Here is a 230,686-nt window from a genome sequence, read left to right on the forward strand (position 1 = left end):
GTTATGGATATGATGATATAGGTCGAGATCATTTAGAAGCTGTATATGCACATGCATTTAAGGCGGAAGACGCATTAGTGCGCCCTCAGATTATTTCTGGTACGCATGCGATTACAATTGCTTTACAAAGTACTTTGAAATATGGGGATGAATTAATGTATATTACAGGTGATCCTTACGATACATTATTAGAAGTGATAGGTATTAATGGTAATGGTATAGAAAGTTTAAAAGAACACGGAGTAATATATAATAAAGTAGACTTAAAGCACGGTGAAATCGATATTGATAAGGTATTAACTAAAATATCACCACAAACTAAGGTCATCGCTATTCAGCGTTCGAAAGGTTATGATCAACGACCATCCATAGATTTAACAAAAATAGAAAGTGCAATTCAACAAATAAAAGCGCAATATCCTGAAATCATAATATTTGTAGATAATTGCTATGGTGAATTTGTAGAAGAACGAGAACCTATAGAGTGCGGCGCTGATTTAATGGCTGGTTCCTTAATTAAAAACCCTGGTGGAGGGCTAGCTAAAATCGGTGGTTATATCGTTGGAAATGAAACATTGGTGGAAAGATGTGGATACCGTTTAACTGCGCCAGGAATTGGTAAAGAAGCTGGTGCCTCACTATATTCGTTACAAGAAATGTATCAAGGATTTTTCTTAGCGCCTCATGTTGTGAGCCAAAGTTTGAAGGGTGCATTATTTACGAGTTTGTTACTAGAACAAATGAATATGCACACCTCACCAAGATTTGATGTGCCTAGAACGGATTTAATTCAAACGGTCACTTTTGATACGAAGGAACAGATGATTCAATTTTGCCAAAGTATTCAAGCAGCTTCACCGATTAACGCACATTTTAGTCCTGAACCATCTTATATGCCGGGTTATGAAGATGATGTCATTATGGCTGCGGGTACGTTTGTTCAAGGTTCTTCAATTGAATTATCAGCAGATGGTCCTATAAGACCACCGTATGAGGCTTATGTTCAAGGTGGCTTAACGTATGAACACGTTAAATTAGCTGTAACAAGAGCTGTTGAAAAAATATTTTAGTAAATTTAAAGAGAGGCCACATTGTATTTATAGCTAGGTCAAATAGCAAATTAAAATGTATATGTGGCTTTTTCTAATTATAGAAAAAATTCGGAAAATTCTGCGATTAAATGTAGGAAGTGCATTATAAAGTCAATTAAATCAATGGTTTGAAGTATATGTTAGAAAACCTGACATATTTTTGAATTGCTTTAAGAATTATGCTAAATTAAATACAAGTTCAAAAATAGAGGTGATTGGATTGGAGTCAAAAGATACGATACGACGAAGCATGCCGGTCTTCTCTATGAGTGTTGTTACGAAATTAAGTGAACTAACTGCTAGACAAGTTCGCTATTATGAGACACATGAACTGATTAAACCACATAGGTCAGAAGGAAATAAACGACTTTTTTCGTTAAACGATTTGGAACGCCTTTTAGAGATAAAAAGATTGATAGAAAAAGGCTTTAATTTAAAAGGTATTAAACAGATTTTAAATGACGAACAAGATCACCTTTCTGATGATGAACAAGAAACGAGAAAACAAATGATTGTTGATGCTACACAGAAACCACAACGAGAAGCGATTCCGATAAATCGTGGTGACTTATCTCGATTTATCAAATAAAATTAATGGGGGACATTTATAATGGCAAAACGTACATTTACCAAGGAAGACATACACAAGTTCGCTAAGGAAGAAAATGTCAGATACCTGCGTTTGCAATTCACTGATATTTTAGGTGTTATTAAAAACGTGGAAGTACCAGTAAGCCAATTAGAAAAAGTTTTAGACAATGAAATGATGTTTGATGGATCTTCAATCGAAGGCTTCGTCCGTATTGAAGAATCAGATATGTATTTATATCCAGATTTAGATACATGGGTTATTTTCCCATGGACAGCAGGTCAAGGCAAAGTGGCTCGTCTTATCTGCGATGTTTATAAAACAGACGGCACACCGTTTGAAGGTGACCCACGTGCAAACTTGAAACGTGTATTAAAAAACATGCAAGATTTAGGGTTTAGTGAACTTAATTTAGGACCAGAACCTGAATTCTTCTTGTTTAAATTAGATGAAAAAGGTGAACCAACATTAGAATTAAATGATAATGGTGGTTACTTCGACCTTGCGCCTACAGATTTAGGTGAAAATTGTCGTCGTGATATTGTTTTAGAATTAGAGGACATGGGCTTTGATATTGAAGCAAGTCACCATGAAGTGGCACCAGGACAACATGAAATTGATTTTAAATATGCAGATGCTATCACTGCGTGTGATAATATCCAAACATTCAAATTAGTTGTTAAAACAATTGCACGTCAACACAATCTTCATGCAACATTTATGCCTAAACCATTATTTGGTGTGAACGGAAGCGGCATGCACTTCAATATGTCACTCTTCAAGGGTAAAGAAAATGCCTTTTACGATCCTGAAGGCGATATGGAAATGACTAAAGATGCATATCATTTTATCGCAGGTATTCTAAAAAATGCACGAGGTTTAACTGGTGTATGTAATCCATTGGTTAATTCTTATAAACGTTTAGTTCCAGGTTATGAAGCACCATGCTATATTGCTTGGAGTGGTAAAAACCGTTCACCATTAATTCGTGTACCAACTTCACGTGGTTTATCAACACGTGTAGAAGTTCGTTCGGTAGATCCAGCAGCCAATCCTTACTTAGCATTAGCGGCTATTTTACAAGCGGGCTTAGATGGTATTGAAAATAAATTAGAAGTACCTGAGCCAGTAAATCAAAATATATATGAAATGAATCGTGAAGAACGTGAAGCCGTTGGTATTCAAGATTTACCATCAACATTATATACTGCTATTAAAGCAATGAAAGATAATGATTCTATTAAAGAGGCTTTGGGTAATCACATTTATAATCAATTTATAAATTCAAAATCTATTGAATGGGATTATTATAGAACTCAAGTTTCTGAATGGGAAAGAGAGCAATATTTAAAACAATACTAGGTGCTAAGCAAAAGGGGCAAACACTAGGTATACAAGCAATCCGAGTCACTTACTCATAAGTGATTTGGATTGCTTTTTTAAGCACCTATTTGTATTAATTAAAGCTTTTTGGGTGGAAATTGAGGACGATAAGCATTGTTTGAACTATTAAAGAATAAAAAAACTATGTAAAATATGTATGAAGTGATATAATTTTTGAAAATAAGATTAGGGGTTTTGAAAAAACATATCATATTTATAGTTTTTTAAGTAAAAATAACTTTTAATCTTATTAAAATGATTAAAAATAATTTAAAGGGGTTGTAGTTACATGCAAGAAGTAAAACTAAGTACATTAAAAGCGAGTTCCTTAAAAGAATTAGAAAGTAGCATAAATGCATATTTAAAAGATGAAGAAGTAGCGGATTATCAATTACTCAATTCAACCGTTCGTGAAGTGGAAGAGCGTGCTTTCTCAGCAAATGAAGAAGAGTTTCATGCTATATTAACATTTATAAAAGAAGTAGAGTAAATACAAGCGTTATAAGTTATAATGCAAGTAAGGTTCAGTGAATTGAAAATTATACTAATTGAGGTTGAGACGAACATCATGTCTCAACCTTTTTCTGATGACAAATGGCTTGTGAGTGAGGGGGTTAAAGTATGAAATATTTAAAAGTGCAGATGATAAGAGAAAATTTAGAAAGTATTCCACAGTATGAATTGCCTGTTGGATATAAAATTCGAAATTTTAAAATAGGAGAAGAAGCAAAATGGGCAAATTTAGAAATGAAAGTAAATGAATTTGATACTACAGATCAAGCATTGACACATTTTAACACTGAATTCGGACAAAATATGCATGAAATGGAACAAAGATGTTTGTTTCTTGAAAATCCTAAAGGTGAAGTCATAGGTACTACAACAGCATGGTATGGAAATTTAACAAGAGATAGTAAAATTTGCGGACGCATTCATTGGGTGGCGATACTCCCAGAGTATCAAGGTAAGCAATTGTCTAAACCTTTATTATCTGAAGCAATGAATCGCCTATCTCAATATCATAACCAAGCGTTTTTAACTTCTCAAACCACTAGTTATCAAGCGGTTAATATGTATCTAAATTATGGGTTTAGACCAATCCTTTCAAATGAAAAAGATTACGAAGCATGGACGTTATTAGAAAAAACATTAAACCGAGCGATTTTATAAATATAACTTCTAAAGCAAAACTTATTTTTTACTATATATAAAAACAACAATAACAATATTATGTTAACTTAAATAAAAAACTGCCGATTTAAACACTCGGCAGAAGGTACTATTTTTTCTTGTTTTTAGTTACAATCACTTGAATGAGAAAGACAATAAAACCAATAAAAAGGCCTAAAAATATTGCGACAACTGCAGATACAAGAGGTGGGAATTGATATTGGTACTGTAATATTAATCCCACTATAATTGCTATAACAATCGCAATAACTGTAATCATGTTCTCCTTAAATATACTCAAGTTGTTCACTCCTATCATCTTAGTATTATAGCACGATTTGTTAAGTGGGTTAAAATAAAGAACTATTATAGTTTCGTTTATTGTAAAAGCGTAATTTTTCTTTGGAATGAGCATCTTGACGTAAACTTTAATTTTCTATATGATAATTTGGTATATTCAAAAAAAGTGGGTGCAACAATGAAATCAACAAAGAAAATTACGACATTAATTATAAGTATAGTTGTACTAGGTGTACTAGCATTTCAGTTTATTAATGGTACTGGTCCTTTTTCATCCAATGATTCCAATAACAATCATGCTGGACCAAAACAAACTGAGAAAGTACATGTAGCGCGTGTGGTTGATGGAGACACACTAGTAGCAAACAATAGTCAGCATGAACAAATTAAAGTAAGGTTGATAGGTGTAGACACGCCAGAGACTGTTAAACCAAATACACCTGTACAACCATATGGTAAGGAAGCATCTGATTTTTCAAAAGAACATTTAACCGATAAAGATGTCTTTTTAGAATATGATAAAGAAAAAGAAGATCGCTATGGGCGCACATTAGCATATGTATGGTTGGATAAAGAAACCATGTTCAATGAACTGTTAGTGAAAAAAGGATTGGCAAGAGAAAAATATTTTTCACCAAATGGAAAATATAGAGATTTATTCGAAAAAGCAGAACAGATTGCTAAAAGCAATAAAGTAAATATTTGGAGTTAAAAATTTCAAATGGCTTAAACGCAAATGAGGCTGGTACATAAATAACCATACTCAAAAAAGAGAGCTACCCTAATGGATGATATGCTCCCTTCAAAGTAGACACTTAAAAATGTAAACTTTGAAGGGAGTTTTTTTATGACTCATAGAAAATTATCACCTGAAACTTATCAAAAAGCTTTCAGCTTATATGAAGAAGGATATAGTATGAAAAATGTAATTCAAAAATTAAATTTAAATTGTTCTCCTAGAACATTATTGATTAACTATTATAAATTTAAGAAGCATGGAATAAAGGTGCTTTTACCAATTCAGAGAAATAATACCTACTCAAATGAATTTAAGCTTAAAGTTGTGCACGAATATATAAATGATGGCCTATCTTTAACTGATTTAGTAGTTAAATATAATATCCCCACTACTTCAACTGTAAACAAATGGATTTCAAAGTATTTATCGGGTAAAATATTAAAAACATATTCTCCAAAACCCGAGGTGTATCAATTGAAATATAAATCATTAACATTTGAAGATCGTGTGGAAATCGTTGATTATTATATGAATCATGGTCAATCGTATAAGACAACAGCAAATCATTTTAACATCAATTATAGCCAAGTATATAACTGGGTAAAAAAGTACAACTTGCATGGGTATGATGGGCTTAAAGATGGACGTGGAAAAGGGAAACCCCAGTCTGTATTAACACCTGAAGAGGCATTAAAAGCTGAAATTAAGATACTTAAAGAGAAAAATAAATTTCTTCAAATGGAAAATGACGTTTTAAAAAAGGAAGAAGAAATAGAAAGGAAGTTGATGAAACAGGCATCAGACAAAAAGCATCATACCAAACGGTAAAAGCATTTAAAAACCTTTATCCGATAGCTTGGTTATGTTCAGTATTAAAGATATCACGTTCAAGTTACTATAAATGGTTACATCGCAAACCATCAAATTAAGAAATTGAAAACCAAAAATTGATCAAAGATATCGTTGATATCTACAATAAATACAAAGGCATATATGGATATCGTCGTATATACATATATTTAAGACTTAAACTACATCAAAAAGTAAATCATAAACGTGTCTATAGATTGATGAATCAACTTAATCTAAAATCTACTATCCGCCCTAAAAGAAAACGATATATTAAAACAACACCTGAAATTACAGCACATAATATATTAAATAGAAAATTTGAAGAACAAATCCCAAATAAAAAATGGTTAACTGACGTTACAGAATTCAAACTCAGCAATGGTAAAAAACTTTACTTAAGTGCTATTTATGACTTAGGCAGCAAACAGATTATCAGTCATAAATTAAGTACCTCAAATAACAATAAATTTGTATTAGATACGCTCAAAAAAGCAGTCAAACTTGTGCCGAATACCGAAGGTATACTCTTGCATAGCGACAGAGGATATCAATATACAAGCAGATTATTTAAAGTTACGTTAGAGCAACTTGGTATAAAACAAAGTATGTCACGACCAGGATGTTGCATAGATAATGGACCTATGGAAGGTGTATGGGGAACTATTAAAAGTGAATTGTTTAGAGGAAGAAAAAAAGTGATTTTTAAAGACAAGGCTACAGCAATAAAAGCAATTAATTCATATATAGAATTTTTTAATCAAGAAAGAATAACATTAAAAATGGCTACCCTTATATCGTAAATATAAGGTAGCCATAAACATTTTGTTTTTTTCACTGTCTACTTGACAGGGTGCAGTTCAGGATTAGCTCTCTTTTATATTTAAATCTTTATGATTTTAACCGTGCTTGTTTGTCTGTGTTCAACATTACTTAATTTAAGTTTGCATTCTTTCATTTAAATCACTTTCAGATATGTCGTCACGTAACAAAATTTCTATTGCAGCTTTTAAATACCTTTTAATTAGTGAAAATGTGCAAGCAATTCATTGTATTGTGCCTCAGTTAATGATTCTTGAGCATTTACAATCGTCTCACCAATGACTTCTTTTAGTGAAGATTTGGATGAAACTGTTTCTACAAAATCTTGTCTTTCTGTAGGTCCATCAATTAGATTGACGCTGCCATCTGTAAAATAAACTAAACCAATATTTTGAATTCTATGGTTTAATTGGTCTGCAATTCTATCTTCCAATGCTTTGGCATTTTTTGAAGACTGTTCATATGGATCATAGTTATAAAAGTCATAAATAATAGAATTATTTCTAATTCTTTCTACAAATGTGTATGTTGTTGGTCGTGTTGATTGAAATTGACTGTGGAATTGGTTTGCAATATAACGTCCAACCGTTTGATTTACTGTATCGCTTCCATTATTTTGTGTGTCATTTGTTGGGTCAACCGTGAAATGATAAAATGTTTTTTGCTTCCAGTTTTTCACGTTGATATTAAATAATCCTTTTTCAGTAATGACGATGTAATCGAAAGCTCTAGCATATTCAAACAAAGGATGTTTCACTGCTAAATTTCCAGTTGTGATAATATCAAAAAATGAAATTGAACCTTGACTTCGATATTGATTTAATATGTCGTTTAAATCCTGTTTTGCTTTTCTTAATCCATGATGATGTGTATCATTATTTACATCTTTTTCAAGCATTTGATTTTTTAAATATGTGTTTTCACGCGTGATGATACTAATTTTATTTATTAACTGATCTTTTGCGTATGATTCAGTCTCAAGCTTATGATTCATCACTCTTCTTTCAATAATAATAACTAATAATAGTATTACAATAATTATTGCTAAAATAATCGGGAAAAACATTGGTATCATCCTAATCTAAATATTTTTAATAAACTATATTTTACTCTTTTATTTATATTAGTACAAATACAACTGACTAATAAGTTCAATATTAGTATAATCATATTTTTTAATTATAAGCAATTACTACTTAATATATAAAGGAACGATTTGATTTATTATAAAAATTAATGATTTAAAAAACATATATGTCTATTAAATAAGTGCTAAATCGGGTAATACATATATTATCAATGAAACTTAGTATTGAAAAGTCTGTTTGGAGGACATTGAATTGACGACTATGAAAAAATATATCAACTACATAATAGAAAATATAAAAAATGAAGATGTTATTGCATTCGATAATCATCCAGTTAATTATCAAATTCTTGACGAATTATATGATGCTAATCTTAAAATTTCAGTGATTACTTTTTCAACAGATATCATTAAATATGTCGCAAGATACACTGATTTTAATATCATAATGCCGAATGGAAAAGTAGACAATGCACTACATATTATTACTGGTTCGGAAGTGATCCAAACATTTGCGAGATATCGCATTCGTTATTATTTTGCAACTGCACCTTACATGGTAGATAAGGCGCTGTACCAAACATTGCCAGAAATTGCTGAAATTCAGTTGGCTTTATACCATAGTTCAGAAGCATTATTTATTGTTAACAGACCGAGCATTTTGAACCAACAAAATCGACAAGACTATAGCTATATTGGCAAGTTTTAAATAAAAATGTGTTTAAGTTCACATTTTTGTGCTTTTCACATTGAAAAATACGACAACAAATAATATAATAATTATTAATGGAAACGCTTACTTTTGATAGGAGGTACAGATTTGGCAGTTAGTAATAATAAAAATATTAAAGAAGTTGTAAAAAATTTAACTGAAAATGTACCTGAACTGTTTAAATATAATGGTGAAGTCGCAAAACAACTCTTTCTTCATGATGAGTTTAATTTAGACGATAAGGTTGATATTAGTGTCGAAAGAAAATATCTAGGTGAAGTTTTAAAGTTTATACCTAAAGATAATACGATTGTGTTACATGACGGTACAAATACTACTACTGATTTTTCAAAGTTAAAATTTGCAGATGTCACTCACGCAAATATTTATATAAATGATGAGTTAATCATGACAATCATCGTTTATGACGTAGAAAATGATGAATGGATGTTCAGATGGAATCACAATATTCGATTACCTGAAAAGCATATTTATTTTCATTCTATCAAATGGGATGTAGATTATATTAAGCCTGAAATTGTGTTAATGTATGAATTATTAGATCCGATTGATTATCATCAATTACCGAATTATAGAAGCGTAATTGATTCATTAAGTTATTATCAATTTGTTATTTTACGCTTAGTAGTCGGAGATGAACGTATTAACCAAGCACTTATATCTGAAAAAAAAGCAATTTAAAAATCCTTCAAATCATTCAATAGTATTCATTAACTTTCAAATGAGTCTATACGATTTGAAGGATTTTTTTATAGACATAAAGTTTTGAATTATTATTTAAATATTCAAACAATTTTTAGTGTAACAATATTCATAAGTTGCATTGACCGCTTTCTCTGCATCTGTCACATCGATACCAAACATCATAGAAATTTCTGAGGCGCCTTGGTTCATCATTTTTAAGTTGATGTTTGATTCTGCAAGTGCATGCGTAATTGTGCTAGCTGTGCCAACGATTCTATGCATACCTTCACCAACTACCATTAAAATTGCCAAATCATGTTCAATGCTTAACTCATCTACATCACAATTTTTACGTATATCATTAAGCACTTGTTCCTCTTTGTTTTGTATCTCTTTAGAGCGCATGATGATACTAATGTTATCTATACCTGATGGCATATGATCAAATGAAATATTATAGTCTTCTAGTACAGCTAATATTTTACGTGTAAAACCAACTTGTCTATTCATAAGGTATTTTTTAATATTTAATACTGTGAAATCTTTGTCACAGCTAATACCACTTACAACACTATTTGAATCAATTTCTCTATCATGTCTAATATAGGTGCCTATATCATTAGGTCTATTTGTATTTTTTATAACGACAGGAATTCTATCTTTGTGTAATGGTTGCAACGCTTCATCATGGAATACACCAAAACCAGCATAAGACAACTCACGCATTTCACGATAGGTAATTTCATTTATGACTTCAGGGTTTTTAACAATAGAAGGATTGGCTCTAAAAATGCCTGAAACATCTGTAAAGTTTTCATATAAATCTGCTCTCACACCTCTTGCGACTATGGCTCCTGTTATATCAGAACCACCACGAGGAAATGTGACCACGTAATTTTGTCTTGAAATACCAAAAAATCCTGGAATGATTAACTTTTCTTCAAATGACCGTAATTTATACAGTGCTTCATATGATTGATTTAAGATTTGCGCATTTTGAGGTAAATCTGTAACGGTAATACCAGCTTCTCCAGGTGAAATGTAGCGCGTTGGAATGCCTTGGCTGTTATTATATTCTGCTATAATTTGAGCATTAAAATTCTCGCCACATGAAAGTAGAGCATCAAGTAGTCTTGATGGTTTTTTCCTCAATGTTGCTATATAATTTTCTAAAGTCTCATCAATTGTTTTTAAAAGTGTGTCGCTCATGTTGAGTTCATTAATAATATCCTTGTAGCGTTGAATAATTTCCTCTTTTTTAGAAGTGTAGTCCAATCGTTCTATTACTTTTTCGTAAAGTCTAATTAATAAATCAGTGGTTTTTACATCATCTTTATCGCGCTTTCCTGGAGCTGAAACAACTACAATTTTACGAGCTTCATCTGAATTAACAATATCTAATACTTTTTTAATTTGCTCTGCATTGGAAACAGAGCTTCCTCCGAATTTAGTTACTTTCATAATGTTATACAACCTTTCTAAAAAATCAGAAAATTTAGTTTAGTTTTTATCACAGGAGTGATAATATATATATACGTTTTAAATATACGTAGACTTTACAAAAATAATGAATGAATTTATACTATACCATATTCAAGTATTTTTCAACTGTACAATTGTATTTTTTAGATAAACAAACGGAGGAATGAAGACATGAAAGAATTAAATGTAGCACTACTTGGTTTAGGAACAGTAGGTTCTGGTGTAGTAAAAATAATAGAAGAAAATAGAGAACAAATTAGAGAAACGATGAATAAAGATATTAATATTAGACATATATTAGTACGTGACAAGTCTAGAAAAAGGCCTATTAACACATCAAAATATAACTTAACAGAAGATATAGAAGATATATTTAATGATGACTCAATAGATATCATCGTCGAAGTGCTCGGAGGCGTTGAACCTACAGTAGAATGGTTAAAACGCGCATTGAGTGAGCAAAAACATGTGATTACAGCAAATAAAGATTTGTTAGCTGAAAACTTACGAGAGTTAGAACATTTAGCGCAAGAAAATGACGTTGCTTTAAAATATGAAGCTAGTGTTGCAGGCGGTATTCCTATTGTAAATGCGATAAACAATGGTTTAAATGCTAATAATATAAGTAAGTTTATGGGGATTTTAAATGGTACATCTAACTTTATTTTAAGTAAGATGACTCAAGAAGAGACATCATTTGAAGAAGCTTTAGCAGAAGCACAACGTCTAGGGTTTGCAGAAGCGGATCCAACTGATGATGTTGAAGGTGTTGATGCAGCACGAAAAGTCGTCATTACCTCGTATTTATCGTTTAACCAAGTAATTAATTTAGATGAAGTTGATAGATATGGCATTAGCGATGTTACGCTACCAGATATTAAAGTAGCTGATAAACTTGGCTATAAGATAAAATTGATAGGTAAAGGTACATATGAAAATGCTCAGGTCAATGCATCTGTTGCACCAACTTTGATTGATAAAAGCCATCAGTTAGCCTCTGTTGAAGATGAGTTTAATGCGATTTATGTTATTGGTGACGCTGTTGGAGAAACAATGTTTTATGGTAAAGGTGCGGGTAGTTTAGCAACAGGAAGTGCTGTTGTCAGTGATTTATTAAATGTAACATTTAATTTTGATACTAATTTACATACGTTACCCCCGCATTTTGAATTAAAAACTGAAGAAACCAAAGAAATGATGAATGAAGAAGAAGATACGATTGTTATTAAAGGTAAGGAAAGTTATTATGTCGTAGTCCAAACAGATGGGGAAGATGTAAAACAAGTTGAAACCTTATTAAAAGGCGAATTACCTGTTCATAAATCATTAGAAGTGGCTGAACGTGATGCACATACTGCAGGTGTGGTTATTATAGGTATTGATGAATCACCGATAGCAACGATTCAAGAATCAGGCTATGTAGTACAGAAAATATATCCAGTTGAAGGAGTTTAATGTTTATGAAAAATTGGCAAGGACTTGTAGAAGAATTTAAAGCATATTTACCAGTGACAGCTGATACACCTAAAGTAAGTTTAAATGAAGGTCATACGCCTTTGATATATTGTGAGAATATGTCTGAAATGCTTGGTATTGAATTACATGTTAAGTATGAAGGTGCAAATCCCACAGGTTCATTCAAAGATAGAGGCATGGTAATGGCAATGGCAAAAGCTAAAGAAGAAGGCAAGAAAATTGTGATTTGTGCTTCAACTGGTAATACGTCAGCCTCTGCAGCAGCGTATGCTGCGAGAGCAGGCTTAAAAGCGATTGTCGTTATTCCAGAAGGGAAAATAGCTTTAGGTAAATTGTCACAAGCAGTTATGTACGGTGCAGAAATTGTTTCTATAGAAGGGAATTTTGATGAAGCGCTTGAAATTGTACAAGAAGTGGCTAAAAGTGGTGAAATCGCGCTTGTGAACTCTGTTAATCCTTATCGTATTGAAGGCCAAAAAACAAGCGCTTTTGAAGTTATTCAACAGCTGAATGGCCAAGCACCAGATATATTATCGATTCCGGTCGGAAATGCTGGTAATATTTCAGCATATTGGAAAGGATTTAAAGAGTATCATGACGTAAATGACACACAACTTCCTCATTTATACGGGTTCCAAGCTGAAGGTGCATCACCAATCGTTCAAAATAAAGTAGTGAAGAATCCAGATACGGTAGCTACTGCAATTAGAATTGGTAACCCAGCAAGTTGGGATAAAGCTAATCATGCTCTAAAAGAATCACAAGGCCTCATTGATAGTGTATCAGACGAAGAAATTTTAGAAGCATACCAATTGATGGCTCAAAAAGAAGGTATATTTAGTGAACCTGCAAGTAATGCCTCCATTGCTGGTTTGATTAAGTTGCATCGTGCTGGTAAGTTACCTAAGGGGAAACGCGTAGTGTCAGTATTGACTGGTAATGGCTTAAAAGATCCAGATACAGCTATTTCATTATTAGATAACCCAATTAAGCCACTACCAAATGATAGAGAAAGCATTTTAGAATATATTAAAGGAGCACTTTAGCATGAGTGTACACTTACAGTTAAAAATACCGGCATCTACTGCTAATTTAGGTGTCGGGTTTGATTCTATTGGAATGGCATTAAATAAGTTTTTGTATCTTGATGTGCGTATCAATAATAGCAATAGATGGTCATTTAAACATATAGGCCCTAATGTAGAATCATTACCAACAGATGAAACACACTATATTTATCAAATTGCACAGCAAGTAGCCAATAAATATGATGTGACTTTACCGTCCCTATCTATTGAAATGAGAAGTGAAATCCCGTTAGCAAGAGGCTTAGGTTCCTCTGCTTCTGCACTCGTAGGTGGATTATACATAGCGAATTATTTTGGTGATATAGAGCTTTCTAAATATGAATTATTGCAGTTGGCAACTGAATTTGAAGGACATCCTGATAATGTGGCGCCTACGATTTATGGTGGGCTTGTCTTAGGATATTATGATCCTGAAACAAAAGTGACAGATGTGTCATATATTGACCCGCCAAAAGCTGATATTATCATCACAATACCATCAAATGAATTGAGTACAACGCTTTCAAGGAAGGTCTTGCCGGAAACATTCTCGCATAAAAACGCTGTTAGAAATAGTGCAATCAGTAATACGATGATTAGTGCTTTAATACAACAGAACTATGAATTGGCAGGCAAAATGATGGAACAAGACGGTTTTCATGAACCATATCGCCAACACCTAATCCCAGAATTCCAAACGATTAAACAGATTGCAAAACAATATAAATCTTATGCTACTGTTATTAGTGGTGCAGGCCCAACTGTATTAACCTTGATTGCACCTGAACGAAGCGGCGAATTAGTAAGAGAATTGAAACGTGAATTTACGAATTGTCGATCAGAACTCGTTACAGTCAATATCACGGGTGTTGAATCTGAAGTAGTATATTAGTTTGATTTATTTGTTATAATATAGTCTTGTAGATGTTGAAAGGAGATTATAAGATGGGATATAAATTAATAGTGATGGATATGGATGATACATTAATGACCTCGGATAACGAAGTTAGCGCTGAAACAGCCAAGTATTTAATGAATATCCAAGCGCAAGGTTATAAAGTTGTACTTGCATCAGGTCGACCAACAGATGGTATGATGCCTACAGCAAAACATTTGAAATTAGACCAATATAAAAGTTATGTCATAAGTTATAATGGTGGAAAAACGGTTAACGTTTCTGATGAAAAAGTGGAAGTGAGTCGTACTGTATCAAAATCTGATTTTGATAGTATTGTTGATTTTTGTAGAGCACATAGCTTGTTTGTTTTAACTTATCAAGATGGTTATATCGTCTATGAGGGTGAGCATGAATATATGAACATTGAATCAGAACTCACAGGCTTGCCAATGAAACAGGTAGATGATTTAAAAGCATATATTCAACAAGATGTACCTAAAGTTATGGGCATTGATTATGTTCCAAATATTACAAGTATTAGAAATAATTTAGAGGGTCATTTTAATGAAAATATCGATGTTACTACAAGTAAACCGTTTTTCTTAGAATTTATGGCTCAGGGCGTATCAAAAGGAAATGCGATTACCGAGTTGTGTCAAAAATTAGATATAAACTTATCTCAAGTTATTGGTTTTGGTGATAGTTCGAATGATATATCGATGTTAAAAGTAGTTGGTAAAGCTGTTGCTATGGGTAATGCAAATGATGATGTCAAAGCTGTTGCTGATGAAGTTACTTTAACAAATGATAATGATGGTATTCCACATACTCTAAAATCTTTACTCAATTAAAATGTTGTATTGTGTCATTGATTGATAGTCTTATTCAAAAACCTCATTCTGAATATAGATGAAAGTGGGGCACAAATCTAAAAATAGCACTCAGATGAATTGAATTATATCATCTGAGTGCTTCATTTATTTAATACTTCCTATTATTGACTCGCCTTTTGAATGATAGCTTTAACCTGTAGTCTTCAGCTTGTCCTGTTCCCTCAAGCGTTTCGCTAAAATACGTCACATTTGTCCAAGAATTTTATATCTCAGACTCATCTTAAGTAAGTACTTATTTTGCAGTATGTGTCCATTCATTTTTACCTCGATGTCTTTTAACATGCGCATAGACATTATCTGCTGCATAATTTAAATTGGTATAAACCGTAATTGAAAACGCTGATTGATTGTCTTCAAATGCTTCTTCTGAAAATAGTTCTTTAAGATGGCTAAAAAGACTTTCCATTTGTGAGTGATCTAAACTTGGGTACTCTCTTAATGTGCGTTTGATTAGTTGATCATGTCTTTCTTCAAGTGATTGTACAACAATAACGAAACGTTCATCAGTTTCTAAAATATCGTCAAATAGGTTTGTTTGTCCAATCATAATTTCCACCTCTAAGTCATTAAATTATTAACTTCATTATACCCTAATTTTGACTATCTGAAAATATGATATGTTTTTAATTATTATAAAATCTCATGATAAAGGTTTATTTTAGAATAGGTAGGTAATAAATAACTGTAGAGTTTTTAATATTAAAAAAGCACTGCAAAAAGTATCTTAAAATACTTTTGCAGTGCAGTTCATTAATTATAATCATGTTCTTTTAAATCAATGTCTTCGAGTTTAACAATTTTAGTTTGTCGCAATAATTTATGGACAAAATATATGATGGCTAAAATGATCATTGGCGATAGGTTTCTAATTAAGACACTTATGTCGCCTGCTAAAATTGCACCAATTGAATTACCTATGAATAAGAATAATAACGCAATGATAACTATGATTGGCCCTAAAGGATAAAAGGGAGCTTTATAAGGTAGTACTTCATCAGGGTTCTTGTTTTGTTTTTTTATCGCAGACCGCAGTCGGATTTGTGCTACGATACTAGAAGCCCAAACAACGATGACTAAAGAACCAATAATATTTAATAATGAAAAGACGATATCTGATTTAAACTGAGCGATTATAATTATTATTAAAACGATCATAAAAGTTACGAACAATGATACCAAAGGTAACTTAGTAGTTTTATTTAATTTACTCAAAAATCTAGGTGCTTGTTTATCTTCAGCCATTGAGAACAACATTCTACTTGTAGTATAAATACCTGAATTTGCAGCAGATAATAATGAAGTTAAAATAACAGCATTAATAACAGATGCAGCAAATGCAATACCTACACGATCAAAAACGATTGTAAAAGGACTCTGTGAGACAGATTCACTTTTGTTTAATAACAATGGATCTGTGTAAGGAATGATTGCTGAAATAACGGCGATTGATAAAACATAGAACAATAATATTCTCCAAAATACTTGTTTAATTGCTTTTGGCATGGATTGACTTGGATTTGAAGATTCTCCAGCTGTTACAGCTACGACTTCAGTACCGCCGACAGAGAATCCAGCGACAAGTAAAACACCCAGGAAGCCAGAGATACCTCCTACAAAAGGAGCTTCTCCTGTTACGTAGTTACCTAAACCATATGTCTTTCCACCTAAGATACCAATAATCGTTAATACACCAATAACGATGAAAATAATTATTGTTGCAACTTTGATAAGAGATAACCAAAACTCTGTTTCACCAAAAGCTTTTACAGAGAAAATATTAAGTAAGAAAAGTATAGCAAGGAAGATAATACTCCAAGTAACTGGGCTGAAAAATTGGAAGAAATCCCAATAATAAATTACACTTGAAGAAATAATAATATCAACACTTGTAACTAATAGCCAAATTGCCCAATATAGCCACCCCATGGTGAAGCCTAGGGAACTATCAACAAAACGGGTTGAATAAGAACTAAAAGAACCAGATACAGGGTAAAAGGTAGCAAGTTCACCAATTGAAGACATTAAGAAATATAACATTACACCAATAATCAAGTAAGCTAATATTGCACCACCTGGTCCAGCTTGTGATATTACACTTCCAGTAGCTACAAACAAGCCTGTGCCAATTGCACCGCCAATTGCTATCATAGAAATGTGTCTTGAATTTAGACCACGATTCATATTGTTTTGTGCCATAATACAGTCTCCTATAGTCTATTGAATTTTAAATATATTCTTCATTTTAATGGTTTTATGATTTAAGAGCAATGCTTTTTATGACTTTAAAGCCATAAAATGTTCAAATATTTTGAAAATTGTTATTTTATACATGTATTGTGAGTTGCTTTTACAAATATTATAGATTAAAATAAGTACTAGGTAATAATTATTATTAATAAGAAAAAGCGGGGGAAATATTATGAGTAACAAGAAAAAATTGACGAGCTTATTTGGCGCACCAGTTTCAGATAGAGAAAATAGTATGACAGCAGGCCCTAGAGGTCCATTATTAATGCAAGATTGGTACTTTTTAGAGCAAATGGCTCATTTTGATAGAGAAGTTATACCTGAAAGACGTATGCATGCAAAAGGTTCAGGTGCATTTGGTACATTTACAGTTACAAATGATATTACACAATATACATCAGCAAGCATTTTTTCTGAAGTTGGTAAACAGACGGAAATGTTTGCACGTTTTTCAACTGTAGCAGGTGAAAGAGGTGCGGCTGATGCTGAACGTGATATCCGTGGATTTGCGTTGAAATTTTATACAGATGAAGGAAACTGGGATTTAGTAGGAAACAACACACCAGTATTCTTCTTTAGAGATCCAAAATTATTTGCAAGTCTAAACCACGCTGTAAAACGTGACCCAAGAACAAATATGAGAAGCGCACAAAACAACTGGGATTTCTGGACATCATTGCCTGAAGCATTGCACCAAGTCACAATCTTAATGTCAGACCGTGGTATTCCTAAAGGCTTTAGACATATGCACGGCTTTGGTTCACACACGTACTCAATGTATAACGACAAAGGTGAACGTGTATGGGTAAAATTCCATCACAGAACACAACAAGGTATTGAAAACTTACAACCTGATGAAGCTGCTAATATCATTGCTCATGATAGAGAATCATCACAACGTGATTTATTTGAAGCAATTGAGAATAAAGATTATCCAAAATGGAAATTATATATACAAGTAATGACAGAAGAACAAGCTAGAAATCATAAAGATAATCCATTTGATTTAACTAAAGTTTGGTATAAAGGCGATTACCCACTTATTGAAGTTGGGGAATGGGAACTTAACCGTAATCCAGATAACTATTTCCAAGATGTTGAACAGGCTGCTTTTGCACCAACAAATATTGTACCTGGTATAGATTTCTCTCCAGACAGAATGTTACAAGGTAGATTATTCTCATACGGTGATGCGCAACGTTATAGATTAGGTGTGAACCATTGGCAAATCCCAGTTAATCAACCTAAAGGTGTAGGCATTGAAAATATTTGCCCATTCAGTCGTGATGGTCAAATGAGAATTCTTGATAATAATCAAGGTGGCGGTACACACTACTATCCAAATAGTGATGGCTCATTTGAAGATCAACCTGAATTTAAAAAACCTGGGCTTAAAGTTGAAGGAGAAGCTTATGAATATGATTTCAGAGAAGACGATGATAACTACTTCGAACAACCAGGTCGTTTATTCAGATTACAATCAAAAGAACAACAAGAACGTATTTTTGAAAATACAGCCAATGAAATGCAAGGTACTACTTTAGAGGTACAACATCGTCATATTCGTCACTGCTATAAAGCGGATAGCGAGTATGGTAAAGGTGTTGCGAAAGCACTAGGCATTGACATTAATGATGTAGACCTAGAAATTGCAGATTAATAAGTGTATTTTGTTATACACGCATAACCATGTTTCATTCGCGTATAGAATGATATGAAAACAGCTCATTTATTCTAAATATTTGAGTTATCTGTAATGCGTATATGATATTAAACGGATGATTTTTTACAGTATAAAGTAAAAAATCATCCGTTTTTATATTTCGTGCTGAAGTATTAAGTATGGTTTAGTTTTTAAGTTGTTCCATTTATAAAAATAGCTTACAAAGTTGGAGAATTGTAAGCTATTAAAGAATTGTTTAATTAACGCTAACAACATAATGTTCGACTGAATGATACCTAATTTTATAACACAGTTATTAAAAATCTTTACCGTGTTTTTATACCTAAGAAGTTTTGTGAATAAAAATGCATTTTCCCACAATTATTACACAATAAAGTTATCATAGGTGTTGGATCATTTCCTAAAGAAGCTGTTAACAATGGTAGAAAATAATGTCCATCTAATATTTCAATATTTGGATGTTCACAGTTACATACGCTTTTATCTTTTGTTTTCTCCGTTATTGAATTGATTATGTGCTTTTTTTGATTATCAGTAATATGACGATTTTCCATATAAAACGCCTCCATATTTTTTTAATATACGATTTCATTATAAGGCTTGGGGACCATGATTAATAGACGCTTAACTTATTTAAAAGTGTTAATTAAACACTTTATTGTTAAATAACTATTAAAATTGGTGAATAAATTATAATTTGTAATAAGCGATAGTAATTTTATGTATTTAAAGTTTTTAAATCACCATTTTTTCAATGAATGTTGAAACTAATAAAATGACTATATAATAAAAAACGTCAATTCTATTGTAATGAAATAGAATTGACTTTTACGCTACGTCCGAGATGTTTTATCCCAGACAATTAGCTTGAAGTGTCGTATTAAAAAGATAATGAAAGCACAGAATTATTTTGTTTCACGATGTAATGTGTATTTATTTAATCGTGGACAGAACTTTTTAAGTTCAATTCGTTCTGGATTATTACGCTTGTTTTTAGTGCTAATATAATTACGATCACCACATTCAGTACAAGCTAATGTTATATTTACGCGCAAAGTTAACACCTCTTTCTTAACAGGAATCATTACGTTTTAAAATGTTACCATATTCTATTATTAATTTCAATAAGATTTAATTTTGAAAAGTGTATAGTTAATTATATTTTAAATTGATAATTATTATTTGGATTTTAATCATTTAATTATTTTAGTTTGATAAATGAATAGAATGTGTTATTATACAAAACGTAATTATTACGATTTAAAAGGAGAGAATATTATGGCTAAAAAATCCAAAATTGCTAAGGAACAAAAGAGAGAACGCTTAGTAGCACAATATTACGAATTGAGAAAAGCATTGAAAGAGCAAGGAGATTATGAAGCATTACGCAAATTACCTAGAGATGCTTCACCGACAAGACTGACACGCAGATGCAAAGTAACTGGCCGTCCAAGAGGGGTGCTCAGAAAGTTTGAAATGTCACGTATTGCATTTAGAGAAAATGCGCATAAAGGTCAAATACCAGGCGTAAAAAAATCAAGTTGGTAATTTCAGACTTTAGTTCATTTACATTTAAGGTAAAAGAATGTATATTAACTATTGGTAAAGATAAATTAAATGTCATTGTTCGGAAATAACTATCGTATGTATAAGTATTTTCAGTTATAGTTATGAATTTCATTTGAAAATCTTACCTTTAAATACTATTTTATTAATAAATGTTAGGGGTTTATTTAATTATGAAGATATTTGATTACGAAGATATACAGCTTATTCCAAATAAATGTATTGTAAATAGTCGTTCAGAATGTGATACTACTGTGAAATTTGGACCAAAATCATTTAAATTGCCAGTGGTACCTGCAAACATGCAAACAGTAATGAATGAGACGTTAGCAGAATGGTTCGCTGAAAATGATTATTTCTATATTATGCATAGATTTGATGAAGAAGCGCGTATACCATTTGTTAAGAAAATGCATGATAAAGGATTATTTGCTTCAATCTCAGTTGGTATCAAAGAGCGTGAATTTGATTTTGTTGAAAAATTAGCACATGATAATGTGATTCCTGAATATATAACAATTGATATCGCTCATGGTCATTCAGATGCTGTCATTAATATGATTAAACATATTAAAAAGCACATACCTGAAGCATTTGTTATCGCTGGTAACGTTGGTACTCCGGAAGGCGTACGTGAACTGGAAAATGCTGGTGCAGACGCAACTAAGGTTGGTATTGGACCAGGTCGTGTTTGTATTACAAAAATTAAAACAGGTTTTGGCACAGGTGGTTGGCAATTAGCCGCGTTGAACCATTGTAGTAAAGCTGCACGAAAACCAATAATAGCTGACGGAGGAATCAGAACTCACGGTGATATTGCTAAATCAATTCGTTTTGGTGCATCAATGGTTATGGTAGGATCACTGTTTGCTGCACATGAAGAATCACCTGGTGAAACCGTTGAATTAGATGGAAAAATGTATAAAGAATATTTTGGTAGTGCGTCAGAATTCCAAAAAGGTGAACACAAAAATGTTGAAGGCAAAAAAATGTTTGTTGAGCATAAAGGTTTATTGAAAGACACATTAATTGAAATGCAACAAGATTTACAAAGTTCTATTTCATATGCAGGTGGCAATGATTTAAATTCATTAACTAAAGTGGATTATGTTATAGTAAGAAACTCAATCTTTAATGGAGATAGAGACTAATAAACTAGTGGGTGTAAAAAATTAAACGATTTTTATTATATGTAATTGTATTTCTTTGTATTGTTTTAATTACTCCAATCAAAGCATTTACACCTTTAGAAAATTTACAGCAACAATTTAAAGCAAAAGTAGATAGTTGGTCTTCTTCTGAACAGTCACAAACTGAAAATGCTTTAAAAGTACCTGATGAGCAAGAATTTGCTTTGAATAACATTCAAATGAATATGTCAAAGGATGAAGTTGAAACAAAACTAGGTAAGGCAAAACGTGTTACTTCAAATGAATATGGTACGCAATGGTATACTTACTATTCGGAGAATTATAAGCGTTTTATTATGGTAAGTTATATTAAAGGTAAAGTGAACGGACTATACAGTAATCAAAATGTTATTTCTTCAAAATCTAAAATCAAATACAATACTCCTAAAGATATAGTTAGAGAACGATTAGGTGATCCGATAACTGCAAAACGCAAAGGTCATTTAAGTATAGACGTTCGCGATAATGAATTTGACAATTTTAAAAAAGACAACATTTACACAACTGCTTTTTATGACAAACATAATGACAATAATCTTACTGCGCTACTATTAGTAAGTGAAAAAATGGAGAATAGACTTCAAAATCAATATGAAACACCATCGCGTAATTTAGCAAAAGGTTTTGAACTGCAAAACCTTGATTTGGTCAATGCTGAAAGAGTACAACATGGGTTAAATACGTTAGATTATTCGACAGCTATCTCTGATACAGCACGTAAACACAGCACTGATATGGCTGAGAATAATTATTTTGACCATAATAATCAATCTGGTGATTCACCATTTGATAGATTAGAACAAGATGGCCATGATTTTAATGCAGCTGGCGAGAATTTAGCTTATGGTCAACCAAGTAGTATATATGCTCATCAAGGATTGATGAACTCTTTAGGTCATAGAAAAAATATCCTTAAAGATGAATTTAGTACGTTAGGTGTCGGAGTTGATTTTAATGAACACAAACAACCTTATTGGACTGAAAATTATACGGGATAGTGTTTATACATTGTTGAAAAGGGTATCTGTATTCTGTGAGGATGAGGTATTATGACAACAAATAAAAAAGATCAAACAGAAGATATACTAGAAAAAGTAAAAGATGTTTTAGAAAAAAATGACAATAAATAAGAGGCTACGCTTAGAGCGTAGCCTCTTATTTATTGAGAGTGTCTTTATCTATAAAATTAAATTTCTCTAAATAGGCCGACAACTTTACCCAACACAGCAACTTGATCTAAATAGATTGGCGACATTGTACTGTTTTCCGGCTGTAAACGGTAACGTGTTTTTTCTTTGTAAAAACGTTTGACTGTAGCTTCATTCTCTTCTGTCATGGCTACAATAATATCACCATTTTCAGCAATCGTTTGGCTTCTTACGATAACTTTATCTCCATCCAATATTCCAGCTTCAATCATGCTATCACCAACAACATTTAAGATGAAAATATCACTGTTATGTGTAGATGTAAAGTGCTCAGGTAACGGAAAATACTCTTCAACATTTTCGACAGCAGTGATAGGTATACCTGCTGTTACTTTACCGATGACTGGCACGTGGATTGTGGATTCCATGTTTACAGTTTCACCTAATTGTTCGGTAACGATTTCGATTGCACGTGGTTTAGTTGGATCTCTTTTTATATAACCCTTTTCTTCTAATCTAGAAAGATGTCCGTGCACAGTTGAACTTGATGCTAAACCAACAGCTTCACCAATCTCTCGAACACTTGGCGGATAACCCTTTGAATGAACAGTCTGCTTAATATATTCAAAAATTTCATTTTGTCGCTTAGTTAATTCTCTCATAATAGGCACTCCCTACATTAATTTATTTTTATTATAGCATGTATTATTAACGTTTACAAACGTTTGTTCGTTTTCATATTGACAGAGAACAGATGTTCTGATAAAGTATAGATACAAACAAACGTTCTTAGGAGTGACTTATATGCTTAAACTATATATATATCAAATCAAACCTTATATTGCAGTATTGTTAGCTACAATGGTTTTATGTACTGTATTCATATTGACTGCTTATTATAATACCGAATCAGAACAGACGTACGAAATGACAGATCATCAAATGACAAATGTTTCTACAAAAGACGAACAGTATCAAATGAACTCAGATGAAAAAAGCGAACGAACACTTAATCAATTTTTAGCTAAAGCCAAATAACATATTAAGCTACTTTTATTGTGAAAGTGAATTTGCTTAGGAAATTGATAAAATAAGCGTAACTATTTAGTTTCGCTTATTTTTTTGTTATATTTTCTATATTATGAATTACGGAGGTTTATTATGGCGAAAAATGATGCCGTAGATATTAAGCGTATAAATGAGTTAGCAAAAAAGAAAAAGGAACAAGGGTTAACTGAATCTGAATCAAAAGAGCAATCGAAATTAAGGAAGGCATATTTAGATTCTTTCCGAAAAAGCTTTAAAAAACAAATTGAAAGTACAAGAGTCATTGATCCCGAGGGCAATGATGTAACACCTGAAAAGGTGAAAAAAATATTAGATTCTAAAGATAAAAAAGATAATAACTAAATCAATTTTTTGTTAAATAAATACTAAATAAGGTATAATAGTACTGAAACTTGCTATAAGAAAGGAAGTCATTTAGATGAATAAAGAAAAAGATCAATTAGCAATAGATACGATAAGAGCTTTAAGTATCGATGCTGTTGAGCAAGCAAACTCAGGTCACCCTGGATTACCAATGGGAGCTGCTCCAATGGCATATACATTATGGACACGCCACTTAAATTTCAACCCCCAATCAAAAGATTTCTTTGATAGAGATCGTTTTGTATTATCTGCAGGGCATGGTTCTGCGTTACTTTATAGTTTATTACATGTTTCAGGTAGTTTAGAATTGGATGAATTAAAACAATTTAGACAATGGGGTTCAAAAACTCCAGGTCATCCAGAGTTTAGACATACAGATGGTGTTGAAGTAACAACTGGACCATTAGGACAAGGTTTTGCTATGTCTGTAGGTATGGCGATGGCTGAAAAACATCTTGCTGGTAAGTTTAATAAAGAAGACGCTAACGTAGTAGACCACCATACTTATGTGATAGCTTCTGATGGGGATTTAATGGAAGGTATTTCGCATGAAGCTGCATCATTAGCTGGTCATAACCAATTAGATAAGCTTATCGTGTTATATGATTCAAATGATATTTCTTTAGACGGTGATTTAAACAAAGCATTTTCTGAAGATGTTAAAACACGCTTTGAATCATATGGTTGGGAACATATTTTAGTTAAAGATGGTAATGATATAGATGCTATCGATAATGCTATTAAAGAAGCTAAAGCTTCTGATGTACCAACAATTATCGAAGTAAAAACAATCATAGGTTACGGCGCACCAAACAAACAAGCTTCTCATGGTGTACACGGAGCTCCATTAGGTGAAGAAGAAAGAAAATTAGCATTAGAAAACTATGGTTTGGATCCTGAAAAACGCTTTAACGTACCTGATGAAGTATATGAAATTTTCCAACAAACAATGTTGAAACGTGCTAATGAAAAAGAAGAAAGCTGGAATAAACTTGTTGAAACATACAATGAAAAATATCCAGAATTAGCTGAATCATTTAAGTTAGCAATCAGTGGTAAATTACCAACGAACTACTCAGATGAATTGCCAGAATTTGAAGCAGGACATAGTGGTGCTTCACGTGCAGATTCTGGTGAAGTCATTCAAGCACTTAGTAAAACAGTGCCTTCATTCTTTGGTGGCTCAGCTGACTTAGCAGGTTCAAATAAATCAAACGTTAAAGATGCGGTTGATTTTGATAAAGATACACCTGAAGGTAAAAATATCTGGTTTGGTGTACGTGAATTTGCAATGGGTGCTGCAGTGAATGGTATGGCAGCTCATGGTGGTTTACACCCATATGGAGCAACTTTCTTCGTCTTTAGTGACTATTTAAAACCAGCACTTCGTTTATCAGCAATCATGGGATTAAATTCAACGTTTATTTTTACGCATGATTCAATTGCTGTTGGTGAAGATGGTCCTACACATGAACCTATCGAACAATTAGCTGGTTTACGTGCAATTCCAAACATGAATGTTATTCGCCCAGCAGACGGTAATGAAACACGTGTAGCTTGGGAAGTAGCGATGGAATCAGAAAGTACGCCTACATCTTTAGTACTAACGCGTCAAAACCTAACAACAATGGATTTACCTAAAGAAACTGTTGAAGAAGGTGTACGTAAAGGTGCTTATGTGGTGTTTGAATCAGATAAAGATCCAGAGTTCTTATTATTAGCTACAGGTTCAGAAGTTAATTTAGCTATTGAAGCTGCTAAAGATTTAGAAGGACAAGGTAAAGGTGTACGTGTTGTATCAATGCCTAACTGGCATGCATTTGATCAACAATCAGATGAATATAAAGCATCAATATTACCATCTTCAATTACAAAACGTGTAGCTATAGAAATGGCATCATCATTAGGGTGGCATAAATATGTAGGTACTGAAGGTAAAGTTATTGGTATTGATGGATTTGGTGCAAGTGCGCCTGGTGATTTAGTAGTTGAAAAATATGGTTTCACTAAAGAAAACGTCCTAAATCAAATTCAATCGTTCTAATCATTTGTATAAAAGATAGCTAATATTTTGGTATGAGAGCAATTGTTCTCATACCAATTTTTATTTATAAATAAAAAATTGGATTATATTTACAAACTGAAATTATAATTGATATAATACATAAGGTTGGAAATATAAATGAATTGAGTCACTCTTGAAAAGGAGTGCTTATTTTAGTAAAATGCATTAGGATAGGAAAGTGGGTGAAACAATGGCAACTTGGTTAGCAATTTTATTAATCGTGTTAGCACTTATTCTAGGACTAGTCGGTGGATTTTTCCTTGCGAGAAAATATATGATGGATTATTTGAAAAAGAACCCGCCAATTAATGAAGAAATGCTACGAATGATGATGATGCAGATGGGTCAAAAACCATCTCAAAAGAAAATAAATCAAATGATGACAATGATGAACAAAAACATGGACTCCAATATGAAGAAGTCTAAATAATGCGTAATGACGGTATTTAAAGCACTTTTGTAAGTGTCAATAAATACCGTCATTTTTGCTACTGGCAACAAATTGGCAACAAAATTATAAACTTTTATTATAGGCATTAGTTAGTATAGCTTGTAATTCCTTTTCGGTGTTCGGATATAAATGCCCGTACGTGTTCGCAGTTGTTGTTATATCTGAATGTCCTAAATGCTTAGATATTGTGTATAGCTGTACGTTGTTATTAATCAATAGTGTTGCGTGTGAATGGCGTAGATTGTGAACTTTAATTGGTTTGACGTTTGCTTTTTCAATACCGATTTTAAATTGTTTGTTCACGTTTGCTAATGCCATTGGTTTATTTATCGTTCTAACTGTAAAAATAAAATCGTTATTATTAATGTATTTGAACTTATCGATTTGATATTGTTCTAATTCTTTTAATTGTTCTATTACGTGACTAGGAACCGTTATTGTACGTTCAGACGGTGTAGTTTTGACCGTAGTTATTGTTTTATCGTTCCATGAGTTATTTATTTCGATTTCTTCATTTTCAAAATTAACATCACAATACCGTAAGGCTAGTATTTCGCCTTTACGAGCGCCGGACCAAAACAAGACCATGAATAGCGTTTTATAAACTATATTATCTACTACATTTATAAAATGATTAAATTCGTCAATTGTCCAATACTCTTGCTTGCGTCTTTCTTCATGTTTTGGCAGTGAAACAACTTTCACAACATTGCGTGATAGATTGTAAAAATTAACAGCAAAGTTAAAAATAGCAGATAAATTACGTCGTATATTGGCTAACATTGAATTACTATAATTATCAAAAATAGATTGGTAAAAATCATCAATGTGTTTTGGTTTGATATTTTTTATCGGTGTAGTTTTAAAATGTGGAATCAAAATGTGGTTTATTAAATTGTTTTGATTGTAAATCGTAGTTTCTTTTTTACGTCCGTTTGAATATTGCATAAATCTTTCGGCTATTTCACGAAATGTATATTGTGCTTCAATTTCTGTATCGTATGTTTCCAAAAATCTTTGTTGGGCAATTAAAGCGTCTTTCTTTTTGTCGAATCCTCTTTTTTTCTTGTGTACTTTTTCGCCGTGTACGTTCTCAACTCTTACAGAATAAAACCATTTATTGGTGTTTGGGTCTTTATGAACTGTCATTTTAAAATCCCTTTTTCATCATTACAATAATAATTGCATAGTTTTATTAAGCGTTGTCTTGCTACATCATATGAAACATTAAAATATTCCATTAATTCATTTTCTGTAAATAGTTCATTTTGTTCTATTTCAATTTGTGGCAATCTGAATAAAAGACTGAATTTATTTGCTTCATTTTCTTGTTTTTCGTTGAACATATCGTGCATATGTCTTTGGTCTGTTTCATGTAAGTAAAAGTGACCTAATTCATGCGTAAAATCTTCCCACATTTTACGTGAATCATCGGTTTTAATATATATTACCTTGTAACCTTTTACGTTCATGTTACAACTCATATAATCGTTATAAACAACGATTATGTCTAAATAATCAGAAACACTATCTATAGTTGGTGCTATATCATTTTTAATTAAATCATTCGTTAAATCGTTTACTGTATCGTCAATTAACATAAATATCCCCTTTAATAGGTTTGCCCCAAATGGTATTAGCGTTTATCTTTTTCAATACTTCTTGATATTAAATAATCGGCTTGGTCCTCCAATGATTGTATAATTCTTGTCTTTTCTTCATTTGGTAATTCATCAAACGCTTTTTTATCTTTAAACATAATTGATTGATAATTTTCGTTGTTTCTGTCGTCGCCTAGCAGGTCGTTTGTAGTGCAGTCAAGCGCACTAGCTATTTGTAAAAGTTGTTTGTTATTAGGCGAACTGTAACCACGTTCCAAATTTGAAATGACTTGTTTTGTTTGTCCCGATTTATCAGCTAATTGTTGTTGGGTTAAACCTTTCTTTTTTCTAAAAAATTTAATGTTTTTGCTATATCCTTCCATATTTTATCGCCTCATTTATTTTTTTATGTCGTTTTTGCTATCGCAAATTCTACTGTGCTTTACATTTCAATAGGTAGCGCTACATTTTCTTTAGGTTTGCCGTCTGTAGATAGTTGTAATTTTTGTACATCGCCGTAATGTTCCATGTTTTCATTATCATCAACTTTATCTATAGTTACACCAATTTGTTTAGGTATTTCATCGTCATATTCTAATTTCACTTTATGAAATCCTTTAGTTTTAGAACCACTTGATAAATCTTCATTTAATGCGCCGGTTCCTATTCCAAATTCGGGTGTTAATTGCTCGCCGGTGTCTGTAACGAATTTGACTTTGTTTAGAAATTCTAATTTTTTATCTGTATTGTTAACAATTTCCCCGAAGTAAGCTAGATATTTTTCTTCTGTACTAACATCTTGAATCAACATATAAGAGAAATTAAAATCAAAACCATTATTGCTAACTGATGTTATGCCGTTTTTATCAGAATTTGAATTTGTGTATTTTTTTAACATTTTAAATTCGCCCATACCTTCATCAGAAACAAAAATTTCATTTTTATCGGCTTTAGCAAATTTTAAAGGGTCGTGTATTTTTTCGTTTTGTTTTTCTTCTTTTTTATCAAGTTCATCTATATCACTTTGTGTTATACCTTTTTCTTGATTACCACAAGCAGATAATAGAAGAAAACTTGATACTAATAGAGCTGTTGCTTTTTTCATTATTGTACTCCTAACACTTAGTCTTCTTTATTTTTTTTTATATTTAGCAATCATAAAATCGGCTTGTTCGTGCAGGGCAGTTAGCACCTTTTGTTTATCTTCCGGCGTTAAACTGTCAAAAGCCTCTTTATCCTTGAACATTAAATAGTCGTCATTAACATTGGTTCTAGGTTCGTCTAAATATCCAGCTTTTACCATTAAATATTCGTAATCAAGGTTATAACCTTCAGCAAATTGTCTTAATATTTTTGGGATTGGTATAGGTCTTTTGCCTCTTTCTAATTGAGAAATAAAAGAATGAGATATACCCGTTTTAATCGACGCTTTTTGCAATGAATATCCTTTATCTTTACGAGCAGTCAACAGCACGTCACTTAATTCTTCAACTGATTTTTCATTGTTACTCATTAATAAACCTCCACATATTTATTAGTCACTTTATACGTTATTATAAAATAAAAAGTAACGTTTTTCGATACAAATTTTGAGTAAATATAAAAAAACTGTTTACAAAGTATAAAGAATGTTATACATTATATACATAAAGTTATTGAAGTAAACAAAATTTTATACTTTGTGAACAGGAGGTAGACAATTGAATATCAAAGCAAGGCGAAAAGAAATTAATGTAGCGTTAGCGAATAGAGAAACAAACTTAAAACAGGTGTCAAAAGAAATTGGTATGTCGCCTACAAACTTATATAACATTGTAGGAGATAAGCCGACTTTAAAAGGGGCATTGAAATTGGCTAAATATTTAGACGGTCAATTGGAAGATTATTTTGAAATAGATATTGAAGAATAAAACTAGGAGGTTAATTAAATGGGAAACATAGCAAGGTTAAAAGTGAAAAACGAACGAGATAGAAAAAACTTAAATCAAGAAGAAATAGCGAAACTTTTAAACATTTCACTTCAATCATATTGCAATAAGGAAAAAGGGAAAACGAATTTTGTTTTATCGGAAATGCACACACTAGCAAAATTTTTCAAAATGTCTTTAGATGATTTATTTTGGGAGGAAGAAGAATATGAAAATATTAAAAGAATTGTTTGATATAGCATTAATATTAACAGCTGTAACACTGACTTTTGTTTGTACTTATTTCACTTCTTATTTTGTTCAAGACGGTACATGGCATATGTTTTTATATTTCTTTATTTTTATGGGCATTGTTGCAGGTATTAAATTATTAGGAAAATATTACGTTCAAAATTTTTTATAAATGAGTAACGAATTATGTTATAGAGTAACGCTATTATTTATAGGAGGTAACAAGAAGATGAATGAATTAATCAGAGAAATTTACGGTTTATCAGAAATTGACGCAATGCACGACGAGGACGAAAAAGAAAATGCATTTGGTTATTTAGAAGAAAGCATGAACGATGATTTGAGAGCCGAAAGAAATATGAAATAAAAAAACGCCCGATAATAAACCGGACGTTAACAGAGAGAAATAAAACATTGATAAAAATGTCTGTAACAATATTATAACAGGAGGGAAAAACATTGTCTTACCGAATGAATCAATTGAAATCTATAAACACTAAAAACATGAGCGATGAAGAATGGAAACAATTAAGAACACATTCAATTGGTGGTTCTGATTGTGGAACGATTTTAGGCATGAATAATTACGAAAGTCCGTTCACTTTATGGCAAAAGAAAATGTGGGCAGACGAATACGAGGAAGATATAAGCGACAAAATACAAGTTAAATTCGGTCATTACAATGAACAATTTGTAGCGAAACTATTTGAAGATGCAACAGGTAAGAAAGTACGCAAACATAACAAAATGATGTATCACAAAGATTATGAATTTATAAGTGCCAATGTTGATAGGGTAGTCGTTGGCGAAAATGCTTTATTGGAATGTAAAACAACAAGTGAGTTTCAAAAAGATAAATGGAAAGACGGGAACGTACCGGCAAGTTACATGGCTCAATGTTATCACTATATGGCAGTCACAGGCGTAGACGTTGTATATATAGCAGTATTGTTTGGCAATAGCGAATTTCATTACGAACCAATCGAACGTGACGATGAAGTTATTAACGATATTATAAATGCCGAAGTTGAGTTTTGGAATGAATATATTGTTAAAGGGCAACGACCACCGGCAGACGACAGCGAAGCAACTTCAAAGGCATTAAACAATTTTTGGAAAAATACACAACCGGAAGTAGTTAACTTTGACGAAGAAAAAACGGCATTATTTAAAAGTATTTTATCAATCAAGAAACAACAAAAAGATTTAGATAAACAATTGAAAGGGCATCAAAACAAACTCAAAGAGTTATTAGGCGAAAATGAGTTTGGCGAAGTATCAGATTACAAAGCGAGTTGGAAAAAGCAGAATCGAGAAACATTTGATGCAAAACGATTCAAAGAAGAACACCCCGAATTATACGAGCAATATAAGAAAACAAGCACGACACGTACTTTGAATGTGAAAGAAAATAACGGATAATGATATAAAGTAACTTTATATTGTACACAGAAAGCACACATTAAACAAAATTAAGTTTTACGAACAAAACTACCAAAAAACAAATTATCGCTTATATAAAGCGTATACGGAGGAAATAAACATGGCAACTCAAAATCAATTTAAAAATCAAGTAGCACAAAAGAAAGAAAACAATAACCAACCCCAACAAAAAGCAGTAGGACCGAAACAACAAATTAGCAACTTGTTAGAAAGAATGGCACCCCAAATAAAAAAGCATTACCACAACACATGAGCGCCGAAAGAATGGCACGTATAGCAATGACGGCAGTATCTAGTACACCTAAATTATTAGAATGTGACCCGAAATCATTAATTGGTGCATTGATGCAATCGTCACAAATCGGATTAGAACCCAACACTAATTTAGGACAAGCGTATTTAATACCATATGGCAAAGAGGTTCAATTACAGGTTTCTTATTTAGGTATGATAGAACTTGCTAACCGTAGTAAGCAATACAAGGCAATATACGCTCATGAGGTTTACCCGGAAGATTATTTTGAATATCAGTACGGATTGCAAAAAGATTTAGTACACAAACCGGCAGACAATCCACAAAGTGAACCTATTGGCTATTACGCAGTCTATCACTTGTTAAATGGTGGTTATGACTTTGTTTATTGGAGTAAGGCAAAAATAGACGACCACGCAAAACAATTTTCTAAAGCTGTTCAAAAAGGTTGGCAAAGCCCGTGGAAGACCAATTTTAATGCAATGGCTAAAAAGACAGTTTTAAAAGACTTGTTAAAATTTGCGCCCAAATCAATTGAAATGAACGATGCAGTATCAAGCGATAGTAAAGCGCAACAATTAGATGACGACGGCAATATCATTGATGTTACAGACTATTCACAAGTTAATGAACAACCGGAACAATTGCAGGAGGGTAACAATGCATAGTAATAAGGGAACATTTTTATATAAAGGTTTTAAATTTAATAAAAACATTGAATTAACTGATAAGGGTGTAGCTTTAATGCTTACACCTTTATCAGAAAATGAAATTATATACCAAGAAATGATTGAAAGTGAACACGAATTAGAATTTGTAGCTAACGAATCTTTAAGATATTTAGAAGATTGGATAGCAACGAATACAACGGAACATGAAAGAGTTTTTGCGAAATTAACACATTGGAATTAAGAGGTGGAAAAATTGGCAACATTTAGAACGATAAAAGAAAGTGGCGACTTTGTAATTGTTCATAAAACGTTTGTATTTGATGAAAGATTAAGTGCTAAAGCTAAAGGTATATTATTATACTTTTTAAGCAGACCGGACGATTGGCAAATATACACATCAGAAGTCGTAAAACATATGAGCGACGGTCAAAAAGCAATAAATAATGGTGTTAAAGAATTAATTGAATGTGGTTATGTTCATAGAAAGCAAAAAAGAAGTGAAACTGGTGTTTTTAACGGTTATGAATATCTAGTTTATGAAAAACCAACCGAAATGCCATTATCGGAAAACGGATTATCGGAAAACGGAAAAACGGAAAACCGATTATCGGAAAACCGAAAAGGGCGAACTACTAATAATGATTTAACTAATAATAATAATACTAATAATAATAGTACTAATAATGACGGTAGTAGTGTACAGCAGTCGCCGTTTGATTTTTACCAAGAAAACGGATTTGGAATACTAAAACCATTTGTAGCAGAACAGATAAGTTATTGGATAGACGATTTTAAAGATAATGGCAATGAAATTGTTATTGAAGCTATGAAAGAATCAGTTAATAACAATGTTCTAAATTGGAAGTATGTAAATTCTATATTGAAATCATGGTATAACGACGGTGTAGAAACGATAGAAGATATTCAAGTGAGAAATAACAGGCGTTCATTTAAAAGTACAGGAACTGACGGAAAACTAACAGGGCAAGCATTAAAAGAAGCAATGCAAGACCCTAGCTATTGGTATTAGGAGGTAAACAAATGCAAAAATTAATAAGTCCTAAATTAAAAAAACAGCTCAAACAGTACGAAGCTACAAACGTTACTTATGGTCTGTATTGCGAACATTGTGGGCATAAATATGATTTACATGAATTTGAAAGTGGCTACACTGTTAAAGACGGTTGCGAGTGTGAAAATATAAAACAAGCGAAAGCAACAACCGAAAAACGTAGAAAAGAATATGAACAACGTAAGATTGATGAAATGTTTAATCAATCTCAAATCAACCCTTCAATCAAAAAAGCTACAGTGAACAATTATAAACCGATGAACGAATCACAACAGAATGCGAAAGATGTAGCCGTTGAATACGTTAAAACTTTTTCAGTAGATAATCCAAAGTCATTAATAATACATGGTTCTATTGGTACTGGTAAATCTCATTTAGCCTTTGCAATAACTAAAGCGTTAAAGAATCAAGGTTATAAAGTGGCATTTATGCACATTCCTAAATTAATGAACCGGATAAAATCAACTTACAAAAATGATGCAAGTGAAACAGTCGAGGATATTATAAAACAATTAAGTAATTTAGATTTATTAGTATTGGACGATGTAGGCGTTGATGACAGCGCACATGCAATAAGTAAATTATCAGATATAGTAGACAATCGAACAGGATTAAATAACATATTTACAACGAATTACAGCAACAAACAACTAAACGACGATTTGAATTGGCAACGAGTATACTCACGAATGAAATTTAACGCTAAACGTTTAAATGTTATAGGCGAAGATTTTAGGGAGGGCGACGCATGGTAACGCAGATAAAACAGATACAAGAAATTTTAAATTGTAGTAAGCAATATGCACAAAAGGTAATTGATTACGCAGGACGGGACGAGGACAAGCTAAATTATCAAATCGAAAGACAGTTATATAAACAAGCAAACAATCAAGCAATTTTGGAAGTGAAACCACACAAAGAAAATAGAGGTAGCAAATTAAAGCAAAACGATAATCATATACAAAATATCCAAAACTATAATTTCGTTTAATATATAAGTTGTGAGTAGCATTTAAACGTAAATTAGTAACGAATTATGATATTTTATAACAAATTAGGAGGTCTTACAATGAACGAATTAAAAGTTTTAGAACAGAAAGACATATTAGGTAATGAATTTTCGATTTATGGAACAGCTGAAGAACCATTGTTTTTAGCTAAAGATGTAGCTGAATGGATTGGACACACAGATTTATCACGCATGGTTGGTTTGGTAGAAGATGATGAAAAGCTAAAACGTACATTGTACGTTTCGGGTCAAAATAGAGAATACTGGTTTTTAACAGAACATGGATTGTACGAAATACTAATGCAATCTAGGAAATCTATAGCAAAAGTGTTTAAAAAACAAGTCAAAGGGATTTTGAAAGAGATTAGAAAAAATGGAAGTTATCAACCACCTATGACAGCAAATGAACAATTGCAACTAACAATGAAAGCACAAATGGAAACAAAAGAGCAAGTGGATTACTTGCAAGACGAGGTAAAAGATATAAAAGAAAATCAAAGGCTAGATACAGGCGAATATAACCAAATCAGTATTTCGGTTTCTAAACGGGTTAAATACATTAAATCTGTATACGGTTTCCCAAACTTAAAAGACATTAATAAAGAGTTGTACAAAGATATTAACGGACAAATTAAACGAATGACAGGCATTGTTACCCGAACACAATTAAAACAAAAACATTTTGATGATGTATTAGAAATGATTTTAAATTGGTATCCGTCACAATCAACAGTCTATTTAGCAAAACAAATTGTGAACGAAGAAAGTCAAAAACAAGCAATCTAGGAGGTTAGATAATGAACGATTTATTAAATGATTTAGAAAATGAAATCATACAAGATTTATTACATGGTGGGTTAGAAGATTTTCAATATTTAATAGACAATTGGGAACTTGAAAGCATGTATCAAACGAGAATGAAGGTTATTAAATCGTTAAATTTGAAAGTAGAGGATTTTGAAAGTAACGAAAATGCTATAGCAAAAATCATGATATATGCCGTTACAAGTCTTTTTGCAGACAATGAAACGTTTTATAGGCAAAACGGAAACATACAACATTTGAATAAAGACGAAGCAATAAACATTATTGTTGAAGCATATAGGGATTTAGAGCAAGAAGAAAACAAACGACGTTTAATAAATCAAATAGTAATGTTTAAAAATTTTATGAAATTGGAGGAATAATAAATGATTAATTCAGTAGCTTTAAGTGGAAGATTAACAAAAGAAGTTAAATTTCAAGTAACAACAAGTGGTGTACAAGTTGCAAGGTTTACATTAGCCGTACAAAGAAGTTTTAAAGATAAAAATGGCGAGTATCAAGCCGATTTTATTAACGTTATAGCGTTTAGAGGTACGGCACAAATTGCAAACGACCGTTTGAACAAAGGCGATTTATGTAATATTCATGGACGTATGCAAACAAGACAGTTTGAGAACAATGAAGGTCAAACAGTATTTTTAACCGAAGTAGTAACAGATAATATTCAGTTAATCAATACAGGCAGAAATAACGAAGATGCACAACAGCAGGGCAACTTTAACAATCAACAATCACAGCAACAACGAGGACAGGCGCAAAACAATTGGCAACAGCAAAACAACCAATCACAAGGTAATTAACAACAAGGCAATCCGTTTAATAATGCGAATGGTCCGATTGATATAAATGAGGATGATTTGCCGTTTTAATGTAAAAATACACAATGGATAAATTAATGATTATAAAGGAGTAATAAAAATGAACATAGAACCAATTATGAAATTAACAGATGAACAAAAACAGTCAATGCAAGCAAACTGCGTAACAAACAAAATGTTTAACAAAATAATTAATCAAGGGTGGTCGATTAAAGAAAGTGTTGGCTTACCTCGAACATTTAAGCAAGCAGATAACGGATTAATTTATAAAGAATTAAAAGTTAGAGGTAAGTTGTATCATCTTTCAAGCGACGAGTATTTTTATTTAAAAGAAATAGGCGTTGAATTAACCAGAGTTTATTCACGCATTGGGGACGGAGAACCTTTTGACATTGCTATAAAAAGAAAAGTAAGGGAAAACATGGAAGATATGTACGAACGGTTATACATCGAAGAACTTAATAAAAATCAGAGAATCCAAAAAGACAAAAGACAAAGAGAGAGAAAAGCAAAACGTATAGCAAGAGAGAAAGAAAAAGCCAAAAAAGTTAAATTCAGTCAATATTGGACGGCAACATATAATCAAATGATGAAACAATTCTAGGAGGCTAACAAATGAGTGTACAAGTTGAAACAATAACGGGATATTTAAGCAATATGGAAGAATTTGAAGATAAATTAAATGATTTTATAAGTAGTCATTCAGTTATGTTTCCAATCGACTACAAAAGTATTAGTCCGAAAAACGACACACCACAGATAATGGCAGTTATTACTTATGAAACTAATAACGAGGAATGGCAAGATATTTTTAATCAAGTGAAAGATTATGATTACAACCAGTTGCTAACAGCCGTTTTGAAATTAAGTAATATGAATTTATCCATAGATACGATAGGCGATATTGTAACGAGATATACAGACCCTACCGAATCAATCACAAGTGATTTAGCAAAGTTACACGATGTAAAAATCGAATTTGATAAAGACTTTGAAAGTGAGGAATGACATTGCAATTCTACTTATACGACCATTCAAGAAATAAAGTAGCTACAATCAATAAAAACAATGATTCAGACTTCCATTTGAAAGGACACACAGGGACGAATATAAGCTATAAAGATGAATGGTTAACCGAACATCAGTTAAACGAATTTAAGCGTAATTTCGACGTTGTAAGCGAATATGAACTAGGTCAGATAAGTTTAGATGATTTATTACAATTTTGAGTAACGGATTACGTTTCTTTATAACGTCAGGAGGGGTTTTGTGTATTTGAAAACACATGAGTTATTACAAGAACAAGAAATTTGGTTCGTTAAAAAAGGACACACAATCACATTACGGCGTTGTAGATGACTTAATATATAACGACGGCGATTGTACAGCAGTGATTAGAATTGGACGAATTAAAGTTGAAATCAACGATGATTTTATTATTTATTGCAACAATCTAAAAAGTGAAGAGGGATAAAATATGATTAAAAAGGTTTGGAACGAACACAAAACTTTAGTAATAGGGACTGACGGGGTTAAGTTTATTGAATTTTTTAAACACGAAACAGGCAATATTGATATGTATTTAGGCAAAGACGAAAACAATAAAACGTGTAAAATCGAAGGCTTTTTTGTCGGTCAATACGACATTGAATATAGCAAAGAAAAAGCGACAGAAATTAAAAATACAGAGATAAAGCAATTAGAATTATTTAAAAGTTTTTGATTAAAGGAGTGGATAAAGTGACACCGAACGACTTATTACTAAAACATGCACACTTGATAGTTAAATCACTATTTCAGAAAACAGACCAAACATATAAACGATTTTTAAAATTTAGTCAATCAAGTTACAACGCAGAAGTGAGTACAAGGCAATATTGGAAAGCAATAGAAGGCATGGAACAAACACAGTTTGAGTTGCAACAACTTTTAGAAGAATTAGCTTTAATGGACGAATACACGCAATGGAGTGAGAAGTTACATCAAGACAGATACAAGTTTATTCAGAAGTACGATATTGCGTTTGAGAAGTATAAAAGAATGAGGGGTAGTGAAAATAATGCAAACAAAAAAGCAAAAGCACATTATTCATAAGTTAGAACAAGAACGTGACCAATACAAATCTGAACACGACAATTTAATAGGCGATGTAATTTGGTATAAAGCAAAGATAGAACGATTGGAACGTGAAAACAAACATCTTACAGGTCTTACGAGAAAATTAACTACACACCGTACCATGTGGGACGCTTTGAAAGATTGGCGTGAAGATATGCTAGAGATTGATACGAATGATAGGCAACTTATCGGAATGGGGATTGTCATGGACGATTTAGAGAAACGACATTTGTATAAGGAGGACAAGTAAATGACAGAAGAAATGGAACTAACAGTTACGCAACCACTTACAGAATTACAGCTAACTAAAGATAGTAGCATACAAGCGATACCATTAAGTAACGAGGCTTTTAAGAAAGCTATTAAGGAGGATAAATAAATGTATTCATTATATGAACTTGAACGAGTATACGGAAATCTCAAAGAAGGGTTAAATAAATTTTATAATTTCAAAGGCGATACATTATTAATAGTAGCAACTATAACAGTAGCAACTAATCATATTTGTAAAGCTATCAAAAATCCACAAGAACAAAATAATAAATTGAAAGATAAAGATATGAAAAAGTTAGATAAGGAGGATAAATAAATGACAAACACATTAAAAGTAAAATTATTAAGTGACGATGCAACTTTACCAAAAAGAAACCATGATACAGATGCAGGGTACGATATATACGCATCAGAAACAAAGGTGCTAGAACCACAAGACAAAGCAATTATTCAAACAGATGTTGCTGTAGATATTCCTAAAGGTTATGTGGGTTTACTAACTTCAAGAAGTGGTGTAAGTAGTAAAACAAGTTTAGTTATAGAAACAGGCAAGATTGACAGTGGATTCCGTAATGGCATGGGGATAAATATTAAAAACGATGAACAGCGTTTAGATTGGGAAACAATACAAAATAACGAGAGGTTAGAAAAGAATTACGAACAACCATTAGTTTATGACATTAAAGGCGAAAAAATAGACAATGGCAACCCTTTTGAAGTTGCACGAGGTAAAAAGTACCAAATCAATAAAGGCGACCGAATAGCCCAATTAGTAATTGTACCTATATTTACCGGGGAGGTTGAATTAGTAGATGACTTCGAAGAAGAAACAGCAAGGGGAACAAAAGGGTTCGGTTCCAGTGGCACAAGATAAAGACATACTTCAAAAAGTTAAAGAAATACTTAATAAGGAATGAGTGTATGGATAAAGAGGTATTAAATTATTTAGATAAAGCAGGTCAGTATTTACAAGGTGCTGGAGAAAAAGGCTTTAAAACATATGTACATGGTGTATGGGTAGAAAGTTTGATTTTTATTAGTTTAGGATTGTTAATTGCTTTTATCGGTGTTGGTGTTTTCTTATTCTTTTTCAAGCATAGTAAAGTTGTAAATGAAGATGAAACATATAGGGACGAAGATTTTATAACGGCTGGATTAGTGTGTCTTGGTGTTTTTGTTTTAATGGGGTTGCCGTTCGTTATTTTAAATATAACAGGTGTGTTTGCACCAGATTATGTAGCGATTAAAGAGATGTTAAGAAAATGAATAAGGAGTGATTGAATGACTTTTGGCGAAAATTTAAAAGAGTATAGACGTAAACGAAGATTGTCACAACGTGAACTATCAAGGCAAGTTGGATTGTCACAAAGCTACATAGGCGATTTAGAACGCAATAGAAAGAATGTATCAATATATGTAGTCGCTTATTTAGCAAAACAATTAGACGTTTCGGTTAATTATTTATTTAATGATGATACAGAAGTTAGGAAGTGTAACAATGCCTAGTGTAGAAGAACAATTGGAAAACATTAACAATAAAGATGAATTGATTAAATGGTTAGTAAATGCATATTATTTTCATTCTTACAAACTAGATAATTTTTCAAACAAAGCAGTGAATGAAGTAACAACTCATGAACGACAACAAGTTAAAGCAAAAGCAGATGAATTGTTGGATTAATTTAAAATTATGATGTGTTAGGAAGGTATGAGGTTTTTATGAATAATAGAAATCTAGGTCAATATTTAATGGGATTACGTGAAAATGTGAGTGTTAGTAACAGACAACTATCAATTGATGCTTCAATGAGTAGAACGTATTTATATAACATTGAAAAAGGAAACCAAACATCTCCGAAAGCAGATATCGTTGTACGTATTGCAGAAGCATTTACTAAATATGGTTATGATAAATTAGAAGTTATGAGTGAATTGTTGGAACGTATACAAAGTTTAAATAAAACAGATAAGTTAAATATATTGGAAAGAGAAAAATATATCGAGCAAATAAAATATAATTCGTTGAATAAGAACAACGAAAAGAATGATTTAAACTATATATTAAGTTCAATTTCAAATGACGCTACATTAGACATCGAAATAGATGGCACAAAACAAGAGATTATTATAGATAATAATATGAAGAAGTATATTAAGGAAATCATAAAACCTATGATAAAACTATATATATTAAAGTAATTATTAAGAGAGGTCTCATAATGAAATATTTAGTTAAAAAAACAAAACACTATACAGGCGAAGTGTTTATAGACGCAACAAAAATAAAGGAAAATGAAACTTTTGAAATTGTCGAAGCAGAAAATCCAGTAGAATTAAAAGCAAAATTGGACATGCAACAATTCAGGGATAACATGGGTTATTATGCAGGTAAGTTAAATGAAGTTTCAAGACGAATTAAAAATGGAGGTTGAACATGTTAGACGTTTTGTTTTACGTTATTGGGGCATTTGCTTTTATATTTTTTGTATATCAAACAGTTATGCTTATAAAAGAATTAATATCGTCTTTTGTTGATTTATTTGTTTCGCTTTATTCAGATTATCAATAACCACATGAAAATCTGTATTATTAATTGTTTCGATGTTTTTTCTGATATTTGCCCAATTAATGTTAGTTACATTAGAACCGTTTGTATTCATTGTTTAGAACCCCTTTAATAATAGATTTGATTCTAATATAACCTTTAAAAAAGTGGTTTTAAACCTCAATAAAAACCAAATTTAGTTAAATAGAAATTAATAAAGTATTATGAAGCAATTCTAATTTCTTAATTCAAATAATTTCTGTTGTAAATTTTTAATTTCTATTTCGTCATTAATTGGTTTCCTTGATGTATTTATTTTGATTGGTACTATTTCATCATATTCATGAAGCCTTTTGATGTTACGAAAGAATAGTATCAGTGAAACAGCGCCATAACCACCTATAGAAACAGGCAATTTATCTGTATATAATGGCGATTTAGTTTCATTGCCACCTAAAGCGACTTGTTTTTCATTAACGTTGATAATACCGTCCACATGCACGCTAGTAATTGATACAGGGTTAGAAGAATGGTTGGTAATAAGTATTTTCATATAGAAACCATTATGTGACACCTCATGTATACTTAAAACCTTTGCAGTTGATTTAAAACGATTGGTATAAACCTTGTGTAGAAACGTTAATAACGAAACAACGAAGGCAGATATTGAAATTATTAAAGTCCCAATTTCCATTTAGTTGTGTCACTTCCTTTAAACATTTAATTGTATAAATATATTATACTTTACATCTATTCAAATTCAAAATTAATTTCAAAGAAAGTAGGGATAAAATGAAAAATAATTTAAGTGAAAACGAAAATAAGATAATAAACGTACTTGTAGCAATCGTTATGATAACATTAGCGCTATTTATAGTATTGGTATTGGGTGCTGGTGCATATTGGTTATGGAGTGTTGTTTTATGAATCTGAAATTGATTACGAATAAATTACACAGAGGCGAAATAATAACCGTTTTAACAAAAGATGAAATTATCGAGGATTGCATATTTGATTTCATTGAGGATATTCATAGCGAAGGTTATCAAATATCAAGAATGTATGTTGTTGATAAAGCTAAAAAAACGCACACGCTTTTTGAGAGGGATATAGAGGCTATACAATTTAAAATACTATAGCAAGTAGGTGTTAACAATCATACTTTATATTATATCTTATGTGTTGCTTCTGTACCCATTTATTGACGGTATCGTCACAATGCAGGAAGGCATTAAGTATAAAGAAAATGCAGAAACAGTTATGGGGATATTCTTAATTACAATAACGATATTACTATTTTTAACGATAACCATTTATTTGTTAATTAATATGATTTTGATTGGCATTTAGTAACATATTACGTTATCATAAGTTGTAGGTCGTTCAAACCTAACTTTTATAATTCCCAGTTTAATATACCCATTTAGCACGAATGAAACGGTTTTGTATTAATTGCAGAACCGTTTTTTTATTTGCAATAAATAACGTTATACGTTATATTAATTACACGCTGATTTAGTTGTAACCTGGTACTTCAAATTTCATTTACAACTTATAAACGGTTTATTATGCAATAAATTAGTACTATATTATATTCAAACAACGTCAATAAAAGGCGTTGTTTTTTTGTACGTTACATTTGAAAAGTAACGGATTATGTTTTATTATAACGGTATAGGCTCATTGTTTGACCTCTCAATATTGAGTTATATTATTTTTATAGTTTTCTGTTTATTTTTAGTGCAGACGTAAGTCAGGCTATGTTTACAAACTCCTTTTAACCATTGATTAATTTCAATGGTTTTTTTATTTATCTAACATGAATTATGTAACGTTAAATGATACAATAATGACACAAGTAACGTGTTATGTTATTGAAATGAAAGAGGGATTATATGAGAAAAATTATAATGAAAATCACAAGTGCGTTTTTTATTATATCTTTTTGGGAATGTTCAAAAACAATATACCAATTTACAAAAGGTTATTTGAATTACAAACCCAAAACAAATATTAAAGATGTTTATGAGAAACCGGAAAGTTATATGTATAACATCAAGTAACGCATAAAGTTATTTTATTTCGGGAGGCGTTATTTTGCGTATTAATTATGACAAACTTAATTTTGAAAGTGAACATATAAGTGAAGATACAAACGAAACCTATTTTATGTATTCGATTCCGGGAGAACCAAACATGGTAATGATAAATAAAGACGATGAAATCATAGGTGGTTGGGAAATCAAAAATTTAAACATTGTCCCAATACACGTTGGGACAGCTTCTTTTCATAATTTAACTGATTTATTACAAAGCAAAGAAGTGCTATTTAATGAGTAACACCATATACAAGAATAGAGGCGTTTTTTTAGAAAAAGTCATAGAAAAATCCAATAATCAGTATTTAGAACGTGATTTAGCGCTAATAGATAAAATACCAACACCCATGACCGGAAACACACGTAAAAATACATTTCGATACACAAAGAAAAGCACCGTTGATTTTACAGGTGTTTCACAAGGTCAATTTGTGTGTTTCGACGCAAAACAATGTAGTGTGCCTAGATTTGAATTTAGTAGATTACAACCACATCAAGAAAGCTATTTAAAGCACGCACATAAGCAAAAAGGCTTAGCGTTTATACTAATACTATTCACGAAAGAAAATGAACTGTATAAGCTCACTATTAGTGAATATGTGTATTTAAAAAATAACTTAACTCGTAAATCAATTTCGTTAGATTGGTTTAGAGAAAACAAAACACAAATCAAAAGTAAGAACGGTGTTTATTATGATTATTTGAATATTGCATAACGAATTTATGAAAAGTAGGTGCTATTTTGATATACGAACCAAAGCAAGTTATTAATATGCTTAAAACATACAATGATGATGTACATACATTGCAGTGTTTAGTTGAAGAATATAACAATGGTGTAGAAACAGGCGCAGGGGCAATGGCATACGGCGAAGATGCTATGATGCCTAAAGGGAATGGTGTAAGTGACCCTACATTTAAGAAAGCAAAGCAATTAATGAGAAGTAACAATGTGATTAAAAACCTAGAACAAAAGATTGCATTTGTTGATAACAATTCATACAAGTTGCACAAAGACCAACACATTATTGTTTTTGCTTTAAGAATACAAGGGCATACATGCCAATACATTGCAGACACATTAAGAGTTAAACGCACAAGAGTACAAAACATCATTAATGAAATAGCTCAAATCATGTGTAAATCAGATGAAGAATATAAGCAGTATAAAGAAAAGCATGATATTGCTTAATAGCGAGTGACGTTTATTACAGTGAATGACAAACGTGGTTGTAATTATAAACAGGTGGTAAAATCATTTCAGAACATCATTAATTGGTGTTCTAATGTTTTTCTTTGTTTAGCTTTTTCTTTTGTTTATTTTGTTTAAAACGTCACTTTTAATTAAGTGACGTTTATTTTTTTACCATATTTTAAGTTAGGAGGTGGAACAATGGCTAAACGTATAAGATTAGAGGATTGGTTAAAAGAAGAAAATTTAGTACGTGTGCAAGGTTGGGCGAGGGACGGTTTAACAATGGAACAGATAGCCCATAATATCGGTATCACAAAGCCTACATTGTACAAATGGCAAGAAAGGGATTCTAACTTTCTTAACGCCTTAAAGGTTAGTCGTGATAGTGCTGATAGGCAAGTAGAAAACGCTTTGTTTAAAAACGCACTAGGCTTTAAATATACAGAACAACAACTAACAGATACAGGCGAAGTTGTAGACGTGGAAAAATACGCAAAACCAAATACAACAGCACAAATATTTTGGCTTAAAAACCGTAAGCAAGAAGTATGGCGAGAAAAACAAAATATTGAACATGCAGGTGGCATAGACCAAAAAGTTGATTTATCCGGATTAAGTGATAAAGACATAGAAAAATTAGCGAATATGAGTGATGAATAATGACGATGACAACAGAACAAAAGAAATTAATTATACGAGAGGCAAAGCGTGAAAGTGCAAGGCGTAGTTATCGTAGTTATGTTAAAACGGCACATCATGGAAATTTTGAACATTACGCACATACTGATTTGATATGTGATTATTTACAAAGTATAGCAGACGGCAAACAAATGCACTTAATGATTGAAATGCCCCCACGTCATGGTAAGTCAATGACGGTTACCGAAACATTTCCGTCGTATTTCTTAATGAAAAACCCTACAAAGAGAGTTATAGCATCGGCTTATTCGGAAGGCTTAGCCCGTAAATTTGGTAGATTAAACCGTAACAAGTTTGAAGAATTTTCTAATGACTTATTCAATCTTAATTTATCGGCAGACAACAATAGTACAACAGATTGGGGATTAGCAGATTATAACGGTGGCATGATTGCTACAGGTATCGGAGGCAGTATTACCGGACAAGGTGCTGATTTAATGGTAATTGATGACCCAATCAAGAACGCAAAAGAGGCACAAAGTAAAACAATACGTGAAAATATTTGGGACGAATGGGAAAGTACATTGTCTACACGTTTACACGACGGTGCAAGCGTTATAGTTATCATGACCCGTTGGCATCAAGATGATTTTATAGGTCGTTTGTTAGAACAATCGCCGTATGATTGGAAAAGATTAAGGTTACCGGCTATCGCAGAAGATGACGACGATTTATTAAATCGTGAAGTAGGGGAGCCATTATGTAGAGAATTAGGTTTTGATGAAGAATGGGCAGAACTTAAAAAACGTGAAGTAGGTTCAAGAACATGGGCGTCTTTATACCAACAAAGACCGTCGCCGGCACAAGGTACGATATTTAAGCGTGAATGGGTACAATACTATGACAGAGTGCCACCACGTTATGATGATATGTTAATGAGTTGGGACTTTACATTTAAAGATAGTGAATCAAGTGACTATGCAGTCGGGCAAGTATGGATTAAACAAGGTGCAGACTTTTATTTAATCGACCAAATACGTGCCAAAATGGATTTCACACAAAGTGTTAGAGCTGTTGAAAGCATGAAGAATAAGCACCCTAAATGCAGAAAAATATTGATTGAGGATAAAGCAAACGGTCCAGCAATCATAACAACTTTAAAACAAAAGGTTAGTGGTATCATACCCATTACACCTAAAGAAAGTAAGGTAGCAAGAGCATACGCTGTAACACCGTTCTTTGAGGCAGGGAATGTATATGTTGGTAAAAAGGTTCCCAGTGTTGATGACTTTATAGACGAATTAACAATGTTCGATAACGCAGTACATGACGATACAGTGGATTCTATGACACAAGCATTAAACTACTTTGCATCTAAACCAACGGCTAGTGTGATTACAGGTAATGCATGGTAAAATGTAACGTATAAGGTTATTAGATAACGAAAATAGATATTAGGAGGGACGCAATGCAATATAGAAATCCGGATAACACATGGGTTAAATTTGATAAAGAAGTCATTAAACAAGTACATGATGATATGTATTACTACAGGGCATTATATGAAGGCAGACACCATGAACTATTTCCACGTGCTGTTAACTTAATTGAACAAGGCGAGATTATAGATGTGTACAGTACACAAAACAAAGTAGCTTCAAAGAATGTTCGTACGCCATACTTAATGATTAACATAAGTCGTGTGATTGTTGATTTACCTAGTATGCTTGTAGCACGCACATTAAATGCTATTAAAACAAATTATCCAAATGATAGTTTGGCTCAACAGGATATGCTAGATGACACACAACAAGCTACAGTGGACACACAGACGCAAGGGCAAGAACAATTTATAGAACAAACAGAAACAAACGACTTTAACGGTCAAACAACAGATAAGCAACAAGAAGTGATAGACCAAATAGAAAAGAATAGTAATATCAATCACACTATGAACCTAAACCAATTACAAATTGACGGTGGCATTGTAGCTGTACCAATGATTAAGAATGGCAAGATAGCAATTGATATTAAGGAACGTAACGTTTACTTTCCACATGATGACGGCTTAGGCGTTGACCTAGTATACGAACTAGAACCAACGCAGGAAGAAGAAGAAAACGGTGTAAGGTATGTTCACGTTTATACCGAAAGAGAAAACGAAGAAGCTATCGAAACACTAGATAGATTATATAAATCAAATGATGAAAATAATCTTGTGTTAGTCGAAGAACCGGAATTAATCCGAGAGAAACTACAAATCGATGTAGCAGACGGTCATAAAGTGTTTAGAGGACGACAAAGAACATTTGTAACTTATCTTGCGAATGACCCAACATTTACGAACAAACTAGGTAATTCGGCTTTACGTGGTATTGCAGGCAAGCAAGAAGAAATCAATTGGACGGTTACACGTACGGCGCAAACATTTGAACGTAACGGCAAGCCTAGAATATCTATACCAAAAGGAACAATGGAACAACTTAAAGCAATTGCGCTTGATAAATTTGGGGACGAGAACAAGATAGACCACCGTAATTTAGAAGTCACAGAAATAGATGAAAACGGTCAATCAATGGAGATACACCAAATTGATACAAGTAAAATTGGCGATATGAATTATGTTAAAGATATTATCCGTATGATGTTAGCAGAAACGCAAACGTCCGAAAGTGCTATTGAATTAGTTAAACAACAAAGCAGTGGCACACAGTCCGGCGTTGCTAAATTCTATGACTTAATGTTATCAGTCATCAAATCCGAAAAGATACGTGATGATTATGTTGAGTTTCTACAAAACGCTTTTGAATCGGCGTTGTGGTTTGCGAATGATAAGGACAATGAAATCATTATTGAAAGACCAAACATTATCGTTAAAGATATGTTGCCGAAACCACAAGAAGAAGTAAGCACTGAAAATATCGCTAAATATAATGCAGGCGTTCAATCTTTAGAAGAAACAATAAGACGTATCAATCCGGAAAAATCGGAAGAATGGTTACAAGAAGAAATCGAGCGAATACAAAGCAATCAGACACAAAGTGATAGCATGAGTTTAGATTTAGGTAATCAATCGCTACAAAACTTCATGAATAATCGTGATGATAACGGTAATCCATTAGATGAGTTTGGTAATCCAATTGAATCCAACGAACAAAATATAAACGAATCTAACGTGAATGAGTAGGTGTTATGAATGGCATTGACACCGGAACAAGTTAAGAAGTTATCACAGTTTTTGAAGAATCAAGTTAAAGAGTTAGTAAGTGGTGTGAATATCGAAAGCGAGAAAGACACACAGCGTATGTATATGGCTATTGAAAAGTTGTTTGATGATTTAGGTAGTAGTGTTCAAAAAGAAGTACCAAAAACGATATATGAACAATATGCTAAAGGCTTATCTAATGCACAACAACAATTAGTCGATACTGGATTAATAACAAGTGCCGGTAACTTCAATGTACAAAACGCAATCGCTCAACAGTTTGTGCATACGGACGCTATAACATCAATCGTCACTGATACTATGCAAGACTTAGCAAGTGCATTTAGGACAGCTAAAAAGTATTCTAAAAAGAATGTAGATGTTGCAATTAAAGATGTACAAGACGAAGTGGCAAAAGGTTTAATGGTTGGCATGACGAATAAACAGATGTCACAAAGAGTTGCTAAAAAGTTTGGCGAACAAGGTATGACCTCATTCGTCACAGTAGACGGCAAACATTTGCCATTAGATTTTTACGCTGAAACAGTAGTAAGAACCAAAACACAAACAGCATACAACCATAGTCATTTAAACAGATATGCCGAAGATGATATAAAACATGTAACTGTAACGGGTAACATTCCAACATGTGGGGAATGTGTAAGGTATAGGGGGCATGTATTTGCTACTGAACGTGGCGACCAATTCCCATATATCAATTTATATACAACATTCCCTAAACACCCTAATTGCCAATGTAACTTTAGACCGTACATCATTGATTTCAAAAGTGATGATGAAGTCAAAAAAGATTTAGAACATTCAAAAACATTTGACGAAAATAAGGATAGTCGTACTCAGGCAGAGAAAGACCGATATAACACAGACCAAAAGGCAAAAGCTAAAGCAAGACGTAACAGCCTTTCATACAACAAAATGCGTAATCGATTAGGCAGTGACGGACCCCAAACATTCAAAGAATATTTACAAGTTAAATCGAACGATAAAGCTAAATATCATGAATGGGTATCACAGATGAAAAAAGTCTATGAACCTAACAATGTATCGGACGAACAACAAACCACACAGGAAGTACACACAGACACAAACAACGTATCTGATACAAATAATCAAGACGAAGATAAACAGGCTCAAAACAAGGCTCAAAATAACACACAAGGTAATACACTACCACCTATTGAAACATTAGATGAATTGATTGGTATTACATCACAATTGAGTAAAGGTTTCGACGAAAAATTTAATACAAATCTATCTAATGCACAAGAATATGGTTTAAGATTCGAAATAAAAGATATAGAAAATGAAAAGGGAATAGAATTTAATAGACTGATTCAAGAAGTTATTAATGAAAAATTTGGATATAATGATTTACCACAATCAATCTCTAAAAATGAATTTGATTTAATAGATGATAACAAAAAATTAATACGTGGTTTAAAAGATTCAGACAATACAAATGCAATGCATTTTATCGAACAATACAAAACCGGAAACCATTATGTCGGGAAAGGATTTTACGGGCATGGTACTTATTCAGCAGTCATGACCGAAGAAAACAAAGAAATGGTGTTCGCAACCTATGCTAACGAGAAAGAAAAAAACATTATGCATATGACAATTAGCGATGATTCGAATGTAGTAACTAAAAAACAAATGCGACGTATTAAGAAAGAATGGCGAACGGATATTAAATCAAATGAAGAAATATCACAGAGTCAAAAAGATATTATATTAGGTGTTATAAGTAATACATCTAATATTGCAATTATGTTAGGATATGACGCAATGTATATTAGTGGTCAAGAATATTATGTATTATTAAATCGTGGGAAAGTGAGTGTTGTCGATGAATAAAAAAGAGCAAAGTATTTGGTTTGATAAAGTGATGCCATTAGCAATTGAAATGTATGCCCTCGAAACACCATTTCAAGAACGGTTAACATTTGATGATGTAGCAGACGCATACGCAGATAACGAACCATTAGAAGAAGTGTTCAAACTTATACCTAAAGTTTTATACCCTTATATTGAACAAGCAGACAAGGAAATAGCTAATGAGTACGATAAAAACATAGAAGATTACACACCTTATATGAATTAAATAGTTACACAAGTGACGTATATAACGGTTTTTGCGTTATAATAACGTTATACGTTATAATATAACAAGCAACGAAAGTTGTAGTCATTATATATCCCTCATGTATAAGGCAAACATAAATTTTAAGTACACATCTTTAAGGTGTGTACTTTTTTAATATCTTATATGTGATTTCGTAGGCGTTACGATACAACGCTAATCCTAATCGGTGTCGCACACCGTAGAAAAAAACGTAAGGAGGAATTTTAAATGAGTTTCACAAGAGATGATTTAAGAGAAATCGGAATTGATGAGGAATCATTAGAAAAAGTTATGACGTTGCATGGTCAAGAGGTGCAAGGTCTTTACGACAAAGTAAGTCACAAAGAGTCGAAACTTAATGAGTTGCAAAGCACAGTTGATTCTTACAAAGAGGACAACAAGCAAAAAGATAACGAATTAAAGGACTTGCAAGAGAAAGCTAAAAACGGCGATGACTTGCAACAAACGATTAGTGACTTACGACAAGCGAATGAAGATAGAGAAAAAGAGCGTCAAAAAGAAATTAATGATTTGAAATTTAATCATAATTTAGAAAATAAATTACGTGATGTTGGCGCACGTAACGTTAAGGCAGTTAGAGCCTTGCTTGATTCTGAAAACCTTAAATTCAACGATGAAGAAAACGAGGTAATCGGATTACAAGACCAATTAGAAAAGTTACGTGAATCTGATTCTTATTTATTCGCAGATTCTACAAATTCCGATTCACAAGCTCAAGGCTCACAACAGCAACAACAATCACAATCACAATCACAAAGTTATAACGCCGGTAATAAAAAGGGCAATAACGGTTTTGATGATAGTGATGAAGCAATTGGGAAAAATAATGCACAAAGATTATTAGGAAATAAGGAGGCATAACCAATGAATTTAAAACCAAAAACAAATACATCATTTGGTAAATCAGTAGAGTTTTTACGTGACGGAAAGAACGTTGAATACACAGTAGGTAACCCTACATTAGACGGTTCGGCGTTCGCAGAAACAACAGAAGTGCCAATTGGTACGGCTATTTTCCGTAATGAAGATACAGGATTATTTGAACTTGTAACAGGAAGTACGCCGGCATCAATGAAAGGTGCAGTTTTAACGGCAAACGATGTTACCGTTGCGCCTAATGAAAATGAAATCGTTAGTGCAGTACGTAAAGCATCTGTTATTGAAGCACGTTGCAAAGGCGTAACAGACAACTTTAAACAAGCGACACAAGGTCGTTTAGTATTCGATATTTAATTTTATCAACATCATAAGGAGGAATTTTAATGGTATTAGAAGATACACGCTTACAACAAGCAAGTTTAAAAGCGTTTGTTAAAGAGGCTGATAGCTTACGTTCACAAGAAACGCCGAATCAGTACCCTTTAGAAAGTGCTTATCCAATCGAAGAAGTAGAAGAAATTGAAAATGTTTACAACATTGTAGAACAGCAAATTAATGCGTCGGCATCAATCACAGGCTTTAACGCAGGCGCACCAATTAAAAACAAAGGTCAAGGTAAGCAAGCAATTGCAAGCCTTACTAAAATTCAAAACGCTAATTTCCTAGATGAAATTGAAATGTATCACTACAGAAATCCACGTAATGATGCAGAACGTCAGAAGATTGTTGACGGTGTTTTAATGGACACAAACGATTTATCAGTTTCAGTTGATGACACAGTAGAATATATCCGTTCTCAAATGGCTTACAATGGTCGTGTAGATTATTTAGACCCAATGACGCAAACACGTTTAACTTTCGACCTAGACCGTCCGGAAGAAAACAACATTACTGTAGCTAGTGAGTGGGGAACTGATGAAGCTACACCAGTTACAGATTTACAAAATGCAGTTAAGCAATTCCAAAAAACTAACGGACGTAAGAAACCGGAAGTTATTAATATGAACTCAACTACTTACAACAAGTTAGTTGCTTCGGGACAAATCAAAAGAGAATTGTTTAACGACACAAATAGCCCACGTATCGTAAAAGATGACGATGTTATGGCATTATTAAATTCTGTTAAGCTACCACAGATTGTTATTGATGATACAGAAACAGCAATTGAAAACGAATTGGGCGAGATTGAAACACACGAACATTTAGTAGATGACAAAGTAGTATTACGTTCATCTGTATTAGGTTCTACTATGAGTGGACCAAGTGTTGAAAACAATTTCGAAAAAGGTAAATTTGTTGTCACTGTCATTGATAAAGACCCAGTAACAGAAAAAACAATTGTTGGGCAAGTTGTTATGCCAGTTACTAAAAATGTAAACGGCACTGTACATCTTAATGTAGCACCAGAAACTACAGACGGTGGCACTACAGACGATAGCACAGCAGACGACGGCGCAACAGCATAATTGAATAGGGGTGTTTTATGATGAAGAAATGTAGAGTTGCGAAAGGCTCAATATCACATCATAAATCATTAGTTAGCACAGGCGATTATATTTATCTGAATGATGATGAGTATAGTCGCCTTAATCATTTGGTCGAAGTTGTCGAAGAAACAGACAACAAAGAATCAAACGATACAGATAGTGTTGACTATGAAGCAATGACAGTTAAAGAGCTAAAAGAATTAGCGCAAGATAATAATATCGATATTGGGCGTAAAGCTAAAAAATCAGATTATATTGATGCTTTAAAAGAATTAGAGAAATGAGGTGTAAGGTATGGAAGTAAACGAACAGGAAGTTAAAAACTATTTGTTTAAACTACCTACACCCGATTATTTTGATGACTTAACAAGTGATGACCTTAAAAAGCACATATTTGGCGCACAAGAGCAAATAAATGATTTCCTTACTAATTATCCAAATGTAGAATTATCAAAGCGTATGATAGCCCTACAGACTTTGTACAATGTTGAATCAGAGTACGAAGGTATAGCGATGTTAAAAAGACAAGGAATCACTGATTATACTGTCAAAGATGTTAAAGCCGTATTAGAACAAGACGAAATATTAAGCCCTAATGTTGTTTCTATAATTGAAAAGGAACAAGAGAAAAACGGTACAACGAAAAACACTATGCAAGTAGGTAGATTAATATGATTCCACCAATGCGACAAAGTATTACAATTTCAATTCCATTAATCGACGATAACGGCAATGAGATTTACAACGATTATGGCAAACCATTAACTGATACATCAACATTCAAATGTCGTGTGAATGAACACGCTGAATTACAAAGAAGTAAAACTTTTGTATATGATGATGCAGTAGATGAGGTTGACGTAATGCATGATGTCCCTATAGAAACTGGTGTTGAAGTTGAATATACAACAAGGCGTGGAACAGTTAAAAAAGGTACTGTTAAAAGTTATACGGAAACTACTAATTTATCGGCAAGTAGAACTTATTTTAGAACGTTGATTATCAATGGCAAGTAAACATTTCAGTATCAACAATCGAGATACAGAGCAGTTTCTAGCTAAGATGAAAACAGCCGATAAAGAATTAGTAACCAATATGACTAAAAAGGGCAATAAAGTAGGCTATCAAGTAGAGGCAGATGCGAAAGCATTAGCGCCAAGAGATACGGGACAATTAGAACAATCAATAAGAAGCACAGGCGTTAAATATGCAAACGGTCAATTGTCTTTGTCTGTTGGTTCTCCATTAGTTTATGCGTTGCGTAGACACGAGGAACCGGCAAGAAAAGGTATACACGATAAATACGCTAGGGGTGTTAAATACCCAGATTATTATTACAACGGTCGGGGCGAATTAACACGTGCTAAACCTAATGTTGGTAGTTTTGAACCGGGAAGAAAATTCTTAACCAATGCAAAACTACTTAATCAAAATAGGTGGCGCAGTCAATTAGCTAAAGCCGTTACAGAAACTTACGGAGGTTAAACATGATAGAACAAGCGATAATGAATTATTTAAAATCGAACATACAAACTGATATGTTAATCTCCATGAATTTCACGACACGTAATGATAATACAATTGTTGTGTATAGCGACCCGGGCGAGCAACCAAGTATGTATGAAGGGCAATTGATACGACCACGTTATCAAATCATTGTTAAATCATCTGATTTTGATAAAGCAACTGATATTTCGCTACAAATTTATGATTTATTACACCAATACAGATACGACACTATGACAGTTAGTTATAAGACACGTGAAATTGACTACAACGTGTATTCAATAGACGGCTTACATCTACCGGCTAGATTGGGTGTAGATGAAGATAACATCATGTCATATAGTTTAAATTTTCAATCTCAAATCAAGAAAGTAAACGAGCGCAAAAAATAGCGTTCGTTTTTTTATTACAATCAAGGAGGAAAAAGGAATGACACAACAAAAAGTATTTCCGTTCGCTGATAAAAGCGACCATATTAAATTAAACTTACAACACTTTGCACAGGCTACACGTCGTGGCGATGATGAAATTATATTTGGTATTTCGGATATTATCATCGGGGAAGGCGACAACATTATTAAATTCGACGGCAAAAACGGCGATAAAGATAGTTACTTACAAGCTGAAGGTGGTTCAGTATCATTTGAACCGGAACTTGAAGATGTTGTAATTGCCGATTATGGTAATAGTCCATACGACCAACGTAGTACTGGTTACAACGTTACAGTTAGTATTGTGGCAGCTCAACAAACTATCGACATGTTACTACTAGCGATTGCAGGTACAGACACTGTTGATGAGAACGGTAAAATCACTGGTGTAGCAGATGCACCATTAGGCGCTTCAAATCGTAAGAACGCTAAACCAGTACGTATTCATAGACGTGCAGACGGCGATAATCACGATAACGATATTAATATTTATAAAGCTGGCGCAAACGATGAAGTAGAAATTTCTAGTGCAAACGAACAAGGTTCACTTGAAATCTCAATGAGTGCATACCCACGTGATAACGCAAACCCTAGTCGTAAAGGTAATTATTTCTTTACTGGTGCTGTTGACCCTAACGGTATTTTACCTAAATGGGACGAACTATTAAGTGGTGCAACATCAAATACAAACCCCGATGAAAATTTAGGGGAAGGCGCAGATGAAACAACAGACACATTAGTTTCAAGCGTTACATTTAGTAGTGAATCACAAACATTAGCAGTTGATGAAACAGTAACACTACAACCAACAGTAGAACCTACTGATGCAGTTGATAAATCATTAAATTACACATCAAGTGATGAATCAATCGCAACCGTAGATAACAGTGGTGTAGTTACAGCAGTAGCAACAGGCGAAGCAACAATCACAGCATCAACACAAGATGCTAGCGATGTGACGGCAACAGTAACGGTTACAGTTACAGCATAATATAAAAGGTTACAAAGGTAGTCGTTTAGGCTACCTTTTTTATTTTTGAAAACAATATTTTAAGCAAAACAAACAATTATCGGAGGAATTTTAAATGACTAAAGTAAATATTCAATTATTCGAGCAAGACAAACAAGGCAACTTACACGAAACGGACCAATCACAAGCAGTAGAAATTAAAGCGATTAGACCCGGACAATTAGGCGCAATCGCAAAAGTTGTTAACGCTATTCAAAAAGATTTACAAGACAACAAAGAATTTCAAGACACAGTAATTAAGTTGTTCGGTCAGTATCAAGAGGGCTTTGATATTGAAGATTTAATCCGTAGTGAAGATTTTAATATTTTCGATGTTTTACAAGCATTTGGTTTCTTAATCGAAGAAGTACCGGAAAGAACAATTGAATTGACAAGTGTAGCAAGTGGCATTGATAGCGCTTATTTAGAACTACAAGACATGGACACATTCTTTGAAATTATTGAGGCAGTCGTTGAAGTAAATGATATTGAAAAAATCGTTAAACGTGTCAAATTACTTATGGATAAAGTGGGGAAGGCGCTCAACTTCAACAAGGAAGCAAAACAAACAACAAACAAGAAGCAATAACAGTCGAAGATAGTTTGGTTTATATACTAAGTCCAATTGTCGGTGGTCGTGAACAAGTCATAGATGCACCGGCAGTTGATTTACTAGGTTATTTACTAATTCACTTTGAAACCCTTGAGCAAGAAGCAGACAGAGAAAAACAACGCTTATATCTTAACCACCTTTCACGTATGCACGCTAACCCACAAGACAAGAACCAAGCAAAAGAAAACAAAAAATTCATGAAGAACATTGAACCCGGAAAGGAAAGCAACACCGGACAAAATCAAGCACGTTCAAATAAAGAATTAGAGTGGGACAACATCGAGAAGTTGAAACGAATCGAAAACTCATAGCGTCATACAACAAGTGGTAAGAAAGGAGGGAAAAAGTGAATGGCTGAAATGGATAAAGTTAATGTAAAGTTTAATGCTGATGTAACGAAGTTTACTAGAGCCGTAGACCGAATGGAACGTAAAATGCGTGATTTTGACGATAAGACAACGACGACCGAAAAGAACGTAAATAAACGTTTCGATATGATGAACACATCGGTTTCTAAAATTGATAAGTCAATGGCAGAAATGGGCGATGATGTAGATTTAAGTAATGTTAAATCAGAATTAAACAGTGCTAAAAAAGAGTTTAAAGATACCGGCGAAGTATCACAAAGAACTTTCAATAACTTACAAAATTCAATATCAAATGTTGATACGTCTAAAATGACAACTAAAACAAGCAAAGCATTTAATACTTTATCAAAAGATGTTAACAAGTTAGATACACAACTAACAGAAATTGGCAAACTTAATTTTGGTAAATCATTAGGCGATGAATTTAAAACAGTTGGTTATAGTTTTAAGGATTTGCAAAGCAAATTAAACAGCACTGAACTGTCGTTAAACAGCATGAAAAAGAAAATGAACGCCAGTGATTTCAAAGCATATTCCAAAAGTATGCATGAAATTAATTCAACGCTACATCAAGCCGAAACAGAATTTAAGCAATTTGGTAATATCTCATATGAAACAACACAGAAACTAAACAAGAACATTAAAAGCATATCTTTTTCACAGCTACCCGGCAAAGCAAAAATTGCGTTTAATTCAATTCGTAATGAAATGTCATCACTGAACAAAGATATTGTTTTCATGAACGATAAATTTGGTAAGACGACAAGAATTGTAAATAGTGTCGGTGGTTCGGTTAAACGTACACTTGGTGGTATGAGAAACGATTTTTCAAAAACGTTTAAGACAATAAATAAAATTGGTACTACCTTACGTAACGTTGGCGAAGTAGCTAGTGGTATGTTTAAAGGTTTAATGATTTCAAGTTTTACAGCAATCATACCGGTTGCAGGCGCTGTTGTTTCAAGTGTCATGGCTATTGGTTCATCACTAACAGCCGTAGTTGGTGGTGCTGTTGGTCTAGGTGGTGCATTTGGCATTGCCGGGGCAGGCGCAATGACAATGGTTGGCATGTCAAAACGTGCATTAGCAATGCTTGATGAAGGATTGTTAAAAGCAACGGCAGAAACACGAAAATATCAAAGCGCACTATCCGGCATTAAATCGCAATTTGATAATTTAGTTAGAGGTAATCAAGCACAAATATTTAACGTTATGGCAAACGGTATAAACGTTGCGAGATTTGCCCTAACTCAACTTACACCGGCAATAAATAAAGTTGCTAGTATTACATCAAATGCATCAAACAAGTTACTAGATTGGGTTAAGAACAGTAAAAACGCCCAAAACATGTTTAGTATCTTAAACCGAATAGGACCACAAGTATTTAAAAACATATTAAATGCTATAGGTAGCTTTGGCGACGGTGCAGTTGCTTTATTTAACAAACTTAACCCATTGTTCACATGGGCATCACAGGGCTTTGAGAACACGGCACGCAGTTTCCAAAAATGGGCTAACAGTACATCAACAGCAAACGGCATTAAAGACTTTATCAATTACACGAAAACAAACTTACCTATTTTAGGTAGTATTTTTGGCAATGTTTTTAACGGCATTATCAACCTATTCAAAGCGTTTAGTAGTGAAACAGGTTGGGTGTTAAATGGTTTAGATAGTATGACTAATAAGTTTAAAAATTGGTCGGCTACATTAAGTCAAAATAAATCATTCCAAAATTTCTTGTCTTATATAAGACAAAATGCCCCAATGGTCGGACAACTCATAGGTAATATCGTTGATGTATTTGTACAATTTGTTCAAGCAGTATCGCCAATAGGCGCAGTAGTTTTAAATATTGCAGTTAAATTAACAAAAATGATGTCTAGCTTCATGCAAGCCCACCCACAAATAACTAAATTTATAGCGTCGGCAGTTGCTTTATCCGGTGTCATTAAATTTATTGGTATCGGAATTGGCATCGTACTACCTATAATCAGACGTTTAGGAATGGTATTAAAAATACTACCACCAATCATGAAGGCAGTAGGTTTAGCAATTCGTTTCATGGGTGGACCGGTAACTATCATTATCGGAATCATCACAACGCTTGTTGGTGTGTTTATTCATTTATGGAAAACAAACGAAGGTTTTAGAAATGCTGTAATAGGTATATGGAACTCAATTAAATATTGGGCTGTTACAATTTTTACGGCTGTTAAAAACTTTTTAATAAATGTATGGACTAACATAAAAAATGGTGTTGTTTTAATCGTTCAAGTTTGGTGGCAAATTGTAAAAGGTTATTTCCAACTTTGGGAAACTGTTATAATGTCGATTTTTAACGGCATTAATAGTTTCTTTGTTTGGGTTTGGAATTTAATTAAAACGCAAGTTGTTGCAAAAATAGTACAAATGTATAACCAAGTTAAGATGTGGTTCAATCAACTTTGGTTTAGCATCAAATCAATATTTACGACAGTTAGAAATTGGCTTTTTGCCGTATGGCTTGCCATTTATTCAAAAGTAAATTATTACGCAAGGTTGATTTGGACAAAAGTTAAGCAATATTTCACTTACCTTTGGAATAGCATTAAAACTATATTCACTACTGTTAAAAACTGGTTAGTAAGTACATGGAACTTCATATACAATAAAATTTCATCATTCGCACGTTGGATATGGACGAAAGTTAAGCAATATTTCACGTGGTTATGGAATAGCGTAAAATCAATTATCACAACAGTTAAAAATTGGTTAATAAGCACATGGAGTTATATTTACAATAAAATATCTAGTTTTGCTCGTTGGATATGGACGAAGGTAAAACAATATTTTACATGGCTTTGGAATAGTACGAAGTCAATTTTTACTTCTGTCAAAAACTGGTTAATTAGTACGTGGAATTATATTTACAATAAGATTTCTAGTTTCGCACGCTATATATGGACGAAAGTAAAACAATACTTCACATGGTTATGGAATAGTGTTAAATCAATCGTGACAACAGTTAAAAACTGGTTGATTTCAACATGGAATTACATTTCGGACAAAGTAGTTTCGTTTGCTCGTTACTTATGGAGTAAAGTACAAAGTGCTTTCATGTCATTATGGCGCTCAACAAAATCAATTTTTAATTCCGTTCGTAGTTTCTTATATGATGTTTGGCGTAAAATACGTGATTTCGTCGTAAAATACGCTTTAAAATTATATAACGGTGTTAAAGACAATTTCACAAGCCTTTGGAACTCAACAAAACGTATTTTCAATAACGTTTGGGATTTTATGGTTGATGTTTGGAACAACATTAAAAATTCAGTTGTTAATACGGCTAAAGACCTTTGGGACAGAGTAGAATCCACATTTAACAATATGAAAAATGGTTTATCAAAAATTATTGATAAAATCAAAGGATTTATTGGAGATATGGTCGATTCAATTAAAAGTGGATTAAATAAATTAATCGACGGTATTAATTGGGTTGGCGATAAATTAGGTATTGATAAAGAAATACCACATTTAAGCACTGGTACGACGCACGACCAACAAGTTAATAGAAAAGTCAAAACAACAAGTGACGGTGCTTTAAAAGAAGGCACATTCGCTACAGTTGGCGATAAAGGTAAAGGTAATGGACCGGGTGGTTATCGTAATGAAATGATTAAATATCCTAACGGTAAAATATCATTCACACCAAATAGAGATACCAATACATTCTTACCTAAAGGCTCAAAAGTCTATAGTGGTAAACAAACACATGCACTATTGAACCAAAATCCAACTAACAGCACTTTAGGTGGCGATGTAAACGCACGCTTAAACGGTGGTACTGTTGGCAACGCTTTAAGTTGGGCAGGCGACAAATTAGGTCAAGGTTATAATTGGACTAAAGACAAAGTAGGTAAAGGCGCAGATTGGCTTAAAGATAAAGTCGGCGATGTAATGGATTGGGTCGAGAAACCCGGGAAATTACTTGATAAAGCACTAGAAGCATTTGGCGTTGATTTCGGGGATTACTCCGGTATCGTTGGCGACTTTGCTAGAGGTGGATTAAAACGCCTTAAAAAAGGTGCAGAAGAAAAAATCAAAAGTTGGTTTGCACAAGTTACAGCCGGCAACAGTAGTTTCCTAGACTTTTCGCCGGGTAACATAAATTTCCCTTATAGTCCAAACGGCAGAGCGCCCGGTTATCCGTTCAACAGTCCACATATGGGTATTGATTTAAACTATATCTACGAGAAAGTTTATTCAACAATCAGTGGACTAGCTAGAGCAATACCACAAGACGGTAGTGGTTTTGGTAATCACGTATCTATTAAAAACGGTAGTGGTTTAGAAGTTATTTACGGACACCTAAGCGACTTTGCATTTGACGGTAGCAAACAAGTTAAAGCTGGCGACAAACTAGGTACATCAGGTAATTCGGGGCGTTCATCGGGACAACACTTGCACTATGAAATGAGGCAAGACGGTAAACCGTTTAACCCGTTACCATGGTTGAAATCACATGTTGGTGGTTCTGGTGGTAACTGGAACGTTAAGAAAGCATTGAAAAAAGCCGGTTTACCAACTTCAAAAGATTACGTAAGTGCATGGCAAAGACAAATACAAACCGAAAGTGGAGGCGACGCTAAAGCTATCGGCGGAACAGACGGATTGTTGGACGGTCGAGCTAAAGGACTTGTACAAGTTAAGCCCGGCACGTTTAACGCCTTTAAACTACCCGGTCATGACAACATCATGAACGGTATGGATAACTTAATAGCAGGTATGCGTTACGCAAGCGCAAAATACGGTTCATCAATACTTGATGTCATCGGTCATGGGCATGGTTATGCTAGTGGTGGTATTATCAACAGTCCGGAAATGGCGTGGCTTGCTGAAGGTGGATTTAGTGAATCTGTCATAAGTCACGACCCGGCAAACAAAGTTAAATCGCAAGCTATTTGGAAGGAAACAGGCGACAAGCTAGGTTTCAGTACCGAAGGCGAAACGTTGCGTCGTATCATGGAACTTATCGAAGAAGGCAACGAAACGAACGAAACAATAGAAGTTAACACACGTAACAATGGCAACAATCCAATTTATCTTGATAATAAGAAAGTTGGTAAACAAATTGCAGAACCGGTTAGACAAGAAATTGAAAACATCGAAAGAAGAAACAATCGCTTTAACCGTAGATAGAAAGGAGGTTGCTAATGAGTAATTTTTCATTTAACGGTATTGAAAAAGATTACTGTTACTATACCGACTACACAACAAGTTGGGGACAAGATAGAGAAATTAACACTACTGATGTACAAGGACGGTCCGGAACCGTCCTAACATCTGTTAGGGATAAAGTAAGAAAAATCGAAGTTAAATTATTGGTCGATAGTTTAGAAGTTGGAGAAAGTTTGGAACATGTCGCCGAAGATATGGCAGACTGGTTAACAACAGACGAACCAAAACCGATAACATTTGCAAGAGAACCCGACAGAATTTATTACGGAATTTTAGAAGGTACAATTGATAAAGATTATTTTGTTAATTTCGGTAAAGCTACAGTTAATTTTCTTTGTGTAGACCCTTATAAATACGCTAGTACAAGAACCAAACAAACAGCAATTTCAGACCAAGCAACTTTATACAATGCTGGTAACAAAGATGCGCCAATAGAGATACAGGCAAGAGCTTTAAAACCTAGCAGTCATTTTATGATTGCGAAAGGATATAACGGCGATAGCGACGAATTTTTTATGGTTGGCGATGATGACGTAGATAAACCGTTGGATAACTACACCCCACCCGTATTAATTTCTGAAATGCGAGATATGAGGGGTTGGATTGAACTAGGTAACGGAAGTATTAACGATAATTATTTAGGTGGTACTACTGGTGGCGAATTACAAAGCTCATCAACAAACAATAGTATATATCTAAATGTTGATACACTAGATAACGACGGTTGGAATGGTGCTGGTCTTAAAAAATCATTTTCAAAAAGCGTTCAAGACTTTAGAGTAACGGTTAAAATCCTAGTTAATAATACGAAAAAAGGAACGGCTAAATTTTCGCAATTTGTTTATGATGTAGATAATAGATTGTTGGCATCAATCGGATATGTTAAGAAAAGTGAATCAAGAAGAACAGGAACGATTATTGTTACTTTATTTAATCAAAGTGGCGAACAAATAAAAATTTATGATTTTGATAACGACCCGTATATACAAGGTCTTGATAGTTTCGTTATTTATGTCGCCTTAACTAGGAAAGGTAATGAGTTTACGGTTAAAAGTTGGAAGTACGACGAAACGCCATATCCACAAAGATTAGTGCCGATTGCAGTAAGAGAAAAAACCTTTACCGATTCCGGAAACTTTTATCAACGCAAAGTAGCGAGTACCACGCTTTATCAAGCTAGGTATCAAAATACCTCGTTTGCTAATATCTACATTTTAGGTACGTACAATAGAGAATTGCTAGAAAAACCTAAAGGCGCTAGAGATATGATAATACAAAAAGGGGACAATATTAGAATAGACACAGAAAATAATATTGTAGTCATTAATGAAGAACCTATGTTACAAGAAAAAACTTTTGCAAGTGATTTCTTTAATATTGAAAGTGGGACAAACGAATTAATCGTTTTACCCGAAGACACTTTTGATACATCAATATTTTGGCGAGATAGATATTTATAATTTGATTGGGGGTGTTTAATTGATTCATCTATTAAATTTTAAAGACGAAATCATAGATTTTATTTCCGAAGATGACGGGGCATTATTTGAGGCAAAACACAACAGACAAGAAAAAGATAAAAAAGAAACGTTTGATTTTTCAATCCTTTCAAGTCGAGCAGAAAAATTTAGAGAGCGTAACCGAGTTATTACACAAGATAGCAACGGAAAATACAGGGAATTTATTATAACTGGTATTTCTGATGATATGGACGGTATAACCGAAATACAAACTAATGCATCTTATCTTGAAGATATTGGAACAGCAAAGCCGTTTGTTCCGGGAGAATTAAAAGATATGACTGTAACACAAGCCTTGTATGAAGTGTTACGTGATACAGGTTGGGAGGTTGCGCCCGATACAGAATATAATGGTTTAAAAACAACAACGTGGACGGAACATAAAGCGCCTTATGACGTAGGACTACAACTTGAAACTACCTATGATATGGAATTAGATTTTTATATTGAATTAGGTTCAAACAAAGTTGAACATCGTTACGCCGTATTAAAAAAACCTAAAAGATTATTTAAAGGTAAAGAAATTGTTTTCGGTAAAGATTTAACAGGATTATCAAGAGAAATTGATTTCACTGAAATTAAAACGGCTTTAATGGTCGTAGGTCCGGAAGATGACGACGGAAACACAACCGAGGTTATCGTTACAGACGACCAAGCACAAGAACAGTTTGGTTTACCACAACGTTATATTTGGGACGTTTACAAACCTGAATCACAAGACAAAGATATAACAGAAAGTAAATTAAAAGCGTTAGGCGAAAACGAATTAGATAAAATTAAAACGGCTAGTGTTACTTACGAAATATCTTCTTTAGATATTGATTACTTATATCAACATGAAACAACATCAATTGGCGATACAATCAGAGTTAAAGACGAAGATTTTAACCCACCGTTGTATATAGAGGCCGAAGTAATTGGCGAAGAATACGATTTACTAGGAAAAGAAAGTGTTTATACTTTCGGTAAAGTTATAAGATATAGTGAAGAAGATTTGACGCAATTCTTTAGACAACGTTTACAAGAAATTAGAAAAAAATTAAACGATGATATAACGAACCTCAATACACAATTACAAGAAACGGTAGAAAATGCAGATAAGTATTATGAACAAAAAATAATTAAACAACCCGAACCACCCGAAAATCCCGTTGATGATATGTTATGGTACGACACAAGCAATCCGGACGTTGCAGTATTGCGAAGATACAGAAACGGGGAATGGCACAACCAAACAGCAAGTGACGTACAACAACTAGGTGGTATGACAAGAGAAGAAACAATTTACAACGAATTGATAAGTACGTTTGAGGATTTACAGTTACAACATTCCATGCTACAAAGCGATGTTTATGATGTAATCAATAGTCAATATTTGGTTGATACGAAATTGAAAGAACAAGTACAAACAGATTTAGACGGTGTTAGCGTTGTATTCAATCAAATTAAAACGAATTTAGATAGCATGGATAAAGATACGGCTACAATCGGCAAATTGATAGATACACAAGCAATGTTTCAAGATTATAGGGAAAACCTTCAAAAACTAAATGATAGCGTACAGAACGCTAAAATAAGCATTGATGAGCGTTTAAAATTATTGCAACAACAATACACCGAAGAAAAATTTAACGATGCAATGACCGAAGTAGCAAATACATTGCCTAACGGGGAATGGGATAGTGAAAAAGGTAGGTTGTTAGCTGATATTCCTAATCAAGAACAATTGAACAATTTAAAAACAACAGTCAACGATTATATTGACGGCGAAATAAAAACGCTTAATGATAATTTAGTGGATAAAATAAACACTGATATTAAAGCAACAAAAGAAGAATTAAACGCTAGTGTTTCGAGTGTTCAAGAAAAGGTAGACGGTTTAGAAGTAGGCGCAAGAAACTTATTAGTAAGCTATGCAGACAAATATAAAGGAATGGTTAAACCCTATATTGAAAGCACACAAAGTTTTGAATTTTCCGGTTGGGGTGCTAACCTTTATTCTAGTGAATATATAAATCAAAAATTGAAACCGGAAGAAACGTACACTATTTCTTATGATGTTGAAGTTATCAGACTAACAGACCTAGCAGAACAATTAGAACCTACAGGCTTATCAACCGGATTAATTCTTTTTGATAGAACAGCAAATGATTATGTCATGCATTCAAGAAAAGAAATGCCACGTGAAATTGGTTATACCGAACACATTTCAGAAACATTTAAAATGAAATCCGGAAATTACGATTTAATAGGTTATTCAAATCTGTTTAGAGGTAACGTTATTGTTGACAATGCAACGGATAATGAAACAAATGACCCTACAGAAACCACACAGGACGACACAGAAGAACAAAACACGACAACTGATACAAATACAACCGAAACAACAACAGATGACACAACAAGCGCTCAAGAGTCTACAGAAGATACGACGACAGACGGAACAACGACAGACACGACAAAAACTGTTGAAGTATCAGAAAGTGATACTATACGTATTACTAATTTAAAACTTGAAAAAGGTACGGTAGCAACAGATTACACACCGGCACCGGAAGATTTTCAAAATGATATTAGTAGTATTAGCGCAACAGTTGAAGAACAAAACACAGAACTTTCATTGATGAAAGATAGTATCAATTTAAAAGCAGATAAAACAACAGTTACACAACAATTAGGAACGGTAGAATCGCAAGTAGAAGATAATACAGCACAATTAAATATACAAGCCGAAGAAATTAATAGTAAGGTTTCAACTAGCGACTACACAGCAGACCAAGAAAATGTTGTTAATCGTTTAGACAGCGCCGAAACAGAACGCCAACAATTAAGTGATGAAATTAATGATAGAGTAACGTTAACCAAATATCAGAATCTTAACATTGGTACACGTAACTTAATGTTAAACACTAATGAACGTGATGATTTTATAGGTGTAGAAGATACAGAACTTCACATTGAATATGAATTTACTAGACCATTAACCGTTGGCGATGAATACACATTGTCTTATGAAATTTATGACTTGTCCGGAGAACCGATAAATCGTGTAAGTTATTATCCTTATGACCCGGCAGGCGAAAGACGTAATATATCAGTTGTAGATAATAAAGTTATAGCAACGTTTAAGGCACAAGCAAAAAGTGAAAAGATGTATCTTTATAAAGGTCTTGCCGGAATGACAGACTCAACAAAAGACTTTGTTATAAAAAATGCAATGTTAGTTGAAGGTAATAAAGCCGGCGATTATGCAGAAGCGCCGGAACATTCCGATACACGTTTAAACGAAATGGAAACATCAATCAAACAAAACGGCGAACAAATCCAAGACCGAGTAAGTTTAACCGAATTTAACGAAAGTAATAAAACGTTGTCACAAGTTATTTCAACGCTCACACAAGACACGACAAACGGTTTAACTTATACGTTTGATGAAAACGGTAAGATAACAAGTTTTAACGTTGGTAATGACGGTGTAACAATCAGAGGCGATAGTGTAGATATTACGGTCAACGATGATTTTAAAGTCGTAGCACAAGATTTAAACAACAAAGTAGACCAAGACAATATTATTAACCGTTTAAACTTGTCGCCCGAAGGTTTAGATATTGACGTTAATAATTTAGGTATTAGAGGTGGCGACAACAACCAATACTTAAACATAGAAAACGACACTATCGAATTACATGGTAGTTATACAAGAACGTGGCAAGGTTCAACGGATAACAACAATGTGTTTACTAGATTAAAAGACGGTCATTTAAGGTTTAGAAATAACGATTTTGACCGTTCTATTTATGTTTCAGATTTCGGTATTTCAACTTATCTTGACGGCGACCCACGAAATGCGTCAGGGACTTTAGAATTTTTTGACTACACTTACGATAGTGGTGCAAGAGGTGTTACATTACAATCCGGTTTAGGTGTTGTGGCATTAAGAGCTGATTCAAACCGAATGGTTATTGAGGCAGACGACACCGTTAACATTGGTAGTAATAAATATTCAGTTTATATTAGACCTTTTGCTAATACACGTGCTGGTGTAAACGAATTTCAATATTATGTTAAAGATAACCCAACAGCCGACGAAACAGACGGTGCATTACTTTACGGTAATTTAACAGGTTCCGGCGTTAAAATGGGTTCCGGCATTAGATTTAGTAAAAGCGCACCGGTTGTATACGCAACCAACGATAACGGCGATATTGGAAGTGGGTATTTTTATGGCGAAGGGTTTCAAGGCGATTGGATTACTAAAAACACTAATTTATACGCTTGTGTAGAAAGTAACGGCTCGTTAAGAGTTACCGATATAATGGGTTATAACGGTGGCGACCCTAATTATAGAGATATAGAGGCAATGCGTTTAAACACGTACCACAGCTATGCATTTGCTAATCACAGTGGTAAAGATGTTTACTTTGGCGTTGGTTATAATGAATTGAGAATTACAGCAAACGATTGGTGGAACGGGGGTAACCCGAAATATCAAGATATTAGATTCAAAAGTTATTACGCTACTTCATCTGAAAAATATAAATATGACATTCAAAAATGGGATTACGAAGTATTAGATGTGATTAAGAATGATTTACAATTGTATTCATTTAAACGTGAAGAAGAAAGAGGTAGCGATTACGAACGTAATCATAGAGGTGTAGTTATTGAACGTGAAACACCTATAGAATGGGTACACAGGGACGGCGTAGATAATTACGAAATGTTATCGTGGTCGTTAAAAGCAATTCAAGAATTAGCCCATGCAAAAGATGAACAAGATATAATCATGCAAAAACAAGATGAAAGAATTAAAAAATTGGAGGAATTGATAAATGCAAAATAACCAAAATGAACAACACAAACCTAATTCGGACTACATGGTTAACTACCTAGTAGATGATAACGCAAGATTAACGAAAGAAAACGCAATGTTAAAAGCAATTATCCAAGAGCAAAACGAAAAAATTTAAAGAGTTAAGCGAATCACAAGAAGTTAGCGATTAAATCGTTAGCTTCTTTTTATTATAAAAATTTTTTATTAGGAGTGAATTATTATGCTAGAACGTAAAGAACAATCATTTTATTTGGTGGAAAAAGACAAAGAAACAGGTGAAGAATATCCAATGCAAAAAGTGTATAACGGTAGCGCCTTTTCACGTACGACAAGTACATTCAACGCTTATAAATTCGATACTGTAGACAAAGTTAAATCGGCTTGCCAATTGCAAAACAGCATGAACGAAATGTTTGGAGAAGCGAGCATTGTTTATTATGCAGAGGAAAATATAACACGAACTTTGTTTGACAAAACAGGCGCAAATGAAGATACAAAAGAAGATGCAACAACAGAAGATAACACAGCAACACAATAAACAACATCAACAAAGAAATACATTACCCACTACATTTGAACGGGAGGGTAATAAAACCATTGGATTCATGGGGACCACGTATAAATACAGTTGAAAGAGAAATAAAGGAGTTGAAAGAAGCTAACAAAGAACTTAAAAAAACAGATGAAAACTTAAAACAAAGAATCGATAAAAATTTCAAAGAATTAGACAACAAGTTGGACGTTAAGCACAAAGAACAAAACGAATATTCAAAGGAATTAGTTAAGAAGTTAGACGATATAACATCAAGTCAAACAGACCAAAAACTTATAAACCAAGAATTACGTTTTACTTTGAATAACTTCAACGAAGATTTAAAGAGAGAACGAGAAGAAAAGCAGATTGAAAAGAAAGAACGAGAACAAACGAACAAAGAAATTAAAAACACAAGACGTTGGACAATAGGAATGGTGGTTAGCTTTTTAATACCTTTGTCTATTGCTATTATTCAATATTTCTTTCTTTGAAAGGAGGTGAAAAGTTATGTTGAAACTATTAACACAAGCAACTATTTTAGGCTCATTCTTAACATGTTTTTGGTTCGGCGATTGCTAATCAGTAACAACGGACAAACCGGCTATTAATTTAGTCGGTTTTATTTTATTAATTGGAGGATTTAAAAATGGAACAAATTATTACTTTTGCAACAATCATATCAGTATTAACAATCGGAATTGTACAAGGTGTTAAACAAACAGGTTCAATACCTAAAAACATTATACCTTTAATATCAATCGTAATCGGTGGTGTTATTGGTGGTGTTTCAGTATTCATTCCAGAAATCTTTTCTGAATTATCAGTTGGAGCTCGTATTTTAGGTGGTGTTATTAGTGGTCTAATGGCTACTGGATTATGGGAAACAGGAAAACAACGCAGTGGTAAGACAAAAGACGACCACCAAAAACAAGGTGGAGGCAAAGTTTAATAATTAAACAATCAACCGGCTACTATATAGCCGGTTTCTATATAAAATAATGGAGGTTTTTTAAATGGCTCAAGAAAAATGGAATGGTGTTCCGGTACGTTATGACTGGTTACCAGTTGGAACAAGACGTAGTGGACAACCTTTAACAACAGGTAATCCGAAATTTGCAGTAGCACACGATACAGGCAATTTAAACACTACAGCACAAGACAATGTGAACTATTACAAAAATTCATATAATATTGATTGGTCTATTGTCGCAAGCGCTCACATATTCGTAGATGACAAAGAATGTATTGTTTGTATTCCCGTTACAGAAAAAGCGTGGCATGTGTTATATGGTGCAAGTGCAGACAACCAAACGTACGGTGTAGACGCTAACGACGGGGCATTTGGTGCTGAAGGTTCATATTTCACAGACAAAAAGCGTTCTCAAAAATCACTAGACAATTTAGCTCGTGTTATAGCTTACTTATGTAACTACTGGACTATCGATTACAAAACAGAACTTCCGGGTCATCAAGATATACAAGTTGGTAAAGTGGACCCGGGCAACTTATTAGAACATGCCGGTTATAGTCGTGATGTTAGTAATTTAGATAATATTATTGCTGAATATATCGACGGCGTGGACGAAGAAAGCGATAGCGAACCTTCAAAAGAATTATCAGAACCAACGAAAGAAAAACCAACAGAAAGTCCTAAAACAAATGTTACTTACAAAGAAGCTATAGAGTATATGCACAGCCTAAAAGGGCAATACGTTGACTATGACAAAAAATTTGCATTTCAGTGCATGGATTTAATTGTTGATTATGCAGACCACGTAACAAATGGTTACAGAATATGGGGTAATGCGAAAGATTTAACATGGATAGCTTTACCTAAAGGGTGGAAACTTGTAGAAAATACGCCCGATTATGTGCCACCTATCGCTTCAATTGCAGTATACACAGAAGGCATTTATAAAAAATGGGGTCACACTGGTTTAGTTTGGGATAACAGTGGAGGTACAGAAACATTTGTTATTTTAGAACAAAACTATGATACTTTAGCAAACAGTCCGGCGAAATTGAGAACTGATAATTTTGAAGGTTTAACACACTTCATTGTTCCCGATTTTGTAGATGAAGATGTAGATTTAACAGACATCAAGCCGACAAAAGTTAAAGGAAACAAAAAAGGAAAAGCGCTTGAACTAGGCAATGTACCACCTAAAAAACTTACGTGGTCTAACCAACCGTACTTTAGAGCGACAGCAGATAGCGAAGGTGTTTCTATTTGTAGACCTAACCACAACAATGTAATGGTTGTTACTAGCGAAACTTATAATGCCGGTTATGAAGATTTATATATTTATGAAATTCGTGACGGTTGGGCTAGAGTGTATGCACCCGATAATGACGGTTTCGTTTGGTATGAACGATTACGTATTAATAAAGTGTTTAAACCGGGTGGCGCTAACGGATTACACGATGATACTAATTCATACAGCAATGTATTAGACGATTTGGCGATTGGTTCAATTCCACCCGACGACTTAAATTGGTCTAAAAATGCATACTTTAGAGGTCGTGTAGATAGTTACGGCGCTACAGTCGCAAAACGTACAGGCAATAGAAATAACTATAGTTGGAACTTAACAAATGAAATTTATAATGCAGGTTACGACCAATTTTATATATTTGAAATCTTAAATGGTTGGGCTAGAGTTTATTCATCATCAAACAATGGTTGGATATGGCACGAACGTTTAAGAGTTGTAGAAGTTTATTAATATGTTACAATTAAGTTAACCACATAATATATAAGGGCAGGCACGTACCAGGTGCTTGCCCTTTTTTTATGTGAAAATATGATATAATATATATTGAATACGAGAGATACCGTGTTATGTAATTCGGTGACGCCATAACAGTCCAGTATCTAAAAATGAGAGCATGCCCCTCACTATACGAGAAGGTAGAAATCATAAATCGGAGGTCGGCGGATATTGGTTGGTGTGACTGTTGCGACGGATAACACTTGAAACCTCCATATACATATTAAGCCCCCATACATGTTACTGGGTGGTTATTTTTTGTTTACGAAATCCCAAAGGTTGTGTATAATTAATCTAACAAAGGAGAGTCTAAATCGTTTTACTATTCTAGGAGGAGATGGTGGAATGTATATGACAAAAGAACGAAAAGAACCGTTATATGAAAAAAGAAATAATCATAGATTTGATTTAAAAAAATTAAAAGAAAATGCAGTGCGTGTTAATCAGGTGAATAGCAAGATTAAACTAGATAAACATAACAAGGCAGATTTAGACTGGTACTTTGGATAATATATATGATTATGGCAATATGCATTGGTGCGTTGTTTTCTTTGAAGGTTCGAATGAATCAAAAGAAAGACCTATCTTTGTTGTAGATAATGAAGATGGAGATATATATTTTTTCAGAATCACGTCACAAGAAGGTTTGCCCCATCAAAGAAAATACAGGCCTGCGCTAATAAATTGGCGTGCATATGGATTAGATAGAGCATCATATATAAACATAGAGTTTCCTTTGTCCATAAGTGAAATTAGTAATTTTAGCGAAGCAACTCACATTGCCAAAGCTAGAGAAATAGATATAAAAAACTTAGAATTTTATTTAAGAGAACTAGGTTATTAACATACACTCACCAGCCGGTGGGTGTTTTTTTGTTGCATCTATACGAAAATAAAGGGATAGATAAATTGGATTTGAAAGATATTGTGGATGTAAAATAATTAAAAAACTTTAAGAAAGATGTTGCATAAAGGACAATTGTCCTTTATAATAAGTAGTGTAGTAAGGAGGTGGCAAACAGTGAACCGTTTGGAACGGAAAGAAAAAGAAGCAATGATTGCAGAAACCAAAAGCAGAACCTTCCGAAATTACTGCTTAGGGATAGCAACCATCGCTTCAATAATCAAATATTGGTTGGGGATTTAATCCCCTTCCACCTTATTATATATCGAGGTGATAAAAATGACAAATCTAACAAAAATAAGAATTAGAACATTTTTAAATTATGCAATAGGTATAAGTGTATTAGCGATTGTAATATATTTTTTGTTAAAATAAACAATTAAACGGTTCACTAAACTTTATGATAATAGATACAGTTAACAGATTAATTAATTCTAACATAAGTGCAATAGAAATAGAAAAAGCAACTGGTGTTGATGCATCTTCAATTAGACGTATACGCAGAGGGGAAAGAAAACTTGAAAATTTAAGTTTTGAAAAAGGAGTAACGTTATATAAATACGCAAAAGGAGAATTGAAAATGAGTCAGAAAGAAAAAGAAATTATTATGAATCATTTGAATGATTTATTACCAGTCATGGAAGAAACAACAGATGAAGAAACTAAAGACAGAATTGATGTAAAAATCACAGAATTGATGAAAAATTTAAATTTAACATGGGATGACATGGGGTAATACGCAAAAGCCCACTTTGTTTAGGTGGGATGTTTATGAAAAAATAAATTAAAAATGAATATGTATTTGCTTTTTTATATCTTACTTGACTCAAAAAGTACACAATGATATTTTATATTTACATCTAAATTTTGATTACTTCAAGGGACACTTTTTGTGTCCCTTTTTTATTTATTCGAATGAGAAATATTCACTTTATTTATTAATCTCTATTTAAACTTATTAAATAAAATGATATGTTGTGTAATGTAAGAATTAAAATATATTGGGGGATTTAAAATGAAAAAAATTATTTTTCCATTAAGTGTAGGTTTATTATCAAGCGCTCTATTTTTAGGTAATGGAGTTGCTGATGCAGCTATTAATGAAGATAAGCTGAAAAACGATGCTATTAGTAAAGTTTCTGAAGAATTTGAATATGTAGAGAATGGTTTGAAAGCTACTGGTCAAGTAGAAGATAAAGGTCAGTATTATGAAGTGCCAGCAGTTCAAAGTACAGGTGTTGGCGGTTTACAAATTATTAAGGTTGATAAAGAAACTGGTAATTTACAATTCGGGGACAATGATACTAAAAATTTTCAAGCGTCAGGTTCCTTAAACATGGATACTTATAATACTGATGAAAATTCAACGAAAGATAAAAACAGTAATATAGAAGAAACTAAAAATCAAACTGATATGCTACCAGAAACTGGTGTAGAAAATGATTTTAATAATATCTTATTCGGTGTTCTATCATTAATATTAGGTGTTAGTTTCTTTGCAATAAAAAAACTAAGAAATAATGTTTAAATATTGAAAAAAGACAATCATATCAATTGATTGTCTTTTTAATAATTTACATGGAATTTAATATAAAGATTCATATATTGCAGGAAGGTGGGTTAGTATCAAGAATAGCATTATAATATTATTTGGTTTAGTGTTATATGTTACTTGTGTTTTATTTTTAATGTATGAATTAAATAAACAAAGTACATATAGTCCACCAGCATATATGCAAGACATGATATTTGAAAAAGAAGTTGAAGTGAAACTCAATGATGTAGGTTATAAAATAGAAAATGTTGAAAAAAGTAAAAAAATTAGAGCCGATAACCATACATATACTGCACAGAAAAAATATTTGATAATGACATTAAGGGTTGCTAATTACAGAAACACTGATGTTACTTTGAAATATAATACATTTGCTTTGACTAATAACATTAATACCTTATATCCCGATACTAAAATAAGTGAAGAGCTTAATAAAGCAGTTAGCAACAATATAAACGAAAAAATATTTACCAATATTAAAGCTAATAACGTCAAAAAGATTCATTTAGTGTTTAATTTAAATAAAAACTTCATGCAAGCAAAAGACATTTTATTAAATGTATATTCAGAAACAAACGTCCAAAATAGAATTTCTATAGCCTTATAAACTTTTTATTTTATATGGAGTTGAAAATCAATGTACGCCATATTGGAAAAGTGAATATAAGTGTAGCGATAATACTTAAGCATAATAAAAAAGAATTTACTAAACGGTCCCCATGAATGATAGAAAGAATATTGACTATTAGTAATATAATTAAAACTATCATGCCATTAAAGAAGTATAATTCGCCATCAAAAAATTTATTAAAAGATAAAATAGGGATTAAATAAGCAATTAAGGTTGATAAAGCAGATATGATAGTCATATAATATTTCATTTTTTAAAGCCTCCTTTTTAACAATTTCCCTAATCATATCGAAAAATTCAAATTACATCTACTAAATTTTAAGGGAATCAATGTTCTCTCTTTAAATGATTTATAAGGTATGTTAAATTGCATTTAGGTCATAGTTCTCCAAACTTTGCCTGTTAAATTCAATGAGTTTATTTTTTTAATTCTTAACTTACTTTAAGGGAATGAGACAGTTAATACTGTCTCATTTTTTACTGTTATTAAAAATCCATTCATAACGGGGACCATTATTTTAAAGGAAAACAAGAATGTTTGTTCTGTTTTACGAATGATGATACGAACACTTAAAAGCAATGTCTTACATATATAGTGGCAACAGATTGGCAACAAAACGTTTAAAAGAAGTTTTAAAATGCTGTCATGGCGCTTTTAAATTGTTTTAATTTTTTGAAGTTAAATTGTTGATTTTAAAGTATTTTTGAATGTTCGGGTCAAATGATGACAATGATGAATAAAAATCAAGACGACGCATTCAAGAAGAAGAAATAACGTCTTGTGAAGGCTGATGATTACTACCTACTAGTAAATCGTCAGCTTTTTTGGTTTGAACAAATACCTATTATATTTAAAAAATGAGAATATAATCTAGGTTCGGTCATATAAATGTGATGGTGCTTAATTTTGCTATTTGCAAACCATACTATAATGATTCGAAATTTTATAGATGGATTAAGTTTTTTAAATGGGCATTAAAATAATTAAAGTGATAGTGAATGTAATTTATTTTTTAAATATTCAGTAAATATTTGATTGTAAAATCATATTTGTTATAATTTGTATATATAAGGGAGGTATTAATAAGTGAAGAGTGCTTATGACATGGAAGACAAAGAAGTTTTAGATCGACTAGCAAATATGCATATTAACTTTTCTACTGATGAAGCTTTCAAAGAATATCACAATGCGATGCAAATGCATGATATGAATTATCTTAGATATACTTTAGAAAATGCATTGTCAGCTTGTGATACAACACGTGCTATTTAAATAGCAATGAATAAGATAAGTCTGAAACAAGGCTTATTTTATTTTGAGTAATTTTCTATCAATACCTCCCGACGTTGGCATTAATCATTTGATATATACATAATTGAATTTTGAAATCTACAAATAAGGCTAAATAACATGTTATACAGATCAAATGAAACATATTAAAATTACTGAATGTTAAATAGTAAAATGATATACTATCTTAGGTGGAGATTTAGCCAGTAACATAAAGAAGGTGTAAGCATGTTATATTTAGTTTTTTCTATAGTTGTAGCTTTTTTAATGGGTATTGGGGTAATCGTTGTAAGAATGAAGGCGCAACAATATCCAGTAAATGAAAAGAAAATTATTTTACCGCCGTTTTTTATGGCAACAGGTGCATTAATGTATGTTGTTCCTTATTTCAGGTTAACAGGTATGGAAATAATAGAATGCATTATATTAGGCGTGCTTTTCTCAACGATATTGATTTGGACGTCTCGTTTTGAGACATACGGTAGTGAAATATATATGAAGCGTTCTAAAGCTTTTCCTATTATCTTAATTTCGCTATTGTTGATTAGAACGATTATAAAAATATTTATTAGTAATAAAATAGATCCAGGTGAAATTGCTGGCATGTTTTTCTTACTAGCATTTTGTATGATTGTACCTTGGAGGTTGGCTATGTTATATCAATATAAAAAAGTTAAGAAAACATTAATTAAATAAGCGAAATATGTAATAATACTAGTGTAATTGAATATGCTTGATACAAAAGGCTACTAAATTTCCTTAAAAATCATGGAATTTAAGTAGCCTGTTTTATATTTTGAGAAATTACTTGAGTATTAAGTTGGAGTATTATATCATAAAATCGAACGGATGTTCTATTAGGAGTGGTAGAATGAAAATTATACATACAGCTGATTGGCATTTAGGTAGGATTTTGAATGGAAAATCTTTACTGGAAGACCAATCACATATATTAAACCAATTTATAGATAAAATGAACGACGAAAAACCAGACGTAATCGTAATAGCAGGTGATTTATACGATACAAGTTATCCGAACAAAGCAGCAATTCAGTTATTAGAAAATACAATTAATACGTTAAATTTAGAAATGAACATTCCTTTAGTGATTATAAGTGGAAATCACGACAGTAAAGAACGGTTAAATTATGGCTCGAAGTGGTTTGAAAAATCTCAACTTTATATTAGAACCTCATTAGAAGATATGTGTTATCCTATTTCGATTGGAAATATTGATTTTTATACATTACCATTTTCTACTGTGAATGAAACAAGTTATTTTTTTAATGATAAAACGATTGAAACGCATCAACAAGCCGTGAATAAATCAATAGAATTTATAACGCAGAATATAAATGAAAATAAAGTGAATATGTTGGTAGGTCATCTCACAGTCCAAGGAGGTATTCGCAGCGAATCTGAAAGAGCATTGACAATTGGCACTGTTGAATCAGTTGCAGAAAATTCATTCCAGCAATTTGATGCAGTATTGTTAGGCCATTTACATCATCCATTTAGTATAAATTCGAATGTTATTCATTATAGTGGTTCTTTATTACAATATTCTTTTTCAGAAGCTACACAACCTAAAGGTTATAGGGTAATTGAAGTGATAGATCATAAATTAAAAAATAAATTTAAACCATTAACACCTTTAAGGCAATTAGAAGTCATTGAAGGAGACTATGAAGATGCTATCCAAGAAAAATTAGACATAAAAGATAAAAACAATTATTTACATTTTAAGCTAAAACACATGTCACATGTTAGTGATCCTATGATGCATTTGAAACAAATTTATCCAAACACGTTGTCACTTACCAATAGTTCGTTTGAATTTAATACCCCGTTACATCATGAAAATATAGAAATACAAAAATTAGATGATAAAACAATCATTAATAAATTTTTTGAAAATATGACGGATGAAACATTAACGAGCGTTCAAAATAATAAAATTGGTAAAGTTTTAAATCATTTACTTGAAGGAGATCAGACTAAATGAGACCTTTAACTTTAAAATTAACTAATTTCGGCCCGTTTTTAGACGAAACAATTGATTTTCAACAAATAAATAATGATCAATTGTTTTTAATTAGCGGAAAAACGGGATCAGGGAAAACGATGATATTTGATGCTATTGTGTTCGCTTTATTTGGTGAAGCATCGACAAAAGATAGAAACGAAGGGGATTTACGTAGTCACTTTGCAGATGGTAAATCACCAATGGTCGTTGAGTTCGAGTTTGAATTGAGAGATTGTATTTATAAAATTAATCGACAAGGTGCATTTGTAAAAGAAGGCAATAAAAATAAAACACTTGGTCAACTTTCAATTTATCAACTTGAAGATACATATGAATTACGTGAAAGTAAAGTGAATGCTGGAAATCAATTTATTAGAACGTTACTTAGAGTTAATTCAGAACAGTTTAGACAATTATTTATCCTTCCTCAGGGTGAATTTAAACGTTTCTTATTATCTAAAAGTATAGAAAAACAAGAAATACTAAGAACATTGTTTAATAGTCAAAGATTTGAAGAAATACAAAAATTGTTAAATGATGATGTTAAAGAGGTAAGGGCGAATATTGAAAAGCGATATCATACACTTGAAACGGATTGGATGGATTTGGATACTTTTGATGATACCGTGTTAAAAGAATATAAAGAAGTTAGTTCAAGACAAACTGATAAAATTAAAGCATTAATACCACAATTCAAAAGCATAGGTGAATCTATTCAAAATGATTTATTAGCAGCTGAAAAAAGAAGTATTGAAAAATTTGAGCAAGCTGAAAATTTATTAAATCGTAATTTAAAACTTCAAGATGCTATGACAAGTCTTGAACAAAATAAGCAAAAGCAAGAAGATTTGTTATCCAATGAAAATCATATAAAAAATCAAATAAAACTATTAAATGAGATCAATGAGGTAAGACCACTTTCTAATTTACTTGATTCAAAAGAGAAACTTTTAAAAAAGCACGAAGAGATAAAAAAAGATAAAACAGAAACAAAAGCAGTCATTTCAAATTTACAAAGACAATTAGAAGACTACGAGAAACAATTTGAAAAACATCAGAAACTATCTGAAACAATAGAGAAATCGAAATCATTTATAGAAAATTCTAAAATATTTTACAATAAATTTGATAAGTATAAAGATATATATCAACAAAGAGAAAATTTAAATTACACATATGTCGAGTTAAAATCAACGTATGATCAACAAAAACAACTACTTAATCAATATATTGAAAATTTAAATGGCAGAGAACCAGATTATAAAAGAAATGAACAACTTAATGAAAAAATACATCAGTTGGATTATGAAATTAAGGTTAACAAACAAAATGAGTTGAATAAAAACGAATATCAAGATTTGCAAAAGCGACAAACTAACATAACAAACCAAACTGAATATATTCAATCTGAAATGCGTACATTAGACGCTAAATATGAAGCAATCGATAAAACTAATATAGATTTAAATAATAAACAAGATATGATATCTAAGTTACAATCAGTGCTAGCTATAGGTGATACTTGCCCGCTTTGTGGCAATGAAATTCATGAAATTGAACATCATATAGATTTTGATGAACTTACCAAAAGACATAGTCAGCTTGATCATATAGAACAACAACGTCTAAAATTAAAAGAGCAAAAAATTAAATATGATAGTGAATGGCATCACATTTCAGAACAGTTACATAGATTTAACTTAGATGATTTAGAAAAAACAAATTATACTGAGCTGGAATTAACTAAAGATAACTTATTAAAAGAAAAAAGATTGCTAGAAGAGGAAAATGAAGTAATTAGAAACCTTCAAGAGAAAATTTTTAATCTAAGGCAGAAAGCACATGAGTTAGAATTGGATTTAAAAACGCAACAATTCAAATTAGATGAAAATACATTGATGATAAATGATTTTGAAAATACAACACAATATACAGACGTGGATAAATTTATTACTGCTTATGACAATTCATTAGTGAAAGTCAATGATTATCAAAAGCAATATGAATGGTTAGTACAGCAACTTCAAGAATCTAAAAACGCATTGTCACTTGAAATGAATAACAAAACACATCTTGACAATACTGAAAAGAGTTTGCAAAAGGATATTAAAGAAGCGGACCATAAAATCAACAATGAAATGAAGAGAATTGGCTTTACATCATTAAAAGATGTAGAACACACGATTAATGAAATTCCTAATAAAACGAAAATAGAAGCAGAAATCAACAAATTTAATCAAGAGAAACAACAATTTGAGATTATCATCAAACAGCTGGAAACAGAAATTAATGACCAAGAATTATGTGATATTAATCAATTAAAAAAAGATTATGAGCAGGAAAAAATACAACTAGATCATGCCAAAGCGATGTTAAGTAAACATAATTATAAACTTGAGTTTAACAACAATAAAATTGATAATATTTATGCTATTATAAATCATTTAGAAAAAGAACTACAAGAACAACAAGAAGTTTTTCAATTAGCAGAAGTTTTATCTGGGAAAAATGAACAAAAATTAACTTTAGAAAATTTTGTTTTAATTTATTATTTAGAACGCATACTTGCGCATGCGAACCAACGCTTATCATTGATGACAGGTGAAAGGTATCAATTAGTTAGAAGGGAACAAACTTCAAAAGGGTATAGTGGCTTAGAAATAGATGTATTTGATTCGCACTCTAATAAGAAAAGACATATTACTTCGTTATCAGGAGGAGAAACCTTCCAGGCATCCTTAGCGCTGGCTTTAGGTCTGAGTGAAGTAGTACAACAGGAATCTGGTGGCATTGCATTAGATTCGATGTTTATAGACGAAGGATTTGGTACTTTAGATCAGGAGACCCTAGAAACTGCTTTGGATACACTACTTAGTTTAAAGTCTTCTGGAAGAATGGTTGGTATTATTTCTCATGTTAGTGAATTAAAGCAACGTATTCCACTTATTTTAGAAGTGCAGACAGAACAATACCAAAGTAAGACAAAATTTATAAAACAATAAAAGCATAAAAACAGTGAATTACTTTATGAAAAGTAATTCACTGTTTTTAATCTTAAAGAAATAGGTATATAAGGGCATTGATGATGGTTATTTGATGATGCTTATTTAAATAATTTCATTTTAAAATAAACTTAATGAAAGTTTATACATGGATGATATGTTGATTTAGGTTATAAGTTTAGTTTAATCATCTATTAATAATATGCAAAGGCCTTGTTTTTTATTGAGAATAGCTTAGACAAATAGCGCTAAATTTAAAACTAGGGGTGAAGTATTTGTAACAAAGAGTCTTATTATAAAAAGGAAATAGCAACAAGTTAGCTCGTCTTATGAATTAATGGTAGAATGTCCAAATCACAAAATAATCCCGTAAATGAATGTCGAAAATTCATTTACGGGATTATAGTTTAAGGAATTTTATCCTAATTTCTTACAAAAATACGAGCGTACTAAATAATATTTCGTGTTAACGTTTATTGTTTGTCACGTAATAAATCACGAATTTCTGTTAATAGTACTGTGTTTTCTTCAATTTCTTCTTCTTCTTGTTTAATCAATGTATTTGCAATTTTAACAAATATAAATAGTGCGAATGCAATAATAATAAAGTCAATAATCGATTGTACAAACATACCATATTTGATACCCATGAAGGACCAACTTTTGGCAAAATCAACGGTACCGAAGATTAAACCGATTAATGGCATGATAATATATGATACCAAAGCTGTTACAATTTTGTTGAAAGCTGCACCCATAACTACAGCTACTGCTAAATCTAAGACATTCCCTTTCAATGCAAAATCTTTAAATTCTTGTAGCATATTATTAACCTCTCTTAATTAAATATATTTAATATAAATGTTATTATACAATATTTATTAAATTATGAAAATATTTTTTAAAAGTGAATTTGATATTAACATAGATGTTTGTTATTCTTATGAATGGTTAAACTAAAAAATAGAAATAAATTTATTTTTGCAAATTTCTATTTAGATTTAAAATTTAATATGAATATGAAAGGGAGTAATTAATTGTGAATTCTTCTGAAAATCAACCAAACGGTAAGAAGATATCCCCAGTATTTATTTATAGTGCGATTATTGTTGGTATCGTTGTTTTAATCGGGGCAATTGTTCCAGAACAATTTGACAATGTTACTAACACAATTAAGCTATGGATTACAGATAAATTGGGTTGGTATTACTTAATTCTTACGACGTTTATTGTTTTCTTCTGTATTTTCCTAATTTTTAGTCCTATTGGAAAATTAAAGCTCGGTAAACCAAATGATAAACCAGAGTTTAATACGATATCTTGGTTTGCGATGCTATTCAGTGCTGGTATGGGGATAGGACTTGTGTTCTACGGTGCTGCTGAACCTATGGCAGATTTTGCTGCACCGCCAAATGCGGAACCTAAAACTACTGCAGCATATACTGAAGCATTACGTTCTACGTTTTTCCATTGGGGATTCCATGCGTGGTCTATTTATGGTGTGGTTGCATTAGCACTTGCTTACGCTCAGTTTAGAAAAGGAGAACCAGGACTTATCTCAAGAACGTTACGCCCTATCTTAGGCAATAAAGTAGAAGGTCCAATTGGAACGACCATTGACGTGTTAGCAGTATTTGCAACAGTTGTCGGTGTTGCTGTTTCGTTAGGTATGGGTGCACTACAAATCAATGGTGGTTTGAATTACCTATTTGGCGTACCAAATACTATTTGGGTACAAGCAATCATTATTGTGATCGTTACGATTCTATTTATTATGAGTGCATGGTCAGGTTTAAGTAGAGGAATCCAATACTTAAGTAATTTAAATATTAGCTTGGGTGCGGTCTTAATGATTGCAGTTTTAATTATTGGACCAACTGTGTTGATATTAAATATGATGACAAGTTCAACAGGTAGTTTATTAAATTCATTCCTATTTAATACTTTTGATACAGCAGCTCAAAACCCACAAAAACGTGAATGGATGTCTAGCTGGACACTTTACTATTGGGGCTGGTGGTTAAGTTGGAGTCCATTCGTAGGTATCTTTATAGCACGTGTTTCTAAAGGTCGTTCAGTACGTGAATTTATTGCTGGTGTACTTTTAGTACCTGCTTTAGTAAGTTTTGTATGGTTCAGCGTATTTGGTGTATTAGGTATTGAAACTGGTAAGAAAAATCCAGAACTATTTAATATGACTGCTGAAACACAACTATTTGGTGTGTTTAATGAAATACCATTTGGAATTATATTGTCGTTGATAGCACTAGTACTCATTGCATCATTCTTTATTACATCTGCCGACTCTGCAACATTTGTATTAGGTATGCAAACGACATTTGGTTCATTAGAACCTTCAATTGTTGTTAAAGTGACTTGGGGTATTGCTCAGTCATTAATTGCTTTCGTATTACTATTTGCAGGTGGAGGAAATGGTGCAGATGCGTTGAATGCAATTCAAAGTGCTGCGATAATTAGTGCGTTACCATTCTCCTTTGTAGTTATAATGATGATGATTTCTTTCTACAAGGATGCAAATAAGGAACGTAAATTCTTAGGCTTAACTTTAACGCCTAACAAACACAGATTACAAGATTATGTACAATATCAACAAGAAGATTTTGAAGATGATATAATTAATAGAAGAGCGCCGTTAAGAGACGCTGAAAAATCTGAAAAATAGTCTTAAAAACTGAGGGCCAACATAGGCTCTCAGTTTTTTGTTTAGATACTAATTGCTCTAAATTAATGATAATGATTCTCAATTAATAATAATAACTTATTACACGATACACTCGCGATAAGTTTTTCTTATACATACTGATTGTAAATTCAAATCTAAATTATAGAGGTTTATAATGGTAGGTAGTTGTTTTAAGTTACATATAATTATACAATTTAATTAACGGCATATAATTACTAAAATTTTCAAGGGGGATTTATATGGCTTCTAATTTAAAAGAGCAAGCGAAAAAGTCATTCGATCTAAATGGGAAATCATACACATACTATGATTTAAAAACTTTAGAAGAACAAGGTTTAACAAAGATATCCAAATTACCATATTCGATTAGAGTTTTACTAGAATCTGAATTGAGACAAGAAGATGGATTTGTTATTTCTGAAGAGCACATCAAAGCATTGTCAGAATTCAATAAAGGTACAGAAGGTGAAGTACCTTTCAAACCATCTCGTGTTATTTTACAAGATTTCACTGGTGTACCTGCAGTTGTTGACCTAGCGTCATTACGTAAAGCTATGAATGATGTTGGGGGAGACTTAAACAAAATCAACCCTGAAGTGCCAGTAGATTTAGTTATCGATCACTCAGTTCAAGTAGATAGCTATGCGAATCCAGACGCACTAGAAAGAAATATGAAATTAGAATTTGAAAGAAACTATGAACGTTATCAATTCTTAAATTGGGCTACTAAAGCATTTGATAACTATAGTGCAGTTCCACCAGCAACTGGTATTGTACACCAAGTTAACTTAGAGTACTTAGCAAACGTTGTTCACGCACGTGAAGTAGACGGAGAAACAGTTGCTTTTCCAGATACTCTAGTAGGTACTGACTCACATACAACTATGATTAATGGTCTAGGTGTATTAGGTTGGGGTGTAGGTGGTATTGAAGCCGAAGCTGGTATGCTTGGTCAACCTTCATACTTCCCAATTCCTGAAGTGATTGGTGTTAGATTATCCAATGCGTTACCTCAAGGTGCTACTGCAACAGATTTAGCATTACGTGTAACACAAGAATTACGTAAAAAAGGCGTTGTTGGTAAATTTGTTGAGTTCTTTGGTCCAGGTGTAGAACATCTACCATTAGCAGATAGAGCTACAATTGCAAATATGGCGCCTGAATATGGTGCAACTTGTGGCTTCTTCCCTGTAGATGAAGAATCTTTAAAATATTTACGTTTAACTGGTCGTTCAGACGAACAAATTGAATTAGTTAAAACATATTTAGAAGAAAACAATATGTTCTTTACTGCTGATAAAGATGAACCAGATTATACAGACGTTGTTGAATTAGACTTAGCTACAGTTGAAGCTTCACTTTCAGGTCCGAAACGTCCACAAGATTTAATCTTCTTAAGTGATATGAAAGAAGAATTTGAAAAATCTGTTACTGCACCAGCTGGTAACCAAGGTCATGGTTTTGATGAGAGTGAATTTGATAAAACAGCAACAATTGAATTTAAAGATGGTTCTAAAACACAAATGACTACAGGTGACCTTGCTATTGCAGCAATTACATCTTGTACAAATACGTCAAATCCATATGTTATGTTAGGTGCCGGTTTGGTAGCTAAGAATGCAGTAGAAAAAGGCTTGAAAGTACCTGAATATGTTAAAACATCGTTAGCGCCAGGTTCTAAAGTTGTTACTGGTTATTTAAGAGATTCTGGTCTGCAAGAATATTTAGATGACTTAGGATTTAATTTAGTAGGTTATGGTTGTACGACATGTATCGGTAACTCAGGCCCATTATTAGAAGAAATCGAAAAAGCGATTGCTGAAGAAGATTTACTTGTGACTTCTGTTTTATCAGGTAACCGTAACTTTGAAGGACGTATTCATCCATTAGTAAAAGCGAACTATTTAGCATCACCTCAATTAGTAGTTGCATACGCACTTGCAGGTACAGTCGATATTGATTTACAAAATGAACCTTTAGGTAAAGGTAAAAATGGAGAAGATATCTACTTGAAAGATATTTGGCCAACAATTAAAGAAGTCGCAGATACTGTAGACAGTGTTGTTACTCCGGAATTGTTTAAAGAAGAATATGAAACTGTTTATAATAATAATGAAATGTGGAATGAAATCGATGTAACAGACCAACCGTTATATGATTTCGATCCAGAGTCAACTTATATTCAAAATCCATCATTCTTCCAAAACTTATCTAAAGAACCTGATGATATTAAATCATTAAATAATTTACGTATTATGGGTAAATTTGGAGATTCAGTTACGACTGACCATATTTCTCCAGCAGGTGCTATCGGTAAAGATACACCAGCAGGTAAATATTTATTAGATCATGACGTACCTATTCGTCAATTTAACTCTTATGGTTCTCGTCGTGGTAACCATGAGGTAATGGTTCGTGGTACTTTTGCTAATATTCGTATTAAAAACCAATTAGCACCAGGTACAGAAGGTGGTTTCACAACTTATTGGCCTACTGGTGAACAAATGCCTATATATGATGCAGCGATGAAATATAAAGAAGATGGCACTGGTTTAGTAGTATTAGCTGGTAATGATTACGGAATGGGCTCTTCTCGTGACTGGGCAGCTAAAGGTACAAATTTACTAGGTGTTAAAACTGTAATCGCTCAGAGTTATGAACGTATTCACCGTTCTAACTTAGTTATGATGGGTGTGTTACCTTTACAGTTTAAAGATGGCGAATCTGCTGATAGTTTAGGCTTAGATGGTACAGAAACGATTTCAGTAGATATCGATGAAAGTGTAAAACCACATGATTTAGTAAAAGTAACTGCTGAAAAAGAGAATGGAGAAGTTATTGACTTCGAAGCAGTTGCACGTTTCGACTCACATGTAGAAATTGATTACTATCGTAATGGCGGTATTTTACAATTAGTATTAAGAAATAAATTAGCAAATTAACTGTTCATTATGAATATAGTTAAGGCTGAGACAATATTTTGTGTCTCAGCCTTTATTTTAATTTGCGAACGTTGAATAGATTTTTTAAACGTTAGCGTTTTATCTTTAGCTCGGTGAGTCTATAATCAACGAATTTTAAAATGTGATTTCTGCCTTGCATTCTTTTTTATGTTAATATTTATATATAAGTACTACGAACAATTGAAAAGAGGACGTTTATAATGATTTATAGTATTACAGAAATTCCTTCACGTTATGCAGAAACAGATCAAATGGGTGTGATTTATCACGGTAATTATCCAACATGGTTTGAGGTTGCACGTACAGATTATATATCAAAATTAGGTTTTAGCTATAAAGCTATGGAAGAATCTGGTATTATTTCACCGGTTACAGATTTAGATATTAAGTATATAAAAACAATACAGTATCCTGAAACTGTGAAAATTAAGACATGGGTTGAAAAATATACACGTTTAAGATCAATTTATCGTTATGAAGTATATAACGAAGTAGGTGATTTAGCGACTACTGGTTCAACTGTTTTGACTTGTATTAGAAAGGATAACTTTAAGCCTATTAGATTGGATAGATATTTTCCTGAATGGCATGCAATGTATGCCGATGTAGATAAAAGAAATCAAGCAGGAGAAACATTTGAAGTGAAAAATGGCATAATTTAATATAGTTGTAGTTAAATGTATAAATGCATAATTAAGTGTATGCGTATGTATTTATATACAATGATTGATTTGCAATGTGTTTTTGAAATGTACACAAGATTATCAAAATGATAAATAAAAAGAGCCTGGAATGGAACCAGGCTCTTTTTAAGTATATATTTATATATGAATGATCAATTGTGTTATGTGAATTGAGTTCTATTATTATTTAGCAGAATATGAAATTTCATCGACACTATCATTGACGTCTATGAATAAATCATGGTCTTCAAAATACCATAAGTCTTTTTCTGAAATTACTACATCTAAGCCGTCAAAATGATTTTCGTAACCAATTTCTACATCATCTTTTTGATCAACACTGAATGCAGGGCTAAATCCTTGTTTTAATTGGAATTCTCCACCATAGCGAACGAAAAATTGTAAGACTTTGTTATCTTCAGGTAAATCAAGTTCATCTTTAAACCAAGATACAGCGTTATCTGAAAGTTTTATATCCATAATAAAAGTCCCCTCTCATTTCACAAGTTTTAAACTTGTGACCATTGGTTACTAATTTTTAAATTAGTACTATATCTATTACCCAAATTTGAGTAACAATAAAAGTAGTATAACATAATTAAGTATAATTTTCTTTAAATTCAAATTGTTCAATATGTTTTAGGGTGAGGGCAAAGAATTTTTAAAAATGTTGTGAATTAGTGTGACATAATTAAAAGTAATATAATATTCTGAAGTGTATACTGTTATTTTAATGAATAAAAAAATAGTGAAACAGAAGTCTGTGTTAAAGATTTCTGTTTCACTATGTTGGAAAGCTGGCTAATAAACAAGTTTTTGTGTTGTCGTTTTCTATTAGCCAAATATTCGTATCTACTTTTCAATAGTTGAGACATAAGAATATCTCAGACTGAGCAATGTTTGCTATTTTTTTATTGACTGCTAATGACTTTTGTAATAGTTACATCCATTTAATTTTTGGCTCTTCGCCTTTAAAAATCCTCACGATATTTGTTCGATGTCTAAATATTAATAAGACGCCTACACCGAAACTCACGACTAATAAGATATAATCACGAATTAACAGCGCACCGATAACACAACAGATTGATGCTATGATACTCGAAAGTGATACATACTTTGTTAAATAAAGTATGCCAAAGAAAATCGCTGCTAAAATGAGTAATAGTAGAGGATTGATTCCAAGTATCACACCTGCACTTGTGGCAACTGCTTTTCCACCTTTAAATCCAAGGTAAATTGGATACACATGACCTAGAATTGCAAATGCGCCTACGATGAGTCCATTTGTGAAAAATGTACTAATAGCACCATCTGCATGTACTGGTAACCAAAGTGGTAAGAATACAACAATAAATCCTTTAAATATATCTAAAAATGTAACTAGGAATCCTGCAGGTTTACCTAACACTCTAAAACTATTTGTTGCTCCTGTATTCCCACTACCAAATTGTCTAATATCTTTTTTGAAAAATAATTTACCTATTACATAGCCACTTGGGAAAGCACCAATGAGATAACTTAAAATTAACATGATTATTATCATCATCATACATAATCCACATCCTTTAATGACATTAAAATTATTTTACCACATATGACCACGGTTAGACGAACAAAAATTTATAACTGTAGTAAAACACGGTTCAAATATAATTTGATACTTGCAATTTATCAAGATTTATATAAGAATAACTAATGTATAGTTTTAAAAACGAACGTACGTTTGTAGGAGGGCGAAACGATTGGCAATGAACAAACAAAATAATTATTCGGATGATTCCATTCAGGTTTTGGAAGGGCTAGAAGCCGTTAGAAAAAGACCTGGTATGTATATTGGTTCTACCGATAAAAGAGGATTACATCATTTAGTGTATGAAGTTGTCGATAATTCCGTCGATGAAGTATTAAACGGCTTTGGTAATGAAATAGCAGTTACAATAAATAAAGATGAAAGTATTACTATAGAAGATGATGGACGTGGGATGCCGACTGGTATTCATACATCGGGCAAACCAACTGTCCAAGTAATATTTACAGTACTTCATGCAGGCGGTAAATTTGGACAAGGTGGATATAAAACTTCAGGAGGTTTACATGGTGTAGGTGCATCAGTCGTAAACGCATTAAGTGAATGGTTAGAAGTAGAAATTTACAGAGATGGCGCTATTTATAAACAACGATTCAGTCAAGGTGGTATACCAGCTACAGGCCTAGAAAAACTAGGGAAAACTAAAAAAACAGGTACTAAAGTTACCTTTAAACCAGATGTTGAAATTTTCAAATCAGCAACCTCTTTTAACTATGACGTGCTAAGCGAACGTTTACAAGAATCAGCATTTTTGCTTAAAAATCTTAGAATTACGCTTAAGGATTTAAGATCTGGTAAAGAAAGAGAAGATGTATTCCACTATGAAGATGGCATTAAAGAATTTGTAAGTTATGTAAATGAAGGTAAAGAAGTGTTACATGATGTAGCAAATTTTGTTGGAACTGCTAATGGAATAGAAGTAGAGGTCGCATTTCAATATAATGATCAATATTCGGAGAGTATCTTAAGTTTTGTCAATAATGTACGTACTAAAGATGGCGGTACGCATGAAGTTGGCTTTAAAACAGCCATGACGAGAGTATTTAATGACTATGCTAGACGTATTAATGAATTGAAAGAAAAAGATAAGAATCTAGATGGTAATGATATACGTGAAGGTTTGACAGCGATTATTTCTATTCGTATTCCAGAAGAATTATTACAATTTGAAGGACAAACTAAGTCTAAGTTAGGCACGCCTGAAGCGAGAAGTGCAGTAGATTCTGTTGTATCTGAAAAATTACCTTATTATTTAGAAGAAAAAGGACAATTGTCAAAAGCACTCGTTAAAAAAGCATTAAAAGCCCAACAAGCAAGAGAGGCAGCACGTAAAGCAAGAGAAGATGCACGATCTGGTAAGAAAAATAAACGAAAAGATACGTTGTTATCAGGAAAATTAACACCTGCACAAAGTAAGAATACAGAGAAAAAAGAACTGTATTTAGTTGAGGGTGATTCAGCTGGCGGTTCTGCAAAATTGGGACGTGACCGCAAATATCAAGCGATTTTACCATTAAGAGGTAAAGTTATAAACACTGAAAAAGCACGTTTAGAAGATATTTTTAAAAATGAAGAGATTAATACGATTATCCACACAATAGGTGCAGGTGTAGGTAATGAATTTAAATTAGAAGATAGCAATTATAATCGCGTCATTATAATGACAGATGCTGATACTGATGGTGCGCACATTCAAGTGCTTTTACTAACATTTTTCTTTAAATATATGAAACCTTTAGTAGAAGCAGGAAGAGTATTTATAGCCTTACCGCCATTATACAAACTGGAAAAAGGTAAAGGTGCTTCTAAGAAAATAGAATATGCATGGACAGATGAAGAATTAGAAAAATTACAAAAAAAATTAGGTAAAGGATTTAGTTTACAGCGCTATAAAGGTTTAGGTGAAATGAACGCTGATCAATTATGGGAAACAACGATGAACCCAGATACAAGAACGTTGATTCGAGTACAAGTTGATGATGAGTTACGTTCATCGAAACGCGTAACAACTTTAATGGGAGACAAAGTAGCTCCTAGACGTGAGTGGATTGAAAACCACGTTGAATTTGGTCTTCAAGAAGATCAAAGTATTCTGGATAACAATGAAATTCAAATACTAGAACAGGATTATTCTGATGAGGAGGAAATGAATTGAGTGAAATAATTCAAGATTTGTCGCTGGAAGATGTTATTGGCGACCGATTTGGTAGATATAGTAAATACATCATTCAAGAGCGTGCATTACCAGATGTTCGTGATGGGCTTAAACCTGTTCAAAGACGTATTTTATACGCTATGTATGCTAGTGGTAATACATTTGATAAAAATTTCCGTAAAAGTGCAAAAACAGTCGGTGATGTCATCGGACAATATCATCCGCATGGTGATTCATCTGTATATGATGCGATGGTTCGATTAAGTCAGGATTGGAAATTGCGACATGTTTTGATAGAAATGCAAGGTAATAATGGTAGTATCGATAACGATCCAGCAGCAGCTATGCGTTATACAGAAGCGAAATTAAGCAGAATTTCAGAAGAGCTATTAAGAGATATTAATAAAGAAACAGTGCCATTTATGCCTAACTACGATGATACGACAATGGAACCTATGGTTTTACCAGCTAGACTGCCACATTTGTTAATTAATGGAAGTACAGGCATATCTTCAGGTTATGCTACGGATATACCACCGCATAATCTCGCTGAAGTTATTCAAGCAACATTGAAGTATATAGATAACCCAAATATCACAGTAAGCCAGTTAATGAAGTATATCAAAGGTCCCGATTTTCCTACTGGTGGTATTATTCAAGGAATAGACGGTATTAAGAAAGCGTATGAAACCGGAAAAGGTAAAATTGTTGTGCGCTCTAAAGTTGATATTGAAGAATTAAGAAATGGTAGAAAAGAACTCATCGTTACTGAATTACCTTATGAAGTTAATAAAAGTGCACTTGTTAAAAAGATGGATGAACTGCGAGCAGATAAAAAAGTAGATGGTATTGTAGAAGTACGTGATGAAACTGACCGTACAGGGTTACGTATTGCCATCGAATTAAAGAAAGATGTTAATAGCGAAGCGGTTGCTAATTATTTATATAAAAATACAGACTTACAAGTGGCATATAATTTTAATATGGTAGCAATAAGTGATGGTCGACCGCTTCTTATGGGTATTCGTCAATTTATAGACAGTTATCTCAATCATCAAATTGATGTAGTTACAAAGCGTACACGTTTTGAATTGGATAATGCAGAGAGTAGAATGCATATAGTAGAAGGTCTCATGAAGGCTTTGTCAATTTTAGATGAAGTTATTAAGCTCATTAGAAATTCAAAAAATAAAAAAGATGCTAAAGATAATTTAGTTTCTGAGTTTGATTTTACAGAAGCACAAGCTGAGGCGATAGTTACGTTGCAGTTATATCGTCTGACAAATACAGATATTGTACAACTACAAGAAGAACATGATGAATTAAAAGCTAAAATTGCACATTTAAAAAATATATTAGATAATCATGATGCTTTGTTAAATGTTATCAAGGAAGAATTGAGCGAAATTAAAAATAAATATAAACAACAACGTTTATCTTCTATAGAAGCTGAAATCAGTGAAATTAAGATTGATAAAGAAGTTATGGTGCCAAGTGAAAATGTGATTATGAGTATTACGAAACATGGTTACATTAAACGAACATCGTTACGTAGCTTTAATGCAAGTGGTGTAGAAGAGCTAGGTGTGAAAGATGGCGATGCAATGCTCAAATACCAAGAAGTCAATACATTAGACACAGCATTAGTATTTACGAATAAAGGCAGACATCTTTATATTCCAGTTCATAAACTTTCAGAGATTAAGTGGAAAGATTTAGGACAGCATGTATCACAGATTGTACCCATTGATGAAGGCGAGCATGTTATCGATGTTTTCTGTGAAAATAATTTTAGTCCAGATGCATTTTATATTTTAGCTACGCGCAATGGCATGATTAAGAAAAGCAATGTCTCTATGTTTAAAACATCAAGATATAACAAACCACTTGTTTCTATGAAACTAAAAGATAATGATGAAGTGATAAATGTAATGAGATTAGATGAACCACAGGCGATTACCGTTTTAACACACAAAGGTATGTCATTAACTTACAGTAGTGAAGAGTTATCAGATACAGGACTTAGAGCCGCTGGTGTTAAATCGATTAACCTTAAAAGTGAAGACTTTGTTGTCTTAACCCAAATCGTTAATGAAAAAAATACGATCTTGATGGCAACACAACGAGGTTCATTAAAACGCATAGGATTCAATATTTTACAAAATGCCAAACGTGCACAACGTGGTATTACTTTATTAAAAGAGCTTAAAAAATCACCGCATCGCATCGTAGCAGCTAACGTTGTGCAGCCAGATCATACGATTTATACAATATATTCAAAACAACATGAAGAAAGTGGCAATATTAAAGATATTCATTTATCAGAACAATATACTAATGGCAGCTTTGTAGTAGATGTTAAAGAGTTTGGCGACGTTGTTAGTATGATTGTTAAATAACTTTAATTTTAAAATTTTGTTAGTAAATACAACAATATAATGATAAAATACCTATAAGGTGTAACAAAAATGAAGCAAGAGATTTATAGTAATGTGAAAAAGTTTAGTGCAAGGCGTAATGTTTTATACTGAACTGATTCATTCATTTTCATGTCTACATAAGCATTGAATTTTGTTTATAAACATGAATGCGACTATAAATCTCTTGATTTTACTATGAAAATTAAATTGTATAGATGAGAGGGATTAAATTGAGCAATTTTGATAGTTTGATTCCAGATTGGTTCAAAGCATTTGTTCAAGTCGGGAATGATTTAATCTGGTCACAATACTTAATTGGACTATTAATCACAGCAGGTATATTTTTTACTATTGGATCTAAGTTCGTACAATTAAGATGGATACCGGAAATGTTTCGAGCAATTGGAGAAAAACCTGAAACATTAGAAAATGGGAAAAAAGGTATTTCACCATTCCAAGCATTCGCGATTAGTGCAGGTTCTCGTGTTGGTACAGGTAATATAGCCGGTGTTGCGACAGCAATTGTATTAGGCGGTCCTGGTGCAGTATTCTGGATGTGGATTATTGCTTTTATCGGAGCAGCCAGTGCATTTATTGAAGCAACGCTTGCACAAGTGTACAAGGTACCCGATGAAGAAGGTGGCTATCGTGGAGGACCAGCTTATTACATAACTAAGGGACTCAATCAAAAATGGTTAGGCATTGTGTTTGCGTTGCTAATCACAGTGACATTTGCATTTGTTTTTAATACAGTACAATCAAACACGATAGCTGAATCATTAAAAACGCAATATAATGTAAGTCCTATTATAACGGGCGTAATCTTAGCTATTATTACTGCTATTATTATATTTGGTGGGGTAAGAAGTATTGCAACATTATCTTCGATCATTGTGCCTGTGATGGCAATTATATATATAGGATTAGTTGCTGTAATATTAATATTTAACTATGATCAAATCATACCAATGATTGCAACTATAATTAAAAATGCATTTGGATTTGAACAAGCAACGGGAGGCGCGATTGGAGCAGCCGTTCTGCAAGGTATAAAACGTGGCTTGTTCTCAAACGAAGCTGGTATGGGTTCTGCGCCAAATGCTGCTGCTACTGCTGCAGCGCCACATCCAGTTAAACAAGGTTTAATCCAATCATTGGGCGTATTTTTTGATACGATGCTAGTATGTACGGCAACGGCGATCATGATTTTATTATATACAGGATTAGAATTTGGAGAGAATGCAGCACAAGGCGTTGCAGTTACACAATCTGCCTTAAATGAACACTTAGGTAGCGCAGGTGGTATTTTCTTAACGATTGCTATCACTTTATTTGCATTTTCTTCGGTTATTGGTAATTACTACTATGGTCAATCGAACATGGAATTTTTTTGGGAAAATAAAACAGTATTATTTATTTTCAGATGTTTAGTTGTTGTACTTGTCTTCGTCGGTGCTGTTGTGAAAACTGAAACGGTATGGAGTACAGCAGATGTGTTTATGGGTCTAATGGCCATCGTCAACTTAGTTGCTATTATTGGTTTATCTAACATTGCTTTTGCAGTTATGAATGATTACCAACGTCAACGTAAAGCTGGCAAAAAACCTGTATTTAAACCTGAAGAGTTAGAAATTAACTTGTTTGGTATTGAGAGTTGGGGAATGAAGAAGAAGTAATTGTATTTAAACATTAATGCAAAGATTTGAATTTTCTTCAACATCATTATCATAGTTTCTTTAATAATAATTCATATATAAGCAGTAATATAAAATGGATGATAAACATTTGATTTTATATTACTGCTTTTTAATATACATTTTTATATTTTAGTATAATATACTTATATCGTATTAATACATATTGTTCGTTGCTATTATTATGGATGTTTAGTTAATTTTTAATAAAACATGGCAAAATATATGTTTGGTAAATGGTCATTGTGTTATGATTAACATTAGTTATTTTAAATATTGAACGTTATGTATTGTATTACAAAGGTGCATTATTTTTTGGCTATGCGCTAAATAAGCAATATATTTTGAAAAATAAGGTTTGGTGATGTTATGTCAAATGAAGATAATTTAAAACAAGAAACGACATCTAAGAAAAATAGATTAAAACTAAGTTTCCCTGAAACACGCTTTATGAAATTTTTAGGTGGTAAAGATTTAGTTTTTGCTTTGCTCATATTAATATTTATTGGCTGTGCTATTTTTATATTTGATCAAGTTTCTTATATTTTTAAACCATTTATAATTGTTTTTAATACAATTGTAGCACCGATTATTGTATCGATTATATTATATTATCTATTTAACCCATTAGTTAATTTGATGGAACGGTATAATATTTCAAGACTTTGGGGTGTAATCATATTATTCTTAGTCATTATTGGTGTTATTGCGCTAGCAATTAATTTATTAATACCTGTAATTGGTGCTCAGTTTAAAAGTTTTGGAAATAACTTCCCGTACTATGTAGATAAGGTTAATAAATTTATAGATAGTGTAACGAAATACTCTTTAATTTCTAATTTTTATGGTCAAATTCAAGATCAATTAGATTCATTGGCTAAAAAATTACCTTCAATGGTTTCTGATTACTTTAATGGTTTTGGTTCTAAAGTTAAAAATTTTGCTGAAGCATTAGTGAATGTTGGTGTGGTAATTGCTACAACACCATTTGTTTTATTCTTTATGTTAAAAGATGGGCACCGCTTCAAAGAGTTTTCAACAAACTTAATGCCCCCTAAATTTAGAAAAGACTTTCATGATTTGTTAGATAAAATGAGTCTACAAGTTGGTTCTTATATCCAAGGACAAATTATTGTATCGTTTTGTATTGGTATATTATTATTTATCGGATATAGTATCATCGGTTTAGACTACAGTTTAATTTTAGCTTCGATCGCTGCAGTTACTAGTGTTGTTCCATATATTGGTCCAACGATTGCGATATCACCAGCAATTATTATTGCTTTAATTACTTCACCGATTATGTTGTTGAAGTTAGTGATTGTTTGGACGGCTGTTCAATTTATTGAAGGGCATTTTATTTCTCCAAATATCATGGGTAAAACATTGAAAATTCACCCACTTACAATTATATTCATCTTATTAAGTGCAGGTAATTTATTAGGTGTTGTCGGTGTCATTTTAGGTATTCCTGCTTATGCAATATTGAAAGTACTAGTTTCGCATTTATATACAATGTACAAACGTCGTTATAACAAATATTATGGTGATGATGCAGGAGAATATGAAATTACTTCTGATGAAGAAATTCGTAAAAGTTAAATTATAAATAATGTACGACAGAGGCTGGGACAAATTAATTGTCTCAGCCTCTTATCATAACTGAAGTGGAATGACACGTTTTTAAGTGAAATGATATATTAAGATACTTTTTATTGTTGTGCGTATAAAATGAAAGTATGTGTATATTTTTTTGTAACTGAGTGTGTGGTCTAACAATATTGTAATATTTAACTCGTATAAAAATTATTTATAAAAAATAAAAATTGTGCTATATTTTAAATGTTATATGAATATAGAAAAGTGATGTGAACACATGTCAAAGAAGCTAGTAAATAAAATATTAACGATAATGAAAGTTTTATTTGCACTTTCATTATTTATATTTGTTGCTTTTACTTTATATAAAGAACTAACAAATATAAATTTAAAAGAAACGATTCATTCTATAAAAGATATTAATAGTGTATGGTTGGTTGTGCTTTTTTTGAGTGGTGGTCTAGCTATACTGGTATTATCAATGTATGATGTGATTTTAGCTAAAGCATTACACTTGAAGATATCTTTAGTTAAAACTGTACGTATAGGATATATTGTAAATGCTTTGAACGCAGTATTGGGCTTTGGAGGATTCATAGGAGCGAGTGTAAGATTTTTATTATATAAAGATACTACAGAAGATAAAAAAGCATTACTGCATACTATTTCTATTGTTTTAATCTCCATGTTGACGGGTTTAAGTATGCTTTCTATTTTAGTAGTATTTCATGTGTTTGATGTTAGACATGTATTTAGTCCGTTCCCTTGGGTTAGATGGTTAATGTATGTTGTTGCGTTGTTTTTGCCTATTTTTATTTTTATTACAATTTGGAAACCAGTAAATAAAGAAAGTAAATTGACTGGAATTTATTGCACCATTGTTTCTAGTATTGAATGGATGATTGCTGCTGCAGTATTATATATGGCATTATTAATTGTTGGTATACAGGTGCATTTCTCTGTATTTATGGGAATATTTATCATTGGTGCATTATCAGGGTTAATCAGTTTTATTCCTGGAGGATTTGGTACATTTGATTTGGTACTATTACTAGGATTGAAAAGTTTAAATATTCCAGAAGAAAAAATTATTTTAGCTTTATTGCTATACAGGTTTGCTTATTACTTATTTCCTGTTTTAATTGCCCTTATTCTCTCAACGTTTGAATTTAGAAATACGGCGAAACGTTATTTGGATGATTCTAAAATTATGATACCTGTGAAAGATATGTCATCACTTTTAGCATCTTATCAAAAAGATATCTTAACTAGGATACCAGCATTTTCCATTGCATTGTTACTTTTATTTACGAGTGCTTTATTTTTCTTTAATAACATTACAATAATTTATGATGGGTTATATAGTAATAACCATGCGTTTTATTATATTATCGCTTCTATTCATACATGTGCATGTCTATTACTATTATTAAATGTGATAGGTGTATATCATTTATCTAAGAGAGCACTTTTGTTTGCAATTTGTTCAATCATTATCATATTTAGTGTCACTGTTTATACTTATCCTTCTTTGGTACTTTTAGGTTGGTTAATTACTATGTTTGTAATGCTCGCTGTATTTTATAGAAGTGCACGTGTCATAAAGCGTCCGTTTAGATATACGAAACTATTGTCTAGTGTAATTATTGGGGCTCTTGTGTTATTCATTAATCATGTGTTTATAAAAAATACATTTTATACTTTAGATATTTATCATATAGAAGTAGATACGTCTCTTTTAAGATATTATTTTTGGTTCACGATTATTACAGTAGCAATTATAGTCAGTATTGTTGTGTGGTGGTTTGAAGCAAGATTCAAATCTGCAGGCAGTGGTCAAAAACTAGAACAATGTGAAACGATTATTCAGAAATTTGGGGGAAATTATTTAAGTCATCTCATATACAGTGGTGATAAGAAGTTTTTCTTTAATGAACAACAAGACGCATTTGTGATGTATCGTTATAAGGGGAATGCATATATTGTTTTAGGTGACCCCATTGGAAATAGTGCTTCGTTCCATGAGTTGCTCGAAAGATTTTATAATGAAGCTCAATATTTAGGTTACGACATTATTTTCTATCAAGTCACTGATAAATATATGTCAATTTATCATGATTTTGGAAATCAGTTTTTTAAATTAGGCGAAGAAGCCATTATTGATTTATCAACTTTCACTACTTCAGGTAAAAAGAAGCGTGGTTTACGTGCTACTTTAAATAAGTTAGATGATTTGGGGTGTACTTTTGAGATATTAGAACCTCCTTTTTCAAAAAACGTTTTTGATGAATTAAAACAAATAAGCGATGATTGGTTATCAGGCTCTACAGAAATGCAATTTTCAGTAGGACATTTTAGTGAACATTATATATCGAAGGCGCCGATCGGAGTTATTAAAGATAAAGAGAATGCTATAATTGGTTTTTGTACATTTATGCCTGTTAATGATAATTCAACTGTGTCTATTGATTTAATACGTTGGAAATCGGATACCTCCTTACCTCTGATGGATAGTTTATATCTTCATATGCTGTTATGGGCTAAGGCAAATGAGTATCAATACTTTAATATGGGTATGGCTACACTGTCCAATGTGGGTAAAGTACCTTTTTCTTTTTATAGAGAAAGACTTGCAGGTAGAGTATTTGAGCATTTCAATGGATTATATAGATTTCAAGGATTAAGACGTTATAAAGAAAAGTTTAATCCCAATTGGCAGCCAAGGTTCTTAGTGTATCGTAAAGATAACTCATTATGGGTAAGTATGACAAAAGTCATGCGTGTAATTAGAAAAAAATAATAAAACAAAACAACCAACAATCCCGTTAATGATTGTTGGTTGTTTTTTGGAGTTATAGTTTTTAATGGTTTTTGTAGTTAACGCCGGAGAAGTTATTAACTACTTTTTAATAAACTAACGATATGCTTTCTAAATATCATTTTGACTCTAACTATATTTATGAATTTCTAGTTACCCTTTGTTCAAGGTGTATTTATAATATATCATCATTAGAAAACGCTTTCAACATCATGGTATCATCTTATTTGAATAAAAATTAACATTTTATATAGTTGGTTTCTTTTTGAAATATAATTGTGCTTTTACACTGTAGTAACATTAGCTTTTTGAATTATTTTCATTTGTTATATTATTAATATACATTTAAAATTTCAATATAATGTAGTAATATGTAAATATTAATGTTTGCAGAGTGAACAATGGGGTGGGGAAATGAAAAAAGTTATAATTAGTTTGGTAATCGTGATGCTTTTAGTTGCGTTAACACTCTCAATTAAATCGTTATATGATAACATACATACAAATTACAAAGGTTCAAATCAATCTGCTCAAAACGAAAAATTTAAACAGGAGAAAAAGACCAAGTATAAATTGCCTAAGATCAATGTTTTGTCACAACAATTCAGTGAAAATTTTATGAATAGTGATGTAAGAAATCATTATATGCACATTTCTAAAGGCATGGACAAACACAAAGTTGAAACATACTTTGGTGATAGTGAAAAAACAATACAAATTGCTAATATGAAAGCACATAAATATGGTGACATGGCATTTTTATTCAAAAATAATAAAGTTCAACGAATTTTTGTTGTACCTGATAATGTTACTATCGAATCATTTTCGCAAGTACATGGTTATAGAATACACAATAATCACAATGGTACGATGATATACGATGATAATCCATCCAATCATTTCTCTGTTAAAGTATATTTTGATTCAAATAAAAAGGTGAAGGCAATAGAGAATATAGATCAAGTGTCTACTATAAAATAAGTTTATAATGTGAGAAAATAAAAATTTTATTATCAGCATAAAGGGCTTATCCGAACTACTGGATGGGTCTTTTTTATTTGAATTTTACGATATAACAGAAATATATTTTAAAACATAATGAGGTAAGCGCTAAATAAAAATTTGTATAAGTACGAATTTAATATAACTGATTTCAACTGTTTATATAATTATTTAATAGAAAAGTTAACGTCAATTTTTTGATCATAAAATAAAAAATTATTTATACTGCTGATTTGATTACTATAAATTATCGTTTTCGTGTTATATAAATAAATTAAAAAAATATAGGATATTAAATATTACAATAATTAAATTTTCAAATAAACTATCAAAATGTAAATGATTATGATAATATGAAAACGGTTACAAAAATAGAGGTGATTTTTATAGTTACAATTAAAGAAGTAGCTAAGTTAGCTGGTTGTTCAGTAGCAACGGTATCTAGAGTGATAAATAATAATGGATATGTCAAAGCTCAAACAAAAATACAAATTGAACGTGCGATTCATGAGCTTAACTATCAACCTAATGAAGCAGCACGTACATTATATAAACGTAAGTCAAAAATGATTGGCTTATTATTACCAGATATCAGTAATCCTTTTTTTACACTTATAGCAAGAGGTGTTGAAGATATAGCGCTTGCGCACGGTTTTCAAGTTTTAATTGGAAATAGTGACAACGATGTTGATAAGGCGAAAGAGTATTTATTCACTTTCAATGCTTATAATTGTGTAGGTGTTATTGCAACAGCATTTGCTGATGATCAAATTGAAAAGTTATTAGTGTCACAAGGTATTCATTATGTATTTGTAGATCGTGTTGAAAATGAAGGTAATGGTATTTCTATGAATCATTTTGAAGGCGGACAATTACAAGCTCGACTTGTGTTAGAAGGTAAACCAAAAAATATTTTGATCCTCCATTTAGATTTGAATATACGGGCATTTAAATTAAGGACAGATGGTATTAAACAAGAATTGAATAACTATAATGTGAGCTATTATGATTGCTCAGCAGAAACATTAAATAATAAAAGTGCATTTATTTCATTAATTAAAGATTTACAGATTGATAGTATTATATGCAGCAATGATGTACTGGCAATTGAAACGATGGGCCTTATTCAACAATTTCAATTGAAAGTTCCCGAGGATATTCAAATTGTGGGCTATGATAATATACCTTTTTCTACAATGACGTTTCCTCAAATTGCAACTATTGATCAGTCCGCATATTTTTTAGGGCAGCAAGCGGTATCAATTTTATTAAAGTTAAATAAAAATTCTATAATTGAACAACAAGATAATAGGTTAAAGTTATCAATTAAACGCAGAAATAGTATTAGATTTAAGTAGTAATGTGTAACGGGTTACATAAAATAAGATTTAACGAGAGGGGATTTAAATGTATAAAACTGGTATTTTAAATAGCGAAATTTCTAAAGTGCTTAGTGATTTAGGTCATACAGATACAATTATCATAGCTGATTGTGGACTGCCGGTACCAGATGGTGTTAAAAAAATAGATTTAGCATTAACTTTTGGACATCCATCATTTGAAGAAGTATTTAATGTAGTTAAAGAACATATGGCAATTGAACAGCTTACTATTGCAAATGAAATGATAAAACAAAATAGTGAGTTATATGTGAAATTATTAGCTGAAAATATTGATATGGTCACGGAATCTCATGAAACTTTAAAAATGTATAGTAAGGAAGCTAAAGCAATTATAAGAACAGGTGAAGCGACACCTTACGCTAATGTAATTTTATCTAGTGGTGTTTTATTTTAAGGGGTGAAAAATATGATAACAATGAATCAAATATATAAGTCATTTGGTCAAAACGATGTTTTAAGAGGTGTTGATTTTGAAATCAATGATGCAGAAGTACATGCGTTAATGGGTGAAAATGGAGCTGGTAAGAGTACGCTTATGAAAATATTAACTGGCGTATATAATGCGGATAGTGGTAATGTTTTAGAAAATGTTCAGCCGATACACTTTAAAAATACAATAGATGCTGAACAAAATGGTGTGTCGTTTATTCAGCAAGAGTTAAATATTTGGCCTAATCTTACAGTACTTGAAAATTTGTTTTTAGGAAAAGAAGAAACAAAATTTTTTGGCATTGTTGATAATAAAAAAATGAAACAACGTGCTTTGTCCATTTTTAAAAAGCTAAATATTGAAATCGATTTAAATCGTATGGCAGGCACTTTATCCGTTGGTATGCAACAGATGCTTGAAATCAGTAAAGCATTAATGGAAAAATCAAAAATAATTATCATGGACGAACCTACTGCAGCCTTAACAAATAATGAAATAGATATATTATTTGAACAAATTAAAAATTTAAAAAAAGATGGCGTTTCTTTTGTATATATTTCTCATAGAATGGAAGAAATTTTTACAATTTCAGATCGTATTACAGTTATGAGAGATGGTCGTTCGATTTTAACTAAGGAAACACAAAATACGACACATGATGAAATAGTAAAATCTATGATTGGTAGAGATTTAGATAATCAATACCCTGTTAGACAATATCATCAAGAAGATGTTGTGCTTACTGTTGAAAATTTAGATTCAGATGAACATCATTTAAAGGATATACATTTTGATTTACATAAAGGAGAAATACTTGGCTTTAGTGGTTTGATGGGTGCGGGTCGTTCAGAAATTATGAGAGTACTCTTTGGATTAGATAAAGGGAATAAAACGGTAAAACTAAATAATCAACAATTACAAATTCAAAATCCTAATCAATCTATTTCACAAGGTTTAGCTTTTATTACAGAAAATAGAAAAGAAGAAGGGTTAGTTTTACAAGATTCAATTTTAGAAAATATTACTTTACCAGCTTTAAAAAGCTTTTCAAGCTCTGGATTTTTAACACAACATGCTATGGAACAATATTCCGAACAGATGATTCAGCGTTTAAATATTAAAGGCAAAATAGGAGATATATGTGGCACTTTATCTGGTGGTAATCAACAAAAAGTTGTTTTGGCTAAATGGATTGCGACTGCACCACATGTATTAATATTAGATGAACCAACACGTGGCATCGATGTAGGTGCTAAACGAGAAATATATCAATTGATGCATGAATTAACGGACCGAGGTATGTCTATTATTATGATTTCATCAGAATTACCAGAAATTATAGGCATGAGTGATAGAGTCGCAGTTGTACATGAAGGTTCCATTGCAGGCATATTAGAAGATTCAGCTATCACGGAAGCGCGTATTATGACTTTAGCTACAGGAGGAAAATTAAATGAAGCAGTCTAAATTATCATTTTCTTATTCGTATTTAGAAAAAATTATACCTTTTATTGGTTTAATATTATTAGTTGTTATTATCAGTGTATTAAATAGTGCTTTTTTAGAGCCTTCTAATTTATTTAATTTATTAAGACAGGTTTCAATTAATGGTTTAATTGCATTTGGCATGACTTTCGTAATATTAACTGGAGGTATTGATTTATCAGTAGGATCGACACTTGCCTTATCTAGTGCATTTGTTGCGATTTTAATGGTTTCTGGTATGGATTCTATTGTAGCTTTATTTATAGGTTGCATATTTGGGGCGGTATTGGGTGCTATAAATGGCTTGCTCATCACGATAGGTAAAATGGCGCCTTTTATTGCGACATTAGCTACAATGACCGTATTTAGAGGGCTAACACTTGTTATTACAGATGGAAATCCTATTACAAATTTAAATGGTAGTTATGCATTTCAATTATTTGGTAGAGGCTACTTTTTAGGTATTCCAGTACCAGCTGTCACGATGTTTATTACATTTATCATATTATATATTCTACTGCACAAAACTGTATTTGGTAGACAGACTTATGCTATGGGTGGTAATGAAAAAGCGGCATTTATTTCAGGGATTAAGGTCAATAAAATTAAAATAATGATTTATAGTTTAGCCGGCTTAATGTCAGCTATGGCAGGATCAATTTTAACTTCACGTTTAAATTCGGCACAACCAACTGCAGGGATGTCCTATGAATTAGATGCTATTGCAGCAGTAGTTCTTGGCGGTACTTCGCTTACAGGTGGTAAAGGACGTATAGTTGGGACGTTAATTGGTGTGTTAATTATCGGTGTTTTGAACAATGGCTTAAATTTATTAGGTGTATCTTCATTTTACCAACAAGTGGTTAAAGGTGTCGTGATTATCATTGCAGTACTTATAGATAGAAAAAACAAATAACAGGGGGTGTTGGTATTGAAAAAGCTTTTTATAACTGTAATAGCTATATTATTATTTTTAACAGGTTGTTCACTAGAATCACCTATAGAAAAAAATGACAATGGTAAAGTAGATAAGAAAAAATCTGAGGTTGTTATTGGTGTGAGTATTTCTACATTAAATAACCCTTTCTTTGTGAAAATTAAAGATGGTATTGAAAAAGAAGCGAAGAAACAAGGTGTCAAAGTTAAGTTTGCAGATGCTCAAGATGATGCAGCGAAACAAGCTAATGATATTGATGATTTAATTCAACAAAAAGTAGATTACTTGATTGTAAACCCGACAGATTCTGATGCGATATCAGGTAGTATTCAAATCGCAAATGATGAGGCAATACCAGTCATTACATTAGATAGAGATGTAGCTAAAGGGGATGTTGCTTCATTTATAGCATCGGATAATATCAAAGGCGGTGAGATGGGAGGTAAACTCATTGTTGATGAATTAGGTAAAGATGCGAAAGTAGCTGAACTTGAAGGTGTCCCAGGTGCCAGTGCTACACGTGAACGTGGTAAAGGTTTCCATAACGTCGCAGATCAATCACTTGATGTAGTTTCCAAACAAAGTGCTAAGTTTAATAGAACAGAAGGTCTAAATGTGACACAAAATATTATTCAAGCTCATCCTGATATACAAGCTATTTTTGCTCAAAATGATGAAATGGCATTAGGTGCTGTAGAAGCGATAGGAAATAAAGACATTAAAGTCGTTGGTTTCGATGGTAATGAAGATGCGATTAAATCTGTTGAAAAAGGTAAGTTATTTGCTACAGTGGCGCAACAACCTAATTTGATGGGTGAAGAAAGTGTTAAAACGATAATGGATTTATATAATGGTAAAAAGGTTGAGAAAAAGAATAAAATTCCTTTAGAAATGAAGCGGCAGTAATTTATGTTAAAGTGCGAGTAATAAATAAAAACCGGATGCAAAAGCACCGGTTTTTTTGTTTACTTATATTTTTGACGTTCTTGTTGTTCTTGAGCATATCGTTCGGGGTTTTTCTTATAAAAATCTTGGTGTTCTGCTTCAGCCTCATAAAATGTAGAAGCGGGTAATATTTTTGTAACAATAGCTTTTTCTTTGTCTATGGTTTGTTTTAATTGTGCTACATAATCTTCAGCTACTGCTTTTTGATCTTCGTTTGTATAAAAAATTGCTGTTTTATATTGTGATCCTCTATCTTGGAATTGTCCTCCTTCATCAGTTGGATCTATTACAGAAAAGAATATTTCTAATAATTTATTGTATGAAAATAGAGCGACATCATACTCTATTTCAACTGTTTCATAATGCCCGGTGTCACCCGTCTTAACTTCTTCATACGACGGATTATCTTTATGACCTCCCATGTAACCAGAAGTCACTTTCTCAATCCCTTCAAATGTGTCGAAAGGCTTGACCATACACCAAAAGCAACCTCCAGCGAAGTATGCTTTATTTATATTCATGTTTAACATCCTTTCCATATTAGACCTTAGTACCATATATTAAGATATTACTTGATTTTTATTCAGTTTTTATATAACTTTAATATATGTTAATTATAGTACATAGCAGTGCAATTTTGAAGATATAAGGTTGATTACATATGAATGAACATAAACACAGAAGTAAAGAAAGCACAAACACAGAAGAACAACCGACGATGCGTAGGACAAAAAAGAAAAAATTAAAAAAATTTCCAATTGTAATTTTAATTATTGTAATTATTTTAGCCATTATTGTTGGCTATTCTGTGCATGGTTATAAATCAGGTATTGAATACGCAAAAGATCAGGGCAAAACGCTCAAGCAACACAAATTTAACGGTGCTAAAAAAAATGATGGAAAAATCACAATTATGGTTTTAGGTGCAGATAAAGAGCAAGGTGGTATTTCTAGAACCGACTCGATTATGATTGCACAGTATGATTATATTCATAAAAAAATGAAGATGATGTCTGTCATGCGAGATATTTATGCAGATATACCGGGTAATGGTCAACATAAAATTAATTCTGCTTATTCTATCGGTGGACCTGAACTATTGCGACAAACATTAAAGAAAAATTTAGGTATAGACCCTGAGTATTATGCAATTCTTGATTTTACTGGTTTTGAAAAAATGATTGATGAATTGGAACCTAATGGTGTTCCAATTGATGTTGAAAAAGATATGTCTAAAAATATAGGTGTGTCACTGAAGAAAGGTCATCATCGATTAAATGGTAAAGAATTATTAGGGTATGCTAGATTTAGACATGATGAAGAAGGCGATTTCGGTCGTGTAAGACGTCAGCAACAAGTCATGCAATCACTTAAACAAGAATTAGCGAGTTTGGATACGCTACCTAAATTACCTCGAGTTGCGGGTATTTTGAGAGGTTATTTAAATACAAATATGCCAGATTCTGCACTCATTCAAACTGGTTTGAATTTTGGAATACGTGGTGATAAAAAGGTAGATTCTATTACTTTACCTATACAAAACACTTATCAAGATATCCAATCACCAATGGATGGTAGTGCGTTAGAAATCGATAAAGCCAAAAATAAAAAGGAAGTACAGAAATTTTTGAATGAATAACGAGTTTAGTGAATTCATTTAAATGAGAATGGAATACAAATTTCACGCTATAAGGACTAATCCGTATGCCAATGATATGCTCCCTTCAAAGTAGACACTTAAAAATGTAAACTTTGAAGGGAGTTTTTTTATGACTCATAGAAAATTATCACCTGAAACTTATCAAAAAGCTTTCAGCTTATATGAAGAAGGATATAGTATGAAAAATGTAATTCAAAAATTAAATTTAAATTGTTCTCCTAGAACATTATTGATTAACTATTATAAATTTAAGAAGCATGGAATAAAGGTGCTTTTACCAATTCAGAGAAATAATACCTACTCAAATGAATTTAAGCTTAAAGTTGTGCACGAATATATAAATGATGGCCTATCTTTAACTGATTTAGTAGTTAAATATAATATCCCCACTACTTCAACTGTAAACAAATGGATTTCAAAGTATTTATCGGGTAAAATATTAAAAACATATTCTCCAAAACCCGAGGTGTATCAATTGAAATATAAATCATTAACATTTGAAGATCGTGTGGAAATCGTTGATTATTATATGAATCATGGTCAATCGTATAAGACAACAGCAAATCATTTTAACATCAATTATAGCCAAGTATATAACTGGGTAAAAAAGTACAACTTGCATGGGTATGATGGGCTTAAAGATGGACGTGGAAAAGGGAAACCCCAGTCTGTATTAACACCTGAAGAGGCATTAAAAGCTGAAATTAAGATACTTAAAGAGAAAAATAAATTTCTTCAAATGGAAAATGACGTTTTAAAAAAGGAAGAAGAAATAGAAAGGAAGTTGATGAAACAGGCATCAGACAAAAAGCATCATACCAAACGGTAAAAGCATTTAAAAACCTTTATCCGATAGCTTGGTTATGTTCAGTATTAAAGATATCACGTTCAAGTTACTATAAATGGTTACATCGCAAACCATCAAATAAAGAAATTGAAAACCAAAAATTGATCAAAGATATCGTTGATATCTACAATAAATACAAAGGCATATATGGATATCGTCGTATATACATATATTTAAGACTTAAACTACATCAAAAAGTAAATCATAAACGTGTCTATAGATTGATGAATCAACTTAATCTAAAATCTACTATCCGCCCTAAAAGAAAACGATATATTAAAACAACACCTGAAATTACAGCACATAATATATTAAATAGAAAATTTGAAGAACAAATCCCAAATAAAAAATGGTTAACTGACGTTACAGAATTCAAACTCAGCAATGGTAAAAAACTTTACTTAAGTGCTATTTATGACTTAGGCAGCAAACAGATTATCAGTCATAAATTAAGTACCTCAAATAACAATAAATTTGTATTAGATACGCTCAAAAAAGCAGTCAAACTTGTGCCGAATACCGAAGGTATACTCTTGCATAGCGACAGAGGATATCAATATACAAGCAGATTATTTAAAGTTACGTTAGAGCAACTTGGTATAAAACAAAGTATGTCACGACCAGGATGTTGCATAGATAATGGACCTATGGAAGGTGTATGGGGAACTATTAAAAGTGAATTGTTTAGAGGAAGAAAAAAAGTGATTTTTAAAGACAAGGCTACAGCAATAAAAGCAATTAATTCATATATAGAATTTTTTAATCAAGAAAGAATAACATTAAAAATGGCTACCCTTATATCGTAAATATAAGGTAGCCATAAACATTTTGTTTTTTTCACTGTCTACTTGACAGGGTGCAGTTCACAATGGATTAGTCCTTATTTATTTTGAATGTTGCGATTTTGATTGTGCAGTTTGCCTAGGAATATGATTCGTGCCTATAGCCTCTTTTGCATATTAGTTTCCTCGGGTGTCAGCAAATTACCCAATTGCTTTAATGATGTAGTTGAAACAATTTTATATGCCTACGCATGATACGTTTCTCTAAGCATACCATTCATGTATAGTTAGATTTGGCAAAAGTAAAAAAACATCAATATCTATATGATGCAATAGATATTGATGTTTATGTTCGTATGTAAATTATTGTTGATCTGATTTTCTAATTCCTGCAACGCCATAATGAGAAGTTTTCATTTCTTCTATTACAACTTGTATAGCTTCTTTGTTTGCGCCTGTTGTTTTCTCTACTGCATTAGTAACTTCTGTGACTAAATTTTTTAGTTGTTCATCAGAGCGACCTTCTAACAATTTTACATTTACTATTGGCATTTAAATCCCACCTTAATCTATTTTTATATATTATAGCATGAAAATTCACAAAATTATAAAAATAATAATAAGAACAAACGTTCTTATTTAAGTTGAAATAGAACGTTTGTTCTTGTATAATATAAGTGATTAGGGGAGGAATGTCATATGTATGAATTTTATGATTACAATCTGCTAGAGGAAAGAGATATATTGTGTATTGATCAGAAAAGTTTTTTTGCAAGTGTTTCTTGTATACAAAAAGGGCTAGATCCAATGAAAGAAAAGTTAGCAGTTGTTGCAGATACTAAGAGACAGGGATCAGTTGTATTAGCTGCTACGGGTCCACTAAAAGCTATAGGTATTAAAACAGGATCGAGATTATTCGAAATTCCTCATAGAAATGATATATATATTATCAATCCAAGCATGAGAAAATATTTGGAAGTTTCAGTAGCAATCTCTAAAATTGCTTTACGCTATGTCGCTCCGGAAGACTTACATCAATATAGCATTGATGAGTTCTTTATGGATGTAACAAATAGTTATCACAGATTTAGTAGTACAATTCAATCTTTTTGCAAAAAGCTACAATATGAAATTCTAGAAGAAACTGGTATACATTGTTCAATAGGAATTGGTTCAAATATGTTATTGAGTAAAGTTGCAATGGATATAGAAGCAAAACATACTAATAGTTTTATTGCTGAATGGAGATATCAAGATGTGCCACACAAACTTTGGCCTATTTCACCATTGAGTAAATTTTGGGGAATTAGTAAAAAAACAGAAACAAAAATGAATAAACGCGGTATTTTTACTATAGGAGATCTAGCGCATTATCCATATCAATATTTAAAAAGGGATTTTGGTACAGTAGGTGTGGATTTACACTTACATGCGAATGGTATTGATCAAAGTAGAATAAGAGACAAGTATAGTGTAGTTAATCCCTCGATTTGTAAAAGTCAAATATTGATGCGTGATTATCGTTATGAGGAAGCTAAAGTAGTGATGCAGGAGTTAATTGAGGATGTAGCGAGTCGTGTTAGAGCAAGAAATAAATTAGCTAAGACGATACATTTTTCATTTGGTTATAGTGATCATGGAGGGGTGCATAAGCAATACACATTAGAGGATCCAACTAATTTAGAAGGTACGATTTTCAAGGTGGTAGAATCTTTAGCTGACAAATTATGTGATTCAACAATGCTATATAGAACGGTGAGCATTTCACTCACACAGTTTATAGATGAGCGAAATACACAATTGAATTTATTTATAGATGAATACGAAAGAAAAAGAAATGAAAAATTGGCCAAAACGATTGACGCGTTACATCAAAAATTTGGTAAGGGTATCGTATCTAAAGCAATCTCTTATACAGACGCAGGTACAAAACATGGGCGTTTAGGGCTTATGGCAGGCCATAAAATGTGAAAAGGAATAATGATAAACTAAAGATTTAAAGTAGTTATAAATTAACTTCATTATCAATATGTGGAACGGGTATCATTTTAAATAAGCTTATATGGGGTGGCCCGTTCCAAAAATAATTATTAAATCAAATTGAGTGAGCGTTTAACGACACAATTTAAATCATATATCTATAACATCATTAACGAATTGTCTTGTCTATACTACGTAAGGTTAAAATAAACACACACCCACCAAACTGTAAATATAATATCAGCATAAGAAGCATGTATAAAATAATAGGGTGCACATGCTTACTATGAATTATTTGAAAAAACATGATGTCTAGATAATAACAAAGCATAAATCGTATCTAGGTGCGGTGTCGTTAATTTATACTTTCGCGCTTGTCGATATAGAAAACCTTGTATTCCATCGATTTCTAATGGAGTATTTGCAAGTACATCATAATACATGCTTGTTCCCATATCATCTGGATAACCTTGATAAATTGTCATTATTTCATCAATAACATCCTCAGAAAAATTAATACCAGAGTGTTTAGCTATTATATAACCCTCTTTTAATAGCGATACACATAGCGAATAAATATGAGGTTGTTTGAGTATAGAAGCAGGCTGTATTCCAAGCGCAGTAACTGTATTGATTGCTAGATTAACTAATAGTTTATACCAAATTTCCACTTCAATGTTTTTATGTAACACAAGTGAAAGTCCACTTGAAGCTAATGTTTTTTTCAATGACTCTGTGTTATCATCTTGTTGTAAGTGAAGTATCTCATCTCTAAAGTGAATCACGTGTTGATCAGTCTTTTGACCACTAATATAAGTTACAGCTTGATACATATTTGGGAAAGGGAGCTTAAAGTGTTGTCCATATCCGTTTTGAGCTAATATAACAAGAGTAGTATCTTGAGTTAAATGGTTAATTTGTTTATATAATCCATCTAAGTGTGGGATTTTAACAGCGATGAATATAATATCTAATGGTTCGGTAATGTCCGATGCTGTAACAACATTAAGTGTCATATTTACATTTTTCGAAGGATCTTGATAGATAATGCACGCATTACGTCTACCAATTAAATAGACTTTATGTTCTGTTGCTAAAAGTTGAACTGTGATACAACTACCGACAGCGCCAGGACCAATAATACCTATTTTTTTCATTTATAGTTGACCTCCGTTTATTTAGAAAATAAAATTATAATAGATATGCTTATGATAGTAATAAATAATAAAGTGTTAATCAACTAAAAATGTAAAATTAATTTTTTGAACAGGAGTATAAAACAAATGATAAAAACTATGATGAATGGAAAAATACATCGTGCACGTGTAACAGAAGCTAATCTTAATTATGTAGGAAGTATCACGATAGATCGAAATATTTTAGATGCGGTAGATATATTACCAAATGAGAAAGTTGCAATTGTGAATAATAACAATGGAGAAAGATTAGAAACCTATGTGATTGAAGGAGAACGTAATAGTGGAAAAATATGCCTAAATGGTGCAGCTGCTAGGCTTGTTCAAGTAAATGATATTATTATTATCATGTCTTATGTACAAGTTACAGCAGAAGAAGCATTAAATCATAGTCCAAAAGTTGCACTTATGAATGAAGATAATGAAATTATAGAGATGATACAAGAAGAAGAAGGGAAATTGATAAATTAAATATGTAGCACAGCGTTTGATATATTGGATAGTTTTAATTCAAATGCAATCGACAAAAGAACTAAATGATATGAGCCTAGCGCAAGTTTTATTAGAAAACTTGCGCTAGGCTCATATTTTGTCATATACTAAAACGTTTTTATTTTGACATTGAACTAATTAATATTTAACAGCTTCTAAATAAGTAACTGACTTAAATGTTTTTTCAAGTTTTGCATTTGTGCAAATAAAAATTAAATTAAGCAATTACTTAACACAATCACAATGAAGTTATTAAATTATAAAGATAAGATAAAGTCTATTCAATATAAGTATCAAAGTCGCTTAATGCTTCAGCACCTTTTTTTCGGTCTTCAGGATTTTTAAAGCTAATTCTTAATGCACCATAAATATCTTCACGAACTTCTAATATTCTTAAGTTGCTTATAGAAATATTATGTAAACTTAAGATGTGTGTTACTTGGCTGATCATACCTGGTTTGTCAGGAATATCTACATAAAGATCATACTCTATAGACAGTGCACCTTGTGATTTAAGTGGCAATTCATCTCTATATACTTTTGCGTCATTATAAAAGTCATATAACGCCTCCGGTTTATTTTCTTCAACGAGCGTGATGACATCTTCCATTTGTGATTTCCATTCTTTTAATATATCAACGATGGTATTTTTATTTTCAATGGTAATATCACGCCACATAATTGGACTGCCACTTGCAATTCTTGTAATATCTCTAAAACCTCCAGCAGCAAGTGTCTTAACAAGTGAAGAGTGAGACGCATGGTTTGCATTTAAATGCACGAGACTCGATGCAATGATATGAGGGACATGACTAACAATGCCTGTTACAAAATCATGTTCTTTTGGATTGGTAGCAATAAATTTAGCATTTGTTGTACTAAGTAATAAACGTATTTCATCAAAAGCTTTATCATTTGCAGGTTCATCGTGAACTAAAACATAAAAAGCATTTTCAAATAAATGTTTCTTTGCATTGAGCACACCGGACTTATGGCTACCTGCCATTGGGTGACCACCAATTAAGTGGATATTGTGATTTAAAAGATATTGCTCATATTGCAAAATTGTCAATTTAGTACTGCCAGTATCAGTAACGATGACATTAGGCTTCGTTTGATAGTTTGGTAGTGCTTGTAAATATTTGATTGTTTGTTGCACAGGCGTGGCATAAATAATAATATCTGCATTTTCTACACAGGCTTTATAATCACTAGATTGATAATCAATAATTCCAATAGATAAAGCCTTTTCTAGTTGAGAGCGATCTGCATCATATGCAGTAATTTCAATGTCATTGTGATAATATCTTAAATTACTGGCCAGACTACCACCAATTAAGCCTAAACCTACAAAAAGTATTTGTTTCATTTTGCTGACCACCTCTATCAAAATTTTCAGAATAGTAACATTGTATAGTAGGTGAAGTTAATTCGCAATACGTGTTTCAATTTCTATTTCATAAACAGAATTAACATATAAGGACACGATTTTAAAACACTTTTGGTTCGAAACGATTTAACTAAAACAAAGGCTATATATTTAAAAAGGTTAGTCACTAAGTAACTTTAAATAAATTGAAGAAATTTAAAATAAGAGTTGACAAAATTAAATGATACTTGTATTATTCTAGTTAATTCATTTTGCAACGATAGTTGTCGTTTGAAAGATAAAGTAGCGTATATGATTTGTAGCAAGTAGAAAGCTAATGGCAGATGAAAATTAGCACAACATATATTGTGAATTGGGCTTTTAAACGTGAGGATAATATAATAGCATTTAAAGTGAGCAATGAAATTGTTAACTAAGGTGGCACCACGGTAACGCGTCCTTACAGCATGCGTTAGTGTGGTGTTTTTTTATAAAAAAACAAAATGTAGTAAGTTGTGAATGGTAGCAAGCAGAAAGTTAGTGGTAGATGAAAACTAACACCTACACATACTGAAATTGGGTTTTGTTGGATTAAAATTGCATAATTAAATGAGTGAGTAGATGAGACTGATAATGTCTACTAATTTAGGTGGTACCGCGCATCAGCGTCCTTAATTAATATTTAAGGATGCTGATTTTTTTATGAGGAGGAATAAAAATGAAAGTACAATATCAAAGGATAAATGCTGAAGTAACACCAGAAGCATTGGCAAGATTGAAAAAACGAAAAATAGTATTAGAAAGTACAGAACAATCTAAAGTAAAAGGACGCTATTCAATTGTAATATTTGATGTGTACGGCGCCGTGACTTTAGATAATGAAAATATGGTCATTCAATACAATGATAGACAAAATGAAATAGAAAACGAAGCACCATATGAAAAGTTGAAAGCTTTTATAGATCAATATAAAGCAGAAATAGAAGATAAGGATTTAGCACAATTACCGTTTGTATCAGGATTTGTTGGATCGTGTAGTTTTGACTTGGTAAGACATGAATTTCCTGTATTAAAGCAAATCGATTTAGCTGACCATAAACAACACGATGCTAAATTTTACATGGTAGAGGATGTATATGTATTTGATCATTACAAAGAGCATCTATATGTTATATCCACAAACTTGTTTTCAAATGAAAGTGAAGAACAATTAGCACGCCGTGTCAAACGTCATGTTGATGAGTTACAAGACGTAAATATATATCCTGCACCTATAAAAAATGACACAAAAGCAAAAGCAATTGAGTCAAATATTGCTCCTGATCAATTTAAAAAAACTGTTAGCGAAATGAAATCGCTGATACAACAAGGAGATATGTTTCAAGTTGTACCTTCAATTATATATAAGTACAAACATGATTTTGGAATGAATTTACAACAATTATCTTATCAGCTTTATCAAAATTTAAAGAGACAAAACCCAAGCCCTTATATGTATTATTTGAATTTTGATGAACCGATTATTGTAGGTAGTTCGCCTGAAAGTTTTGTCAAAGTGAAAGGACAAAATGTAGTAACAAACCCAATAGCTGGAACAATAAAACGGGGCACGACTGACAAAGAAGATCTTGAAAATGAAAAACAGTTAATCAACGATGAAAAAGAGATAAGCGAACATAGCATGCTTGTTGATTTAGGTAGAAATGATATTCATAGAGTAAGTGAAATTGCTAGTTCTAAAATTGAAAAATTAATGTCAATAGAACGCTATGAACATGTGATGCATATTGTGAGTGAGGTAACAGGAAAGCTGAAATCAAATTATTCACCGATGACTGTAATCGCAAGTTTATTACCAACGGGTACTGTGTCTGGTGCACCTAAATTAAGAGCGATACAAAGAATATATGAAGCACAACCTCAAAAAAGAGGTGTATACAGTGGTGGTATAGGATATATCAACTGTAATCATGACCTAGATTTTGCCTTAGCGATTCGTACAATGATGATTGATGAAACGTATATCAATGTAGAAGCAGGATGTGGTGTCGTCTATGATTCAATACCTGAAAAAGAATTAGAAGAAACAAAATTAAAAGCCAAAAGTTTATTGGAGGTTACACCATGATATTAGTAGTGGATAATTACGATTCTTTTACGTATAACTTAGTCGATATTGTAGGAAAGACTTCTGATGTAATTATTAAATATCCAGACGATGCAGATATATTTGATTTAGAAATAGATGGTTTGGTTATATCACCTGGCCCTGGACATCCGTTAGATACTAACCATTTACTCAATATTATTGAACATTATAAATATAAACCGATATTAGGTGTATGTCTGGGATCACAAGCATTGACATGTTACCACGGGGGAGATGTTATCCAAAGTAAAAAAATATGTCACGGAAAAAAAGATACAATGCAGATTGTAAGTGAGTCTAAACTATACCAGAATATTACAGAATATTCTGAAATAATGAGGTACCACTCATTGATTAGTGACCCAAAAACGTTACCAGATACACTAAAAATAACTGCTCAAACAAAAGATAGTATTCAATCATTTGAACATATTAATTATTTACATTTTGGTATTCAATACCACCCAGAATCTTTTGCGACAGAATATGGGGAAGCAATCATAAGTAACTTTTTAAATATAGTAGAGGAGGCCAATTATATTGAGTCTACAAAATCATATAAAACAGTATAAACCCCTTAATCAAGCACAAATGAATGAATTTATAGAATTATTGATCACGAATCAATTAGAAATTGATACTAAAAGAGAACTGTTAGAAGCCTTTTCAGAGAGAGAACCTAGTCAAGCAGAATTAACATATATGTCGAAAAGTTTAATAGGGTCTATGTATCCTGAACAACCAACCTATCCTAATAGTATGTGCGTTTGTGGGACTGGTGGAGATAAATCTAATAGCTTTAATATTTCAACAACAGTATCTTTTGTATTGGCTAGTGCAGGTGTACCAGTGATTAAACATGGTAATAGAAGTGTTACGTCAGCTTCAGGGAGTACCGATTTATTAAATGCAATGTGTATTCCAACGCGAAATGTTGAGGAAACAGTAACGCATTTAAAAGCACAAGGGCTTGTTTTTTTAAATGCGACTGAAACATATCCAATTATGAAACATATCCAACCGTTAAGGAAAGCCATTAGTAATCCAACTATTTTTAACGTTACTGGACCACTTATTAATCCGTTCAAATTAGATTATCAAGTGATGGGTGTCTATGAACCTTCACAGTTAAATAAAATTGCTCAAACATTAGCTGATTTAGGTAGAAAGAGAGCAATCGTCTTACATGGAGCCAATGGTATGGATGAAGCTACGTTATCTGGGGAAAACACACTATATGAAGTAACGAAAGATAAATATATTAAATCTTATACTATTAATGCGACGGATGTAGGGTTAGATTATGCACCGAATGCAGATTTAATAGGGGGAACTCCCCAGGAAAATTTAGAAATCACAAAACAAATATTAAATGGTAAAGATCAAAGTGCGAAAAGAGATGTGGTGCTATTGAACGCAGGTATTGCATTATATGTTTCTGAAAAAGCTGCTACCATTCAAGAAGGTGTTCATAAAGCAAAGATGCTGATTAAAAATGGAGATGCGCTCAAACAATACAACAAAATGGGAGGCAAAACGTATGACTATATTGGATGAAATCGTAGTTTATAAAAAGGAATTGTTACAAAGCGGTTATTATACAAAAAAATTATCTGACCTTAAGGAAATAGACATCACGCATAAACAAACGTTTGAATCACAGTTATTACAAGCTGATCAATTATCAGTAATTGCTGAGATAAAATCAAAAAGTCCGACATTATCTGAACTTCCAGGAAGAGATTTAACACAACAAGTTAGGGCGTATGAAGCATTTGGTGCTAATGCAGTTTCAATTTTAACAGACGAACATTATTTTGGCGGAAGTTACGAACGATTACAAACATTGACACAGGTCACAGATTTACCAGTATTGTGTAAAGATTTTGTAGTTGATCCTATTCAAATTGATGTTGCCAAAAAAGCAGGGGCGTCTATTATTTTACTCATTGTAAATGTATTAACCGACAAGCAGTTGAAAGAATTATATGATTACGCGACTTCAAAAAATTTAGAAGTTTTAGTAGAAGTTCATGATAAAGAAGAGTTGGCACGAGCTTACAAGTTGAATCCCAAAATTATTGGTGTAAACAATAGAGATTTAAAACGATTTGTAACAGATGTTTTGCATACCAATGAAATTTTAGAAAATAAAAAAGCAGGTTATTATTATATTTCTGAGAGTGGCATACGTAACCAACAAGATGTGTTAAACATTGTAAACGCAGGTATTGATGGTTTGCTTATTGGTGAATCTTTAATGAAATGTGATGATTTAAGTAAGTTTTTACCAAGTCTTAAGTTAGATAAGGTGAAAGGATGAAATTGAAATTTTGTGGTTTTAAAACACTTGAAGATGTAAATAAGGCAAAAGATTTAAATATTGATGCAATAGGTTTTATTCATTATACCAATAGTAAACGTTATGTGGAAATTGATAAGATACAGGCATTTGCAAATTTAATACCAAAAGATAAAGACAAAGTAGTAATTGTAGTAAATCCAGATCATCAAACAATCAGTCATCTCATAGATAATACAAATATTACTACCATTCAATTACATGGAACAGAAAATTTAGAAACTATCCATTTTATACGTCAGAAAAAAAGTAATATAAAAATTATTAAAGCCTTGCCTGCAAAAAATGCAAATACATTAGCAAAAGACATACAATATTATAAAGATTTTGTTGATCAATTTATAATTGATACACCTTCAATTGCTTACGGTGGTACTGGCCAATCCTATGATTGGGAAATCTTAAAAGATATAAAAAATGTAGATTTTTTAATAGCTGGCGGAATGAATTATAAAAATATTCAAAGTATAAGTAAACTTAATTTAAATCACAATGGTTATGATATTGCAAGTGGTATCGAAACAAATGGTATAAAAGATAGCAATAAAATGCAAGCAATCATAGAACTTGTAAAAGGAGTTAATTAAATATGGTTAAAAACATACAGACAGAAGCAGATGAATTTGGATTTTTTGGTGATTTTGGTGGTCAATATGTCCCTGAAACGTTAATGCCAGCAATTCAAGAACTTAAACAAGCTTATGGAGAAGCTAAAATAGATCCTGAGTTTCAAAATGAACTGAATAATTACTTAAAAGATTATGTAGGAAGAGAGACACCGTTAACATATGCAGCATCATATACAAAAGCGCTAGGTGGCGCAAAAATATATTTAAAAAGAGAAGATTTAAATCATACCGGTGCTCACAAAATTAATAACGCCTTGGGTCAAGCACTTTTAGCTAAAAGAATGGGCAAAAATAAATTAGTTGCAGAAACAGGTGCAGGACAGCATGGTGTTGCTAGTGCGACAGCAGCGGCACTGTTTGATATGGAGCTCGTAGTGTTTATGGGTGAAGAAGATATCAAAAGACAAGAATTAAATGTATTTAGAATGGAATTACTTGGTGCAAAAGTTGAACCCGTAACGGAAGGTCAGGGTACGTTATCTGATGCAGTTAATAAGGCGCTACAATATTGGGTAAGTCATGTAGACGATACACATTATTTATTAGGATCTGCTTTAGGTCCAGATCCATTTCCAACTATAGTGAGGGATTTCCAAAAAGTTATAGGTAATGAAATCAAAGATCAAATCAAAGTTAAGGAAGGACGTTTACCAGATGCGATGGTTGCATGCGTAGGTGGAGGTTCAAATGCAATTGGTACGTTTTATCCATTTATTCAAGATGATGTGGCGCTATATGGTGTTGAAGCAGCAGGTGAGGGCATTGACAGTGACAAACATGCACTCGCAATAAATAAAGGAAAAGAAGGTATTTTACATGGTACGAAAATGTATTTAATACAAGATGAAAATGGACAGATAGAATTAGCACATTCCATTTCAGCTGGGTTAGATTATCCGGGTGTAGGACCGGAACATTCATATTATCATGATATTGGTAGAGTTAAATATGCAACTGCTAGCGATAAACAAGCTATGGATGCCTTAGTGAAATTCACTCAGGCAGAAGGTATTATACCTGCGATAGAAAGTGCACACGCACTAAGTTTTGTAGAAGCGTTAGCACCATCTATGGATAAAGATCAAATCATTGTTGTTACTGTGTCAGGGCGCGGTGATAAAGATATGGAAACAATTAGAAATTACATGAGACAAGGTGGCGAAAGTAATGCATAAATTATTTATTCCCTATATCATGGGGAACAAAAATTTTATTGAAAACATGAAAATATTAGGTGAATCAGGCGCCGATATTATTGAAATAGGGGTGCCATTTTCAGATCCAGTAGCTGATGGACCAGTGATTATGGAAGCCGGTAATAAAGCCATACAACAAGGTGTGAATATCACATATATTTTTGATGAACTGACTGCACATCGTGATGCTATAAACAGTCAATACGTACTTATGACGTATATCAATATCATTAATCATTATGGAGAAGACGCTTTTTTTGACGCATGTGAGAAAGCTGGTGTATATGGCTTAATAATACCTGATTTGCCACATGAACTTGTCCAACAATTAAAAAATAGACATCCTCACCGTAAAGTTAATATTATTTCATTAGTTGCTATGACAACATCTGATGAACGCATCAATCAAATTGCTGAAAATGCGGAAGGGTTTATCTACACAGTTACAATGAATGCGACAACAGGAGAAAATGGAAAGTTCCATCCAGAGCTGAAACGAAAAATTGAAAAAATTAAAAACAAAGCGCATGTACCTGTAGTGGCAGGTTTTGGTATCCGAACTAAAGCTCATGTTAATGATATTAGCGAAGTAGCTGATGGTGTAGTCATCGGTAGTGAAATTGTTAAACGGTTTGAACAAGATCAAAATGCATCAACAATCACATATCTAAAATCTATTAGAACAGCGTTAGATGATGTATAAATTAACGGTTGATGTGTAAAGTTTATTTTAGGTGGGTATTGTTTGAAATAGATAGTCAATATCGAAACACAGAATTGAATTCTAACTGAGTTCAAGCAGATAAAAACCTAAATAAATGAAGAGGTGACAATCGTGAATAAAAAAGTTTTATTCATTATAACAAGTAGAGCACAATATGAAGATGGTACACCAACAGGATTATGGTTAGAGGAAGCAAGTGAACCGCATCATATTTTAACGGAAGCAGGTATCGACGTAGATATCGTTTCAATTGAGGGTGGAGAAATTCCTTTAGATCCAAATTCAACTCAAAATGATGAATTGACGAAATACGCACAATTTGTAGAAAAAATTAGTGATGTGCCAAATATAGATCACATTAATGTTTCAGAATATGATGCAGTATACCTACCAGGAGGTCACGGTACATTATTTGATTTCGCGCATAATCAAAAATTAGCGAATATATTGTCTGATTTTAAAGATGAAGGCAAATTTATCAGTTCTGTATGTCATGGTCCAAGTGCATTTGTCGGTGCAAAAGACAAAAATGGTAAATATCTTGTAGAAGGTGTTACTTTAACATCCTTTACAGATAATGAAGAGCGTACGATGGGACTAGAAAATAAAGTACCATTTTTAACGCAAACAGAATTAGAGCAACAAGGCGCTAAATTTGTTCCAAAAGATAACTTCACAGAACATGTTGAAACAGATAACCAATTCATCACTGGCCAAAATCCTCAATCTAGTGTAGCAATCGGTGAAGCACTAAAAGATGCCTTAAAATAGCTAGTCTTTAAAAACCAGGTGATTTTAGATAACCTAAGCTGCTAACAAGTATAAAACTTGTTAGTAGTTTTTATTTTTTCATAGTTTAATTAAGATTTGTGTTTAAATAGTTATTCTTTGTTAGAATAAAAGTAATGCTATAATAAAACAACACATAAATTATAAGTAAATTGTAGCATTTAGTAATTCTAACTAGGGTATCGATTTAGTTTTATAATTGAATATTGTATAATAATTAAGATTAAAGTTTAAACTCGAAATAAAGTACTATAGACAAATAGGAGTATATAAAATGAAATTTACGAATTTAACTGCAAAAGAGTTTGGTGCATTTGTTGACCATATGCCCAACAGTCATTTTACACAAATGGTAGGCAATTATGAGTTGAAAATTGCAGAAGGTACAGAAACGCATTTGGTAGGCGTGAAAAATAATGAAAATGAAGTTATAGCAGCCTGCTTATTAACTGCTGTACCGGTTATGAAAATATTCAAATATTTTTATACAAATCGTGGACCGGTGATTGATTTCGAAAATAAAGAACTTGTCCATTATTTTTTCAATGAATTAGCTAAATATGTGAAAAAACATAATGCATTGTATTTAAGAGTAGATCCATACCTTGCATATCAATATCGAAATCATGATGGAGATGTATTAGAAAATGCTGGTCATGATTGGATTTTCGATAAAATGAAGCAACTTGGATATAAACATCAAGGGTTTTTAACTGGTTTTGATCCAATTATTCAAATAAGATTCCACTCTGTTTTAGATTTAAAAGATAAGACAGCAAAAGATGTCCTAAATGATATGGATAGTTTGCGTAAACGTAATACAAAAAAAGTTCAAAAAAATGGTGTGAAAGTCAGATTCTTAGGCGAAGATGAATTACCAATTTTCCGTTCGTTTATGGAAGATACTTCAGAATCGAAAGATTTTGATGATAGAGAAGACAGCTTCTATTACAATAGACTAAAGTATTATAAGAATCGTGTATTAGTGCCATTAGCTTATATGGATTTTGAAGCATACATCGATGAACTCAAGTCAGAGCGTGAAGTGTTAAGTAAAGATATTAACAAAGCGCTTAAAGATATAGAAAAACGTCCAGAAAATAAAAAAGCATATAATAAAAAAGAAAATTTAGAAAAACAACTTATTGCAAATCAACAAAAGATTGATGAAGCTAAATCATTACAAGAACAACACGGTAATGAATTACCAATTTCAGCAGCATTCTTTATCGTCAATCCATACGAAGTAGTGTATTATGCAGGAGGAACATCTAACGAGTTTAGACATTTTGCAGGAAGCTATGCAATACAATGGAAAATGATTAATTATGCAATCGATAATAATATCGATAGATATAACTTCTATGGCATTAGTGGTGATTTTTCAGAAGAAGCAGAAGATGCAGGTGTTGTGAAGTTTAAAAAAGGATTCAACGCTGATGTAGTTGAATATGTTGGTGATTTTATAAAACCAATCAATAAGCCAATGTACAAAATTTATACAATGTTAAAGGGATTAAAAGATAAAAAGTAATATGTATTATATTTAGAAAGGAACTAGCTATAATGAAATTTACAGAGTTAACTGTCAAAGAATATGACAATTTTGTACAAAATCCAGCATTAGAGAGTCATTACTTTCAAGTAAAAGAAAATATAGCTACTAGAGAAGAAGATGGTTTTCAAGTTGTTTTATTAGGCTTAAAAGATGATGATAATCAAGTTATCGCAGCTAGTCTTTTCTCTAAAATCCCAACTATGGGAAGCTATGTTTATTATTCAAACCGTGGTCCAGTCATGGATTATAAAGATTTAGGTTTAGTTGATTTCTATTTACGTGAATTAGATACTTATCTTCAAAAACAAAATTGCTTATATGTAAAAATGGATCCTTATTGGATATACCAAATTTATGATAAAGATATTCATCCAATGGCTGATCATCAAGAAAATGATGCGCTTGTTAATTTATTTAAATCTCATGGATATACGCATCATGGGTTTACAACAGAATATGATACATCAAGTCAGGTTAGATGGATGGGTGTGCTTAATTTAGATGGTAAAACACCTGCGTCATTAAAAAAACAGTTTGATAGTCAAAGAAAACGAAATATAAATAAAGCTATTAATTTCGGCGTGAGAGTAAGATTTTTAGAAAGAGAAGAATTTGATATCTTTTTATCACTTTATCGTGAAACTGAAAAACGTGCTGGTTTTGTATCCAAAACGGATGAATATTTCTATAATTTCATAGATAATTATGGGGATAAAGCTTTGATTCCTCTAGCTTATATTGATTTAGATGAATATGTTACGCATACACAAGAAAGTATTAATGAAAAAGAAGCACGTAGAGATCAAATGATGCAAAATGAGAATAAATCTGACAAGCAATTGAAAAAAATTGCTGAAATCGATAAACAAATTGAACATGATAAAAAAGAATTATTACATGCGAGTGAATTAAGACAGACAGATGGCTCAATCTTAAATCTTGCAGCAGGCGTATATTTTGCTAATGCATATGAAGTGAATTACTTCTCAGGTGGGTCATCTGAGAAATACAACCAATATATGGGGCCATATATGATGCATTGGTTTATGATTAATTATTGTTTTGATCACGGATATGGTCGTTATAATTTCTATGGCTTATCTGGTGACTTCACTGAAAATAGTGAAGACTATGGTGTTTACCGATTTAAGCGTGGTTTCGGTGTACAAATCGAAGAATTAATTGGTGATTTTTATAAACCAATCAAAAAAATAAAATATAAGTTATTCAATACGCTTAACAATATTAGGAAAAAAATTAAAAAATAAAAAATAAAAAAGAAAGCATACTGGTATATAAGCCCTAAGCCAGTATGCTTTCTTATGTTCAAAAAAGGCAGCGACATAATGTATTCGCCGAACCTCATTTTATTTTGGCAATAGATGACTGAACTGAAGCTCTGATAAACCCTAATAATTTTTCAATTCTAGTCATTTTTGCCGCGGCTGAAAATTAGATTTCTGCCCACTCCTTTTATGTGGATAATCATGCGATGTCTATTCTGGTTGTTTCCACATTTTTAGTATATAACTCACTCATAAGAAGCGCAATATTATTTTATTCTATAATTGAAATAGTAAATTCTTATAACATATTATTAATTTATTATAATTTTAAAATGTGCTTACTATACATTTACATTTTAAATGCATTTTTAAAAGAATAAATTAACGTAAGGCGTCTATGAGATAAGTTATTCCAATAATAAAGAAAACTGCGCTCATAAATACAGCGATAACAACAGCAGCGATTAATGGATTAAATAATAAAATTACACCAAATATAATTTCTATGATATTTAATAAGATAGATACCATATGAAATCGTTTGTTTGAACCTTCTGCAGGTGTAATTGTAAACATATTTAAAACTGCATTAATAATAAACCATATAGCGAATAAGTAAACAATAAATGTCGTACTTGTTACTACATTAAATAATATAAGTATGCCGATGATGATGTTGATAATACCTAAGACAATCAGCAAATTTGAACCCTTTTGCGTAGCTTGTTTCATAATGCGTCTCACAAAAATTTCAATGAAACCGGTAATAACGAATAAAATACCTATTAGCCAGGTAATAGCGAATAAATTTTCTTCAGGAAAACTAATGATAAAAACACCTATAATCAAGAAGAAAACACCAATTAATAAACTGGACCATCTAATTCCCGTTTTTTGTTGCATGTTTTTCACTCCAATCACAATTACATTTACCCGTAATGAAAGAATTCAACACTTTCATAAATCATAATAATGTTATGTTAACAAAAATGAATAATAAAGTAATCTGTTTTGTTTGATTTAATCAATATTTAGGTCCAATGTATAAGATATAGGGTTTTAAAATAAATATTCATTTTACGTTAGGGAGTGTTTGATTAATGGGTATTTCGATTCAAAAATCAATTTATAAAAAGATACTAAAAAATTTAGCTACTGATCCGTTTAGTGTAACGTTTTGGGATGGTTCAGTGGTAAATTATAACGATGGAGTTGCTAAATTCCATTTAATTTTTAACAAACCGCTAAATAAAAAACTGCTAAAAACAAATCCCATGATTGCATTAGCTGAAGGCTATATGGATAAAGATATTGAAGTCGATGGGGATTTAGAATATATTATGGAATCCATTTTTTCACAACAAAGAAGTTTTATAAATAAACCTAAGCAAAAGCATGTGCATTCTCGAAAAAAATATAAAAACACTAAAAAAAATGCTAAAGAAAATGCTTCATTTCACTATGATTTAGGCAATGATTTTTATCGCTTATGGTTAGATAAAACGATGAATTATTCATGTGCATATTTTAAAACGAAAGCAGATTCGTTATATACCGCTCAAGTTAACAAGATTAACCATATATTAAAAAAGTTAAATTTACAGTCTGGCCAGAGTTTATTGGATATTGGATCTGGATGGGGACATCTTATTATTGAAGCTGCAAAACAATATAATGTTCAAACATTAGGTATTACATTAAGTGAAGAACAATATATCAAAACAAAAGAGCGCATAAAGGCTGAAGGTTTGATTGGCCAGGTGGATGTTAAGTTAATGGATTATAGAGAACTTATTAATGAAAAAAGAACTTTTGATCGAATTGTAAGTGTAGGCATGTTAGAACATGTTGGGCATGATCATATTCCTATATTCATGGAAAATACACATAAGTTATTGAACGATGGCGGTGTGGCATTGTTACATTGTATTACTGGACTTGTTGAAGTAGAAGGTAACGACTTTCTCACTAAATATATTTTCCCCGGAGGTGCAATTCCTTCAATAAGAGCATTAGTTGACAATATGTCACAGAATAACTTGAAAATTGTAGATGTAGAAAGCTTAAGAAGGCATTACACTTTAACTTTACGTAACTGGGCAGAAAATTTTGAAGCAAATATAGATAAAGTACGCGAACAATTTGATGAGCGATTTATAAGAATGTGGCGTTTGTATTTAAATGCATGTGCGGCAAACTTCACATGTGGTGTTTCCGATTTGCATCAATTTTTAATCACAAAAGGTGTTAATAATGAACTTCCAATGACAAGAGATTATTTATACTGTGATAATTAATACAAAAATTTTGATAAATGGTGTTGAAACTTAATTTTCTGTTTTAACACCATTTATATTTATATAGTACTTAAAGTAATCGGTATTTATAGTTTACTTTATTTATGTTATGTAAACTATAAATATTATAGTTTTAATTAAAAACCATACAGTTAAAGAATATTGCGAGTAATGTTTGATAGCATTCTCGCTTATATTTTTAAAACTTGTAATTATTTTAATAAAGCTATATCATTTTGAAGCGCTGAGAAGTTGATTTTTGAACGTTGAACTTTGTTTTTGTGTACAATATATAGACATTGTTGCAAATAGACATTGTTGCAAATAGACATTGTTGCAAATGAGCGAACAATAATTTGTTTATAAATTTGTTATCGGTATTTAGATCTCTACAGTAAGATTATATATTGAGCATTGCTGTTGAAAAATTAAAATGCAAATGACAGACATATTTAAATTGAAATTGTTGTTAATGTATGTTTTCAATTCATTTTAAACGTAAAGTTTTTGATGATTTATCAAACCTAGATTAAGTAATACTTGGACTTTAATAAAGTAAGTGATAAATATCTTTTAAATAAGACGAAAATCGGCATACATATTTCAGTTAACATTTTAGTTTACATAATATATATTATAGGAAGTTATGAATATTTTGATATAGGGCACCTATTTTGCATTAATTTATATTTTAGTTTCTGTTTGAATTAGATTATGAGTTATCTATACTAATACTGTATTCATGACTGTAAATATCAAACGACCATGTGTTTTTATAGCCAGTAAGTTAGATTGTATGTTAAATATTTGCTGTAAATCTATAATTTATTATTGTTGATTTTGACGTAGTTATTTAACGTAATTAACAGATAATGTCATATAAAATATATGCCTTTATCAAATCGTAACTTTTTTGATTTAATAAAGGCGTATATGATTATTGATTGTTCTTTACATAAACTTCAATTGAGTCTTTAGTGAATTGAGCGGTGCCAGCTCCAAATTTATCTATATTTACTTTGAATCGTTCGTCTTCAACATACATATGACCTAAACGTTCAAAGATGTCTAGTGTGTAATCAAAATTTATGTTTGAATTTAGATAATCATACCATTTTTGCACATTTGATTGGACTTCAGCAGATTCTGGCGATTGGCTTTTTAAATTGGCAAAAGTTGAAAAGATATCATTCATTTCTTTAGTTTTTACATCTTTTTCTTTATCTGACCATGAGTTGATATGCTCGTTCGCTTTCGTAACGGTAGTATCGCCCCACTTTTTACGTGCTTCTTCATCATAGCTTTTGGGTAAATTGTCAAAATTAAAACCCTTGAATTTTTCTTCATTTGTCATAGTTATTTCTCCCCTCATATAGCGTAACGTTTGATCGATTGTTTGAATCATTTGATCGGTTCGATTTTTCCGATTTATAAGCAATTGTTTGTCCATTTTTAATGCTTCTTGTCTATCAAAGGATGGGCTAGCAATGATTGATTTAATTTTTTTAAGAGGAAAATCTAGCTCTCTAAAAAATAATATTTGTTGAAGTTTATCTAAGTCTGCTTCTGAATATAGCCGATACCCTGATTTAGACAGTTTGGTAGGATTTAATAAATGAATTTCATCATAATAATGTAACGTACGCACACTGATACCTACTAAATCTGCAATCTGTTTAACTGTCATTTGCATTTAATTTACCTCCTTATATAATAACTATAATCTTTAACGGAACGTTAGGGTCAATAATAACTTTTTACATTATTTATAGTAGTATAAAAAAAGTCCCTAAGACAAAATATGTCTGGGACTTTTAACCATATTAGTTGACGCAATTATTATGGGCTTAATTTTCTATGTTACATTTAAATAATTATTTTCTTCTTTTAAACTCATGTGCTTCGTCTTCAGGTGAGATACCACGTTTTCGCATTTCTTTAAGCGCCTTTTTTTCTCGACGTTTACGTCTAAAGTCACGTGTGAAATACCAAATTAAAAAGCTCATGATTAAACTTAATACCGCCATAAATGCAGCAAAACCTAATAATGGCTCGTAAGTAATATTTTCGAAATTAGGTATTAAGAATGCAGCAATAGCTAAAATTACAAATGTTAAAATAGCTGCTGTAAACCATTTATTTAAAACAAGTGTACAGAATAATGTAACTATTATAACAGCTACCACTGTAATCCATAAAAAATTGGGTAAATCAAAAATAGTCATTTATAGCGCTCCTTATAAAAATCGTCATATTTGTCATTATAATAATATTATTATACTAAACGAAATTATATATCATATCCATCTTGAGTCGTATAATAATATATTAAAATATTGCATTAATCACGTCAATTAACGTTTATTTTGTTCAAGTAGTTAGTTTATTTTCTAATGCGAATTTAGCATATAAACGCACAATTGTATCTTACAAGGTGATTTCATGTATAATTAAAATTGAATTTAATATACATGACTAGGAGTGATTAAATGGCGGATACTTTACCACTTAGAAATGAAGTTTCTGATGAAATAACTTGGGATATTTCAGCTCTGTTTTCTTCCGATGAAGCATTTTATCAAACTTTAGAAAAAACAACAGCTGCTGCTAAAACATTTAATGAAAACTATGTTCATCAATTGGACAATTCTACTATAATTGAAAAGGCATTGGCTATATATTCTGATATCCTGATTGAATTAGATAAAATGGCAAATTATGCAGAGTTGAGATTAAGTGTTGATACAACAAATGAACAAGCACAAACATTAAGTGCTAAATTTTCAAATACGTTTGGAAAAATTGCGAGTGAATTATCATTTGTTGAGTCAGAAATATTGGCACTTTCAGATGAAACGTTCAAGCGTTTTATCTCAACATCTGAATACCCACATTTTTTGGAAAAATTAAAGGCACGCAAACCTTATCAACTTAATCCTGAAGTTGAAAAAACATTAGCAAGTTTATCATCAGTGTTTGAACGCCCTTTTGAATTATATGGTATCACGAAGATGTTAGATATAGATTTTGACTCATTTGAATATAAAGGTAAAACATACCCTTTAGATTATGCTACTTTTGAAAATGAATATGAAGATCATCCAGAAGAAGCATTTAGAAGAATTAGTTTCAAAAAATTTAGCGATGCATTAAATAAGTATCAACATACAACTGCTGCGACATATAATATGCAAGTACAACAAGAAAAAATTGAAGCAGACCTACGCGGTTATGATTCTGTAATAGATTACCTATTACAAGATCAAGAAATTAATCGAGATATGTTTGATCGCCAAATTGATGTTATTATGAGTGATTTAGCACCTATTATGCAAAAATATGCAAAATTGATTAAACGTGTTCATGGCTTAGAAGTCATGCATTTTGAAGATTTAAAAATATCTATAGATCCTAATTATGAACCCGATATCTCTATTGAGGATTCTAAAAAGTATATTTATGGTGCATTAAATGTTTTAGGTAAAGATTATTTAAATATGGTTGAAACGGCCTATCAAGATAGATGGATAGATTTTGCTCAAAATAAAGGTAAAGATACTGGTGCGTATTGTGCAAGTCCATATGCTACACATTCATATATATTTATTTCTTGGACTGGAAAAATGACTGAAACCTTTGTTTTAGCACATGAATTAGGTCATGCTGGTCATTTTACCTTAGCACAAAGTCATCAAAATTATTTAGAATCAGAACCGTCCATGTATTTTGTAGAAGCACCATCGACAATGAATGAGATGCTAATGGCAAATTATTTATTCAAAAACAGTAGTGATGCTCAATTTAAGCGCTGGGTAATTGGTTCTATCGTTTCTAGAACTTATTATCACAATATGGTAACGCACTTACTAGAAGCAGCGTATCAACGCGAGGTATATAAAAAAGTTGATGATGGTGAATCATTGACTGCCCCGTTATTGAATCGAATTATGTTGGATGTTTATTCTCAATTTTTTGGAGAAAGTGTTAAATTTACAAAAGGTGCAGAACTTACATGGATGAGACAACCACATTATTATATGGGATTATATTCGTATACGTATTCTGCTGGTTTAACAATTGGTACGGTAATGTCACAACGTATTCAACAAGAGGGACAACCTGCTGTGAATGATTGGTTAACTACATTGAAAGCAGGAGGTAGCCAATCACCTGCTGAATTAGCTCAATTAGCTGGTATTGATATTAGCACGGATCAACCACTAAAAGCGACAATTGCATATATAGGTAACTTGGTAGATGAGTTAGAACAACTTACAGATGAAATCGAGGCTGAAGATCAATAACTATAATATAAACAAAGATCTATCTTAAATATAAAGCACGATGCCGATAAAATAAGCAAATCCGGATTTCCAACTGGATGTAGCTAATATTCGACATCGTGCTATTTGTATTTAATCATATGATTCGTAACGTTCACCTGTGACAAAGTAAAAAATGCTTTCTGCAACATTGCTAATGTGGTCACCAATACGTTCTAAATATCTAGCTGCTAGATGTGCTTGTCCTGCAACAAAAGGGTCGTTATCTATTAAATAAGTTGTGTTAACGATATTTTTATATAAATCATCTATATCTTCGTCACGTTCGATAATTTCCTTAATTAAAGTGACATCATCTCTTTTTACTGCATCATCTAAATCTTTTAACATTAATAATGCGAGTTTACCCATAGTATTCAATCTTGTAAGCACATATTCATCAGTGATTTTAGCGCGTAATCTAATTTCAGCAATATTTGCGGCATTATCACCTATTCTTTCGAAATCAGAAGCGATTTTTAGTGCAGCCATCATTAATCTTAAATCAGTAGCAATAGGCTGTTGTTTGGTGATTAACATAATCACTTTTTCATTTATTTCTGTTTCTAAGGCATTAATATCCTTATCGTTCGCAATCGTTTGCCGCGCATAATTTCTATCCTCTTCACTTAACGATCTTAATGCATATTCAATATTATAATATACGTGAAGGCCAAGTCGACGTAAATCTTTCATTAATTCGTCTAATTGGCCTTCATATTTTTCTCTAATAACCATATCTTAACCGAAGCGACCAGAGATATAATCTTCTGTTTGTTTGTCTGAAGGATTAGAGAAGATTTTATCAGTGTCGTCGTATTCATTTACATAGCCGTTAAGGAAAAATGCTGTTTTATCAGAAACACGCGCAGCTTGTTGCATATTATGTGTAACAATAATAATTGAATATTTTTCTTTTAACTCTTGTACGAGTTCTTCTACTTTCAATGTTGAAATTGGATCCAACGCAGATGTTGGTTCATCCATTAAAATAACATCTGGTTCAATTGCTAATGTACGTGCGATACAAACACGTTGTTGTTGACCACCTGATAAGCTGTATGCATTTGTATCTAAGCGGTCTTTTAACTCATCCCATATTGCAGCGCCACGTAAAGATTTTTCGACAATTTCGTCAAGAATCTTTTTATTTTTAATACCATGTATTTTAGGTCCGTAAGTGATGTTATCATATATAGATTTTGGGAATGGGTTCGGTTGTTGGAAAACCATTCCTACATTTGTTCTTAATTTTTCAACAGAATATTTTTCATCAAAAATATTCTGATCACGGTAAATGATTTTACCTGCTGTTTTAACAGATGGCACAAGTTCTACCATTCTATTTAATGTTTTAATATAAGTAGATTTACCACAACCTGATGGTCCTATGATTGCAGTGACATTATTTTCTAAAATATCTAGATTGATGTTTTTTAAAGCATGATTATCGCCATACCATAAATCTAAATTTTTTGTAGAATAGACTATTTTTTTCTCACTATCAGGAATTTTATTGTCATTTTTATTTGTTTCTCTATCAATCGATGCAATTGGTGCAGAATCTTGATTTGTATGTTCTGCGATTTTTGATTTTTCTTCTTTAATTGTATCTTTAGTCATAATTAAAACTCCTTTTGCGATTATGTTATAAACTATAAAGTTATAATTTTCCCCAAAATAACCGCTTAATTAAATTTGATTTTGAAATAACATTAATATTTTTTACTGTATTTATTTCTTAAGAATATTGCGATTGCGTTCATTAGCAGTAAAATCACTAGCAAGACAATGATACCGGCCGACGCAACATTTTGGAATTCATCTTGTGGTAGTTTTGCCCAATTGTAAATCGACATTGGCAACGCTTGGAATTGGTCGAATACACTTGAAGGTAAACTTAATAATACGGTTGGTATACCAATGAGTATGAGTGGTGCGGTTTCACCTAATGCACGAGATAATGCTAGAATGAAGCCTGTTAATATACCAGGAATCGCTGCTGGTAATACAACGCGACGAATCGTTTGCCATTTGTTTCCGCCTAAGCCATATGAAGCTTCTCTAACAGAGCTTGGTACCGATCTGATGGCTTCTTGGCTTGCAACGATAATGACTGGTAAGATAAGTAACGACATAGTTAAAGCCGCAGCAAGTACAGAGTTACTTAAAGCAAGCGCTTCTATACCCATACCTCTTACAAAAATAGTGAGACCAAGTAAACCAAAAACGACTGAAGGTACACCAGCTAAGTTTGAAATACTAACTTTAATAAAACTTGTTAATGCATTATCTTTAGCATATTCTTCTAAATAAATTGCTGTACCTACACCCAATATAATTGAAATTGGAATAATAGTAATCATTAACCAAATTGTACCGATTAAACCGCCTTTCACACCGGCCATTGAAGGCGTAGAAGATGAGAAATTGGTGAAGAACGACGGTGTTAAATGCCCTGCACCTTTAATGAGTGTATCTATAATTAAAGCAGCTAAAAAAAGTAAGGCTACTAAAGTACATGTGAAAAATGCCCATTTATTGAATTTATTTGTTGCTAACCTACTGGAAAGTTTTTTCTCAACTTTTTGTTGATTAACAAGCGCTTTAGTATTTGTCTCTGCCATTTTAATACTCCTCTCTAAAGCGTTTCGTAATCCATTGTGAAATTAAATTCATCACAAGTGTGAATAAGAATAGTGTGAAACCAACAGCATAGATACTGTAATAGATATCAGAGCCAAATGTCGCATCTCCTGTTGCAACTTGTACAATATATCCAGTCATCGTTTGGATAGATCCGGTTAAATCTAATGAAGAACTTGGAGTACTACCTGCTGCAAGTGATACAATCATCGTTTCCCCGATTGCACGTGAGACAGCTAATACGATAGATGCCATAATACCTGAAGTAGCAGCTGGTAATATCACTTTTGTGGCAACTTCAAATTTTGTTGCGCCTAAACCAAGTGCACCTTCACGCATTTTATTTGGCACAGATGACATCGCGTCTTCACTCATGCTCGAAATTAGTGGAATAATCATAACGCCTACGACAATACCTGGACTAATTGAATTGAAACTACCTAATTCAGGAAATATTGCACGGAGTACAGGGGTAACAAATGTTAAAGCGAAAAAGCCGAAAACAATTGTTGGTATCCCAGATAATATTTCTAAAATCGGTTTTATTATTTTTCTCACTCTTGTAGAAGCATATTCACTTAAATATAAAGCAGCGCCTAATCCTAAAGGAACAGCAACAATTGTTGCAATAACTGTTATTTTAAGCGTACCTAAGATCAATGCCCAAATGCCATATTGTGGTGTTGATGAGAATGGATTCCAATCTTTGGAGAATAAAAACTCAGTAATTGGAACACGTGTAAAAAATGTAATGGTCTCTGTTAATAATGTAACGATTATCCCTACTGTTGCTAAAATTGAGCAAATTGCAATGATTCCCAGAATGATCGGTACAATTTTATCGCTAATACCTTTTTTCTTAGCATTGTTTTTAGCAATCATTTCACTAACAGAAGTATTCTGATTAGCCATGTAAATACCCTTCTTTCTTATAGACTCCCAATATTTAAAATAAAAGTCGGGATTGTTCATCATCTAGTGTTTAGCAACATAGCGATTTTCACTATATTGTTAAACGCTAGATAAATTGAACTTGGAAGTAGATAGATAACTTAATCATGCTATTTGTCTATCTACTTCCTGAATCCCAACTTTAAAATTGCTATTATGTTTATTTATCTTCTTTTTTGCTGTCTTTTTTGTCGCTATCTTTACCAATGATGTCTTTTAATTTGCTTTGTTGTTCAGTGTAATCTTTTTCAGGTAAGGCAACAAATCCTGCGTCTTCAGCTGATTTTCCTTTATCCTTCATAACAAATTTCATGAAGTCTTGGAATCCTTCATTATCTTTTAATTTTTTCTCGTTAGTGTAGATATAAAGTGGTCTACTTAATGCGTAAGAACCATCTTGAATTGTTTTCTTAGTTGGTTCAGTTAATTGACCATTTTCATCTTTGATTTTAACTTCTTTTAGCTTGTCTTTATTTTGTTTATAGAAGTTATAACCAAAATAGCCGACACTATCTTTATTTTTCTCTACTGACTGAACAATTGTATTTGTATCAGCATTTTTCTCTGCTTTAATATCTTTTTTGTCCATAATTTCTTCAGAGAAGAAATCGTAAGTACCGTGAGATTGGTCAGGAGAAAATGCTTTGATTTCTTTGTCTGGCCATTTTGAATTAACGTCTTTCCATGTTTTTGCTTTGCCTGAGTAGATTTCATTTAATTGTTCTTTAGTAAGTTCATCTACAAAGTCGTTATCTTTATTTACAGTAATTGTCACACCATCTTGAGCAACTTTAAACTCATCATATTTAATACCTTTATCATCTAATTTTTTCTTTTCTTCGTCTTTTATAGGTCTAGATGCATTTGAGAAATCAGTGCTGCCTGAAATGAATTTTTCAAAACCGCCACCAGTTCCAGCTGTACCATTAGATACAGTTACATCTGAATTATCTTTTGCGAATTTTTCATTTAATTTTTCAATGATTGGACCTACAGTAGATGAACCATCACCTTTAACTTCTCCACTTCCTTTACCAGAATCGCTATTTCCACCGCCACAAGCTCCTAATAAAAGTGAAGCGCCGATTACAGTAGTACCAAATAATTGCCATTTTTTCATTGAAACATCCTCCTAATAAGTGAATAACCCAAAAGTTATATGTATTTCTTACAGTTCCTATACTACACACCTTTTATTAAATACAAATATAGATAATGTAAATCTTTTGTTAAGTATTTATTGACCTCATTTACAAAATTCACAATAAGAGATTCTATGTATGCTATGATTTTTGAAATGTTGATATGACGGTATTTGTAATATAAAAACAAAAAAATCCTGTACTACACAACGATTTATGTAGTACAGGATAAATTTATAAGTATCTAAACACTATTTTATATAGTAGAAACTAATCTTCGACTCTACTCCAACCTTTATTAGTTAATGCAATTTTACCAGTTTCAATAGTTATAATTTTGTTTTTATATAAATGGCCAATTGCGCGCTTAAATGCACCCTTACTCATATTGAATACTTCTTTAATCGCTTCAGGACTTGATTTATCCCAAAATGGAAGCTCACCATCATATTCTACGAGTAAATTAAAAATATGTTGACCATCTTCGTCAAGTCTTTCATGTGCAAATGGTAAAAATGAACCGTTAAGCTCCCCTTTTTCATTATGTCCGATGATACGAACTTCTAGTTTTTCACCTAAACGAGGTTCAGATTTACGTTCAGATTCATGTACGAATATTTTATGGCCATCTTTGGATAGCATAAAGCTTCCGACTCTTAAAACTCTGTATGGTCTTGCTTCAATAACTTTATTTTGTAATGTATCATCGTGTACTGGCGTGTACATTGAATCAACAATTGTCTCAGTTGCTAGTCGAGCATACATATTATTCTCACTATCAATACGCAAAGTAACTAATAATTCATCACCTTGTGTCGGCCATACATCTTTAACTTTTGGTAAATCTATCCATGGAATTAAAACTTCTCTTGGAAGACCTACATCGACATGTGCACCATCTCGGTCGGTTTTTAATACTTTCACAAAATCATATTTGCTAGTAGTAATGTCTGGCATGTTTTGTGTCGCAAACAATGCACCTGATCTATTAGGATAAATGAAGAAACTATATTCCTCGCCTATCGTTAACTCGTCTTCTTCATTAACTTCTGATTGATTGAGTTTAACTTCTTCTCCGTTTGGTCCTTGTAACTTGTAAGTAGATCCTTCTAATCCAACGACTTCAAGAAATTCAATGGAACCTACAATATTTTTCTCTTCTTGGGCCATACTGTTCTCCTTCGTACTTAAATTTATTCTTAACTATTATAACATGCTATAAAGAAACAAGCATCACCTCATTGTGAATGGTCGAAACTCCTTCTTAAGTGTGTTATAATTTGTCCGGTAGATTAACGTAAAGGAGCAAATGCATGTTACAAGTTACTGATGTAAGTTTACGGTTTGGTGATCGTAAATTATTCGAGGATGTAAATATTAAATTTACAGAAGGAAATTGTTATGGTTTGATTGGAGCCAACGGTGCTGGAAAATCAACATTTTTAAAGATTTTATCTGGTGAGTTGGATGCACAATCAGGTCATGTATCTATGGGAAAAGACGAACGTTTAGCAATCTTAAAACAGGATCACTTTGCTTATGAAGATGAACGTGTGATAGATGTTGTGATTAAAGGTCATGAACGTTTATATGAAGTAATGAAAGAAAAAGATGAGATTTATATGAAACCAGATTTCAGTGATGAAGATGGAATCAGGGCTGCAGAATTAGAAGGCGAATTTGCTGAAATGGACGGTTGGAATGCCGAAGCAGATGCAGGTTCTTTATTATCTGGATTGGGTATATCTGCTGATTTACAAGATAAAAAAATGGCTGAATTAGAAAATAATCAAAAAGTAAAAGTATTATTAGCTCAAAGTTTATTCGGCAAGCCCGATGTACTCCTACTTGATGAACCGACCAACGGTTTAGATATACCTGCGATAAGCTGGTTAGAAGATTTCTTAATTAACTTTGAAAATACAGTAATTGTGGTATCACATGACCGACACTTTTTAAATAATGTATGTACACATATTGCAGACTTAGATTATGGAAAAATAAAAGTTTATGTTGGTAACTATGATTTCTGGTATCAATCAAGTCAATTAGCAATGAAAATGGCACAAGAGCAAAATAAGAAAAAAGAAGAAAAAATTAAGGAGTTGCAAGATTTCGTTGCTCGTTTCTCTGCAAATGCATCTAAATCTAAACAAGCAACAAGTCGTAAAAAACAACTAGAAAAAATTGAATTAGACGATATTCAACCTTCTTCACGCCGTTATCCATACGTAAAATTTACGCCAGAACGTGAAATTGGTAATGACTTGCTATTTGTGGAAAATGTATCAAAAACGATTGATGGTAATAAAGTGTTAGACAATATTTCATTCACAATGAACCCTAATGATAAAGCGGTTTTAATTGGAGATAGTGAAATTGCGAAAACTACTTTACTTAAAATACTTGCAGGTGAAATGGATCCAGACGAAGGATCAGTAAAATGGGGTGTCACAACTTCCCGCAGTTACTTCCCTAAAGATAACTCTGACTACTTTGAAGGTGTAGATATGAATTTAGTTGATTGGTTACGTCAATATGCACCTGAAGATGAACAAACTGAAACATTCTTAAGAGGTTTCTTAGGTCGTATGTTATTTAGTGGCGAAGAAGTTAAGAAAAAAGCTAGTGTTTTATCTGGTGGAGAGAAAGTACGCTGTATGTTAAGTAAAATGATGTTATCTAGCGCGAATGTTCTATTGCTAGATGAACCAACAAACCACTTAGACTTAGAAAGTATTACTGCAGTAAATGATGGTTTGAAAAATTTCAAAGGTTCTATGATTTTCACATCTTATGACTTTGAATTTATCAATACAATTGCAAACCGAGTAATTGACTTAAACCCTACTGGTGGTTTATCAAAAGAAATATCTTATGAAGCTTATTTACAAGAAACTGGTGTATTAAGTAAATAACCCTTTAAAAATACAAAGCGATATATAAAGTATCATATTGAATTGATGATACGTATTGTATATTTCAAAAATTCAGATTGTAAATCGCGTTATTAAAAATAAATGCAAAATATTATCAATGATTGAAATCATACGTTAAAAGCTGAGATATTAACATATCTTAGCTTTTTTGTTTATAGTAACTTCCCCCTACGAGTCTAAATATTAGGTATAAATGATTAAGCATAATATAATCAAATACATATTTCATTATGGAGGTATGCAAATGGAACAGTTAAATATGTTAAATGGACAAGTAATTCCTCAAATTGGTTTTGGTACATATAAGTTAAATGGTGCGCATGGCACACATGCGATTGTGAATGCCTTAGAACAAGGTTATCGTTTGTTAGATACTGCCTATAATTATGAGAATGAAGGTACTGTAGGTAAAGCAATCGAGATGAGTGGAGTTTCACGTGAACAAATTATGATTACTTCAAAATTACCTGGTCGTTATCAAACTTACGACGATGCACTGACTGCAATTCAGGAATCAATTTATCGTCTAGGTGTAGATTATCTTGATTTATATTTAATTCACTGGCCTAATCCCAAACAAGGAAAGTATGTTGAAGCTTGGCGAGCAATGATTGCAGCACAAAAAGCTGGCTCAATAAAATCAATTGGTGTATGTAACTTTTTACCAGAACATATCGATACACTACAACAAGAAACTGGCGTTTTGCCAGTTGTGAACCAAATTGAGTTACATCCATACTTCAATCAAGAAGCATTGGTTCAGTACAATACTTCTAAAGGAATTATTACTCAAGCTTGGAGTCCATTAGGTCGTGCTTCTAGTGTTATCAATGATGAAAACCTTGTTGAAATTGCCACAAAACATAATAAAACTATTCCTCAAGTTATATTAAAATGGCATGTTCAAAATGGTGTTGTACCTATTCCGAAATCTACAACAGTATCAAGACAATTACAAAATATTGATATTTTTGACTTTTCCCTTGATAATAATGACATTGAGAAAATCAACGCATTAACACGTGTAGATGGTAGACGTAAAGACCAAGATCCAGCCATATATGAAGAATTTTAAAGAGAAAGCTCATAAATTTTAAAAGTTTAATATTTTAGTTCTTTTTAAAAGTATATAAATTACACTTAATTAGCAAAACGTTTATAAAAACGTTTAATTTTTCAGTAAATTAAAAAAACTTTGTAAAAGCGGTTTACAGTACATATAAGCATATGTATAATATGATTCATAAACAAAAATTAAATAAGTTTTGATGAGGCGCATCAATCATTAGTAAATTTTAGAAGAACCTGTCTGCTAGCAGCTAATTTTGAAAGGGTGAGATGCCGAAACAGTTATAATAGCAGCTTATAACAAGTTGGACTTTATGGTTAAGAGCTAAGAGTCTGTCATTATTTTAAAATAATGGAGTGCATCACTTGTATATAAATTATAGAACAGGTTCGCATTCCGGACTTGTTCTTTTTTATATCACTGTGATTCTCCCCTATCAAATGAGGAGGATATGGAATTGGAAAGAAGTGTTTTGAAATTTGGTGGTTCTTCAGTAAGTGATTTTACTAAAATTAAAAATATAGCAGGCATGTTAAAAACAAGAGTTGATGAAGGTGAGCAACTTATCGTTGTTGTAAGTGCAATGGGTAAAACAACAGATGAGCTGATGGCTAATGTTTCAACACTTACTACGACACCAAAAGATCAAGAATTGGCCCTGTTATTAACAACTGGTGAACAACAGACCGTTTCCTATTTATCGATGGTATTAAATGACATCGGTATAAATGCAAAAGCGATGACTGGATATCAAGCAGGAATCAAAACGGTTGGTCATCATTTAAAAAGTAAAATTGCTGAAATCGACCCAAGTACATTTGAACAAGCTTTTGAAAGTAACGATGTACTAGTGGTAGCAGGATTTCAAGGGGTAAATGATGAATTAGAAGTAACTACCTTAGGTCGTGGTGGCTCAGATACCACTGCTGTAGCTTTAGCTGCAAGTAACCAAACGACTTGTGAGATATACACTGATGTAGATGGTGTATATGCGACTGACCCACGGGTTTACAAAGATGCGAAACGTCTGTCGTATGTTTCGTATGAAGAAATGATGGAAATGAGCGCTTTAGGTGCAGGCGTACTTGAAACGAGAAGCGTTGAATTAGCGAAAAATTATAACATCCCCTTGTATTTAGGAAGAACTTTATCAAATGTGAAAGGAACATGGATTATGTCACAAGCAGAATTATTAGAAAAAAAAGCAGTTACTGGTGTTGCATTAGATAAACATATGCAACATGTTACAATTAGTTATCCCCTACCGGATAATAGATTACTGACAGATTTATTCAACCATTTAGAAGAAGGATCAGTCAATGTCGATATGATTTCTCAAATCGTTAATTTGGAAGGGTTACAAATGTCTTTCACGATAAAAGATACAGATGCTGTTCAAATAACAAACATCTTAGATGACTTAAAAGAAAGGTTTAATGCTTTAGACTTCAAGATAAATGAGGGATACGTTAAACTTTCATTAATTGGTTCTGGTATGAGAGATATGTCTGGTGTTGCTTCAAAAGCATTTATAACATTGATTGAAAATGATATTGCATTTTATCAAACCACCACATCCGAAATAAGTATTTCATGTGTAATAGATTCTGAAAATGGTGAACGCGCAGTTCATGCCTTGTATCAAACTTTTGATATCTGAATTTTCTAAATATAATTAATTTTAGCAAACTTATTAAAATGAAAATGGAGTGTATAATATATGACAAAATTAGCAATAGCAGGCGCAACTGGTTTAGTTGGAAGAAAAATGTTAGAAACAGTAGATCGTAAAAACATATCATTTGATGAATTAGTATTGTTTTCTTCAGCGCGTTCAGCAGGAGAAGAAATTGAATTTCAAGGCAAAACATATACGGTTAAAGAATTAACTGAAGAAGCTGCAAGTGAACATTATGATTATGTTTTAATGAGTGCCGGTGGAAGTACCAGTGCCCATTTCTCCCCTATTTTTGAACAAGCTGGTGCCATTGTTATTGATAATTCTAGTCAATGGAGAATGGTAGATGACATTGATTTAATTGTACCTGAAGTTAATGAACCTGTATTAAAAAGAAAAATCATCGCTAATCCAAATTGCTCTACCATTCAATCGGTTGTACCTTTAAAAGTATTGCAAGAAGCATTTGGATTAGAACGTGTAGCTTATACAACATACCAAGCCGTTTCAGGGTCTGGTGTAAAAGGCAGACAAGATTTATCTGAAGGTGCGAATGGTAAAGCACCTGAAGCGTATCCACATCCTATTTATAATAACGTTTTACCACATATCGATAGTTTTTTAGAAAATGGGTATACAAAAGAAGAACAAAAAATGATTGATGAGACAAGAAAAATTTTAAAAGATGAAGATTTGAAAGTAACAGCAACTTGTGTGCGTGTGCCTGTTCAAGATAGTCACAGTGTGCATATGAGCGTTACGCTTGAAAGCGAAAGTTCAGTACAAGCAATTCAGCAGCTTTTTGACAATGATGGACGTGTCGTACTGATTGATAATCCAGAACAAAATGAATATCCACTAGCGATAAATGCAACTGGTAAGGATGAAATATTTGTTGGTAGGATTCGTCGAGATGATTCATTAGATAATACTTTCCATGTGTGGTGTACTTCAGATAACTTACTAAAAGGTGCTGCTTTAAATGCAGTGCAAGTTTTAGAACAAGTAATGAGTTTGAAAGGAGTAAGATAAAATGGGACATATTTTTGAAGGTGTAGGTGTTGCTTTGACAACACCTTTCACACACAACGAAGTTGATTTAAACGCCCTTAGAAGACATGTAAAATATTTATTAGAAAATAATGCGAAATGTATCGTGGTTAATGGTACAACAGCCGAAAACCCTACATTAACTGATGAAGAAAAAGATCAAGTATTAGAGACAGTTGTTAATTATGTAGATGGCAAAGTACCAGTGATTGCTGGCACAGGTACGAATAATACTCAAAAATCTATTCAAGCTTCAGTACGTGCGAGAGAAATTGGTGCAGATGGTATTATGTTAATCACGCCTTACTACAATAAAACAAATCAACGTGGATTGATTGAACACTTTACAACGATAGCTAATGCAGTAAAATTACCTGTCATTTTGTATAATGTACCTTCACGTACGAATATGACTATTAATCCAGAAACGGTTGAAACATTAAGTGATAATGAATATATTGTAGCGATAAAAGATGCTACTAATGATTTTGAATATATGGATGAATTGAAAAAACGTTTAGATTTAAATCATTTTGCTTTGTATAGCGGTAATGATGATAATGTGGTAGATTATTTTGAAAAAGGTGGTAACGGTGTCATTTCTGTCGCTGCAAATGTAATTCCTAATGCATTCCAGTCATTATTCGATGCAAAACAAAGTGGAAAAGATATCAATTCACAATTTCAACCTATACAAACGCTATTAGATGCATTAGCTGTTGATGTTAACCCTATTCCTATCAAAGCATTAACAGCCGTTGAAGGGTTTGGTAATTATGAAGTACGCCTTCCACTAGTGAAACTGCAAGATGCAGAACGTCAAACGTTAGAAGAAGCATACGAACAATTTAAAGCAGGTGACAATACATGAACATTGTTTTAATAGGCTATGGTGCCATGAATCAACGTGTAGCAAGATTAGCTGAAGCAAAAGGACATCAAATTGAAGGTGTGATTGTACCTAATTCATCTAAATCATACCCTTATCCAACGTTCCAATGTATTTCAGACGTTAAAGATGCCGATGTTGCAATTGATTTTTCAAATCCAGAGTTATTGTTGCCTTTATTAGATGATGAATTTAATTTGCCATTAGTTATCGCAACAACTGGAGAAAAAGAAAAAATTATTGCAAAATTAAAAGAATTAAGTAGTAAAATGCCAGTATTTTTCAGTGCAAATATGAGTTATGGAGTTCATGCTTTAACTAAAATTTTGGAAGCTGCAGTTCCCCTACTTCAAGATTTTGACATTGAACTAACTGAAGCACATCATAATAAAAAAGTGGACGCACCCAGTGGTACATTAGTAAAGCTTTATGATGTCATTGAGTCATTACGTGAAAAAACAACGCCAGTTTACGACAGACATGAGTTAGATGAAAAACGTACACAAGATGTAATTGGTATCCATTCAATTCGTGGTGGTACGATTGTTGGTGAACATGATGTGTTATTTGCAGGTACTGATGAAACAATAGAAATCGCCCATCGTGCTCAATCAAAAGATATTTTTGCCAATGGAGCGATTGGTGCAGCAGAAAAATTAATTAATAAATCAAATGATTTTTATACATTTGATAATTTATAACTTTTAAGGAGCGAAAAAATTATGGTACAACATTTAACGGCAGAAGAAATTATTCAATATATAAGTGATGCAAAGAAATCTACACCTCTTAAAGTTTATGTGAATGGTAAGTTTGATAAAGTAACATTTCCTGATAACTTTAAAGTGTTTGGTGGACCTGACTCTAAAGTAATCTTTTGTGAAGCGGATGATTGGAAACAATTTTATGAAAAAAATCAATCAGCGATTGATGAATTAGAAGTTGAGATGGATCGTCGTAATTCAGCAATTCCATTGAAAGATTTAACTAATACGAATGCACGTATAGAACCTGGTGCATTTATTCGTGAACAAGCTACGATTGAAGATGGTGCAGTGATTATGATGGGTGCTACGATCAATATTGGTGCTGTAGTCGGCGAAGGAACGATGGTTGACATGAACGCAACACTTGGTGGTCGTGCTACTACAGGTAAAAACGTTCACGTTGGAGCTGGTGCAGTATTAGCTGGCGTAATTGAACCACCTAGTGCATCACCTGTGATCATTGAAGATGACGTACTCATTGGTGCAAATGCTGTAATACTTGAAGGTGTTCGCGTTGGCGAAGGCTCTATTGTTGCAGCTGGTGCAATCGTTACGCAAGATGTCCCTGCCGGCTCTGTGGTTGCTGGAACACCAGCAAAAGTAATTAAGCAAACAAGTGAAGTTGAAGATTCAAAAAGAGAAATCGTTTCAGCACTAAGAAAATTAAACGATTAATACTGAATTAAGAAGATAGATCATAAAAACTGAATTTTTAATATTTGTAGGAGGTTTTAGACGATATAACATTTTATTACTAATGTATTCATTTATTATTAATGTATATATTAATTTGTAACTATAAAATCGTCTAACCTCCTTTTTATACATAAATAAGCATTTTTTATATTAATACATATTATAATAACTAAAAGGATTTGATTTTAATGAATGAGTTAGAATTTGTTACAACGCATAGACGTCATTTGCATCAACATCCAGAATTAAGCCTCCATGAATTTGAAACCACTAAATATATTGCAACATTTTTAGATGAACTTGGTGTCCAATACGATCGTCCATTGGAAACAGGTTTGATTGCTTATCTACCAGGTAATGGTAATCATACGATTGCTTATCGCGCAGACATAGATGCTTTGCCTATCTATGAAGAAAATGATGTCTCTTATCGAAGTAAAACAGATCATGTCATGCACGCATGTGGACATGATGGGCATACAACTGCATTAATGTTATTTGTTAAACGTTGTAAGTCTATGGCTGATCAAGGCACATTGCCTCAAAATATTGTATTTATCTTTCAACCAGCTGAAGAAACAGGAGGTGGCGCAAACCGTTTAATTCGTGCAGGCGCTTTTGATAAATACCCTATCGAAGCTATATTTGGTATCCACGTGATGCCTTTTGAGGATGAAGGTCGAGTTGTAATTCGTGATGAAGAAATTACAGCAAGTGCTACAGAGTATCGTTTTTATTTAACTGGTCTATCAAGTCATGTTGCGGATAAAGAACAAGGACATTCTGCTGGAGAAGCGCTGCAGCATGTTTTAAGTCAAGTGGGTCAGATACAACAATTCCATTTAAATGGCTTAAAGAGAAATATTGTACATATGGGTCATTTTGAAGCCGGAGAAGCCATAAACACAGTACCAAGCAATGGCTATTTAGAAGGCACTATTAGAACTTATGATGTCCATGATTTGGAAACTGTGAAACTGCAAATGCACAAAATTGCTGAAAGTGTAAAATTGTTATTTGACGTTGATTGTGAAGTGAAATTTGAAGAGGGCTATCCACCAACATATAATTCACCTGAATTACGTAAACATATTGAAAATGGTCTCAACATCGCTAACTTAACAATAGTTGATAAACCTACACCATACTTATTTGGCGAGGATTTCAGCTTTTATAGTCAACTTGCACCTAGTTATTTTATTTTTGTCGGTGTACGAGACGAGACAAAAGGTTTTGTCACAGGTTTGCATACTGCCCTTTTAAATTTTAATGAACATATGTTGATTAAAATTGCAGATTATTATGAAGCGATTTTAAAATCCTATAGTGAGGTGGAATCACAATGACCGCAGTTTGGTTTGTTGACACTCAACGATTTTACAATAATGTGCTTAAAGTAATCCAAAACAATCAAATTATGGCAGTAGTTAAAAATAATGCCTATCATTATGGGTTGGAGTTTGCAGTACAGCAATTTTTAGAAGCTGGTATTAATACTTTTAGTACGACTTCCTTAAGAGAAGCAGTTCGCATAAGACAATTAGCCCCTAATGCAACGATTTTCTTAATGAATGCAGTATATGAATTTGATAAAGTGCGAGATTATCAAATTCAAATGACCCTACCCTCGTTAAATTTCTATTATGAACATATTGAAGATTTACAAGGTATTCAAGTTCATTTAGAATTTGAAAATTTACTGCATCGCTCAGGTTTGAAGAGTATAGATGAAATAAAAGAAGTGTTGCACCATCATATGAAAGATGAAAGTAAAGATAAAATGCGTATTACAGGTTTATGGACTCACTTTGGATATGCAGATGAATTTGATGTATCAGAATATCATGAAGAGCGTAAAGCTTGGTTAGAGATTGTTAACGCATTATTAGACGAAGGTTATCACTTTGAAATGATACATGCACAAAACAGTGCAAGTTATTATAGGGAAAACGGTGTGTTTGATAACCATACACATGCGCGCGTTGGCATTGCGCTTTACGGTTCTAGACCTTATCAAACGATTGATGTAAATGAGATTGAACAATCACTGACCGTTAAAGGTAATGTTATCCAAGTTCGTGAAGTAAATGAGGGTGATTATTGTGGCTATAGTTTTGCATTCGAAGCTACGCATAATCACACAAAATTAGCAGTAGTTGATATTGGCTATGGAGATGGTATTCTTAAATCAAGAGCAAAACATGAGGCACTTATCAACGGCAAGCGTTACCCTATTCGTGCGTTGATGATGAGCCATATGTTTGTTGAAGTTGATAACAACGTGCATGCACAAGATGAAGTAATATTATATAATAATGATATTCGTGTTGACGAGTTTACATTTAAAGGTGTTGGCGCGAATTCTGAACAATTAAGTGCAATGAATCACGACTCACTAATAAAGGAGTATAGATAAATTATGGTAGTAGAATATAATGATCGTGGCGAGTTAACAATGGGAGGTACAAGTCTTAAAACAATAGCTCAAAGTTTCGGAACCCCTACTATTGTTTACGATGAACATCAAATCAGATCACAAATGCAACGATTTCACACTGCTTTTCAGAAAAGTGGATTAAACTATAACATTTCATATGCTTCTAAAGCATTTACTTGTCTACAAATGGTGAAATTAGTACAAGAAGAAGGTCTTGAACTAGATGTAGTATCTGAAGGAGAATTGTATACGGCATTGGAAGCAGGTTTTGACCCACAGCATATACATTTTCATGGTAACAACAAGACAAAGCATGAGTTACAGTATGCTTTAGAAAGCAAAGTTGGCTATATCGTTATTGATGCATTAGAAGAAATAGAACTCATCGATAAATATGCGAGTGAAACGGTAAATGTCGTATTACGTTTAAATCCTGGTGTTGAAGCCCATACACATGAATTTATTCAAACTGGTCAGGAAGATAGTAAATTTGGTTTGTCAATTAAACATGGATTGGCAAATCAAGCAGTTGAAAAAGTAAAAAACACGAAACATTTAAATTTAAAAGGTGTTCACTTTCATGTAGGATCGCAAATTGAAGGCACAGAAGCGATGATTGAAACAGCAAAAATAGTAATTCAATGGTTAAAAGAAAATGCTATAGAGGTTGAACTGATTAACTTAGGCGGTGGTTTCAGTATTAAATATGTTGAAGGTGATGTAAGTTTCCCTATCGAAACTGGGATTTCAGAAATTACTGATGCGATAAAAGAATTTTCAACTGAATTTAACTACCCTCTTCCAGAAATTGGAATAGAACCTGGTAGATCTATAGTTGGAGAAGCCGGTATAACATTATATGAAGTTGGTACAATAAAAGAGATTCCCAATGTTAACAAATATGTATCAGTTGATGGTGGGATGAGTGATCATATTCGTACTGCATTATATGATGCTCAGTATGAAGCATTATTAGTTAATAGAAATGAACCAAATGATGAAACTGTAACAATAGCTGGAAAACTTTGTGAGTCTGGAGATATTATAATTAAGGATGCTAAGTTACCTAGTACCGTTAAACGCGGTGATTATCTAGCTGTTTTATCAACAGGTGCTTATCATTATTCCATGGCATCTAATTACAACCAAATGCAAAAACCGTCAGTATTCTTTCTAAAAGATAGTAAAGCTAGAGAAGTTATAAAAAGACAATCATTGCGACAATTAATCATAAATGATACAAAATAACTTGTTAATAATATAAAGAATCAATCATAATTAAAGCTCTTTTTAAAGTACATTTTAAAATTTATATATTAAAAAAAGAACCTTTAACAAGGTTCTTTTTATAGTCAATATTGCAATCTATATTATAGTTTTACAACGTTTGCAGCTTGAGGACCGCGGTCGCCTTCAACTACTTCAAATTCAACTGATTGACCTTCTTCTAATGATTTGTAACCTTCTTGGTTAATCGCTGAGAAGTGTACGAATACATCGTTTTCTCCTTCTACTTCGATAAAACCAAATCCTTTTTCAGCGTTAAACCATTTTACTGTACCTTGTTTCATAAATGTGAAACCTCCAAGACTAATATTCATTCAATATGCATTATTCGCATATTACAAAAAATACAATTTCACAGTGTAAATCTGTCTTACAATATTCTTTGCAATATGGAATAAAACAATTGCTTGACTCATATTATAAGCCATAATAGCTGAAAATGCAATGCAATTGTGGAAAAACAATTTCTTAAACAATCGGTAATTTATAATAAACTTCATTATTATTTAAAACAATATAACTATAAAAAATCTGTAAATCTTCATCACAATCTTCACAAAATCCTAATTCGCAATTATTATAAAATGCATGAATATTGTATTTACCAACCAGAAAATTGTCATAGTGCTTTTTACTATTTTCAATGATAGATTGATAGTAATTTAGCATCTTTTCATAGTTTTCAAAATGATATTGTTCCACGATATGATCAGTCCAGTCACTAAATAACCACCAGCCTTCGTAATCAGCCCGAATTTTTGCAACTGTCCACATGTAAATTAACACCCTTTCACTTTCAACTTCATACTTGCTCTTATCAAATAAATCATTGTAATGATCATCATTATATTAATCATGATTTATTACGTTTATTTTGAATTATTTGTATATAATTTTATATATTGTCTATATGTTATGTAACGTATTTAAAAAATTTATTCATCCATACGCAAAAGATATTGCTAAATAGCTATGTGTAATATTTTAACTGTATCTTATATAAAATCAAGTTATCTGTTTCATACTTTTGACGGATAGACAATTGTTATTCAGACAAAAATATTAGTTTTGTATGATAAAATTTCGTATAATGATAATAAGAGGTGATTATATGCAATGCAAACATATTAAAGTATTTGGTATAGTACAAGGCGTTGGTTTTCGCTATTATACTGAGAAGATAGCAAAAAAATATAATGTTGTAGGTACTGTTCAAAATATATCTGATTATGTAGAGATTTATGCTCAAGGAGATGAATCATCACTAACATCATTTACTAATGCTATCACTGAGGGTGCTTCACCTGCTTCTCAAGTTGAAGATTATGAAATTGAAGAGATAGAAACGAATGAATCATGGGAAAATTTTAGTACAATATAAAGGAAGATGAAGTTTGAGATATAATATTTCGCGAATTTATGGGACCATTATTGCTTTTCCAATAGCTGTTATCGCGTGGATTTCTAGTGTATTTGCATTAGAGTTAAATTTTATTTTTGATTTTCTTATTTCTGCAGTAGCGTTTATAGCATTCTACTTCCCTACTCAGCGTTTAACTTCTAGAAAATATTTAAATGAGATTGGTTTAACACGAAGAGATTATCATTTTGTAAATAGTCAATTAAATAATGCACAAGACAAGATAAGAAGAATTTTAAAAACTTTTGTTAACGTAAGATCAATCAAAGATTTTAGACAAGTAAACGAAATATATAGAATATCTCGAGCAATATACTATGCAGTAAAGCAACAACCCAGAATGTTTTTTAAAGTAGAAAGTTTTTTCTACTCTCATATTGATAATGCATTAAATCTCATTGAATCTTATACGAGATTAGCAAAATCACCAAAAAAATCAGAAGAAGAAAAGCAAAAGTTAGCACAAACTCGTCTCACTTTAGATGAAGTTAAACGAACTTTAGTAGCAGATTTAAAGAGAATTAATGAAGAAGATTATAGCCAATTAGATATAGAAATGGAATTAAATAAAATTGAACAAAAAAGACAAAAGTAACTTATATAAAGAAGTGGAGTGAAATTAAATGGTAAGAGAACAAGACTTTTTAAATTCGCACCCATTGGATAAATATATTGATGAACAATCAGCAAATGAATCAGAAATTATTAACAGCACAAAACAATATACTAAAGAAGATGAACAGAAGATTGATGAATTAACTAAACAAATAAAACCAATGGATAATGATAGCTTATTAAATTATGGTACTTCTGCACAATCTGATATGTCTCAATTTTCACATCGTATCCTTAATGAGGTGAAAACCACAGATGTTGGTCCTGTTGGGGAATCTTTAAATGGATTGATGAGCAAACTTAAATCTGTAAACCCAGATGAGTTAAACCCAGAAAATCAATCAAAATTAAAACGTATTTTTAGAAGAACAAAAGCTTCAGTTAATGAAATTTTTTCAAAAATGCAATCTGTAGGATCTCAAATTGATCGCATTTCAATTGAACTAGATAAACATAAAAATAATTTAAATAAAGATATTGGAATGCTAGATGAATTGTATCATTTAAATAAAATGTATTTTGATGAATTAACACTGTATATAGAAGCAGCTAAAAGAAAGCAACAAGTGATACAACAAGAAGATATGCCGAAATTAAATGCTCAAGCTGAATCCACAGGTAATCAAATGGATGTACAAGCTGTATCAGATATGGAACAATTTATAGATAGATTAGATAAACGCATTTATGATTTACAACTATCCAGACAAATTGCTATACAAACTGCGCCACAAATTAGAATGATTCAAAATGTGAATCATGCATTAGCAGAAAAAATTCAAAGTTCAATTTTAACGAGTATTCCTTTATGGAAAAACCAAATGTCTATTGCACTGACTTTAATGAGACAACGTAATGCAGTTTCTGCACAGAAAGCAGTAACAGATACTACAAATAATTTGTTACTCAAGAATTCAGAACTTTTAAAGCAAAATGCTGTTGCTACAGCTACTGAAAATGAACGTGGTGTTGTCGATATTGAAACCTTAAAAACAACACAGCAAGATATCATAGACACGATTGAACAGACCCTCCAAATCCAAGAACAGGGTCGAAATAAACGTAAACAAGCAGAAACTGAATTAAACCAATTAGAAACAGAAATGAAAAATCAATTATTAGGTATGAAACAGCAAAAATAAAATGGATACAAAAATAATTTATAAGATATTAAGCCCGCAAATGAATGTTTTTAATGATTCATTTACGGGTCTCTTTTTCCATTGTATATTTTGTCTTGGTTGTTATATCATGAGCTTGTTACTGTCCATCAGTTACGTACTCCTTTCACCTAGAACAAGTAATCTTAATATACAAAAACGTCAATTTCAATAGAAATTGACGTTTTTTCGTAAATGAGGGATGTTTATACCCTACGAGTTATTTGATTTTATTATTCTTTTTCATAAACGATAGTTTTCTGTTTCTTAAATAACGGTGCTACAATATAACCAATAATTGTAGTGATCACTGCTATTGGGAACCATTCTAATGAATAATCTTTCAGTGGTAAGTTATCAATAAGACTTAACTTGAACCAACCTTGTGTGTGAATCACACTAAGGATTGAAATAATAGAAACTACTGCTACAGGAATTTGCTGTGCAATTGGTTTTGTTGGAATAAAACGTGCTAGTAATATTAAAAGTACCGAAGTAATCGCTACTGGATATACAATACTTAAAACAGGAACTGACATTGTAATCACTGAGTTTAATCCTTGATTTGCTAAAATAAAACTCACTAACGTGAAGATGATAACGTAAGTTTTATATGAAATTCTTGGGAATATTCTATTAAAATACTCTGAAACAGATACGATCAATCCACAAGCAGTTGTTAAACAAGCAAGAGCTACGATGATACCTAACAAGTACTTTCCAAAAGCACCAAATCCAGCGCTTGCCATTGTCGTTAGTAAATATGTACCAATATTTTGATCGTTAGCAATTAAACTGGCAACTTTCTCTTGCGGGACAGCCATATGGTTACCAATAAATCCTAAGGAAATATAAATAAACATAAGTGCCACTGCAGCAATAATTCCAGCTAATAGTGTTTGTCTGAAAATTTTGTTGGCGTGCGTGATGCCAGTTGCTTTTACCGCGTTAACCACAATCATTGAAAAAGCAATGGCAGCAATCGCATCCATTGTCAAATAACCATTCGTAAATCCTTGTGAAAAACCTGCAAAATTAGAAGTAAAAGCTTCAGCTGCCTGACTATGTGTATTACCACCATAATCAACAAACCCTTTGATAATCATCGCTAAAATAGTAATTAATAATAATGGTGTTAACAATGACCCAATGCGATCTACCATTTTATTTGGATTAATACATAAATATAAAACTACTAAAAAGTAAATGATTGTAAATATAAACAATGCTAAGCTACTATTTGTATGGGCAATTGGCGTAATTGTCATTTCAAATGACGTAGATGCAGTACGTGGTATTGCAAAAAGAGGTCCAATTGTTAAATATATGACAATTAAGAATATCACAGAAAATTTTGGTGAAATTTTATTTAAAGAACCAATATAACCTTGTTTATCTAAAGCACCAACGATTACCCCTAATAAGGGCAATCCTATACCAGTTAAAGCAAATGCTAATATGGAAGGCCAAAAGAATTGGCCGCTATCTAAACCTAAATTTGGTGGAAATATAAGATTGCCGGCTCCGAAAAACATAGCAAACAGCGTGAATCCTATAATCCATGTATTTTTATTCATAAATTGTTCTCCTTCTTGCCTATAAAATAATATTTACTATTCTATCACGATTTACAAGAATGCGTCTATATAAATTTCTGAATATTTCAATTTATGTGTGATTTTATAAATAAATTACGTACTAAAAAGATTTTAATAATAATTTTTTAAGTAATGGTGCAAGATGGCTTGGTAGATTTTCTACACCTTCTACGAAAATTGCATAGTTGCCATAAATGTTATGAATTGTTTCTTCAATATCTTCTGTAATTGTGTCTTGACTTAAAAATACATTAAAAACTTCAATACCCAATTTACGAGCTGTTTCCACAGCTTCATAAGTATCAAGAATACCATCTTGACTATAATTATAAGCTGATGGCTCACCGTCAGAAAACACAATTAGAAAACGTTGATTATGCGCTCTACGCATTAAGCGTTCGCTGCCAATTCTTATCGCAACACCGTCTCTATTATCGTCTTGTGGTTGTAAAGCCATGATTCTAGGTCCTTCTCGTTTTATAGTTGATTGATCATAAGCAATAATTTCATCAATGATATTAGGTTGTTTTGTATCATCAGCATCAAAGGCATCTTCATTAAATGCTAGTATCTCATGTTTTACGTTTAAAGATTTTAACGTTTCATGAAATAAAACGACACCTTTAATTGTTTCAGACATTTTATCTTGCATACTTGCTGAAGCATCAACTAATAAAGTAAAGGTTGCATCAAACGATTGACTTAAATCTTGTTTTTTATAAAATAATTTATATTGATCATCAATAAACCAATTTAATAGATTTTTTTGTAATCGTCCTTTTGTTAGATTTCGACGCTCATCTTGGTATTCTCTATCTATTGTTTTTTTGATAATTTGTATCAAGTCTTTTGTTTCAAATTGAACTTCTTTTTCAACATCATGATATGCATTATGATATTCAGGTAGTATTTCAGGTATGTTCCATTTAACGTCTACGTTTGCGTTTATCCCTTTTAATGCAAAAGCAGAATGATTGCCTACTGACCCACCTTCTTCACTTTCTACTTGATTCGTAGATCCTTTACCTTTTTTAGTTTGCATATCTGTCATATCATCGCCGCTGTCGCCTTCTCTAGCAGTGTCATTATCACCAACAACCTCACTATTTTCACCTTCATGTAGTTCCATTTCTAAATATGCTCCACCTTGTGAAGCACTATCTTGATGATTAGATTCTATATCTTCACTAACACTTTCTTCGTTATGATCATTGTTTGAAGATTTATCAGTATTACTTGCATCCGTTCGTTTTATATCTTCAAATTTGAGTTCGTGAATGGCTTCATATACTTTTTTAGGTAAATGATAATATTCATTTAACATATCTTCATTTAAGATATCATCAATTTGGAACATAATCCGTTCAGCTAAGTACATATTATCCTCGGACGAATCATTATAGAAAAAATTAGGCAAATATTGATACATATTTGTCAGAATATCATCAATTTGTGGACCAATTTGGGGTATGTCGTAAAAGTTCTCACTTAAAAACGATGATTCCAAATATAAAAAGAGTAAATCTGTAAACGTCTTTTTGGTTTTATATACTTTGATTTGAGTACTAGTATAACTTAATCTAATTTCATTGCGCATGTGAATGGCATCTTTAGTAGACGGCCGTTGTTTAACTATTTCGTTTAATACTCTTTTATCTTCTAATAATTTAAAAAGTTGTTGGAAAAATTTTGGATGTTTAAACGTATTATTATGAATAACTTCGTTGACAACTGTTTCATCCATCAATTTGTAGCCATAAGCAGCAAGCATGACATCAGTCTTGAGCCCTGTTGTTTCAATGTCATTTCTTCTATGCGACCAAAAAGCACTCGTTATTAACATATTATTGATTGGATCGTAATATGGGAATTTTTGAATTTTAACTTGTGTTTGTTCATTTTTTAGTAATAATCGAGCTAAATCTTGCAACATCATTACTTGCTTTGCATCTAGCTGTTCGTCATTAAATAATATAAAACGATCGCTCATAAATATCCCTCACTAAAAGTTTAATTCTACTACATTTAATATGGCTTGCTGTTCACGTTCGTCTTCTAGTTTATCGATAATTGTACGTTTAATGGCACGCTCTATAGGCATCACGGTAGCCAAATCACTTAAATCAATTAAAGCACGTATACTCGCTGCTTCTTCAGAAATTTGGCCTTGTTTGGTCATTGTTCGTAAATCTTCATTAAAATTAATGATTTTTTGTATTGTTTTATCATCTGATAATTGGCTTTGATTTTTAATTACATCACTTAAAATATCGCCATCAATATAATCTACTTGAATAACGACAAACCGGTTTTTAAGTGCTTCGTTCATTGGCAATGTACCAATATATCCTTCGTTTATTGCAGCGATTACATTAAATCCAGGGGCAGCATTGATAATTTCACCAGTGAACGGATTTGTTAATTTTCTACGGTAATCTAATACGCCATTTAAAATGGGTAAAGTTTCTGGTTTTGCCATGTTGATTTCGTCGATATAAAGTATATGGCCTTCTTTCATTGCTTTGATAACTGGTCCATCAATAAATACAATCTCTTGTGTGCCATTTTCATTTGTCTGTATCGTTTTAAAACCTAATAAACTTTCAGCGTCTAAATCTACTGAACAATTGACCTGGTGCATTGGACGATCTATTGTTTCGCTCAAAGTCTCAGCTAGCTTTGTTTTTCCAGAGCCCGTTGGTCCTTTTAATAAAATATTTTTATTCAATGCCATCATTGATGTTGCATCATCAAATACAGTTTCATCTTTGTTAATATATTGCGAATTCGTCATTGTTCCTTGCTCCTTTAAAAATAAAATAATTTATAAAATTCATATCATTAAAAATAGACCGGGGCTTGGATAATGTTTGAAATTATATAGCCCTAGTCTTATTAATTTAAGTTATATTTAATATTACACGTTTTCTATTTCACATGTTTCATATTGTAAATTATACCTCTTTAAAATAGGTTTTAAAGTAGCCACCGACAAGTCCAGAGTTGTCGATGATTTGATAATATTCTTCAGTTTCATTTATTACATCATATTGTTGTCCTACAGTTAACATGTCAGACACTGTGAATTTTTGTGCATCTGTATGTGTAACTTCTACTTTTTTAATGGGTGTATGATCTTTCCAAGTTTCATGTAGCATAGCTAAAAATCCTCTCTTTTTTATTATGATGTTTCTAAGGTTAAAATGAATGTAATACCACTTTTTTCAGTGATTCTTAGTGATCTTTCGCCTTCTTGATCTAATGTTTGATAAGGGATTCCAATGGATTCAAGTTCTTCAATAGTCTTTTGGAATTGTGATTTAGATTCTATTCCAAATTCAATTTGTTCTAATATACCATGTTCCGGCATTAAAATTTCTTCGTCTGATGCGTGAACATGCAGCTCGCCGCCTAAACCACCATCACCAATACGAAAAACTTGTATTTTAAAATTAGCATGGTCGTTAGGAGTATATTCTGCAAAATGTTCTAGGCCAAACACCCTAGTTAAAATAGATTGTGTAAGTACTATATCGTTAACTTTTAAGATAACAGGACCTAGGCCTTGAATTTGATGCAGCGGGTTTACATTACTTTCGAAGGTTGGTATACCGAGTGGTGTACCAGAATTATGTTCATTGGAATAAATATTAAATGTCTGCCCATTATGATCTTGGAAATTGAAATATTTATGACCGTTTAAATCAGTAGGCGCACCGAAAGCAATTTGATGCTGTTCTAAAATTGATTGATATTCTTCAAGTCCTTCATCACTTGGAACTCTTAAACCGATATTTTCAATATGGTTGTTATTGTTAATATAGTTTGGTACTTCTACAAAATGTATACGTGTACCTGAATTTAATTCAGCATCACCAAAACGTAAAGCTTGTCCTTTATCTGCCACATTTAATCCAAGTATGCTGGAGAATAACTCTTTGGTTTTACTTAAATCATTTGTCCCTGTAGTAACACTTCTAAGACCATTCATTATATTAACCCCTCTATTCATATTCTTTCAATACATTATAACTTATTTTACATGTTATTTGTATGATGAAGTATCTGATTGTGATTGTATTTACAAAATTGTAATTTTTAAACATTGGAGGATTAGCAGAAATGTATTAATATAGGTATATAATAGGAATAATTATTTTATATGTATGAAAAAATTTATTTTAGTTATTTAAGGAGGTTATATATATGTTTGGTACATGGATTTTATTTGGTGTCACAGTACTGATTGCAGTTTATTCAGGTATTACTTTCTTTTCCAATATAAATAATAAAGCAAAACAGCAAAATGCAAGCAAAGAAAGTATCAAGAAAAATAATATTTATGGCATTGTTTTTCTAGTGTTTTTAATTTTAGCGATTATTGAGCTTTTTGTATTTATTGCTTAAAATAACGCGCTTTAAATTAGCCAAAGATTTTAATATTATTGGTGAAATAATATAAATGTCAATTTCTATTGAAAAATTATAGAAATTGACATTTTGTTAATTTTAATGCAGATAAAGTAAAGTCAACTTCCCGTTTAAAGTTGTTTATGCAAAAATGAGATGTTTTTGCTTCTATGTTTAGTCTATTTTTTGATAAATCATTTGCACTACACCACTTTTATAAACATGTGTATTACACAATGAGATGTTGACCCGATTTTGATTGTGTTCAAAAAGAGGTTTTCCAGATCCTAAAATGACTGGGTGGATTGAAAGTCTATATTCGTCAATAAGGTTAAGATTTATAAAAGTTGTGATAATATTTGAGCCGCCATAGAGCCAAATGTCTTTGTTGCTATGTTTTTTGATTTTCAAAACCTTGCTACTGATATCATCACCGTTAATAAACTTTGTATGCGCTTTATCATTATAATTTTGGCTAGTAAACACAAATTTCTGCTTGCTATGAATTTGGTCCCACATCATTTTATCTCCAAATTGATCATCCTTTAAATTTGGCATAAATTCGCCCCATAAATCATAACTTTTCCTACCATATATAATAGTATCAATTTGTTCTAGAAAATGATTAAAGTTCATTTCTTCGTCCATGATGCACCAATCAACTTCTCCATTCGGCCCTTCTATATATCCATCCAATGTAATCGCTAAATCTAAAATAATTTTATTTGTGGTCATCATGATTACTCATTATTTTGGTTATTATCATTATAGTTTATAAAATTACTATTTACAATAAAGCTAAGAATAATAAAAATGGACAGAAATCGATATAAAAAGGATTTCTGCCCAGTTCATTAATTAACTTGAATGAGTTTACTTTTAATCGCTATGCTTATGTTCCACAATAAATTAAAATACCAAAATTTCATTTGTTTGCTAAATACTAGTAAAATGAATTGTCTCATTTGTTTGCGAAGATTTTTGTATTGCATCTATGATTGCTATTGATGGTAGTGCATCTTTAACGTGTATATAGTTTTTAGTGTGATTATAAATGGAATCGTAGAATTGATTTATGAGTGTCCCATGACTTGGTCCATAATATGATTTTGTACCTGGCATTTTTTTATCTTCAATAATATGAATTTTGTATCCTTCTTTATTAACACGTGTAAGTATATTATCTTTAATTGTGAATTTTTCATTTTCAAAAATGACTTGAAGTTCGATACTTGAATTGCCAAAATTAGCATTAGTGGCAAAAAACATTCCATTCGCTCCATTTTTAAATTTAATATGTGCAGAAGCGGTATCTTCGACTTCAATTTGATAATCTAACAATTGTGATACATTGCCTTTAATTGTATCAACAGGGCCGCAAAGTAATTGCATTAAATCCAAGGTGTGTATGGCTTGGTTGATTAATACACCACCTCCAGCAGTATCTAATTTTCCACGCCATGGTTTATCAGTATAATATGATTCGGGTCTGAACCAAGTAACGATACCTTTTATACCAATGATTTCACCAAACTTTTTGCTTTGTACTATCTGTTTTAAAGTTTGAAATGTTTCATTAAATCTATTTTGAAAGCAAACACATATTTTAGTATCTGGATATTTTTGCTCTAATTGTATTAATTTTAATCCTTCTTTAGCATTAATTGATAGAGGTTTTTCTTGCAAAACATGTATACCTCTTTCTACACAGGCAGTTGTCGCAGATACATGTAAATGATGAGGCAAACAAATATGTACACAATCTAGATCCACTTCTTTTAACATATTTTCAAAATTTGTAAAAAATTGAGCATTGGGTACTTTAGTTTGCATGGCGTTATCTATATCACATGCAGCTACTAATGCTACATTGGAATTTGCCTCTATCGTATTGAGATGTATTGCTGAAATATCACCTAGTCCTATAATTCCAATTTTCAACATATTACCAGCTCCGATTTTAGACATTTTTAATGTGCTTCGTTTTGAATTTGTTGCTTTAATGCATCTTTAAATTCTGAGGGATTTACTGGAACTGTTACTTCTTTACCTGTCCAACTAGATAAATAGATTGCATTTACTAAATTCACGCCATTTATGCCGTCATTTCCAGGCGCAATTAAAGGTGTCCCGTCGATGATATTAGCGGCAAAATTTTCTAATACATTTATATGTTGCTCACCCCATACACTTTCAAATTCAAATGTTTGCTGATCATAAATATTTTCTAACCCGTTGCCTTTAAAGATTTTAGCTGCTTCTTTCCAAGACATATTTCGATTCATTTGTGTTTCTGATTCTTTTAAACGTGTCAATGTGATTGTCTTACTATCTTCAACTAATATTTTGCCATTATCACCTGTGATTTCTAAACGATCAGTACCGATAATATCGTGGGTACATGTAATGAATACACCTGTCGCACCATTGCCATAATCTAGAATGGTTGTTACATCATCATCAACCGCTAAATCACGCTGATAGCCATATTTAATATTTGAAAACACAGATTTTGGCATCCCACATAGCCACTGTAATAGATCTATTTGGTGTGGCGCTTGGTTTACTAAAACACCGCCGCCTTCTTCTGACCATGTAGCTCTCCATGAACTTTGATTATAGTATGCTTGAGGACGCCACCAAGTCGTGATGATCCAATTCGTACGACGAATATTTCCAATTACACCGTCATCAATAAGAGATTTTACTTTTTGATAAAGTGGATTTGTGCGTTGATTAAAGAATATCGCAAATGTTAAATATGGTTTGGATGCTGCTAATTCACTTATTTCTTTCACTTTTTCAGCATAAATATCAGCCGGCTTTTCAAGTAAAGCGTGAATATCCCGTTTTAAGGCTTCTTTACCTATATCAGTATGCAGATAATGAGGAACGGTTGTAACAATTGCATCAACATCCCCACTTTCTAGCATAGCGATATAGTCATTATAAAATGGTACATTAGGATAATGATTTTTTACTTCATCTTTCTTTTCAGTATTGATGTCGCAAATCGCTCCAATTTCAATTTGTGGAATTTTACCAGATTTAATAAATTCAGCATACGTACTACCTTGAGCGCCCAAACCAATAATGCCTAAACGAATTTTTTTCATTGTGTATTCTCCTTATTGTTTATATTCGATAATATTTTCAAAAGTGCTTCATATTGCATTTTATATCCTTCTGCACCATCTTTTGCAGCAGAATTTTGAATTGTTTCAGTTGAATGTTCTAATTCTAAGTCTTTAATAGCATCAAAAACGACAAGATGCGGTTCAAGTGTTAAGAATCCTTGATAACCTGATTCAAAAAATTGTACTAAGATACTTTCAATCTGACCATCTCCTGTACCACATAGCACATTAACATTATCTTTGTATACTGCATCTTTAATATGGATATACGCTATGTCATCTGAAAGTAAATCGTAACAGTCCTGTGTATCTTCTCCACATTGGACAAAGTTCGCAAAATCAAATATCGCCTTGAAATTTGGAGAGTTTACTTCATCAAGAATAAGTTTACATCGACGAGCAATATCACCAAAAATATCTTTTTCATTTTCATGTAACAGTACAATATTGTATTGCTCAGCTATTTTTGCAAACTCCTTTAATTTTGAAATCACTACATTTTTATAATCATCAAAATGGTCTTTTTTAGGAATATAAAAACTAAATATTCTAATATACTGACAATTGAGCAATTGGCTTATTTCACATAATGATTTGAGCATTACTAATTGTCTTTCAAACGCTGCTTCATCATCTATATAAATTTTGCCAATTGGTGAACCTATAGATGATACTCCGATATTCCATTGCTTTAAGCGAGGAATTACATCTTTCTTAATCATTTCTACTGAGTAATCACCAATATTTTTATCATCGATTCCACGTAAGGAAATATAGCTCATGCCTAGCTCATTTACCGTTTTTAACTGTGTTTGAAAATCTGAAGCGATTTCATCAGAAAATCCAGAGATCTCAATATTTTTAAACATCGTATCTATATCCTTATCATTTTGATAGCGCTTACTTAATTAAATGTAAATAAGCACAGAATATTTATTTTATAGTAAACATTAAAACCAAGATTTATAACCCAGATCATATAAGTGGTCCCGGCTAATTGTTAAACAATTATATGGATCTTCGCCGTATAGCTCGTCTTGTTCAACGAAGAAATATTCACTGCCACTTTCACGTCCAATTTCAATAATATCCTTAAGCGGTAAAGTGCCTTTTCCTAATTCAGCAAATTGAGTAATCATATGTAACATATAATATAATTTTTCATGTCCTTCGCCAGGGTATTGTGACATATCTATTTCACCTACTCGATAGTCTTTTAAATGTATAGCACGAATACGATTTGCATATTTTGGAATGACATCTATTGGATTAAGTCCTGCTCTCCAAATCCAATGGATATCTAGTTCAAAACCTAAATGATTTGTATGATCTCTCATTAAATCAAGCATAAATTGTCCATTGTATTGAACAAATTCTAAATTATGGGCATGATAGTATAAATCAATGCCTTCTTCTTTAAGTCTTTTGGCATAAGTTTCACAAATTTCAGCAAATTGTAAGGTGCTTTCTTTGGACCCCATATAGTTAATTGGTAACATCCCTATTCTCAAAATAGAACAGTTCACAGCTTTACAATCAGCTACAATTTTATCGAAATCATCTTCTAATGTATCTCCAGGATATTTTTGTTTAGCAGATATATGCTCTACACCACAGGACATTGCTGCAATATTCATTCCAAAATCATTAATCGCTTGTTGCATTGCTTCAATATTCTGTGGGTTCATGTCGATTTGAGAAATTTCGACCGCATTATAACCTAAATCACTGACTTTCTTCAGTACGTTATATAATCCTTCTTCTTGTACTTTTTGTTTGAGCATCATCATTTGAACGCCAATTTGAGTTGATGTCATATTCATTCTTCCTTTCAAAAATATTTATATTTTAATGTTATAATATAATTATAATTTGAGGGAAAAATAACAACATTGTAAATCATGGAAAAAAGTATGTTTTTTGAGCAGGAGGGATATTTTCATGAAAGATAGAGAAACATTTACCCAACAATTTGATACAATTTCATTACCCTTTGATGGTCAATATGCCGCATGGCATAAAATAAGTGACGGTCATTTTGGAAATGAGTTACATTATCATGATCATTATGAAATATTTTTTTCATTATCTGGAAATTTGCTTTATACCATAGAAGGACAATTTTTTAATTTAGAGGTTGGCTCAATGCTCATTATTCCACCATACGAATTCCATCGTTTGGATGAACAAAAGGATGGTCACGCAGAGCGTATCGGCTTACGATTTGATGCCGAAATAATAAATGAACTTTCTGTAGAAAATTGTGATCTAAGCGTGTGTTTTGATAAATATTCATCTAAATTTAAATATCTATTGCAGTTATCGGAATATCAAAAAAGAGAATTATATTATTTGTTACAAGGTTTAATTAATGAACAAGATAATCAAGCTTTTGGTAAAGATTTAGCTGCTAAATCTTTACTGACACAGTTTTTAATCATACTTAATAGAGTAGCAATAGAAAATGAAGGTATCGTTGATTATAGTGATGACCCATCTAGTCACTTAGTTAGACAGGTATTAGACTATATGGAATTACATTACAGTCAGGAAATATCATTAGAGCAACTTGAAAATAAATTTTTTGTAAGTCGACATAAAATCACGCAACAATTTACAAAACTAGTTGGCTATCCACCATATCGTTATTTATTAAATCTGCGTTTGCAAAATGCTCAAAGGTTATTAAAAAATGGAGAAAATCCACAACAAGTAGCAACTCATTGTGGTTTTAGTGATTATTCGAATTTTTACAGAAGGTTTAAAACCTCATATGGTTGTAGTCCGCGCGAATTTTCACAACAATATGATAATCATTAAATAACAATCATTTCATAACTAGTGTATTAAAATATTTATAGCAACATAAACTAATAGACCAGCCATGACAAAATTAAATATACGTTCATGTGTTGATATAAATGATTTAAATAAAGAACCTAAAACGCCCCAACTCAAAGTACCTAAAAAACCGATAATAGCCAGTAAGATAATAAAGGGTAATTGTTTTTGCCAATCCGTAGAAAAAGGTGTGATAAAAGTAGAAATTACTGTTAAAGCATAAATAATTCCTTTAGGATTAATGAATTGTAACATTACACCAGATTTTAAACCACTGAGCTTGTGACTAAAAGTTTGCTTTGTCCCATAAATAGAACTCATAGAAATCTTTAAAGCTAAATAAAGTAAATATATAAATGCAAATATTTTCATCAAAAATTCAATTTTAGGAAAAGCGGAATGCAAAGTTGTATTAAATATACTGGATATTAGTAACAACAAAAGAAAACCAAATCCAACACCAATTGAAAATCGTAAGCTGCTTTTAAAATTTAAATTTTGAGAAAAAAACAAAGCCATTATATTATTAGGACCGGGTGTAAAGCTTGCAACAACAGCATATATAAGCATAGATATTATTAACATTTTAATCTCCCCCACGTATTAAAACATTATAACGTCCAAATTTACGTTATAATGTTTGGTCTTTAAAGTATATGGTTTATACGTTATATTGTAAATAGAGGTGCTTAAATTGATGAGAGAAATTAACGACATTATAGCTGAAAATTTAAAATTATATAGAAAACAAAGTGGTTATTCATTGGAACAATTATCTGATGTCACAGGTGTAAGTAAAACAATGTTGGGACAAATAGAACGTAAGATATCCATTCCATCTATCACAACATTATGGAAGATAGCAAATGGTTTAAAAGTATCATTCACAGAATTAACACAAGAAAATAGCAATATTATACAGAAAATTAGTTTGAATGAAATACAACCCTTAATTTCAGAAGATAATAAATATAAAGCATATCCTCTATTTAAGTTTGATATTGAAAAGAAGTTTGAAAGCTATATGGTTGTTATTGGAGTTGAAGGGCAAATGGACGGGGCGCCCCATGGATCAAATACAATGGAATATATCACAGTCTATGAAGGTACCTTAACACTTATATTAGATGGAGAAACCTTTGTTATTCATAAAAATGAAGCTATTAAATTCAATGGAAATATATTTCACCAATATTTAAACCAACATGATGAACCTGTGTACTTACATATGACTATTCATTATTAATATGTAATAATATCAATAGATTGAAATGAATATTTTTACAGCTTTTCATGTTTGATGATATGGATATGCTTAATTTGATAAATTCAGGGAGGACAATATTATGATCAATCCTCAAATGAAAGATTTAAAACCACTTGAAATAATATTATTAATAATAGCTACAATGTTATTTGTTTTTCATATTTTCATAAGTTTTAATATCATTCATGTATCTGTTCTACTATCTATCTTAAGCCTAACTCTATCTATTTTCATTTTAAGTTATGTATTTTTTAAGCAAAATTTTAAAGTTACAGGCTACATCTGCTTAGCTTGTGCTTTATTATTAGTAATAATATCTTTCATATAATACAAAAGCACTTAAATCATTTAGGTGCTTTTTATTTAATATTCAAATCATTACAATGACTTTCAACAGTAAAATAATACTAGAGCGCGCATTTGAATGTTATCAAAAATGAAATAAGCACATAAAAATACAACGACGCTGAACGCCGTTGTATTAAGGTTAGTAAACTATTTTGTGTTGTGGATTAAGATTCTAATAGTAAATCTTCTGGATTTTCAATTAATTCTTTAATAGTTTTTAAGAAACCTACTGCTTCTTTACCATCGATGATTCTATGATCATAACTTAATGCGATGTACATCATCGGACGGTTTTCAATTGTGTCTGCGTCGATAGCAATCGGACGTGTAATAATAGAATGCATACCTAGAATCGCAGCTTGGCTACCATTAATGATTGGTGTAGACATCATTGAACCAAAGATACCACCATTGGTAATAGTAAATGAACCATTTACCATATCATCTAAACCTAATTTTTTATCACGCGCTTTGATAGCTAAATTAGCTATTTCATCTTCAATTTCGGCAAAGTTTTTCTTATCACAATCTCTTACAAATGGTACGAGTAATCCGTCATCTGTAGATACGGCAACCCCGATGTCATAGTATTGTTTCGTAATCATGTCTTCACCATCAATTTCAGCGTTTACTTCAGGGTACTTTTTCAATGCTGATACTGATGCTTTTGTAAAGAATGACATGAAACCTAGTTTTGTACCATCATGATCTTTAATGAATTGTTCTTTTTTACGTTTACGTAAGTTCATCACATTTGTCATATCAACTTCATTAAATGTTGTTAGCATTGCTGTATTATTAGATACTTCTAATAACTTTTTGGAAGCTGTTTTCTTACGACGAGACATTTTTTCTCTGATAACTGGTTTTGTTGGGTTTTGTGGAGCTGCTTGTTTTTTAGGTTCTTCTTTTGATGACGATTGTGCAGCTTGTTCATTCTTATTATTTTGTGATTGATCAACATGTTCTTTTCTAACAACATCATTTGATTGCGTTGCTACTTCGGATAAGTCAATGCCTTTTTCACGTGCATATTTACGTGCAGATGGTGTCGCATTAACACGTTGTCCTTTATTTTGTGAATCGTCAGCAGTGCTTTCATTACCATTTTGAGCTTTTGATTTTGGTTGCTCTGATTTTTCGTTACTCTCAGCTGCTTGTGATTCAGAATTATCTTGTTTAGGTGCTTCAGAATTATTATTGCCACTTCCTTCGCCTACAACAGCGATAGATTGGCCAACTTCTACCGTATCACCTTCATTTGCAAGTAATTCTTGCAATACACCAGCTTCTTCAGAAACTACTTCGACGTTTACTTTGTCTGTTTCTAATTCAAGGATAGCTTCACCTTTATCTACACTATCACCGACTTGTTTTAACCATTCTGCAATGGTACCTTCTGTAATGGATTCTGCTAATTCTGGAACTTTTACCTCTGGCATGCTTAACTTCCCCCTAGTTAAATTTTGTGCTTTGTTCGATTATCATATTTTGAACAAGTTTGTGTATTTCTCCATCACCTTCAGCAGGAGCTGAACGTTGAATACGGCCATGATAGCTTAAATCGTATTTATCTGTAGTTAATTCTTTCAGATATGGATAAACAAATGACCAAGCGCCTTGGTTCTTAGGTTCTTCTTGTACCCAAGCTACATTTTCTAAATGAGGTAATTCATTTAGTAATGTTTCAATTTCTTCAGCTGGGAATGGATATAATCTTTCCACAGCAACTAGTAAAATTGAATTATTTGGATTTTTTGCTAAATATTCTTTTAAATCAATAAACATTTTACCTGAAGCTAGAATTACTTTTTTAACAGCTTCTTTATCATGTTCTTCTGGTAAAATTGGTTCGAATTTTCCAGATGTAAATTTATCAATTGGGTCAGCAACTGTTTTATTACGTAAGAGACTCTTAGGAGACATTACTACTAGCGGTCTCATTGATTGTGTACCTAAGCTAGCAGCTTGAGCTCTCAGTAAATGGAAGTAGTTACTTGAGCTTGATAAGTTTACTACTGTACTGTTATTTTCCCCAGCTAATTGTAAGAATCTTTCCAAACGTGCAGATGAATGTTCAGGCCCTTGACCTTCAAATGAATGAGGTAAGAATAGTGTTAAACCTGAACGTTCGCCCCATTTAGCTCTAGCACTAAATAAGAAGTTATCGAATATCATTTGAGCCATATTAGAAAAGTCTCCATATTGGGCTTCCCAAATTGTCATACAATCTTTATTTTGCACATTATAACCATATTCAAAGCCAACAACCGCTGCTTCTGATAGTGGCGAGTTACGCACTTCAAAAGTTGCTTTTTGTCCTGGAACATTGTGAAGTGGGATATATTCTTCACCTGAATCAGGGTCATGGAGTACGGCGTGACGGTGACTGAATGTACCACGTTCACTATCTTGTCCAGTTAAGCGAATAGGCGTACCTTTTTGAGTGATTGTTGCGAATGCTAATTGTTCTGCTTGAGCCCAATCAACTAATCCATCTTCGCTCTCAAAAGGCTCTCTTCTTTTCTCTAAGACTTTATTCAATTTTTTAAGAACATTAAAGTTAGATGGATATGATAGCATTGCATCATTAATTTCTTTAAGTTGTTCATAACTTACATCCACATCGACACTTTGGAGTGGTTCGGCAAGACTATCTGGTTTTTGCATATCAGGATTATCCAACTTGTCGTTTTTATCTATTTCATCATGAGCGGCACGGAGTTCTTTTTGAACTTCATCAAAGATTTGATTCATTTGATCTTCAGAAATAATATTATCTTGAACTAATTGATGACCATAAAGTACATCAACAGGGTCATGTTTTCGAATATTATGGTATGGTAACGGATTGGTAATGGATGGTTCATCCATCTCATTGTGCCCATATCTACGATAACCAACCAAATCAATGACAACATCTTTATGGAATTCTTTTCTAAACGCCATAGCAATTTCAATTGCTTCAATTGTGGCTTCAACATTATCTGCATTAACATGCATGATAGGTACATCATAGCCTTTTGCAACATCAGATGAATACGTTGTGGAACGACCATCTTCTGGCTCAGTTGTAAAGCCAATTCTATTATTAGTGATTATATGGAGTGTACCACCTGTTGAATAGCCGTCTAAATTTTCTAAATTCATAGCTTCGAAGTTAATACCTTGTCCTGGGTAAGCAGCATCACCATGAATCAATATTGGCATAGATTTATGGAAATCAGTATGAACTTTTCCAGGTTTGTCGGTATCATCTTGATTTGCACGTGTTTTACCTAATACAACCGGCGCAACGATTTCAAGATGACTTGGATTATTCGCAAGGGAAATGCGCTGCTCACTGCCATAAGAATTTGTAGTTTTTACACCACCGAGATGGTATTTTACATCTCCTGACCAACCTGAAGTTAATTCTAAACTACCATCTTTTGGTAGGAATTTCATTGGATCAGTGTGCATGAATTCAGAAATCATCATTTGATACGGTTTTTCTAACACATGTGTAAGTACATTTAATCTACCACGGTGGGCCATACCTATTTGTATATTTTGAATGCCTTCGTCACTAGCAAGTCTTAATGTTTGTTGTAACATTGGCACTAGTGTGTCTACACCTTCTATTGAGAAACGTTTTGCGCCCACAAAGTTTTTGTGTAAATATTTTTCGAAGCCTTCTACATGTGCTAAGTTTTTAAATAATTCAATCTTTTGATTATCGTTTAATGTTGCTTTGTATGGTGTTTCTATTCTACGTTTTAACCATACACGTTCCCTATTGTTATTGATATGTGTATATTCAAATGCAATAGGTCCTTTATAACGTTTTTCCATACGAACAATAGCTTCATAAGCATTATCGTAAATATCTTTAAAGTGTTCAGATACAATACCTGCTGAAATTGACTCTAATGTTTCTTTATCCAAATTAAAATCTTCAATATTTAATTTTGGAACATTTTCTCTTTCAGGTTTGTTAACTGGATAAATATCTGCCAATAAATGCCCATATTGACGTATGTTATCTATGAGACGCATAACACGTTTAATCGTGCTATCAGCTTTAGTCGCATTTTGTTGACCATCAGCTGTATTTGTTGCGATGTTTGCTTCACCGTTTTTGATTGTACTAAATAGGACTTGTAAATCTTCAGGGACTGAAGCTGGATCATTCAAATATAAATCATATAGATCTAAAATGTATCCAAGATTTGCCCCGAAATTTACAGGTGCCTGGGTAACCTGACTTTCGTTGCTCATATTACACCCTCCACAAAATAGTTAAAACGCTTACAAATCAATAATAGCATTAAATAAATGCAAATTAAAGTATCAATAACTAGTTATATGAAAAAGCAGAACCTGATTTTATTTGGCTCTGCTAATTGTATTTTCATTTTATAGCGTAACATATTTTTACTTGAATGAGTAACCTATTAAAAATCAAAATGTGATTTTAAATGTCGTGTATTTTCCTACTTCACTTTCTACATGAATTGTCCCATGATTTAATTCAATGATTTTTTTAGCTATCGATAAACCTAAACCATTGCCGCCTAACTTTCTGGAACGGGATTTATCAACTCTATAGAATCTGTCAAAAATAAAATCTATATCCTCTTTTGGAATACCTACACCATGGTCTGTAATTTCAATTGATATTTGTTTGTTCCTTAGATTTGTTTGAATTTGAATATATTTATTAACTTGATCATATTTCATGGCGTTATCAATGAAGATAATTAGTACTTGTTCAAATTGATAACGGTCTATTTTTATATTAAGCGGTTTTTGATAAGGTACAAATTCAAAAACATAATCTTGATGAAGTTGTTTTAGTGATTTAATTCTGGATGTAATCTCTTGATTAATTTCTACACTTTCGGTTTCATTTTCTTTACTATTGTTGTTATCTTTTGTTAACAATAATAATTCTTCAACTAATTTTGTAATTCTAGTCATTTCTTCTAAGGATATGTCGAGTGACTCTTCAAGAATTGCTGCATCTTTTTTGCCCCACCGCTGTATCAAATTTAAGTGACCCTGAATAATTTGTAATGGAGTTCGTAGCTCATGTGAAGCATCTTCAACAAATTGACGCTGTTGGTTAAACGATTCTTCTAATTGGAACATCATTTCATTAAAAGTAACAATTAAATTATCTGTTTCTTCGTAATTAGTAACTAAGTCCACTTTTTCTTGGAAACCATCACGACGAATTTGCTGCATTTTATTAGACATTAAGATTAATGGTTTTGTAATTTGTGCAGAGAAGAAATAACTTACCATTGCAGTTATAAAAGTAGCAATCACTCCAAATATGAGTGCAATAAAATACAATGAATTGACGAGTGCATTATAATTCTCTAAAGAATGAATGATTACGCTATATCCTTTAAAATGATGCGTATTAATCCGGTTTGTAATAATTAAATAATCGTTGTTATGGTATTTTTTTATTAAAGCCGTATCAATTTCTTTAGGTTTGAAATTAGGTGAATAAACGATATCGTTGTCATTTGAAGTCTCTATTTGTTTTTCACCATTTTTATTATAAAGAATCACTTTTTGAAAATTACCTAACGAAGCATTTAAGTCTAATGGTGTAATATCATTCAATTGTTTAGATTCGAAAAGTTGAATGATATCCGAGGAACTTCTTTCAGCTTCGCTTAGTTCGTTGTGACGTAATGCGTTACTTAGAAAGAATATGATAATTAAACTAAATATAAATATGGTTGAAAACGTAATCGTTGTTGTGATAATCATCCACTTGGTTTTTAATTTACGCTGTTTCATTTTCTAACCACATATCCCACGCCACGTACAGTTTCTATGATTTTATCTTTATTATATGGTTTAAGCTTATTTCTTAAATAGCGGATGTATACATCAACAACGTTAGTTTCAACTTCTGAATCATAACCCCACACATCTGCGATAATTTGTTCTCGCTGTAATACATGATTACGATTTTCAGCTAATAAGGTCAATAAATCATATTCTGTTTTCGTCAAATCCAAAGTATTACCATCTACAGTTACTTTAAAGCCATCTCTATCGATAATAATGCCTTGCATGTCGATGATGTTCTTTTGTGGCTGTCTACGTAACATTGCTCTTATTCTTGCTAATAATTCTTCAATATCAAATGGTTTTACTATATAATCATCTGCCCCATAATCTAATCCAGCTACTTTATCGTAAGTGTCACTTTTTGCTGTGATAATAATTATAGGAGTGGATTTATTTTGTCTGACTTGTCTACAAATTTCTAAACCATTAATATTAGGTAGCATCAAATCTAACAAAATCAAATCGTAATCATTTGTTAAAGCTTTTGCCAACCCAGGTTTGCCATCATATTCAATATCTACGGCATAGTTTTCGTGCTCTAATTCTAACTCGATAAAACGTGCAAGATTTTGTTCATCTTCAACAATTAAAATTTTTGTCATTGCTTACACCTCAAAATATATAATATATGAAATAACAGTTTATAGAAAGTAACAGGGTATTAAAAATAAAATAAGATATTGAATATAATTAAATATAACGATGTTGAAATAAAAGATTAGAAAATATTAGAAATCTAATTGACAATTATTCTCAGTGTTGTATAATGTAATTGAAAATGATTATCAATACTACATAGACATTCCCCCCACACATATTTGTTTTAGTAGAATTGATCATTTTCGTAAATATCCCCTTTTATATGCCCGTAAAAGACTAACGTTGTAAATCAACGTATATATAGAAACCGGTTTTACATTATGAAATCGGTTTTTATAATAATTTTTGACACAATTGAATTAAGTTTGAGATATAAGTATCTCAGATGAATTTAAAAAATGGCAATTTCTATTTTATATAGAAATTGCCATTTATTCTATTTCGTTATTATTTAAATTTTTAATTTGTGCCTCAATATTAGTGTTGATAATACGACACAAAAAGCGCCACCAATGATACCAGCAATGATATCAGTTGGATAATGAACACCAAGATATACTCTTGATGATGAAATTAAAATAATAAATAGTGCTGAAAGACCTATCATAATCCCTTTTGTTTTACCTTTCATGACACGATTAGCAATGTAAATGGTACTGCCAAAGAAAGCGGTTGATCCCATTGCGTGTCCACTTGGAAAACTAAAACCAGAGATATCTATGAGACGTAACAGTGTAGGTCGTTCTCTGTCAAATACGTTTTTTAATAATGGGTTTAAAGTACTTGATAAACTCATTGCTATAGCAAAGAAAAGTGCCTCTATATTTAATTTTTTAAGCATTAAATAGGCGATAAGTAATAAAGATAAACAAACCATTGCCCATACTTCCCCGATTTTAGTAACTCCTAGGAAAAATGTAGTAGTTATAAAACTTTCAGAAGAATATATGAATTCATAAACTTCATTGTCTATCCATTTTCCTAATCTTGATTCATGGAAGGATGCAATAATGCCAAAAATTAATGTAAAAATAATGAGTAGACTTATTCTTTTCCAACGACTCATTGCGTATCCTCCCTATTAGTAGTTATTTGCATCTTTAATAATTTTATGAAATAAATCTTGGCGTGTAAAACTTTCTTTGTATGTTTGCATCTGAGTTATAATAGATTCACGATGAGTTTCGATGTCTTTTAACTGATCGATGAGTTTATCCTCGGTTAAAGTGTCTTCAGGAATTGTTCTTCCAAAACCTTTAGATTCAAAATTTTTCGCATTGTCTATTTGATCTCCTCTAGATTGGTCAAGACCTAATGGAATTAAAAGCATTGGAATTCTTAATGCCAAGAATTCATATATAGCGTTTGAGCCAGCACGACTAATAACTGTGTCTGTTATCGCTAATAAATCAGTTAAATCGTCTTTAACAAATTCAAACTGAACGTATCCTTCTTTATCGGTAAAGGATTGATCCAGCAATCCTTTACCAGTTAAATGAATCACTTGATAATTTTTTAATAATGCGTCTAAATTATCTCTAATAATATCATTTAACTTTTTACTTCCAAGGCTACCACCCATGATTAATAAAACTTTTTTATTATCTTTAAATTCTGTTAATTGATAGCCTCTATTTTTATCACCACTTTTTAAATCTTCCCGCACTGTAGCACCTACAAAATCCGCTTTTTCACTCGGCAGGTATTGTAATGTATCTTCAAAGGTTGTATAAATCTTTTTAGCAAACTTTAAAGCAATTTTATTTGCTAGTCCGGGTGTTAAATCAGATTCATGTATAATAGTTGGAATTTTTAGGGATTTAGCAGCGATAACTACAGGCACAGATACAAAACCACCTTTTGAGAATAATAGGTCAGGCTTTTCTTTTTTTAATATGCGTCTTGAATCAAAGATACCTTTTAATACTTTAAAAATATCTTTAATATTTTCAAAAGAGATGTATCGTCTTAATTTACCGCTTGAAATTTTATGATATGGGATTTCTGGTAATTGGGATTCAATCATTTCTCGTTCCATACCATTTTTGGAGCCGATATAAAATGCTTCATATCCTTCTTCTAAAGCTGTTGGAATCAAACTTAGATTAACAGAAACATGTCCAACAGTACCGCCACCAGTAAATGCGATTTTTGTCATATTATTACCTCTATTCTTCTAATTTTTTATAATAGGCATAGAATGGTTCTCCTTTATCGAAAGGAGGATAATCAATATTTACTTCACCTAATTTAATAAAGCCAAATTTTTGGAATAATCCTTGAGCACGTTTATTCAATGCAAAAGTGTCAGTTAACATTACATGTACATTATCTTGTAAAGCAAGGTTAACAGCAAAATCAAATAATTTTGTAGCAGCGCCTTTATATTCAGATGAGGCTGCCAATCTATGAATAACGTATGCATTGTTTCTATCAATTGGCCATGCCAGTTCATCATACCACTCAGATTGTTGCTGGTCGACAACTATAAAGGCAAAAATTGTATCTTTTTCTTCTAAAACAAACAATGAATCTTTACTAATATCTTCTTTGAAATGTGATTTTAATGGATATTGTTCATCCCACTGGTTGTTGTTTTCTTGTTGCATTATTGACTTTGCTTCTTCTACAATCGTTAAAATAGTTGGTAAATCTTCTATGGTACCTAATCTTATCATGCGAGGTTCACCTCTTTATTTTAATTTGTTTAATAGGGTTTGTAATACAGTATCTTCTTTATTTGCTTTATTAACTAAAGCTTGTGTGAATTTATCATTGGTTTGTTTGTTGAATTTTCCATTAACTGTTAAATTATTATCTTTTTGGAATGATTTAATAGTATCTTCTAATTCCTTATCAAAGCGTTTAGATTTATTATTAGACTGATAGTTTAATGCAGATAGACCCACTTTAATTGTTTTAACATGTTTGTCTTCATCACCCAACTGGTATGTCTGTGTATTAGGTATGACGCTTAAAGATTGATATTCAGGTTCATTAATTTTTGTATCAGGATTAATGCCTTTTCCATGAATATAACGAGATTTTGGAGTCAACCATTTCATATTCGTAAATTTTAATAGAGAACCATCATCAAATTCATGTGTGGTTTGTACTATACCTTTACCAAAAGTTTTTGAACCGTAAACTTTAGCTTTATTATAATCCATCATAGCACCAGTGAATACTTCTGACGCGCTGGCCGAACCTTTATTCACTAAAATTGAAACATCCATATCCTTAGCTTCTTTGCTTGCATCGTTTGATGTTTTTATTTGTTCTTTTTGATCGCCTTTTTCAAGTTGAACTGCGGTTTTTCCTTTATCCACGAAAATATTTACCATTTTCACAGCTTCATCAAGCAATCCACCAGGATTATTACGTAAATCTAGAACAATTTTTCGAATTCCATCTTTATGAGCTTTAATAATTAAAGATTTTAATTCACCAGAAGTACTACTTTGAAATTTATTTATTGTAAACACACCAGTATTTCCATGTTTTTCATATTCAACACTCTTAACATGTATTTTATCCCTTTTAATAGTGATGTCGTGTTCTTGGTTCGCTCTTTCAATTGTTAATGTAACTTTTGAACCTTGTTTTCCACGCACTTTTTTGACTATAGCTTCAAGTGGTTGGCCTTTAATAGACTTACCATTCACCTTAGTCACTACATCTTTAGGTTGAATGCCAGCTTTTTCTGCAGGAGAGTTTTTCATAGGGCTTGTAATTTGAATTTTATCTCCCTTTTTTTGCATTTCTGCACCGATACCTACAAAATCACCTGAGACATCCTCGTTAAACGATTTAGATTCTTTTTTAGTCATATATTCCGAATATGGATCATCTAAATCTTTTACCATTCCCTTAATTGCAGATTCCGATATTTTTTCTGAATCTGTATTTTTATAATATTCTTTATTTAAAATACTATAGACATCTTCAACCTTTTTCATTTCTGTTCTTTGTTTTCCATCTAGCCCACTTGTCCAGTTCATGACTGCTATGGTTGCAAAAACTGTTAAAACTGCTGTTATAAGCACAATACTTATGATTGTTAAAATGAAATTTTTCCGTTTAAAGCTCAAATTTTTAGTGGAATATTTGTTATTAGCATCGTTATTTTTAGTTTCTTCGTGGTTTTCATTTTGCATGTCTGATCTTTCCGACATTTTATCACTTCCTAAATATATGTATAATTCAAATCGAAATTTTATTGATTTGAAAATAAAAGTAGCTGGGATTGAATCATTAAAGATTAATCCCAGCTCTCTATGATACTTTATTATTTTAATATACTTTACTATATTCTCTCAAATATAAACTAAGACTAAAATTTTAACCATTCAGTATATTCATCATATAAACTATCAAAAACAGACATTGAAACGGTATAACTTCCTTGCATTTCAATGTAATCTGATAGAGCATGAAAATCTTTTTCCTGTCGTGGAAAAGACAAATCATCAAAAATTTCTTCAGCTAATTCGCCTTTTTCGTCTTTTCGACCACGTGCTGTTAATGCAAATTGATAAAATGAATGATCTTTCATTAGTTCATTGTCACATCAATAATTTTAGTTTCACCTTTAGTTACTGATGTTATATCGTCGGCAATTGCCACAGATGACGTGTTATCTGAGTTTGTAACAATTATTGGAGAAATAACTGATTTAGCATTTTCTTTTATATAATCTAAATCAAAACGTAATAATGGGTCTCCCACACTAACAGTATCGCCACTTTCGACTAATACTTCGAAACCTTCTCCGTCAAGTTGTACTGTATCTAAACCAATATGAACAAGTAGTTCAAGTTCATTATCAGCTTGTAAACCAATTGCATGTTTTGTTGGGAAGATATTATCTACTTTACCATTGATTGGAGAAACAACTTCACCATCAGTTGGATTTACTCCGAATCCTTCTCCCATCATTTTTTGCGCAAACACTGGATCTGGGATATCTTCTATTTTCACATATTCTCCAGTAATAGGTGCGTATACACTCGTTTCTTTGTCGACTTCTTTACCTTTACCAAATAATTTTTTAAACATGTCTTGTTCGCTCCTTATTTTTCAAAATGTGGTATTAAATCTCCGTAACCTAATTCTTCCAGTTTTTCAAATGGTATAAATTGCACGGCAGCCGAGTTAATACAATATCTTAAACCGCCACTTTCAGTTGGACCATCATTGAAAACATGTCCTAAATGGCTGTTCGCACCTTCAGAGCGTACTTCTGTGCGCACCATACTAAATGTTTTGTCAACGAGCTCTATGATTTCATCATCATCTAAAGCTTTTGAGAAACTGGGCCAACCACAGTCTGATTCAAATTTTTCTTCTGAGGTAAATAAAGGTTTACCAGAAATTTTATCAACATAAACCCCTTTTTCAAAATGATTCCAATATTCACTTTGGAAAGGAGGCTCTGTTCCATCTTCTTGAGTTACCAAGTATTCCATTTCTGTTAAATCATTTTTATTTTTCTTAATCATATTGTTTCCCCCAATGTTTTTCTATAAAACTTTTTCTGCCAGAACCACGTTGATATTGCTCATAATGCAATGGATTCTTTTTATAGTAATCTTGATGATAGGATTCAGCAGGATAAAAGTTTTTGTATGGTTTTATGGGTGTAATTACGGGTTTATTAAATATTGCCTGCTCATTTAACTCTTGAATTTTTGCTTCTGCAGCTTTTTTTTGTGCTTCATTATGATAAAAAATAGCTGGTTGATAATGTTTGCCTCTATCAAAAAATTGACCGCCATTATCAGTTGGATCAAATGTTTTAAAATAAACATCTAAAATGTTCTCGAAGGAAGTAATTTCAGAGTTATATGTGATTTGTACTGCTTCTACATGGCCGGTTTGTCCATGACTAACATCTTCATAAGAAGGGTTTTCAACATGTCCACCACTATAGCCAGAAACAACATTTTCAATGCCCGGATAAGAGGTGAACGGTTTTACCAAACACCAGAAACAACCCCCAGCTAATGTCGCATATGCCATGGTATACCTCCTTTTTTATTATCTTGTTATTAAGTTATCATTATTTTCAGTGATAAGCTATTAAATTGTTTTGAAAATTTAACAAATGAAAGAATAATTAAAACGAACCTTAATTTATTATAAATTAGTTTATGATTTTAAAACTACTAGACCTATTGCGCCTTCTCCAGTATGTGTTGATATTATAGGTGTTGTAACATTTGTATCATATTCAGTGATATTAAATTCTTCGGTAAAATGCTTTTTAATTTTATCCACAAATTCTAAAATATTAGCGTGTGCGATACCGATAGATTTAATTTTTTTATCGTCTAAAAACGTACTGATTTCTTTTTTTAGAAATTGAATACTACCATTTTGAGTACGAGAATTATGAATGAGTTCAATTTTACCATCGTCAAGCGTACCAATTGGCTTGATTTTCATCATATTACCAATTAATCCTTTCGTTTTACTGATTCTACCGCCTTTGATTAATTGATTTAATTGGCCAATAACAACATATAATTTTATATTACTTTGTAAGTCAGTTATTTTTGAAACAATTTCTTCTGATGAAAAACCTTGGTTATTCCAATCTACAACATGTTGGACTTGATATCCTAATCCAAATGAAATAGATTTTGAATCTATGACAGTTACCGTACTATCTGTCATTTGACTTGCTTGAAGTGCGGTTTGATAAGTACCGCTAAGTCCTGATGTCATGTGAATACTAATGATTTCAGAACCATCTTTGCCTAATTCATCATATAACTCAATAAAATTACCGATAGCTGGTTGACTCGTTTTTACATCAGCATTTTCTTCTAATTTTTTTATATATGCTTCAGAGGAAATGTCTACTTGATCTACATACGACTTACCATCAATAGTTAAATTAAGTGGGATGACATGTATATCATTATCTTTTAAATAAGCATGAGATAAATCTGATGTTGAATCAGTTACAATTTTCATTTTCATTATTCTTTCCTCCTATGTTGTATCTTTACGAACTAAATGTAGAAATGTATGTGGAATCGTATTTTTTTCATCTAATGTTCCCGGAATAGAAGATTCTACTTCCCATTCTTCAAATGTATAAGGTGGAAAGAATGTATCTCCATTATATTTATCTTCAATTACTGTAATATACATATCATCGACTTTATCAATCATTTCTTCAAATAATGTTTGTCCACCAAAAATGAACACATGGCCTGGTAAATTATATATTTCGTCAATTGAATGGATAACATCTACACCGTCATGTGCGAATGATTTATTTCTTGTTAATACTACGTTTTTTCTATTAGGAAGCGGCTTTCCTATAGAATCAAATGTTGCACGGCCCATAACAAGTGTATTGCCAGTGGATAGTTTTTTTACATGCTTTAAATCATTTGGTAAATGCCATGGTAGTTGATTATTTACCCCAATAACACGTTGCTGATCGTGAGCAACAAGTATAGAAAGTGTCATAATTTCCCTCCTAATAGTAATATAATATTATCAGTAAATATATTAAATTATTATTAATACTAATCGTTTTTTAAAATTTTATACAGCTATTGGCGCTTTAATTGCTGGATGTGATTCATAATTTATTATTTCTAAATCTTCATAGTTAATGTCGAAAATAGAGTTATCTGAATTTATTTTAAGTTGTGGTGGCGCATAGCTTGTACGAGACAACTGTGTTTCAATAGCTTCCATATGATTTGTATAAATATGAGCATCACCGAATGTGTGTATAAATTCACCCACCTCTAAACCACATTCTTTAGCAATTAAATGTGTCAGCAAGCTGTAACTAGCAATGTTAAATGGTACACCTAAAAAGATATCTGCACTTCTTTGATATAATTGGCAACTTAATTTACCATCTTGGACATAAAACTGAAACATTGTGTGACAAGGTGGTAATGCCATAGTATCGATTTCAGTTGGATTCCAAGCTGAGACAATATGGCGTCTTGAATTCGGATGATGTTTAATTTGTTCGATAACAGTTTTTAACTGATCAAAATGATTGCCATTTTTATCTTCCCAATCACGCCATTGTTTGCCATAAACATTTCCTAAATCACCGTATTTTTTAGCAAAAGACGCATCATTTAAAATTAGCTCTTTAAATTTACGCATTTCCGCTTTATATTTTTTATTAAATGCCTCATCCGTTTGGGCTCTATGACCAAAGTTTGTCATGTCTGGACCTTTATAATCAACTGAGTTAATATAATTTTCAAACGCCCATTCATTCCATATATTATTATTATATTGGAGTAAATATTTAATATTTGTATCGCCTTTGATAAACCATAGTAATTCAGTTGCAATCAATTTAAATGATACTTTTTTGGTAGTTAGCAATGGAAATCCTTTTGACAAATCAAACCTTAATTGATGTCCGAATTTTGAAATAGTACCTGTATTTGTACGGTCTTCTTTTTGCTTTCCTATTTCTAATATTTCGTTACAAAGATCATGATAGGATTGATCAAATGTATTTAGCATGACGAACACACTCCTTTCAACAGTAAAGTTATTTATAGTTAATCATATTTTAAAATACCAATAATTTAAAGAAATAACCACTAGTAAAGTGAAAATATGAGTGGAATTTGAGAATAAAATATGTATTCAGTTTATGCCTAAATAATATTGGCTGGTTGTTCTAATGATTATGATAAATAATTAGAAGTATTATAAACTTTTTAAATAGTTATAATCAATAAAAGGATGACCTAGAAACTACTCAAAAAACAGTAAAAATATGCTCATTAAATTAATGCATGATAAGTATTAAGGATGTTGTACTTGTTATTAAAGCAATTTAAGGCTGAGACACTTATTTATATCTCAGCCTTGGTCTTATTGATTAATCACAATAATCATCAAATATGTCTTTAATATCCATACAAATATCTTGTATATCTCTACCTTCTATATGTTCTCTTGGCATAAAATGTTTTAATTCTTTTCCTTTAAACAATGCATACGATGGACTGGACGGTACTTGTTGAATAAAAGCGCGCATTTCTTCGGTTGCTTCTTTATCTTGACCGGCAAAAACAGTCACTTTATTTGTTGGTTTTTTTTCATTTTGTTCTGCAACAGTAACTGCAGCAGGTCTTGCCAATCCAGCAGCACAACCACAAGTTGAATTAATCACGACAAAAGTTGTTTCATCATCAGATACATTATTCATAAAGTTATCAACATCAACAGCAGTTTCTAAACTGTTAAAGTCGTGATTTGTGATTTCGCTGCGCATTTGTGTTGCGAGTTCATTCATATATGCTTCATAAGCATTCATTTATAACACTCCTATTTCATTTAATGATAGTTTCTTTAGCTATTATTTCGATTTGCAATTTGCTTCCAAACGGAACCTAATGCCTCATCGCCATTTTCAATTCTTGTTATAGCCATTTCGATTTGCAGCTTCACTTCATAGGCTGAATCGTCAGCATGTTCACGAAGTGAATTTAACTGCTCTGGCCCACCTTCATCAAAAATAAACATTGCTGCTCTCCATCTGACTATTTTATGTGGATCGTCTAATGCTTTTTCCATTTCTGGTAATGCTTGTTTGAAACCTAAATCGCTTAAACAATCACCAGCAGTTCTTCTTACTGCAGGGCTTTTATCGTTTAAGCCTTTATAGAGGTATGGGAGTACGATTTCATCTTCAATCATTCCAAGGAGTATAATTGCTTCACGTCTTAATGGTGTTTTCTGTTCATCACTCACGACCTCACCGAGCAACGGTAAATCTTCAATTGTAGGTGTTGGGAATGATTTTAGCATTCTTAATCGTTCTTTCCAACTTTCAGTTGCTTGATATGCTTCCAATGTTACATGTCGGTATTTAGTTTCAGGAATTGTAACGTTGGATGCTAAAGCTTCTTCAACGCGTTTTTGCAATTGATCTTTAGGGTAGATTGCCGTTATTTCTTCAACGACGTCTTCCATTACCTCTGAGAGTTCGCCATAGCGTATTCCAAAATCTTCCCAGTTACGTTGAAACACAACATTATCATCATCTTTCTGTGCTGCTAACATGCTATCAACATATATTTCAGGTAATTGTTTACGTTGTTCTTCTGAACTTGTCGTTAGTTTAATTTGATAAGGAATATCTTTGAATGTCAAAACCTCTGCTTTTACTTCACCAAAATGTTCATCTGGTTGTGCTTCGGCAGTTATTTCTTGTTCATCATTGAGTGTTGCTGTTACTTTTGGTAAAACATCTTCCCAATCAAATTTTGGTTTTTTATCTACAGCCAAAAAATCCATTACATGAAATATAGATTTAACACCATCAATTGCTAAAACATCATTGATAAAATCAGGTTGCCCTTCTGCGACTGATGAATAAGTATTAGACTGGTTATCTTCTCTTTTTTCACTTAGTACAATTTTCATTGTATTTGGACTTGGTGTAGGTTCAACACGTACTATTTCCATTAAGGCACCCTCCTTATGTTTATATTTCTTCTAGAGCTTTTGTGATGTTTGGTAAAAGTGTATCCCAATCTACTTCTGAATTTTTATCTACAGAAATAAAATTCATTGCTTGAAATATAGATTTAACACCTTCTACATCTAGTACTGCATTGATGAAGTCAGGTTGTCCCTCTTTAACTTTTGTATATGTGTTAGGTTTGTTATCCCCACTATCTATGTTTAAATCAATTTTCATCGTATTTGGATTTGGTGTCGTAGCTATATTTATTATTTCCATAATCGTATGCTCCTTTTTATTGTAATTCATTGCCAATTTGCTTAATTTGTTTTCCGACAGAACATTCATTGATACAAAAATGATGTGCTTGTGTTTTGCCGTTTGTCTTTTTTATATGACGTTTCAATAAACACGCTTTACAATATGTGTTCATTAATTGGTCTATGGCATCAATTGCCTCTTTTTCAGAATAGGTTAGAATACGTTTCACGCTCCTGTACTTCTAAAAATGAATTATAAGTACCCAACTAGTTAATTTATGATAAGATTTGAGACTTGTTGATATTATATCATTTGTGACAACGATTGTTTAATCATTAATATGAAATATAACATTAGTATAAATATTTAAAAATCAATTGAAATTTGAACTTGCTTTTTTAATATTTTCTAGTAAAATAGTGTAGTTGTTTATTTTGCGGTTTCTAAACACCCGCATTATCAAAATTTAGGAGGAATAAAATTGTTTAATGAAATATTTGGCGTTATTACTTTTTTAGTAACATTCATATTATTAGTTACTATGTATCGTTTGTTTGGTAAACATGGTTTGATTGCATGGATTGCTATTGGCACCATTATAGCTAATATCCAAGTTATTAAAACAATCGATATTTTTACTATTTCAGCAACCCTGGGAAATGTTATGTTTGCATCTATTTATTTAGCAACTGATATTTTAAATGATATTTATGGACGCAAAATAGCTAAACGTGCAGTTTGGTTAGGTTTTTGTTCGACGTTGGTGATGATTATCGTGATGCAATTTTCACTTCATTTTACACCTTCCCCGGTAGACAATACACAAAAAGCATTAGAATCTATTTTTAATATTGTTCCAAGGATTGCTTTAGGTTCTGTTATAGCATACATTATTGGACAACATTTAGATGTTTTACTTTTCTCATTAATCAAAAAAGTGTTTAGTTCAGATAGAACATTTATTATAAGAGCATATGGTAGTACTATTTTAAGTAATATCGTGGATACGGCGTTATTTGTCATCATTGTTTTTTTAGGTGCAATGCCAAATGAAGCGGTATTTGAAATCTTTATTACAACGTATTTATTAAAAATTGTTTCTACTATCTTTAATGTTCCTTTTGGTTATTGGGCAAAATCAATGTACCGAAAAGGCAAAACACAAAAATTAGATGAAGGTTATTAATGACATGTTTTAATATAACTGACGAAAAGCCCGTAAATGATTAACAGATAAGTTCATTTACGGGCTTATTTATTTCTAGTGATTTAATATAATTATAATATTTCAATTATCTTTTCTTTTAAGAAATTGAATGTGTGATACCCTTCAGTTTCTAAAAAGTGGCCGTTGTGATTTATATAATGTGTTTTGACATTTAATTGTTTTGATAATCTATCCGTCGCGTCTATATTCACTACTGGATCATTTAAAGCACCAATTGTAATAATGTGTTGCGCGCATAATTTATCGAGTTTTATACGTGTGTTATCTATATATTGATTTAATTCGGGTATGTTCGATAACTTTTCGTTAAAACCTGAAACTAGAAAAAGGCCTTTTATTTTTGAATGAGGCTTAACAGAAGTTAAATAATGTAATATTGATATGACTCCCAAACTATGTGCAACGATAATAGTTTCTGAATTCAATTTACTTTGAATAATATCATCTATTGCTTGACACCATGAATCAAGTTCAGGATGATCAGAATTTGGTAAGTGTATAATTTCAACATTATAACCATATGCCTCTATTTGTGAGGCTAACCATTGAAACCAATGGCTTTTTGTACTAGCTTGATAGCCATGTATAATAAACATATTTTTCAATTAGATCATCCTTTATTAAATTAATGTTGTGCTTTTTTGTTGACGGTAATAGCTTACGTTACATTGATGTATTTTTCCAAGAAAAATGCATCTACATGATTATACTTATTTATGTTCTTTTGATAATATAAAATTAACTTATTAAATTTGAAGGTGAATTTATGGCGAAAATATATTTTGATGCTGCTACAGCAGGCAATCCTGGTCAAAGCGCATGTTCTATCGTTATCATTACTGAGCAAGAACGATTGCATTATGACTGTGATTTAGGAATCTTAGACAATCATAGTGCAGAATGGGCAGCTTTCGTATTTGCATTGGAATGTGCAAAGCACCACGGGATTACTACAGCACTCGTATACACTGATTCGAAATTAATAGAAGATAGTATGAACAAAGGACAAGTAAAAAATAAGCAGTTTATAAATTACTTGCTCAAAATAAAATCATTAGAGTCATATTTTGATTTATTGTTTGTTAAATGGGTTCCAAGGAATCAAAATAAAGAAGCAAATCATCATGCCAAAAATGCCTTATATAAAATTACTAAAACAAGTGAAAAAAAGCGTTAAAACAATACAGTCTAATCAAAACAGTATCTTAACAATTCAAAGTCAGTAGGATATTTGAAAACTTATTATGACGAAAATCAGAAATAATCCCTTTCTATAGTGAGAAACTTTTAATAGATGATTCTAAACACATTTTTTGAATTTAAACCTTTATTTTAAAATATATGAGTGTGACTACAGGATAGAAGGATATCATTTTTATCTCGTTAAACATGTACGATGAAAAGCATTAGACAATAATTATAAAGGACTCGTACGTATTTATTTGAATACGTATGAGCCCTTTATTTTTTATTTAACTAAAATGTGTAGCTAAGTATTTTCCTGATACATAGAGTTCATGTTCTTTACAAATATTTAGTATTTCAGCTAAATCTGTTCCAAACTTCATGTCGTTTAATAAATCAGAAGTATTAATAGGTACTTCTGTATGAATTTTAGCTAGTGATTTAGAAAGTTTCAAATTGTATAAATTATCTTCTATTTTATGTCTTTGACCAGGTGTCAATTCGTTTAAAGCGTCAATCACTGCTTCAACAGAACCATGATTTTGAATAAGTTTTATAGCAGTTTTTTCACCAATCCCTTTAACACCAGGATAACCATCAGCGCTATCTCCCATAAATGCTTTAACATCTATTAATTGTAGCGGATTTAATCCATATTCATTTTGAAATCTGTCTAATGTATAGCGGTTGTATAAGTTAAATCCTTTTTTAGTTAACCAAATTTCAACATTAGGATTAATACATTGTAGAATATCTTTGTCGCCAGTGATTACAAAAATTTGATTTTGTTGTGAATATTGATGTGCCAAAGTGCCTATTACATCATCTGCTTCATAATTTTGGACACCAATATTTACAAATCCAAATTGGTTTGATATTTCTTTAACATAATCAAATTGTGGTATCAATTCTTCTGGTGGTGCGGGTCGATTTTGTTTATATCCGTCAAACATTTCATTTCGAAATGTAGATTTACCCATATCCCAACACACAGCCACATGTGAAGGTTGTATTTCGTTTATCGCAGTAAATACATGACGAACAAACCCTTGAACACCGTTTGTAGGAATACCTGATGAATTTTTCATGAATTGTTTGTGTAGGCTAGTTGCGTAAAAATGACGAAACAGCAGAGCCATACCGTCTATTAATAATATCTTTTTGGACATCGTAAGTACCTCTTTCTAAATTAACAACTGAGCTTTTAATTCGCTATTTGTTTCTTGGAGTTGTTTTATTAAAGAATGATCCATTTCAAATGCTAAGAGTTGTTTAATTTGTGTGTGTATATCTTTTTCATACTGATTGAATTTTATTTCTGCATCATTATTCAAATTATTCACAATTTCAATTAATGCTTTTCTTAATTCAGCTATACAAGGTTTAAGTTGTACGAGCGTGTTTTGAGTTATTGTGGTTTGAACTTCATTTTGCATTTTTGGCTGCAAGATGTTTTTTTTCGTTAATGATTTAGGCAAAGCGGAAAGCATTTGACTTAAATCAATTTTTAAATAAGGATCGTCTAGTTCTATATTACTCTTATTAAATTCAGGTTCAATGAAAATGTGTAATTGCTCTAATTTTTGTTTTAAAGGTGCAATTTCTTCATGTATTTGTTGAATGAAATACTTTTTAACACGTTCCACTAGTAAGGATTGTTCTAAATACAATCTTTGATGAATTTGATCTAAGTATTGCTTTGTAGAATGGCGTTTTGCTTCGTTAAAGTTGTTGCTCTGTGTCATTTGCCCATTATAAATTGATTTAACTTCATCTAACAACTGAATTTTCAAACGTTCATTGAGGTGATAAATTTGATCTTCAACTTCATTTGAAGCACGCTGCACGGCAATTTGTAATATATTATTATTCAGTAATATTTGATTATGATATTGCTCGAGTTTGTTTTTACGTTGCTCAATTTTAGATTGATTATGCTGTGCGTCTTCTATCATTTGGTCAAATGCTTCTGAAATATTTGTTAATTGTTTCGTCATTTGTTGTTGCAATATATCTTTAGACTCAACTTGAGTAAAATAGTTTATACTATTTTTTAGTTTATCAATTCCTAAGTCTCCTGTTTTTAAAGCTTCTCGACTCGAAACTGCAAAAATGTCCGAATTCATATTTACTTGGTTAAGTGCATCACTTACATAGTTTATGACTGCATTTAAGTCTTCTTCAGTTTCAGCTAAATCAGTAGCATTTATGACCATTTTAAATGCTTGATTTTCACTTAATTGGTTCATTTCTTTCATATGTTCTATAAAGCGTTTGTCATTATCTGTGAATGAATGATTAAAATAACTTACATAAAGTATTAAATCTGAAGAAGTTAAAATCTTTTCTGTTTCATTTGTATGACGTTGATTATTGGAATGTAACCCAAGTGAATCTACGATAACTTTATCTTTCAACCAATCGATAGGTAATTTCAAATGAACTGTATTTACAAAGGTTGCATATTCGTCTTCTGCACTCCATTTTTTTATTTCATCCCGTGCAATGGTATGTGTTAAACCTTGTTCTAGCATTTCTTGATACATCGCATAATGTTTCTCAATCGCATTGATAAATGCTAATTTGTTTTTTTCTAAAGATGCTGTTAGTTTTTCTGTGTTTTGATTTAAAAATGCCTCTATTGAATCAAAAGTTTTATTTTCCAATTCAAATAATTGGTTTAACTCTTCTAAGATTTGCTCAGGTGATTTAAGTGTAATTTGACTTTCTTCACCGTATGTCAGTTCTGTCATTGCTGCTGTTGTAGGATTTGGTGAACTAACAAGATATGCATCGCCTAGTAGTGCGTTGATTAAACTACTTTTTCCAGCACTGAACGTCCCGAAAACACCTATTTTAATGATTTTATGATCTAGGCGTTTCAGTGTATCGTTGATATCTTGTTTTGTTTGTTCGAATAATGGAATATCTTTTATCAAGTTTAATGAATTTTTTATATCTTGAATTGAAGTATCCGTTGTTTTTGTTTTAGTGGTATTAGAACGATTCTGTTTTTGAACTTTTGAATGCTCTGGTTTAGCTTGATATGTGATTTCTTCTCTATCTATTAATTTATCTAGTGAATCATCAATATGAATGTAGTAGTGTCTATAATTTTGTGTTTCAAGTGATTCTCTTAGATTACGCAACTCCATAAATTTAACATAATCATTGTAATCTTCTACTTCTTCTGTGCCAATGTCGTTTGCTTGAGAATGGCTGATTGCTTTCTCAAATAATGGTTCAGTTTCTTTAATAATAAATTGTTTAATAGATTTCATTAAGTCATCTGAAAATGTTAAAACATATTGATTACTAATAGATATTTGCATTTGATACAAATCATCTATGAGATTTGGAGGCATTTGATAGTGTTGGTTTAAAATCGCATCATTTACTTCGGATGAGTTAATAAATCGAGTTAAAAATGACATATCTTCTCTCAAAGGTTGGCGTATTTCTTGATTTATTTTTTCTTGTAATTGCTCAAGTAATTCTTGAAGTCTAATTTGTTGCGTTTCTAATGTTTTTTTCTTTTTATTGAATATGCCGCCTACTTTAAAGTCTTTAGTTTTGCTCTCTAAATAAGTTCTTATTTTTTCTCTAGTATCGTGCGTCATAACATATGCATTGTCGAGAATCGCTTTACGCTTTTGTTTTAAGAAATCATACAATTGATCAGGGTTATTAAGTAATTTCGCTTCTTCACTTACTTGTTGATGTTGTTGAAAGTTTAAATATGCTTGGTCAAAGTCTTCTTCAAATATATCTAGCTCATTTAGAATCGTTTGAATTTCATGTTGTATAAAAGATAGTTGTTCGTCTGTAATAAAATTCACAGTACGTTCCACATAATCCGCCATTGATTCTCTATGTTGATCTTTATCGATGAGATAATCTGAAAGTGCTTGAATTTGGTTGTGTTCATGTTCAAATTTAGAAACATAAAATATTTGATCTAATTTGATTTCCCATTCAGCAATCGATTTTTCAACGCGTTGTTTAAATGTGTCGAATGGAATTTCTGATTCATGATGTTTATCTATTTGGTTGATAACAAAAACGACTGGAACACCAGCATAGTTCAGCTGTTTCATAAATTGAAAATTCATTGCAGATTGAACATGGTTATAGTCTACTGTGTAAAATAAAACATTACTTGTATACATAAATTCTTCAGTGCTAGATTGGTGTGTTGATACATTTGAATCAACACCTGGTGTATCTTGAAGTGTGAACCCTTTATTAAATTTTTCAGAAGGAAATTTAATTTCTACAGATTCAACGTCAATATTTTCACGATTCATTTGTTTAACTTCATCGTAGTTTGTTAATAAAGTATATTTTTGGTTGTTCAAATTAGCTATAATACCTGGTTCATCTGATACAGAGACAATTGCTGTGTTACTGGTTGTGGGCACTGGTGAACTTGGTAGTATGCTTTCTTCTAGTAGCATATTGATAAGTGTGGATTTGCCTGCTGAAAAATGGCCGACAAAAGTAGCAGTATACTGTTCTAAAAATATTTTTTTAATGACTTGATTTATAATATGAATCAATCTATGATTGTTTGATTTTTCAACCTCTTTTTTTAATTTATATAGTATATCGAGTTGCTTCGTTTTAGACATGTTATGTATCCCCTTTATTACTTATATGTAATTAATTTCTATTGTATAACAAATTAATGTGGGTCTAAAGTAAGTTAGCAAAATTAAATTGTATTTAGCAATGTTTTATAAGTAGAAATGTAAAAAGTATTTTCCACTTATTGAATGTGACTTAATTTAAAATTAAAAATACCACCTTAACTGGTGGTATTCGCAATCATTAATAAATTAGTCGATTTTTTAATTTTATTTTTATTTCCATCTTGGCTTATTAAAATCAGTATTAGGTTTGTTAATACCAATGTTCTCTTTTAAATACAGCTCAGGGTTTTTTGCAATTTGGACTGCAACAGCAGCAACACTTTTTCTGGAAACTTCTGTTCCCTTAAATAATTCATTTTTATGAGTAATCTCATAATCAATTTCGTTAATATCTGATAACCATGCAGGTCTTAAAATAGTATAATCGAGGTTTGAACTTTCAATGATATCAGCTGCTTGTTTATAAATAGGTAAGTGATTATGGATTTGTTCATTTACCCATTCACCAAATTCACCTGGTACTTCATTGTAAATGCCAAGAGCCGCTACAAATATTAAACGATCAACACGATTTTGTTCCATAGCTTTAACAATAGTACTTGCTTCTTTATCTAATTCACCAGAAAGGCTAGCAAATACAATATCTACATCTTCCATTGCACTGTTAACATCTTCGAAGTTTGTAGCATCTCCTTCACGAACACGGATGCGATCTGATGCATAATCAGGTAATCTGTTCGCGTCTCTTAAAAATAATCTCAGCGTATATGAGGTGTTTTCTAAAAAAGAATTAATAGCTGCTTTAGAAATAGCTCCATTTGCCCCTAATATTAATACTCTCGTCATATAATCACTCCATTAAAATATATGATTAAAAATAATAGTGTATATAATAAATTTTCGATTGGTTCACTTTTTATCTAATTTTACAATACTACAAATGCATAATTTATACTAATGATATATTTGCGACATTGAATATAATAAAATGACCGATTTGATATGTAAACATGTTTTGAGCAATTTCAAAACACAATAAAAATCGTAAAGATAACTTATATAAAGTTACCTTTACGGAATTGAAAATATCATTTAGTGAATGACAGGGTTATTATTCTTTTTAATTTTTACATATTGTGAAATACTATAAATTACAATGCCAATCCAAATAAAAATAAATGTAATAAATTGATCGATGCTAAAAGGTTCTTTGAATAAGAAAATACCTAAAACAAACATAATTGTCGGTCCGATATATTGTATAAAACCAGTCAGTGATAGCGGAATTCTACGGGCGCCAGCTGAGAAAAGTATTAGTGGAATTGCCGTTACAGCTCCTGAGAAAATTAACCAGAAAGATGAGGTATTATAGCCAAACGTTAAACTACCTTGTTGCCATATGTACCATAGGTATATAATGCCTGCTGGTGCAGTAACAATGCATTCTATTGTAATACTACTGATTGCATCAATCGGTACGATTTTTTTAATCAAACCATAAATACCAAATGAACATGCTAGTAGTAACGAAATACTAGGGAATACACCGACTCTTATAGTCATATACAAAACACCGATAACTGCAAATCCAATGGCAATCCATTCTAATTTATTAAATCGCTCTTTAAGAAAAATTAACGCTAATAGAATACTTACGAGTGGATTAATGTAGTAGCCTAAACTGGATTGCAATACGTGGCCGTTCGTAACAGCCCATATAAAAGTGCCCCAATTAATTGTTATTACATAACCAGCAGCTATAATAGCAATGAGTTGTATAGGATTTGCTATGAGCTGTTGTAAATCACGTTTAAATGGTGCTGTATTGTTAGTGACGACTACCACTATTAACATAAATATCATTGAAAGTATAATTCTAAAAGCTAATATTTCAAAAGCACCAATATCTTCTATTAAATCCCAATATATAGGTAAAATCCCCCATAAAATATATGCACCAAAAGCAAAAAATATGCCTTTTTTAAACTCGTTATTCATTTGTCACACCTCTTTTTGATTGCTCATGCAGTCTATTTTTTAGGTTTTTTATTCCCCCAGTATTGATAGTAAGTACACTCGATATAACCATTAAATAACTTTCGTCTTTTGGTTGCTTTTTGATTAACTAAAAATTCAAATTCATTATTACTTGTTAAAATATAAGTTGATAAGTAAGGATGCTCCTGCATTAATTGGCCGATATAACGATACATTTCTTCCACTTCTGCTCTATCGCCAATGCGTTCACCATAAGGTGGATTGCCAATCATTGCAACTGGTGCTGCCGACTCAATTGATAAAGTGTTAACATCTTGAACTTTAAAGTTAATAATGTCTGATAAGCCAACCTCTTCAGCATTTCTACGTGCTATTTCTATCATTTCTGGGTCAATATCTGATGCATATATCTCTAAAGGTCTATCATAATTAGCTTGTTGATCAGCTTCATCTCTCAATTCATCATATAATCTATCAGGCATAATATCCCATGTTTCTGAAACGAAATCTCGATTAAAACCGGGTGCAATATTTTGAGCAATTAAACATGCCTCAATCGCAATCGTGCCAGAACCACAAAATGGATCAATCAATGGTGTATTACCTGTCCAATTTGCTAATTTAATTAAACTAGCAGCAAGTGTTTCCTTTATAGGTGCTTCACCTTGAGCTAGTCTATAACCACGTTTGTTAAGTCCTGATCCAGAAGTATCTATTGTCAGTAGTGCTTTATCCTTTAATAGAGCTACTTCCACTGGATATTTAGCTCCCGATTCATCTAGCCACCCTTTTTCTTTATAAGCAGATTTTAAACGCTCTACAATTGCTTTTTTAACGATCGCTTGGCAATCTGGCACACTATACAAAGTAGATTTTACACTACGACCTTGTACTGGAAAATTTCCTTCTTTTTCGATGATTGTTTCCCAAGGGAGTTCTTTTGTCTTTTCAAATAATTCATCAAATGTTTTTGCATTAAATTGGCCAACAACAATCTTTATTCTATCAGCAGTTCTTAACCATAAATTACATTTAACTATTGCTGCTTCATCACCTTCGAAAAAGATTTTGCCGTTCTCTACTGTTGTTGTATAACCAAGTTCTTGAATTTCCTTAGAAACAACTGCTTCTAACCCCATTGGGCACACAGCTAATAATTGATACATTGTTTTGCTCCTTTTTTAAGTGGATTTAATTTTATTTTATCAAAAGTTATTTTAAATAGATATGACCTTACTTCTGTTCTGGATTATATTAAGGCATTATGTGAATTTTAAACATTAAAAAAGCTCTCCTAATTGGGAGAGCTTGGGGTCTAGTAATGATGTTTCTATAAGCCATGTTTTGTACCTTTGTACTGCCAACGTGTACTAGTTACACTCGTACGCTGGTGGTAACCATCTGTCTACATACTTTTAAAGTATGCCTTATTTATACGTTGAATTCCGTTAAATAAGTGCTCCTACCTAATTTGGATTGCTCACTCGAGGGGTTTACCGCGTTCCACCTTTTATATTTCTATAAAAGCTACGTCACTGTGGCACTTTCAAACTATTTTAACCGTATCTAAAGACTTAGGTTATTTCGTTGCCGTCAACTTAATGCCTTGACTTATTGTTTCATCAAGCACGAACACTACAATCATCTCAGATTGTGTGAGCATGGACTTTCCTCTATATCGCTATAGCGATTACCCAAAACACCATCTTTAAGAGTATATCACTTTTCAAAGATCAGAACAAATAAAAATAAGATAAGTTTTGAGAAAAACAAAACTTATCTTTATGTACGCAATTATAACTACTTGAACATCGTATTTGTTATGATTGCTCGTTTTATTATTTACCAAAAACTGCTTTTTCTAAGTTTGAAATTCTTTTTAGTATATCGACGTTGTTATTATTATTAGTATTGCTTGCAGCATTCCCATTTGCTGAAAAGTTTTTGTTTTCTTGTGGTCTTGAAGTAGCCACACGCAATCTCAATTCTTCTAGTTCTTTTTTTAGTTTATTGTTTTCTTCGGAAAGTTTAACAACTTCATTATCTAAATCTGCCATCTTTTGATAATCTGCTATGATGTCGTCTAAGAAAGCATCCACTTCTTCCCTTCTATAACCACGTGTCATAGTTTTTTCAAAATCTTTTTCATAAATATCTTTAGCTGATAGTTTTAATGAAACATCTGACATATTTTTTCCACCTCATTCGAAACTTTGTTCTTGAGACCACTGCAAATCGTTGATAAATTCTGTTAATTCATCAAACGAAACAATGTCACAAGTATAATTTGTTTTTTCCATAAAATCAACTAACATTTGCTTAAAGTATTTTGGACTAGCTTCTTGTTCTTCATCATATATTAGTAATGATTGGTCTGTATGGTCGAGCATAAATTGATCTGTTTGTTTAAATTGGTGTGGTCCTACATATGATGTATGAAATACACTATCTACAAAATCAGCATGCTGTACAATGTGATTATATTTTGCTTGATTCTGTTCATTCCATCTATCGGTGTGGCCATAAAATGGTGTAACGACACCAAGTTTAAGATCAGGATACGTTTCTTTTAAATCAATTACTACTTCAGCAGTCCATAATTCTATACCCATCTGTCCTTGTATTAATACCCATTCAAGTCCTTCTTCAATCAATGATTTTAATTTATGTGCTATAAATTTTTTTAAATATGAAACTTCAGGTGCGTCATCTTTAAAGATATTAAGTTCAAATGACTTGTAGCCAGTCACATAAATTGTCTTTATCATAATTTAGCATCACTTCTTTGTATATAACTTAAATCGTATTGTACTGCCTTGACTTTTTCTGTAAATAATTTTCGGCTAGTTCTTTTAAAATGACATTCAACGGACAGTGATTCAATATTTGAAATAAGTAAATCAAATTTTTTCTTATTCATATAGGATAATCTTAGTATTTTATGTTCGAAGGTGCTAAATGTTTCTAACAGATTATCTATGTGACTCGTAAATGGAACAACATCTTTGTAAAAGTCATAATCTATATCTTTCGATTTGACTGTTTCGTATCTATTTTGCATCTTTTGTACATCATTTAAGAGTTGTGTAATTAATTGTTGCATGAAGTTTCCTCCTACATATTAAATTTACCACAAATGAATTTGATATTCATTTGAGAAACAACGAACTTACATTTATGTCATATTATAGGCATATTTATAGGGAAATATTGTTTAATTGAGAAAAGCACGTTAAAATAAATATTGATGTATGTACAGATACATTGCTTTATATTTCATAGTTTGGAAAAAATGACTGTTTTCATGTATAATGGAAAAAGTTTTTGAAACCAAATTAAAGTGGTGAAAAACAATGAATTATCCAAATGGGAAACCATTTTACGGAAATAAGTCTCAAGTCGGACGAACTTATAAGGATGATAAGAGTAAAATAAATTATGGTGGCAGAGGAATGTCACTTGAGAGCGATATTGAATTATCTAATACGCACTATTTGAAACTTGGGCAAGCTGTTATACATAAAAAGCCCACCCCCGTTCAAATAGTTAACGTTCATTATCCTATGAGAAGTAAGGCGGTAATTAATGAGGCTTATTTCCGAACGCCTTCGACTACTGATTACAATGGTATTTATAAAGGGCACTATTTAGATTTTGAAGCGAAAGAAACTAAAAATAAAACTTCATTTCCATTGAATAATATGCATGAGCACCAAGTGATACACATGGATGCTTGTTATGATCAAGGAGGTATTGTTTTTTTATTAATTCGCTTTAAATTATTAGATGAAGTTTATTTATTGCCTTATTGCAAATTTAAATATTATTGGCATCGGTACAAAAAAGAAATTAAAAAGTCGATTACGGTTGAAGAAATTAGAAAAAATGGTTACTATATTCCTTATCAGTATCAACCAAGATTGAATTACCTCAAAGCAGTTGATAAGTTGATATTAGATGAAAGTGAGGACCGCGTATGACGGAGAAAAAAAGGACTTCTGATTCAAAAAAGAATGATAAGTCCGGAGAAAAAAAGAATAGGAATATAAAAAGAACGATTATTAAGATAATCGGATTTCTCATCATAGCCTTCATTGTTCTAGCATTAATCGGTATTTTGTTATTTGCATATTATGCTTGGAAAGCACCAGCATTTACAGAATCAAAATTACAAGATCCAATTCCTGCTAAAATATATGATAAAGATGGCGATTTGATTAAAACGATTGATAATGGGCAAAGACGCGAACATGTTGATTTAGATGAAGTACCTAAAAACATGAAGGCAGCTGTCTTGGCTACAGAAGATAATCGTTTCTATGACCATGGTGCACTTGACTATAAACGTTTGTTTGGTGCAGTGGCTAAAAACTTTACGGGAGGATTTGGTTCACAAGGTGCATCGACATTGACGCAACAGGTAGTTAAACGTTCATTTTTAACGGATCAAAAATCAATTGCCCGTAAAGCACAAGAAGCTTATCTATCATATAGACTTGAACAAGAATATAGTAAAGATGAAATATTTGAGATGTATTTAAATAAAATTTACTATTCTGACAGTGTTTATGGTGTGAAGGCTGCAGCTAAATATTATTTTGATAAAGATTTAAAAGATTTAAATTTAGCTGAATCGGCTTATCTTGCTGGTTTACCACAAGTTCCGAATACTTATAATATTTATGATCATCCAAAAGAAGCAGAATCACGTAAAGATACTGTTTTATACTTAATGGAATATCATAATCGTATTACTAAGAAGCAAAAAGAAGAAGCACAAAATACATCATTAGAAGATAATCTAGTAAAACGTGATTCGGAAGAACGTCAAGTTAGTGATAAAAGTTCAAATCCTGAATACGATTCTTATGTTAACTTCGTAAAATCTGAATTAATGAATAATAAAGCATTCAAAGGTAAAGATTTAGGAGAAGTTCTTAACAGTGGTGTTAAAATCTACACAAATATGGACAAAGACGTACAACAAACGCTGCAAGATCGTGTAGATAATGGTGGTTACTATAAAAACGAAGACCAACAAGTTGGTGCTTCTATCGTAGACAGTGAATCTGGCGGATTAGTGGCAATATCAGGTGGTAGAAACTATAAAGATATTGTTGATAGAAACTTAGCTACAGATGCACACCCTACTGGTTCATCATTAAAACCATTCTTAGCTTATGGCCCTGCTATAGAAAATATGAATTGGGCTACGAACCACGCAATTCAGGATGAAGAAGCATATCAAGTTGATGGTGTTACATTTAGAAACTATGATACTAAAGGTCACGGCGAGGTTAAATTGTATGACGCTTTACGTCAAAGTTTCAACATTCCAGCATTAAAAGCATGGCAATCTTCAAAAGAGAACGCTGGAAATGACGCGCCAAAAGATTTCGCAAATAAAGTAGGCTTGGAATATGAAGGAGATATTGGACCTTCTGAAGTATTAGGTGGTTCATCATCAGAATTCTCTCCTACTCAATTAGCATCTGCTTTTGCATCAATTGCAAATGGTGGCGAATATAATAATGCACATTCTATTAAAAAAGTAGAAAAAGAAGATGGGGAAACAATTAATTACGATCATACAAGTAAGAAAGCAATGAAAGATTCCACTTCTTATATGCTAGCAGAAGTACTTAAAGGTACATTTGAAGCTTATGGTTCTGCATATGGCCACGGTATATCTGGTGTAAATGTTGCAGCAAAAACTGGTACAGGTACTTATGGTGATCAAACTTACCAACAATATGGTTTACCTGACGATGCTGCAAAAGATGTATGGATGAATGGTTTCACGCCAAAATACAGCATGTCTGTGTGGATGGGCTTCAAAGAAGTTAAACAAGGCGGCGTAAATTCATTTGTTGGTCATGACGAACAAGAATATCCACAATATTTATTCGAGGATGTAATGAGTAATATCTCACCAAGAGACGGCAAGGACTTTAGTAAACCTGACTCAGTAAATGGTGATAGTAAAGATAGCCTTTCTGTTGCAGGACATCCTGATGACAACACAACAAGTAATAAGCCTCGAGGACAAGGTGGAAGCAGTAGTAGTAGTAGTAGTAATAATAATAATAGCGGTGGTAGCAATAACAACAACAATAACAACAACAATAACAACAACAATAACAATAATGCATCATCAGCTAGCTCAAACGGTAATAATGCAAATAATTCTACTGGTTTATCAAGAGCACAATAATGTCCAAATAAATTTTTGAGCGAGTAACTAAGTGTTTAATAAACACTTGATTATCATCAATCTTTACTAACAAATAAACGCCAATTTCTATTGAAAATATATAGAAATTGGCGTTTTCTTTATTTTATAGAGTTTTCGTAACTAATTGAAGAATGATGGCTTTGTATGAGTGAGCAACTGACTATCAAGTATCGAGCTTCTGCTCATGCATAAAGCACCACTAACCCAACAAGTTGGGAAGTGTTTCAAAGGTTTACCTGAGCTTCCGCTCATGCATAAGTCCCACTAACCCAACAAGTTGGGAAGTGGGACTTTAAGGATTACCTTTGTTTTTTCTACGTATTTGATAGGATGCATTCATTTTTATTAATTCTGATTTGACTGTCTTCATTTGACTATAACCCATAAAATGGTATTTACGGGCAAGCATATATTGATAACGCTCTTTAAAATTCATTGGTACAACTGGATAATCGCTTAATTGTTCAAAATCAATCGTATGAATGTGATTGATTTGTTTAAAAAAAGTCTCAATCATATCAAAGTATTTATCAATTAATAACTTAGCTTCAGCAGAATTTAATTTCTTCTGTTTAGAAAATAAATCTATTTGTTCTTCTAATTGTTTAAACGCTTCTTTTGAAATCAATTGTGTCACACTTCTTTCAAACTGGCTTTATATCTTTTTTGCCCTTCCCTACATTCATTAAATAAGGGGCATATATCACATTTAGGGCTACGTGCTAAACAGTGATAGCGTCCGAAGAAAATAAGTTGATGATGTGTTTTATTCCAACGTTCTCTAGGTACGACTTTACACAATTTATCTTCTACTTGTCTAACATTATCTTTCCACCTACAAATGCCTAAACGTTTAGCTACACGTTCTACATGAGTATCTACTGCAAGTGAAGGCTCATTAAAAGCAACACTCATCACTACGTTTGCTGTTTTACGCCCCACTCCAGCTAGACTTTCAAGTTCGGCATGTGTTTGCGGAATCACCCCGTCGAATTTATTTAGTAATGACGCACATAATTTTTGAATGTTTTTAGCTTTATTTCTGTATAAACCAATGGTACGCAGATCATTTTCTAATTCTGATATATCTACATTTAGATAGTCTTCAGGTGTTTTGTATTTTTTGAAAAGGTCTTTAGTGAGTTTATTTACAGAAACATCTGTAGTTTGTGCTGATAATAGTACCGCAATTGTTAGTTCAAATGGGTTATCATGTACGAGTTCACATTCAGCGTTTGGGAACATATTAGCAATAACATCGATCATTTCTAAAGCTTTTTTATTACTTATCATCTTGATTCTCCTCATTTAGCCAATCAAATTTAGGCACTTTTTTAACAGTGTGTTTCATTTTAGGTTGGTTAAACTGTTGACTTATTTTTTTGGAATCCTCAATTGTTTTTACATTATTTTTTTTCCAATTTAATAAAATTCGATCAATGTATTTAAAACTCATTTTGTTCTGACTTTGCGCTTCATCCAATGCTGCTTGAATCACACTTAAGTCGTGTTTATCTATGTCTAACCATTGGTTTAATGTTTCGATTTCATACGGTGATAATGGTCTGCCAAAAGCTTGCTCAATCTGTTGGAAAAGTTTATTGAATTCAAGTTCAACTTGTTTTTGGTCACTATTATTATTAACGTGTTGCATAATATCATTTAGTTTATGATAGAACTGATCGAGATTCATATATTCAGTGAATTTACCTTCTTCGTCTTTGTTAACATTTAACTCTAATAAATCACGTTGAATAAGATTTTGTATAATAGCAGTAATTTCTCTAGAATCTAGTGATGTGCCTTTTTGTAAAGATTCAATGGATGGTTGTTTATTGGTCATTTCCGACGCATAAATTAATTTTATTAAGATAACTAATTCACGCTCATTGATACCTAATTCATTATAATGATCTAGTAATTCTTTGCGAATTACAACAGGTCTAGTTTTAAGCATATCGATATTCAAAAGCACCCCTCCTTATCATGTGTAAATATTATAAAAAAGTCCAGCCGTAAAATAGACTGGACGTAGTTTAGGTAGTTTCTTGTATTGATAATATTATGGATATAGTCGATTTAATAAACGAGGGAATGGTGCAGTTTCACGAACATGCTCTACACCTGATAGCCATGCGACTGTTCTTTCTAGACCTAAACCGAATCCACTGTGAGGTACACTACCATAACGACGTAAATCTAAATAGTAACTATAACTTTCAGGGTCTAATTCAAATTCATCGATACGTTGTTCTAATAATGCAAGGTCATTGATACGTTCAGAACCACCGATTATTTCTCCATATCCTTCGGGTGCTATTAAATCTGCACACAACACTGTATCCTCATTATCTGGATTTGGTTGCATATAGAAAGGTTTGATTTTTGTTGGATAATTTGTAATAAATACAGGTAAATCGTAATGATTTGCAATTGCAGTTTCATGAGGCGCTCCAAAGTCTTCTCCCCATTGGATATCATCAAAACCTTGTTCTTTCAAGAATTCAACTGCATCATCATATGTGATACGTGGGAAAGGCGTTGTAACTTTTTCAAGCTTTTCAGTGTCACGTTCTAAAATATTTAATTCTAATTTGCAATTTTCTAGTACTGATTTAACAACATGTGTCACATATTGTTCTTGAATTTCTAGGCTTTCGTTATGATCGCAAAACGCTTTTTCAGCTTCTATCATCCAAAATTCAATTAAATGACGGCGTGTTTTAGATTTTTCTGCACGGAATGTAGGTCCAAATGAAAATACTTTACCATGAGCCATTGCAGCTGCTTCTAAATAGAGTTGACCACTTTGAGATAAAAAAGCATCTTGATCAAAATATTTAGTATGGAATAGTTCACTTGTACCTTCTGGTGCACTAGCTGTTAAAATAGGTGGATCTATTTTGGTAAACCCAGTATTATTAAAGAATTCATATGTTGCACGAATAATTTCGTTTCTTATTTTCATAACTGCATGTTGTTTTTTTGAACGTAACCAAAGGTGACGATGATCCATTAAGAATTCTGTACCATGGTTTTTCGGTGTGATTGGGTAATCATGAGCTTCTGCAATGATTTCAATAGATTTTACTTGCATTTCATAACCTAAATCAGAACGATTATCTTCTGAAATGACGCCAGTAATATATAATGAAGTTTCTTGCGTAATATCTTTAGCTAACTGAAAAGTATCTTCATCTACATCAGCTTTTACTACGACGCCTTGCATAAAGCCAGTACCATCTCTTAACTGCAAGAATGCAATTTTACCACTTGAACGTTTATTCGTTAACCAAGCACCTATCGTCACTTCTTGGTTAATGTAATGTTTTGCTTCTTTTATCGTTGTTTTCATAACCAAACTCCTAATATTTTTGTAGTATTCTTTTATTAATCCTTATACATTTTAACAAAATCAAGGTACAACTTCTAGTTGCGCGTGTTACTTTTATGATGTATTGTCTCTTTTTTTATTTTTTTAAGTAAGCTTGAAAATTGTTTTATATCACCTTTTTTTTGACGATAACTTTCTAATGATTGTTCAAAGAATTGTTTGTAATTACTTTTAATTAAACGATCATCAAATGATACGATGATACCTTTATCTTGCTCACTTCTAATAAGTCTGCCTAGTCCTTGTCTGAAACGAGTAACAGCATCAGGTAAAACGAAATCTTTAAATGTGGAAGTGAATTCAGATTCCATTAACCAATATTTCGTATTGTTATGATTCATAAAAGGTAATTTTGTAATCATTACACACTTGATACCATTTGATTGGAAATCAAAACCTTCAAAGAATGTGCTAGTCCCTAATAGGATGGCTTTAGAAAAACTATTGAATTGCTGTACAATTTTATAGTTTTGATTTTGTTGTTGTGTGAGTATTACGTAATCCTCAAACTCAGGTAATTCATTCAAGAGTTCTTGTACCATATGCATCATCTTATAACTAGTGAATAGAATTAAACATTTTGATTCAATAACTGTTGTATATTCTATAACATAATTGACAATAGAGCTCACATAATCATCAATATTTTTATAATTATATGAAACGACATCATTTGGTATAAATACAGTTGTCTGGTTTGAAGATACTGTTGCAGTATCAAGCTCATAAGTATTGAAGATGATGTCCTTATTAAACCATTGCTTGAAATTTTCAAATGAGTGATTAAAAGTTAAGGTACCTGAAATAAATGTTAGTGCATTAAATTTATCTAACACTTGTTTTGTTAATATTTCTTTCACATCATAATCTTTCACATTTAATTTGATTGTAGATTTTTGGTTAATGTTTTTAATGGATAAATAACTAGTATGATTATTTTTTAAACTAGTTTCAATTGCTCTAAATTTATCATTAATATAAAGTAATTGTTTTCTTACTGTTTTAATTGTTTTATGGCTCATGCCGTTAAAGAATTCTAAGGTCATATTTAATTTATGAATGATGACATGCAAATCATTTAAAATCGGCGTTACATCAAAATGATATACAAAATGAACTTTATGCACTTCATCATCATGTATTTCTGATTGTTGGATGCTATCAAACATCGTACTAAACAATTGTTCGTTTAAATCATGTATTTCATTGATATTTGTTTTAAGGCCAAAAACATCGATTGGTGGTATATCTAATTTTTCAAGTATACGTTGTTGTTCTATATGGTCGATAGCGGCAAGTAGTTTATCGTTTTCAGTTTTACCAATTAGGCCTAATTGGTATTTGACATCAGAATAGCTTAATTCATTCGTAACTTGGTTTAATGCGTAATCAGGTAACCTATGGGCTTCGTCAATGATACAATCATCAAATAGTTGATAAATTGTATTGTCATGTGAAGCATGTATTAAATGAGCGTGATTTGTTATACCAATTTGTATATTTTTTGCGTTGCGCTTAATAAAATTAAAATAATTAATGTCATTACGCACTGGAACATAAGTTTCTAACTTTTGTTCATAATACATTTTTTGTCCGCCTTTTAAATCTAACTCTTGTATATCTCCAGTATGTGTTTCTGTAATCCAGATCAATAATTGCATTTTCAAAATGCTAACTTCGTAATTATTAGATTCATCTTTTAAGATTTGACTGATTAATCCTAACGAAATATAATCTCGTTTACTTTTGATTAAAGATGCATTTATTTTAAAATTCAATGCTGATTTTAATGCAGGTATATCTTTTTCCAACAACTGATTTTGTAATAATTTTGTATTTGTAGAAATCATTACATGTTTTCCTGTTTGTATGTTATACATTAGTGAAGCTAATAAATATGAAAATGATTTACCACTCCCTAAAGGCGCTTCAATCATAGCTTTCTCACTATGCATCAACTGTTCTAAGATAATTTCAGCTAAATATAATTGTTGAGGTCTATATGTTAAATTTAATTTTTCAGTAATGTCTGTATAAAGGTCTTTTAAAGTTCCGTCAAAGTTTACTGTGGGCGCTTTAAAATCTCTTTGCTTTTTATAAATAATCTGTTCAAATTGTTCGAAGTCTTCACTTAGTCGTTTATGGTTATGGTTTCGAGCCATTTCAAAAAGAATATCATGTAAATCATATTTTAAATTTTTACTTAAATAATAAAGTTGTTTTAAAGTATCTAAATGTAGTGCTTCGAATTTATTGAAAGCAAGTATCATAAGTTGTGCAGTCGTTGCAGCATCTTCATCTGCACGGTGGGCATTATTTAACGTAATACCATGTGCTTCTGCTAATTCACTTAATTGATAACTTTTATCTGTTGGGAAAGCAACTTTAAACAATTCTAATGTATCTAATACTTTTTTGGGTCTATATCTGATATTACATTTTTTAAATGATTTTTTTATGAAATTTAAATCAAAAGTTACATTATGTGCGACAAAGATACAGCCTTCAAGTTGTTTGTATATATCGTCAGCAATTTCATGGAAATATGGTGATTGCTTTAGCATTTCATCTTCAATTGAGGTTAATGCTTGAATAAAAGGAGGAATTTCTAAATCTGTTTTTACCATAGAGTGATAGGTGCCAATTATTTTATTATCGCGGACGAAAGTAATACCAATTTGAATAATTTCATCGTAGTCTAATTGGTTGCCTGTTGTTTCTAAATCAACAACAGCGTAGCAAGGCTGTGTCATTTTCATTCCTCCTTTTCTTATAAATTTATAGTTCTATATCTGCACTCATGAGTTTGTGTTGTGTCTGTTGCTCATCAATGACAATTAGATAACCATGCTCATCAATATCTATAGCTTCACCTTGAAATTGTTGACCATTTTCAGTGAATTTTAAAGTTCTATTCCAAATATTTGAAGCTTCAATGTATTCATGTCGTATCGTGGAAAACGGCTGGCTTAAAAATTGATGGTAACGTTTTTCAATCTGATTTATTAATTGCTCTAATAAATGATAACGATGTATTTTTTGGTTAGCATGTATTCTCAAGCTCGTGGCCTTTGATTGCAACTCACCATGAAAATCTTCAGGCAAGTGATTCATATTTATGCCAATACCGCATATCACCGCTTCTATACCATCACTATTAGCTACCATTTCAGTCAAAAATCCACAAGCTTTTTTTCCATCAATATAGATATCGTTTGGCCATTTAATCGTTACTTTCTCATTACTAAATTGTTGCATTGTATCTCTGATACCTAATGCCATAAACAAGTTAAACTTTGTTATCATTTCAAATGGGACATTTGGACGTAACACAAGAGACATCCATAATCCTTTGCCACGTGATGAATCCCATGGTCTATTGAAGCGCCCTTTTCCTTTCGTTTGCTCATCACTTAAAATTAAAAAGGTGTTTGAGTTTCCAACTAATTTTTGTTTTGCGAGTAACTGTGTGGAATCAACTTGCGCTTTGACCTCTACATGATCAAACATTTTTTGTTCATCGATTAAAGGTTCTACAATCCCACTATACCATTTATCAGGTAGTTCAATTAAGCGATGTCCTTTATGGTTAATTGATTCAATTTCACACCCTTCTTGCTTAAGTTGATCAATTACTTTTTTGACTGCTGTTCGAGAAATTGAAAGATGTTCTGCAATAAACTGTCCAGAAATATATTCTGACTGGTTTGTATATAAGATTTGAATAACATCTTTACTGTATTTCGACATGTGATTTCACCCACCTAATGATTTCTGGTTTAATATTTTGAACATCTCTATTGATAATAGCAATCTCAATATCTCTCAATAGTGTTTTTAGCCAAGGACCGCTTTGCTTATTAACTGCCTCAAGGATATCTTTACCATTAATATCAATATCCTTTCTTGAGTGAATAGGTAACTTTTTAGATTCTTCTTTTACAGATTGTATATTTATAATAAGCGGTGAAAAAGAAGGTAAATGGTTTTTAATATGTAAATCTATGAAATTTAATATTAATAGTATATCTTGTTCACCATAATCATAAAGAAGTATTTTAAAGTCTGATTTAGATTTAATATTGGGTAATTGATTAAGTAGCCGTTCTAATTTACCTATATACTTTTTTTCATTATTACTAATTTTTAAATCATTAAGAGTACCATTTACTAAAGGTTGTTGTGCTTTCAATAAAGCTACAAATAAAGTGAACGGAATGGCTTCATCTAAAATAAAATCATTTAGTTTATAATGTTTGAAAAAAGGAATGTAATTAAATGCATTCAAGTACTGTAAGTTTTCAAAACTATGGGCTACATACTTACCAGAAGTGAGTTTTTTTAGTTCAACCACAATTCGTTCAATTGATAAATATTTAATATCATGGATATGTGATTTCATACCATAAAAAGTTTCATTTTCTAATGCAAATCCTAATTGTGCTTGAAAACGTAGACCTCGAATAATCCTTAACGCGTCTTCGTTAAAACGTTCATGCGCATTGCCTACGGTTCTAATTATGTGATTTTCAATATCTTGTTGACCATTGAAGTAGTCGTGAATATGAAAATCGGCGTCCATAGCTATTGCATTCATTGTGAAATCACGTCTTTTAACATCCTCATATAATTCACGCACAAAAAAGACTTCGTTAGGTCTTCGATGATCATCATAATCACCTTCTGCACGAAATGTTGTTACTTCATAGTGTTCACCATTATAGATAACATTGACTGTGCCATGTTCTCTACCTATAGGAATTGTCTTTTCGAAAATAGCTTCTACTTCTTCAGGCGTCGCACTCGTAGTAATATCAATATCGTGTATTGTTTTATGCATTAGATAATCTCTCACAGAACCCCCAACAAAAAATGCTTGGTAATGGTTAGATTGTAAAGTTTTTAATATTGGTTTTGCTTGTTCGAATAATGTTTTAGTCATGATTACCCTCTAACATTTTTTTATAATAATATTCATATTGGTCTGCAATTAAATCTGAAGAAAAACGTTCAGCAACATCATCCAACATTTGCTGCTGCATTTTTTTATAAAGTTCATCATCTGTCAACAATTGTAACGCATACGTACTGGCTGTATCACTATCACCAATATTTACTATAAAACCTGTTTCGTTATGTTTAATTACTTCTTTGATACCTCCAGCAGTAGAGCCAATTGGAAGTACACCTGATTTCATTGCTTCTAACAATGTGAGACCAAAGCTTTCCTTCTCACTTAATAATAATACTAAATCTGATATTTGATAAAATTCACTCACCCAATTTTGTTTACCTAAAAATAACACAGCATCTTCAATGTCTAATTCACGTGCTTTTGCTTTCATATCCATTAATTGAGGTCCATCACCTAATAAAATAAGTTTTGATGGCAATTTTTGGTGTATCTTTGCGAAAGTTTCAATGACTGTATCAATTCGTTTGACAGCTCTAAAATTAGAAACGTGAATAATCACTTTTTCTTCAGGTTCTATCCCGTAACAAGCTTTTAATTTGATATCAGATTCAGTTGGCATTGAATGTTTTGTAGGGAATTCATTTTCTCTAACGAAATTATAAATTGGAATGATTGTTTTATCTGTTTCAATAATATCAGTCGTTTGTTCTGCAAGTGATTTACTGACGCTTGTCACTACATCGCTACCTTCTATACCAAATTTAATCGCATTTTTTAATGAGTGATCATATCCCAATACTGTAATATCAGTGCCATGTAGGGTAGTCATTATTTTAATGTCTTTACCAGACATGTGTTTTGCTAAGATACCGCAAACAGCATGCGGTACGGCATAATGCATATGTAATAAATCTAGGTCATACTCATTGATTACTTCAGCAATCTTGGTACTTAAGGTAATATCGTAAGGCGCATATTGGAATACAGCATATTGATTCACTTCAACTTGATGAAATGTAATATTAGGTAAAGGTTTTCTAATTCTAAAAGGTATATTCGATGTTATAAAATGGATATCATGTCCTCTTTCTGCTAATTTGATACCCAACTCAGTGGCGATAATTCCAGAACCACCCATAGAAGGGTAACATGTAATTCCTATTTTCATAGGTGGCACATCCTTTCTTAAACAATATCAATCTATTTTCTTTCAAAACGATTTTTATCTCGTGTATTAAACTTATCCATTGTTTCGTTAAAACTTTCAGTCATATCTATGTCTAAGGAATTAGCTATACATAGTAACACGAATAAATTATCTCCAAGTTCTGCCTTCACCGTGTTTGCAGCTTCACTATCTTTTTTCTTTTTTTCTCCATAAAAATGATTGATTTCTCTTGATAACTCTCCTACTTCTTCTGATAACCTTGCGAGATTTGCTAGAGGTGAAAAGTAGCCAGTTTTAAATTGGTTTATATAGTCATCTACTTCGATTTGCATGTCTTTCATCGATTTCATGATAAACGCCTCTCATTCTATCAGTTTCTTTTATAGTATAGACTAATTCTATGATTCATGCATTATTCCTGCAACCTTTATACACTATTCAATATGAATTAAGTACTTAAATTAAATGATAATATGATGTGCTGAGGTATAACAATAATAGATGTAAAGGAAGTCACCATCTTAAATCTATATTTTAAAAAATAATAATTGTATACATAAAAAAAGAGATTGGGCAAAATGATTGCCTCAACCTCTTATCCTAATTTTATCAACCAAAGCGTTGTGAAACAGTGAAATAAATTTAAATAATTTATATTTCTATCTCATTTGCATGGCTAAATTATTCACTTGATCTAGCAATTAAAATGAAACGTGCAAGTTCTGCTAATGCTACAGCAGTTGATGCAACATAAGTCATTGCAGCAGCCGATAATACTTTTTTTGCATGGCGATATTCTTTTTCATTAACAATATCTAAGCTTTTAATTTGTTTCATTGCTCTACTACTAGCATCAAATTCGACTGGCAAGGTAACAATTGAGAACAATACTGCGAATGACATTAACGCAATACCTATCCAAAGTGCAGTTGAACCCAATGTACTCTGTAAACTCGTTAACACAATACCAGCAAACACTGCCATGTAACCTAAAGAACTACCAATATTTGCTAAAGGTACTAATGAAGTTCTAAATCTTAAGAAGAAATATCCTTGGGCATGCTGTATAGCATGTCCTACTTCATGGGCTGCAATTGCTGTACCAGCAACTGAAGGTCTATTGAAGTTTGCTGGTGATAAGACAAGAACTTTTTTACTAGGATCATAGTGATCTGTTAGAAATCCTTTACCTTCGACAACATCTACATCATAAATTCCATTTGAATGGAGTATTTCAAGCGCTACTTCACGCCCTGTTTTCCCACTAGTTGATCTCACTTGAGAATACTTTTCATAGTTAGATTTAACCTTGTGTTGTGCCCATAGAGGCAGAACCATTAAAATAACAAAGTATATAATCATATAAATAAAAGACAAAAATCCTCACTCCTTTATAAACATTTTACTGTGGACGTTAATAATGGTCAAATATTTTATCTTTTTTAAATAGAGTTAAACTTAAATATAAAACTAAAGGTATAACGCTTAACCAGAATGCTAAGTATGCAATTGCTTCAATGTGACTTGCAATAAAATCATAAAAAGGATATTGCATAAATACATAATCGATAATGTCATTATGAAACACCCATATCATCGCTACGAAAAAGGCAGAAATCGTCACTTTAAATCTTGGATAAAAAATAAAACCTTCAATTGCCATAATGCCGTGAGAAAGTATCAACATACAACCTGTAATTGTAATCATATCGTATTGAATAAAAAGAATGATATTCATAATTACAGCCCATACTCCATACTTGATTAATGTGACAAAAGCGAGTGCTTCGATGATTGGTAAGTTCTTGTTAACAATCAACCCTAGAATAGCAATACATAAAAATAATGATGCAGTTGGGCTATCAGGTACAAATGGTATAAATTGCCAAGTTGTAGCACTCATTTGTGAACCGTACCAAATATACCCGTAAACTGTGCCTAGTAAATTACATATTAATAAGAAATACAGCATACCTTTATTAAAAATGATAAGTTGCCATAGTGAGTAAATGTTCATATAGTCAATCCTTCGATAATGTATTAAGATTCCTCAACTTAAATGTATTTAGGATTTGAGTTAATTGATAAAATAAAGCTCTATCCTGAAGTTGCAGACTTAAGTCAATATTGTCTTGTAAATATTTGATAATAGATGATTCACTTTGTTTTGATAATGGCAAACCATATATATCTTGAATATATACGGCATAATATGGAGAGTGAAGTAATTGTGTTAACAATAAATCGTCTAATTTCGTATCTCTAGAATCTTCTTTATTTAAATATAATTTGATATCAAAAAAGATATTTTGATTTGCGATATAGTCAAATATTTTTTCATTATTAATATATTGTTGATCCTCTACTATAAGTTTTATGGCGATGTTGTCTGTATTCACAGTTGCAATTTCTAAAGTGTTATGACTGGGAATTTGCTCATCTACAAAGTATATTTTTTGTAAAAGTTCAGGTGAGGATTTTATCAAATTTAATACCCATACACTAATTCGAGATTTAAAACGATACTGAAATAATACGTATTCTATAAAACTTGCTTTTAATTGTTGTAAGGTATCAGTCAATATACTCACCTTCTTTACTTTTTAGAATGATTGCAATCTTTCAGCTTCATCATGCCAAGTTTCGTTCGATGGGTCTATTTCTAGCAATTGCTTTAAGATTTGTTGTGCTTGTTCTATATAACCTATTTCAACTAAATAGAAATAATAATCACTTAAAAATGCTGATTGCGTTCTCATGGTTGGATAGGCTAATTCAAAGAAATGTTGTGCTTCTTTATCTCGCTCTTCTTGACCTAAAGCATGTGCTACATGCCACATAAATACGGGATCTAAATCTTCTTCATCTACATATTGTAATAAGCTAATAATTGAATCGTAATCTTCTTCTTGTCTAAAGAAATCACTCAAGATTAAAAGTGGTTCTTGATAAGCATTATCTACGTCTAAGGCTTGTAGTAACAATTGTACACCTTCATTAGCATCTCCGTGTTCTATTTGAATACTACCTGTTGATACCATTAATTCTTTATAAAATTGACTCAAGCGCAACCCTTCTTTACCAATTTCAATGGCATCTGCATGATTATGCTCGTTTTCATATAATTGTTGTAGATAAAAGTAGCCCTGTAGGAAGTCTGGATCTTTTGATAATAGTGTTTGCACTAATTTGATAGCTTCCTGTGTTAAGTCATTTTTTTCATAAGCAATGGCTTTTTTGAAGTATATTTCTGAATCCATTTCATCTTCGCTGATTTCATTGAACATTGTGATGGCATCACTATAATTTCCACTTTGTAAGCTACAATCAGCTAAACGTGAGAATAAATTAACATTATTGATTTGATATTCTCCCGTTTCTAATACCGTTTCATATTCCGAAGAAGCACGTAAATATTGACCATCAAAGTAAAGTAATTCTGCCAATGCGAAGTGTATGATTGGGTCATTTGGTTCGATATCAATAGCTTCTACTAATTTATCTATAGCCACTTCAAGCATATTTAATTGTTGGTATAAATCTGCTTCTAGCATCAAACGTTCTGTAGATAGTTCAACAGTGCTTAAATATTCTAATGCTTCATCCGTTTGATCTTCCGCAATCAGTCCTTCAATGAAATAAATTAACAGTTCACTTTCATCTGGGTATTTGTGATAAAGTGTACGAAATACTTCAAGACCTTGTGGCATTAGTCCATAGTTATATAATGTTTCACCGAGTATAAAGAGCGCATCGTCTTTTGGAGAACTTAGCGCGTCATTTACCCGTGTATCTAAGTTATCTAGTTTTTGTAAGTTGATATCATCTATAAGTTTATAGATATCTTCCATACTTTATCCCTCTTTTTCTAATTGATTAAATTTAGCTAAGAAACCTGGGAAGGAAACATTGACTGCATCAAATTGATCAATCGTTAATGTATCACTAGTTAGTAAAGAAGTTACAGCAAGCATCATACCAATGCGGTGATCAGTAAAGCTATCCACTGTGGCAGTTTGTTCCAATCTTGATGGATGGATAATCATGCCGTCACTTGTTGGTTGTAAGGTGAAACCTAATAAATTCAACATGTTTGCCGTAGTGTCAATACGATTGGTTTCTTTGACCTTTAATTCTTCCGCCTCTTTTATAATACTTGTTCCATTTGCTTGAGTACAAAGTAAGGCGATAACTGGTAATTCATCAATCGCTCTTGGTACCAATTCACCTTCAATATGGATAGGTTTCATATTTGGTGTATATTGTACGCGTATTGAAGCGGTAGGTTCTGACCCATTAGTTTGATTGAATAAAGTTATATTTCCATCCATTTGTGTCACGATATCTATGATACCTGAACGTGTTGGATTTATGCCAACATTGTGAATTGTAATATCACTTCCTGGAGTTATCAACCCTGCAACAATGAAATATGCAGCTGAGGAAATGTCCCCAGGTACATGAAAATCAGTGGCAGTAATATGTTCAATACTATTTTCAGGTAATTGAATCATTTTATCATTGTAAGTAATCGGAATTTGATAATGTTCAAACATTGTTTCTGTATGATTGCGCGTTATACCTATTTCAGAAATCGTTGTTTTTTCGTTTGCAAACAAGCTTGCAAATAATATTGCACTTTTAACTTGAGCACTTGCGACTTCCATTTGGTATGATATGCCTTTAATTTGAGCAGGTTTGATGATTAAAGGCGTAAAGTTATGATTCACACCTGAAATATCTGCATTCATTAACGTTAGAGGTTTCATAATTCGATCCATCGGTCTTTTACCAATAGAAGCATCACCAGAAAGGACTGCTTCAATGCCTAGTCCGCATAATAATCCAGCAACTAAACGTGTCGTCGTTCCAGAATTGCCAGTATAGAGTACTTGATGTGGTGTTTGGAAAAATTTATATCCAGGTGAGTTTATTTCAATTTTATCTTCTAAAATTTCTATTTCGACACCAAGTAGACGGAAAATTTCTACTGTACGAATACAATCTTCACCAAGTAAGGGTTTATATATCGTTGACCTACCTGATGCTAATGAGCTTAAAATAATCGCTCTATGTGTCATTGACTTATCTCCTGGAACTTCTATTTCTCCAATCAGAGGACCATTTATATCAATTGTTTTACTATTAACCAATTATGCCACCTACTTTTTAAAATATGTTTGTAATGTCGTGAAACTCTCTACTAAAGTGGATTTATCGACATGTTTAACCACAGGATTTCCTATACCTTCTAATAAAACCATCTGTACGCCTTGTTGGTCATTCTTCTTATCTCTTAACATTAATTCATAAAGTGAATCGAATTTGAAGGTATTGATGATATTTAATGGATAATCTAGAGAACTAAAATAATTGACGTAATGTAAAATATCAAATTTTTGGTTTAAAATATGGTTCGATACGATGAATTGAAAAAGAATGCCAATCATCACGGCATGACCGTGTGGTATTTTAAATGTGTATTCAACGGCATGACCAAAAGTATGTCCTAAATTTAAAAATTTACGAACGTTTGATTCTTTTTCATCTTTTACAATATTATTTAACTTTGTCTCTATGCCTTTATAAATATAATATTCCATTTCATCTAAAGACGCTAACGTTGTCTTATCATAAAAATGTGATTCAATATTACGTACTGCATCGGCATCAGTTAACAATGCATGCTTATATACTTCAGCGTAACCACTCAATATTTCTGTATAAGAAAGCGTTGAGAGAAAATTCAAATCATAGATAACCGCAGTTGGTCTATAAAATGCACCAATTAAATTTTTACCGTGTTTTGAATTGATTCCCACTTTACCACCAACACTAGAATCATGTGCTAATATCGTCGTAGGTACTTGGATAAAATCAACGCCTCTCAATAGGGTAGCAGCTAAAAAACCAGCGAAATCACCGGTAGCGCCACCACCTACTGCAATGATGCAAGTATTTCTAGTCAAATTTTTGCTCAATAATGTTTCTATAGTCTCTGCATAATAATCTAAAGATTTTGTAGACTCACCTGACGGTACAACCAACATGTGAGCATCGTATTCAGATGTAATAAATTCTAATGTATCATCCCATTTTTGAGCAATTGTATTATCTACGACTAGTACAATATCTTTATAATTTTCAATGTAATGACGTAAATGTTTTAGCGCGTTATGTTCTATGATAATAGGATAATTATTAGTCTCATACGTAGTTTGTAATTTCATCGATATCACCTGGCTAATCTTATAATTTAGTATTCAATATTCAACAAGCGGCGTTCTTCAATTTGTGATTTTAATTGCTCGATATGATTACATTGGAATTCTTCTAATAATGCTTTTGCAAGTTCAAAAGCAACGACATTTTCTACTACAACACTTGCAGCTGGAACGGCACAACTATCAGAGCGTTCAACAGAAGCTTTAAAAGATTCTTTAGTATTAATATCTACTGAATTTAGCGGTTTGTATAATGTTGGAATTGGTTTCATAACACCATTGACAACAATAGGCATTCCGTTAGACATACCACCTTCAAATCCACCTAAATGATTTGATCCTCTGTAATAACCATTGTTTGTATCATAAAGTATTTCATCTTGTATTTCACTGCCAGGTTTTTCGGCTGCTTTAAATCCTTCTCCAAAACTGACGCCTTTAAAAGCATTAATACTTACAACCCCTTGAGCAATTCTACCATCTAATTTACGGTCATAATGTACATAACTGCCGATACCAATTGGTACTCCTTCAATAATAGTTTGTACAACGCCGCCAATAGTATCTCCTGCCTTTTTGGCGTCATCAATTTTATCTCTCATTTGTTGCGCAATATCATCATTAATCACACGGACATCATTTTTATCAATATTAGATTTGATTGTTTCAAGATCATAAGCTAAATCATCTTTAATACCACCAATTTCCATAACTCTACTATAAAAATGAATATCGAGTTGCTTTAGTAATATTTTCGATACAGCACCTACAGCAACTCGCGCAGCAGTTTCTCTAGCAGATGAACGCTCTAATACATTTCTTAAGTCTCGATGATTATATTTCATACCGCCGATTAAATCGGCATGACCTGGACGTGGTTTTGTAATGACGCGCTTCATGTTTTCTTGATCTTCATCACTAATAGGATCAGCGCCCATGATTTTTCTCCAATGTTTAAAATCATCATTTGTGACAATAAGCGTGATTGGACTACCAAGCGTATATCCGTTACGTACCCCAGATACAATTTCAACACTGTCTTTTTCAATTTGCATGCGTCTGCCTCTACCGTATCCACCTTGACGTTTAAACATTTCTTCATTTATATCGGTAGCATGAATTTCTAAATTTGCTGGCACACCTTCAATAATTACTGTTAGTTGTGGACCATGTGATTCTCCTGAAGTTAAATATCTCATTATTTACCCACTCCGTTCTTTAGTACTTTAAATGATTATATGTTCCTTATCTTATCATATTCAATTGTTCAAATTAACAGAAAAATTTCAAATAACTAAACTTTATAAGATTTCCTTACATACAACTATAACATCTGTTTAAAATTCAGTAATAACTTAAGATATTAAACGACTTCACTTTAGAATGCAATTGCAGCTTTTATACATAAAAAACACCTTCGCATAAATTCATTTTATTATGAATTTAACGAAAGTGTTTTGATTTTACGGATACGACCATGAATCGTATTTTTACTATCATTTTTTATCTTTATTGTTGAGCGTATTAAATAATTAAGTTAATAACGCATATCATCTTACATGTAATGGTGTATCGATTCAACGATGATTATTCGTATAACCATGCTTCACGTGATTCTGTAAAATCACTTAATTCTTCTTCATTAAACCAAAGATTGATTTCTTTATTAGCAGATTCAACTGAATCTGAACCATGAATAATGTTTCTACCTACAGTTAAACCAAAGTCTCCTCTGATTGTACCAGGTGTAGCTTCTGATGGATTTGTTGATCCAATAATGTGACGCGCAATATGTACTGCATCTTCACCTTCTACAACCATTGCAAATACAGGTGCAGAAGTAATAAAGTCGATTAAATTGCCATAGAATGGTTTATCCGTATGTTCAGCATAATGTTCTTCTGCAAGCGATTTAGGTACTGTCATTAGTTTAGCACCTACAAGTTTTAGTCCTTTACGTTCAATACGTGAAACGATTTCACCTATCAAATTACGTTGAACCGCGTCCGGTTTAATCATTAAAAATGTTCTTTCCATTGTGTGTTTATCCCCCTGTTAGTGATGTAAGTTTTATAAAAATACAAAACAAAATATTATAATGTCTTGAAGCACATTATAATATTAACAGTTAATTTAAGCGCTTTCAATGCTTTTCACACAATTATACGTTTCTTTTCCCTACTTTTTTAATAATTTTTTTAAATATTGGTTTAGCATCATCTTTTTCTAATTGATCAATAAGATGAAGCGCTTTGTCTAAATATCTATCGCTAATTGCTTGTGATTGTTTTATGACATCAGAATGTTTAACGGTTTGTATACATTTATCAAATAAGGATTGATCACTGTTTGGGCCAAGTTGTTCTATTTGTGATTTAAACTCAGGATTTTTACGCATTTCTAACAATACTGGTAACGTTAAATGGCCGTTCATTAAATCACTGCCCACTGGTTTTCCTAATTTCTTTTCAGTACTAGTAAAATCTAGAATATCGTCAACGATTTGAAAACTCATACCAATATAATGACCAATCATTTTCAAATTACGAACCGTTTTGGTATCAGCATGTGAAGCAATTGCTCCAACTTCTGTTGATAATTGTATAAGCAATGCAGTTTTACGTTTGATTCTTCTTAAATAATTAGTAATTGTTTGATGTGCATTGAATTGATCTTGAAACTGGTACAATTCACCCATGCATACTTCGACAATTGCACTAGATATCACTTTATGTACTCGGTTATCCTCAATATTTGAAATATGTTCTAAACCGACAGCTAATAGAAAATTACCTGTGAGAATTGCAGTGTCTTGATCCCATTTTTTGGCAATCGTTAAACTACCGCGACGTTTATCACTTTTATCAATAACATCATCATGTACTAAAGTAGCCATATGGATTAATTCGAGTGCTACAGCAACACGATAGACATCTTCATTAATTTCTTCGCCAAATTGACTACTTAATATTACAAAGGCAGGTCTTACACGTTTTCCGCCTGATGAAAATAAATGATAAGAAGCATCTTCTAAGGTTTGATCCTTACTTATTAATGCTTCTTCCAATCGCTGTTCAATTATTTTAATTTCATTGTTCATATTTAACTTTGACACAGTCATCACCTTTGGTTGTTTCATTTTTATTTATAGCCTAGGTGCATCGCTGCAACGCCACCAGTGAAGCTACGTACCTTAATATTACTAAATCCTGCTTGTGAAAATAAACGTTTTAATTTTTCTTTGTCTGGAAAATCAAAAGTAGATTGCTGTAACCATTCATATTCATCTTTCGATTTCGCAAATATTTTACCAAATATAGGCATTATAAATTTAAAGTATAATTTATAACATTGTTTAAATATTGGAGCTGTTGGTTGACTTGTTTCTAAGCAAACAACCATTCCACCAGGCTTTAAAACTCGATTTAGTTCTTTAAGCGTTGCAAGGTAATCAGGTACATTACGTAAACCAAAGCCAATTGTGACATAATTAAATTCATTATCCTCGAATGGTAAATGCATTGCATCACCATGAATGAGTTGGATATTTTGCATGTCCGCTGTTTTCTTTTTACCTACTTCAAGCATGTTTTCACTAAAATCTACACCTAATACTTCACCAGAAGGACCGACTGCTTTGCTTAAAGAAATGGTCCAGTCTGCCGTTCCGCAACAAACATCTAATGCTTTGCTACCATCTTTAACACTCATTTCTTTCATTACGCGTTTTCTCCATGTCTTGTGTTGTTCAAAGCTGATGATGTTGTTTAGGCGATCATATTTTCCAGAAATATTTTGAAAAACGTTATGTACTTGTTCTTTTTTTGCTTTATTATCTGCCATCATTGATTACCTCTTTTTTAATTAATTTCTAATTTAATTTCTTCTAAAAATGTATTTAGTTCATCTTTCGAATATTTTTTTAAATACGAAGGATGATTTTCTAATAAGTTTGCTAATAATTTTTGATTGATATCTGTTGTTTCCATGTTTGGTACGTATCGATTGATAGTAATAAGTGGAAATTTATTTTCAATTTTTAAAATAAAATGACCGATTTCTTCTTTGGGAATCACTCCGTTATGGATGGAGGATTTCATTTCATTAATTTCAACAATCGCTGAACTAATTTGCTTTTGAAAAATTGGATCATGTAACTTCGCTAATAATGTATAAAAGTGAGCGCTTAGTAAATCACCAATCAAAATGGCTTTCTTAGAGGATAAATTTTTGGAAACCTCATCTAAATGACGCATTGCAGTATCTATAGTGAGGCAAGCTAATTTAGCATCTTCAGGTATATCATAAGAATCAAGGATTTTTGCTAATACTTCATTTATATAAATAGCGTCATAATGATGTATACCTTTCAAGCGTTGGGTAATTTGTTTTTCAAAAATACTTAATGTCGTTTCCATGTTCACACCTCACGTTATTATCAATATACATATTAACATTATATAGGGAAAATTAAAATCAACGGTTTTCAAAGTGATAAATATATACGTTTTATGTATTTTGTGAATAGTAAAAATTATAAAAATAAATTAATTATGTTTGTTTATTATCTTTGTAAAAACTAAATTGATGTTTGATCACTTTAAAAATCTCTTAATATCATATCATCATATCGAATGATACCATATTAAGAGACTTAGTTTGCAATCTATTTTTATTTGTATTTAAAAGTTTTTACCAAAAGAAAAAAGCCCCTGTAACAAGGGCTTCACTTTTAAGTAAAGAATTATTTAACTGCATCTTTTAAAGCTTTACCAGCTTTGAATGCTGGAACTTTGCTTGCAGGGATATCAATTTCTTTACCAGTTTGTGGATTACGTCCTTTACGAGCAGCACGTTCACGTACTTCGAAATTACCGAATCCAATTAATTGTACTTTTTCACCTTTAGAAAGTGATGTTTGAATTGATTCGAATACTGCATCTACAGCTAAACCAGCTTCTTTTTTAGTTAAATCAGCTTGTTCTGCAACAGCATTGATTAAATCTGTTTTGTTCATTATGAATTCACCTCCCCTAGGGTTTATAATGATAACTTAATATCATTATGGTATGACTTTAACACAACGAATACTGCAACTGCAATGATTTATGTGTAAAAAACGTTGAATTAATAGGATTTTAATATCAAATTGTTATATATTTGCAAAAAAGTGTAATAGTTCTATCTTATTCGGCCTTTTTGCCCCGTCCCATTAAGTCTTTGACGCTTTCATCAACAGGTTGATTTTCAAACAAAACTCTATATAATGCAGTTGTAATTGGCATATCAATATGATGTTCTTTAGCTAAATTATAAACTGATTTTGTAGTATATACACCTTCAACCACCATATTCATTTCTTCTAATGCTTTTTCTAGTGATTTACCTTCACCTAATTTATACCCTAATGTATAATTTCTAGAATGAGTAGATGTGCACGTTACAATTAAATCGCCAATACCACCTAAACCTAAAAATGTCAGTGGATCTGCGCCTAATTTTTCACCAAGTCGACTTATTTCAGCTAAACCTCTAGTCATTAATGCCGCTTTGGCATTGTCTCCGAAGCCTATGCCTGAAATTACACCGCTTGCAACAGCTATAATATTTTTTAATGCGCCACCCAATTCTACGCCTACTAAATCATCATTCGTATAAACTCTTAAATAACCATTCATAAATAAATCTTGAGCTAGTTTACTCACTTCTGGTGATTTAGAAGAAGCAGCCACTGTAGTTGGTTGTTTGATAACAACCTCTTCAGCATGGCTTGGACCTGATAGTACACCAATACCTGCATTATGTTTAGAGCTAATTGAGTCTTCTAACATTTCAGAGACGCGTTTATAAGTATCGTTTTCTATTCCTTTAGCAACATGGATAAAAGTTTTTTTCGATGTTAAGTGTGAATCAATTTCACTTGCAACTTCCCTCATCGCTTTTGTAGGTAAAGCCATGAGATATACATCTGAATGCGCTATTGCTTTATAAATATCTGTAGTTGCATTAATTGATAATTCAAGTTGTGCATTTTTAAGATATTTAGTGTTTGTATGAAATTCATTTATTTCATTAACAGTCGTTTCATTTTTTCCCCACATTAATACTTGATGCCCGTTTTCAGCTAAGACATTTGCTAATGCCGTACCGAAACTCCCAGTACCAAAGACAGCTATATTAGACATGTAACCCCTCCATTTATTAATTTCTTCTTCTGGTTATGATGTGTACAGGCGTACCTTCAAATCCAAAGGCAGCTCTGATTTGATTTTCAAGATAACGTTTATAAGAAAAATGCATTAATTCTACGTCATTTACAAACACAACAAATGTTGGAGGTTCTATTGCAACTTGTGTAGCATAAAATACGTTTAATCGACGACCCTTATCTGTTGGTGTAGGATTCATAGAAATTGCATCTGTAATCACTTCATTTAATGTTGAACTTTGAACACGTTTTTTATGGTTTTCACTAGCTTCTAAAATATACGGGAATAGCGTAGATAATCTTTTTTGTTCTTTTGCTGAAACAAATGCGATTTGTGCGTAATCTAAAAATTGAAATTCTTTGCGTACTTCGTCCTTGAATTTCTTCATAGTATTTGTTTCTTTATCTACAGCATCCCATTTATTGACAACGATAACAATCGCTTTTCCTTCTTCGTGCGCATAGCCAGCAACACGCTTGTCTTGTTCTATGATACCTTGTTCAGCATCGATAACTACTAAAACAACGTTTGATCGCTCTATCGCTTTAAGTGCACGTAAAACTGAGTACTTTTCTGTATTTTCATATACTTTACCTTTTTTACGCATACCAGCAGTATCTATGAGCACATAATCTTGATCGTCATAGCTATATTCAGTATCAACAGCGTCTCGAGTTGTTCCAGCAACATTGGATACTATGACTCGATTTTCACCTAAAATCGCGTTAACTAAGCTCGACTTACCTACGTTAGGGCGACCAATAATTGATAAACGAATTGTATCCTCGTCATATGGATCGGGCTCTTCTTCTTTGAAATTTTTAACTACTTCATCTAATAAATCACCTAATCCTAAACCATGTGAACCAGAAATTGGATACGGATCTCCGAAACCTAGTGAATAAAAATCATAAATTTCATTTCGCATTTCAGGATTATCAACTTTATTCACTGCCAATACAACGGGCTTTTTAGATTTGTATAGCATTTGAGCTACCATTTCATCACTTTGTGTTAAACCTTCTCTAACATTTACCATAAAAATAATGACATCAGCTTCATCTATGGCAATTTCTGCTTGCGCTCTAATCTGTGTTTGGAATGGTGCATCACCTATTTCAATACCTCCAGTATCAATGATATTGAAATCATGAGTTAACCATTCGCCTGATGAATAAATTCTGTCACGAGTCACACCTGGTGTATCTTCAACAATTGAGACACGTTCACCTACGACTCTGTTAAAAATTGTAGACTTTCCAACATTGGGTCTTCCTACAATAGCAACTATAGGTTTAGTCATAACTAACTTCCTCTCTTTTTTAATCTCTATAATTCTATCATACGGGGTAAGTATTTCAAAAGAAATTATTAATGAATCAATTTAAATGACTTTCATGAAATACAATTAATTTATTGATTGATATGTATACTAAAAAAATAAATCTTGCCCTAACGTAAAAATAGGACAAGATTTATTTTTAGTCTTATGATAATTATTAAAACTTAATATCTTTAAGTTTATCTCCGAAAACATCACCTAGTGTTGGATTGTCTTCGTCTTCATTATTATCTAAATATGATTGTGTTGTTTCACTATCACTTTCAACAACATTTTCGTCAGGTAATGTTGCTTTAATAGAAAGTGAAATACGTTCATTGTCAATATCGACACTGAGTATTTTAACACTGACAACTTGTCCTGGTTCTAATACTTCACCAGGTGTACCGATGTGAGAATGACTGATTTCTGAAATATGAACTAAACCTTGCACACCAGGTTTGATTTCAACAAAGGCTCCAAAGCTTGTAAGTCTGACAACTTTACCTTCGATTTCTTCACCTTCATTGACTTCTCCTCTTAACGATTCAAACGGGCTTGGTAACGTATCTTTAATTGATAATGAAATACGTTCAGAATCTTTATCAACAGATTTTACTTTCACTTTGACTTGCTCACCAATTGAAACAACATCTTCTGGTGATTTAACATGCTCATGTGATAGTTCGGAAACATGTACAAGTCCATCTACACCACCAATATCGATAAACGCACCAAAGTTTGTTAAGCGTGCAACTTTACCTTCTATGACATCGCCTTCATTAAGATTATTGAGTAAGTCATCTTTTTTCTCAGCATTTTCTAATGCTTCTACAGCTTTACGACTAAGAATGACGCGATTATTTGCTGGATCTAGTTCTTCAACTTTTAATTTTAGAACTTGTCCTTCAAAATGAGAGAAATCTTCGATGAAATCAGTTGAAATTAATGAAGCTGGTACAAATCCTCTTTGACCAACATCTACTACTAAACCACCTTTTACAACTTCAGTGACTTTAGCCTCGATGATTTCATCATTATCTAATTTTTCTTGTAAAAATTCATATGATTTTTCAGTTTCTAATTGACGTTTTGATAAGATATAAGCACCTGTCTCATTTTCTTCGTCATATTCCACTTTTGTGACATATGCACCGATTTCGTCACCAACTTTAACAGCATCACTAGGATTATCAATATGATGTGTTGAAAGTTGACTTATAGGGATAATACCGTTAAATTTACCTCCGTTAACATGTACAATTACTTGTTTATCTTCAATTTCTTGAATTTCACCAGTAACTCTATCCCCTTCTTTAATTTCGTTAATCATTGATTCATTGAATTCTTCAGTCATCTTGTCTGCCTCCTTATTACACTACATATTTATAACATCTTATAATTTGACAGAATTGTCAAGGAATTCCACTTTATAGTGAATACTCTCATTCTATACATTTAAAAATATTAATTGATACTTAACATGTAGATAATAGTTTTAATATCAATAGCAATTTACATTGACTTATATGTAGTACAAGTTTTAAAAACCTACTACAATAATATACCCTGATTTTGATATTTTATAACTTTTTTACATAATTTTAACAAAAGGACTACAAAAAAAATCAATAGATAATATGATTTTATGACTTTAGATATCTTCTACTAATGTCAAAATTTTATCAGTAACTTCTTCGATACTCATACCGGTAGTATCAATAGTTATTGCATCATCTGCTTTTTTCAAAGGAGATATTTCTCTATTCATATCATAGTGATCGCGTTCGGCTATTTCTTTTTTTAATTGTTCTACTGTTGATTGTATATCTCTTAGTTCGTTATCTTTTTGACGACGTAAAGCACGTTCTTCAACAGAGGCAATCATATATATTTTTAAATCAGCATCTGGCAACACAACCGTACCAATGTCTCTACCATCCATTACAATGCCTTTTTGCTGTGCCAACTCTTGTTGCTTTTCAACGGCAAATGAGCGCACTGATTCTTTTGAAGATACATAAGAAACATGATTTGTCACATCATTTTCTCTTAAATAATCTGTCACATCTTGATTGTCTAAAATTACTCTTTGTCCTTTTTCTTCGTCATAAGTTAATGAAAGTTCAGTTGATTCGACAAGTTCAGAAAAATTTTCTGTTTTATTTAATTGTAAATATTTATATGTTATAGCACGATACATTGCACCAGTATCTACATACACCATAGATAACTTGGCTGCCACAAGTTTTGCTATTGTACTCTTACCTGCAGCTGCAGGTCCATCAAGTGCGATATTTATTGGTTTCATTTTAGTAACCCTTCCTTGTTGTTTTATAAATAATATTTTATCATAAATATGTATTTTATAAATAGGAGGAATGCACACATGAAAAAACTTCTTGTCATACATACTGGCGGCACGATTAGCATGTCACAAGATGAATCGAACAAAGTTGTTACAAATAAAGACAATCCAATTTCTAATCATCAAAATATTATTAATCAATATGCTGATGTAACTGAAATAACACCTTTTAATGTACCATCTCCACACATGAATATTGCGTATGTGGAAACTTTAAAACAAATTATAAATCAATCTGAGGATCAAGATGATTATGATGGTTATGTGATTACACATGGTACTGATACACTAGAGGAAACAGCTTATTTATTAGATTTAACAATAGACACCTCAAAACCAATTGTAATCACGGGTGCGATGCGTTCTTCCAATGAAATTGGTGCAGATGGTTTATATAATTTTTTATCAGCAATTAGAGTTGCAATTAGTGATGAATCATTAAATATGGGTGTTATGGTCGTTTTTAACGATGAGATTCATACAGCTAGAAATGTAACGAAAACGCACACTTCTAATACGAATACATTTCAAAGTCCGAATCATGGTCCCTTAGGTGTGATAACAAAACAAAGTGTACAGTTTCATCATAAACCATTTGGGCATTTAGTATTGACTGATATCAATCAATCTTTAAATATCCCACTCGTGAAAGCGTATATGGGAATGAATAGCGATGTGCTTGCTTTTTACAGTAAAAAGCAAGTTGATGGGATTATAATAGAAGCGCTAGGTCAAGGCAATTTGCCACCTACATGTTTAGAAGGGTTGAATCAATGTTTAAATAACAATATTCCAGTTATACTTGTATCTAGATCGTTTAATGGTATTGTCGGTCCTATTTATGCTTATGAAGGTGGCGGTGCAACATTAGAACAAAAAGGAGTTATTTTCTCTAATGGATTAAATGGACAAAAAGCGAGACTGAAATTGTTAATCGGCTTAAGTAATCATTTAACTAAAGCACAATTAAAAAAGTATTTTGAAGCTCAATTATAAAAAAAAGAGTTGTGATAAGTAACGTTTTATCTTAAGAATATTGAAAGTATTCTAAAATAATAATCACTTATCCAGCTCTTTTTTATATTATGACTCTAAAGGCGTTTGCTTTTTAGATAAAATATTTTGAGTGATAATGCCACCATGATACTTACCATTTTCAATAAAAATCGTATTTGCATCATTACCTGCAGCAATCACGCCGGCGATATAACAATTTTCTACATTTGTTTCGTAAGTTTCTTTGTTATGAACTGGTGCTGTCCCATATTCATTTTCATTGATTTCAATTCCAATTGATTCTAAGAAATTATAGTCCGGATGATAACCAATCATTGCAAAAATGTAATCATTAGGAATCTCAATTATTTCTCCATCTTGCTCATAAATAACACTATCTTCAGTAATTTTTGTGACTTCAGCGTTAAAGGCCATGTTTATTTTTTCGTGTTTCACTAATGACTCAAAATTAGGTAAAATCCATGGTTTAACTGCTTTTGGATAGTCAGAACCACGATAGATAACTGTGACATGTGCACCAGCCTTTTCTAATTCCAATGCTGCATCAACTGCTGAGTTTTTGCCACCAATGATGACAACATTTTGATCAAAATAAGGGTGTGCTTCTTTGAAGTAATGTTTTACTTTTGGTAATTCTGCACCTTCTACTTCTAAAGTATTATGTTGACCATAATAACCAGTAGCTACGGTTAGAAATCGACACTGATAAACATCTTTCGTAGTAGTGAGTGTAAAACGATTATTAATTTTTTTAACAGTAAGGACTTCTTCGAAAGCATTGATACGCAGTTGATGATGTTTAACAACTTCTCTATAATACACTAATGCTTGATTACGACGTGGTTTGCTTTCTTCGACAATAAATGGAATGTCGCCAATACTTAATTTATCACTTGAAGAAAAGAATGTTTGATGTGTTGGATAGTTATAAATAGCATCCACAACATTTCCTTTTTCAATTACTAATGTATCAATCCCTTTTTTCTTTTGTTCAATAGCGGCACTTAAACCACATGGTCCACCGCCGATGATTATACTTTCTACTGTTTGCATAGTATTTGTCCTCCTTTAACCACCCATTTATTATACCAGTAGATTTAAAAAAACCAAGTGATAGATTTTGAAAATTTGTTTACAAAAATGACTAATTCATATAAAAGCTCCCTACAAAGTTTACTTTTTTAAGTGTCTACTTTGTAGGGAGCATATCAGGTTATGGATTAGTCCTTTTATAGGAACAGGCTCGATAATCAAGCTTCATTTTACTTGTAAAAGATGAATTTACTTGTAAAAGATGAATTTACTTGTAAAAGATGAATGTTTTATTGAGGAATAACTAATTGTTGTCCGTTATGAATATCATTACCTTGTAATCCATTTGCTTTTCTGATTTTTTCTACATTTTCAGGAGATCCGCTTCCATAGTATTGGATGGCTATTCTGTATAGATTTTGACCATTTACAGTATGTGTTTGTTGTCCTGAATTGTTGTTTGAAGATTGATTGTTTTGGCTATTAGTTGCTTGACCTTGGTTTGCTGAATCATTACCTTGATTCGTAGCTTGATTATTTTGCTGTGATTGATCATTTTGTTGTGATTGATCATTTTGACTGTTCTGTGCATTTTGATCACTTTGGTTATTTTGGTCAGATTCAGTAGCTTGATTTTGATCGCTAGTAGCTGCATCGTCAGAATTAGATTCGCTTTGGTTTGAATTATCATTACTATCTGATTCAGCGTTATCGTCATTATTTGTATTTGCTTTATCACTATCATCGTCTTTGTTTTTGTCTGAATCTTTCTTGCTATCCTTGTCTGAATCTGAGTCAGATTTTTTATCTTTGTTGTCCACTACCTTTTTATCGTCGTTATTACTACTATCATCATTGTTGCCAGTTAATGCCATACCACCAAAAATTCCGATTGCTGCTAAAATTAAAATTGCTGCTACGATTGGTAATATTTTTCCAAATAATCCGCCTTTTTTCTTTTTATTGTTGTTATCATCATTTGGATCGTTGTTGTGATCACCGTTACCATTATTTCCACCGGAGCCATTTCCATTCGAATGCGCAGCACTTGCTCCAGCGGCACCTGCACCAGCTGCGGCTGCTCCGCCAGCTACGGCAGCGCCTTTTTTCTTGTTGTCTTTTGAATCATTACTTTTTTCAGAATTAGCTTCTTCAGTATGTTGATTTTTATTATTAGCACCTACGCCTGTAGCAGCATCACTTTTTTCGTTATCGTCTGATGATGCATTGTTATCTTTAGCATGATCAGAATCATCTTTCTTGTCATGGTGTTTTTTTGCGGCATATGCACCTGCACCAGCTGCGGCTGCTCCGCCAGCTACGGCAGCGCCTTTTTTCTTATCATTTTTATCTTCAGATTGGTTATCTTCAGAAATGTCGTGATCTTTTTCACTTCTATTTTGATTAATATTGTTATTTTCTGAAGGGTCTTGATTTTTATTGGTTTCATCCGCATCCGTCTTGGATGATGAATGTGTTTCCTGTTGTTGCTCACTGTCTTGTTGACTAGATGTATCATTTTTCTCATCAACAGGTGATTCATTTCCTTCATTTTGATGTGTTGCCGTATCTCTTCTACGTTGTCTTCTTTGGGCATTTCTTGGAGGGAATTGTTCGTCTTGTTTATTAGAAACTTCCTCTTTTACATTGTCAACAGAATCGTTAACAGAATCCTGTACATCATCTCGATGTTCTTTTGGATCAATAGATTGACGATTTTTCTCAAAATCATCTTTGAAATTATTATTAGACAAATTCATCATCCTTCCATCATTTAATTTTAGTATATACTGTTTTACCCTAAAAGCCAGTATATATGTATTAATTTTATATGAAAAACAAATAAAAATTTAGCGTATATCTAGTATTATAGCTTGATTGAAAAAGTGAAGTAAAGTATTTATCTTTTATTTGAATATATTTCGTAATTTTTCTTTAAAATCCATTTTTCTTTTTACTTTTTTTCTATTAATAATATTAATTGGTTTTAATTCTGTGTCATTATCACAGCACTGTGTTGGTTTTGTTGATAGATTTTCACCGAAAAACTCTACCATATATGACCTACGACATTGGTCTAAATTTTTATAACCTAACATTCGATAATAACCACGTTGTTTTCTTTCAAATGCTGTTTTGAAAATAGTACGCAATTGTTCAATTTTAAAATTACTACTTAGAACCTCTAATATTTCATTTTTTTCAGGTGGTAAAAACATACCTAATTCAAATGTGTTCACATCTTCTTCAGTAATTATATCTGCAAACAATAAGGTTTCTAATAGATAACTATCATCTGGTTGGTAAAGACTGATGGCTTGGCTAGAGTAGCCATCACGTCCTGCACGACCAATTTCTTGCATATAACTTGATGGACTTGTGGCTAGATGAAAATGTATGATGGTTCGTATATCTTTTTTATTTATCCCCATTCCAAAAGCACTTGTTGCAACAATAATTGGTATTTCATTATTTATAAATTGATGCTGTACAGTATGTCTTTCCTGATAGGTTAAGTCACCATGGTATATCCCAGTTAAAAAACCATATTGATAAATTGCCTTTGCTAAAGTTAGGCACATTTTTTTTGATGAAACATAGATAATAGTTGGACCTGATAGTTCTAACGTTGGAAGTAACCATTTTAACTTTTCATGATCATTTTCGAAATTTATGTGTGATAATGTAATATTTTCTCTATTCGTCGTTGTTTTCACAACAGTAAATGTTTTATTTAGCATGTGATTTAAATCATATGTTAAATACGGCGGTGCTGTAGCAGTCAAAGCAAGTATATTGGCTTTAGGAAAGTAATTGATGATTTTCCCTACAAGTGCATAGTGTGGTCTGAAATCATAACCCCATTCAGATAAGCAGTGGGCTTCATCTAAAACAATTAAACCTAAATCTAGATGTTGTATAAGTTTAAAATTATGTGGTTGCAACAAAAATTCGGGACTTAAAAATATAAAACGACTATGCTTTAAGTATTGTAAATTTTGTTTTTTTTCATTTTCATCTAATCCGGAATGGATGCATGAAACGTAATGCTCGCCTTGTAGTTTTAATTGCATAACTTGATCATCCATTAAGGATATTAACGGTGAGATGATGAGGGTGGGTTTTTGTTTGATATAGGTTGGTAATTGATAACATAAACTTTTTCCACTACCAGTCGGCAATATACCCAAAGTATTTTCATCATTTAATACATGCTCTATAATTTCCTGTTGTCCAGGCTTAAATGAATCAAAACCAAACCATTTTTTTAATTCATGATGTAACATTTAAATCACCTCTTTCAACACCGATGATTAATAGTTTAATTTCAAAGTAATTTAATTTTGGAAATTTCTCTTTGTAATTTCTTAATCTTTCGCTGCGATTTTCTACATAGTAACTTAGAAACTGCATATATGAATTATCATTTATAAATTCATCATATTGTGAAAGGTACCCTTTTATAAATAATTCTAGAATATGATCTTCAATTGTGTTTGATTTTACATTTTGTGTCTTAGCTAATTCGTTAAAGCTGAGACCTTTTTTAATACCTATGTAAGTTTCCTCTGTTTTAAAAAGCAACGTTGGTAAAATAATTAATTGATTTAAAATAGGATATTTAATCGCATTTTCCAATTCAAACATCATGATTACTAAATCATTCATTTCTAGTTCGAACAATTGTTGTTGCGAAATATTTTCTATTAAGCTGACTTGTTGTCTTGTATACATACTTTCTTTATAACCTTGTAAATAATAGTGCAAATACGTTTTACTATTTTTTTCAGAAATTGAAGAGAAAAGAAGATTTAATTCTTCATTTAATTTGCAAGATATATTCTTATTTTTAGCGCAGTTATATACTTTTTTAACTCTATGTTGAATTGTATTGTTGTGTGTAATAGGCACAAAATGTAATGAATCATGTGAAATATTCGAAATTGTTTGGGTTAATAATTGAAGTGCCTTAAAGGTGTTTAATAAACTATCATATGTATACCTTGGATGTGTAC

Annotated in this window: 238 protein-coding genes, 1 other RNA gene, 2 pseudogenes and 1 riboswitch (2 of these 242 running past the window's edge); of the genes and pseudogenes, 139 read left to right on the forward strand and 102 right to left on the reverse strand. The window is 32.0% G+C overall.

What is annotated here, in order from left to right; genetic code table 11:
• The 5 genes from MUA21_RS04995 to MUA21_RS05015 all read left to right on the forward strand — a co-directional run.
• Window positions 1-1,070, forward strand: partial view of a methionine gamma-lyase family protein gene (locus tag MUA21_RS04995; RefSeq protein WP_064209013.1) — the 3' portion only. It extends 154 nt beyond the left edge of the window; 1,070 of the gene's 1,224 nt are visible here — the last part of the coding sequence; its start codon lies off the left edge, out of view; its stop codon occupies window positions 1,068-1,070.
• Window positions 1,071-1,311: 241 nt separating this feature from the next.
• The gene (locus MUA21_RS05000; protein WP_073342234.1) at window positions 1,312-1,680 is read left to right on the forward strand and encodes a MerR family transcriptional regulator; all 369 of its coding nucleotides are present in this window, start codon (window positions 1,312-1,314) and stop codon (window positions 1,678-1,680) included.
• Window positions 1,681-1,701: 21 nt separating this feature from the next.
• The gene (gene glnA, locus MUA21_RS05005) at window positions 1,702-3,042 is read left to right on the forward strand and encodes a type I glutamate--ammonia ligase (RefSeq protein WP_019468737.1); all 1,341 of its coding nucleotides are present in this window, start codon (window positions 1,702-1,704) and stop codon (window positions 3,040-3,042) included.
• Window positions 3,043-3,352: 310 nt separating this feature from the next.
• Window positions 3,353-3,553, forward strand: coding sequence for a hypothetical protein (locus MUA21_RS05010; protein ID WP_046208585.1), 201 nt, complete (start codon window positions 3,353-3,355; stop codon window positions 3,551-3,553).
• A 131-nt stretch (window positions 3,554-3,684) separates the two neighbouring features.
• Window positions 3,685-4,233, forward strand: a complete 549-nt coding sequence (locus MUA21_RS05015; protein ID WP_262562001.1) for a GNAT family N-acetyltransferase — start codon at window positions 3,685-3,687, stop codon at window positions 4,231-4,233.
• Between the two features lie 109 nt (window positions 4,234-4,342).
• On the opposite strand, the gene MUA21_RS05020 is transcribed toward MUA21_RS05015, so the two are convergent.
• Window positions 4,343-4,534, reverse strand: a complete 192-nt coding sequence (locus MUA21_RS05020; protein WP_046208583.1) for a hypothetical protein — start codon at window positions 4,532-4,534, stop codon at window positions 4,343-4,345.
• A gap of 177 nt (window positions 4,535-4,711) precedes the next feature.
• Between MUA21_RS05020 and nucI the strand changes: the two genes are divergently transcribed.
• Window positions 4,712-5,245, forward strand: coding sequence for a thermonuclease NucI (nucI, locus tag MUA21_RS05025; RefSeq protein WP_073342232.1), 534 nt, complete (start codon window positions 4,712-4,714; stop codon window positions 5,243-5,245).
• Between the two features lie 135 nt (window positions 5,246-5,380).
• A pseudogene (locus tag MUA21_RS13330) lies at window positions 5,381-6,924 on the forward strand (IS3 family transposase).
• 221 nt (window positions 6,925-7,145) lie between these two features.
• Here the strand turns inward: MUA21_RS13330 and MUA21_RS05040 are convergent.
• Window positions 7,146-8,009: a hypothetical protein gene (locus MUA21_RS05040; RefSeq protein WP_073342230.1), complete on the reverse strand. Its 864-nt coding sequence runs from the start codon at window positions 8,007-8,009 to the stop codon at window positions 7,146-7,148.
• Window positions 8,010-8,292: 283 nt separating this feature from the next.
• On the opposite strand from MUA21_RS05040, the gene MUA21_RS05045 reads away from it, so the two are divergent.
• Together MUA21_RS05045 and MUA21_RS05050 are read left to right on the forward strand one after the other, a co-directional pair.
• Window positions 8,293-8,739, forward strand: coding sequence for a DeoR/GlpR family DNA-binding transcription regulator (locus tag MUA21_RS05045; RefSeq protein WP_241957548.1), 447 nt, complete (start codon window positions 8,293-8,295; stop codon window positions 8,737-8,739).
• A 111-nt stretch (window positions 8,740-8,850) separates the two neighbouring features.
• Entirely contained in the window at window positions 8,851-9,444 is a 594-nt protein-coding gene (locus tag MUA21_RS05050) for a hypothetical protein (protein ID WP_046208579.1), read from the forward strand.
• 96 nt (window positions 9,445-9,540) lie between these two features.
• On the opposite strand, the gene MUA21_RS05055 is transcribed toward MUA21_RS05050, so the two are convergent.
• Entirely contained in the window at window positions 9,541-10,908 is a 1,368-nt protein-coding gene (locus MUA21_RS05055) for an aspartate kinase (RefSeq protein WP_262562002.1), read from the reverse strand.
• Window positions 10,909-11,100: 192 nt separating this feature from the next.
• Here MUA21_RS05055 and MUA21_RS05060 point away from each other — a divergent pair, with 192 nt between their 5' ends.
• The 4 genes from MUA21_RS05060 to MUA21_RS05075 are packed head-to-tail and all read left to right on the forward strand — an operon-like array spanning window position 11,101 to window position 15,221.
• The gene (locus MUA21_RS05060; protein WP_107525851.1) at window positions 11,101-12,384 is read left to right on the forward strand and encodes a homoserine dehydrogenase; all 1,284 of its coding nucleotides are present in this window, start codon (window positions 11,101-11,103) and stop codon (window positions 12,382-12,384) included.
• Window positions 12,385-12,389: 5 nt separating this feature from the next.
• Complete coding sequence (thrC, locus tag MUA21_RS05065; protein ID WP_262562003.1) at window positions 12,390-13,451, forward strand: threonine synthase; 1,062 nt, start codon at window positions 12,390-12,392, stop codon at window positions 13,449-13,451.
• Window position 13,452: 1 nt separating this feature from the next.
• A complete protein-coding gene (thrB, locus tag MUA21_RS05070) occupies window positions 13,453-14,364 on the forward strand; it encodes a homoserine kinase (RefSeq protein WP_107525849.1) in 912 nt (303 codons plus the stop codon).
• A gap of 53 nt (window positions 14,365-14,417) precedes the next feature.
• Window positions 14,418-15,221, forward strand: a complete 804-nt coding sequence (locus MUA21_RS05075; protein ID WP_073342219.1) for a Cof-type HAD-IIB family hydrolase — start codon at window positions 14,418-14,420, stop codon at window positions 15,219-15,221.
• 274 nt (window positions 15,222-15,495) lie between these two features.
• Here MUA21_RS05075 and MUA21_RS05080 read toward each other — a convergent pair whose 3' ends face one another.
• Together MUA21_RS05080 and MUA21_RS05085 are read right to left on the reverse strand one after the other, a co-directional pair.
• Window positions 15,496-15,810 (reverse strand): hypothetical protein, encoded by a 315-nt coding sequence (locus tag MUA21_RS05080; protein WP_046208573.1) that lies wholly within the window; start codon window positions 15,808-15,810, stop codon window positions 15,496-15,498.
• A 203-nt stretch (window positions 15,811-16,013) separates the two neighbouring features.
• A complete protein-coding gene (locus MUA21_RS05085) occupies window positions 16,014-17,459 on the reverse strand; it encodes an amino acid permease (protein WP_073342217.1) in 1,446 nt (481 codons plus the stop codon).
• A gap of 223 nt (window positions 17,460-17,682) precedes the next feature.
• Between MUA21_RS05085 and MUA21_RS05090 the strand changes: the two genes are divergently transcribed.
• On the forward strand, window positions 17,683-19,170 hold the full coding sequence (locus MUA21_RS05090; protein ID WP_046208571.1) for a catalase: 1,488 nt from the start codon (window positions 17,683-17,685) through the stop codon (window positions 19,168-19,170).
• A 329-nt stretch (window positions 19,171-19,499) separates the two neighbouring features.
• Here MUA21_RS05090 and MUA21_RS05095 read toward each other — a convergent pair whose 3' ends face one another.
• Entirely contained in the window at window positions 19,500-19,748 is a 249-nt protein-coding gene (locus MUA21_RS05095) for a hypothetical protein (RefSeq protein ID WP_046208570.1), read from the reverse strand.
• Window positions 19,749-20,099: 351 nt separating this feature from the next.
• Window positions 20,100-20,249 carry a 50S ribosomal protein L33 gene (rpmG, locus tag MUA21_RS05100; protein WP_017724369.1) on the reverse strand — a complete coding sequence of 50 codons (150 nt, stop codon included), beginning with the start codon at window positions 20,247-20,249 and terminating at the stop codon, window positions 20,100-20,102.
• A 223-nt stretch (window positions 20,250-20,472) separates the two neighbouring features.
• Here rpmG and rpsN point away from each other — a divergent pair, with 223 nt between their 5' ends.
• From rpsN to MUA21_RS05115, 3 genes are all read left to right on the forward strand, one after another.
• Window positions 20,473-20,742 carry a 30S ribosomal protein S14 gene (gene rpsN / locus MUA21_RS05105; RefSeq protein WP_262562009.1) on the forward strand — a complete coding sequence of 90 codons (270 nt, stop codon included), beginning with the start codon at window positions 20,473-20,475 and terminating at the stop codon, window positions 20,740-20,742.
• Between the two features lie 191 nt (window positions 20,743-20,933).
• Entirely contained in the window at window positions 20,934-21,911 is a 978-nt protein-coding gene (gene guaC / locus MUA21_RS05110; RefSeq protein WP_046208568.1) for a GMP reductase, read from the forward strand.
• Window positions 21,912-21,931: 20 nt separating this feature from the next.
• Window positions 21,932-22,948 (forward strand): CAP domain-containing protein, encoded by a 1,017-nt coding sequence (locus MUA21_RS05115; protein WP_262562240.1) that lies wholly within the window; start codon window positions 21,932-21,934, stop codon window positions 22,946-22,948.
• A gap of 188 nt (window positions 22,949-23,136) precedes the next feature.
• On the opposite strand, the gene lexA is transcribed toward MUA21_RS05115, so the two are convergent.
• Window positions 23,137-23,760, reverse strand: coding sequence for a transcriptional repressor LexA (gene lexA / locus MUA21_RS05120; protein ID WP_046208566.1), 624 nt, complete (start codon window positions 23,758-23,760; stop codon window positions 23,137-23,139).
• 142 nt (window positions 23,761-23,902) lie between these two features.
• On the opposite strand from lexA, the gene sosA reads away from it, so the two are divergent.
• The 4 genes from sosA to MUA21_RS05140 all read left to right on the forward strand — a co-directional run bounded on the left by sosA (window position 23,903) and on the right by MUA21_RS05140 (window position 27,024).
• Window positions 23,903-24,136, forward strand: coding sequence for a DNA damage-induced cell division inhibitor SosA (gene sosA / locus MUA21_RS05125; protein ID WP_107525846.1), 234 nt, complete (start codon window positions 23,903-23,905; stop codon window positions 24,134-24,136).
• A gap of 123 nt (window positions 24,137-24,259) precedes the next feature.
• Window positions 24,260-24,508, forward strand: a complete 249-nt coding sequence (locus MUA21_RS05130; protein WP_046208564.1) for a DUF896 domain-containing protein — start codon at window positions 24,260-24,262, stop codon at window positions 24,506-24,508.
• A gap of 76 nt (window positions 24,509-24,584) precedes the next feature.
• The gene (tkt, locus tag MUA21_RS05135; protein ID WP_107525845.1) at window positions 24,585-26,573 is read left to right on the forward strand and encodes a transketolase; all 1,989 of its coding nucleotides are present in this window, start codon (window positions 24,585-24,587) and stop codon (window positions 26,571-26,573) included.
• 211 nt (window positions 26,574-26,784) lie between these two features.
• Window positions 26,785-27,024 carry a YneF family protein gene (locus tag MUA21_RS05140; protein WP_262562010.1) on the forward strand — a complete coding sequence of 80 codons (240 nt, stop codon included), beginning with the start codon at window positions 26,785-26,787 and terminating at the stop codon, window positions 27,022-27,024.
• Window positions 27,025-27,108: 84 nt separating this feature from the next.
• Here the strand turns inward: MUA21_RS05140 and MUA21_RS05145 are convergent, their stop codons facing one another.
• Genes MUA21_RS05145 through MUA21_RS05165 form a run of 5 tightly spaced genes read right to left on the reverse strand, consistent with a single transcriptional unit; the run spans window position 27,109 to window position 30,159 of the window.
• The gene (locus MUA21_RS05145) at window positions 27,109-28,194 is read right to left on the reverse strand and encodes a tyrosine-type recombinase/integrase (protein ID WP_262562012.1); all 1,086 of its coding nucleotides are present in this window, start codon (window positions 28,192-28,194) and stop codon (window positions 27,109-27,111) included.
• Window positions 28,191-28,646: an ImmA/IrrE family metallo-endopeptidase gene (locus tag MUA21_RS05150; RefSeq protein WP_262562013.1), complete on the reverse strand. Its 456-nt coding sequence runs from the start codon at window positions 28,644-28,646 to the stop codon at window positions 28,191-28,193. The genes MUA21_RS05145 and MUA21_RS05150 overlap by 4 nt, the downstream gene beginning before the upstream one ends.
• A gap of 35 nt (window positions 28,647-28,681) precedes the next feature.
• Window positions 28,682-29,029 (reverse strand): helix-turn-helix domain-containing protein, encoded by a 348-nt coding sequence (locus tag MUA21_RS05155; RefSeq protein ID WP_262562014.1) that lies wholly within the window; start codon window positions 29,027-29,029, stop codon window positions 28,682-28,684.
• Between the two features lie 59 nt (window positions 29,030-29,088).
• On the reverse strand, window positions 29,089-29,751 hold the full coding sequence (locus MUA21_RS05160; RefSeq protein ID WP_262562015.1) for a hypothetical protein: 663 nt from the start codon (window positions 29,749-29,751) through the stop codon (window positions 29,089-29,091).
• A 27-nt stretch (window positions 29,752-29,778) separates the two neighbouring features.
• On the reverse strand, window positions 29,779-30,159 hold the full coding sequence (locus MUA21_RS05165) for a helix-turn-helix domain-containing protein (RefSeq protein WP_262562016.1): 381 nt from the start codon (window positions 30,157-30,159) through the stop codon (window positions 29,779-29,781).
• Between the two features lie 187 nt (window positions 30,160-30,346).
• Here MUA21_RS05165 and MUA21_RS05170 point away from each other — a divergent pair, with 187 nt between their 5' ends.
• The 28 genes and pseudogenes from MUA21_RS05170 to MUA21_RS05305 all read left to right on the forward strand — a co-directional run bounded on the left by MUA21_RS05170 (window position 30,347) and on the right by MUA21_RS05305 (window position 41,719).
• Window positions 30,347-30,556 carry a helix-turn-helix domain-containing protein gene (locus MUA21_RS05170; RefSeq protein WP_262562017.1) on the forward strand — a complete coding sequence of 70 codons (210 nt, stop codon included), beginning with the start codon at window positions 30,347-30,349 and terminating at the stop codon, window positions 30,554-30,556.
• Between the two features lie 18 nt (window positions 30,557-30,574).
• On the forward strand, window positions 30,575-30,808 hold the full coding sequence (locus MUA21_RS05175; RefSeq protein ID WP_262562018.1) for a helix-turn-helix transcriptional regulator: 234 nt from the start codon (window positions 30,575-30,577) through the stop codon (window positions 30,806-30,808).
• Window positions 30,783-30,977, forward strand: coding sequence for a hypothetical protein (locus MUA21_RS05180; protein WP_262562019.1), 195 nt, complete (start codon window positions 30,783-30,785; stop codon window positions 30,975-30,977). The genes MUA21_RS05175 and MUA21_RS05180 overlap by 26 nt, the downstream gene beginning before the upstream one ends.
• A 57-nt stretch (window positions 30,978-31,034) precedes the next feature.
• Entirely contained in the window at window positions 31,035-31,172 is a 138-nt protein-coding gene (locus tag MUA21_RS05185) for a hypothetical protein (protein WP_262562020.1), read from the forward strand.
• 92 nt (window positions 31,173-31,264) lie between these two features.
• Window positions 31,265-32,227, forward strand: a complete 963-nt coding sequence (locus tag MUA21_RS05190; protein ID WP_262562022.1) for a YqaJ viral recombinase family nuclease — start codon at window positions 31,265-31,267, stop codon at window positions 32,225-32,227.
• Window positions 32,228-32,348: 121 nt separating this feature from the next.
• On the forward strand, window positions 32,349-32,501 hold the full coding sequence (locus MUA21_RS05195; protein ID WP_262562024.1) for a hypothetical protein: 153 nt from the start codon (window positions 32,349-32,351) through the stop codon (window positions 32,499-32,501).
• An 11-nt stretch (window positions 32,502-32,512) separates the two neighbouring features.
• The gene (locus MUA21_RS05200; RefSeq protein WP_262562025.1) at window positions 32,513-33,169 is read left to right on the forward strand and encodes a recombinase RecT; all 657 of its coding nucleotides are present in this window, start codon (window positions 32,513-32,515) and stop codon (window positions 33,167-33,169) included.
• Complete coding sequence (locus MUA21_RS05205; RefSeq protein ID WP_262562026.1) at window positions 33,162-33,413, forward strand: hypothetical protein; 252 nt, start codon at window positions 33,162-33,164, stop codon at window positions 33,411-33,413. The genes MUA21_RS05200 and MUA21_RS05205 overlap by 8 nt, the downstream gene beginning before the upstream one ends.
• A 12-nt stretch (window positions 33,414-33,425) precedes the next feature.
• Complete coding sequence (locus MUA21_RS05210) at window positions 33,426-34,202, forward strand: DnaD domain protein (protein ID WP_262562027.1); 777 nt, start codon at window positions 33,426-33,428, stop codon at window positions 34,200-34,202.
• An 11-nt stretch (window positions 34,203-34,213) separates the two neighbouring features.
• Window positions 34,214-34,999, forward strand: a complete 786-nt coding sequence (locus tag MUA21_RS05215; protein ID WP_262562028.1) for an ATP-binding protein — start codon at window positions 34,214-34,216, stop codon at window positions 34,997-34,999.
• Window positions 34,993-35,235, forward strand: a complete 243-nt coding sequence (locus tag MUA21_RS05220; protein WP_262562029.1) for a hypothetical protein — start codon at window positions 34,993-34,995, stop codon at window positions 35,233-35,235. Before MUA21_RS05215 ends, MUA21_RS05220 begins: the two co-directional genes overlap by 7 nt.
• A 78-nt stretch (window positions 35,236-35,313) precedes the next feature.
• Window positions 35,314-36,039 carry a BRO family protein gene (locus MUA21_RS05225; protein ID WP_262562030.1) on the forward strand — a complete coding sequence of 242 codons (726 nt, stop codon included), beginning with the start codon at window positions 35,314-35,316 and terminating at the stop codon, window positions 36,037-36,039.
• An 11-nt stretch (window positions 36,040-36,050) separates the two neighbouring features.
• Window positions 36,051-36,440, forward strand: coding sequence for a hypothetical protein (locus MUA21_RS05230; RefSeq protein ID WP_262562031.1), 390 nt, complete (start codon window positions 36,051-36,053; stop codon window positions 36,438-36,440).
• A gap of 3 nt (window positions 36,441-36,443) precedes the next feature.
• Window positions 36,444-36,947 (forward strand): annotated as a pseudogene (locus MUA21_RS05235) (single-stranded DNA-binding protein).
• A 49-nt stretch (window positions 36,948-36,996) separates the two neighbouring features.
• Window positions 36,997-37,500, forward strand: a complete 504-nt coding sequence (locus tag MUA21_RS05240) for a hypothetical protein (RefSeq protein WP_262562032.1) — start codon at window positions 36,997-36,999, stop codon at window positions 37,498-37,500.
• An 11-nt stretch (window positions 37,501-37,511) separates the two neighbouring features.
• Entirely contained in the window at window positions 37,512-37,904 is a 393-nt protein-coding gene (locus tag MUA21_RS05245) for a hypothetical protein (protein WP_262562033.1), read from the forward strand.
• A 2-nt stretch (window positions 37,905-37,906) separates the two neighbouring features.
• The gene (locus MUA21_RS05250) at window positions 37,907-38,125 is read left to right on the forward strand and encodes a DUF3269 family protein (RefSeq protein ID WP_262562034.1); all 219 of its coding nucleotides are present in this window, start codon (window positions 37,907-37,909) and stop codon (window positions 38,123-38,125) included.
• A gap of 248 nt (window positions 38,126-38,373) precedes the next feature.
• Window positions 38,374-38,619, forward strand: coding sequence for a hypothetical protein (locus MUA21_RS05255; RefSeq protein ID WP_262562036.1), 246 nt, complete (start codon window positions 38,374-38,376; stop codon window positions 38,617-38,619).
• Between the two features lie 17 nt (window positions 38,620-38,636).
• Window positions 38,637-38,990, forward strand: a complete 354-nt coding sequence (locus tag MUA21_RS05260) for a DUF1140 family protein (RefSeq protein ID WP_262562037.1) — start codon at window positions 38,637-38,639, stop codon at window positions 38,988-38,990.
• Window positions 38,956-39,264, forward strand: a complete 309-nt coding sequence (locus MUA21_RS05265; RefSeq protein ID WP_262562038.1) for a hypothetical protein — start codon at window positions 38,956-38,958, stop codon at window positions 39,262-39,264. The genes MUA21_RS05260 and MUA21_RS05265 overlap by 35 nt, the downstream gene beginning before the upstream one ends.
• The gene (locus MUA21_RS05270; RefSeq protein ID WP_262562039.1) at window positions 39,265-39,393 is read left to right on the forward strand and encodes a hypothetical protein; all 129 of its coding nucleotides are present in this window, start codon (window positions 39,265-39,267) and stop codon (window positions 39,391-39,393) included.
• A complete protein-coding gene (locus tag MUA21_RS05275; protein ID WP_262562040.1) occupies window positions 39,394-39,603 on the forward strand; it encodes a hypothetical protein in 210 nt (69 codons plus the stop codon).
• Window positions 39,604-40,161 carry a dUTP diphosphatase gene (locus MUA21_RS05280; RefSeq protein ID WP_262562042.1) on the forward strand — a complete coding sequence of 186 codons (558 nt, stop codon included), beginning with the start codon at window positions 39,604-39,606 and terminating at the stop codon, window positions 40,159-40,161.
• A gap of 47 nt (window positions 40,162-40,208) precedes the next feature.
• Complete coding sequence (locus MUA21_RS05285) at window positions 40,209-40,553, forward strand: hypothetical protein (protein ID WP_262562044.1); 345 nt, start codon at window positions 40,209-40,211, stop codon at window positions 40,551-40,553.
• A 15-nt stretch (window positions 40,554-40,568) separates the two neighbouring features.
• A complete protein-coding gene (locus MUA21_RS05290) occupies window positions 40,569-40,793 on the forward strand; it encodes a helix-turn-helix domain-containing protein (protein WP_262562046.1) in 225 nt (74 codons plus the stop codon).
• Window positions 40,786-40,968, forward strand: coding sequence for a hypothetical protein (locus MUA21_RS05295; protein WP_262562047.1), 183 nt, complete (start codon window positions 40,786-40,788; stop codon window positions 40,966-40,968). The genes MUA21_RS05290 and MUA21_RS05295 overlap by 8 nt, the downstream gene beginning before the upstream one ends.
• Before the next feature lie 38 nt (window positions 40,969-41,006).
• Window positions 41,007-41,486 (forward strand): helix-turn-helix domain-containing protein, encoded by a 480-nt coding sequence (locus MUA21_RS05300; RefSeq protein WP_262562048.1) that lies wholly within the window; start codon window positions 41,007-41,009, stop codon window positions 41,484-41,486.
• 20 nt (window positions 41,487-41,506) lie between these two features.
• The gene (locus tag MUA21_RS05305) at window positions 41,507-41,719 is read left to right on the forward strand and encodes a DUF1381 domain-containing protein (protein WP_262562049.1); all 213 of its coding nucleotides are present in this window, start codon (window positions 41,507-41,509) and stop codon (window positions 41,717-41,719) included.
• Window positions 41,720-41,791: 72 nt separating this feature from the next.
• Here the strand turns inward: MUA21_RS05305 and MUA21_RS05310 are convergent, their stop codons facing one another.
• Both MUA21_RS05310 and MUA21_RS05315 read right to left on the reverse strand, forming a co-directional pair.
• Entirely contained in the window at window positions 41,792-41,947 is a 156-nt protein-coding gene (locus MUA21_RS05310; RefSeq protein ID WP_262562050.1) for a hypothetical protein, read from the reverse strand.
• Between the two features lie 120 nt (window positions 41,948-42,067).
• Window positions 42,068-42,526, reverse strand: a complete 459-nt coding sequence (locus tag MUA21_RS05315; protein ID WP_262562051.1) for a hypothetical protein — start codon at window positions 42,524-42,526, stop codon at window positions 42,068-42,070.
• Between the two features lie 98 nt (window positions 42,527-42,624).
• Here MUA21_RS05315 and MUA21_RS05320 point away from each other — a divergent pair, with 98 nt between their 5' ends.
• The 39 genes from MUA21_RS05320 (at window position 42,625) to sbcC (ending at window position 81,719) form a co-directional block, all read left to right on the forward strand.
• A complete protein-coding gene (locus MUA21_RS05320) occupies window positions 42,625-42,759 on the forward strand; it encodes a hypothetical protein (protein ID WP_262562052.1) in 135 nt (44 codons plus the stop codon).
• The gene (locus MUA21_RS05325) at window positions 42,756-42,971 is read left to right on the forward strand and encodes a hypothetical protein (RefSeq protein ID WP_262562053.1); all 216 of its coding nucleotides are present in this window, start codon (window positions 42,756-42,758) and stop codon (window positions 42,969-42,971) included. Before MUA21_RS05320 ends, MUA21_RS05325 begins: the two co-directional genes overlap by 4 nt.
• 958 nt (window positions 42,972-43,929) lie before the next feature.
• Window positions 43,930-44,172, forward strand: a complete 243-nt coding sequence (locus MUA21_RS05330; protein WP_262562054.1) for a hypothetical protein — start codon at window positions 43,930-43,932, stop codon at window positions 44,170-44,172.
• A complete protein-coding gene (locus tag MUA21_RS05335; RefSeq protein ID WP_262562055.1) occupies window positions 44,165-44,647 on the forward strand; it encodes a Holliday junction resolvase RecU in 483 nt (160 codons plus the stop codon). Before MUA21_RS05330 ends, MUA21_RS05335 begins: the two co-directional genes overlap by 8 nt.
• Window positions 44,648-44,673: 26 nt before the next feature.
• On the forward strand, window positions 44,674-45,123 hold the full coding sequence (locus MUA21_RS05340; protein ID WP_262562056.1) for a hypothetical protein: 450 nt from the start codon (window positions 44,674-44,676) through the stop codon (window positions 45,121-45,123).
• Window positions 45,124-45,324: 201 nt separating this feature from the next.
• Window positions 45,325-45,786 (forward strand): helix-turn-helix domain-containing protein, encoded by a 462-nt coding sequence (locus MUA21_RS05345; RefSeq protein ID WP_262562057.1) that lies wholly within the window; start codon window positions 45,325-45,327, stop codon window positions 45,784-45,786.
• Window positions 45,786-47,180 (forward strand): phage terminase large subunit, encoded by a 1,395-nt coding sequence (gene terL / locus MUA21_RS05350; RefSeq protein WP_262562059.1) that lies wholly within the window; start codon window positions 45,786-45,788, stop codon window positions 47,178-47,180. The genes MUA21_RS05345 and terL overlap by 1 nt, the downstream gene beginning before the upstream one ends.
• 53 nt (window positions 47,181-47,233) lie before the next feature.
• Window positions 47,234-48,952, forward strand: coding sequence for a hypothetical protein (locus MUA21_RS05355; RefSeq protein ID WP_262562061.1), 1,719 nt, complete (start codon window positions 47,234-47,236; stop codon window positions 48,950-48,952).
• Between the two features lie 9 nt (window positions 48,953-48,961).
• Window positions 48,962-50,848: a phage minor capsid protein gene (locus MUA21_RS05360; RefSeq protein WP_262562062.1), complete on the forward strand. Its 1,887-nt coding sequence runs from the start codon at window positions 48,962-48,964 to the stop codon at window positions 50,846-50,848.
• Window positions 50,841-51,095 (forward strand): hypothetical protein, encoded by a 255-nt coding sequence (locus MUA21_RS05365; RefSeq protein WP_262562063.1) that lies wholly within the window; start codon window positions 50,841-50,843, stop codon window positions 51,093-51,095. The genes MUA21_RS05360 and MUA21_RS05365 overlap by 8 nt, the downstream gene beginning before the upstream one ends.
• Before the next feature lie 249 nt (window positions 51,096-51,344).
• On the forward strand, window positions 51,345-51,998 hold the full coding sequence (locus MUA21_RS05370) for a phage scaffolding protein (RefSeq protein WP_262562065.1): 654 nt from the start codon (window positions 51,345-51,347) through the stop codon (window positions 51,996-51,998).
• Between the two features lie 3 nt (window positions 51,999-52,001).
• Window positions 52,002-52,370, forward strand: coding sequence for a hypothetical protein (locus MUA21_RS05375; RefSeq protein WP_262562067.1), 369 nt, complete (start codon window positions 52,002-52,004; stop codon window positions 52,368-52,370).
• Between the two features lie 29 nt (window positions 52,371-52,399).
• Complete coding sequence (locus MUA21_RS05380) at window positions 52,400-53,482, forward strand: major capsid protein E (RefSeq protein ID WP_262562068.1); 1,083 nt, start codon at window positions 52,400-52,402, stop codon at window positions 53,480-53,482.
• 20 nt (window positions 53,483-53,502) lie between these two features.
• The gene (locus tag MUA21_RS05385; RefSeq protein ID WP_262562069.1) at window positions 53,503-53,787 is read left to right on the forward strand and encodes a Rho termination factor N-terminal domain-containing protein; all 285 of its coding nucleotides are present in this window, start codon (window positions 53,503-53,505) and stop codon (window positions 53,785-53,787) included.
• A 10-nt stretch (window positions 53,788-53,797) separates the two neighbouring features.
• On the forward strand, window positions 53,798-54,178 hold the full coding sequence (locus MUA21_RS05390; protein WP_262562070.1) for a hypothetical protein: 381 nt from the start codon (window positions 53,798-53,800) through the stop codon (window positions 54,176-54,178).
• On the forward strand, window positions 54,175-54,519 hold the full coding sequence (locus MUA21_RS05395) for a hypothetical protein (RefSeq protein ID WP_262562071.1): 345 nt from the start codon (window positions 54,175-54,177) through the stop codon (window positions 54,517-54,519). Before MUA21_RS05390 ends, MUA21_RS05395 begins: the two co-directional genes overlap by 4 nt.
• Window positions 54,509-54,988, forward strand: a complete 480-nt coding sequence (locus MUA21_RS05400; RefSeq protein WP_262562072.1) for an HK97 gp10 family phage protein — start codon at window positions 54,509-54,511, stop codon at window positions 54,986-54,988. Before MUA21_RS05395 ends, MUA21_RS05400 begins: the two co-directional genes overlap by 11 nt.
• A 2-nt stretch (window positions 54,989-54,990) precedes the next feature.
• Window positions 54,991-55,401 carry a minor capsid protein gene (locus tag MUA21_RS05405; protein WP_262562073.1) on the forward strand — a complete coding sequence of 137 codons (411 nt, stop codon included), beginning with the start codon at window positions 54,991-54,993 and terminating at the stop codon, window positions 55,399-55,401.
• Between the two features lie 37 nt (window positions 55,402-55,438).
• Window positions 55,439-56,431 (forward strand): Ig-like domain-containing protein, encoded by a 993-nt coding sequence (locus tag MUA21_RS05410; protein WP_262562074.1) that lies wholly within the window; start codon window positions 55,439-55,441, stop codon window positions 56,429-56,431.
• 94 nt (window positions 56,432-56,525) lie between these two features.
• Window positions 56,526-57,038 carry a hypothetical protein gene (locus tag MUA21_RS05415; RefSeq protein ID WP_262562075.1) on the forward strand — a complete coding sequence of 171 codons (513 nt, stop codon included), beginning with the start codon at window positions 56,526-56,528 and terminating at the stop codon, window positions 57,036-57,038.
• Window positions 57,039-57,052: 14 nt separating this feature from the next.
• Window positions 57,053-57,373, forward strand: a complete 321-nt coding sequence (locus tag MUA21_RS05420) for a hypothetical protein (RefSeq protein ID WP_262562077.1) — start codon at window positions 57,053-57,055, stop codon at window positions 57,371-57,373.
• Window positions 57,374-57,412: 39 nt separating this feature from the next.
• Window positions 57,413-62,611, forward strand: coding sequence for a peptidoglycan DD-metalloendopeptidase family protein (locus MUA21_RS05425; RefSeq protein WP_262562078.1), 5,199 nt, complete (start codon window positions 57,413-57,415; stop codon window positions 62,609-62,611).
• Between the two features lie 14 nt (window positions 62,612-62,625).
• Window positions 62,626-64,110, forward strand: a complete 1,485-nt coding sequence (locus tag MUA21_RS05430; RefSeq protein ID WP_262562079.1) for a distal tail protein Dit — start codon at window positions 62,626-62,628, stop codon at window positions 64,108-64,110.
• A 19-nt stretch (window positions 64,111-64,129) separates the two neighbouring features.
• The gene (locus tag MUA21_RS05435) at window positions 64,130-69,013 is read left to right on the forward strand and encodes a phage tail spike protein (RefSeq protein WP_262562081.1); all 4,884 of its coding nucleotides are present in this window, start codon (window positions 64,130-64,132) and stop codon (window positions 69,011-69,013) included.
• Window positions 69,003-69,140, forward strand: a complete 138-nt coding sequence (locus MUA21_RS05440) for a hypothetical protein (RefSeq protein ID WP_262562082.1) — start codon at window positions 69,003-69,005, stop codon at window positions 69,138-69,140. The genes MUA21_RS05435 and MUA21_RS05440 overlap by 11 nt, the downstream gene beginning before the upstream one ends.
• Before the next feature lie 84 nt (window positions 69,141-69,224).
• Window positions 69,225-69,542: a hypothetical protein gene (locus tag MUA21_RS05445; protein WP_262562084.1), complete on the forward strand. Its 318-nt coding sequence runs from the start codon at window positions 69,225-69,227 to the stop codon at window positions 69,540-69,542.
• 59 nt (window positions 69,543-69,601) lie between these two features.
• Entirely contained in the window at window positions 69,602-70,030 is a 429-nt protein-coding gene (locus MUA21_RS05450) for a DUF2951 family protein (RefSeq protein WP_262562085.1), read from the forward strand.
• Between the two features lie 155 nt (window positions 70,031-70,185).
• Entirely contained in the window at window positions 70,186-70,488 is a 303-nt protein-coding gene (locus tag MUA21_RS05455) for a holin (protein ID WP_262562086.1), read from the forward strand.
• Between the two features lie 64 nt (window positions 70,489-70,552).
• Window positions 70,553-72,265, forward strand: coding sequence for a peptidoglycan recognition protein family protein (locus MUA21_RS05460; RefSeq protein WP_262562088.1), 1,713 nt, complete (start codon window positions 70,553-70,555; stop codon window positions 72,263-72,265).
• Between the two features lie 396 nt (window positions 72,266-72,661).
• A complete protein-coding gene (locus MUA21_RS05465; RefSeq protein WP_262562090.1) occupies window positions 72,662-72,820 on the forward strand; it encodes a hypothetical protein in 159 nt (52 codons plus the stop codon).
• A 19-nt stretch (window positions 72,821-72,839) separates the two neighbouring features.
• Window positions 72,840-73,154 (forward strand): hypothetical protein, encoded by a 315-nt coding sequence (locus tag MUA21_RS05470; RefSeq protein WP_262562091.1) that lies wholly within the window; start codon window positions 72,840-72,842, stop codon window positions 73,152-73,154.
• Between the two features lie 177 nt (window positions 73,155-73,331).
• The gene (locus tag MUA21_RS05475; protein ID WP_262562093.1) at window positions 73,332-73,457 is read left to right on the forward strand and encodes a hypothetical protein; all 126 of its coding nucleotides are present in this window, start codon (window positions 73,332-73,334) and stop codon (window positions 73,455-73,457) included.
• A gap of 157 nt (window positions 73,458-73,614) precedes the next feature.
• Window positions 73,615-73,950 carry a hypothetical protein gene (locus MUA21_RS05480; protein WP_262562095.1) on the forward strand — a complete coding sequence of 112 codons (336 nt, stop codon included), beginning with the start codon at window positions 73,615-73,617 and terminating at the stop codon, window positions 73,948-73,950.
• 279 nt (window positions 73,951-74,229) lie between these two features.
• Window positions 74,230-74,742, forward strand: coding sequence for an LPXTG cell wall anchor domain-containing protein (locus MUA21_RS05485; RefSeq protein WP_262562096.1), 513 nt, complete (start codon window positions 74,230-74,232; stop codon window positions 74,740-74,742).
• A gap of 160 nt (window positions 74,743-74,902) precedes the next feature.
• The gene (locus tag MUA21_RS05490) at window positions 74,903-75,376 is read left to right on the forward strand and encodes a hypothetical protein (RefSeq protein ID WP_262562097.1); all 474 of its coding nucleotides are present in this window, start codon (window positions 74,903-74,905) and stop codon (window positions 75,374-75,376) included.
• A 1,111-nt stretch (window positions 75,377-76,487) separates the two neighbouring features.
• Window positions 76,488-76,673 (forward strand): hypothetical protein, encoded by a 186-nt coding sequence (locus tag MUA21_RS05495; RefSeq protein ID WP_046208562.1) that lies wholly within the window; start codon window positions 76,488-76,490, stop codon window positions 76,671-76,673.
• Between the two features lie 246 nt (window positions 76,674-76,919).
• Window positions 76,920-77,387 carry a CcdC family protein gene (locus tag MUA21_RS05500; protein WP_046208561.1) on the forward strand — a complete coding sequence of 156 codons (468 nt, stop codon included), beginning with the start codon at window positions 76,920-76,922 and terminating at the stop codon, window positions 77,385-77,387.
• A gap of 175 nt (window positions 77,388-77,562) precedes the next feature.
• Window positions 77,563-78,696 (forward strand): exonuclease subunit SbcD, encoded by a 1,134-nt coding sequence (gene sbcD / locus MUA21_RS05505; protein ID WP_046208560.1) that lies wholly within the window; start codon window positions 77,563-77,565, stop codon window positions 78,694-78,696.
• Window positions 78,693-81,719 carry an exonuclease subunit SbcC gene (gene sbcC, locus MUA21_RS05510; protein WP_262562100.1) on the forward strand — a complete coding sequence of 1,009 codons (3,027 nt, stop codon included), beginning with the start codon at window positions 78,693-78,695 and terminating at the stop codon, window positions 81,717-81,719. Before sbcD ends, sbcC begins: the two co-directional genes overlap by 4 nt.
• A 473-nt stretch (window positions 81,720-82,192) precedes the next feature.
• Here sbcC and mscL read toward each other — a convergent pair whose 3' ends face one another.
• Window positions 82,193-82,543, reverse strand: a complete 351-nt coding sequence (gene mscL, locus MUA21_RS05515) for a large conductance mechanosensitive channel protein MscL (protein ID WP_046208558.1) — start codon at window positions 82,541-82,543, stop codon at window positions 82,193-82,195.
• 215 nt (window positions 82,544-82,758) lie between these two features.
• On the opposite strand from mscL, the gene MUA21_RS05520 reads away from it, so the two are divergent.
• The 3 genes from MUA21_RS05520 to menI all read left to right on the forward strand — a co-directional run bounded on the left by MUA21_RS05520 (window position 82,759) and on the right by menI (window position 88,048).
• A complete protein-coding gene (locus MUA21_RS05520) occupies window positions 82,759-84,402 on the forward strand; it encodes a BCCT family transporter (protein WP_438873802.1) in 1,644 nt (547 codons plus the stop codon).
• Between the two features lie 260 nt (window positions 84,403-84,662).
• Window positions 84,663-87,365: an aconitate hydratase AcnA gene (gene acnA, locus MUA21_RS05525; protein WP_262562102.1), complete on the forward strand. Its 2,703-nt coding sequence runs from the start codon at window positions 84,663-84,665 to the stop codon at window positions 87,363-87,365.
• Window positions 87,366-87,586: 221 nt separating this feature from the next.
• Window positions 87,587-88,048: a 1,4-dihydroxy-2-naphthoyl-CoA hydrolase MenI gene (gene menI, locus MUA21_RS05530; RefSeq protein WP_107525842.1), complete on the forward strand. Its 462-nt coding sequence runs from the start codon at window positions 87,587-87,589 to the stop codon at window positions 88,046-88,048.
• Between the two features lie 204 nt (window positions 88,049-88,252).
• Here the strand turns inward: menI and MUA21_RS05535 are convergent, their stop codons facing one another.
• Both MUA21_RS05535 and plsY read right to left on the reverse strand, forming a co-directional pair.
• On the reverse strand, window positions 88,253-88,549 hold the full coding sequence (locus MUA21_RS05535) for a HesB/YadR/YfhF family protein (RefSeq protein ID WP_107525841.1): 297 nt from the start codon (window positions 88,547-88,549) through the stop codon (window positions 88,253-88,255).
• 460 nt (window positions 88,550-89,009) lie between these two features.
• Window positions 89,010-89,618: a glycerol-3-phosphate 1-O-acyltransferase PlsY gene (gene plsY, locus MUA21_RS05540; protein ID WP_046208729.1), complete on the reverse strand. Its 609-nt coding sequence runs from the start codon at window positions 89,616-89,618 to the stop codon at window positions 89,010-89,012.
• 202 nt (window positions 89,619-89,820) lie between these two features.
• On the opposite strand from plsY, the gene parE reads away from it, so the two are divergent.
• The 11 genes from parE (at window position 89,821) to MUA21_RS05595 (ending at window position 106,509) form a co-directional block, all read left to right on the forward strand.
• Window positions 89,821-91,815, forward strand: coding sequence for a DNA topoisomerase IV subunit B (gene parE, locus MUA21_RS05545; protein WP_262562242.1), 1,995 nt, complete (start codon window positions 89,821-89,823; stop codon window positions 91,813-91,815).
• Window positions 91,812-94,214 (forward strand): DNA topoisomerase IV subunit A, encoded by a 2,403-nt coding sequence (gene parC / locus MUA21_RS05550; RefSeq protein WP_107525839.1) that lies wholly within the window; start codon window positions 91,812-91,814, stop codon window positions 94,212-94,214. Before parE ends, parC begins: the two co-directional genes overlap by 4 nt.
• 251 nt (window positions 94,215-94,465) lie before the next feature.
• Window positions 94,466-95,911, forward strand: a complete 1,446-nt coding sequence (gene alsT / locus MUA21_RS05555; RefSeq protein WP_107525838.1) for a glutamine transporter AlsT — start codon at window positions 94,466-94,468, stop codon at window positions 95,909-95,911.
• A gap of 387 nt (window positions 95,912-96,298) precedes the next feature.
• The gene (locus MUA21_RS05560) at window positions 96,299-97,531 is read left to right on the forward strand and encodes an AI-2E family transporter (protein WP_064208996.1); all 1,233 of its coding nucleotides are present in this window, start codon (window positions 96,299-96,301) and stop codon (window positions 97,529-97,531) included.
• A 274-nt stretch (window positions 97,532-97,805) separates the two neighbouring features.
• Window positions 97,806-100,328 carry a bifunctional lysylphosphatidylglycerol flippase/synthetase MprF gene (mprF, locus tag MUA21_RS05565; RefSeq protein ID WP_262562106.1) on the forward strand — a complete coding sequence of 841 codons (2,523 nt, stop codon included), beginning with the start codon at window positions 97,806-97,808 and terminating at the stop codon, window positions 100,326-100,328.
• 432 nt (window positions 100,329-100,760) lie between these two features.
• On the forward strand, window positions 100,761-101,327 hold the full coding sequence (locus MUA21_RS05570; RefSeq protein WP_262562107.1) for a hypothetical protein: 567 nt from the start codon (window positions 100,761-100,763) through the stop codon (window positions 101,325-101,327).
• A gap of 374 nt (window positions 101,328-101,701) precedes the next feature.
• Entirely contained in the window at window positions 101,702-102,706 is a 1,005-nt protein-coding gene (locus MUA21_RS05575; protein WP_262562108.1) for a LacI family DNA-binding transcriptional regulator, read from the forward strand.
• Window positions 102,707-102,755: 49 nt separating this feature from the next.
• Entirely contained in the window at window positions 102,756-103,145 is a 390-nt protein-coding gene (rbsD, locus tag MUA21_RS05580; RefSeq protein WP_070658492.1) for a D-ribose pyranase, read from the forward strand.
• A gap of 12 nt (window positions 103,146-103,157) precedes the next feature.
• Entirely contained in the window at window positions 103,158-104,648 is a 1,491-nt protein-coding gene (locus MUA21_RS05585) for a sugar ABC transporter ATP-binding protein (protein ID WP_262562109.1), read from the forward strand.
• Complete coding sequence (locus tag MUA21_RS05590; RefSeq protein ID WP_046208545.1) at window positions 104,635-105,582, forward strand: ABC transporter permease subunit; 948 nt, start codon at window positions 104,635-104,637, stop codon at window positions 105,580-105,582. The genes MUA21_RS05585 and MUA21_RS05590 overlap by 14 nt, the downstream gene beginning before the upstream one ends.
• A 15-nt stretch (window positions 105,583-105,597) precedes the next feature.
• Window positions 105,598-106,509, forward strand: a complete 912-nt coding sequence (locus MUA21_RS05595; RefSeq protein WP_073342192.1) for a D-ribose ABC transporter substrate-binding protein — start codon at window positions 105,598-105,600, stop codon at window positions 106,507-106,509.
• Between the two features lie 59 nt (window positions 106,510-106,568).
• On the opposite strand, the gene msrA (MUA21_RS05600) is transcribed toward MUA21_RS05595, so the two are convergent.
• Window positions 106,569-107,069: a peptide-methionine (S)-S-oxide reductase MsrA gene (msrA, locus tag MUA21_RS05600; protein WP_107525833.1), complete on the reverse strand. Its 501-nt coding sequence runs from the start codon at window positions 107,067-107,069 to the stop codon at window positions 106,569-106,571.
• Between the two features lie 140 nt (window positions 107,070-107,209).
• On the opposite strand from msrA (MUA21_RS05600), the gene MUA21_RS05605 reads away from it, so the two are divergent.
• Window positions 107,210-108,187, forward strand: a complete 978-nt coding sequence (locus tag MUA21_RS05605) for an LCP family protein (RefSeq protein ID WP_103161440.1) — start codon at window positions 107,210-107,212, stop codon at window positions 108,185-108,187.
• 130 nt (window positions 108,188-108,317) lie between these two features.
• Window positions 108,318-109,861 (forward strand): IS3 family transposase gene (locus MUA21_RS13335; protein WP_437129139.1). Its coding sequence is split into 2 segments (ribosomal slippage): window positions 108,318-108,992 and window positions 108,995-109,861, totalling 1,542 coding nucleotides; the frame shifts between segments, so codons are not numbered across the junction.
• Between the two features lie 339 nt (window positions 109,862-110,200).
• Here the strand turns inward: MUA21_RS13335 and thmT are convergent.
• Complete coding sequence (thmT, locus tag MUA21_RS05620) at window positions 110,201-110,389, reverse strand: 2-hydroxymuconate tautomerase (protein WP_046208325.1); 189 nt, start codon at window positions 110,387-110,389, stop codon at window positions 110,201-110,203.
• A 147-nt stretch (window positions 110,390-110,536) separates the two neighbouring features.
• Between thmT and MUA21_RS05625 the strand changes: the two genes are divergently transcribed.
• Window positions 110,537-111,808: a Y-family DNA polymerase gene (locus tag MUA21_RS05625; protein ID WP_107526219.1), complete on the forward strand. Its 1,272-nt coding sequence runs from the start codon at window positions 110,537-110,539 to the stop codon at window positions 111,806-111,808.
• 293 nt (window positions 111,809-112,101) lie between these two features.
• Here MUA21_RS05625 and MUA21_RS05630 read toward each other — a convergent pair whose 3' ends face one another.
• Window positions 112,102-112,974: an oxidoreductase gene (locus tag MUA21_RS05630; RefSeq protein WP_262562112.1), complete on the reverse strand. Its 873-nt coding sequence runs from the start codon at window positions 112,972-112,974 to the stop codon at window positions 112,102-112,104.
• Window positions 112,975-113,100: 126 nt separating this feature from the next.
• Between MUA21_RS05630 and panD the strand changes: the two genes are divergently transcribed.
• A complete protein-coding gene (gene panD / locus MUA21_RS05635) occupies window positions 113,101-113,484 on the forward strand; it encodes an aspartate 1-decarboxylase (RefSeq protein ID WP_046208322.1) in 384 nt (127 codons plus the stop codon).
• Window positions 113,485-113,782: 298 nt separating this feature from the next.
• Here panD and MUA21_RS05640 read toward each other — a convergent pair whose 3' ends face one another.
• Window positions 113,783-114,874 (reverse strand): prephenate dehydrogenase, encoded by a 1,092-nt coding sequence (locus MUA21_RS05640; RefSeq protein WP_046208321.1) that lies wholly within the window; start codon window positions 114,872-114,874, stop codon window positions 113,783-113,785.
• A gap of 718 nt (window positions 114,875-115,592) precedes the next feature.
• Here MUA21_RS05640 and MUA21_RS05645 point away from each other — a divergent pair.
• The 10 genes from MUA21_RS05645 to MUA21_RS05690 all read left to right on the forward strand — a co-directional run bounded on the left by MUA21_RS05645 (window position 115,593) and on the right by MUA21_RS05690 (window position 125,549).
• Window positions 115,593-117,002, forward strand: coding sequence for an anthranilate synthase component I (locus tag MUA21_RS05645; protein WP_073342184.1), 1,410 nt, complete (start codon window positions 115,593-115,595; stop codon window positions 117,000-117,002).
• Window positions 116,999-117,595, forward strand: a complete 597-nt coding sequence (locus MUA21_RS05650; protein WP_262562114.1) for an anthranilate synthase component II — start codon at window positions 116,999-117,001, stop codon at window positions 117,593-117,595. Before MUA21_RS05645 ends, MUA21_RS05650 begins: the two co-directional genes overlap by 4 nt.
• On the forward strand, window positions 117,564-118,580 hold the full coding sequence (trpD, locus tag MUA21_RS05655) for an anthranilate phosphoribosyltransferase (protein WP_262562115.1): 1,017 nt from the start codon (window positions 117,564-117,566) through the stop codon (window positions 118,578-118,580). Before MUA21_RS05650 ends, trpD begins: the two co-directional genes overlap by 32 nt.
• Window positions 118,564-119,346, forward strand: a complete 783-nt coding sequence (trpC, locus tag MUA21_RS05660) for an indole-3-glycerol phosphate synthase TrpC (RefSeq protein ID WP_262562117.1) — start codon at window positions 118,564-118,566, stop codon at window positions 119,344-119,346. The genes trpD and trpC overlap by 17 nt, the downstream gene beginning before the upstream one ends.
• Window positions 119,343-119,972 (forward strand): phosphoribosylanthranilate isomerase, encoded by a 630-nt coding sequence (locus MUA21_RS05665; protein WP_262562119.1) that lies wholly within the window; start codon window positions 119,343-119,345, stop codon window positions 119,970-119,972. Before trpC ends, MUA21_RS05665 begins: the two co-directional genes overlap by 4 nt.
• 2 nt (window positions 119,973-119,974) lie before the next feature.
• On the forward strand, window positions 119,975-121,189 hold the full coding sequence (trpB, locus tag MUA21_RS05670; RefSeq protein ID WP_073342178.1) for a tryptophan synthase subunit beta: 1,215 nt from the start codon (window positions 119,975-119,977) through the stop codon (window positions 121,187-121,189).
• Window positions 121,182-121,913, forward strand: a complete 732-nt coding sequence (gene trpA / locus MUA21_RS05675; RefSeq protein WP_262562123.1) for a tryptophan synthase subunit alpha — start codon at window positions 121,182-121,184, stop codon at window positions 121,911-121,913. The genes trpB and trpA overlap by 8 nt, the downstream gene beginning before the upstream one ends.
• Before the next feature lie 132 nt (window positions 121,914-122,045).
• Window positions 122,046-122,705 carry a type 1 glutamine amidotransferase domain-containing protein gene (locus MUA21_RS05680; RefSeq protein ID WP_262562124.1) on the forward strand — a complete coding sequence of 220 codons (660 nt, stop codon included), beginning with the start codon at window positions 122,046-122,048 and terminating at the stop codon, window positions 122,703-122,705.
• A gap of 292 nt (window positions 122,706-122,997) precedes the next feature.
• Entirely contained in the window at window positions 122,998-124,257 is a 1,260-nt protein-coding gene (locus tag MUA21_RS05685) for an aminoacyltransferase (protein ID WP_046208312.1), read from the forward strand.
• A 32-nt stretch (window positions 124,258-124,289) separates the two neighbouring features.
• Window positions 124,290-125,549 (forward strand): aminoacyltransferase, encoded by a 1,260-nt coding sequence (locus MUA21_RS05690; protein WP_262562126.1) that lies wholly within the window; start codon window positions 124,290-124,292, stop codon window positions 125,547-125,549.
• A 399-nt stretch (window positions 125,550-125,948) separates the two neighbouring features.
• Here the strand turns inward: MUA21_RS05690 and MUA21_RS05695 are convergent, their stop codons facing one another.
• A complete protein-coding gene (locus MUA21_RS05695; protein ID WP_073342169.1) occupies window positions 125,949-126,470 on the reverse strand; it encodes an HdeD family acid-resistance protein in 522 nt (173 codons plus the stop codon).
• Window positions 126,471-126,667: 197 nt separating this feature from the next.
• Between MUA21_RS05695 and MUA21_RS05700 the strand changes: the two genes are divergently transcribed.
• On the forward strand, window positions 126,668-127,864 hold the full coding sequence (locus tag MUA21_RS05700) for an SAM-dependent methyltransferase (RefSeq protein ID WP_133171182.1): 1,197 nt from the start codon (window positions 126,668-126,670) through the stop codon (window positions 127,862-127,864).
• 937 nt (window positions 127,865-128,801) lie between these two features.
• Here MUA21_RS05700 and MUA21_RS05705 read toward each other — a convergent pair.
• Together MUA21_RS05705 and MUA21_RS05710 are read right to left on the reverse strand one after the other, a co-directional pair.
• Entirely contained in the window at window positions 128,802-129,557 is a 756-nt protein-coding gene (locus MUA21_RS05705; protein ID WP_262562127.1) for a MerR family transcriptional regulator, read from the reverse strand.
• A 181-nt stretch (window positions 129,558-129,738) separates the two neighbouring features.
• Window positions 129,739-130,089 carry a hypothetical protein gene (locus tag MUA21_RS05710; RefSeq protein ID WP_073342165.1) on the reverse strand — a complete coding sequence of 117 codons (351 nt, stop codon included), beginning with the start codon at window positions 130,087-130,089 and terminating at the stop codon, window positions 129,739-129,741.
• A 264-nt stretch (window positions 130,090-130,353) separates the two neighbouring features.
• Here MUA21_RS05710 and pepF point away from each other — a divergent pair, with 264 nt between their 5' ends.
• The gene (gene pepF / locus MUA21_RS05715; RefSeq protein WP_107526231.1) at window positions 130,354-132,168 is read left to right on the forward strand and encodes an oligoendopeptidase F; all 1,815 of its coding nucleotides are present in this window, start codon (window positions 130,354-130,356) and stop codon (window positions 132,166-132,168) included.
• A gap of 111 nt (window positions 132,169-132,279) precedes the next feature.
• On the opposite strand, the gene phoU is transcribed toward pepF, so the two are convergent.
• From phoU to cvfB, 6 genes are all read right to left on the reverse strand, one after another.
• Complete coding sequence (phoU, locus tag MUA21_RS05720; RefSeq protein ID WP_262562130.1) at window positions 132,280-132,924, reverse strand: phosphate signaling complex protein PhoU; 645 nt, start codon at window positions 132,922-132,924, stop codon at window positions 132,280-132,282.
• Between the two features lie 3 nt (window positions 132,925-132,927).
• The gene (gene pstB, locus MUA21_RS05725) at window positions 132,928-133,809 is read right to left on the reverse strand and encodes a phosphate ABC transporter ATP-binding protein PstB (protein WP_046208304.1); all 882 of its coding nucleotides are present in this window, start codon (window positions 133,807-133,809) and stop codon (window positions 132,928-132,930) included.
• 92 nt (window positions 133,810-133,901) lie between these two features.
• Window positions 133,902-134,813: a phosphate ABC transporter permease PstA gene (gene pstA, locus MUA21_RS05730; protein ID WP_019468772.1), complete on the reverse strand. Its 912-nt coding sequence runs from the start codon at window positions 134,811-134,813 to the stop codon at window positions 133,902-133,904.
• A gap of 1 nt (window position 134,814) precedes the next feature.
• Window positions 134,815-135,744 carry a phosphate ABC transporter permease subunit PstC gene (gene pstC, locus MUA21_RS05735; RefSeq protein ID WP_046208303.1) on the reverse strand — a complete coding sequence of 310 codons (930 nt, stop codon included), beginning with the start codon at window positions 135,742-135,744 and terminating at the stop codon, window positions 134,815-134,817.
• Window positions 135,745-135,943: 199 nt separating this feature from the next.
• On the reverse strand, window positions 135,944-136,903 hold the full coding sequence (locus MUA21_RS05740) for a PstS family phosphate ABC transporter substrate-binding protein (protein WP_046208302.1): 960 nt from the start codon (window positions 136,901-136,903) through the stop codon (window positions 135,944-135,946).
• A 292-nt stretch (window positions 136,904-137,195) separates the two neighbouring features.
• Window positions 137,196-138,095, reverse strand: coding sequence for an RNA-binding virulence regulatory protein CvfB (gene cvfB, locus MUA21_RS05745; protein WP_046208301.1), 900 nt, complete (start codon window positions 138,093-138,095; stop codon window positions 137,196-137,198).
• A 143-nt stretch (window positions 138,096-138,238) separates the two neighbouring features.
• Between cvfB and MUA21_RS05750 the strand changes: the two genes are divergently transcribed.
• The 10 genes from MUA21_RS05750 to lysA all read left to right on the forward strand — a co-directional run bounded on the left by MUA21_RS05750 (window position 138,239) and on the right by lysA (window position 149,698).
• Window positions 138,239-139,843: an ABC-F family ATP-binding cassette domain-containing protein gene (locus MUA21_RS05750; RefSeq protein ID WP_046208300.1), complete on the forward strand. Its 1,605-nt coding sequence runs from the start codon at window positions 138,239-138,241 to the stop codon at window positions 139,841-139,843.
• A gap of 265 nt (window positions 139,844-140,108) precedes the next feature.
• Window positions 140,109-140,939 carry an aldo/keto reductase gene (locus MUA21_RS05755; protein WP_262562134.1) on the forward strand — a complete coding sequence of 277 codons (831 nt, stop codon included), beginning with the start codon at window positions 140,109-140,111 and terminating at the stop codon, window positions 140,937-140,939.
• Window positions 140,940-141,124: 185 nt separating this feature from the next.
• A riboswitch (Lysine riboswitch) is annotated at window positions 141,125-141,303 on the forward strand.
• An 81-nt stretch (window positions 141,304-141,384) separates the two neighbouring features.
• On the forward strand, window positions 141,385-142,593 hold the full coding sequence (locus tag MUA21_RS05760) for an aspartate kinase (RefSeq protein ID WP_174894772.1): 1,209 nt from the start codon (window positions 141,385-141,387) through the stop codon (window positions 142,591-142,593).
• Window positions 142,594-142,653: 60 nt separating this feature from the next.
• Window positions 142,654-143,643 carry an aspartate-semialdehyde dehydrogenase gene (locus MUA21_RS05765; RefSeq protein ID WP_073342145.1) on the forward strand — a complete coding sequence of 330 codons (990 nt, stop codon included), beginning with the start codon at window positions 142,654-142,656 and terminating at the stop codon, window positions 143,641-143,643.
• Between the two features lies 1 nt (window position 143,644).
• On the forward strand, window positions 143,645-144,532 hold the full coding sequence (gene dapA, locus MUA21_RS05770; protein ID WP_046208296.1) for a 4-hydroxy-tetrahydrodipicolinate synthase: 888 nt from the start codon (window positions 143,645-143,647) through the stop codon (window positions 144,530-144,532).
• Window positions 144,529-145,251 (forward strand): 4-hydroxy-tetrahydrodipicolinate reductase, encoded by a 723-nt coding sequence (dapB, locus tag MUA21_RS05775; RefSeq protein WP_262562138.1) that lies wholly within the window; start codon window positions 144,529-144,531, stop codon window positions 145,249-145,251. The genes dapA and dapB overlap by 4 nt, the downstream gene beginning before the upstream one ends.
• A gap of 21 nt (window positions 145,252-145,272) precedes the next feature.
• Window positions 145,273-145,992 carry a 2,3,4,5-tetrahydropyridine-2,6-dicarboxylate N-acetyltransferase gene (gene dapD / locus MUA21_RS05780; RefSeq protein ID WP_064208971.1) on the forward strand — a complete coding sequence of 240 codons (720 nt, stop codon included), beginning with the start codon at window positions 145,273-145,275 and terminating at the stop codon, window positions 145,990-145,992.
• A gap of 209 nt (window positions 145,993-146,201) precedes the next feature.
• Window positions 146,202-147,359, forward strand: coding sequence for an amidohydrolase (locus tag MUA21_RS05785; protein WP_046208293.1), 1,158 nt, complete (start codon window positions 146,202-146,204; stop codon window positions 147,357-147,359).
• The gene (locus MUA21_RS05790; protein ID WP_073342136.1) at window positions 147,356-148,429 is read left to right on the forward strand and encodes an alanine racemase; all 1,074 of its coding nucleotides are present in this window, start codon (window positions 147,356-147,358) and stop codon (window positions 148,427-148,429) included. Before MUA21_RS05785 ends, MUA21_RS05790 begins: the two co-directional genes overlap by 4 nt.
• A 3-nt stretch (window positions 148,430-148,432) precedes the next feature.
• Window positions 148,433-149,698, forward strand: a complete 1,266-nt coding sequence (gene lysA / locus MUA21_RS05795; RefSeq protein WP_064208968.1) for a diaminopimelate decarboxylase — start codon at window positions 148,433-148,435, stop codon at window positions 149,696-149,698.
• 122 nt (window positions 149,699-149,820) lie between these two features.
• On the opposite strand, the gene cspA is transcribed toward lysA, so the two are convergent.
• Both cspA and msaA read right to left on the reverse strand, forming a co-directional pair.
• Window positions 149,821-150,021 carry a cold shock protein CspA gene (gene cspA / locus MUA21_RS05800; RefSeq protein WP_001831260.1) on the reverse strand — a complete coding sequence of 67 codons (201 nt, stop codon included), beginning with the start codon at window positions 150,019-150,021 and terminating at the stop codon, window positions 149,821-149,823.
• A gap of 184 nt (window positions 150,022-150,205) precedes the next feature.
• On the reverse strand, window positions 150,206-150,511 hold the full coding sequence (gene msaA, locus MUA21_RS05805) for a regulatory protein MsaA (protein WP_019468786.1): 306 nt from the start codon (window positions 150,509-150,511) through the stop codon (window positions 150,206-150,208).
• 337 nt (window positions 150,512-150,848) lie between these two features.
• Here msaA and MUA21_RS05810 point away from each other — a divergent pair, with 337 nt between their 5' ends.
• The 3 genes from MUA21_RS05810 to MUA21_RS05820 are packed head-to-tail and all read left to right on the forward strand — an operon-like array spanning window position 150,849 to window position 152,914.
• The gene (locus MUA21_RS05810) at window positions 150,849-151,118 is read left to right on the forward strand and encodes an acylphosphatase (RefSeq protein ID WP_073342133.1); all 270 of its coding nucleotides are present in this window, start codon (window positions 150,849-150,851) and stop codon (window positions 151,116-151,118) included.
• Window positions 151,119-151,131: 13 nt separating this feature from the next.
• On the forward strand, window positions 151,132-151,752 hold the full coding sequence (locus MUA21_RS05815) for a 5-bromo-4-chloroindolyl phosphate hydrolysis family protein (RefSeq protein ID WP_107526159.1): 621 nt from the start codon (window positions 151,132-151,134) through the stop codon (window positions 151,750-151,752).
• A 28-nt stretch (window positions 151,753-151,780) separates the two neighbouring features.
• Window positions 151,781-152,914, forward strand: a complete 1,134-nt coding sequence (locus MUA21_RS05820; protein WP_262562143.1) for a toxic anion resistance protein — start codon at window positions 151,781-151,783, stop codon at window positions 152,912-152,914.
• 251 nt (window positions 152,915-153,165) lie between these two features.
• Here MUA21_RS05820 and brnQ3 read toward each other — a convergent pair whose 3' ends face one another.
• The 5 genes from brnQ3 to MUA21_RS05845 all read right to left on the reverse strand — a co-directional run bounded on the left by brnQ3 (window position 153,166) and on the right by MUA21_RS05845 (window position 158,521).
• The gene (brnQ3, locus tag MUA21_RS05825) at window positions 153,166-154,509 is read right to left on the reverse strand and encodes a branched-chain amino acid-like transporter carrier protein BrnQ3 (protein WP_046208287.1); all 1,344 of its coding nucleotides are present in this window, start codon (window positions 154,507-154,509) and stop codon (window positions 153,166-153,168) included.
• A gap of 121 nt (window positions 154,510-154,630) precedes the next feature.
• Complete coding sequence (locus tag MUA21_RS05830) at window positions 154,631-156,520, reverse strand: vWA domain-containing protein (protein ID WP_107526161.1); 1,890 nt, start codon at window positions 156,518-156,520, stop codon at window positions 154,631-154,633.
• A 12-nt stretch (window positions 156,521-156,532) separates the two neighbouring features.
• Window positions 156,533-157,324 (reverse strand): ATP-binding protein, encoded by a 792-nt coding sequence (locus MUA21_RS05835; RefSeq protein ID WP_262562146.1) that lies wholly within the window; start codon window positions 157,322-157,324, stop codon window positions 156,533-156,535.
• Window positions 157,325-157,484: 160 nt separating this feature from the next.
• Window positions 157,485-157,688, reverse strand: a complete 204-nt coding sequence (locus MUA21_RS05840; RefSeq protein WP_019468793.1) for a DUF6501 family protein — start codon at window positions 157,686-157,688, stop codon at window positions 157,485-157,487.
• A 23-nt stretch (window positions 157,689-157,711) separates the two neighbouring features.
• A complete protein-coding gene (locus MUA21_RS05845; RefSeq protein ID WP_262562147.1) occupies window positions 157,712-158,521 on the reverse strand; it encodes a VOC family protein in 810 nt (269 codons plus the stop codon).
• A 215-nt stretch (window positions 158,522-158,736) separates the two neighbouring features.
• Here MUA21_RS05845 and MUA21_RS05850 point away from each other — a divergent pair, with 215 nt between their 5' ends.
• A complete protein-coding gene (locus MUA21_RS05850) occupies window positions 158,737-158,937 on the forward strand; it encodes a Mid2-like cell wall stress sensor domain protein (RefSeq protein ID WP_070038155.1) in 201 nt (66 codons plus the stop codon).
• A 177-nt stretch (window positions 158,938-159,114) separates the two neighbouring features.
• Here the strand turns inward: MUA21_RS05850 and MUA21_RS05855 are convergent, their stop codons facing one another.
• The 5 genes from MUA21_RS05855 to MUA21_RS05875 all read right to left on the reverse strand — a co-directional run bounded on the left by MUA21_RS05855 (window position 159,115) and on the right by MUA21_RS05875 (window position 163,894).
• The gene (locus tag MUA21_RS05855; RefSeq protein ID WP_107526164.1) at window positions 159,115-159,678 is read right to left on the reverse strand and encodes a dihydrofolate reductase family protein; all 564 of its coding nucleotides are present in this window, start codon (window positions 159,676-159,678) and stop codon (window positions 159,115-159,117) included.
• A 198-nt stretch (window positions 159,679-159,876) separates the two neighbouring features.
• The gene (locus MUA21_RS05860; protein ID WP_262562148.1) at window positions 159,877-160,884 is read right to left on the reverse strand and encodes a Gfo/Idh/MocA family protein; all 1,008 of its coding nucleotides are present in this window, start codon (window positions 160,882-160,884) and stop codon (window positions 159,877-159,879) included.
• A gap of 26 nt (window positions 160,885-160,910) precedes the next feature.
• A complete protein-coding gene (locus MUA21_RS05865; RefSeq protein ID WP_262562149.1) occupies window positions 160,911-162,056 on the reverse strand; it encodes a Gfo/Idh/MocA family protein in 1,146 nt (381 codons plus the stop codon).
• On the reverse strand, window positions 162,053-162,946 hold the full coding sequence (locus MUA21_RS05870) for a sugar phosphate isomerase/epimerase family protein (protein ID WP_262562150.1): 894 nt from the start codon (window positions 162,944-162,946) through the stop codon (window positions 162,053-162,055). Before MUA21_RS05870 ends, MUA21_RS05865 begins: the two co-directional genes overlap by 4 nt.
• Window positions 162,947-163,027: 81 nt before the next feature.
• On the reverse strand, window positions 163,028-163,894 hold the full coding sequence (locus MUA21_RS05875; RefSeq protein WP_064208962.1) for a sugar phosphate isomerase/epimerase family protein: 867 nt from the start codon (window positions 163,892-163,894) through the stop codon (window positions 163,028-163,030).
• 124 nt (window positions 163,895-164,018) lie between these two features.
• Between MUA21_RS05875 and MUA21_RS05880 the strand changes: the two genes are divergently transcribed.
• Window positions 164,019-164,897, forward strand: coding sequence for an AraC family transcriptional regulator (locus MUA21_RS05880; protein WP_262562152.1), 879 nt, complete (start codon window positions 164,019-164,021; stop codon window positions 164,895-164,897).
• An 18-nt stretch (window positions 164,898-164,915) separates the two neighbouring features.
• Here MUA21_RS05880 and MUA21_RS05885 read toward each other — a convergent pair whose 3' ends face one another.
• Window positions 164,916-165,503 carry a LysE family translocator gene (locus MUA21_RS05885; protein ID WP_262562153.1) on the reverse strand — a complete coding sequence of 196 codons (588 nt, stop codon included), beginning with the start codon at window positions 165,501-165,503 and terminating at the stop codon, window positions 164,916-164,918.
• Between the two features lie 112 nt (window positions 165,504-165,615).
• On the opposite strand from MUA21_RS05885, the gene MUA21_RS05890 reads away from it, so the two are divergent.
• Window positions 165,616-166,164: a helix-turn-helix domain-containing protein gene (locus MUA21_RS05890; RefSeq protein WP_107526169.1), complete on the forward strand. Its 549-nt coding sequence runs from the start codon at window positions 165,616-165,618 to the stop codon at window positions 166,162-166,164.
• Between the two features lie 533 nt (window positions 166,165-166,697).
• Here MUA21_RS05890 and sucB read toward each other — a convergent pair.
• The 19 genes from sucB to MUA21_RS05985 all read right to left on the reverse strand — a co-directional run bounded on the left by sucB (window position 166,698) and on the right by MUA21_RS05985 (window position 183,953).
• On the reverse strand, window positions 166,698-167,975 hold the full coding sequence (sucB, locus tag MUA21_RS05895) for a dihydrolipoyllysine-residue succinyltransferase (protein ID WP_262562154.1): 1,278 nt from the start codon (window positions 167,973-167,975) through the stop codon (window positions 166,698-166,700).
• Window positions 167,976-167,988: 13 nt separating this feature from the next.
• Entirely contained in the window at window positions 167,989-170,793 is a 2,805-nt protein-coding gene (locus tag MUA21_RS05900) for a 2-oxoglutarate dehydrogenase E1 component (protein ID WP_262562156.1), read from the reverse strand.
• Between the two features lie 183 nt (window positions 170,794-170,976).
• Window positions 170,977-172,332, reverse strand: a complete 1,356-nt coding sequence (locus MUA21_RS05905) for a HAMP domain-containing sensor histidine kinase (protein ID WP_046208272.1) — start codon at window positions 172,330-172,332, stop codon at window positions 170,977-170,979.
• Window positions 172,329-172,991 (reverse strand): response regulator transcription factor, encoded by a 663-nt coding sequence (locus MUA21_RS05910; RefSeq protein ID WP_262562158.1) that lies wholly within the window; start codon window positions 172,989-172,991, stop codon window positions 172,329-172,331. The genes MUA21_RS05905 and MUA21_RS05910 overlap by 4 nt, the downstream gene beginning before the upstream one ends.
• Window positions 172,992-173,440: 449 nt before the next feature.
• Window positions 173,441-174,055 (reverse strand): phosphatase PAP2 family protein, encoded by a 615-nt coding sequence (locus MUA21_RS05915; RefSeq protein ID WP_262562159.1) that lies wholly within the window; start codon window positions 174,053-174,055, stop codon window positions 173,441-173,443.
• Window positions 174,056-174,070: 15 nt separating this feature from the next.
• Window positions 174,071-175,147: an undecaprenyldiphospho-muramoylpentapeptide beta-N-acetylglucosaminyltransferase gene (gene murG, locus MUA21_RS05920; protein ID WP_262562160.1), complete on the reverse strand. Its 1,077-nt coding sequence runs from the start codon at window positions 175,145-175,147 to the stop codon at window positions 174,071-174,073.
• Window positions 175,148-175,157: 10 nt separating this feature from the next.
• Entirely contained in the window at window positions 175,158-175,667 is a 510-nt protein-coding gene (locus tag MUA21_RS05925; protein ID WP_262562161.1) for a GNAT family N-acetyltransferase, read from the reverse strand.
• A gap of 15 nt (window positions 175,668-175,682) precedes the next feature.
• Complete coding sequence (locus tag MUA21_RS05930) at window positions 175,683-177,164, reverse strand: S41 family peptidase (RefSeq protein ID WP_107526177.1); 1,482 nt, start codon at window positions 177,162-177,164, stop codon at window positions 175,683-175,685.
• A 158-nt stretch (window positions 177,165-177,322) separates the two neighbouring features.
• Entirely contained in the window at window positions 177,323-177,544 is a 222-nt protein-coding gene (locus MUA21_RS05935) for a YozE family protein (RefSeq protein ID WP_046208266.1), read from the reverse strand.
• Window positions 177,544-178,047: a PTS sugar transporter subunit IIA gene (locus MUA21_RS05940; protein ID WP_046208265.1), complete on the reverse strand. Its 504-nt coding sequence runs from the start codon at window positions 178,045-178,047 to the stop codon at window positions 177,544-177,546. Before MUA21_RS05940 ends, MUA21_RS05935 begins: the two co-directional genes overlap by 1 nt.
• Before the next feature lie 14 nt (window positions 178,048-178,061).
• The gene (msrB, locus tag MUA21_RS05945) at window positions 178,062-178,490 is read right to left on the reverse strand and encodes a peptide-methionine (R)-S-oxide reductase MsrB (protein WP_262562164.1); all 429 of its coding nucleotides are present in this window, start codon (window positions 178,488-178,490) and stop codon (window positions 178,062-178,064) included.
• Window positions 178,483-179,010, reverse strand: a complete 528-nt coding sequence (gene msrA, locus MUA21_RS05950) for a peptide-methionine (S)-S-oxide reductase MsrA (RefSeq protein WP_107526179.1) — start codon at window positions 179,008-179,010, stop codon at window positions 178,483-178,485. The genes msrB and msrA (MUA21_RS05950) overlap by 8 nt, the downstream gene beginning before the upstream one ends.
• Before the next feature lie 129 nt (window positions 179,011-179,139).
• Window positions 179,140-179,979, reverse strand: coding sequence for a DegV family protein (locus tag MUA21_RS05955; protein ID WP_262562243.1), 840 nt, complete (start codon window positions 179,977-179,979; stop codon window positions 179,140-179,142).
• Window positions 179,980-179,988: 9 nt separating this feature from the next.
• Entirely contained in the window at window positions 179,989-180,474 is a 486-nt protein-coding gene (locus tag MUA21_RS05960) for a dihydrofolate reductase (RefSeq protein ID WP_046208261.1), read from the reverse strand.
• A 78-nt stretch (window positions 180,475-180,552) separates the two neighbouring features.
• Window positions 180,553-181,509 carry a thymidylate synthase gene (locus MUA21_RS05965; RefSeq protein ID WP_107526181.1) on the reverse strand — a complete coding sequence of 319 codons (957 nt, stop codon included), beginning with the start codon at window positions 181,507-181,509 and terminating at the stop codon, window positions 180,553-180,555.
• Between the two features lie 364 nt (window positions 181,510-181,873).
• Window positions 181,874-182,311 (reverse strand): bacilliredoxin BrxA, encoded by a 438-nt coding sequence (gene brxA / locus MUA21_RS05970; RefSeq protein WP_262562167.1) that lies wholly within the window; start codon window positions 182,309-182,311, stop codon window positions 181,874-181,876.
• Between the two features lie 35 nt (window positions 182,312-182,346).
• The gene (locus tag MUA21_RS05975) at window positions 182,347-183,465 is read right to left on the reverse strand and encodes a conserved virulence factor C family protein (protein ID WP_107526183.1); all 1,119 of its coding nucleotides are present in this window, start codon (window positions 183,463-183,465) and stop codon (window positions 182,347-182,349) included.
• A gap of 19 nt (window positions 183,466-183,484) precedes the next feature.
• The gene (locus MUA21_RS05980; RefSeq protein ID WP_046208257.1) at window positions 183,485-183,742 is read right to left on the reverse strand and encodes a NifU N-terminal domain-containing protein; all 258 of its coding nucleotides are present in this window, start codon (window positions 183,740-183,742) and stop codon (window positions 183,485-183,487) included.
• A gap of 16 nt (window positions 183,743-183,758) precedes the next feature.
• The gene (locus MUA21_RS05985; RefSeq protein WP_046208256.1) at window positions 183,759-183,953 is read right to left on the reverse strand and encodes a zinc-finger domain-containing protein; all 195 of its coding nucleotides are present in this window, start codon (window positions 183,951-183,953) and stop codon (window positions 183,759-183,761) included.
• 252 nt (window positions 183,954-184,205) lie between these two features.
• On the opposite strand from MUA21_RS05985, the gene MUA21_RS05990 reads away from it, so the two are divergent.
• Window positions 184,206-184,910 carry a queuosine precursor transporter gene (locus MUA21_RS05990; RefSeq protein ID WP_262562168.1) on the forward strand — a complete coding sequence of 235 codons (705 nt, stop codon included), beginning with the start codon at window positions 184,206-184,208 and terminating at the stop codon, window positions 184,908-184,910.
• Between the two features lie 92 nt (window positions 184,911-185,002).
• On the opposite strand, the gene MUA21_RS05995 is transcribed toward MUA21_RS05990, so the two are convergent.
• On the reverse strand, window positions 185,003-185,548 hold the full coding sequence (locus MUA21_RS05995) for an RBBP9/YdeN family alpha/beta hydrolase (protein WP_262562244.1): 546 nt from the start codon (window positions 185,546-185,548) through the stop codon (window positions 185,003-185,005).
• 170 nt (window positions 185,549-185,718) lie between these two features.
• Between MUA21_RS05995 and MUA21_RS06000 the strand changes: the two genes are divergently transcribed.
• Window positions 185,719-186,129 carry a ribonuclease HI family protein gene (locus MUA21_RS06000; protein ID WP_107526184.1) on the forward strand — a complete coding sequence of 137 codons (411 nt, stop codon included), beginning with the start codon at window positions 185,719-185,721 and terminating at the stop codon, window positions 186,127-186,129.
• Window positions 186,130-186,424: 295 nt separating this feature from the next.
• Here MUA21_RS06000 and MUA21_RS06005 read toward each other — a convergent pair whose 3' ends face one another.
• From MUA21_RS06005 to MUA21_RS06045, 9 genes are all read right to left on the reverse strand, one after another.
• Window positions 186,425-187,306, reverse strand: coding sequence for a 5'-3' exonuclease (locus MUA21_RS06005; protein WP_107526185.1), 882 nt, complete (start codon window positions 187,304-187,306; stop codon window positions 186,425-186,427).
• Window positions 187,307-187,321: 15 nt separating this feature from the next.
• Window positions 187,322-190,768, reverse strand: coding sequence for a dynamin family protein (locus MUA21_RS06010; protein ID WP_262562170.1), 3,447 nt, complete (start codon window positions 190,766-190,768; stop codon window positions 187,322-187,324).
• A 231-nt stretch (window positions 190,769-190,999) separates the two neighbouring features.
• Window positions 191,000-191,635: an SDR family oxidoreductase gene (locus tag MUA21_RS06015; protein WP_107526187.1), complete on the reverse strand. Its 636-nt coding sequence runs from the start codon at window positions 191,633-191,635 to the stop codon at window positions 191,000-191,002.
• A 246-nt stretch (window positions 191,636-191,881) separates the two neighbouring features.
• The gene (rarD, locus tag MUA21_RS06020; RefSeq protein WP_073342078.1) at window positions 191,882-192,787 is read right to left on the reverse strand and encodes an EamA family transporter RarD; all 906 of its coding nucleotides are present in this window, start codon (window positions 192,785-192,787) and stop codon (window positions 191,882-191,884) included.
• A 32-nt stretch (window positions 192,788-192,819) separates the two neighbouring features.
• Window positions 192,820-193,953, reverse strand: coding sequence for a THUMP domain-containing class I SAM-dependent RNA methyltransferase (locus MUA21_RS06025; protein ID WP_107525895.1), 1,134 nt, complete (start codon window positions 193,951-193,953; stop codon window positions 192,820-192,822).
• 162 nt (window positions 193,954-194,115) lie between these two features.
• Window positions 194,116-194,489, reverse strand: an RNA gene (rnpB, locus tag MUA21_RS06030) — RNase P RNA component class B.
• A gap of 136 nt (window positions 194,490-194,625) precedes the next feature.
• Window positions 194,626-194,976, reverse strand: coding sequence for a cell division regulator GpsB (gene gpsB / locus MUA21_RS06035; protein ID WP_073342074.1), 351 nt, complete (start codon window positions 194,974-194,976; stop codon window positions 194,626-194,628).
• 12 nt (window positions 194,977-194,988) lie between these two features.
• Window positions 194,989-195,555, reverse strand: a complete 567-nt coding sequence (locus MUA21_RS06040) for an SLOG family protein (RefSeq protein WP_073342072.1) — start codon at window positions 195,553-195,555, stop codon at window positions 194,989-194,991.
• The gene (locus MUA21_RS06045) at window positions 195,552-195,890 is read right to left on the reverse strand and encodes a DUF1798 family protein (protein WP_262562171.1); all 339 of its coding nucleotides are present in this window, start codon (window positions 195,888-195,890) and stop codon (window positions 195,552-195,554) included. The genes MUA21_RS06040 and MUA21_RS06045 overlap by 4 nt, the downstream gene beginning before the upstream one ends.
• A gap of 250 nt (window positions 195,891-196,140) precedes the next feature.
• On the opposite strand from MUA21_RS06045, the gene recU reads away from it, so the two are divergent.
• Window positions 196,141-196,767, forward strand: a complete 627-nt coding sequence (gene recU / locus MUA21_RS06050; RefSeq protein ID WP_046208244.1) for a Holliday junction resolvase RecU — start codon at window positions 196,141-196,143, stop codon at window positions 196,765-196,767.
• Window positions 196,764-199,001 carry a transglycosylase domain-containing protein gene (locus tag MUA21_RS06055; RefSeq protein WP_262562173.1) on the forward strand — a complete coding sequence of 746 codons (2,238 nt, stop codon included), beginning with the start codon at window positions 196,764-196,766 and terminating at the stop codon, window positions 198,999-199,001. Before recU ends, MUA21_RS06055 begins: the two co-directional genes overlap by 4 nt.
• Window positions 199,002-199,314: 313 nt before the next feature.
• Here MUA21_RS06055 and MUA21_RS06060 read toward each other — a convergent pair whose 3' ends face one another.
• The 25 genes from MUA21_RS06060 to cmk all read right to left on the reverse strand — a co-directional run bounded on the left by MUA21_RS06060 (window position 199,315) and on the right by cmk (window position 224,564).
• On the reverse strand, window positions 199,315-199,650 hold the full coding sequence (locus tag MUA21_RS06060) for a YpoC family protein (RefSeq protein ID WP_107525893.1): 336 nt from the start codon (window positions 199,648-199,650) through the stop codon (window positions 199,315-199,317).
• 5 nt (window positions 199,651-199,655) lie between these two features.
• Complete coding sequence (gene nth / locus MUA21_RS06065; protein WP_107525892.1) at window positions 199,656-200,315, reverse strand: endonuclease III; 660 nt, start codon at window positions 200,313-200,315, stop codon at window positions 199,656-199,658.
• A complete protein-coding gene (locus MUA21_RS06070; RefSeq protein WP_406992669.1) occupies window positions 200,305-200,979 on the reverse strand; it encodes a DnaD domain-containing protein in 675 nt (224 codons plus the stop codon). The genes nth and MUA21_RS06070 overlap by 11 nt, the downstream gene beginning before the upstream one ends.
• 105 nt (window positions 200,980-201,084) lie before the next feature.
• Entirely contained in the window at window positions 201,085-202,377 is a 1,293-nt protein-coding gene (gene asnS / locus MUA21_RS06075) for an asparagine--tRNA ligase (RefSeq protein ID WP_262562176.1), read from the reverse strand.
• A 74-nt stretch (window positions 202,378-202,451) separates the two neighbouring features.
• The gene (locus MUA21_RS06080) at window positions 202,452-205,169 is read right to left on the reverse strand and encodes a helicase C-terminal domain-containing protein (protein ID WP_262562177.1); all 2,718 of its coding nucleotides are present in this window, start codon (window positions 205,167-205,169) and stop codon (window positions 202,452-202,454) included.
• Window positions 205,170-205,194: 25 nt separating this feature from the next.
• Window positions 205,195-206,166 carry a biotin--[acetyl-CoA-carboxylase] ligase gene (locus MUA21_RS06085; RefSeq protein WP_064208944.1) on the reverse strand — a complete coding sequence of 324 codons (972 nt, stop codon included), beginning with the start codon at window positions 206,164-206,166 and terminating at the stop codon, window positions 205,195-205,197.
• Window positions 206,150-207,358 (reverse strand): CCA tRNA nucleotidyltransferase, encoded by a 1,209-nt coding sequence (locus tag MUA21_RS06090; protein ID WP_107525889.1) that lies wholly within the window; start codon window positions 207,356-207,358, stop codon window positions 206,150-206,152. Before MUA21_RS06090 ends, MUA21_RS06085 begins: the two co-directional genes overlap by 17 nt.
• On the reverse strand, window positions 207,351-208,499 hold the full coding sequence (bshA, locus tag MUA21_RS06095; RefSeq protein ID WP_064208942.1) for an N-acetyl-alpha-D-glucosaminyl L-malate synthase BshA: 1,149 nt from the start codon (window positions 208,497-208,499) through the stop codon (window positions 207,351-207,353). The genes MUA21_RS06090 and bshA overlap by 8 nt, the downstream gene beginning before the upstream one ends.
• Window positions 208,500-208,531: 32 nt before the next feature.
• Entirely contained in the window at window positions 208,532-208,849 is a 318-nt protein-coding gene (locus MUA21_RS06100) for a nucleotide pyrophosphohydrolase (RefSeq protein WP_019468926.1), read from the reverse strand.
• Between the two features lie 331 nt (window positions 208,850-209,180).
• Window positions 209,181-209,876 carry a zinc metallopeptidase gene (locus MUA21_RS06105; RefSeq protein ID WP_046208235.1) on the reverse strand — a complete coding sequence of 232 codons (696 nt, stop codon included), beginning with the start codon at window positions 209,874-209,876 and terminating at the stop codon, window positions 209,181-209,183.
• Between the two features lie 37 nt (window positions 209,877-209,913).
• A complete protein-coding gene (locus MUA21_RS06110; protein WP_262562179.1) occupies window positions 209,914-210,516 on the reverse strand; it encodes a DUF1405 domain-containing protein in 603 nt (200 codons plus the stop codon).
• 4 nt (window positions 210,517-210,520) lie between these two features.
• A complete protein-coding gene (locus tag MUA21_RS06115; protein ID WP_262562180.1) occupies window positions 210,521-211,081 on the reverse strand; it encodes a YpiB family protein in 561 nt (186 codons plus the stop codon).
• Window positions 211,082-211,102: 21 nt separating this feature from the next.
• Window positions 211,103-212,350, reverse strand: a complete 1,248-nt coding sequence (locus MUA21_RS06120) for a tetratricopeptide repeat protein (RefSeq protein ID WP_046208232.1) — start codon at window positions 212,348-212,350, stop codon at window positions 211,103-211,105.
• Between the two features lie 3 nt (window positions 212,351-212,353).
• Complete coding sequence (gene aroA, locus MUA21_RS06125; RefSeq protein ID WP_046208231.1) at window positions 212,354-213,652, reverse strand: 3-phosphoshikimate 1-carboxyvinyltransferase; 1,299 nt, start codon at window positions 213,650-213,652, stop codon at window positions 212,354-212,356.
• Window positions 213,653-213,661: 9 nt separating this feature from the next.
• On the reverse strand, window positions 213,662-214,729 hold the full coding sequence (aroB, locus tag MUA21_RS06130; protein WP_262562185.1) for a 3-dehydroquinate synthase: 1,068 nt from the start codon (window positions 214,727-214,729) through the stop codon (window positions 213,662-213,664).
• A gap of 26 nt (window positions 214,730-214,755) precedes the next feature.
• Window positions 214,756-215,922 (reverse strand): chorismate synthase, encoded by a 1,167-nt coding sequence (gene aroC / locus MUA21_RS06135; RefSeq protein ID WP_107525885.1) that lies wholly within the window; start codon window positions 215,920-215,922, stop codon window positions 214,756-214,758.
• Window positions 215,923-216,310: 388 nt separating this feature from the next.
• Window positions 216,311-216,760: a nucleoside-diphosphate kinase gene (ndk, locus tag MUA21_RS06140; RefSeq protein ID WP_046208228.1), complete on the reverse strand. Its 450-nt coding sequence runs from the start codon at window positions 216,758-216,760 to the stop codon at window positions 216,311-216,313.
• A gap of 124 nt (window positions 216,761-216,884) precedes the next feature.
• Window positions 216,885-217,838, reverse strand: a complete 954-nt coding sequence (locus MUA21_RS06145) for a polyprenyl synthetase family protein (protein ID WP_262562186.1) — start codon at window positions 217,836-217,838, stop codon at window positions 216,885-216,887.
• 26 nt (window positions 217,839-217,864) lie between these two features.
• Window positions 217,865-218,566 (reverse strand): demethylmenaquinone methyltransferase, encoded by a 702-nt coding sequence (locus MUA21_RS06150; RefSeq protein ID WP_262562187.1) that lies wholly within the window; start codon window positions 218,564-218,566, stop codon window positions 217,865-217,867.
• A 17-nt stretch (window positions 218,567-218,583) separates the two neighbouring features.
• Window positions 218,584-219,141 (reverse strand): heptaprenyl pyrophosphate synthase subunit A, encoded by a 558-nt coding sequence (locus MUA21_RS06155; RefSeq protein WP_073342038.1) that lies wholly within the window; start codon window positions 219,139-219,141, stop codon window positions 218,584-218,586.
• Between the two features lie 326 nt (window positions 219,142-219,467).
• Complete coding sequence (gene hbs, locus MUA21_RS06160; protein ID WP_019468914.1) at window positions 219,468-219,740, reverse strand: non-specific DNA-binding protein Hbs; 273 nt, start codon at window positions 219,738-219,740, stop codon at window positions 219,468-219,470.
• A gap of 169 nt (window positions 219,741-219,909) precedes the next feature.
• The gene (locus MUA21_RS06165; RefSeq protein WP_262562188.1) at window positions 219,910-220,908 is read right to left on the reverse strand and encodes an NAD(P)H-dependent glycerol-3-phosphate dehydrogenase; all 999 of its coding nucleotides are present in this window, start codon (window positions 220,906-220,908) and stop codon (window positions 219,910-219,912) included.
• Between the two features lie 16 nt (window positions 220,909-220,924).
• Window positions 220,925-222,235 (reverse strand): ribosome biogenesis GTPase Der, encoded by a 1,311-nt coding sequence (gene der / locus MUA21_RS06170; RefSeq protein ID WP_046208224.1) that lies wholly within the window; start codon window positions 222,233-222,235, stop codon window positions 220,925-220,927.
• A 196-nt stretch (window positions 222,236-222,431) separates the two neighbouring features.
• Window positions 222,432-223,610 (reverse strand): 30S ribosomal protein S1, encoded by a 1,179-nt coding sequence (gene rpsA, locus MUA21_RS06175; RefSeq protein ID WP_073342036.1) that lies wholly within the window; start codon window positions 223,608-223,610, stop codon window positions 222,432-222,434.
• Window positions 223,611-223,907: 297 nt separating this feature from the next.
• Window positions 223,908-224,564 (reverse strand): (d)CMP kinase, encoded by a 657-nt coding sequence (gene cmk / locus MUA21_RS06180; RefSeq protein WP_073342033.1) that lies wholly within the window; start codon window positions 224,562-224,564, stop codon window positions 223,908-223,910.
• A 78-nt stretch (window positions 224,565-224,642) separates the two neighbouring features.
• On the opposite strand from cmk, the gene MUA21_RS06185 reads away from it, so the two are divergent.
• Window positions 224,643-225,617, forward strand: a complete 975-nt coding sequence (locus MUA21_RS06185) for an asparaginase (protein WP_073342030.1) — start codon at window positions 224,643-224,645, stop codon at window positions 225,615-225,617.
• An 87-nt stretch (window positions 225,618-225,704) separates the two neighbouring features.
• Here the strand turns inward: MUA21_RS06185 and ypdA are convergent, their stop codons facing one another.
• From ypdA to MUA21_RS06205, 4 genes are all read right to left on the reverse strand, one after another.
• On the reverse strand, window positions 225,705-226,691 hold the full coding sequence (ypdA, locus tag MUA21_RS06190; RefSeq protein WP_073342027.1) for a bacillithiol disulfide reductase YpdA: 987 nt from the start codon (window positions 226,689-226,691) through the stop codon (window positions 225,705-225,707).
• A gap of 269 nt (window positions 226,692-226,960) precedes the next feature.
• Window positions 226,961-228,430 (reverse strand): LysM peptidoglycan-binding domain-containing protein, encoded by a 1,470-nt coding sequence (locus tag MUA21_RS06195; RefSeq protein ID WP_262562189.1) that lies wholly within the window; start codon window positions 228,428-228,430, stop codon window positions 226,961-226,963.
• 147 nt (window positions 228,431-228,577) lie between these two features.
• Window positions 228,578-229,957 (reverse strand): RecQ family ATP-dependent DNA helicase, encoded by a 1,380-nt coding sequence (locus MUA21_RS06200; protein WP_262562190.1) that lies wholly within the window; start codon window positions 229,955-229,957, stop codon window positions 228,578-228,580.
• Window positions 229,944-230,686, reverse strand: the 3' portion of a protein-coding gene (locus MUA21_RS06205) for a helix-turn-helix domain-containing protein (RefSeq protein ID WP_262562191.1). The gene runs 223 nt beyond the window's last position; only the last 743 of its 966 coding nucleotides appear in the window; its start codon lies beyond the right edge, outside the window; it ends in the stop codon at window positions 229,944-229,946. Before MUA21_RS06205 ends, MUA21_RS06200 begins: the two co-directional genes overlap by 14 nt.

Source organism: Staphylococcus ureilyticus (assembly GCF_025558845.1).
Lineage (GTDB): Bacteria > Bacillota > Bacilli > Staphylococcales > Staphylococcaceae > Staphylococcus > Staphylococcus ureilyticus.

Excerpts from the sequence above, each read along its gene's own strand:
- MUA21_RS05935 (WP_046208266.1), bottom strand. The coding sequence starts at position 177,544 with ATGAAAGATCATTCATTTTATCAATTTGCATTAACAGCACGTGGTCGA.
- MUA21_RS05910 (WP_262562158.1), bottom strand. The coding sequence starts at position 172,991 with ATGACAAAAATTTTAATTGTTGAAGATGAACAAAATCTTGCACGTTTT.
- MUA21_RS05645 (WP_073342184.1), top strand. The coding sequence starts at position 115,593 with ATGAAAGTACAATATCAAAGGATAAATGCTGAAGTAACACCAGAAGCA.
- MUA21_RS05915 (WP_262562159.1), bottom strand. The coding sequence starts at position 174,055 with ATGAGTCGTTGGAAAAGAATAAGTCTACTCATTATTTTTACATTAATT.
- MUA21_RS05625 (WP_107526219.1), top strand. The coding sequence starts at position 110,537 with ATGTATGAATTTTATGATTACAATCTGCTAGAGGAAAGAGATATATTG.
- MUA21_RS05360 (WP_262562062.1), top strand. The coding sequence starts at position 48,962 with ATGGCATTGACACCGGAACAAGTTAAGAAGTTATCACAGTTTTTGAAG.
- MUA21_RS06070 (WP_406992669.1), bottom strand. The coding sequence starts at position 200,979 with ATGCTTAAAACTAGACCTGTTGTAATTCGCAAAGAATTACTAGATCAT.
- MUA21_RS05045 (WP_241957548.1), top strand. The coding sequence starts at position 8,293 with ATGAAAAAATATATCAACTACATAATAGAAAATATAAAAAATGAAGAT.
- MUA21_RS05320 (WP_262562052.1), top strand. The coding sequence starts at position 42,625 with ATGAAAAATAATTTAAGTGAAAACGAAAATAAGATAATAAACGTACTT.
- MUA21_RS05875 (WP_064208962.1), bottom strand. The coding sequence starts at position 163,894 with ATGACATCAACTCAAATTGGCGTTCAAATGATGATGCTCAAACAAAAA.
- MUA21_RS05405 (WP_262562073.1), top strand. The coding sequence starts at position 54,991 with ATGATAGAACAAGCGATAATGAATTATTTAAAATCGAACATACAAACT.
- MUA21_RS05075 (WP_073342219.1), top strand. The coding sequence starts at position 14,418 with ATGGGATATAAATTAATAGTGATGGATATGGATGATACATTAATGACC.
- MUA21_RS05900 (WP_262562156.1), bottom strand. The coding sequence starts at position 170,793 with ATGAGCAACGAAAGTCAGGTTACCCAGGCACCTGTAAATTTCGGGGCA.
- MUA21_RS05650 (WP_262562114.1), top strand. The coding sequence starts at position 116,999 with ATGATATTAGTAGTGGATAATTACGATTCTTTTACGTATAACTTAGTC.
- MUA21_RS05300 (WP_262562048.1), top strand. The coding sequence starts at position 41,007 with ATGAATAATAGAAATCTAGGTCAATATTTAATGGGATTACGTGAAAAT.
- MUA21_RS05280 (WP_262562042.1), top strand. The coding sequence starts at position 39,604 with ATGACAAACACATTAAAAGTAAAATTATTAAGTGACGATGCAACTTTA.
- MUA21_RS05750 (WP_046208300.1), top strand. The coding sequence starts at position 138,239 with ATGTTACAAGTTACTGATGTAAGTTTACGGTTTGGTGATCGTAAATTA.
- MUA21_RS05185 (WP_262562020.1), top strand. The coding sequence starts at position 31,035 with ATGAATGAATTAATCAGAGAAATTTACGGTTTATCAGAAATTGACGCA.
- MUA21_RS05385 (WP_262562069.1), top strand. The coding sequence starts at position 53,503 with ATGAAGAAATGTAGAGTTGCGAAAGGCTCAATATCACATCATAAATCA.
- MUA21_RS05315 (WP_262562051.1), bottom strand. The coding sequence starts at position 42,526 with ATGGAAATTGGGACTTTAATAATTTCAATATCTGCCTTCGTTGTTTCG.
- MUA21_RS06085 (WP_064208944.1), bottom strand. The coding sequence starts at position 206,166 with ATGTCGAAATACAGTAAAGATGTTATTCAAATCTTATATACAAACCAG.
- MUA21_RS06015 (WP_107526187.1), bottom strand. The coding sequence starts at position 191,635 with ATGACGAGAGTATTAATATTAGGGGCAAATGGAGCTATTTCTAAAGCA.
- lysA (WP_064208968.1), top strand. The coding sequence starts at position 148,433 with ATGGTAGTAGAATATAATGATCGTGGCGAGTTAACAATGGGAGGTACA.
- MUA21_RS06150 (WP_262562187.1), bottom strand. The coding sequence starts at position 218,566 with ATGGCAGATAATAAAGCAAAAAAAGAACAAGTACATAACGTTTTTCAA.
- nth (WP_107525892.1), bottom strand. The coding sequence starts at position 200,315 with ATGATAAGTAATAAAAAAGCTTTAGAAATGATCGATGTTATTGCTAAT.
- thrC (WP_262562003.1), top strand. The coding sequence starts at position 12,390 with ATGAAAAATTGGCAAGGACTTGTAGAAGAATTTAAAGCATATTTACCA.
- MUA21_RS05145 (WP_262562012.1), bottom strand. The coding sequence starts at position 28,194 with ATGACAGTTCATAAAGACCCAAACACCAATAAATGGTTTTATTCTGTA.
- MUA21_RS05345 (WP_262562057.1), top strand. The coding sequence starts at position 45,325 with ATGGCTAAACGTATAAGATTAGAGGATTGGTTAAAAGAAGAAAATTTA.
- hbs (WP_019468914.1), bottom strand. The coding sequence starts at position 219,740 with ATGAACAAAACAGATTTAATCAATGCTGTTGCAGAACAAGCTGATTTA.
- MUA21_RS05705 (WP_262562127.1), bottom strand. The coding sequence starts at position 129,557 with ATGCAAATGACAGTTAAACAGATTGCAGATTTAGTAGGTATCAGTGTG.
- murG (WP_262562160.1), bottom strand. The coding sequence starts at position 175,147 with ATGACAAAAATCGCATTTACTGGTGGCGGTACTGTTGGACATGTTTCT.
- guaC (WP_046208568.1), top strand. The coding sequence starts at position 20,934 with ATGAAGATATTTGATTACGAAGATATACAGCTTATTCCAAATAAATGT.
- menI (WP_107525842.1), top strand. The coding sequence starts at position 87,587 with ATGATTTATAGTATTACAGAAATTCCTTCACGTTATGCAGAAACAGAT.
- MUA21_RS05270 (WP_262562039.1), top strand. The coding sequence starts at position 39,265 with ATGACAGAAGAAATGGAACTAACAGTTACGCAACCACTTACAGAATTA.
- cspA (WP_001831260.1), bottom strand. The coding sequence starts at position 150,021 with ATGAAACAAGGTACAGTAAAATGGTTTAACGCTGAAAAAGGATTTGGT.
- plsY (WP_046208729.1), bottom strand. The coding sequence starts at position 89,618 with ATGATGATAATAATCATGTTAATTTTAAGTTATCTCATTGGTGCTTTC.
- acnA (WP_262562102.1), top strand. The coding sequence starts at position 84,663 with ATGGCTTCTAATTTAAAAGAGCAAGCGAAAAAGTCATTCGATCTAAAT.
- MUA21_RS05765 (WP_073342145.1), top strand. The coding sequence starts at position 142,654 with ATGACAAAATTAGCAATAGCAGGCGCAACTGGTTTAGTTGGAAGAAAA.
- MUA21_RS06080 (WP_262562177.1), bottom strand. The coding sequence starts at position 205,169 with ATGACACAGCCTTGCTACGCTGTTGTTGATTTAGAAACAACAGGCAAC.
- MUA21_RS05160 (WP_262562015.1), bottom strand. The coding sequence starts at position 29,751 with ATGAAAAAAGCAACAGCTCTATTAGTATCAAGTTTTCTTCTATTATCT.
- MUA21_RS05500 (WP_046208561.1), top strand. The coding sequence starts at position 76,920 with ATGTTATATTTAGTTTTTTCTATAGTTGTAGCTTTTTTAATGGGTATT.
- MUA21_RS05085 (WP_073342217.1), bottom strand. The coding sequence starts at position 17,459 with ATGGCACAAAACAATATGAATCGTGGTCTAAATTCAAGACACATTTCT.
- MUA21_RS05630 (WP_262562112.1), bottom strand. The coding sequence starts at position 112,974 with ATGAAAAAAATAGGTATTATTGGTCCTGGCGCTGTCGGTAGTTGTATC.
- MUA21_RS05010 (WP_046208585.1), top strand. The coding sequence starts at position 3,353 with ATGCAAGAAGTAAAACTAAGTACATTAAAAGCGAGTTCCTTAAAAGAA.
- MUA21_RS05870 (WP_262562150.1), bottom strand. The coding sequence starts at position 162,946 with ATGTTTAAAAATATTGAGATCTCTGGATTTTCTGATGAAATCGCTTCA.
- MUA21_RS05470 (WP_262562091.1), top strand. The coding sequence starts at position 72,840 with ATGCATTGGTGCGTTGTTTTCTTTGAAGGTTCGAATGAATCAAAAGAA.
- MUA21_RS05760 (WP_174894772.1), top strand. The coding sequence starts at position 141,385 with ATGGAATTGGAAAGAAGTGTTTTGAAATTTGGTGGTTCTTCAGTAAGT.
- MUA21_RS05840 (WP_019468793.1), bottom strand. The coding sequence starts at position 157,688 with ATGCTACATGAAACTTGGAAAGATCATACACCCATTAAAAAAGTAGAA.
- MUA21_RS05165 (WP_262562016.1), bottom strand. The coding sequence starts at position 30,159 with ATGAGTAACAATGAAAAATCAGTTGAAGAATTAAGTGACGTGCTGTTG.
- recU (WP_046208244.1), top strand. The coding sequence starts at position 196,141 with ATGAATTATCCAAATGGGAAACCATTTTACGGAAATAAGTCTCAAGTC.
- rpsA (WP_073342036.1), bottom strand. The coding sequence starts at position 223,610 with ATGACTGAAGAATTCAATGAATCAATGATTAACGAAATTAAAGAAGGG.
- MUA21_RS05700 (WP_133171182.1), top strand. The coding sequence starts at position 126,668 with ATGGGTATTTCGATTCAAAAATCAATTTATAAAAAGATACTAAAAAAT.
- MUA21_RS05395 (WP_262562071.1), top strand. The coding sequence starts at position 54,175 with ATGATTCCACCAATGCGACAAAGTATTACAATTTCAATTCCATTAATC.
- MUA21_RS05390 (WP_262562070.1), top strand. The coding sequence starts at position 53,798 with ATGGAAGTAAACGAACAGGAAGTTAAAAACTATTTGTTTAAACTACCT.
- MUA21_RS05410 (WP_262562074.1), top strand. The coding sequence starts at position 55,439 with ATGACACAACAAAAAGTATTTCCGTTCGCTGATAAAAGCGACCATATT.
- tkt (WP_107525845.1), top strand. The coding sequence starts at position 24,585 with ATGAATAAAGAAAAAGATCAATTAGCAATAGATACGATAAGAGCTTTA.
- trpB (WP_073342178.1), top strand. The coding sequence starts at position 119,975 with ATGGTTAAAAACATACAGACAGAAGCAGATGAATTTGGATTTTTTGGT.
- MUA21_RS05380 (WP_262562068.1), top strand. The coding sequence starts at position 52,400 with ATGGTATTAGAAGATACACGCTTACAACAAGCAAGTTTAAAAGCGTTT.
- MUA21_RS05995 (WP_262562244.1), bottom strand. The coding sequence starts at position 185,548 with ATGTTTATTATACATGGCTATCAAGCTAGTACAAAAAGCCATTGGTTT.
- rarD (WP_073342078.1), bottom strand. The coding sequence starts at position 192,787 with ATGAATAACGAGTTTAAAAAAGGCATATTTTTTGCTTTTGGTGCATAT.
- bshA (WP_064208942.1), bottom strand. The coding sequence starts at position 208,499 with ATGAAAATAGGAATTACATGTTACCCTTCTATGGGTGGTTCTGGAATT.
- MUA21_RS05485 (WP_262562096.1), top strand. The coding sequence starts at position 74,230 with ATGAAAAAAATTATTTTTCCATTAAGTGTAGGTTTATTATCAAGCGCT.
- lexA (WP_046208566.1), bottom strand. The coding sequence starts at position 23,760 with ATGAGAGAATTAACTAAGCGACAAAATGAAATTTTTGAATATATTAAG.
- MUA21_RS05465 (WP_262562090.1), top strand. The coding sequence starts at position 72,662 with ATGACAAAAGAACGAAAAGAACCGTTATATGAAAAAAGAAATAATCAT.
- MUA21_RS05225 (WP_262562030.1), top strand. The coding sequence starts at position 35,314 with ATGAACGAATTAAAAGTTTTAGAACAGAAAGACATATTAGGTAATGAA.
- MUA21_RS06025 (WP_107525895.1), bottom strand. The coding sequence starts at position 193,953 with ATGTATCAATTATTAGCTGTGTGCCCAATGGGGTTAGAAGCAGTTGTT.
- MUA21_RS05015 (WP_262562001.1), top strand. The coding sequence starts at position 3,685 with ATGAAATATTTAAAAGTGCAGATGATAAGAGAAAATTTAGAAAGTATT.
- MUA21_RS05400 (WP_262562072.1), top strand. The coding sequence starts at position 54,509 with ATGGCAAGTAAACATTTCAGTATCAACAATCGAGATACAGAGCAGTTT.
- glnA (WP_019468737.1), top strand. The coding sequence starts at position 1,702 with ATGGCAAAACGTACATTTACCAAGGAAGACATACACAAGTTCGCTAAG.
- asnS (WP_262562176.1), bottom strand. The coding sequence starts at position 202,377 with ATGAAAACAACGATAAAAGAAGCAAAACATTACATTAACCAAGAAGTG.
- MUA21_RS06155 (WP_073342038.1), bottom strand. The coding sequence starts at position 219,141 with ATGGAAACGACATTAAGTATTTTTGAAAAACAAATTACCCAACGCTTG.
- MUA21_RS05740 (WP_046208302.1), bottom strand. The coding sequence starts at position 136,903 with ATGAAAAAATGGCAATTATTTGGTACTACTGTAATCGGCGCTTCACTT.
- MUA21_RS05980 (WP_046208257.1), bottom strand. The coding sequence starts at position 183,742 with ATGGAAATAATAAATATAGCTACGACACCAAATCCAAATACGATGAAA.
- MUA21_RS05695 (WP_073342169.1), bottom strand. The coding sequence starts at position 126,470 with ATGCAACAAAAAACGGGAATTAGATGGTCCAGTTTATTAATTGGTGTT.
- der (WP_046208224.1), bottom strand. The coding sequence starts at position 222,235 with ATGACTAAACCTATAGTTGCTATTGTAGGAAGACCCAATGTTGGAAAG.
- rbsD (WP_070658492.1), top strand. The coding sequence starts at position 102,756 with ATGTATAAAACTGGTATTTTAAATAGCGAAATTTCTAAAGTGCTTAGT.
- MUA21_RS05585 (WP_262562109.1), top strand. The coding sequence starts at position 103,158 with ATGATAACAATGAATCAAATATATAAGTCATTTGGTCAAAACGATGTT.
- nucI (WP_073342232.1), top strand. The coding sequence starts at position 4,712 with ATGAAATCAACAAAGAAAATTACGACATTAATTATAAGTATAGTTGTA.
- MUA21_RS06005 (WP_107526185.1), bottom strand. The coding sequence starts at position 187,306 with ATGTCCAAAAAGATATTATTAATAGACGGTATGGCTCTGCTGTTTCGT.
- MUA21_RS05415 (WP_262562075.1), top strand. The coding sequence starts at position 56,526 with ATGACTAAAGTAAATATTCAATTATTCGAGCAAGACAAACAAGGCAAC.
- MUA21_RS05175 (WP_262562018.1), top strand. The coding sequence starts at position 30,575 with ATGGGAAACATAGCAAGGTTAAAAGTGAAAAACGAACGAGATAGAAAA.
- dapB (WP_262562138.1), top strand. The coding sequence starts at position 144,529 with ATGAACATTGTTTTAATAGGCTATGGTGCCATGAATCAACGTGTAGCA.
- aroC (WP_107525885.1), bottom strand. The coding sequence starts at position 215,922 with ATGAGATATTTAACTTCAGGAGAATCACATGGTCCACAACTAACAGTA.
- msaA (WP_019468786.1), bottom strand. The coding sequence starts at position 150,511 with ATGTGGACAGTTGCAAAAATTCGGGCTGATTACGAAGGCTGGTGGTTA.
- MUA21_RS05810 (WP_073342133.1), top strand. The coding sequence starts at position 150,849 with ATGCAATGCAAACATATTAAAGTATTTGGTATAGTACAAGGCGTTGGT.
- MUA21_RS05865 (WP_262562149.1), bottom strand. The coding sequence starts at position 162,056 with ATGAAAAAAATTCGTTTAGGCATTATTGGTTTGGGCGCTCAAGGTAGT.
- MUA21_RS05220 (WP_262562029.1), top strand. The coding sequence starts at position 34,993 with ATGGTAACGCAGATAAAACAGATACAAGAAATTTTAAATTGTAGTAAG.
- MUA21_RS05275 (WP_262562040.1), top strand. The coding sequence starts at position 39,394 with ATGTATTCATTATATGAACTTGAACGAGTATACGGAAATCTCAAAGAA.
- parE (WP_262562242.1), top strand. The coding sequence starts at position 89,821 with ATGAACAAACAAAATAATTATTCGGATGATTCCATTCAGGTTTTGGAA.
- MUA21_RS05960 (WP_046208261.1), bottom strand. The coding sequence starts at position 180,474 with ATGACACTTTCTATACTTGTTGCTCACGATCAGCAACGTGTTATTGGG.
- MUA21_RS05690 (WP_262562126.1), top strand. The coding sequence starts at position 124,290 with ATGAAATTTACAGAGTTAACTGTCAAAGAATATGACAATTTTGTACAA.
- MUA21_RS05200 (WP_262562025.1), top strand. The coding sequence starts at position 32,513 with ATGGCACGTATAGCAATGACGGCAGTATCTAGTACACCTAAATTATTA.
- MUA21_RS05180 (WP_262562019.1), top strand. The coding sequence starts at position 30,783 with ATGAAAATATTAAAAGAATTGTTTGATATAGCATTAATATTAACAGCT.
- MUA21_RS06045 (WP_262562171.1), bottom strand. The coding sequence starts at position 195,890 with ATGCAACAATTAATTACACAACTCTTAAATGATGTACAAAAGATGCAA.
- pstB (WP_046208304.1), bottom strand. The coding sequence starts at position 133,809 with ATGACTAAAGATACAATTAAAGAAGAAAAATCAAAAATCGCAGAACAT.
- dapD (WP_064208971.1), top strand. The coding sequence starts at position 145,273 with ATGGTACAACATTTAACGGCAGAAGAAATTATTCAATATATAAGTGAT.
- MUA21_RS05335 (WP_262562055.1), top strand. The coding sequence starts at position 44,165 with ATGAGTAACACCATATACAAGAATAGAGGCGTTTTTTTAGAAAAAGTC.
- MUA21_RS05890 (WP_107526169.1), top strand. The coding sequence starts at position 165,616 with ATGAGAGAAATTAACGACATTATAGCTGAAAATTTAAAATTATATAGA.
- MUA21_RS05370 (WP_262562065.1), top strand. The coding sequence starts at position 51,345 with ATGAGTTTCACAAGAGATGATTTAAGAGAAATCGGAATTGATGAGGAA.
- sbcD (WP_046208560.1), top strand. The coding sequence starts at position 77,563 with ATGAAAATTATACATACAGCTGATTGGCATTTAGGTAGGATTTTGAAT.
- MUA21_RS05080 (WP_046208573.1), bottom strand. The coding sequence starts at position 15,810 with ATGATTGGACAAACAAACCTATTTGACGATATTTTAGAAACTGATGAA.
- MUA21_RS05535 (WP_107525841.1), bottom strand. The coding sequence starts at position 88,549 with ATGGATATAAAACTTTCAGATAACGCTGTATCTTGGTTTAAAGATGAA.
- MUA21_RS05490 (WP_262562097.1), top strand. The coding sequence starts at position 74,903 with ATGTATGAATTAAATAAACAAAGTACATATAGTCCACCAGCATATATG.
- MUA21_RS05575 (WP_262562108.1), top strand. The coding sequence starts at position 101,702 with ATGAAAACGGTTACAAAAATAGAGGTGATTTTTATAGTTACAATTAAA.
- msrB (WP_262562164.1), bottom strand. The coding sequence starts at position 178,490 with ATGATTAAGAAAAATAAAAATGATTTAACAGAAATGGAATACTTGGTA.
- msrA (WP_107526179.1), bottom strand. The coding sequence starts at position 179,010 with ATGGCATATGCGACATTAGCTGGGGGTTGTTTCTGGTGTTTGGTAAAA.
- MUA21_RS05455 (WP_262562086.1), top strand. The coding sequence starts at position 70,186 with ATGGAACAAATTATTACTTTTGCAACAATCATATCAGTATTAACAATC.
- MUA21_RS05445 (WP_262562084.1), top strand. The coding sequence starts at position 69,225 with ATGCTAGAACGTAAAGAACAATCATTTTATTTGGTGGAAAAAGACAAA.
- MUA21_RS05245 (WP_262562033.1), top strand. The coding sequence starts at position 37,512 with ATGAGTGTACAAGTTGAAACAATAACGGGATATTTAAGCAATATGGAA.
- MUA21_RS05355 (WP_262562061.1), top strand. The coding sequence starts at position 47,234 with ATGCAATATAGAAATCCGGATAACACATGGGTTAAATTTGATAAAGAA.
- dapA (WP_046208296.1), top strand. The coding sequence starts at position 143,645 with ATGGGACATATTTTTGAAGGTGTAGGTGTTGCTTTGACAACACCTTTC.
- msrA (WP_107525833.1), bottom strand. The coding sequence starts at position 107,069 with ATGAATATAAATAAAGCATACTTCGCTGGAGGTTGCTTTTGGTGTATG.
- brxA (WP_262562167.1), bottom strand. The coding sequence starts at position 182,311 with ATGAATGCTTATGAAGCATATATGAATGAACTCGCAACACAAATGCGC.
- MUA21_RS05820 (WP_262562143.1), top strand. The coding sequence starts at position 151,781 with ATGGTAAGAGAACAAGACTTTTTAAATTCGCACCCATTGGATAAATAT.
- MUA21_RS05090 (WP_046208571.1), top strand. The coding sequence starts at position 17,683 with ATGAGTAACAAGAAAAAATTGACGAGCTTATTTGGCGCACCAGTTTCA.
- MUA21_RS05755 (WP_262562134.1), top strand. The coding sequence starts at position 140,109 with ATGGAACAGTTAAATATGTTAAATGGACAAGTAATTCCTCAAATTGGT.
- thrB (WP_107525849.1), top strand. The coding sequence starts at position 13,453 with ATGAGTGTACACTTACAGTTAAAAATACCGGCATCTACTGCTAATTTA.
- MUA21_RS06120 (WP_046208232.1), bottom strand. The coding sequence starts at position 212,350 with ATGGAAGATATCTATAAACTTATAGATGATATCAACTTACAAAAACTA.
- MUA21_RS05850 (WP_070038155.1), top strand. The coding sequence starts at position 158,737 with ATGTTTGGTACATGGATTTTATTTGGTGTCACAGTACTGATTGCAGTT.
- MUA21_RS05965 (WP_107526181.1), bottom strand. The coding sequence starts at position 181,509 with ATGCTAAATACATTTGATCAATCCTATCATGATCTTTGTAACGAAATA.
- pepF (WP_107526231.1), top strand. The coding sequence starts at position 130,354 with ATGGCGGATACTTTACCACTTAGAAATGAAGTTTCTGATGAAATAACT.
- MUA21_RS05640 (WP_046208321.1), bottom strand. The coding sequence starts at position 114,874 with ATGAAACAAATACTTTTTGTAGGTTTAGGCTTAATTGGTGGTAGTCTG.
- trpA (WP_262562123.1), top strand. The coding sequence starts at position 121,182 with ATGCATAAATTATTTATTCCCTATATCATGGGGAACAAAAATTTTATT.
- MUA21_RS06010 (WP_262562170.1), bottom strand. The coding sequence starts at position 190,768 with ATGTCTAAAACGAAGCAACTCGATATACTATATAAATTAAAAAAAGAG.
- MUA21_RS06165 (WP_262562188.1), bottom strand. The coding sequence starts at position 220,908 with ATGTCTAATATAGCTGTCTTTGGTACTGGGAGTTTCGGTACGGCATTA.
- MUA21_RS05570 (WP_262562107.1), top strand. The coding sequence starts at position 100,761 with ATGAAAAAAGTTATAATTAGTTTGGTAATCGTGATGCTTTTAGTTGCG.
- MUA21_RS05310 (WP_262562050.1), bottom strand. The coding sequence starts at position 41,947 with ATGAATACAAACGGTTCTAATGTAACTAACATTAATTGGGCAAATATC.
- cvfB (WP_046208301.1), bottom strand. The coding sequence starts at position 138,095 with ATGGCCCAAGAAGAGAAAAATATTGTAGGTTCCATTGAATTTCTTGAA.
- MUA21_RS05665 (WP_262562119.1), top strand. The coding sequence starts at position 119,343 with ATGAAATTGAAATTTTGTGGTTTTAAAACACTTGAAGATGTAAATAAG.
- MUA21_RS05040 (WP_073342230.1), bottom strand. The coding sequence starts at position 8,009 with ATGTTTTTCCCGATTATTTTAGCAATAATTATTGTAATACTATTATTA.
- MUA21_RS05685 (WP_046208312.1), top strand. The coding sequence starts at position 122,998 with ATGAAATTTACGAATTTAACTGCAAAAGAGTTTGGTGCATTTGTTGAC.
- MUA21_RS06195 (WP_262562189.1), bottom strand. The coding sequence starts at position 228,430 with ATGAATTTGTCTAATAATAATTTCAAAGATGATTTTGAGAAAAATCGT.
- MUA21_RS05265 (WP_262562038.1), top strand. The coding sequence starts at position 38,956 with ATGCAAACAAAAAAGCAAAAGCACATTATTCATAAGTTAGAACAAGAA.
- MUA21_RS06100 (WP_019468926.1), bottom strand. The coding sequence starts at position 208,849 with ATGAAATCGATGAAAGACATGCAAATCGAAGTAGATGACTATATAAAC.
- MUA21_RS06055 (WP_262562173.1), top strand. The coding sequence starts at position 196,764 with ATGACGGAGAAAAAAAGGACTTCTGATTCAAAAAAGAATGATAAGTCC.
- MUA21_RS06110 (WP_262562179.1), bottom strand. The coding sequence starts at position 210,516 with ATGAACATTTACTCACTATGGCAACTTATCATTTTTAATAAAGGTATG.
- MUA21_RS05365 (WP_262562063.1), top strand. The coding sequence starts at position 50,841 with ATGAATAAAAAAGAGCAAAGTATTTGGTTTGATAAAGTGATGCCATTA.
- MUA21_RS05885 (WP_262562153.1), bottom strand. The coding sequence starts at position 165,503 with ATGTTAATAATATCTATGCTTATATATGCTGTTGTTGCAAGCTTTACA.
- MUA21_RS05205 (WP_262562026.1), top strand. The coding sequence starts at position 33,162 with ATGCATAGTAATAAGGGAACATTTTTATATAAAGGTTTTAAATTTAAT.
- MUA21_RS05860 (WP_262562148.1), bottom strand. The coding sequence starts at position 160,884 with ATGTTGAAAATTGGAATTATAGGACTAGGTGATATTTCAGCAATACAT.
- MUA21_RS05130 (WP_046208564.1), top strand. The coding sequence starts at position 24,260 with ATGGCGAAAAATGATGCCGTAGATATTAAGCGTATAAATGAGTTAGCA.
- gpsB (WP_073342074.1), bottom strand. The coding sequence starts at position 194,976 with ATGTCAGATGTTTCATTAAAACTATCAGCTAAAGATATTTATGAAAAA.
- pstA (WP_019468772.1), bottom strand. The coding sequence starts at position 134,813 with ATGGCAGAGACAAATACTAAAGCGCTTGTTAATCAACAAAAAGTTGAG.
- phoU (WP_262562130.1), bottom strand. The coding sequence starts at position 132,924 with ATGGTTATTAGAGAAAAATATGAAGGCCAATTAGACGAATTAATGAAA.
- MUA21_RS05095 (WP_046208570.1), bottom strand. The coding sequence starts at position 19,748 with ATGGAAAATCGTCATATTACTGATAATCAAAAAAAGCACATAATCAAT.
- MUA21_RS06040 (WP_073342072.1), bottom strand. The coding sequence starts at position 195,555 with ATGATAAAGACAATTTATGTGACTGGCTACAAGTCATTTGAACTTAAT.
- MUA21_RS05605 (WP_103161440.1), top strand. The coding sequence starts at position 107,210 with ATGAATGAACATAAACACAGAAGTAAAGAAAGCACAAACACAGAAGAA.
- MUA21_RS05975 (WP_107526183.1), bottom strand. The coding sequence starts at position 183,465 with ATGGAAATAGTACGTGTTGAACCTACACCAAGTCCAAATACAATGAAA.
- MUA21_RS05880 (WP_262562152.1), top strand. The coding sequence starts at position 164,019 with ATGAAAGATAGAGAAACATTTACCCAACAATTTGATACAATTTCATTA.
- MUA21_RS05430 (WP_262562079.1), top strand. The coding sequence starts at position 62,626 with ATGAGTAATTTTTCATTTAACGGTATTGAAAAAGATTACTGTTACTAT.
- mprF (WP_262562106.1), top strand. The coding sequence starts at position 97,806 with ATGTCAAAGAAGCTAGTAAATAAAATATTAACGATAATGAAAGTTTTA.
- sosA (WP_107525846.1), top strand. The coding sequence starts at position 23,903 with ATGCTTAAACTATATATATATCAAATCAAACCTTATATTGCAGTATTG.
- MUA21_RS05440 (WP_262562082.1), top strand. The coding sequence starts at position 69,003 with ATGCAAAATAACCAAAATGAACAACACAAACCTAATTCGGACTACATG.
- MUA21_RS06000 (WP_107526184.1), top strand. The coding sequence starts at position 185,719 with ATGGCGAAAATATATTTTGATGCTGCTACAGCAGGCAATCCTGGTCAA.
- brnQ3 (WP_046208287.1), bottom strand. The coding sequence starts at position 154,509 with ATGAATAAAAATACATGGATTATAGGATTCACGCTGTTTGCTATGTTT.
- MUA21_RS06185 (WP_073342030.1), top strand. The coding sequence starts at position 224,643 with ATGAAAAAACTTCTTGTCATACATACTGGCGGCACGATTAGCATGTCA.
- MUA21_RS05060 (WP_107525851.1), top strand. The coding sequence starts at position 11,101 with ATGAAAGAATTAAATGTAGCACTACTTGGTTTAGGAACAGTAGGTTCT.
- aroB (WP_262562185.1), bottom strand. The coding sequence starts at position 214,729 with ATGAAATTACAAACTACGTATGAGACTAATAATTATCCTATTATCATA.
- ndk (WP_046208228.1), bottom strand. The coding sequence starts at position 216,760 with ATGGAAAGAACATTTTTAATGATTAAACCGGACGCGGTTCAACGTAAT.
- panD (WP_046208322.1), top strand. The coding sequence starts at position 113,101 with ATGATAAAAACTATGATGAATGGAAAAATACATCGTGCACGTGTAACA.
- mscL (WP_046208558.1), bottom strand. The coding sequence starts at position 82,543 with ATGCTACAAGAATTTAAAGATTTTGCATTGAAAGGGAATGTCTTAGAT.
- MUA21_RS05230 (WP_262562031.1), top strand. The coding sequence starts at position 36,051 with ATGAACGATTTATTAAATGATTTAGAAAATGAAATCATACAAGATTTA.
- MUA21_RS06090 (WP_107525889.1), bottom strand. The coding sequence starts at position 207,358 with ATGACTAAAACATTATTCGAACAAGCAAAACCAATATTAAAAACTTTA.
- MUA21_RS05845 (WP_262562147.1), bottom strand. The coding sequence starts at position 158,521 with ATGAATGGTCTTAGAAGTGTTACTACAGGGACAAATGATTTAAGTAAA.
- MUA21_RS05480 (WP_262562095.1), top strand. The coding sequence starts at position 73,615 with ATGATAATAGATACAGTTAACAGATTAATTAATTCTAACATAAGTGCA.
- MUA21_RS05140 (WP_262562010.1), top strand. The coding sequence starts at position 26,785 with ATGGCAACTTGGTTAGCAATTTTATTAATCGTGTTAGCACTTATTCTA.
- MUA21_RS05940 (WP_046208265.1), bottom strand. The coding sequence starts at position 178,047 with ATGTTTAAAAAATTATTTGGTAAAGGTAAAGAAGTCGACAAAGAAACG.
- MUA21_RS05930 (WP_107526177.1), bottom strand. The coding sequence starts at position 177,164 with ATGTCGGAAAGATCAGACATGCAAAATGAAAACCACGAAGAAACTAAA.
- MUA21_RS05460 (WP_262562088.1), top strand. The coding sequence starts at position 70,553 with ATGGCTCAAGAAAAATGGAATGGTGTTCCGGTACGTTATGACTGGTTA.
- pstC (WP_046208303.1), bottom strand. The coding sequence starts at position 135,744 with ATGGCTAATCAGAATACTTCTGTTAGTGAAATGATTGCTAAAAACAAT.
- thmT (WP_046208325.1), bottom strand. The coding sequence starts at position 110,389 with ATGCCAATAGTAAATGTAAAATTGTTAGAAGGTCGCTCTGATGAACAA.
- MUA21_RS05590 (WP_046208545.1), top strand. The coding sequence starts at position 104,635 with ATGAAGCAGTCTAAATTATCATTTTCTTATTCGTATTTAGAAAAAATT.
- MUA21_RS05925 (WP_262562161.1), bottom strand. The coding sequence starts at position 175,667 with ATGATAAGATTAGGTACCATAGAAGATTTACCAACTATTTTAACGATT.
- sbcC (WP_262562100.1), top strand. The coding sequence starts at position 78,693 with ATGAGACCTTTAACTTTAAAATTAACTAATTTCGGCCCGTTTTTAGAC.
- MUA21_RS05375 (WP_262562067.1), top strand. The coding sequence starts at position 52,002 with ATGAATTTAAAACCAAAAACAAATACATCATTTGGTAAATCAGTAGAG.
- ypdA (WP_073342027.1), bottom strand. The coding sequence starts at position 226,691 with ATGCAAACAGTAGAAAGTATAATCATCGGCGGTGGACCATGTGGTTTA.
- MUA21_RS06200 (WP_262562190.1), bottom strand. The coding sequence starts at position 229,957 with ATGTTACATCATGAATTAAAAAAATGGTTTGGTTTTGATTCATTTAAG.
- MUA21_RS05790 (WP_073342136.1), top strand. The coding sequence starts at position 147,356 with ATGACCGCAGTTTGGTTTGTTGACACTCAACGATTTTACAATAATGTG.
- MUA21_RS05055 (WP_262562002.1), bottom strand. The coding sequence starts at position 10,908 with ATGAAAGTAACTAAATTCGGAGGAAGCTCTGTTTCCAATGCAGAGCAA.
- MUA21_RS05295 (WP_262562047.1), top strand. The coding sequence starts at position 40,786 with ATGCCTAGTGTAGAAGAACAATTGGAAAACATTAACAATAAAGATGAA.
- MUA21_RS05425 (WP_262562078.1), top strand. The coding sequence starts at position 57,413 with ATGGCTGAAATGGATAAAGTTAATGTAAAGTTTAATGCTGATGTAACG.
- MUA21_RS05785 (WP_046208293.1), top strand. The coding sequence starts at position 146,202 with ATGAATGAGTTAGAATTTGTTACAACGCATAGACGTCATTTGCATCAA.
- cmk (WP_073342033.1), bottom strand. The coding sequence starts at position 224,564 with ATGAAACCAATAAATATCGCACTTGATGGACCTGCAGCTGCAGGTAAG.
- MUA21_RS05560 (WP_064208996.1), top strand. The coding sequence starts at position 96,299 with ATGTCAAATGAAGATAATTTAAAACAAGAAACGACATCTAAGAAAAAT.
- MUA21_RS05255 (WP_262562036.1), top strand. The coding sequence starts at position 38,374 with ATGATTAAAAAGGTTTGGAACGAACACAAAACTTTAGTAATAGGGACT.
- MUA21_RS05215 (WP_262562028.1), top strand. The coding sequence starts at position 34,214 with ATGCAAAAATTAATAAGTCCTAAATTAAAAAAACAGCTCAAACAGTAC.
- MUA21_RS05155 (WP_262562014.1), bottom strand. The coding sequence starts at position 29,029 with ATGGAAGGATATAGCAAAAACATTAAATTTTTTAGAAAAAAGAAAGGT.
- terL (WP_262562059.1), top strand. The coding sequence starts at position 45,786 with ATGACGATGACAACAGAACAAAAGAAATTAATTATACGAGAGGCAAAG.
- MUA21_RS05905 (WP_046208272.1), bottom strand. The coding sequence starts at position 172,332 with ATGAAACAGCGTAAATTAAAAACCAAGTGGATGATTATCACAACAACG.
- trpC (WP_262562117.1), top strand. The coding sequence starts at position 118,564 with ATGACTATATTGGATGAAATCGTAGTTTATAAAAAGGAATTGTTACAA.
- MUA21_RS05835 (WP_262562146.1), bottom strand. The coding sequence starts at position 157,324 with ATGACGAATTCGCAATATATTAACAAAGATGAAACTGTATTTGATGAT.
- MUA21_RS05325 (WP_262562053.1), top strand. The coding sequence starts at position 42,756 with ATGAATCTGAAATTGATTACGAATAAATTACACAGAGGCGAAATAATA.
- MUA21_RS05290 (WP_262562046.1), top strand. The coding sequence starts at position 40,569 with ATGACTTTTGGCGAAAATTTAAAAGAGTATAGACGTAAACGAAGATTG.
- MUA21_RS05195 (WP_262562024.1), top strand. The coding sequence starts at position 32,349 with ATGGCAACTCAAAATCAATTTAAAAATCAAGTAGCACAAAAGAAAGAA.
- MUA21_RS05855 (WP_107526164.1), bottom strand. The coding sequence starts at position 159,678 with ATGATGACCACAAATAAAATTATTTTAGATTTAGCGATTACATTGGAT.
- MUA21_RS05285 (WP_262562044.1), top strand. The coding sequence starts at position 40,209 with ATGGATAAAGAGGTATTAAATTATTTAGATAAAGCAGGTCAGTATTTA.
- MUA21_RS05150 (WP_262562013.1), bottom strand. The coding sequence starts at position 28,646 with ATGTTAATTGACGATACAGTAAACGATTTAACGAATGATTTAATTAAA.
- MUA21_RS05305 (WP_262562049.1), top strand. The coding sequence starts at position 41,507 with ATGAAATATTTAGTTAAAAAAACAAAACACTATACAGGCGAAGTGTTT.
- sucB (WP_262562154.1), bottom strand. The coding sequence starts at position 167,975 with ATGCCAGAGGTAAAAGTTCCAGAATTAGCAGAATCCATTACAGAAGGT.
- MUA21_RS05240 (WP_262562032.1), top strand. The coding sequence starts at position 36,997 with ATGAACATAGAACCAATTATGAAATTAACAGATGAACAAAAACAGTCA.
- MUA21_RS05710 (WP_073342165.1), bottom strand. The coding sequence starts at position 130,089 with ATGACTATTTTTGATTTACCCAATTTTTTATGGATTACAGTGGTAGCT.
- MUA21_RS05830 (WP_107526161.1), bottom strand. The coding sequence starts at position 156,520 with ATGAGCGATCGTTTTATATTATTTAATGACGAACAGCTAGATGCAAAG.
- rpsN (WP_262562009.1), top strand. The coding sequence starts at position 20,473 with ATGGCTAAAAAATCCAAAATTGCTAAGGAACAAAAGAGAGAACGCTTA.